200 protein-coding genes and 3 pseudogenes (2 of these 203 cut by a window edge) are annotated in these 230,686 nt (G+C 40.3%); 73 read left to right on the top strand and 130 right to left on the bottom strand.

Features of this window, described 5'->3' with window-relative positions; genetic code table 11:
* Positions 1-2,143: the 5' portion of an FAD-binding and (Fe-S)-binding domain-containing protein gene (locus tag L0Z67_RS20270; protein ID WP_237115516.1), read on the bottom strand. It extends 719 nt beyond the left edge of the window; 2,143 of the gene's 2,862 nt are visible here — the first part of the coding sequence; the start codon lies at positions 2,141-2,143; its stop codon lies beyond the left edge, outside the window.
* Positions 2,144-2,493: 350 nt separating this feature from the next.
* Between L0Z67_RS20270 and L0Z67_RS20265 the strand changes: the two genes are divergently transcribed.
* The 5 genes from L0Z67_RS20265 (at position 2,494) to L0Z67_RS20245 (ending at position 7,592) form a co-directional block, all read left to right on the top strand.
* Complete coding sequence (locus L0Z67_RS20265; RefSeq protein ID WP_237115517.1) at positions 2,494-4,302, top strand: glycoside hydrolase family 3 protein; 1,809 nt, start codon at positions 2,494-2,496, stop codon at positions 4,300-4,302.
* A gap of 94 nt (positions 4,303-4,396) precedes the next feature.
* Complete coding sequence (locus tag L0Z67_RS20260) at positions 4,397-5,149, top strand: putative hydro-lyase (RefSeq protein WP_392353855.1); 753 nt, start codon at positions 4,397-4,399, stop codon at positions 5,147-5,149.
* Between the two features lie 6 nt (positions 5,150-5,155).
* Positions 5,156-5,884, top strand: a complete 729-nt coding sequence (locus tag L0Z67_RS20255; protein ID WP_062568164.1) for a 5-oxoprolinase subunit PxpA — start codon at positions 5,156-5,158, stop codon at positions 5,882-5,884.
* Positions 5,872-6,732: a glutamate cyclase domain-containing protein gene (locus L0Z67_RS20250; protein WP_392353426.1), complete on the top strand. Its 861-nt coding sequence runs from the start codon at positions 5,872-5,874 to the stop codon at positions 6,730-6,732. The genes L0Z67_RS20255 and L0Z67_RS20250 overlap by 13 nt, the downstream gene beginning before the upstream one ends.
* A 2-nt stretch (positions 6,733-6,734) precedes the next feature.
* The gene (locus tag L0Z67_RS20245; protein WP_062567813.1) at positions 6,735-7,592 is read left to right on the top strand and encodes an aminotransferase class IV; all 858 of its coding nucleotides are present in this window, start codon (positions 6,735-6,737) and stop codon (positions 7,590-7,592) included.
* A 66-nt stretch (positions 7,593-7,658) separates the two neighbouring features.
* Here the strand turns inward: L0Z67_RS20245 and L0Z67_RS20240 are convergent, their stop codons facing one another.
* The 3 genes from L0Z67_RS20240 to L0Z67_RS20230 all read right to left on the bottom strand — a co-directional run bounded on the left by L0Z67_RS20240 (position 7,659) and on the right by L0Z67_RS20230 (position 9,909).
* A complete protein-coding gene (locus tag L0Z67_RS20240) occupies positions 7,659-8,639 on the bottom strand; it encodes a WD40 repeat domain-containing protein (RefSeq protein WP_237115518.1) in 981 nt (326 codons plus the stop codon).
* Between the two features lie 220 nt (positions 8,640-8,859).
* Positions 8,860-9,123 carry a hypothetical protein gene (locus tag L0Z67_RS20235; protein WP_062567815.1) on the bottom strand — a complete coding sequence of 88 codons (264 nt, stop codon included), beginning with the start codon at positions 9,121-9,123 and terminating at the stop codon, positions 8,860-8,862.
* Between the two features lie 408 nt (positions 9,124-9,531).
* On the bottom strand, positions 9,532-9,909 hold the full coding sequence (locus tag L0Z67_RS20230) for a VOC family protein (RefSeq protein WP_062567816.1): 378 nt from the start codon (positions 9,907-9,909) through the stop codon (positions 9,532-9,534).
* Between the two features lie 160 nt (positions 9,910-10,069).
* On the opposite strand from L0Z67_RS20230, the gene L0Z67_RS20225 reads away from it, so the two are divergent.
* Positions 10,070-12,097 carry a S9 family peptidase gene (locus tag L0Z67_RS20225; RefSeq protein ID WP_237115519.1) on the top strand — a complete coding sequence of 676 codons (2,028 nt, stop codon included), beginning with the start codon at positions 10,070-10,072 and terminating at the stop codon, positions 12,095-12,097.
* Between the two features lie 766 nt (positions 12,098-12,863).
* On the opposite strand, the gene L0Z67_RS20220 is transcribed toward L0Z67_RS20225, so the two are convergent.
* Positions 12,864-14,465, bottom strand: coding sequence for an isocitrate lyase (locus L0Z67_RS20220; protein ID WP_237115520.1), 1,602 nt, complete (start codon positions 14,463-14,465; stop codon positions 12,864-12,866).
* A 230-nt stretch (positions 14,466-14,695) separates the two neighbouring features.
* Here L0Z67_RS20220 and L0Z67_RS20215 point away from each other — a divergent pair, with 230 nt between their 5' ends.
* Positions 14,696-16,870 (top strand): malate synthase G, encoded by a 2,175-nt coding sequence (locus L0Z67_RS20215; protein ID WP_237115521.1) that lies wholly within the window; start codon positions 14,696-14,698, stop codon positions 16,868-16,870.
* A gap of 331 nt (positions 16,871-17,201) precedes the next feature.
* On the opposite strand, the gene L0Z67_RS20210 is transcribed toward L0Z67_RS20215, so the two are convergent.
* The 4 genes from L0Z67_RS20210 to L0Z67_RS20195 form a co-directional block, all read right to left on the bottom strand.
* Positions 17,202-17,927, bottom strand: coding sequence for a YebC/PmpR family DNA-binding transcriptional regulator (locus L0Z67_RS20210; RefSeq protein WP_054553380.1), 726 nt, complete (start codon positions 17,925-17,927; stop codon positions 17,202-17,204).
* A gap of 249 nt (positions 17,928-18,176) precedes the next feature.
* Positions 18,177-18,794 carry an HAD family hydrolase gene (locus L0Z67_RS20205; protein ID WP_130152010.1) on the bottom strand — a complete coding sequence of 206 codons (618 nt, stop codon included), beginning with the start codon at positions 18,792-18,794 and terminating at the stop codon, positions 18,177-18,179.
* A 122-nt stretch (positions 18,795-18,916) separates the two neighbouring features.
* A complete protein-coding gene (locus L0Z67_RS20200; RefSeq protein WP_062567821.1) occupies positions 18,917-19,420 on the bottom strand; it encodes a DUF6702 family protein in 504 nt (167 codons plus the stop codon).
* Positions 19,420-21,858: a M1 family metallopeptidase gene (locus tag L0Z67_RS20195; RefSeq protein WP_392353421.1), complete on the bottom strand. Its 2,439-nt coding sequence runs from the start codon at positions 21,856-21,858 to the stop codon at positions 19,420-19,422. Before L0Z67_RS20195 ends, L0Z67_RS20200 begins: the two co-directional genes overlap by 1 nt.
* Before the next feature lie 272 nt (positions 21,859-22,130).
* Between L0Z67_RS20195 and L0Z67_RS20190 the strand changes: the two genes are divergently transcribed.
* The 5 genes from L0Z67_RS20190 (at position 22,131) to L0Z67_RS20170 (ending at position 28,362) form a co-directional block, all read left to right on the top strand.
* Positions 22,131-22,367 carry a hypothetical protein gene (locus tag L0Z67_RS20190; RefSeq protein WP_062567823.1) on the top strand — a complete coding sequence of 79 codons (237 nt, stop codon included), beginning with the start codon at positions 22,131-22,133 and terminating at the stop codon, positions 22,365-22,367.
* Positions 22,368-22,501: 134 nt separating this feature from the next.
* Positions 22,502-22,738, top strand: coding sequence for a hypothetical protein (locus tag L0Z67_RS20185; protein WP_062567824.1), 237 nt, complete (start codon positions 22,502-22,504; stop codon positions 22,736-22,738).
* Positions 22,739-22,807: 69 nt separating this feature from the next.
* Positions 22,808-24,040 (top strand): exonuclease SbcCD subunit D C-terminal domain-containing protein, encoded by a 1,233-nt coding sequence (locus L0Z67_RS20180; protein WP_392353420.1) that lies wholly within the window; start codon positions 22,808-22,810, stop codon positions 24,038-24,040.
* Entirely contained in the window at positions 24,037-27,690 is a 3,654-nt protein-coding gene (locus L0Z67_RS20175) for an AAA family ATPase (RefSeq protein ID WP_392353418.1), read from the top strand. Before L0Z67_RS20180 ends, L0Z67_RS20175 begins: the two co-directional genes overlap by 4 nt.
* A gap of 9 nt (positions 27,691-27,699) precedes the next feature.
* A complete protein-coding gene (locus L0Z67_RS20170; protein WP_392353417.1) occupies positions 27,700-28,362 on the top strand; it encodes a class I SAM-dependent methyltransferase in 663 nt (220 codons plus the stop codon).
* Positions 28,363-28,665: 303 nt separating this feature from the next.
* On the opposite strand, the gene L0Z67_RS20165 is transcribed toward L0Z67_RS20170, so the two are convergent.
* The 6 genes from L0Z67_RS20165 to L0Z67_RS20140 all read right to left on the bottom strand — a co-directional run bounded on the left by L0Z67_RS20165 (position 28,666) and on the right by L0Z67_RS20140 (position 34,332).
* Positions 28,666-29,472, bottom strand: coding sequence for an alpha/beta fold hydrolase (locus L0Z67_RS20165; RefSeq protein WP_392353415.1), 807 nt, complete (start codon positions 29,470-29,472; stop codon positions 28,666-28,668).
* A gap of 767 nt (positions 29,473-30,239) precedes the next feature.
* Positions 30,240-31,937 (bottom strand): gamma-glutamyltransferase, encoded by a 1,698-nt coding sequence (gene ggt / locus L0Z67_RS20160; RefSeq protein ID WP_062567829.1) that lies wholly within the window; start codon positions 31,935-31,937, stop codon positions 30,240-30,242.
* 131 nt (positions 31,938-32,068) lie between these two features.
* Positions 32,069-32,884: an ABC transporter substrate-binding protein gene (locus L0Z67_RS20155; protein ID WP_062567830.1), complete on the bottom strand. Its 816-nt coding sequence runs from the start codon at positions 32,882-32,884 to the stop codon at positions 32,069-32,071.
* 27 nt (positions 32,885-32,911) lie between these two features.
* Complete coding sequence (locus L0Z67_RS20150; protein WP_062567831.1) at positions 32,912-33,280, bottom strand: response regulator; 369 nt, start codon at positions 33,278-33,280, stop codon at positions 32,912-32,914.
* 66 nt (positions 33,281-33,346) lie between these two features.
* Complete coding sequence (locus tag L0Z67_RS20145; protein ID WP_062568165.1) at positions 33,347-33,883, bottom strand: DUF6942 family protein; 537 nt, start codon at positions 33,881-33,883, stop codon at positions 33,347-33,349.
* Positions 33,883-34,332: a YaiI/YqxD family protein gene (locus tag L0Z67_RS20140; RefSeq protein ID WP_062567832.1), complete on the bottom strand. Its 450-nt coding sequence runs from the start codon at positions 34,330-34,332 to the stop codon at positions 33,883-33,885. Before L0Z67_RS20140 ends, L0Z67_RS20145 begins: the two co-directional genes overlap by 1 nt.
* 102 nt (positions 34,333-34,434) lie before the next feature.
* Between L0Z67_RS20140 and L0Z67_RS20135 the strand changes: the two genes are divergently transcribed.
* Positions 34,435-34,968, top strand: coding sequence for a lipocalin family protein (locus L0Z67_RS20135; RefSeq protein ID WP_062567833.1), 534 nt, complete (start codon positions 34,435-34,437; stop codon positions 34,966-34,968).
* 174 nt (positions 34,969-35,142) lie between these two features.
* Here L0Z67_RS20135 and L0Z67_RS20130 read toward each other — a convergent pair whose 3' ends face one another.
* The 3 genes from L0Z67_RS20130 to L0Z67_RS20120 are packed head-to-tail and all read right to left on the bottom strand — an operon-like array spanning position 35,143 to position 37,417.
* The gene (locus L0Z67_RS20130) at positions 35,143-35,478 is read right to left on the bottom strand and encodes a DUF3325 domain-containing protein (protein ID WP_062567834.1); all 336 of its coding nucleotides are present in this window, start codon (positions 35,476-35,478) and stop codon (positions 35,143-35,145) included.
* Complete coding sequence (locus L0Z67_RS20125) at positions 35,475-37,076, bottom strand: PepSY-associated TM helix domain-containing protein (RefSeq protein WP_392353408.1); 1,602 nt, start codon at positions 37,074-37,076, stop codon at positions 35,475-35,477. The genes L0Z67_RS20130 and L0Z67_RS20125 overlap by 4 nt, the downstream gene beginning before the upstream one ends.
* Positions 37,073-37,417: a hypothetical protein gene (locus tag L0Z67_RS20120; RefSeq protein WP_237127515.1), complete on the bottom strand. Its 345-nt coding sequence runs from the start codon at positions 37,415-37,417 to the stop codon at positions 37,073-37,075. Before L0Z67_RS20120 ends, L0Z67_RS20125 begins: the two co-directional genes overlap by 4 nt.
* Positions 37,418-37,614: 197 nt before the next feature.
* Between L0Z67_RS20120 and L0Z67_RS20115 the strand changes: the two genes are divergently transcribed.
* From L0Z67_RS20115 to L0Z67_RS20100, 4 genes are read left to right on the top strand one after another with little or no spacing between them, the layout of a single operon-like run.
* The gene (locus L0Z67_RS20115) at positions 37,615-38,313 is read left to right on the top strand and encodes an aspartate/glutamate racemase family protein (RefSeq protein ID WP_392353406.1); all 699 of its coding nucleotides are present in this window, start codon (positions 37,615-37,617) and stop codon (positions 38,311-38,313) included.
* Between the two features lie 3 nt (positions 38,314-38,316).
* Positions 38,317-38,679, top strand: a complete 363-nt coding sequence (locus L0Z67_RS20110) for a VOC family protein (protein WP_062567837.1) — start codon at positions 38,317-38,319, stop codon at positions 38,677-38,679.
* 19 nt (positions 38,680-38,698) lie between these two features.
* The gene (locus L0Z67_RS20105; protein WP_392353404.1) at positions 38,699-39,280 is read left to right on the top strand and encodes a uracil-DNA glycosylase family protein; all 582 of its coding nucleotides are present in this window, start codon (positions 38,699-38,701) and stop codon (positions 39,278-39,280) included.
* Between the two features lie 2 nt (positions 39,281-39,282).
* A complete protein-coding gene (locus tag L0Z67_RS20100; protein ID WP_392353402.1) occupies positions 39,283-40,035 on the top strand; it encodes a phytanoyl-CoA dioxygenase family protein in 753 nt (250 codons plus the stop codon).
* Between the two features lie 27 nt (positions 40,036-40,062).
* Here L0Z67_RS20100 and L0Z67_RS20095 read toward each other — a convergent pair whose 3' ends face one another.
* Positions 40,063-40,611: a hypothetical protein gene (locus L0Z67_RS20095; protein WP_062567840.1), complete on the bottom strand. Its 549-nt coding sequence runs from the start codon at positions 40,609-40,611 to the stop codon at positions 40,063-40,065.
* Positions 40,612-40,721: 110 nt separating this feature from the next.
* On the opposite strand from L0Z67_RS20095, the gene arfB reads away from it, so the two are divergent.
* Both arfB and L0Z67_RS20085 read left to right on the top strand, forming a co-directional pair.
* The gene (gene arfB / locus L0Z67_RS20090; protein WP_062567841.1) at positions 40,722-41,135 is read left to right on the top strand and encodes an alternative ribosome rescue aminoacyl-tRNA hydrolase ArfB; all 414 of its coding nucleotides are present in this window, start codon (positions 40,722-40,724) and stop codon (positions 41,133-41,135) included.
* A 132-nt stretch (positions 41,136-41,267) separates the two neighbouring features.
* Positions 41,268-41,585 (top strand): hypothetical protein, encoded by a 318-nt coding sequence (locus L0Z67_RS20085; protein ID WP_062567842.1) that lies wholly within the window; start codon positions 41,268-41,270, stop codon positions 41,583-41,585.
* An 11-nt stretch (positions 41,586-41,596) separates the two neighbouring features.
* On the opposite strand, the gene L0Z67_RS20080 is transcribed toward L0Z67_RS20085, so the two are convergent.
* The 5 genes from L0Z67_RS20080 to L0Z67_RS20060 all read right to left on the bottom strand — a co-directional run bounded on the left by L0Z67_RS20080 (position 41,597) and on the right by L0Z67_RS20060 (position 45,954).
* On the bottom strand, positions 41,597-42,631 hold the full coding sequence (locus L0Z67_RS20080) for a DUF2955 domain-containing protein (protein ID WP_062567843.1): 1,035 nt from the start codon (positions 42,629-42,631) through the stop codon (positions 41,597-41,599).
* Between the two features lie 13 nt (positions 42,632-42,644).
* Positions 42,645-43,706: an HlyD family secretion protein gene (locus tag L0Z67_RS20075; protein ID WP_237115531.1), complete on the bottom strand. Its 1,062-nt coding sequence runs from the start codon at positions 43,704-43,706 to the stop codon at positions 42,645-42,647.
* A gap of 4 nt (positions 43,707-43,710) precedes the next feature.
* A complete protein-coding gene (locus L0Z67_RS20070) occupies positions 43,711-44,187 on the bottom strand; it encodes a MarR family winged helix-turn-helix transcriptional regulator (RefSeq protein ID WP_130152031.1) in 477 nt (158 codons plus the stop codon).
* Positions 44,188-44,452: 265 nt separating this feature from the next.
* Entirely contained in the window at positions 44,453-45,343 is an 891-nt protein-coding gene (locus tag L0Z67_RS20065; RefSeq protein WP_392353398.1) for a spermidine synthase, read from the bottom strand.
* On the bottom strand, positions 45,328-45,954 hold the full coding sequence (locus L0Z67_RS20060; RefSeq protein ID WP_130152033.1) for a fused MFS/spermidine synthase: 627 nt from the start codon (positions 45,952-45,954) through the stop codon (positions 45,328-45,330). Before L0Z67_RS20060 ends, L0Z67_RS20065 begins: the two co-directional genes overlap by 16 nt.
* A gap of 188 nt (positions 45,955-46,142) precedes the next feature.
* Between L0Z67_RS20060 and L0Z67_RS20055 the strand changes: the two genes are divergently transcribed.
* Positions 46,143-46,601, top strand: coding sequence for a GyrI-like domain-containing protein (locus L0Z67_RS20055; RefSeq protein WP_392353395.1), 459 nt, complete (start codon positions 46,143-46,145; stop codon positions 46,599-46,601).
* Positions 46,602-46,654: 53 nt separating this feature from the next.
* Here the strand turns inward: L0Z67_RS20055 and dgcA are convergent, their stop codons facing one another.
* The 8 genes from dgcA to L0Z67_RS20015 all read right to left on the bottom strand — a co-directional run bounded on the left by dgcA (position 46,655) and on the right by L0Z67_RS20015 (position 59,685).
* The gene (gene dgcA / locus L0Z67_RS20050) at positions 46,655-47,734 is read right to left on the bottom strand and encodes an L-Ala-D/L-Glu epimerase DgcA (RefSeq protein WP_392353393.1); all 1,080 of its coding nucleotides are present in this window, start codon (positions 47,732-47,734) and stop codon (positions 46,655-46,657) included.
* On the bottom strand, positions 47,728-48,726 hold the full coding sequence (gene dgcN, locus L0Z67_RS20045) for an N-acetyltransferase DgcN (RefSeq protein WP_237118802.1): 999 nt from the start codon (positions 48,724-48,726) through the stop codon (positions 47,728-47,730). Before dgcN ends, dgcA begins: the two co-directional genes overlap by 7 nt.
* 121 nt (positions 48,727-48,847) lie before the next feature.
* Positions 48,848-49,723, bottom strand: coding sequence for a LysR family transcriptional regulator DgcR (gene dgcR, locus L0Z67_RS20040; RefSeq protein WP_062567850.1), 876 nt, complete (start codon positions 49,721-49,723; stop codon positions 48,848-48,850).
* A gap of 16 nt (positions 49,724-49,739) precedes the next feature.
* The gene (locus L0Z67_RS20035; protein ID WP_392353390.1) at positions 49,740-51,464 is read right to left on the bottom strand and encodes a Na+/H+ antiporter NhaC family protein; all 1,725 of its coding nucleotides are present in this window, start codon (positions 51,462-51,464) and stop codon (positions 49,740-49,742) included.
* Between the two features lie 78 nt (positions 51,465-51,542).
* On the bottom strand, positions 51,543-53,933 hold the full coding sequence (locus tag L0Z67_RS20030; protein ID WP_405128743.1) for a M14 family zinc carboxypeptidase: 2,391 nt from the start codon (positions 53,931-53,933) through the stop codon (positions 51,543-51,545).
* Positions 53,934-54,097: 164 nt separating this feature from the next.
* Positions 54,098-55,669 (bottom strand): amidohydrolase family protein, encoded by a 1,572-nt coding sequence (locus L0Z67_RS20025; RefSeq protein ID WP_392353386.1) that lies wholly within the window; start codon positions 55,667-55,669, stop codon positions 54,098-54,100.
* 58 nt (positions 55,670-55,727) lie between these two features.
* A complete protein-coding gene (locus L0Z67_RS20020; protein WP_237115538.1) occupies positions 55,728-58,697 on the bottom strand; it encodes a TonB-dependent receptor domain-containing protein in 2,970 nt (989 codons plus the stop codon).
* Between the two features lie 325 nt (positions 58,698-59,022).
* Positions 59,023-59,685, bottom strand: a complete 663-nt coding sequence (locus L0Z67_RS20015) for an FMN-dependent NADH-azoreductase (protein WP_130152041.1) — start codon at positions 59,683-59,685, stop codon at positions 59,023-59,025.
* 119 nt (positions 59,686-59,804) lie between these two features.
* Between L0Z67_RS20015 and L0Z67_RS20010 the strand changes: the two genes are divergently transcribed.
* Positions 59,805-60,653 (top strand): LysR family transcriptional regulator, encoded by an 849-nt coding sequence (locus tag L0Z67_RS20010; RefSeq protein WP_392353382.1) that lies wholly within the window; start codon positions 59,805-59,807, stop codon positions 60,651-60,653.
* A 126-nt stretch (positions 60,654-60,779) separates the two neighbouring features.
* Here L0Z67_RS20010 and L0Z67_RS20005 read toward each other — a convergent pair whose 3' ends face one another.
* The 5 genes from L0Z67_RS20005 to L0Z67_RS19985 all read right to left on the bottom strand — a co-directional run bounded on the left by L0Z67_RS20005 (position 60,780) and on the right by L0Z67_RS19985 (position 66,401).
* Entirely contained in the window at positions 60,780-61,661 is an 882-nt protein-coding gene (locus L0Z67_RS20005; protein WP_237115540.1) for an alpha/beta hydrolase, read from the bottom strand.
* Positions 61,662-61,931: 270 nt separating this feature from the next.
* On the bottom strand, positions 61,932-64,262 hold the full coding sequence (locus L0Z67_RS20000; RefSeq protein ID WP_237115541.1) for a S9 family peptidase: 2,331 nt from the start codon (positions 64,260-64,262) through the stop codon (positions 61,932-61,934).
* Between the two features lie 95 nt (positions 64,263-64,357).
* A complete protein-coding gene (locus L0Z67_RS19995) occupies positions 64,358-65,158 on the bottom strand; it encodes a class III extradiol ring-cleavage dioxygenase (protein ID WP_062567858.1) in 801 nt (266 codons plus the stop codon).
* A gap of 133 nt (positions 65,159-65,291) precedes the next feature.
* The gene (tmpT, locus tag L0Z67_RS19990) at positions 65,292-65,924 is read right to left on the bottom strand and encodes a thiopurine S-methyltransferase (RefSeq protein ID WP_392353379.1); all 633 of its coding nucleotides are present in this window, start codon (positions 65,922-65,924) and stop codon (positions 65,292-65,294) included.
* 9 nt (positions 65,925-65,933) lie between these two features.
* Entirely contained in the window at positions 65,934-66,401 is a 468-nt protein-coding gene (locus L0Z67_RS19985; protein ID WP_237115542.1) for a DUF2938 domain-containing protein, read from the bottom strand.
* 121 nt (positions 66,402-66,522) lie between these two features.
* Between L0Z67_RS19985 and L0Z67_RS19980 the strand changes: the two genes are divergently transcribed.
* The gene (locus L0Z67_RS19980) at positions 66,523-67,404 is read left to right on the top strand and encodes a LysR family transcriptional regulator (protein ID WP_062567861.1); all 882 of its coding nucleotides are present in this window, start codon (positions 66,523-66,525) and stop codon (positions 67,402-67,404) included.
* Here L0Z67_RS19980 and L0Z67_RS19975 read toward each other — a convergent pair.
* A complete protein-coding gene (locus tag L0Z67_RS19975; RefSeq protein WP_392353376.1) occupies positions 67,399-67,974 on the bottom strand; it encodes a DJ-1/PfpI family protein in 576 nt (191 codons plus the stop codon). The genes L0Z67_RS19980 and L0Z67_RS19975 overlap by 6 nt on opposite strands.
* A gap of 126 nt (positions 67,975-68,100) precedes the next feature.
* Here L0Z67_RS19975 and L0Z67_RS19970 point away from each other — a divergent pair, with 126 nt between their 5' ends.
* A complete protein-coding gene (locus L0Z67_RS19970; protein WP_237115544.1) occupies positions 68,101-68,805 on the top strand; it encodes a hypothetical protein in 705 nt (234 codons plus the stop codon).
* 37 nt (positions 68,806-68,842) lie between these two features.
* Here L0Z67_RS19970 and rmuC read toward each other — a convergent pair whose 3' ends face one another.
* The 4 genes and pseudogenes from rmuC to L0Z67_RS19950 form a co-directional block, all read right to left on the bottom strand.
* Positions 68,843-70,309 (bottom strand): DNA recombination protein RmuC, encoded by a 1,467-nt coding sequence (gene rmuC / locus L0Z67_RS19965; RefSeq protein WP_062567864.1) that lies wholly within the window; start codon positions 70,307-70,309, stop codon positions 68,843-68,845.
* Positions 70,310-70,538: 229 nt separating this feature from the next.
* A pseudogene (locus L0Z67_RS19960) lies at positions 70,539-73,684 on the bottom strand (SNF2-related protein).
* A 416-nt stretch (positions 73,685-74,100) separates the two neighbouring features.
* Positions 74,101-75,063: a transcriptional regulator gene (locus tag L0Z67_RS19955; protein WP_237115546.1), complete on the bottom strand. Its 963-nt coding sequence runs from the start codon at positions 75,061-75,063 to the stop codon at positions 74,101-74,103.
* Between the two features lie 14 nt (positions 75,064-75,077).
* Positions 75,078-76,316 (bottom strand): AAA family ATPase, encoded by a 1,239-nt coding sequence (locus L0Z67_RS19950; RefSeq protein WP_237115547.1) that lies wholly within the window; start codon positions 76,314-76,316, stop codon positions 75,078-75,080.
* 769 nt (positions 76,317-77,085) lie between these two features.
* Between L0Z67_RS19950 and L0Z67_RS19945 the strand changes: the two genes are divergently transcribed.
* Positions 77,086-78,300, top strand: a complete 1,215-nt coding sequence (locus L0Z67_RS19945; protein ID WP_062567868.1) for a hypothetical protein — start codon at positions 77,086-77,088, stop codon at positions 78,298-78,300.
* Between the two features lie 60 nt (positions 78,301-78,360).
* Here L0Z67_RS19945 and L0Z67_RS19940 read toward each other — a convergent pair whose 3' ends face one another.
* Positions 78,361-79,236 carry a DNA replication terminus site-binding protein gene (locus tag L0Z67_RS19940; RefSeq protein ID WP_392353373.1) on the bottom strand — a complete coding sequence of 292 codons (876 nt, stop codon included), beginning with the start codon at positions 79,234-79,236 and terminating at the stop codon, positions 78,361-78,363.
* Positions 79,237-79,669: 433 nt separating this feature from the next.
* Between L0Z67_RS19940 and L0Z67_RS19935 the strand changes: the two genes are divergently transcribed.
* On the top strand, positions 79,670-81,019 hold the full coding sequence (locus L0Z67_RS19935) for a class II 3-deoxy-7-phosphoheptulonate synthase (RefSeq protein WP_054563102.1): 1,350 nt from the start codon (positions 79,670-79,672) through the stop codon (positions 81,017-81,019).
* A 63-nt stretch (positions 81,020-81,082) separates the two neighbouring features.
* Here L0Z67_RS19935 and L0Z67_RS19930 read toward each other — a convergent pair whose 3' ends face one another.
* Positions 81,083-81,892 carry a pyruvate, water dikinase regulatory protein gene (locus L0Z67_RS19930; protein ID WP_062567870.1) on the bottom strand — a complete coding sequence of 270 codons (810 nt, stop codon included), beginning with the start codon at positions 81,890-81,892 and terminating at the stop codon, positions 81,083-81,085.
* 153 nt (positions 81,893-82,045) lie between these two features.
* Here L0Z67_RS19930 and ppsA point away from each other — a divergent pair, with 153 nt between their 5' ends.
* Complete coding sequence (gene ppsA, locus L0Z67_RS19925; RefSeq protein ID WP_392353371.1) at positions 82,046-84,421, top strand: phosphoenolpyruvate synthase; 2,376 nt, start codon at positions 82,046-82,048, stop codon at positions 84,419-84,421.
* 94 nt (positions 84,422-84,515) lie between these two features.
* Here the strand turns inward: ppsA and L0Z67_RS19920 are convergent, their stop codons facing one another.
* Positions 84,516-84,725: a PGPGW domain-containing protein gene (locus L0Z67_RS19920; protein ID WP_062567872.1), complete on the bottom strand. Its 210-nt coding sequence runs from the start codon at positions 84,723-84,725 to the stop codon at positions 84,516-84,518.
* A 147-nt stretch (positions 84,726-84,872) separates the two neighbouring features.
* On the opposite strand from L0Z67_RS19920, the gene L0Z67_RS19915 reads away from it, so the two are divergent.
* Positions 84,873-87,917: an FAD-binding and (Fe-S)-binding domain-containing protein gene (locus L0Z67_RS19915; protein ID WP_392353369.1), complete on the top strand. Its 3,045-nt coding sequence runs from the start codon at positions 84,873-84,875 to the stop codon at positions 87,915-87,917.
* Between the two features lie 50 nt (positions 87,918-87,967).
* On the opposite strand, the gene L0Z67_RS19910 is transcribed toward L0Z67_RS19915, so the two are convergent.
* A complete protein-coding gene (locus L0Z67_RS19910; RefSeq protein WP_237115550.1) occupies positions 87,968-89,158 on the bottom strand; it encodes a sodium:proton antiporter in 1,191 nt (396 codons plus the stop codon).
* Entirely contained in the window at positions 89,158-90,369 is a 1,212-nt protein-coding gene (locus tag L0Z67_RS19905; RefSeq protein WP_237115551.1) for a tyrosine-type recombinase/integrase, read from the bottom strand. The genes L0Z67_RS19910 and L0Z67_RS19905 overlap by 1 nt, the downstream gene beginning before the upstream one ends.
* 138 nt (positions 90,370-90,507) lie before the next feature.
* Here L0Z67_RS19905 and L0Z67_RS19900 point away from each other — a divergent pair, with 138 nt between their 5' ends.
* Positions 90,508-91,071 carry a YSC84-related protein gene (locus L0Z67_RS19900; protein ID WP_237115553.1) on the top strand — a complete coding sequence of 188 codons (564 nt, stop codon included), beginning with the start codon at positions 90,508-90,510 and terminating at the stop codon, positions 91,069-91,071.
* 376 nt (positions 91,072-91,447) lie between these two features.
* Here the strand turns inward: L0Z67_RS19900 and L0Z67_RS19895 are convergent, their stop codons facing one another.
* The 5 genes from L0Z67_RS19895 to L0Z67_RS19875 form a co-directional block, all read right to left on the bottom strand.
* The gene (locus L0Z67_RS19895; RefSeq protein WP_237115566.1) at positions 91,448-92,497 is read right to left on the bottom strand and encodes a patatin-like phospholipase family protein; all 1,050 of its coding nucleotides are present in this window, start codon (positions 92,495-92,497) and stop codon (positions 91,448-91,450) included.
* A 27-nt stretch (positions 92,498-92,524) separates the two neighbouring features.
* Entirely contained in the window at positions 92,525-93,934 is a 1,410-nt protein-coding gene (locus tag L0Z67_RS19890; protein ID WP_237115567.1) for a sodium:alanine symporter family protein, read from the bottom strand.
* A 119-nt stretch (positions 93,935-94,053) separates the two neighbouring features.
* Positions 94,054-95,010 carry a patatin family protein gene (locus L0Z67_RS19885; protein ID WP_237115568.1) on the bottom strand — a complete coding sequence of 319 codons (957 nt, stop codon included), beginning with the start codon at positions 95,008-95,010 and terminating at the stop codon, positions 94,054-94,056.
* A gap of 174 nt (positions 95,011-95,184) precedes the next feature.
* Positions 95,185-96,180 (bottom strand): LLM class flavin-dependent oxidoreductase, encoded by a 996-nt coding sequence (locus L0Z67_RS19880; protein ID WP_237115569.1) that lies wholly within the window; start codon positions 96,178-96,180, stop codon positions 95,185-95,187.
* A 67-nt stretch (positions 96,181-96,247) separates the two neighbouring features.
* Positions 96,248-97,021, bottom strand: coding sequence for a siderophore-interacting protein (locus L0Z67_RS19875; protein ID WP_392353365.1), 774 nt, complete (start codon positions 97,019-97,021; stop codon positions 96,248-96,250).
* A 102-nt stretch (positions 97,022-97,123) separates the two neighbouring features.
* On the opposite strand from L0Z67_RS19875, the gene L0Z67_RS19870 reads away from it, so the two are divergent.
* On the top strand, positions 97,124-97,549 hold the full coding sequence (locus tag L0Z67_RS19870) for a MarR family winged helix-turn-helix transcriptional regulator (protein ID WP_062567895.1): 426 nt from the start codon (positions 97,124-97,126) through the stop codon (positions 97,547-97,549).
* 13 nt (positions 97,550-97,562) lie between these two features.
* On the opposite strand, the gene ybaK is transcribed toward L0Z67_RS19870, so the two are convergent.
* From ybaK to dnaK, 3 genes are all read right to left on the bottom strand, one after another.
* Positions 97,563-98,024 (bottom strand): Cys-tRNA(Pro) deacylase, encoded by a 462-nt coding sequence (ybaK, locus tag L0Z67_RS19865; RefSeq protein WP_237115571.1) that lies wholly within the window; start codon positions 98,022-98,024, stop codon positions 97,563-97,565.
* A 454-nt stretch (positions 98,025-98,478) separates the two neighbouring features.
* On the bottom strand, positions 98,479-99,615 hold the full coding sequence (dnaJ, locus tag L0Z67_RS19860) for a molecular chaperone DnaJ (protein ID WP_062567898.1): 1,137 nt from the start codon (positions 99,613-99,615) through the stop codon (positions 98,479-98,481).
* 179 nt (positions 99,616-99,794) lie between these two features.
* Positions 99,795-101,714, bottom strand: coding sequence for a molecular chaperone DnaK (dnaK, locus tag L0Z67_RS19855; protein WP_062567899.1), 1,920 nt, complete (start codon positions 101,712-101,714; stop codon positions 99,795-99,797).
* A gap of 238 nt (positions 101,715-101,952) precedes the next feature.
* Between dnaK and L0Z67_RS19850 the strand changes: the two genes are divergently transcribed.
* On the top strand, positions 101,953-102,753 hold the full coding sequence (locus L0Z67_RS19850; RefSeq protein ID WP_392353362.1) for a thioesterase family protein: 801 nt from the start codon (positions 101,953-101,955) through the stop codon (positions 102,751-102,753).
* On the opposite strand, the gene L0Z67_RS19845 is transcribed toward L0Z67_RS19850, so the two are convergent.
* Positions 102,742-103,518: a substrate-binding periplasmic protein gene (locus L0Z67_RS19845; protein WP_392353360.1), complete on the bottom strand. Its 777-nt coding sequence runs from the start codon at positions 103,516-103,518 to the stop codon at positions 102,742-102,744. The genes L0Z67_RS19850 and L0Z67_RS19845 overlap by 12 nt on opposite strands.
* Before the next feature lie 138 nt (positions 103,519-103,656).
* On the opposite strand from L0Z67_RS19845, the gene L0Z67_RS19840 reads away from it, so the two are divergent.
* Genes L0Z67_RS19840 through L0Z67_RS19830 form a run of 3 tightly spaced genes read left to right on the top strand, consistent with a single transcriptional unit; the run spans position 103,657 to position 107,158 of the window.
* Complete coding sequence (locus tag L0Z67_RS19840) at positions 103,657-104,895, top strand: PqiA/YebS family transporter subunit (RefSeq protein WP_405128742.1); 1,239 nt, start codon at positions 103,657-103,659, stop codon at positions 104,893-104,895.
* Positions 104,892-106,547, top strand: a complete 1,656-nt coding sequence (gene pqiB / locus L0Z67_RS19835) for an intermembrane transport protein PqiB (protein WP_392353357.1) — start codon at positions 104,892-104,894, stop codon at positions 106,545-106,547. The genes L0Z67_RS19840 and pqiB overlap by 4 nt, the downstream gene beginning before the upstream one ends.
* Positions 106,547-107,158, top strand: coding sequence for a membrane integrity-associated transporter subunit PqiC (locus L0Z67_RS19830; protein WP_392353355.1), 612 nt, complete (start codon positions 106,547-106,549; stop codon positions 107,156-107,158). Before pqiB ends, L0Z67_RS19830 begins: the two co-directional genes overlap by 1 nt.
* On the opposite strand, the gene L0Z67_RS19825 is transcribed toward L0Z67_RS19830, so the two are convergent.
* Both L0Z67_RS19825 and L0Z67_RS19820 read right to left on the bottom strand, forming a co-directional pair.
* Positions 107,141-107,632: a GNAT family N-acetyltransferase gene (locus L0Z67_RS19825; RefSeq protein WP_392353353.1), complete on the bottom strand. Its 492-nt coding sequence runs from the start codon at positions 107,630-107,632 to the stop codon at positions 107,141-107,143. The genes L0Z67_RS19830 and L0Z67_RS19825 overlap by 18 nt on opposite strands.
* A 9-nt stretch (positions 107,633-107,641) precedes the next feature.
* Positions 107,642-108,046 (bottom strand): NUDIX hydrolase, encoded by a 405-nt coding sequence (locus L0Z67_RS19820; protein ID WP_392353351.1) that lies wholly within the window; start codon positions 108,044-108,046, stop codon positions 107,642-107,644.
* A 285-nt stretch (positions 108,047-108,331) separates the two neighbouring features.
* Between L0Z67_RS19820 and L0Z67_RS19815 the strand changes: the two genes are divergently transcribed.
* Positions 108,332-109,714, top strand: coding sequence for a Na+/H+ antiporter NhaC family protein (locus tag L0Z67_RS19815; RefSeq protein ID WP_392353349.1), 1,383 nt, complete (start codon positions 108,332-108,334; stop codon positions 109,712-109,714).
* Between the two features lie 51 nt (positions 109,715-109,765).
* Here the strand turns inward: L0Z67_RS19815 and L0Z67_RS19810 are convergent, their stop codons facing one another.
* Positions 109,766-112,642, bottom strand: a complete 2,877-nt coding sequence (locus L0Z67_RS19810; protein ID WP_392353347.1) for an insulinase family protein — start codon at positions 112,640-112,642, stop codon at positions 109,766-109,768.
* A 168-nt stretch (positions 112,643-112,810) separates the two neighbouring features.
* Here L0Z67_RS19810 and L0Z67_RS19805 point away from each other — a divergent pair, with 168 nt between their 5' ends.
* Positions 112,811-113,224: an MAPEG family protein gene (locus tag L0Z67_RS19805; protein WP_392353345.1), complete on the top strand. Its 414-nt coding sequence runs from the start codon at positions 112,811-112,813 to the stop codon at positions 113,222-113,224.
* Positions 113,225-113,283: 59 nt separating this feature from the next.
* Here the strand turns inward: L0Z67_RS19805 and L0Z67_RS19800 are convergent, their stop codons facing one another.
* Positions 113,284-114,030 (bottom strand): peptidylprolyl isomerase, encoded by a 747-nt coding sequence (locus tag L0Z67_RS19800; protein ID WP_237115579.1) that lies wholly within the window; start codon positions 114,028-114,030, stop codon positions 113,284-113,286.
* 241 nt (positions 114,031-114,271) lie between these two features.
* On the opposite strand from L0Z67_RS19800, the gene L0Z67_RS19795 reads away from it, so the two are divergent.
* Positions 114,272-114,469 (top strand): hypothetical protein, encoded by a 198-nt coding sequence (locus L0Z67_RS19795; RefSeq protein WP_062567910.1) that lies wholly within the window; start codon positions 114,272-114,274, stop codon positions 114,467-114,469.
* Between the two features lie 75 nt (positions 114,470-114,544).
* Positions 114,545-116,152 carry a bifunctional UDP-sugar hydrolase/5'-nucleotidase UshA gene (ushA, locus tag L0Z67_RS19790; RefSeq protein ID WP_237115580.1) on the top strand — a complete coding sequence of 536 codons (1,608 nt, stop codon included), beginning with the start codon at positions 114,545-114,547 and terminating at the stop codon, positions 116,150-116,152.
* Positions 116,153-116,174: 22 nt separating this feature from the next.
* On the opposite strand, the gene L0Z67_RS19785 is transcribed toward ushA, so the two are convergent.
* The gene (locus L0Z67_RS19785) at positions 116,175-117,020 is read right to left on the bottom strand and encodes a hypothetical protein (protein WP_237115581.1); all 846 of its coding nucleotides are present in this window, start codon (positions 117,018-117,020) and stop codon (positions 116,175-116,177) included.
* An 88-nt stretch (positions 117,021-117,108) separates the two neighbouring features.
* The gene (locus L0Z67_RS19780) at positions 117,109-118,011 is read right to left on the bottom strand and encodes a hypothetical protein (protein WP_062567913.1); all 903 of its coding nucleotides are present in this window, start codon (positions 118,009-118,011) and stop codon (positions 117,109-117,111) included.
* 217 nt (positions 118,012-118,228) lie between these two features.
* Here L0Z67_RS19780 and L0Z67_RS19775 point away from each other — a divergent pair, with 217 nt between their 5' ends.
* The 3 genes from L0Z67_RS19775 (at position 118,229) to L0Z67_RS19765 (ending at position 125,550) form a co-directional block, all read left to right on the top strand.
* Positions 118,229-119,092 (top strand): S1/P1 nuclease, encoded by an 864-nt coding sequence (locus L0Z67_RS19775; protein WP_062568170.1) that lies wholly within the window; start codon positions 118,229-118,231, stop codon positions 119,090-119,092.
* Between the two features lie 32 nt (positions 119,093-119,124).
* The gene (locus L0Z67_RS19770; RefSeq protein WP_237115583.1) at positions 119,125-122,331 is read left to right on the top strand and encodes a TonB-dependent receptor; all 3,207 of its coding nucleotides are present in this window, start codon (positions 119,125-119,127) and stop codon (positions 122,329-122,331) included.
* A gap of 129 nt (positions 122,332-122,460) precedes the next feature.
* Positions 122,461-125,550 (top strand): carboxypeptidase regulatory-like domain-containing protein, encoded by a 3,090-nt coding sequence (locus tag L0Z67_RS19765; RefSeq protein ID WP_392353339.1) that lies wholly within the window; start codon positions 122,461-122,463, stop codon positions 125,548-125,550.
* A gap of 49 nt (positions 125,551-125,599) precedes the next feature.
* Here L0Z67_RS19765 and L0Z67_RS19760 read toward each other — a convergent pair whose 3' ends face one another.
* From L0Z67_RS19760 to L0Z67_RS19740, 5 genes are all read right to left on the bottom strand, one after another.
* Entirely contained in the window at positions 125,600-126,610 is a 1,011-nt protein-coding gene (locus tag L0Z67_RS19760; protein ID WP_392353337.1) for an ABC transporter ATP-binding protein, read from the bottom strand.
* Between the two features lie 12 nt (positions 126,611-126,622).
* Positions 126,623-128,122 (bottom strand): ABC transporter permease, encoded by a 1,500-nt coding sequence (locus L0Z67_RS19755; RefSeq protein ID WP_392353335.1) that lies wholly within the window; start codon positions 128,120-128,122, stop codon positions 126,623-126,625.
* The gene (locus L0Z67_RS19750) at positions 128,122-129,162 is read right to left on the bottom strand and encodes an extracellular solute-binding protein (RefSeq protein ID WP_392353333.1); all 1,041 of its coding nucleotides are present in this window, start codon (positions 129,160-129,162) and stop codon (positions 128,122-128,124) included. Before L0Z67_RS19750 ends, L0Z67_RS19755 begins: the two co-directional genes overlap by 1 nt.
* Positions 129,162-129,974, bottom strand: a complete 813-nt coding sequence (locus L0Z67_RS19745; RefSeq protein ID WP_062567919.1) for a hypothetical protein — start codon at positions 129,972-129,974, stop codon at positions 129,162-129,164. The genes L0Z67_RS19750 and L0Z67_RS19745 overlap by 1 nt, the downstream gene beginning before the upstream one ends.
* A gap of 94 nt (positions 129,975-130,068) precedes the next feature.
* Positions 130,069-130,521: a MarR family winged helix-turn-helix transcriptional regulator gene (locus L0Z67_RS19740; RefSeq protein WP_392353331.1), complete on the bottom strand. Its 453-nt coding sequence runs from the start codon at positions 130,519-130,521 to the stop codon at positions 130,069-130,071.
* Positions 130,522-130,624: 103 nt separating this feature from the next.
* On the opposite strand from L0Z67_RS19740, the gene hmgA reads away from it, so the two are divergent.
* Together hmgA and maiA are read left to right on the top strand one after the other, a co-directional pair.
* Positions 130,625-131,929 (top strand): homogentisate 1,2-dioxygenase, encoded by a 1,305-nt coding sequence (hmgA, locus tag L0Z67_RS19735; RefSeq protein WP_392353329.1) that lies wholly within the window; start codon positions 130,625-130,627, stop codon positions 131,927-131,929.
* Positions 131,929-132,558 (top strand): maleylacetoacetate isomerase, encoded by a 630-nt coding sequence (maiA, locus tag L0Z67_RS19730; RefSeq protein ID WP_392353327.1) that lies wholly within the window; start codon positions 131,929-131,931, stop codon positions 132,556-132,558. The genes hmgA and maiA overlap by 1 nt, the downstream gene beginning before the upstream one ends.
* Before the next feature lie 66 nt (positions 132,559-132,624).
* Here maiA and L0Z67_RS19725 read toward each other — a convergent pair whose 3' ends face one another.
* On the bottom strand, positions 132,625-132,855 hold the full coding sequence (locus L0Z67_RS19725) for a TIGR02647 family protein (RefSeq protein WP_062567923.1): 231 nt from the start codon (positions 132,853-132,855) through the stop codon (positions 132,625-132,627).
* A gap of 121 nt (positions 132,856-132,976) precedes the next feature.
* Between L0Z67_RS19725 and L0Z67_RS19720 the strand changes: the two genes are divergently transcribed.
* Positions 132,977-133,246, top strand: coding sequence for a DUF1496 domain-containing protein (locus L0Z67_RS19720; RefSeq protein ID WP_392353325.1), 270 nt, complete (start codon positions 132,977-132,979; stop codon positions 133,244-133,246).
* A 67-nt stretch (positions 133,247-133,313) separates the two neighbouring features.
* Positions 133,314-133,580, top strand: coding sequence for a VF530 family DNA-binding protein (locus tag L0Z67_RS19715; RefSeq protein ID WP_062567925.1), 267 nt, complete (start codon positions 133,314-133,316; stop codon positions 133,578-133,580).
* 2 nt (positions 133,581-133,582) lie between these two features.
* Here L0Z67_RS19715 and L0Z67_RS19710 read toward each other — a convergent pair whose 3' ends face one another.
* Positions 133,583-135,205, bottom strand: coding sequence for a diacylglycerol kinase family protein (locus L0Z67_RS19710; RefSeq protein WP_062567926.1), 1,623 nt, complete (start codon positions 135,203-135,205; stop codon positions 133,583-133,585).
* Between the two features lie 343 nt (positions 135,206-135,548).
* On the opposite strand from L0Z67_RS19710, the gene L0Z67_RS19705 reads away from it, so the two are divergent.
* The 6 genes from L0Z67_RS19705 to L0Z67_RS19680 all read left to right on the top strand — a co-directional run bounded on the left by L0Z67_RS19705 (position 135,549) and on the right by L0Z67_RS19680 (position 141,154).
* Complete coding sequence (locus L0Z67_RS19705) at positions 135,549-136,079, top strand: sigma-70 family RNA polymerase sigma factor (protein WP_062567927.1); 531 nt, start codon at positions 135,549-135,551, stop codon at positions 136,077-136,079.
* Positions 136,076-136,765 carry an anti-sigma factor domain-containing protein gene (locus tag L0Z67_RS19700; protein WP_392353322.1) on the top strand — a complete coding sequence of 230 codons (690 nt, stop codon included), beginning with the start codon at positions 136,076-136,078 and terminating at the stop codon, positions 136,763-136,765. The genes L0Z67_RS19705 and L0Z67_RS19700 overlap by 4 nt, the downstream gene beginning before the upstream one ends.
* A 124-nt stretch (positions 136,766-136,889) precedes the next feature.
* Positions 136,890-138,482, top strand: a complete 1,593-nt coding sequence (locus L0Z67_RS19695; RefSeq protein WP_392353320.1) for a DUF4331 domain-containing protein — start codon at positions 136,890-136,892, stop codon at positions 138,480-138,482.
* Between the two features lie 10 nt (positions 138,483-138,492).
* Positions 138,493-139,005, top strand: a complete 513-nt coding sequence (locus L0Z67_RS19690) for an Ig-like domain-containing protein (RefSeq protein ID WP_062567930.1) — start codon at positions 138,493-138,495, stop codon at positions 139,003-139,005.
* Positions 139,006-139,045: 40 nt separating this feature from the next.
* Complete coding sequence (locus tag L0Z67_RS19685) at positions 139,046-140,044, top strand: lipopolysaccharide assembly protein LapB (RefSeq protein ID WP_237115593.1); 999 nt, start codon at positions 139,046-139,048, stop codon at positions 140,042-140,044.
* Between the two features lie 9 nt (positions 140,045-140,053).
* A complete protein-coding gene (locus L0Z67_RS19680) occupies positions 140,054-141,154 on the top strand; it encodes a HupE/UreJ family protein (protein WP_237115594.1) in 1,101 nt (366 codons plus the stop codon).
* A 31-nt stretch (positions 141,155-141,185) separates the two neighbouring features.
* Here L0Z67_RS19680 and L0Z67_RS19675 read toward each other — a convergent pair whose 3' ends face one another.
* From L0Z67_RS19675 to L0Z67_RS19630, 10 genes are all read right to left on the bottom strand, one after another.
* Positions 141,186-141,803 carry a TetR/AcrR family transcriptional regulator gene (locus L0Z67_RS19675; RefSeq protein ID WP_062567933.1) on the bottom strand — a complete coding sequence of 206 codons (618 nt, stop codon included), beginning with the start codon at positions 141,801-141,803 and terminating at the stop codon, positions 141,186-141,188.
* A gap of 128 nt (positions 141,804-141,931) precedes the next feature.
* Positions 141,932-143,335 (bottom strand): efflux transporter outer membrane subunit, encoded by a 1,404-nt coding sequence (locus L0Z67_RS19670; RefSeq protein WP_237115595.1) that lies wholly within the window; start codon positions 143,333-143,335, stop codon positions 141,932-141,934.
* Positions 143,335-146,466, bottom strand: a complete 3,132-nt coding sequence (locus L0Z67_RS19665) for an efflux RND transporter permease subunit (RefSeq protein ID WP_062567935.1) — start codon at positions 146,464-146,466, stop codon at positions 143,335-143,337. The genes L0Z67_RS19670 and L0Z67_RS19665 overlap by 1 nt, the downstream gene beginning before the upstream one ends.
* Positions 146,467-146,478: 12 nt before the next feature.
* A complete protein-coding gene (locus L0Z67_RS19660) occupies positions 146,479-147,642 on the bottom strand; it encodes an efflux RND transporter periplasmic adaptor subunit (RefSeq protein ID WP_062567936.1) in 1,164 nt (387 codons plus the stop codon).
* Positions 147,643-147,848: 206 nt separating this feature from the next.
* The gene (locus tag L0Z67_RS19655) at positions 147,849-148,937 is read right to left on the bottom strand and encodes a 6-phosphofructokinase (protein ID WP_062567937.1); all 1,089 of its coding nucleotides are present in this window, start codon (positions 148,935-148,937) and stop codon (positions 147,849-147,851) included.
* Positions 148,938-149,051: 114 nt separating this feature from the next.
* Positions 149,052-150,707: a cyanophycinase gene (locus L0Z67_RS19650; RefSeq protein WP_392353316.1), complete on the bottom strand. Its 1,656-nt coding sequence runs from the start codon at positions 150,705-150,707 to the stop codon at positions 149,052-149,054.
* 78 nt (positions 150,708-150,785) lie between these two features.
* Positions 150,786-152,078 carry a hemolysin family protein gene (locus tag L0Z67_RS19645; RefSeq protein WP_062567939.1) on the bottom strand — a complete coding sequence of 431 codons (1,293 nt, stop codon included), beginning with the start codon at positions 152,076-152,078 and terminating at the stop codon, positions 150,786-150,788.
* A 190-nt stretch (positions 152,079-152,268) separates the two neighbouring features.
* On the bottom strand, positions 152,269-152,967 hold the full coding sequence (locus L0Z67_RS19640; protein ID WP_062567940.1) for an ABC transporter substrate-binding protein: 699 nt from the start codon (positions 152,965-152,967) through the stop codon (positions 152,269-152,271).
* A 129-nt stretch (positions 152,968-153,096) separates the two neighbouring features.
* A complete protein-coding gene (locus L0Z67_RS19635) occupies positions 153,097-154,206 on the bottom strand; it encodes an arginase family protein (protein ID WP_062567941.1) in 1,110 nt (369 codons plus the stop codon).
* A gap of 291 nt (positions 154,207-154,497) precedes the next feature.
* Positions 154,498-155,277 (bottom strand): DUF2189 domain-containing protein, encoded by a 780-nt coding sequence (locus tag L0Z67_RS19630; RefSeq protein WP_062567942.1) that lies wholly within the window; start codon positions 155,275-155,277, stop codon positions 154,498-154,500.
* Between the two features lie 142 nt (positions 155,278-155,419).
* Between L0Z67_RS19630 and udp the strand changes: the two genes are divergently transcribed.
* Complete coding sequence (gene udp / locus L0Z67_RS19625; RefSeq protein WP_062567943.1) at positions 155,420-156,175, top strand: uridine phosphorylase; 756 nt, start codon at positions 155,420-155,422, stop codon at positions 156,173-156,175.
* On the opposite strand, the gene cdd is transcribed toward udp, so the two are convergent.
* On the bottom strand, positions 156,164-157,093 hold the full coding sequence (cdd, locus tag L0Z67_RS19620) for a cytidine deaminase (protein WP_237127470.1): 930 nt from the start codon (positions 157,091-157,093) through the stop codon (positions 156,164-156,166). The genes udp and cdd overlap by 12 nt on opposite strands.
* 117 nt (positions 157,094-157,210) lie before the next feature.
* The gene (locus tag L0Z67_RS19615; protein ID WP_237115598.1) at positions 157,211-157,579 is read right to left on the bottom strand and encodes a hypothetical protein; all 369 of its coding nucleotides are present in this window, start codon (positions 157,577-157,579) and stop codon (positions 157,211-157,213) included.
* Between the two features lie 339 nt (positions 157,580-157,918).
* Here L0Z67_RS19615 and L0Z67_RS19610 point away from each other — a divergent pair, with 339 nt between their 5' ends.
* Positions 157,919-159,967, top strand: coding sequence for a tetratricopeptide repeat protein (locus L0Z67_RS19610; protein ID WP_392353311.1), 2,049 nt, complete (start codon positions 157,919-157,921; stop codon positions 159,965-159,967).
* Here the strand turns inward: L0Z67_RS19610 and ppc are convergent.
* Entirely contained in the window at positions 159,964-162,609 is a 2,646-nt protein-coding gene (gene ppc / locus L0Z67_RS19605) for a phosphoenolpyruvate carboxylase (RefSeq protein ID WP_392353309.1), read from the bottom strand. The genes L0Z67_RS19610 and ppc overlap by 4 nt on opposite strands.
* A gap of 423 nt (positions 162,610-163,032) precedes the next feature.
* Between ppc and L0Z67_RS19600 the strand changes: the two genes are divergently transcribed.
* Both L0Z67_RS19600 and L0Z67_RS19595 read left to right on the top strand, forming a co-directional pair.
* Positions 163,033-163,779, top strand: coding sequence for an SDR family NAD(P)-dependent oxidoreductase (locus tag L0Z67_RS19600; RefSeq protein WP_392353307.1), 747 nt, complete (start codon positions 163,033-163,035; stop codon positions 163,777-163,779).
* Positions 163,780-163,790: 11 nt separating this feature from the next.
* Positions 163,791-164,399 carry a flavin reductase family protein gene (locus tag L0Z67_RS19595; protein WP_392353305.1) on the top strand — a complete coding sequence of 203 codons (609 nt, stop codon included), beginning with the start codon at positions 163,791-163,793 and terminating at the stop codon, positions 164,397-164,399.
* Positions 164,400-164,402: 3 nt separating this feature from the next.
* Here the strand turns inward: L0Z67_RS19595 and L0Z67_RS19590 are convergent, their stop codons facing one another.
* The gene (locus L0Z67_RS19590; RefSeq protein WP_392353303.1) at positions 164,403-165,482 is read right to left on the bottom strand and encodes a M24 family metallopeptidase; all 1,080 of its coding nucleotides are present in this window, start codon (positions 165,480-165,482) and stop codon (positions 164,403-164,405) included.
* Positions 165,483-165,611: 129 nt separating this feature from the next.
* Here L0Z67_RS19590 and L0Z67_RS19585 point away from each other — a divergent pair, with 129 nt between their 5' ends.
* Positions 165,612-166,832 carry a M24 family metallopeptidase gene (locus L0Z67_RS19585; RefSeq protein WP_392353301.1) on the top strand — a complete coding sequence of 407 codons (1,221 nt, stop codon included), beginning with the start codon at positions 165,612-165,614 and terminating at the stop codon, positions 166,830-166,832.
* 160 nt (positions 166,833-166,992) lie between these two features.
* Positions 166,993-168,399 (top strand): YfcC family protein, encoded by a 1,407-nt coding sequence (locus tag L0Z67_RS19580; protein ID WP_392353300.1) that lies wholly within the window; start codon positions 166,993-166,995, stop codon positions 168,397-168,399.
* Positions 168,400-168,609: 210 nt separating this feature from the next.
* Here L0Z67_RS19580 and L0Z67_RS19575 read toward each other — a convergent pair whose 3' ends face one another.
* Together L0Z67_RS19575 and L0Z67_RS19570 are read right to left on the bottom strand one after the other, a co-directional pair.
* The gene (locus L0Z67_RS19575; RefSeq protein ID WP_341804809.1) at positions 168,610-168,831 is read right to left on the bottom strand and encodes a hypothetical protein; all 222 of its coding nucleotides are present in this window, start codon (positions 168,829-168,831) and stop codon (positions 168,610-168,612) included.
* A gap of 28 nt (positions 168,832-168,859) precedes the next feature.
* On the bottom strand, positions 168,860-169,327 hold the full coding sequence (locus L0Z67_RS19570) for a hypothetical protein (RefSeq protein ID WP_237115607.1): 468 nt from the start codon (positions 169,325-169,327) through the stop codon (positions 168,860-168,862).
* Positions 169,328-169,812: 485 nt separating this feature from the next.
* Between L0Z67_RS19570 and L0Z67_RS19565 the strand changes: the two genes are divergently transcribed.
* Positions 169,813-170,406, top strand: a complete 594-nt coding sequence (locus L0Z67_RS19565) for a hypothetical protein (protein ID WP_237115608.1) — start codon at positions 169,813-169,815, stop codon at positions 170,404-170,406.
* A gap of 64 nt (positions 170,407-170,470) precedes the next feature.
* On the opposite strand, the gene ppiC is transcribed toward L0Z67_RS19565, so the two are convergent.
* The 7 genes and pseudogenes from ppiC to L0Z67_RS19530 all read right to left on the bottom strand — a co-directional run bounded on the left by ppiC (position 170,471) and on the right by L0Z67_RS19530 (position 178,658).
* Positions 170,471-170,749: a peptidylprolyl isomerase PpiC gene (gene ppiC / locus L0Z67_RS19560; RefSeq protein WP_392353296.1), complete on the bottom strand. Its 279-nt coding sequence runs from the start codon at positions 170,747-170,749 to the stop codon at positions 170,471-170,473.
* A 63-nt stretch (positions 170,750-170,812) separates the two neighbouring features.
* Positions 170,813-171,445, bottom strand: coding sequence for a lysoplasmalogenase (locus L0Z67_RS19555; protein ID WP_392353294.1), 633 nt, complete (start codon positions 171,443-171,445; stop codon positions 170,813-170,815).
* Between the two features lie 58 nt (positions 171,446-171,503).
* Entirely contained in the window at positions 171,504-171,878 is a 375-nt protein-coding gene (locus tag L0Z67_RS19550; RefSeq protein ID WP_405128753.1) for a thiol-disulfide oxidoreductase DCC family protein, read from the bottom strand.
* A 26-nt stretch (positions 171,879-171,904) separates the two neighbouring features.
* Positions 171,905-172,926, bottom strand: a pseudogene (locus L0Z67_RS19545) (zinc-binding dehydrogenase).
* A 13-nt stretch (positions 172,927-172,939) separates the two neighbouring features.
* Positions 172,940-174,346 carry a TolC family protein gene (locus L0Z67_RS19540; RefSeq protein ID WP_392353290.1) on the bottom strand — a complete coding sequence of 469 codons (1,407 nt, stop codon included), beginning with the start codon at positions 174,344-174,346 and terminating at the stop codon, positions 172,940-172,942.
* Positions 174,339-177,485: an efflux RND transporter permease subunit gene (locus L0Z67_RS19535; RefSeq protein WP_062567956.1), complete on the bottom strand. Its 3,147-nt coding sequence runs from the start codon at positions 177,483-177,485 to the stop codon at positions 174,339-174,341. The genes L0Z67_RS19540 and L0Z67_RS19535 overlap by 8 nt, the downstream gene beginning before the upstream one ends.
* A 6-nt stretch (positions 177,486-177,491) precedes the next feature.
* Positions 177,492-178,658, bottom strand: a complete 1,167-nt coding sequence (locus L0Z67_RS19530) for an efflux RND transporter periplasmic adaptor subunit (RefSeq protein WP_237115612.1) — start codon at positions 178,656-178,658, stop codon at positions 177,492-177,494.
* Positions 178,659-178,776: 118 nt separating this feature from the next.
* Between L0Z67_RS19530 and L0Z67_RS19525 the strand changes: the two genes are divergently transcribed.
* Positions 178,777-179,727 carry a LysR family transcriptional regulator gene (locus tag L0Z67_RS19525; RefSeq protein WP_392353287.1) on the top strand — a complete coding sequence of 317 codons (951 nt, stop codon included), beginning with the start codon at positions 178,777-178,779 and terminating at the stop codon, positions 179,725-179,727.
* A 4-nt stretch (positions 179,728-179,731) separates the two neighbouring features.
* On the opposite strand, the gene L0Z67_RS19520 is transcribed toward L0Z67_RS19525, so the two are convergent.
* Positions 179,732-180,787, bottom strand: coding sequence for a GGDEF domain-containing protein (locus L0Z67_RS19520; protein WP_237115614.1), 1,056 nt, complete (start codon positions 180,785-180,787; stop codon positions 179,732-179,734).
* 220 nt (positions 180,788-181,007) lie between these two features.
* A complete protein-coding gene (locus tag L0Z67_RS19515; RefSeq protein ID WP_392353286.1) occupies positions 181,008-181,853 on the bottom strand; it encodes a DUF6279 family lipoprotein in 846 nt (281 codons plus the stop codon).
* Between the two features lie 523 nt (positions 181,854-182,376).
* On the opposite strand from L0Z67_RS19515, the gene L0Z67_RS19510 reads away from it, so the two are divergent.
* Positions 182,377-183,102, top strand: a complete 726-nt coding sequence (locus L0Z67_RS19510) for a tetratricopeptide repeat protein (RefSeq protein ID WP_392353284.1) — start codon at positions 182,377-182,379, stop codon at positions 183,100-183,102.
* 16 nt (positions 183,103-183,118) lie between these two features.
* Here L0Z67_RS19510 and L0Z67_RS19505 read toward each other — a convergent pair whose 3' ends face one another.
* The 13 genes from L0Z67_RS19505 to L0Z67_RS19445 form a co-directional block, all read right to left on the bottom strand.
* Positions 183,119-184,516, bottom strand: coding sequence for a coniferyl aldehyde dehydrogenase (locus L0Z67_RS19505; protein WP_392353852.1), 1,398 nt, complete (start codon positions 184,514-184,516; stop codon positions 183,119-183,121).
* A 146-nt stretch (positions 184,517-184,662) separates the two neighbouring features.
* Positions 184,663-186,093 carry an SLC13 family permease gene (locus L0Z67_RS19500; protein WP_062568173.1) on the bottom strand — a complete coding sequence of 477 codons (1,431 nt, stop codon included), beginning with the start codon at positions 186,091-186,093 and terminating at the stop codon, positions 184,663-184,665.
* A gap of 56 nt (positions 186,094-186,149) precedes the next feature.
* Positions 186,150-187,109, bottom strand: a complete 960-nt coding sequence (locus tag L0Z67_RS19495) for a porin (RefSeq protein WP_237115615.1) — start codon at positions 187,107-187,109, stop codon at positions 186,150-186,152.
* 185 nt (positions 187,110-187,294) lie between these two features.
* Entirely contained in the window at positions 187,295-188,665 is a 1,371-nt protein-coding gene (locus tag L0Z67_RS19490) for a sigma-54 dependent transcriptional regulator (RefSeq protein WP_062567964.1), read from the bottom strand.
* Positions 188,662-190,401 (bottom strand): ATP-binding protein, encoded by a 1,740-nt coding sequence (locus tag L0Z67_RS19485; protein WP_237115616.1) that lies wholly within the window; start codon positions 190,399-190,401, stop codon positions 188,662-188,664. The genes L0Z67_RS19490 and L0Z67_RS19485 overlap by 4 nt, the downstream gene beginning before the upstream one ends.
* Before the next feature lie 23 nt (positions 190,402-190,424).
* Entirely contained in the window at positions 190,425-192,443 is a 2,019-nt protein-coding gene (locus L0Z67_RS19480) for a TonB-dependent receptor plug domain-containing protein (protein WP_392353281.1), read from the bottom strand.
* 147 nt (positions 192,444-192,590) lie between these two features.
* Complete coding sequence (locus L0Z67_RS19475; protein WP_062567966.1) at positions 192,591-192,863, bottom strand: hypothetical protein; 273 nt, start codon at positions 192,861-192,863, stop codon at positions 192,591-192,593.
* Positions 192,864-193,011: 148 nt separating this feature from the next.
* The gene (locus L0Z67_RS19470; protein ID WP_062567967.1) at positions 193,012-193,263 is read right to left on the bottom strand and encodes a hypothetical protein; all 252 of its coding nucleotides are present in this window, start codon (positions 193,261-193,263) and stop codon (positions 193,012-193,014) included.
* 42 nt (positions 193,264-193,305) lie between these two features.
* The gene (locus L0Z67_RS19465) at positions 193,306-193,710 is read right to left on the bottom strand and encodes a DUF1761 domain-containing protein (protein WP_062567968.1); all 405 of its coding nucleotides are present in this window, start codon (positions 193,708-193,710) and stop codon (positions 193,306-193,308) included.
* A gap of 99 nt (positions 193,711-193,809) precedes the next feature.
* The gene (locus L0Z67_RS19460; protein WP_392353278.1) at positions 193,810-194,343 is read right to left on the bottom strand and encodes a response regulator transcription factor; all 534 of its coding nucleotides are present in this window, start codon (positions 194,341-194,343) and stop codon (positions 193,810-193,812) included.
* Complete coding sequence (locus tag L0Z67_RS19455) at positions 194,340-195,551, bottom strand: HAMP domain-containing sensor histidine kinase (RefSeq protein WP_062568175.1); 1,212 nt, start codon at positions 195,549-195,551, stop codon at positions 194,340-194,342. The genes L0Z67_RS19460 and L0Z67_RS19455 overlap by 4 nt, the downstream gene beginning before the upstream one ends.
* Before the next feature lie 17 nt (positions 195,552-195,568).
* Positions 195,569-195,973 carry a DUF4440 domain-containing protein gene (locus tag L0Z67_RS19450; RefSeq protein ID WP_062567970.1) on the bottom strand — a complete coding sequence of 135 codons (405 nt, stop codon included), beginning with the start codon at positions 195,971-195,973 and terminating at the stop codon, positions 195,569-195,571.
* Between the two features lie 8 nt (positions 195,974-195,981).
* Positions 195,982-197,289: an amidohydrolase family protein gene (locus tag L0Z67_RS19445; protein WP_062567971.1), complete on the bottom strand. Its 1,308-nt coding sequence runs from the start codon at positions 197,287-197,289 to the stop codon at positions 195,982-195,984.
* 151 nt (positions 197,290-197,440) lie between these two features.
* On the opposite strand from L0Z67_RS19445, the gene L0Z67_RS19440 reads away from it, so the two are divergent.
* Both L0Z67_RS19440 and L0Z67_RS19435 read left to right on the top strand, forming a co-directional pair.
* On the top strand, positions 197,441-198,514 hold the full coding sequence (locus tag L0Z67_RS19440) for a ketoacyl-ACP synthase III (RefSeq protein WP_237115620.1): 1,074 nt from the start codon (positions 197,441-197,443) through the stop codon (positions 198,512-198,514).
* 53 nt (positions 198,515-198,567) lie between these two features.
* Positions 198,568-198,954, top strand: a complete 387-nt coding sequence (locus L0Z67_RS19435; protein WP_392353274.1) for a VOC family protein — start codon at positions 198,568-198,570, stop codon at positions 198,952-198,954.
* Between the two features lie 2 nt (positions 198,955-198,956).
* Here L0Z67_RS19435 and L0Z67_RS19430 read toward each other — a convergent pair whose 3' ends face one another.
* On the bottom strand, positions 198,957-200,318 hold the full coding sequence (locus L0Z67_RS19430) for a M17 family metallopeptidase (protein ID WP_062567974.1): 1,362 nt from the start codon (positions 200,316-200,318) through the stop codon (positions 198,957-198,959).
* Between the two features lie 99 nt (positions 200,319-200,417).
* On the bottom strand, positions 200,418-200,828 hold the full coding sequence (locus L0Z67_RS19425) for a hypothetical protein (protein ID WP_062567975.1): 411 nt from the start codon (positions 200,826-200,828) through the stop codon (positions 200,418-200,420).
* Positions 200,829-200,930: 102 nt separating this feature from the next.
* Here L0Z67_RS19425 and L0Z67_RS19420 point away from each other — a divergent pair, with 102 nt between their 5' ends.
* The 3 genes from L0Z67_RS19420 (at position 200,931) to L0Z67_RS19410 (ending at position 205,546) form a co-directional block, all read left to right on the top strand.
* The gene (locus L0Z67_RS19420) at positions 200,931-201,086 is read left to right on the top strand and encodes an oxidoreductase-like domain-containing protein (RefSeq protein ID WP_392353272.1); all 156 of its coding nucleotides are present in this window, start codon (positions 200,931-200,933) and stop codon (positions 201,084-201,086) included.
* 292 nt (positions 201,087-201,378) lie between these two features.
* Positions 201,379-203,964 (top strand): TonB-dependent receptor plug domain-containing protein, encoded by a 2,586-nt coding sequence (locus L0Z67_RS19415; protein WP_392353271.1) that lies wholly within the window; start codon positions 201,379-201,381, stop codon positions 203,962-203,964.
* A gap of 97 nt (positions 203,965-204,061) precedes the next feature.
* Positions 204,062-205,546, top strand: coding sequence for a tetratricopeptide repeat-containing sulfotransferase family protein (locus tag L0Z67_RS19410; RefSeq protein WP_392353270.1), 1,485 nt, complete (start codon positions 204,062-204,064; stop codon positions 205,544-205,546).
* Here the strand turns inward: L0Z67_RS19410 and L0Z67_RS19405 are convergent.
* The 6 genes from L0Z67_RS19405 to L0Z67_RS19380 all read right to left on the bottom strand — a co-directional run bounded on the left by L0Z67_RS19405 (position 205,479) and on the right by L0Z67_RS19380 (position 209,579).
* Positions 205,479-206,381, bottom strand: coding sequence for an alpha/beta fold hydrolase (locus tag L0Z67_RS19405; protein WP_392353269.1), 903 nt, complete (start codon positions 206,379-206,381; stop codon positions 205,479-205,481). The genes L0Z67_RS19410 and L0Z67_RS19405 overlap by 68 nt on opposite strands.
* Positions 206,382-206,645: 264 nt before the next feature.
* Positions 206,646-206,972: a GFA family protein gene (locus L0Z67_RS19400; RefSeq protein WP_237115705.1), complete on the bottom strand. Its 327-nt coding sequence runs from the start codon at positions 206,970-206,972 to the stop codon at positions 206,646-206,648.
* 259 nt (positions 206,973-207,231) lie between these two features.
* Positions 207,232-207,783 carry a cytochrome b gene (locus L0Z67_RS19395; RefSeq protein WP_392353850.1) on the bottom strand — a complete coding sequence of 184 codons (552 nt, stop codon included), beginning with the start codon at positions 207,781-207,783 and terminating at the stop codon, positions 207,232-207,234.
* 264 nt (positions 207,784-208,047) lie between these two features.
* Positions 208,048-208,485: a GNAT family N-acetyltransferase gene (locus L0Z67_RS19390; RefSeq protein WP_392353267.1), complete on the bottom strand. Its 438-nt coding sequence runs from the start codon at positions 208,483-208,485 to the stop codon at positions 208,048-208,050.
* 202 nt (positions 208,486-208,687) lie between these two features.
* Entirely contained in the window at positions 208,688-208,906 is a 219-nt protein-coding gene (locus L0Z67_RS19385) for a DUF6500 family protein (RefSeq protein ID WP_062567981.1), read from the bottom strand.
* 67 nt (positions 208,907-208,973) lie between these two features.
* Positions 208,974-209,579: a DUF998 domain-containing protein gene (locus L0Z67_RS19380; RefSeq protein WP_237127446.1), complete on the bottom strand. Its 606-nt coding sequence runs from the start codon at positions 209,577-209,579 to the stop codon at positions 208,974-208,976.
* A 392-nt stretch (positions 209,580-209,971) separates the two neighbouring features.
* Here L0Z67_RS19380 and rlmF point away from each other — a divergent pair, with 392 nt between their 5' ends.
* Positions 209,972-210,877 carry a 23S rRNA (adenine(1618)-N(6))-methyltransferase RlmF gene (gene rlmF, locus L0Z67_RS19375; RefSeq protein WP_392353265.1) on the top strand — a complete coding sequence of 302 codons (906 nt, stop codon included), beginning with the start codon at positions 209,972-209,974 and terminating at the stop codon, positions 210,875-210,877.
* Between the two features lie 10 nt (positions 210,878-210,887).
* Positions 210,888-211,895, top strand: a complete 1,008-nt coding sequence (ltaE, locus tag L0Z67_RS19370) for a low-specificity L-threonine aldolase (RefSeq protein WP_237127444.1) — start codon at positions 210,888-210,890, stop codon at positions 211,893-211,895.
* On the opposite strand, the gene L0Z67_RS19365 is transcribed toward ltaE, so the two are convergent.
* From L0Z67_RS19365 to L0Z67_RS19315, 11 genes and pseudogenes are all read right to left on the bottom strand, one after another.
* A complete protein-coding gene (locus L0Z67_RS19365; RefSeq protein ID WP_062568177.1) occupies positions 211,878-212,462 on the bottom strand; it encodes a thymidine kinase in 585 nt (194 codons plus the stop codon). The genes ltaE and L0Z67_RS19365 overlap by 18 nt on opposite strands.
* Before the next feature lie 87 nt (positions 212,463-212,549).
* Entirely contained in the window at positions 212,550-213,314 is a 765-nt protein-coding gene (locus L0Z67_RS19360; RefSeq protein WP_405128741.1) for a hypothetical protein, read from the bottom strand.
* Positions 213,315-213,412: 98 nt separating this feature from the next.
* Complete coding sequence (locus L0Z67_RS19355) at positions 213,413-213,886, bottom strand: methylated-DNA--[protein]-cysteine S-methyltransferase (RefSeq protein WP_062567986.1); 474 nt, start codon at positions 213,884-213,886, stop codon at positions 213,413-213,415.
* Positions 213,883-215,232 (bottom strand): DNA-3-methyladenine glycosylase 2 family protein, encoded by a 1,350-nt coding sequence (locus L0Z67_RS19350; RefSeq protein WP_062567987.1) that lies wholly within the window; start codon positions 215,230-215,232, stop codon positions 213,883-213,885. Before L0Z67_RS19350 ends, L0Z67_RS19355 begins: the two co-directional genes overlap by 4 nt.
* 91 nt (positions 215,233-215,323) lie before the next feature.
* Positions 215,324-215,935, bottom strand: a complete 612-nt coding sequence (locus L0Z67_RS19345) for a superoxide dismutase (protein ID WP_237127441.1) — start codon at positions 215,933-215,935, stop codon at positions 215,324-215,326.
* Positions 215,936-215,950: 15 nt separating this feature from the next.
* A complete protein-coding gene (locus tag L0Z67_RS19340) occupies positions 215,951-216,256 on the bottom strand; it encodes a hypothetical protein (protein ID WP_392353260.1) in 306 nt (101 codons plus the stop codon).
* Positions 216,204-216,458, bottom strand: a complete 255-nt coding sequence (locus L0Z67_RS19335) for a hypothetical protein (RefSeq protein ID WP_392353258.1) — start codon at positions 216,456-216,458, stop codon at positions 216,204-216,206. The genes L0Z67_RS19340 and L0Z67_RS19335 overlap by 53 nt, the downstream gene beginning before the upstream one ends.
* Before the next feature lie 112 nt (positions 216,459-216,570).
* Entirely contained in the window at positions 216,571-217,056 is a 486-nt protein-coding gene (locus tag L0Z67_RS19330) for a GNAT family N-acetyltransferase (protein WP_062567990.1), read from the bottom strand.
* A gap of 132 nt (positions 217,057-217,188) precedes the next feature.
* Positions 217,189-220,300: pseudogene (locus L0Z67_RS19325) on the bottom strand (efflux RND transporter permease subunit).
* Positions 220,301-220,309: 9 nt separating this feature from the next.
* Entirely contained in the window at positions 220,310-221,437 is a 1,128-nt protein-coding gene (locus L0Z67_RS19320; protein WP_083515258.1) for an efflux RND transporter periplasmic adaptor subunit, read from the bottom strand.
* A 58-nt stretch (positions 221,438-221,495) separates the two neighbouring features.
* Positions 221,496-221,873 (bottom strand): hypothetical protein, encoded by a 378-nt coding sequence (locus L0Z67_RS19315; protein ID WP_237115628.1) that lies wholly within the window; start codon positions 221,871-221,873, stop codon positions 221,496-221,498.
* 169 nt (positions 221,874-222,042) lie between these two features.
* Here L0Z67_RS19315 and L0Z67_RS19310 point away from each other — a divergent pair, with 169 nt between their 5' ends.
* The 7 genes from L0Z67_RS19310 to L0Z67_RS19280 all read left to right on the top strand — a co-directional run bounded on the left by L0Z67_RS19310 (position 222,043) and on the right by L0Z67_RS19280 (position 228,608).
* On the top strand, positions 222,043-222,903 hold the full coding sequence (locus tag L0Z67_RS19310; protein ID WP_237115629.1) for a cation diffusion facilitator family transporter: 861 nt from the start codon (positions 222,043-222,045) through the stop codon (positions 222,901-222,903).
* 64 nt (positions 222,904-222,967) lie between these two features.
* Positions 222,968-224,038, top strand: coding sequence for a PepSY-associated TM helix domain-containing protein (locus L0Z67_RS19305; RefSeq protein WP_392353847.1), 1,071 nt, complete (start codon positions 222,968-222,970; stop codon positions 224,036-224,038).
* Between the two features lie 42 nt (positions 224,039-224,080).
* Positions 224,081-224,416: a DUF3703 domain-containing protein gene (locus tag L0Z67_RS19300; protein ID WP_237115630.1), complete on the top strand. Its 336-nt coding sequence runs from the start codon at positions 224,081-224,083 to the stop codon at positions 224,414-224,416.
* Positions 224,417-224,568: 152 nt separating this feature from the next.
* A complete protein-coding gene (locus tag L0Z67_RS19295) occupies positions 224,569-226,704 on the top strand; it encodes a TonB-dependent receptor (protein WP_392353253.1) in 2,136 nt (711 codons plus the stop codon).
* A 211-nt stretch (positions 226,705-226,915) separates the two neighbouring features.
* Positions 226,916-227,389, top strand: a complete 474-nt coding sequence (gene bfr, locus L0Z67_RS19290; RefSeq protein ID WP_237115632.1) for a bacterioferritin — start codon at positions 226,916-226,918, stop codon at positions 227,387-227,389.
* A gap of 11 nt (positions 227,390-227,400) precedes the next feature.
* Positions 227,401-227,865: a bacterioferritin gene (bfr, locus tag L0Z67_RS19285; protein WP_054552095.1), complete on the top strand. Its 465-nt coding sequence runs from the start codon at positions 227,401-227,403 to the stop codon at positions 227,863-227,865.
* A gap of 311 nt (positions 227,866-228,176) precedes the next feature.
* On the top strand, positions 228,177-228,608 hold the full coding sequence (locus L0Z67_RS19280) for an AraC family transcriptional regulator (protein ID WP_237115633.1): 432 nt from the start codon (positions 228,177-228,179) through the stop codon (positions 228,606-228,608).
* A 34-nt stretch (positions 228,609-228,642) separates the two neighbouring features.
* On the opposite strand, the gene L0Z67_RS19275 is transcribed toward L0Z67_RS19280, so the two are convergent.
* The 4 genes from L0Z67_RS19275 to L0Z67_RS19260 all read right to left on the bottom strand — a co-directional run.
* The gene (locus L0Z67_RS19275; RefSeq protein ID WP_237115634.1) at positions 228,643-229,098 is read right to left on the bottom strand and encodes a hypothetical protein; all 456 of its coding nucleotides are present in this window, start codon (positions 229,096-229,098) and stop codon (positions 228,643-228,645) included.
* Between the two features lie 109 nt (positions 229,099-229,207).
* Positions 229,208-229,675 carry an HIT family protein gene (locus L0Z67_RS19270; protein WP_237115635.1) on the bottom strand — a complete coding sequence of 156 codons (468 nt, stop codon included), beginning with the start codon at positions 229,673-229,675 and terminating at the stop codon, positions 229,208-229,210.
* A 188-nt stretch (positions 229,676-229,863) separates the two neighbouring features.
* The gene (locus L0Z67_RS19265; RefSeq protein WP_237115636.1) at positions 229,864-230,271 is read right to left on the bottom strand and encodes a GFA family protein; all 408 of its coding nucleotides are present in this window, start codon (positions 230,269-230,271) and stop codon (positions 229,864-229,866) included.
* Between the two features lie 120 nt (positions 230,272-230,391).
* Positions 230,392-230,686, bottom strand: the 3' end of a protein-coding gene (locus L0Z67_RS19260) for a urocanate hydratase (protein ID WP_392353247.1). Its footprint extends 1,706 nt past the window's final position; only the last 295 of its 2,001 coding nucleotides appear in the window; the start codon falls outside the window, past its right edge; the stop codon is at positions 230,392-230,394.

Genomic DNA, 230,686 nt, shown 5'->3' with positions numbered 1-230,686 from the left:
GTTGAAACTGCCTATTAATTGGCTGCTCTGCTCTTGGCCATGCCGAGTAATACAGCGGCGTACTAAGCAACTTATTAGCAGATTTGCTCAGGCTTATTAGGTTACTACTGCCAATTGCTTTTTCAAGCACCTGCGTGACGGTTAAGCCAAACCGTGTACCAGAGGCAACAACCGCAAAATGCTTGCTGGCAAAACGTGATAATGACCGCGCAATCTTGTTTGATGAGGCTTGCTCAGCTCTAAGTGATTTTATAAATTCGCCCGTGTTTATCCCCACGGGGCATTTAAGGCCGCAAAGACCGGTTGCCGCGCACGAATCAATACCAAGGTATTTAAAATCGGCCTCGATAACACTAAGCTTTTGATTTAACTTCTGCTTGTTCGCTACATCGTCGGTTGTTAGTAATTGATTGTGTAGCTCGGTGCGATGTCGCCATAAAGTAATACGCTGCCTAGGTGTTAAGGTAAGTCCTTTTGATGGGCAAACAACTTCGCAAAAACCACACTCAATACAGGTATCAATAATATCATCACTTTTAGGCATAACTTTTAAATGCTGAGTGTGGGCATTTTTGTCGTGATTAATAATAACCCCAGGATTAAGAATATTCTGCTTATCGAATAATGCTTTAAGTGCAACCATCACCGCAAAGCCATCGTCTCCCCATTCAGTGGCAACAAACGGCGCCATGTTGCGGCCTGTGCCATGCTCTGCTTTTAATGACCCTTTTAGTTCAACCGCCACTAAGTTCGCCACATCAGCCATAAATTGCTCATATCGGTTTACTTGCTCGTGTGTGTCGAAGGCTTGGGTGAATACAAAATGCAGGTTTCCGGCCAATGCATGACCAAAAATAATGGCTTCATCATAATCATATTTGATAAATAATTGATGCAGCGCATTCACACCTTCAGCTAATTTATCAAGGGTAAAGGCAACATCTTCAATAATCACTGTGGTGCCTGTTTCGCGCACCGCACCAACCGCAGGAAACGTGCCTTTACGGATATTCCAAAGTGCCGCATTACGGGCAGTGTCTGCAGAAAACTCAATCACTGCCAGTTGGCTTTGCTTAAACTCGGCAAGAAGTTGCTCGGTGATCTTAGTGAGCGCATCAAGAGCCTGTGCATTTTCAGCTCTTAACTCAATTAAAAGTGCCGCTGACTGCTCTGGGTAACTGGCCACTTCTTTTGGCATTATGGCATGCTCAGACACCGACATCAGGGCGCGTTTATCTAGTAGCTCAACCGCAGCAACATCAAGTTCACTCAGCCTTTGTACCAGCTCACACACCTTGCTTATATCGTTAAAAATAAAGAAGCCTGTGTGCTTGTACTTATGCTCAACCACGGTGTGGTAGGTGATATCTGCAATAAAAGCTAACGTACCTTCAGAGCCAATAATTAAGTGCTTAATGATTTCGATTGGCTCAGCAAAATCCAGCAGCGCATTTAAACCATAACCTGTGGTATTTTTTAAACGGTATTTATGGGCAATGCGCTCACTCAAGTCTGGGTTTTGCTTCACACTGTCAACCAAACTCATTAACTCATCAACAAAGCGACTATGGCTTTGCAAGAAGGCATTACAGCTTTGACTATCAGCCGTATTAAGCACAGTGCCATCAGCAAAAATTAGGGTCATATCTTTTACTGTGTGGTAGCTGTTTTGCGCCACCCCACAGCACATACCCGATGAATTATTTGCCGCCATACCCGCTATTTTACAGCTATTAATTGAAGCGGGATCAGGGCCAATTTTTTTACCAAATGGGGCTAACACTTGATTTACTCGAGCGCCAATGATCGCCGGTTGTAAGCGTATTGCATCGGCATCATCAATAATCTCAAACTCGCTCCAACTATCGCACAATAAAACCAATACCGAATCGGTAATTGCTTGCCCAGATAAACTCGTTCCAGCGGCCCGAAACGTGATGGGGACTTGTTGCTCGTTGGCAGCCATGATCACGTGTCGTGCTTGATTCTGATTGCTAACTAATACAATTAACTCAGGGATTAATCGATAAAAGCTCGCGTCTGTGCCATACGCATACCGGCGCGAGTAATCTTCTATTAATGCAGACTCTGGTAAAAAAGGTTTAATTTGCTGTTTAAATGCGTGCAATCGAGCTAAAGCCATCTCGCCCCCGAGCTTGTCATATTTACGCTGATGAATATGGAATATATTATTACTTTAAATTGACCTAAAAAGCGACCCATTAAATTGATAAATTATCAACTTGCCAAGGTTTTTATCGGTATAAAGGGTTGGTTATTTAAGCCTATTAGCCCAATTTGGTGATCTAACTTAGCTTTTTGCAGTCGGACAGAAAAACCGCTAGGGTAGCAAAAAAATACTGTATTTATATTTAAAAACCCATTAATATCAAGAATAATTTATTCTAAAAACTAAATAAGCGTTTTGCTTTGGAGCTTGCTGTGTTAAATAAGTTTGCACTATCGTCACTGGTTATCGGATTAGGATGTTTCATGCCATTACAATCATCATTTGCTGAGTCTGCATTAACTTTAAAACAACAGTTAGGGCAAAAGCTCATGCTTGACCTGCGCTATTACTGTAAACAAGACCCAGGTGAGCAAAAATGCCGTACACCGGTGACAGAGCTGCCGGCCGATTTAGCGAATATCATCACTAAGCATAACATTGGTGGGGTGATTTTATTTGCAGAAAATATCGATACCGTGCCGCAGGTGATCAAACTTAATAATGATCTACAAAAAGCCGCTGCCAAGTCTGAGTTAGGCTTACCGCTGTTTATTTCAATAGACCAAGAAGGTGGTCGAGTCGCCCGTATTCCGCGTGATGTAGGCACGTCGTTTACCGGTAACATGTCGATTGGTGCAACCTATAAAGAACATGGTACATACTTCGCGACAGAGTCTGCACGTATTATCGCCGACGAGCTATTGGCACTGGGTGTGAATGTTAACTATGCACCGACGGTCGATGTAAACATGAATCCAGACAATCCAGTTATTAACGTGCGCTCTTACGGTGAAGACCCGCAATTGGTTGCAAAACTAGGTGCTGCACAAGTCGCAGGGTTCGAGAACAACGGCGTTATTTCATCACTAAAGCACTTTCCAGGGCATGGCGATACCAACGTAGATAGCCACACTGGCCTGCCAAAAGTAATGCATGATAAAGAAACTATTTGGCAGCAAGACCTACCTCCTTTTAAAGAAATTATTAAAAACCAACAACCGGGTATGATCATGACGGCACATATCCAATACCCAGCCCTCGATGACAGTACGTTTGTCAGTAAAGAAGGCAAAACCATGATCAAACCTGCGACGATGTCGCGCAAAATCATCACCGACTTACTGCGTGATGAACTCGGTTATCAAGGTGTTGTAATCACTGATGCATTGGATATGGCGGGGATCAGTCACTTCTTTGAACCAATTGAAGCGGTAGTAAATACCTTTGCAGCGGGTGTTGATATTGCCCTTATGCCAATCGAAATCAGAAGCCCAAAAGACTTAGCTGTACTTGAAGCCCTTATTGAGCGATTAGAGCAAGAAGTACAGCACGGCACTTTAAATGCCGACGAAATGAGTGCTTCTGCAACGCGTATTTTAAAACTTAAAGAGAAATTTAAACTCAGCTCTTCACTTGATGACGAAGCAGCCACCAAAAAAGCGCAGCTGTTACTTGGCGATCAAAGCCATAGAAAAGTAGAAGCAGAGTTAGCATTGGCTGCGATTACCGAAGTTAAAAACGAAAATAATACCCTGCCGCTTAGCATTAAGTCGGGTAGTAAAGTGCATATTATTATGCCAGATACACGCAAATGTTATGCCTTACAGCAGGCGTTAGTTGATAACACCAATAAGTTAATCAGCTTTAGTTGCACCAGTTTGCAAGGCTATGAAAAGCTTGCAACATTAAAAGAAATTAACGAAGCCGATATCATTATTGCTGCAAATGCGTCACCAAAACAAAGTGCTGTTGAAGTGGGCGGGATGGATGATTTAGCCGATAATCCAGAGTTTGCGATTGCTAAGGCTGATCAATCAGCCGCATTAGAATCATTGCTCAAACAAGCGAGGTTAGCTCATAAAAAGACCGTATTTGTAAGCTTGCGTGCCCCTTACGATATTGCTCAATTTGGACAATTTGGCGATGCAGTACTTGCCACTTATGCTTACAATATCGATGTAGACACTAATGAAAAGATTGCTGGCCCTGCTTTCACTGCACTGGCAAAAGTATTACTAGGAAAAGCCCCTGCAAAAGGACAGTTACCCGTTACTATAAATGATCTAAACTGAGTGTTATTGTAATAGCCTCAGCTAGGTTTTAATTTTCAAGGAGAGGCACTTGCAAAAAGATGCATCATTAACCACCCCAGCAGCTATCCGTAAAATGGTACGCGCGGGTGACTACAGTGGTAATACGTCTGGGTTTGCATCTGGGTTTGTACAAGCAAACTTAGTGATTTTACCTAAACAATACGCGTTTGACTTTTTGCAGTTTAGCCAAGCCAATCCTAAATCATGCCCGATTATAGCAACCAGCCGTTTACCAGGCGTTACCGATATGCCAACTGTTGGCGAAGACATTGATATTCGTAGTGATTTGCCGCGTTATCGTGTTTTTAAAAACGGACAAATGATTGAAGAAGTGACTGATATCAGCAACCATTGGCGCGACGATTTGGTTACTTTCTTAATTGGTTGCTCATTTTCATTTGAAGAAGCATTGATTGCCGCTGGCCTTGAAATTAGAAATATCAGCGAGCAAAAAAATGTGCCTATGTATGTGACCACTATAGCGTGTCAGCGTGCGGGGATTTTCCATGCTAATATGGTTGTTAGCATGCGCCCAATGAAACCCGCTGATGCTATTCGTGCAATCCAAATTTGCAGCCGTTTTCCAAGCGTACATGGTGCGCCAGTGCATTTTGGCGACCCTGCAGCAATCGGCATTAAAGACATCAACAAACCTGAGTTTGGCGATGCAGTGACCATTAAAGAAGGCGAAGTGCCGGTATTTTGGGCCTGTGGTGTTACTCCACAAGTTGCGATTGCCAATGCTGCACCTGATTTTTGTATTACCCATAGCCCAGGGCATATGCTGGTAACCGATATTCCTAATAGTAAAATGGCAGCTTTTTAAATGACGATGAAACTAAACTGCGACTTAGGCGAAAGCTTTGGTATGTGGAAAATGGGCCTAGACGAACAAGTGATGCCACATATTGATATGGCCAATATCGCTTGTGGCTTTCATGCGGGTGATGCCGATGTAATGGCAAGCACCCTCTCTCTTGCAAAGAAGCACAAGGTCACTATAGGCGCACACCCAAGCTATCCAGATAAACAAGGTTTTGGTCGTCGCTCGATGGCAATGAGTGAAAAAGAACTCACTAACTGCCTTCATTATCAAATTGCTGCAATTGATGGTATGGCTGCTGTGCATGGCTTAACACTGGAATACGTTAAACCACATGGTGCCCTTTATAACGATATGATGCGCGAAGAACATACGTTAAATATCGTTATGCAAGCAGTTGCTCGTTATCCTAAACCACTAAAGTTAATGATTTTAGCCACCAATCAAGCAGCCAAACACAAAGCGCTAGCAACTGAATTAGGTATCGAACTCATTTTAGAAGCGTTTGCCGATCGCCAATATACCGATGAAGGAAAGCTGGTCTCACGCGCTCTTGCGGGGAGTGTTTTAGAAAAGCCCGCTCTTTTGAAGCAAGTAAAACAATTAATTGAACATGGTACTGTTACCACTCAAAGTGGCCAGCAGCTCACACTCCATGCCGACAGCCTTTGTGTTCACGGCGATAATGATGCAGGCATTGCCCTGATTCAAGAGATCAACGCATTATGCCAAGTCTAAGTGATGAAGCACTCAGTCTAAAAATAGAAAGCATGATGGTCCAACTAAATCCACGAGGTATGCAGTCTTTATATGCCAAGCAAACCAAGGGCACTTATTTACGAGCCGCACAGTCACTTCACAACGCGCAACATACTATTCTGATTGGTACAGGCTTTGCGGTTAATAACACCTTTGAAACTGACGGTCCTGTTGGCGCTATAGCACTTTACAAAGTACTTGAAAAGCTCGGTAAACAGCCAATTTTGGTCACTGGCAACCCCCTTTACAGTATCCTAAAAAAAGACTTTAACTGTTTTGAGCTGCCAATTAACAATATTGATAATGCGCGCACTTTTAGCATTAAAGCCCTTGAGCAGTTAAAGCCTGATTGTGTTTTATCAATAGAGCGCCCAGGGCTTAATCAGCATCAACGTTATTACAATATGCGCGGCATTGATATTTCTGAACATTGTGGCTGCTTTGATTTTTTTGTGACAGAAGCACGTTGCCCCACTATTGCAATTGGTGATGGCGGTAATGAAATAGGCATGGGTAACCTTGCACAACATATGCAAGATCTTAGCATCACACCCTGTTTAACACCCTGTGATGAGTTGTTGTTGGCAGATGTGTCTAATTGGGCCGCTTATGGTCTCATTGGATTCTTAAGCCGCTGGCACAACACAGACTTATTGGCAGCTATTGAGCCTCTAGACATTCTACATTACCTAAGTGAGCGCGGTAGTGTTGATGGCGTCACCCATAAAAATGAGCTCACCGAAGATGGCTTGCATGCTATGCATGGTCAACAATTAATAACTCGGCTTCGCCAACTTGGCGGCTTTATTACACAGAATGAGGTTTAACAATGGGCACGGTATACCTAAACGGTGACTACCTTAGCGCTGATGAAGCAAAGATTTCACCAATGGATCGCGGCTTTTTATTTGGCGATGGCATCTATGAAGTGATCCCATCTTATAACGGTAAAATGCTAGGCTTTGGCGCACATATTGAGCGTATGAATAACGGTTTAAACGAGCTTGAAATTAAGCTCGATTACAATGCCGATACGTGGCGAAAAATCTGTAACGACTTATGCGAGAAAAACCAAGGTGACAACTTAGGGATTTATTTACACGTGAGCCGTGGTGCCGACACTAAACGCGCCCATGGCTACCCAACTAACATTACCCCAACGGTATTTGCATTTGCTTTCGAAATTCCAGCAGAACCTGTTAGTGACATCGATAATGCGACAGCATATACCGTATCACTTGAGCAAGATCGCCGCTGGCAACGTTGCCATATTAAATCAACTGCACTACTTGGTAACGTTATTCATTACCAACATGGTGCCGTAGCAGGTAACAAAGAAACGATTCTATTTAACCGCTTGGAAGAAATTACCGAAGCCAGTTCAAGCAATGTGTTTATTGTAAAAGAGGGTGTGATAAGCACGCCACCACTCGATAATCAAATTTTACCTGGGATCACCCGCTGGTTAATCCTCAATATTCTACACAGCTACAGTGACTTCAAAGTGCAAGAACGTATTATTAGTAAAGATGAGTTACTTGATGCCGACGAAGTATGGATCACCAGCGCCACTAAAGAAGTTGGCCCTGTCGTAAAAGTAAATGGCAAGTTAGTTGGTGATGGTAAGCCTGGTGCTGTTTGGCAACAAGTGCAAAGCTTGTTTACTAAACATAAGTTTGATTACTAGTTAAAATTAGAAATCTAAAAAACGCCTACTTAAAGTAGGCGTTTTTGTTTTATCTGCTTTTTGCTGCTATTTGTTGCTTTTCATCTCAAACGGCCAAGCCTGCAATAGACCGTCACTGGTTTGTGAATATAACTGCGTACCATCGTACGCCACACTCAGTACTGACGTGCGCTGACGCTGCTGTTTAGCTTCGTATTCAGCGATTAATTCACCATCAGCAACGCGGTATAAACGCATCTTCATTTTTGGCGAGCCGGTTAATAGCCATTTGTCTTGGTTGATAAATTGCGATGCGGTGAACTCAATAAAGTTAGCGTATGAGTCCACTTCTGATAGCTCTTTTTTATTGACCAAATCAAAGAATACACGATCATCAACCGAATCAATTGCAAAAGCCAAGCTTGCTGATTTATTTAAAGTAACGTGATTCACTCTGGTCGCTAAACGCTCTTCAAAGCGAATGCTGCCATCACTCGTTGACCAAAGCTTAACGTACTTGTCGCTGGAGCCAGTAAACGCCCACTGACCATCAGCCGATAGCGCCACGCTATTAATATCTAAACGATGAATATCAAAACGCTTAGTATCACCTGTTCGGGTATTTATCACCTCAGCCTTGCCGCTACGATAAGCAATAACCAAGGTATCACCAGAGGCTGATATAGCGATGTCTCTGGCGATTTCCTGCCCGGTGAGCCAAGTGCCGATACTACGCCCCGTGCGAGTATCGTATAAAGTCACCGATAACCGATTTGAAATAAAAAAATGAGATTTGTTAGCACTAAAACCCACAAGCTCGACATGCTCAGCGCCCTGCCCTGTTATACAATCGTATAAACGCGCTTTTAACTGATTATCCCAAATACACACTTTAGATTGAGTTGCCACTAAAGCGTGACTCGCATCTTCGGTTAGCGCAGTGGCACTTAATAGCTCATCGCCATGAGCAAACTCATTGCTAGCAGATGCTGTAAACACCTCATTTGTGCCACATCCAACCAACGCTAATGTAACAACACATGAAAGTGACTTAAACAGTTTCGACATTATTCTAACTCGCTTATTTTTATAGTTATTTTTTATAGCTGTAGTTTAATGAAAATAGGGAGAAGTTGGTAGGTGTGCTTAAGAGCCTAGTAAGACTTTCTATTCACTGATAATGCTTTCTTTGAGGGATGCATGTAGGCGCGAAATTATTTCGCGCGGGACTGCATAGATATCGTGCGATGTTGCAGACGCGCCACGCAAGCATGACGCCAGCAATAAGCTACTGCTTGTCTGTTCTGCTAACAATTTCGTAGCCTTGGGCTTCATAATCGTTAATACATTTTTGAAATTTATTCTGAAGTTTTATTTCATCAAAAAAGCCAAACGAGTATGCATCACACTTTACTTTCATATGTTCACTGTTTTCCAATACTGCATTAAGTTTAAGCTCAGCAAAGCCAAATTTATAAGCTAATTCTGAAAATTGAGAGTACAAAACCAAAAGCAGTACAGCAAGAAGGGTAAGCGTTAAGGTATTTTTCATTTTTTATTTCCTTTAAAAGAGTTGTAAAAATAAAAAAAGCAATTAATGAACCAACAATATAACTTTATATAAATCAAAACAATGAGTAACTCACACAAAAGCAAGGTTAATATTTTCGCCAAAAAATAGTGAAAAAGGCAGTTTTTTTGAAAACAAATACAACTTTGGAATGTTACGTATTTATGATGAGGCATGGTTCGAGAAAAGAAATAGGAAGGGCAAGATGCTAGATTTGAGAAGCAAGGGTTTAAAGTCAGATGCGAGTTAGGAGATGCTTTAGCTTCGAACAAGAATCTCCCAATTCACCACTTGAGTAAATTAATAGAATTCATGTAGGTGTGAAATTTATTTCGCGCGAGACTACCACATATTACGAGGTGTAGCAGGTGCAGCACTTGCTAACTTCCCTCACCCATGGGTAAAACAAAACACATTAAGTTTGTTACCGTCTAGGTCTCTGAAGTATCCCGCATAGAAGCCAGGCATTTCACGTGGGCCGGGTGCACCTTCGTCTGTGCCGCCAAGCTCTATGGCTTTTTTATAAAAAGCATCTACTTGGGCTGGGGTTTCGACTGCCAACGCAATCATGGTGCCGTTACCTACGGTCGCTTTTTCATCATTATAAGGTTTGGTTATAGCAAAACCAGGTTTATCTTGCCCAGTGTTCCATGCGACAAAGCGGTCAGTTTCTAAAAAGCGCTCGGCGTTTAGGGTGGCGAATAATTCATCGTAATACTTTACTGCTTTAGCTAGGTTGTTAGTGCCTAACATGATGTAACCTATCATTGTGTGTTCCTTACGTTTAAAAGTGTCTGTACTCAACATAAAAGGGAAATGACCATCTGTCTATTGATTTCTCCATTCATCGCAATGGACTGTATTTCGGGTGGTTGTTACTTTATAACAGGATAACAGGTTAAACACCGCTCACTAACAAGGAAATAAAATGAAGTTTAAAACGTCTTTAGCGCTGCTTGCAGCAGCTAGCTTTTACGGCCACGCCGAAGCTAGCAATACCTTTGAGCTTGAAAATGTTTTTGATCTTGAATACGCCAACCAAATAGAAATGACAAAAAATGGCGACACAATTTATTTTGTGCGTAACCGAATGGATATCAAAAGCGACCGTAAAGTTAGCAATATTTGGTCAGTAAACCCAGATGGCAAAACCATGCTACCGCTTACGTCTGGTGTACATATGGATTACTCACCAGTACTGTCGCCGGATGAAACTCGCCTAGCATTTATCTCGACTCGTGATGGTAGCAGCCAAATCTATGTAAAATGGTTAAAAACCGGTAATGTAGCGAAAATCAGTAACCTAACGCAAAGCCCTAGCGGATTAACTTGGACGCCAGATGGCAAACAATTGGTGTTCAGCCAGTTTGTGCCAGCTAAATCAGCAAGCCCAGTGTCTTTACCAGGTAAACCTGAGGGCGCAAAATGGGCGGAGCCAGCTACCTATATTGATGATACCTATTATCGCGCCGATGGCGGTGGCTACTCTGAAAAAGGTTATCGTCACTTTTTCATCATGAGTGCAACGGGCGGCAATGCCCGCCAATTAAGCTCAGGTGATTTTGATCACGGCGGTGCTATTAGCTTTAATGAACAGGGTGATGCGTTTTATTTTTCAGCTAATCGATATGAAAACAACGAGTTACACCCAACTGAATCTGAAATCTATAAACTTAGCTTAGCGGATCGTTCAATCAGCCAAATAACAGACCGTAAAGGCCCTGATTCAAGTCCTAAAGTCTCTCCAAATGGTCGTTATCTCGCTTACACTGGCTATGATGACAAAAAGACTAACTATGAAAATAACGATATTTATTTACTTGATTTAAAATCAGGTAAAAGCTCGGTACTCACTGCTGATTTAGATCGCAGTGTCGAAAGCATTAAATGGGATGATAGCGGCCAAGGCCTTTATTTTAGTTACGATAGCGAAGGTAAAACACACCTAGCTTACCAACCGCGTAGTGGTAAACATAAAGTGATTACCTCAGAGATTGGTAGTGTCGCCTTTGGCCGTCCCTATTCAGGTGGTGACTTTGACGTGAGCGAAGATGGTGAAGTTGCATTCACACTCGCTGATACACAACGCCCAGCTGATGTAGCATTAATTAAGCGCGGTAAAACGGCTCGTTTAACGCAATTAAACGAAGATGCACTGGGCGACAAAGAACTTGCCAAAGTTGAAGAAATTTGGGTTAAATCAAGCCATGACGGCTTAGCCGTTCAGGGTTGGATTGCATACCCACCGGGTTTTGATAAAAACAAGAAGTACCCTCTTGTTTTAGAGATCCACGGTGGCCCTGTTGCAAACTACGGCCCTCACTTTAGCCCTGAAGTGCAATTATACGCAGCCAAAGGTAATGTTGTACTTTATATGAATCCGCGCGGCAGTGACTCGTACGGTAAAGAATTTGCGCAAACAATTCATCATAACTACCCAAGTAATGACTTTGATGATTTGATGACAGGTGTTGATGCTGTCATCAATAAGGGCTTTATTGATGAGAGTAAACTGTTTGTTACCGGCGGCTCAGGTGGCGGTGTATTAACAGCATGGATTGTGGGTCATACAGACCGCTTTGCAGCAGCTGTTGTTGCTAAACCAGTCATCAATTGGATCAGCTTTGTACTAACTGCTGACTTCTATCCTTTCTTTGCTGATTATTGGTTCCCAGGTAAACCATGGGACAACATTGAGCATTATATGAAGCGCTCACCAATTAGCTATGTGGGCAATGTAAAAACACCAACTATGCTGTTAACTGGTGAATCAGACTATCGCACGCCGATTTCTGAAACTGAGCAATTTTACCAAGCGTTAAAGCTACAAGGTGTTGATACGGCTATGGTGCGTATTCCTAATGCCTCGCATGGTATTACTGCTCGCCCATCAAACCTGATGACCAAAGTAGCCTATATTCAATGGTGGTTTGATAAAAACAGTGGAAATGATTAACGACATCGAGCGAAGCGAGAACGTTTCATTTGCGCAAGGTGAACGGATTTCGTGACGCAGTTTCGTTTAACTTATCTCACATTGTATTAGGCGCGATTTTATATCGCGCCTAATCCGAAACATCATTTAATAAAACCATAACGCGGGGCAAACCCGCTGCTACTTGCTAACTTTACTCTTTCTTACTTTCCCCTTGCTAGCTCCCTCTCTGTAAACCCCCTTTACAGTTTAAATGTGAGTAACTCCTTACATATTTCTAGTAAATATCGGACATTGAATAAAAAGCAGTTAGTAAAAAATCGGTTTATAGCCAAAATCAGTAACTTGAGTTAGTAAAAAATCGGTTTGTGCCGCTAAAAACCTAGCTTCAGTTAGTAAAATTTTGGTTTGTAAGGATGTTGAGTTGGTAAAAAATCGGTTTATGGCTTAGGTGAGTTAATAAAAAATCGGTTTGTAAATCGTAATATTCTACAAAACAGTCCTAAATTGCCGTTTATATGACCTAATTTTAGCCATTCTAAAGGTGGTTTTTAGTCAATGAGTGCATATTTTCTGCTTATAAGACGAAGCTAGTTAAATCCTGATCTAAAATTCTGAGGCTGGTAAATGCGTGATCTGTATTTTTACAAAGCTAGTAAATGGCTGATCCAAAACTTAGTTAAACTCTGATCCAAATATCTAAGCCCGCACTCTAAAAATGAAAAAGGGCCCGAAGGCCCCTAACAACATTATTGAATAGCTATAAAGGTGTTACATCATTACTTGGTTAGAACTGATTCATAGTATTTGCTTCACCACCGGCTTTAAGCGCATTTTCACCAGAGAAGTACTCTTTATGAGTATCACCAATGTTAGAACCTGCTAGGTCTTGATGTTTCACTGATGCTTGCTCACGACGAATTTCTTGACGTTGTACGTCACGAACATACGCCAGCATACCTAGGTCGCCGAAATAGCCTTCTGATAGAATATCAGTACTTAGCGCCGCTGTATGGTAAGTTGGTAACGTGATTAGGTGGTGGAAGATACCCGCTTCACGTGCACCATCTTTTTGGAAGTTTTGTACAAGTACGTCTGCTGCCGCTGCAAGCTCTGTGTCATCCATTTCTGGTGCCATTAATGCTTTATTATCATCGATGCTTGGGTAAGCTGATAAGTCTTTACCTTGTTCTTGCCACTCAGCGTATACTTGCTCACGGAATTTAAGTGTCCAGTTGAACGACGGTGAGTTGTTATATACCAACTTAGCATTGGGTACTTGCTCTTTAACGCGATTCACAAGCTCAGCGATTTGTTTAACATTTGGTTTTTCTGTTTCAATCCACAGTAAGTCTGCGCCAGACTGTAAGCTAGTAACACAGTCTAGCACTACACGGTCTTTCTCTGTGCCTTCACGGAACTGATATAAACCATTATCTAAACGTGTTGGCTTGCAAAGCTGACCGTTGAGCTTCATTGCTGTGTCGCCTTCGTTTAAGTCATCAACACTGTTTACTGGTGTTGTTTCAAGGAACGACGTGTATTGGCTCGCAAGGTCACCTGGTGTTTTAGATACAGGCACTTTTTGAGTAAGGCTTGCACCTAATGAATCAGTACGCGCAACGATAATGCCGTTATCAATACCAAGCTCTAAGAATGCGTAACGAACTGCGTTAATTTTTGCTAGGAAATCCTCATGCGGTACAGTTACTTTACCCGCTTGGTGACCACATTGTTTTGCGTCAGATACTTGGTTCTCGATTTGGATAGCACATGCGCCTGCTTCAATCATCTTTTTAGCAAGTAGGTAAGTGGCTTCTTCGTTACCGAAACCCGCATCAATATCAGCAATAATTGGCACAACATGACTCTCGAAGTTATCGATTTTATTTAGTACGGCTTGAACATCACCGCCGTTTGCTTTCGCTGCATCTAGGTCTTTGTAAAGGTGGTCAAGTTCACGTGCATCTGCTTGCTTTAAGAAAGTGTAGATTTCTTCGATTAGCGCTGGAACAGACGTTTTTTCATGCATACTTTGGTCAGGTAATGGACCGAACTCAGAACGAAGTGCCGCAACCATCCAGCCGCTTAGGTATACATAGCTGCGTTTAGTTGTTTTGTTATGACGTTTAATTGCCATCATCATTTGTTGTGCAGTGAAACCATGCCAACAACCTAATGATTGTGTGTATTGGCTGTGGTCAGCATCGTAGGCTGCCATGTCTGCACGCATGATGTCTGCAGTGTATTGAGCAATGTCTAAACCCGTACGAAAACGGTTTTGTAAGCGCATACGGCTTGCGTATTCTGGGTTGATTGACTGCCACGTTTTGCCTTGTGTTTGACATAAAGTAGCTAGGTTATCTGTTTCGCGTTGATATGTTGTCATAATAAAAATCCTTCGAACGGGTTATCTATTTTTTGTTAGTGAGAGTGGCTACTTGGCGTTCGCTTCGTAGCGCTTAATCCAACATTAGGCGGATTTTTTGGATTTAGTAAATTTATAGTTGTTATTGCCACTATATTTTTAGTGAATGGTAAATAACCTGCTTATTAGCTTTTTTTACGATATGGTTAGGCCATGAATGATCACATTAAGCTCGTTTAAAGGACATTACTATGACCACTCTCTCACTTAACGGTTTAAGCGTTGATCAACAACTAGCACAGTTTGTTGAACAGCAACTTTTACCAGGAACAGGTATTAGCACAGACACTTTTTGGCAAGGTTTTGCTGATATCGTCACTGAGTTAACGCCAATCAATCGTGCGCTTTTAGAAAAACGCGAACAACTGCAAGCAAAGATTGATGACTATCACAAGCAACAACCGGTATGGGATGCAGCTAACTATCAAGCATTCCTAAAAGACATTGGCTATCTCGTTCCTGAGCCAGCTAGCTTCAGCATAGAAACAGAGCAAGTTGAGCCTGAAATCGCAAGCACTGCGGGGCCGCAGCTCGTTGTGCCAGTGAGCAATGCACGATTTGCCTTAAACGCAGCGAATGCCCGCTGGGGCTCACTGTATGATGCGCTATACGGCACTGATGTATTAAGTGAAGATGACGGCGCTGAGAAAGGCGCTACATACAACCCTGTACGTGGCTTTAAAGTCATGGCTTATGCCCGCCAGTTCCTAGATAAAGCATTGCCTTTAGCAAATGGCTCGCATATCGAAAGTACCAGCTATTCAGTGGTTAACAATGAACTTTTAATCACATTACGTGACAGCAGCCAGGTTCGTTTAGCTAATCCTGAACAACTAATTGGTTACCAAGGTGAAGCGCAAAATCCGAGCGCTATCTTACTGAAAAATAATGGCTTACATATCGAACTGCAAATCGACCATCATCATCCAATAGGTCAAGCAGATAAAGCAGGCCTTAAAGATGTGCTACTTGAAGCAGCCCTCACAACGATTATGGACTGTGAAGATTCCGTTGCTGCTGTTGATGCACAAGACAAAGTAAACGTCTATCAAAACTGGCTTGGTTTAATGCAAGGTAACCTAGTAGAAGCATTTAACAAAGGCGGTAAAACCATTGAGCGTCGTTTAGCACAGGACCGCCAATATCAAGGTGTGAATGGTGAAACACTGACGCTAAAAGGCCGTAGCATGATGTTTGTGCGTAACGTTGGCCACTTAATGACAAATCCAGCTATCCAAGATAGTGAAGGCAATGACGTGTTTGAAGGTATTATGGATGCCATTATCACCAGCACCGCAGCACTTCATGACTTAAAAGGTACAAGCAGCCTTAAAAATTCAACGGCCAATAGCATTAATATTGTTAAACCAAAAATGCATGGCCCAGAAGAAGTGGCCTTCACCAATACCCTATTTACCCGCGTTGAGCAGCTATTAAGCTTACCTGAAAACACCATTAAAATGGGGATTATGGATGAAGAGCGCCGCACTTCAGCTAACTTAAAAGCGTGTATTTTCGAGGCTAAAAAGCGTGTTGTATTCATTAACACAGGCTTCTTAGACCGTACCGGTGACGAAATTCATACTTCAATGCAAGCAGGTGTTGTACTACCAAAAGGCGCTATCAAACTTGAGCCTTGGATCAGCGCATACGAAGACCGCAACGTAGATATTGGTCTTGCTACAGGACTCAGTGGCAAAGCACAAATTGGTAAAGGTATGTGGCCAATGCCAGATAAAATGGCGTTAATGATGGAACAAAAAAGTGGTCACCCGAAAAGTGGTGCAAATACCGCGTGGGTGCCCTCTCCTACTGCTGCAACGCTACATGCAATGCATTATCACGATATTGATGTATTTGCTTGTCAAAAAGCGCTGATGGACCGCAAAGAAGCAAGCCTTACTAGCTTACTCACTCCACCGCTTATGAAAGATGCCAGCAGCTTAAGCAAGGAAGATATTCAAGCCGAACTTGATAACAATGCACAGGGTATTTTAGGCTATGTTGTGCGTTGGATTGACCAAGGTATTGGTTGCTCAAAAGTACCTGACATCAACCATGTCGGTTTAATGGAAGATCGTGCCACACTGCGTATTTCAAGCCAGCACATGGCCAACTGGCTGTATCATGGTGTTTGTTCTGAAGAGCAAATTAGAAAAACCATGGCGCGAATGGCAAAGGTTGTCGATGGTCAAAATGAAGGGGATCCGGCCTACAAGAATATGGCTGATTCAGCCGAAACCTTAGCACAAAGTATTGCTTATCAAGCAGCGCTAGCCCTTGTATTAGAAGGAGTTAAACAACCTAGTGGCTATACTGAACCATTACTGCATGCGTTCCGTATAAAACATAAGTCATTAAATTAAGCACAATTTAACTCCCTTTGAGTTTGATGTGTCGTTCCTAGCAGCCTTTGGCTGCTTTTTTTTAACTAATATCAATTGATACCAATCCGCAATAATACTTAATTATTTTGAGGGATTAAACCTGTCGCTACCTGCGTTAAAAATTTCTGATTTAGAACAACTAAATAACGAAATTTTTGCCTTGTTATCAACGAGGTTTTATTGCCTCAAAATAGACCACTAAATTAAGCGTATTGGTATAAACTCATAACGACAGTGAATACTCACCATTCATAGCATAATAAAAATCTATTAAAAAAGGGCATTTGTTATCAAATGCCCCTTTTTAAAATTAGTTTTTGACAATCGCATTGTGATAAACGTTTTGAACGTCATCACAGTCATCAAGCATAGAAATAAACTTTTCAAAGTTTGCTATGTCATCTGGATCAGTGATGTCTGTATGAACTTGTGGAACAAACGTAATCTCGTCTACTTCAAAGTTAATACCCTCAAATGCTTCTTCAAGTGCTGTTTTTGCTTTGTAGTACTCAGTGTGAGGAGCGAATACTGACACTTTGCCGTCTTCTACTTCTACATCAGTTACGTCTACATCAGCCATCATTAGCGCTTCAAGTACGACTTCGTCGTCATCACCTTCAAAGCCTAAAACAGCTAAGTGATCGAACATATGCGCTACGCAACCGGGTGTGCCAATTTTTGAATCTGTTTTTGTAAACGGTAAACGTACATCTTTAATAGTACGGTTAGGGTTATCAGTTAAACAGTCAACAATAACCATACAGTTACCTGGGCCGTAGCCTTCGTAACGTGCTGGAGAGTAGTCTTCCCCTGCCCCACCGGCTGCCTTTTTGATTGCATTATCGATTACATGTGCTGGAACTTGATCTTTTTTTGCACGCTCAATAATACGTTTTAGCGCTTGGTTAACTTCTGGATCTGGTTCGCCATTTTTAGCAACAACGTAGATTTCTTTACCGTACTTAGAATTTACTTTTGTTTTTGCATTGGCTGTTTTAGCCATGGCGTTTTTGCGGACTTCAAATGCTCTGCCCATCTTATGCCTCTATGAATACATTTGATAATTGCCGATATTTTAACAAGTCATGACCGCTTGGGCTAGTACTAGGGCGTGTTAACCTTCAGGATTAAAATTTGTTCACTCTAGGGACGATTTTATTAACACCTTGGGATGTATAACCGATTAGGTAAAGTAAAAAACGAGCAAAGATCAAATCGTCCCTAGGGAACTTAAAAAAATAAAAAGCTAACAATTAATATCAGGAAAAATAAAAAACAAGGCTATTTAACATAACACCTTACTTTCTTGGAATGAATCAACCAAAATTGGCAGTTCTGAAAAATGATGCAGTACATAGTCTGCTTGATTTGCATATTCAGGAATTTCATGTGGTGCGTATAAACAAGCTCGCATGTTAGCGTTGTGGGCTGCTTGTATGTCAAATAAATAATCACCAACATAAAGTAACTCTGACTGGTCAAGTTCCCAGAGTGTGGCAATGGCATTTAAAGCACTTGGGTCAGGCTTGGCTGGCGCATCTGAGCGAGTCAAAACCGTTTCTATCGGCAGAGGATTATTTTTTAGCTTAATGGCAGCTGCACGGTCGTAATTACGAGTCACAATGGCCATTGGAATATTACTTTCTTTTAGCTTGGTAATCGCATCAGCCACACCAGGCAATAAATGTGCGTGCTGCGCATCAATAAGCTCATGTTGATGGACAATATTCATCGCCTCTTCGCGCATGTAAGGCGAGGGAAGCGTGGCAATATACGCCAACAAATCCTCCTCAAGAGGACAACCCACTTGTGCTTTGATCAGTGAGAAATCCAGCTCTGACGATACCAAAGTGCCGTCTAAGTCAAAAATCACACCACGAATATTGTTATCATAAATACTCATATAAATCCTTGTATATGGCGATTGGGAAATGTTTATACCCACTAATAAGATAGTGTACGATATAGCTTTATTAAAGGATCAAAGGATTAAAAAGCCAAGTTTTTTAATCCTTTTGTATAAGTCTATTGAGGTTCTAACGCCTCAAACTTAGCTTCAAGCCAGGTATCATCTTGGCTAAAGGTCAGTGTTTTTACTTTCCCTTTACCCTCAATATTTACCATATTCACTTGTGCAGGCCAAAGGTCGCGAAGTGCTCCGTTGCTCATACGAATGCCATGAATTCCCTCTGGGATCGTGACTTCCTGATAAACCCAAAAGAATTTACCATCAACTTGTGCACCCACTTTTTTAAGTTCAAGTGGCTTACCATCTAAAGTTTGCAGGGCAATATGTGACTCAACATAATCAGCAAAACGCTTTTGGTCGTCTTTATTACTTAAGATATCAGCATTACCGTCGAACAAATATTCAACAGCATGCTCCGTATCATGCAAATAAAAGCGATGCATAAGCTCTATGTTGTTTGTACGTTTATTAAACAGCACAGTTGTCACAGACGCTTTTAACTGGTGCGCCATACTAGGCGCACTCAGTAATAAAGCAAAAACAATGGCTACAAAGCGCATTATTGTTGCTCCTGGGCATCTTTTTCATCGCCCTTTTTCAGCTCTGTTTTAATATCTTGCATGATATCGCGGCTGACTTTCGCTTTACTCTTCTCACGCTTATACACTTCAATACGTGATGGAATAATACGACGCGGGTAGTTATTGTTTTCTACATCTACATCCGCAGTTTCCCAACGAGGGTCAACCGCAACAGACGCTAGGTTTTTACCCTTCTCTGTTACAATTAGCTTTTGAACATGCTTATGGTTACGACGCCAAATTTCAGCCGGAATGTACTGCTCTTCTTTCGTACCATCTTCATAAGTAAGCTCTAGTAAGATAGGCATTACTAAGCCCCCTAAGTTTGAGAACTCAAGTACGTAGTAGTTCTTATCTTCTTTGATTGCACGCTCAAATGTTTTACGTTCCCAAAGCTCTAGGCCTTTTAGGAATTTATTGTACGCGTTGCGCTCTTTATTAGTTACCGTAAAGCGGTCGTTTTCATCATAGAAGTCAGTGACATCTGGGTTTTCTTCAACCCACAGTTTTTTACCTTCTTCTTTATTACGTTGCACGAATAATGGCATTGGCTTGTCAGCTTCGATGTCACGCAAACGGTTAAAGTCGATATCAGGGTTTTTGGTGTCTAAACGTAACTGATAAACTTTATCTAACGAGATATCAACGTGATCTGTGGTGTAGAACCAACCACGCCAGAACCAATCAAGGTCAACGCCAGACGCTTCTTCCATTGTACGGAAAAAATCAGCTGGAGTAGGGCGTTTGTATTTCCAACGCTGCGCATACTCTTTAAATGCAAAGTCAAATAACTCACGACCAAGGATCACTTCACGTAATATGTTAAGTGCGGCAGCAGGCTTAGTATAAGCATTAGGGCCTAAACGTAATACACTGTCTGACTGTGTCATAACCGGCACTTGGTTTTCTGACTTCATGTATTCAACGATATCGCGAGGCTCAACACCCCAAGGAATTGTGTGGTCCCACTCACGACCAGCAACACCATCTAAGAAGCTGTTAAGACCTTCATCCATCCACGTCCATTGACGCTCATCAGAATTCACCACCATTGGGAAATAAATATGCCCAACTTCATGGATAACAACGCCGATTAAGAAGCGTTTTTCTGCTTGAGAGTAGGTACGTGTTCCGTCATCTTGCAAGTCTGTGCGCGGACCATTGAAGGTGATCATGGGGTATTCCATACCACCGACAGGGCCATTAACTGACTGTGCCACAGGGTAAGGGTAGTCAAATGAGAAGCGCGAATACACTTCCATCGTATGAACAACAGCTTCTGTAGAGTATTTCTTCCAGAGATCGCCACCCTCTTTCGGGTAGAAAGACATCGCCATCACTAACGGCTGGTCTTTACCACCTTGATGGTAGCCCTTAGCATCCCACATAAATTTACGTGATGAGGCCCATGCAAAGTCACGGACATTTTCAGCTTTAAAATGCCATGTTTTAGTTTTGTCTGTGCCTTCTTTTTCGTTTTCGAGTGCCTCTTCTTCAGTCACGATAAAAACAGGGCGTTTGGCATCTTCAGCTTGCTCTAAGCGTTTACGCTGCGTACTAGTTAGAACGCTGCTCGGGTTATCCAGCTTACCTGTTGCAGATACAATGTGGTCTGCAGGAACCGTTAATTCAACGTCGTAGTTACCAAATTCAAGGGTAAATTCACCACTCCCTAAGAACGCTTTGTTCGTCCAAGCTTCATAGTCAGTATACGCAGCAAGACGAGGGAACCACTGCGCTAATAAGAAGATATCGTTACCATCTTCTTCAAAATGCTCATAACCCGAGCGTGCACCAACGGCATCTTCTTCAACAATGTTAAAGGCGAAGTCCATGCTGAACTCAACGTCTTTACCCGGTTTAAGCGGTTCGTTTAAGTCGATACGCATTAATGTATCTACTACAGTAACTTTAAGCTCTTTTCCGTCTTCGTCTTTAACATTGGCGATTTGATAACCCAGCTCGTTGTCGGCCATGAATTGCTGACGACGTAACTGTCCTAAACTCAATTTAGTTGATTTTGGCTGAGGGTCACCTTGCAATGTTTTACCATTAAAAGTCGATGTCATTTCAGCAATTGAGTCAGATTTAAAGATATTTTGGTCTAGTTGTAACCAAAGGTACTTTAAAGTGTGAGGCGAGTTATTTTTATATTCAATTGTTTGGCTTGCTGTTAAACGGCGTTTCTTTTCATCAAGCTTAGCATCAATGTCGTAGTTTACCTGTTGCTGCCAGTAGTTTTCGGCAGGGGCACCCGCCGCACTTCTATATACATTTGGGGTAGGGAGTGCTTCATCTAACTGACGAAACTTATCAACAAACGAGCCTTTAGTTTGCTCTACCGATGACGCCATGACTGCTGAGGACACTGCCAAAGGCAATACCAAAGCACTCAAATGGAGAACTGCTTTTTTCATTGTTAATCCTGTAAATTAAGTGTAAGCCTACCATCTCAAACAGCTAACAAGGTTGCAATAAAATCACGATAAAATGCTAGTTTTTCAGGTTAGTATTCACCTTTGTGCAATGAACTATTTTTGCCGTTATATATCCCTACTTTCAGGCAATGTAAAGGGGGTTTACAGACGCATTGGTTATTTTTAATTCAGCACGAATTCATTACAAAGTATTACAGTTAATTTTAAGCCAACTTGGTCAAATTTTGTTTAACAGTAATAAAGGTGATTAGATGAAGTTTTATATTGTAAAAAAAGACTCTCGTTTAGCCGCTATTCCTGCGCAAGAATCAATTTTAAACGAGTACAAAGAACGTGGCTTTGAATATATTGAAGTGATCAACGCATGTGATGAAGACGATGCGTTAGCACGTACATCTCCCAGTTCAAAATGGACTAAAAAAGGACTGTTTTTAGGCTCATCTTTAGTAATTTTGACTCTAATTTTCATTATTTTCGCAATAAATTAATTTTTGCGGCATTTTCTATTGAAATTTACTGCCATTTGTATTTAAAATCGCCCACTTTTTTGATTTTGGGTCAATGCAGAAGCTGTATTTATCCCAAAAATGTGTCGGTAAACAGCTTAGAATTCGGTGGGCTTATGGATTTCTATATCCTAAAAAAACAACAAGAACTAATTGCAATTCCAGCGGACGAACAAAATTGTAAACAGTACCTTGATTCAGGGTATTTTTATATTGATAAAGTAGCGGCATGTAATGAAACGAATGCCCTAAAGATTTTACAAGCAAAACAAACTAAAGCGCTTAAAGTTCCATTGATTATGGCGTTGCTAGCTCTACCTATGGTGGTTTTTGCTTGGTATAGCTTAAGTTAACAAACCAAGCTGGGCATCTTGGCTCAGCTTAGGTATATTGACGCTCTTAATAAATAATAAGAGCGTTTAATGAAAGTCCTTCATACATCTGATTGGCATTTAGGCCAACAATTCTACGAGCACTCCCGATTCGATGAGCATCAAGCATTTCTAGCTTGGTTAACCGATACGCTTGTCTCAGAACAGATCGACTTATTACTGGTTGCGGGTGACATTTATCATACGGCAACGCCACCTGCCAGCGCAGAAAACCAACTCTACCAATTTATTAAAACCACTAAGCACCATTGCCCTGACTTACACATAGTGATTATTGCTGGTAACCATGATTCAGCAAATCGAATTATGGCGGCAAAGCCTTTATTGGCTCAGTTTGATACGCATGTTGTTGGCCGCTTTGATAGCAATGCTCCTCATGAAGTAGTCCTGGCAATCAGCACAAAAAACGGCGATGCGAATGTTGTTGCCATGCCATTTTTACGTAACAGTGATTTAAGCAGTTATAACCGCCAACAAGAGCAACCGTTAAGTTACAACCAAGCCGTTGCCCTTGCCTACAAAGATGCATTACAAGCAGCAAGCGAATTACCAAACGCGCCATTAATTGCCATGGGCCACCTGCATGCAAAAGGCGGAGACATCTCATCTGATTCTGAACGCAACTTAGTGATTGGTGGTGAAGATGCGATATCGGCAAGCATATTTACTGATCAACCCGATTATGTCGCGCTAGGGCATCTTCATAAGGCTCAAACCGTCGCGAAGAAAGAGACCATTCGCTACAGTGGCACGCCAATGCCAATGTCATTTTCTGAAAGACGCTACCAGCATCAAGTTGTGCTAGTCGAGATTAGTGACTCAGGTACTTCTGTAAACCCCCTTTACATCCCTAGTTTTTGTAAAGTCTTGTTGCTACCGGAAAAAGACTGTGTGCCACTAAACGAACTCTGTGAGCTTATAAAACAGCTCGATTTAACAGATGAAGATTTAGCACCATATCTGCGGGTTAAATTGAGTGCCCATGACACTGACACCACTTTCAGAGAACAAATAGAACAAGCCCTTGAAGGTAAGCAGGTTAAGTTCTGTGGTATTGAAAGGGTGCGTCAGCAAAACAATCAGCAAGACGATGAACAAACCCTATTTGAAGATGTCTCGCAAATTGAAGCGCTAAACCCACATTCACTTTTAGAGCAAGCATTTGCAAACAATAAAGATATGGCAGGACAGGCGGTGCCAAAAGAGCTAGAAGGCTTACTAAGCCAAGTGATCGATGAGTTGAATGCAGAGGACCTACTATGAAAATTTTAGCGATTCGAGTTCATCAACTCGCCTCTATCTTAGACGCCGAAGTCGACTTTAGCACTTCGCCTTTAAAAGAGGCGGGACTATTTGCCATCACGGGTGATACTGGCGCAGGTAAAAGTACTTTACTCGATGCCGTTTGCTTAGCACTGTACAACAAAACCGCACGACTACGAGGTGATACAGGCAATAAAATTGACTTTAATGGCGACAACATCAAACTCAATGACTCGCGAAACTTATTACGCCGCGGGGCAGGGCAGGGGTTTGCCGAAGTCGACTTTATAGGCCAAGACAAACAGCTTTACCGTGCAAGGTTAAGCTTTAGCCGCGCTCGTAATAAAGCTGATGGTAAATTACAGCCCGCACAACATAGCCTCTATTCATTACCTGATGAAGCCCTCATCGCTGATAGAAGCGCAGCAGGTAAAGAAATTGAACGTATTATTGGTTTGAGCTTTGAACAGTTCTCACGAGCTGTACTGCTTGCACAACATGAATTTGCCGCCTTTTTAAAAGCAACCGGTGATGAACGTGCGCAATTACTTGAATGTTTGACAGGCACCGATAAATTTAGCCGTATTGGTCAGCGAATTTTTGAACGCCATCGTGAGCAGCTGCAAGCATTAGAGCAGTTAAAGTTAAGTTTAAGTAATTATCAGGTTTTAAGCCCTGAAGAGGTCGAAACTAAACAAGCAGAACACAAAGCGCTTGAGGCTAAACTTGCTGAGTTACAAAAACAAATAAAACAATTTGAACAGTTCCAAGCGTGGTATAAACAAGCATTGCAGCAGCAACAACAGCTAAACCAAGCTGAGCAAGCAAAGCAAGAGTTACAGCAACAAATGCACGCGCTTGCTGAAAAAGCCACTGAAGCAAAACAAGCCCAGCAATGCTTAGAAATAAAGGATAACCGTGAACGCGTCACTTCGATTACAGCTCAACATGGGCAACTTATTAAAAACCGGGAGCAGCTTTTAAACGTTGACCATAAAACACTAATCAAAGACGCTGAGCAAACGCTTGAGAAGCAAACTGCGCAACTAAACCAAGCAAAGCAAGCACAAAAAGACGCGCAACCTATTATTAGCCAGGCCCGTGAGTTAGATAAACAACTTGCGGTTTTAAATCAGCAAGCAACGGCGCAAAAAGTACAAGCAGAAAAAGCAAAGCACCATCATCAAGAGCTGAGTAATACACTAAATAGCCATAAAGCCGAGCAGCAAAAACAGCTCGAGCAGCAAGCGCAAATCAATGGCTATTTAGAGGCACATGCACAATGGCAACCATTAGCGAAAGACTGGTCATTCTATAAAAGTGAGTTAAGCCGCTTTAGCCAGCAACAGCACACGATTAGCCAATCACAGCAAAACGTAAACTCTCTTCAGCCTAAAATTGATGAGCAGCAAGCAGCCGCGCAGCAGTGCAAAACTCAATTTCAAATCCTTGAACAAGAAATTCAGCGCTTAAATGAGCAAGATACCGCCTTTAAATCGAGTTTAAATACCCAATCAATGGCGGATATTGATGCGGGGCTTGAGGCGATTAAACACCTGATTGAAAAACGCCAAGTGTGGCAAACTAATCATCAGCAGTTAAAAAATTGGCAAACCCAGCTAAACACATTAAGCCAAACTGAGCAGCAACTACAAACCGCACTAAAAGATGCGCAGCAAGGGGCAGAACAAGCACAGCAACAGGTTTCGCTTTGTGAGCAAAACTTACAGCAAGTGCAATTAAGAGCCAGTGAAGGAGTCAGCCAGTTACGTGCCACCTTAAAAGCAGGGGAGCCGTGCGCGGTATGTGGCTCAAAAGAGCACCCATTTATGCATGAAGAAATGGTGAACGAGCAATTTAGCCAGCTTATTAACGACTTTACCAGGGAGCTAACTAACGCCAAACAGCATTTAAAAGCTCAGCAAACATTACAGCAAGCTAAAAGTAATGAGCTGGCGGCATGCAGCCAACAGATAAGCTCATTAAACGGGCAAATCTCAGAACTGAGTGCTCAACAACAGAGCCTCAAAGAAACTATGGCAGCAAGCCGTACTGAGCTAAATGATTTAACCGAAGCTCAGTTAAACGAGCGTCAGCAACAGCTCAGCCTGCAAAAACAGCAATACTATAAAACTCTTGAGCAGCAACAACAGCTGCAAAATACGCTTGCAGCTAAGCAAGCTGAGTACAATAAGCAAGGGCAAACGCTGCATAGTAAAGAGCAGCAACTAAACGAATTGCAGCAACAGCTAAATAATCTGCAAACACGCTTAAATGAGCTCAATGATGAGCATCAGCAGCTACATGCCACACTGAATCAACAGTTCACCAGTGCACCTTGGTGGCAGGCACTCAATACACAAAACATTTCTTTAGAGGTCATTGCAGAGCACGTTGAGGCTTATCAGGCGTCGCTGCAAACTGCGGATGAGCTTAAAGCTAGTTTAAAAGCCATTGAGCAGCACCTTGCGCATGTAACACCGCAGCTTAACGAAGCACATACCTCTTTAACTCAGTGCAACGAGCAACTAAGCCAAACTCAAACCGAATTAACGCAGATACAATCAAAGCGCGAGGGCTTATTGAGTAACGCAGCAATATCGGTAGATGAGTTTATAGCAGAGCTTGAAAAGGCGGTAGATTCCGCGCAGCAGGCACTGCAACTTGCCCTGACAACCCATAGTAATGCGGTGAAGGCGCGTGACGAACAAGCCATTCAAATAGCAAATCTTGACGAACGTGAAAAAGAACTAAACGCTGAACATGCGGCACTTAATGAACGCTTTAGCCATTGGTTTAGCGATTTTAAAGCGCAGCACCCAAGTTTGGATGAACAAGCAGTTAGTCAGCTATTAACGATAAACCCAACTGAGATCAAGAAAACATTGGCTGATCACCACACTGCCGAGAGTAGCTTAAAAGACGCTGAGGCACTGTTAAAACAGTTACAAAAAGCTCAAGCTCAGCACCAAAAAGATAAACCTGCACTGAGTGAAGATGAGCTGCAAATACAGCTTAATCAAACAACAGAGCAACAAGTGCAAGCTAATAACGCATTATTGCAAGTTGCGACGGAGCTTAAAACCCATCAACAAAATAGCCAAGCGCTGGCAGATAAACAAAAGCAATTAGTAGAGCAGCAAAAAAGCTATGAACACTGGCATCTACTCAATAAGGTATTGGGGGATGCCAGCGGCAAAACCATGCGTAATTTAGCACAAACGCAAACCTTAAAAATACTGTTGCACTACGCGAATAGTCACTTACAGACACTAAATAAACGCTACAAATTAACCGCTATAGGACAAACCCTCGATATCGCAATTATCGATAGAGATATGGCCGATGAGCAGCGCTCTGTTAATACGTTATCGGGTGGTGAGTCATTTTTGGTGTCGTTAGCCCTCGCATTAGGGCTTGCCTCCTTATCGTCAAATAAAGTGCAAATAAACTCTTTGTTTATCGACGAAGGTTTTGGTACGTTGGACAGTGAAACGTTAAGCATCGCGATGGATGCTCTTGATTCTCTGCAAGCACAGGGCCGCAAAGTCGGGGTGATTTCTCACGTCTCAGAAATGACCGAACGCGTTGCCACCCAAGTGCATGTGGCGAAAAAACCAGGTGGTTATTCGACCATCTCAGTTATTTAAAGGATTAGCATGCCAACTTTTAATCATGAAGAAGCAAGTCACTACGACGAACGTATTTTGCGACTAGTTCCAGGTTATGAGCTATTACATCAAGCAACCGCAGCCCAATTAGCAACAACGCTGAACGATAATGCGTGCATTTTAGTGGTTGGTGCCGGAACAGGTAAAGAAATCATTGAATTAGCGGCGTTAAAACCAGGCTGGCAGTTTATTGCTCAAGATATCTCACAAGACATGCTCGATATTGCCGAGCAGCAGTTTGGCCAGCATAACATCAGTGACCGAGTAACAGTGCATTGCGGTGATATCAACGGCATCGACAGCCAGTGTGACGCCGCACTGTGTTTACTAGTCATGCACTTTGTTGAAGATAACGGCGATAAAAAAGCACTATTAAAAGCGATTCACAGCAAGCTCAAAAAATCGAGCAACTTATACATTGCCGATTTAATGCGCCCAGAATCTGCTTTTGAGCGCGAGTCACAACTACAGCTTTGTTCACAGTTAGGTTTGACTGAAGCCGGCACAGAGCGCATACGCCACAACCTAGAGCACGAGTTTTACCCATTAGACCGAATTCGTTTTTCTGAATTAGTAAATGAAACTGGATTCAGCACCCCTAAACAGTATTTTAAAGTGCTTGGTTTTACAGGGTATGTGGTTGGGAGTTAATAGCTGTAGGCGCGATTTTGCATCGCGCCACATGCCAAGCAGCATATCAATAATTACACGGTAAACCCGCTGCTACCACGTCGAAATTTGCTCTCTTAAGGGGTTCAATCTGAGAGCTCAAAGCTTGTAACTTTACTTGATCTGCCACATTTGATTATTAGAGTTGAATCTTACCGAGAATAACAGCTTTGTGCCTTGAGTCGATGAACTCATTTCTGGACAAAATGTTTCAGAGCCGAATGACGGCTCTATACCAGACATTGGTAACGTCCATAGTTGTTTGGGGTCGGTTGCCTTTGCTTGTTAGTGGTTATCCAGCTTTTGCATCAGTACTAAAAGCTCATTTAAAACCAGTTCTGGCTCATCAATCTGCACAAAATGACCACTTTTTCCAGTCAACACAGATTTACCCTGTGGGAAAGCACTCGCCCACTCCTGCCATAGTTCACCCCACATTTTTCTGCCCTGATCCGTGAAAAACAAATTGGCTGGTCTTTCTACTTTTCTTACAGAGGTAATCACTGTTACGGGCATATCTTTGATTTGTGGGTAATCAGGTAGCGGTCTTTTACTCCAGAAATCTAGATATTGGTTCGACATACCATCGGCCATGTCATCCAGTTTGATCTGAGCAATTTCTCGATTAGCTTTTTCTAAATCAATAGCACGCAATATATCAACATCATGTTCGGAAGACGGGTCTAACATTAACAGTGCTTTTATTTTTTTTGGGTAAGCTGCGGCGAACTCTCTCGCAACGCTGCCACCATATGAATGAGCAACTAAAATGACCGGCTGGTTAACATCTAATGCAACTAAAAACTCGCTGGCGTATTCTGCATAATCACTTGATGTAAAATGCCTCTTAATAGCTGTGGAGTTGCCATTTCCAACTCTAGAATAACGAATAACCGTGGCATGCTCAGCTATTTGGTTAAAAACGGGCTCCCAGTCAGACATGCCAGCACTACCACCGGCCTCCAAAAGAACTATATGCTTACCATTACCTGCAACTTCATACTCAAGTTCAAATTCATTGACGTTGATAAGTGTCGGTTGAGCTGAAACAGTAAAAGATAATGCGATACCAATAAACGTGATTAACTTCAAAACTACTCCTTAAAACATTAACATTTTAGCTTTTATGCGACACGCAGTTTGTGTTGCATAATCGCTTGTTGGATTGAGGCGCTACCTGCTCGGTGTGTGAGAATTGGTGTTTTTATGCTAAGGGAATTTGCTTTTATGACCTAAGCTACACCAAGCCTGCTTAATCGGCGCGCCTGTCGCATCTATGCTGTCCCTATATTGCTCAGTGTTTGTCATGTTGTTATTACAACTAAATTAGGCTTTATAAGCAACCACTATAGGCTATTTCAGTATTAACTTATTTAATGAGTTTATTCATGACTTGCCTTCCAGTAATGGAATAACCCTTAGGTAAGTGTGGCTCAAATGTCCTGAGTAGGCTCTCCACATAGCGGCTAAGTTCAACAACTCTCTTAAATGACTGGTTCTCGCTCAGAGCCGACCTATAGAGTAATTACGCTAACGCACTTTGGGGCAAAATGCGTTACAAGAACGTCCGCTTTATAAAATAAAGTCATTAGCACTAACTAGCTGTGACCGCCTTTTATCCGCTCATAGCCGCCTGTTAGACGAGGTTTATACCTTCTCACCTAAACTGTAAGATCTGATACGAGCTAAGACACTTAATTCACAACCTACTAACTTGTTGGGTATCACTCCTCTCTACCCAACCCACGAGCTATGAATCATCGCGCGAAATAAATTTCACGCCTACGCGATGTAAAATCGCTGCGACCTCAAAGCTCGTAATATTACTCTTTATCTTTATAACTCGCTAACTTGCGAGCCTAATACCCAGCTGCTTGACCATCTTTACGGGTTTCAGATGCACCATAATAAACACCGGTTTTAGGGTCTTTCAATATAGCTTGATAACCACCATAGGGGCCAACGGCGTCTTGCAAAGTGTGGCCTTTCTTTATTAGCTCACGGCGGGTTTCCATTGAAAAACCTGACTCTAAGCTAACAAAACCACCATCCTCCATGATTTCACCAGTTGGTTGCGATGACCCCGTATGCAGAATACGTGGCGCATCACCGGCTTCTTGCAGGTTCATGCCAAAATCAATCATGTTGATAAGTATTTGAGCATGCATTTGTGGCTGCGTCGCACCGCCCATCACGCCATAACTCATATATGGCTTACCATCTTTGGTGACAAACGCAGGAATGATTGTATGAAATGGTCGTTTACCTGGCTCATATTGGTTCATGTGGCCTTTTTTAAGCGCGAACATTTCGCCCCGGTTTTGCAATACAAAGCCTAATTTAGCAGGTGTCATACCAGAGCCCATACCACGGTAATTACTTTGAATAAGCGAAACCATGTTGCCGTCTTTATCGGCGGTCGTCATATAAATAGTATCGCCTTCTACTGGGCCTGCATGGTCACGTTTTGCGGCCTTGTTAGGGTCTATCAGTTTGCGTCTTTGGTCAGCATACTGCTGCGAAATAAGTGTTTGTACAGGAATCGTGTTAAACGCTGGATCCGCGTAATATTTTGCACGATCTGCAAAAGCGAGCTTTTTCGCCTCAACAAAGGTATGGACGTATTCTGGGCTATCAAAGCCCATTGCTTTGATATCGTAACCCTCAAGAATATTAAGAATTTGCTGTGCAGCAATACCTTGGCCATTTGGTGGCAATTCCCAGAGCGTATACCCTCTATAATCAGCGTTCACAGGTTTGACCCACTCGCTATGGTGCGCAGCTAAATCTTCATAGGATAAGTAGCCGCCGTTTTCTTGCATGTAGCGACCAATTTCTTTAGCAATATCGCCTTTATAAAAGGCATCGCGGCCGTCTTTGGCAATTTTGCGATAGGTGCTTGCAAGGGCTGGGTTCTTAAAGATTTCCCCTTTTTCAGGCATGGCCCCATTTGGCATATACACATCTTTAAAGCCCGGATATTTGCCACGAGCAGCAACACTTTTTTGCATGTAATAGGCAATCAGTTCAGACACTGGGAAGCCATTTTCAGCGTAGTCGATAGCAGGTTGGAGTAAGGCTTTCATTGGTGTTTTGCCAAACTTTTTATGTAACTCAAACCAACCATCGACAGCACCAGGAACCGACACTGGTAACGGCCCATAAGCAGGAATGGTGTCGCCTTGTGCTTTTAAGGTATCGAAAGACAAGCTTTGTGGTGAACGACCAGAGGCATTTAAGCCGTATAGTTGCTTGCTTTTATTATCCCAAACAATGGCAAATAAATCCCCACCAACTCCACATCCAGTCGGTTCAACAAGGCCAAGCACTGCGTTTGCCGCAATCGCCGCATCAATGGCATTACCACCATCTTTTAGTACTTGTAAGCCAACCTGCGTAGCTAACGGCTGTGATGTTGCAACCATACCTGATTGTGCGATGACTTCTGAACGGCTAGCAAAGTTATGGCCTGTGATGCGATCGTAAGCTTGGGTAGAGCCTGCTGTAGCTAAGCATAGAGCTAACACTATCCTTTTAATGAGTGGAGTTGGTTTCATCGTTATTGCCCTTTTATTGTTTTATTCACTATAAAAAGCAATTTAAAGCTAAGCAAAAGCTTTGCGTCCGAAGACCAAAAAATACGACTATTGCCAACAACCGAGCTAAATTAGACTTTCATTAAGAAAAACTAATAAATAGCGTTACCGGTAAAACACTCTTTTAACATAGCGGATGCATAAGGGTGGCTTTGCTGAGCCGAAGGTATAAACTGACTAACAATATCGTCAACTTGCTCGGTTGCTTTTAACTGCTTTAAATGACTTTGTAACTCTTTTACGGTTTCAATTGATGTGCTTTTATTCAGAGCTAAGTAGTTTCCAGCCAGTGCAGGATGGTTAAGCGCAAATACGGGGGCTAGCTGTTCGGGACTTAACCCCACTTTTTCTAATTGAGAAGCCAGTGTTAAGGCCGAGCCAATTAATAAGTCGTGCTCGCCTCTTTTAAACATTTTTAGCTCTTCAAATTTTTTTGAGTAAGTTAAAAAATGCTGACCTTCTTCCAGATTTAAATCCATTAAAACTGAGTGATATACATCTCCCCGTGCCACACCTACGGTGTAATTTCGTAAAGACGCCATACTATTCACAGTTATATCTGAGCGAGTCGCTAACTTATAAAAACATGTTTGCCCAGAAGCTAATGGACCAACCCAATAAAACTTCGATTCTCTTTGTGCTGTGCGTGAAGTTGAAAAGATGCCACTATTGGCTCTCGTTGAAACTAGTTGCATCGCTCTTTTCCAAGGGTATAAGTCAATAGTACAGTGTAAATTTGCGTTTTCGCAAAGAAGCCGAACAATCTCTGTGTTGATTCCCGTAATTTGGTCTTCTTTTTCGAAATTATAGGGAGGGAAAGACTCAGTATACAGTGTCAGTGTTTTTTGTTTAGCAAGCACATCCCCTACAAACATAAAAAACAACACGCTTAGCAGACGTATTAACATAGTCAACTCCACACGAAACCTATCACTTTAGTCATGCTTAACAATGCGGCTCAGCTGTTTATTTAGGGTATTCAGGCAAAATGGTTTAATAATAAAGCCATCAACTTTAGCACTAATCATATCTGTCACGGTCTCTTTACTGTCTTCGCATGTGACCATTAAAACAGGGATACTCTTAAAATCAGGTGTATCTCGCATTTGCATAAGTAAGCATTTACCATCCATTTTTGGCATATGCAAATCAGTAATGACTAGGTCAAAATGTTGCTTTCCTAATAACTCAATAGCTTGATTGCCATCTGTTGCTTCTGTGATGTCATCATAATCAAGGCGGCGCAACATGTTTATTAAAACATGGCGCATTAAAGGCATATCATCGACAACAAGAATTTTCATACTAAGCACACTAGCTTTTATAATATCTTAAGCTTAGTTTGCATACTCAATAACGCAATGGAGTATTCAAGCTAAGATATCAGCCACTAATTGGCTTAGTCGAGCAATCTTACTATTACTCAATTGCCGATAATCGAAGTAAGGGCATACGATAACCTTATCACTCTTGCTAATGGCAAACTCATCATCTATCCAAGTTAGTGGTGAATTAAGCTGCCCTGATTGAATCAGTTTTTTAGCATGAGTACGACCTGCAATAATATGCAATTGGTTACTTACATCTAAAAGTGGCGGACTAAACAAAAGCGCAGTGCAACTGTTAGCTTGCAGTAATAAATCATCTCGGAAGGTTTGCCAGTCACACGCTTGCTTTGCAAATTTAAAATGCTCACTAGGCAGAGCAAATAACACCTTAGCATATACGTTAAAAACTTTTCTCCAGCCATTGCCGCAAGCTTGATTTATGCTATTAATTTCGCCTGCTTGCATTGCATGCAAAAAATTGAGTGTTTGCCACGGCGCCATGGGTGGGCGCTTTTCAATATATACTGCAACGGTGAATTTGCTGTCTCCAAAACCCTGTAGCCGTTTCTTTGTGTCCATCATAATTTTTTTGCAAGAATGCGATCTAAATTATTGGCAAAGTTTTGCCTGTCGGCTTGGCTAAGAGGCGGTGGCCCTCCCGACATTTCAACTCCACTAGAACGCATTGTTTCCATAAAATCTCGTACGTTTAATCTAGAGCGAATATTCTCCGTGGTATACAGCTCTCCACGAGGATTCAGCGCTTGTGCATTTTTTTCTATTACTTCTGCAGCAAGTGGAATATCACCCGTGATAACCAAATCACCCGCTTCAACACGTTTCACAATCTCGTTATCAGCAATATCAAACCCTGATGAAACCTGTATACGCGAAATAAACTTTGAAGGTGGGATACGCATCGCATGATTAGCAACCAGCGTTGTAACTGTTTGCGTGCGCTCTGCTGCGCGAAATAATATCTCTTTAATAACAGTAGGACAGGCATCCGCATCAACCCAAATTTTCATAGCACTCTCGACAGAATTTTTAAGTATGAGATAGTTTACCGTAATTGAACTTATTTACCGCTATTAACGTATTAAAATATTTGATTTTAAAAGGAGCTTTACGTGCGCAACTTCCATAAACTTCTCATTATAGCAATTACCTCTACGATACTCTCTGCGTGTACTGGCACTCCAGAGAACATAAAACCTGTTGAGAACTTTGAACTCAATAAATACACAGGTACTTGGTATGAAATTGCGCGGCTAGATCACTCTTTTGAGCGTGGCTTAGAAGGAATAACAGCTCAATATTCAGTAAACCCTGATGGCAGTGTAAAAGTAATTAACAGAGGCTACAATCTTGAGGAACAAGCATGGGAGCAAGCCCAAGGCAAAGCTAAATTTGCGAGCAAACCTAACATAGGTCATTTAGAGGTTTCTTTCTTTGGCCCATTCTACAGCTCATATGTGATTTTTGAATTAGATAAAGAAAATTATCAATATGCATATATCACCGGCTACAACAAAGAATATTTATGGTTCCTATCAAGAACACCCAAGGTGAGCGAAGCACAATTAAAAGACTTTAAAGACACAGCTAAAAAATATGGCTTTAAAACCGAAGAATTAATCTTCGTTGAGCATGACAACCTGTAAAGGGGATTTACAGGTTGTCTTTAAAACATCATGGATGTGTAACACAACTGTCATTGAACCAAGGCAAACTCTGCTTTATTAAATTGAAGCAACATGTGATCCCCCCAATTTAATTCCCTGCTCGGGTAGGCTATGCCTACCCATTTTTTTCAGATCAGTTTTTTACTAACTAAGCTAGAAAATCATTACCGAAAAGCAACTTAACAGTAAAATTGATAAATTGAGTATACTGATATGCTTTACCCATGAAACAGTAAAACTATATAAAATCATGAGCATAAGTACACTTAGCGCCATATAACCGCAAAACAATAATGCACCATATCCACCTTCGCTCAGTACAGATAACACTAAACTTAGTAAAATAGTGATCCAGCCTGTAGCTAAAAAGCTATGTCGTTGTTTATCCGTTAGCTTCTTTTTAAAAACTTCACGAAAATGGTTAAACTTTGCTAAAGCAAAACAATTAAATGCCATAAAGCACAAACTAAACTGCAGTAATTCCATCATCCTTGTTGCTCCTTAAGGTCCTTGGGCTTTTGAAAACGGCGAGTACTTACTTTTTTGCTAGCAGTACGTAATTTTTTGCCCTGTAAAATAAACAGGCTTCCCGCAATAATGAAACCAAAATCAACGCAAAACAGCGTCCATTTTTGAGTTAGTAAATAACTGATCCAATTTCCCTCGGTTGTCATAGCATTTACTAAAGGAACAGCAAAACATACCAATGCGTTAAGCCACGCTGCTAATTGCCATTGACGTTTAGAGCTACTTATTATTGCCAACACAGTCATTGCTAACCATGCGAGGAAGAACACGAGTATTTCTTTATCGGCACGCGCTACCATCTCTAAAGGTAATAATCGATTAGCAATAAAAAATGATGCCGTTGCAAATGGTAACCCCATCAGGGTAGCTAGATTTAACGTTTCTACTAATTTCAAGCCAACCCCAGCTTGCTGCTGCGGCTTTAAACGCTCCCTTAAACGTTTAGCCCACATAATGCAGCCTGTAGCAATCATTGCGCAGCCAGCGATACCACATAAGAAATATAGCCAGCGTAATAATGGGCTAGCTAGTCGCCCTACGTGTAATGCTGTCATCGAATCATAAAAGCGTGCTGATGCCGACCAATCTTTACCTTGCTCAGCGAGTAGTTCGCCAGTACTACCTGAAAATAAAAATGCCGCCCCATTATCCACGACCTCTTTACCTGTGTTCAAATACACACTCACGCGTGATGACTCTTTGTTTGCATCGCGAATAAAGAAGAAACCTATATCGGCATCAGGTGACTTAGTATAAACCTGATCTAAAATAGTATTCATGCTAACCAGTGGCGCAGGAACATCACTCGATTCGACACGAGCCCTGATAGGACTTGCCTCATTAAACATTTGTTGTAGCCCCTTCTCATACACCGTTTGAGCAGGGTAGGGGAAAACCATAAATATTAAGGTTATCAAGCCTGTATACGTAATCATAATATGAAATGGTAAGGCTAATACCGATGATACATTATGAGCATCAAGCCAACTGCGACTTCCTTTGTTTTTTCTAAAGCTAAACATATCTTTAAAAATACGCTTGTGAATAACAACACCAGTAATCAAGGCAATCAGCATAAATAATGATGCTAGACACACTAGCCAACGTGCCGTTCTGACATCGATGTAATGTAAATCAAAATGCAGTCGATAGAAAAAATACCCGCCTTTGGTCTCTCTAGGCGGCGCAATTTGCTCATTGGTAGTAGGGTCTAAATAAGTCTCAGTAAATTTAGCGCGTCGTTGCCCTGGCTGCTTAGGCTCAGCATAACTATAGGTATATAAAGGGTTACGAGGCTCAGGTAAATAAATACGCCATGATGATGAGTCTGCTGCTTTATTTTGCAACTGCTCTACAGCATAGTTAATTTGCTGTCTTTGCTTAGCTAGGCGGTTATCTTGATGAGTAACAGTGTGCGTTTCTGGCTCGAACCAATAAGTAATCTCGTCTTTAAAAAAACTGATGGTGCCAGCAAAAAAAATTAAAAATAATAACCAACATACTAACAAACCAACCCAAGTATGTAGCCAGGTCATTGAACGAAAAAAGTTCTCTTTCATAACCAACCCTTAATCAACGAAAGAATTACAAACTGGACACCTGTAGTTAGTAAAATAGTGATCCAGACACGCTTTAATGACTTAACTGCAAACACCCAAATAAAAACACAACTATAAAAAAATACCGACAACGTAGTGGTTAATAACACACTGTCTAGCTGATTTAAGGGAAGCAAGATGGCTAACAAAGAGATAAGTACACTGGTAAATACATAGCCCCCAAAGATGGCAGCAATAAACCGAAAGAATACCGATATTCGGTAAGATATGCTCACAGAGCGCTTTTTAAACACATTTTTAGGACGCTGCGAAGGCACTGCATCAATGGATTGTGAATGCATGATAATCCTTTAAATAAACACGAATAGAAAGCGCACTATTATAAACTGACAAAATAAAAAAGATAGTGATTATCATTTGCGTAACCATGAAGAATAAGTAAATTTATTGAGTACTCTCTAGTTAGTAAAATAATGATCTACTGGCTTTGCGAAGCCTAATATCATAAGGTGATATAAAAACCGAATGGGGTGCTTGGATGCGAACAATAGGATTAATTGGCGGTATGAGCTGGGAGTCAACGCAAAGTTATTACCTGCTTTTAAATCAAGGTGTTAAAGAAAGCCTTGGTGGACTGCATAGTGCAAAAATAGTACTGGTAAGCTTAGATTTTGCCGAAATAGCAAGATTACAACAGCAACAAGATTGGCCACAGATGGCAGAGATACTGATCAAAGCAGCCAAGCAAGTTGAGGCTGCAGGTGCGAATTATTTATTAATTTGTACCAATACAATGCACAAATTAGCTGAGCAAGTACAAGCTGCGATTTCAATTCCTTTATTACACATTGCTGATGCAGTTGGTGAAAACCTGATCCAAAATAATCATAAAAAGGTCGCTTTACTTGGAACCCAGTTCACTATGGAACAGGATTTCTATAAACAACGACTAGCAGATAAATTTTCTATTGATGTGTTAGTCCCAGCAGCACAGGAGCGAGCCATCATTCATAATGTTATTTATAATGAATTATGCAAAGGGATTATAAAATCAGAGTCTAAAGCTGCGTACTTAGCAATTATTGATAAACTAAAACAGCAAGGAGCTGAGGCAGTAATTCTAGGTTGTACAGAAATCGCATTACTAGTACAGCAAGCTGATACTTCAATGCCGCTGCTTGATAGCACTACGCTACATTGTGAAATGGCCCTTGAGCATAGCCTTAATGAGGAATAAATAATGTCAAACCATCATACTTTAAATTACGTTGAATTTGCTGCGAGCGATTTAACAGCAACTAAAGCTTTCTTCCAGCATGTGTTTAAATGGCAGTTTACTGACTATGGACCTCAATACACCGCATTTAGCTGTGAATCTGCAGGCCTAGACGGGGGCTTTTATCAAGCACCATTAAAATGTCTATCAACGAATGGTGGGGCGTTGTTAGTGCTTTACTCAAACAACATTAAGGAAACTCAATCACAGGTTGAGAGCCATGGCGGTAAAATAATAAAACCTCTTTTTAATTTTCCGGGTGGTTATCGCTTTCATTTCACAGAGCCAAGCGGTAATGAACTAGCTGTTTGGTCAAAACAAGCCTAGATCATATTTTTACTAACTCATGAATACAAAACTTTTACTAGAGCAAGTTAGTAAATGCGTGATCTGTGAACCTCATTTACCACTTGGCGCACACCCTATTATCCAGTTTAACAGTAACGCTCGTATTTTAATTGCAGGCCAAGCGCCCGGAGTTAAAGTTCATCAAACAGGTCAGCCGTTCAATGATGCAAGTGGCGATAGACTTCGAGAGTGGCTTAATGTAAGTACTGATGAATTCTACGATGAACAGAATTTTGCTATTTTACCTATGGGTTTTTGTTATCCAGGAAAAGGCAAATCAGGTGATTTACCGCCAAGAAAAGAATGCGCTATTGCATGGCGAGAGAAGCTTCTGGCGCAATTAAATAATATTCAGCTTACTATTGTGCTTGGCAAGTATGCGCAAGCTTATCATTTACCACAAACAAAGAAGCAGCCATTAACAGAGTTAGTAAAATCATGGCGTGACTATTGGCCAAGCCATCTTCCGTTACCTCACCCAAGCCCCCGCAACAATATATGGCTAAAGAAAAATCCTTGGTTTGAACAACAAGTACTGCCTGAGCTTGGCACAAAAGTACGCTCCATACTTAAAGGCTAATAATGCAAAACCGCTATTATCAACAATATGGTTATTACCATGTAAAGGGCCTTTACAATGACAAGAGCCTATCAAAGGTTCGCCCAATTCTAGATAAGTTTCATAATAACTGGTTACAGGAAAACCAACATTTTTACAAAACTAAAGGTATCAATAGTTCAGGGCTTACTGCAGCACGATGTTTAACGGATGACGAAAAATTAATTTTATTTAAGTTCATTAATTCAGATACTTTGCTCAACCATGTAAGACCAATTATTGCTGCACCATGCTTTATGAATACCCAACTTTTCTTTAACCCTTACAAAAAAGAACAGCGTAATTATTGGCACAGAGATATGCAGTACCATTTAAACCTAACCGAGCAAAAAGAAGCGCTTAAGGGCCCAGAGGTTTTGCATTGTCGAGTGGCTTTTGAAGATGAACTTGGTATTGAAGTCATTCCTGCAAGCCATAAACACTGGGACTCAAAAGAGGAGTTAACAGTTCGGCTAGAGGAACAGGGGGCTTCAAATAGTAACGCACTAAAGAATGGAAAAACGATTGCTCTTCAAAAAGGGGACTTACTAATTTTTTCTGCAAATATGATTCATAGAGGCCTATATGGCTTAAATCGGTTTGCTTTTGATATTTTATACTTTGATCGTCATCCCAGTATTGAGCAATTTTTACAAACCGATTTTTTACCAACTGAAAATCAGAAGCTGCAACTCGACAACCCAGATGCCTTTATTTGGCCACAAAAAAACGGCTAGTTAGCCGTTTTTTATTGAATGACAAGATTACTGTAACATCGCAAATAGTTGTTTTAGTTGTGGCATATATTCCTTAACCAAATTCACATTGCCTTCGTTCACGTTAGTGCTTGATTTTGCCCCTTCTAATGCACCTGCCAACGAGCGTGTGCCCGAATTAGCCGAAGAAGCGCCGAAACTTTGTAAGCCTGTTACAGCTTGATCAACACGCTTTTGATTGTCACTAGACAAGCTACCTTTTAAATTAGCTAAATAGGCCATTGATACTTCAGAACCAACGACAATTAACTGCTCTGGCGTAAAACCATATTGCTCAGTTAAGCCCGCAAACTCAGTATATAGCTCGTGTTGTTTTATTTGATCAAGAAACCCCATCATTGATGAGGTATTCGTTGCCTCAGAACCACTTAACATACTTCCTAAGTCAACGTTTTTAAGCTCAGGCTGATTCTGCGACCAATTAGCCACTGCAGGTAACGCTTTAATATAACTTTGAAGTTGGTTTTCCGTAATATCTTCTGCGAAGCTTGAAAAACTCATTATAAGTAAACTCAATGATATAAGTAACGCTTTCATCAGATTCTCCTTGTGTACAATTTTTAGCCGCCAGTTAGTTTTAACGGGTTATTATGATCAGCTAATTACAAATGTTAGAATATAGTTTTTATCACAGCTAACTGAACCTAATGTTAATTATTTCCAATACTGTAACAATCGATGAATGGGAGCTCGATATAAGCGCTATCCGTTCTCAAGGAGCGGGTGGGCAAAATGTGAACAAAGTGGCGAGTGCTATCCATTTACGCTTTGATATTAATCGTTCCAAACTTCCTGACTTTTACAAACAACGACTGTTAAATTTAAATGACTCTCGAATCACAAAAGAGGGTGTTGTTGTAATAAAGTCGCAAAACCACCGAACTCAAGAACTTAATAAAGAGGATGCACTTAACCGCTTAAAAGAACTTATTATAAGTGCCACACAGGTTCAAAAGAAACGCAGACCAACCAAACCAAGTAAAAACTCTCAACGCAAGAGGATGGACAGCAAAACAAAAAGAGGACAAACAAAAGAGCTAAGGAAAAACATAAAATTATAACTTTATAATTACGACTTAGTATCAAAATTAAGCAGAACTGTAAAGAAGTGTAACTTGTTAACAAAGTTAATTGATGGTTAATCTAGCAAATACTATAATAATAATTCTATCTCACTTTTGAAGGAGCCGTATATGGGCTACAAAACACGCTGTTTTGCAATTGCAATGATAACGCTGTCAGTTTTACCTATGTCTAGTTTTGCGGTTGACTCTTGGCAAGCTGGTAGCGCGTACCCGCAAGGGAGTGAAACCTGCTACAACGAGATTTTATACAAGGCTCGATGGTGGGCCACCCCTGGTGAAGAACCAGGTAGCTCACAGTGGGGAGCATGGGTTGCAGATGTTGTCTCAAAAACCTGTGTGCAAAATGTGGTGAAACAAGATGAATTATTGAAATCATTACCCACTATTTTTGAAGCGAACAATAAAAAAGGGAGTTCATCAGATTAACTCCCTTTTTATTAATCAAATGTATGATGCCGTGTTACAGCAAAACGATTAAGTATATGATGCATAATATACACAGCACATAAACTAACAAGAATCGCTACTGATACTGACGAAAACCGATATAAGGCACTGTAAACCAAGTCCTGCCCAGGTCCTAACGATTGACCAAACAAAATACCAAACGTAGTAATAATACCGAAGCCAACCCCCGGAATGCCGCCAGAAATTATATGATATCGACTAAAGATGAACGTCAAAATCCATAAGATAAGCGCAGGAAAAATCAATATATCAGTGTGATTGTATAAAAAGAGCTGTGCAACTAACGCTAAATTACAGCCAATTAATGTGCCAACTGCACGCTGCCACGCCGCCATACCAGCCGCTTTCCAGCACAATGAAAATAAGATCAATACAGATGCCGCTTGTGCGGAGATAGAATCTTGTAAATCAAATACCTGAAATACCACAAACGATAAGGTTGCCACTGTTGAACAAAGTAATACTTCATGGCGTACACTTTCTTTCGCTTTTTCGGGCATTACACGTGCTTGACGCGGTGCAACATCAGGAAACAAACCATGCATGAGCATCGAAAAAACAACAGTAACCACAACAGCAACAGCGTTACTAATTATCAGAGGATAGATACTTACTCCTCCACCTGTGTAGGTCGAAAAGTGCAATTGAATCGACAAACTCACAACCGTTGTGGCACCAAATAAGAAATTAGCGCCACGGCTCATTTGATAAAACAAAAAAGCAAATGCGACAAAACTCATCATTGTCATAACAACGGGTAAGTGGGAAAACAATCCTTGTACCACAAGCACAAACAATGCACTGAATACAGCACCAGCGTAAAACTGACGAATAATATGCATATTAAGTACAGGGACTAAACCGAGCAATAACATAGGGTAAACAGTAAAAAAGATGCCATTAGGCCAGTTCATCAATTTTGCCAGTGCGAACCCTAATGCTGAGCCCGTGGCAATGCGTAGCGCTTGGCGCAAGCCATTACCATCGAGTTGCAATACTGACATAACTTACCCTGCCTTAGTAAATGAAGTGCAGAACACTGATAAAGCGAATTTGCATGCTCGCAAACCAACTGCCAACGCTCGAATCAGGCAAAAGCTGAACTGTAGCACGAGCTCCGCTTGGAAATTTAGCTAACATTTGGTGCTCATCCAATTGAATATGAATACGTTGACGCTGCGCATCTCGTACCCAGCGATTGCTACTTTCAGTGGCACTGAGTAAACCGTTAGCATTAAGCTGGCCATCACTGACTCCCGCTTCAAAGCTAACAATTTTGCCAGTAAATACTTTGCCGGGTAGCGCATCAAAGCTTACTTTCGCAGTACTGCCAATTTGCACGTGCACCAAGGACTTTTCGCGAAAATCAGCCACAAGATCAGCCTTGTTAGCAACAATCGCCATTAAAGGTTGGCCTTTATTGGCATATGTACCCGCTGTCACTTGTAAGTTGGCAGTTTTACCATCGGTATCGGCCGTTACTGTTGTATAAGACAAGTTGAGTTTAGCCTGTTCAAGCTGATTCAGGGCATGACGTAATGCTAAGTTATCATCACCCATTTTACCGCGAGCAAGTTTAGCTTCGCTAAGCTGAGCTTCAATTGCCGCTACATTTGCCTTACTTGATTGGTAATTTGCATTGATTGTTTCGTATTCTTGCTCTGAAATAGAGCGTTTTTTTAGTAACGATTCACCACGTTCAAACAATAATGTTTGCTCATGCAGCTTTGCTTTCGCTGCCGCGAGCTGCGCTTCAATTGCTTTCACACTGCTGTCTAAACGTTGGTTTTGAAGTTTAGCATCGTCATAAGCAAGCTCAGCCTGTTGAACAGCCAACTCAAACGGTTCATCATTAATCTTAAACAATGCTTGGCGCTTTTCGACTGCTTGATTATTGGTTACTAAAACCTCCGTCACGCGGCCACTTACCTGCGGTGTCACTTGCACAACAGGGTGGTATACACGGGCCTGTGGCGTCACTGGCATATAAAGATCAGCAATTACAAAATACAGAAATAAAACAATGAAGCCCACTAAGGAGATTTTTACATAACGGGCAAATTTTTGATCCGGTGTCATAAAGTTATTTATCTCCTGAGTAGTGATTAATACACTGACGGGCATTCTTTTCCATCTGAACAAGGCCATGTGCCATAGTATCGAGCTGTTGTGTTGTTAAATCTGCATAAAGGTTTTGTTTTACATCTGCAATGATCACACGCAAGGTCTCCAGTAAGTTTAGACCTTGTTCAGTAAAATACAGTCGCTTACTGCGTTTATCCTCTGCATCAGCTTTACGTACAATAATCTGTTGTTGTTCAAGCTGCTTGATAGTGCGTGTTAAAGACGGCATTTCAATACCCAAGCTATGCGCCAACTCTTGCTGGGTACAACCCTGATTTAAGTGAAACAAATGAATCATAACAGTCCAACGAGACTGAGTTAGACCAAGAGGTTCCACAGCGAGCGTGACGGCATCACGGCACAAACGATGTACACGACCCATGCTCCCGCAGAGGGTTAAATCTAACGTTTCATGAAAGGGGATAGTCGAAGACATAATGCACTCCAATTACTTAGCATGCTAACTATTATATTTTACTTAGCATGCTAAGTAAATATTAATGCATTTTATAAAACAAATAGGATCAATCGAAAAAAACGAAAAGTTGCGAAACTTATGCACAGCCAAACGGTTTGAAGCAATACCCTTTCAGTTCTCGCCCTTTTTCAATTAGTTTAGCCCTGTCAAAAACGGGGTAGGTAGGTATCGTTGCTCTGCCAACAGCAGAGCAACTAAATCAGTCTCATTAAAAAACATGTACTTATTGATAATTTAACAGATTTGCTGGCGAATATTGATCCGTCAGTACTTTAGTATCTTCAGGCCAATCCTGATTATCTCTGGTATAAAACAAATGCTCGCTCAAAGAATGTATATCTACATCATATGGCGCTAACTTAACCGCTAATTGTTTTACGCGCTTTGCTATTTGCGGCTCACTTGGCATCGCATTTAACCCCGCCAAGATTATGCGGTTTGAGTTTTTATCTGTCACAACATTTACAAAGTCACCAAACACATCATAATAAGTAGCGGACTCATGCTGATAAAGCTTACTTGAAGAAAAAGTATTAGCAGCAACAATGCCTCCCTCAGCAAGCACACTTTTTACCTCAGCAAAAAACTCCTTCGTCAGTAAGTGCTCAGGAATGTAGTCACCATTAAAGGCATCAAGAATAATCCAATCGTACTTCTGCTTTTTTAATGCCGCTCGTTTAATAAAAATACGCCCATCTTGTACTTTTGAAGTCACTTTATCGGTTTCTATAAATTGAAAATAATCACGCGCAACTTTAATAACAGCGGGGTCTATCTCAACATTTTCTATACTTGCGTTAGGATAAAGCTCGTGGATAGTATTGGATAATGTCCCACCGCCTAAACCGATAATAAGCACATTTTGGGGGTTATCGATAAAAAGTAAACTCGCAAATGTCATTTTTGTGTAGTTGAACACCAGCTTTTTGGGCTTACTTTTATACATGCAACTTTGCGTACTTTTGCGGGTTTTTTCATTAAATTTTAAACACAGTAAATCACCGGACTCTTCAACTAATATATTGCGATATAACGAGCGTTCCTTATGTATTACCTCACAGTAGACACCGAACGACAATATCAAAATTACACACCCTATCAAGACTCTAAACATACTGTACGCTCCTTAGTACGTGTTTGACTGACGACAATAGCAAGTAGGCCTAACGCACCGAGTACTGATGCAAATGTTTTAATAATATCGTTTACATCAAAAGCTAACACCATGTAGAAAGATGTGATGATAGTCCCAAGAGCACTACCTAAAGTGCTGACAAAATATAAACCACCGGCAACCTGACCGCTTTTTTCGTGATCGGTAACCAATAATCGCACTGAATAAGGCGAAATCATTCCGAGAATAGTCGTTGGAATAAAAAACAATGCTGTTGAGGCTAGTAAAGAACCGTAACGGCTGTCTTCAATATGGCTAAAAATAAAAGCCATAATAGGCTCAGCAAATAAAACAATGGGTACGACCATAATACTGGCAATAAAAAAGATAGCGCCATATTTGGTTAAGGAAGGGTTACGTGTAGAAAGCTTTCCGCCTAGTAGATAGCCAATTGATAAGCTCAGCATAAACACTGTAATTATACTGCCCCAAATATGTACACTGCTACCAAAATAGGGGGCTAAAATTCGCCCTCCTAAAAGCTCAATCCCCATGATACAAAAGCCACTACTAAATGCGAGAAAGTAGATGAGAGCATTGATTTTATTCATAAAAACACCTGCTAATTTTATTTTAATTTAAATTCATCTTAACCTGATGGTGATTACGATACTATGACTATTTTTTAGCCTGTTAGATACATCCATAAAGCTCAAGACTAAAATTTTTCAAAAAAGCTATATATCTAATCCAAAATTCTGATATTTTATAGGTACAAAATACACAAGGAAAAAGCGCTATGGATCAGCAAAAAACACATATCACTATCGATAACTCCACAACACTATTTGGTTTAAAAGTTCGCACTTGTAACAGTAATGAAATGAGTGGCCAAGGCGCTAAAATAGCGAGGTTATGGCAAGAGTTTTATGCCAATGTTGCGCCAAAATTATCTCCTGAAAGCCAAGTTTATGGTGTATACACACATTACGAGTCAGATGTTACGGGTGACTTTGATGTATATGCTTGTACCAGTACCCCTGTACAATCAGCGAATACAGAATCAATAGACCTTGCAACGGGAAAATATCTTCGCTTTAGCGGTCAAGGAGCCATGCCTCAAACAGTTGTGGATGTATGGGGGCAAGTATGGCAATACTTTAGTAATGAGCACTGCCCATATATTCGCGCTTATAAAACTGACTATGAGTTTTACAAGAATAGTGAAGAGGTCGAGGTGTTTATTTCTGTAGAATAAATATCTCTAAGCTCCCAGCTATGACAAGATTCTGGGAGCTTAATTGAAAAGCATTACTGTAGCTGTAAGCAATCAACGAAAAAGCGCTCACTATTATGCGCACCTCCCCATAGACAACTTTGAAGAGGGCTCATTTGACCATCAGCATAAATAAAGTGATGCTTTCGATCTTTTAACACTAACAGTGGCCCATCCAAATCGACATAACGAGCTTGTGATGCAAGTAATGAGGCTGGCGCCATCGCTAGAGAACTGCCCACCATACAACCAAGCATTATATCAAATCCCATCTCTTGGGCTTTGCTGACTAACGAACAGGCTTGAGTTAATCCTCCTGTTTTATCGAGTTTAATATTGACAACTTGATATCGTCCCTGCAAATAAGGAAGATCATTTTCAGTATGGCATGATTCATCAGCACAAAGAGGGATTGGCGATGTAAAGTTAATCAGTTGCTCATCCTCACCAGCGGGTAGAGGTTGCTCAATTAGTACAACATTAAGTGCTTTTAGCGCCTCTACATTCTCTTCTAAATCACGAAAGCACCAATCTTCGTTTGCATCTACGATAAACTGACTATGAGGCGCTGCGTTTGCAATAGCCGTCATCCGAGCAATGATGTCTTGTTTATCTAGTTTTACTTTCACTAGAGGAGGGGAATTCATCGCTAATACAGCCTCTTGCATGGCTTTTGGTGTATCAATGCTAAGTGTATGCGCGCAAATACTCGTTATACTGGTTTTACTCAATATTTCTGCAACTGGTCGTGCACTTTGTTTGGCCTGAAGATCCCACATAGCACAATCTAGTGCATTACGGGCAGCACCAGCGGGAAGTGTATTAATTAACTCAGAAAGTTCCATTTTGCGAGTGAAGGAACGATCACAAAACAATGCTTTAATTTGTTTTGTCGATGTATTTATTGATTCATCATAACGCGCATAGGGGACCGATTCAGCCCAGCCGTAAAATTCTTTGTCTGCAATCACAACCACAATCACATCAGCGCTCTTTTTTGTTCCTCTAGAAATTTTAAAGTCTGATTTCAATGGTATTGATTGATGAAAAACAGAGACAGTGTAAACGCTCGACAACGTTTCTAAGGATATATTGAACAATCTTTCTGTTAGCATAAGTTGGCCACTATTGAATCGACGCCATCACGTAAGGGATCAACACATGGCACACCAAATGTCTGACTCAGACGCTCACAGATTTCACTTCCTTGTTCAATACTAACACTGGATGTATTAACGGAAATACCGACTACCTGAACATCAGGGTTCGTTAATTTTGCCGCAGCAATATTTAACTCTATCGTCGTTTCAATACTAGGAAAGGAAGTATGGGGTAAGCCACGCATATGGGTTCTATTTAAAGCATGACATATCACTAACGCATCAGGCTGAGAACCATGTAACAATCCCAAGCTAACTCCAGCAAAAGCAGGGTGTGACAGCGAACCTTGCCCTTCGATAATATCCCAATGAGTTTCCTCTGCATCAGGACTTAATGATTCCGCAGCACCGGAAATAAAATCAGCAATAACGCAATCTATCGCTACACCACTGCCTGAGATTAAAATTCCGCATTGCCCCGTAGCCCTAAAGTCGACATCTATATTTTGTTCTTTCATCGCTTTCTCTAGGCTTAAGCTTGTATACATTTTACCTACAGAGCAATCTGTTCCCACAGTAAGTAATCGCTTACCTTTGCGTTTATATCCCTTGCCTGTTGCAAATGCTGTACTTGGATGACGAATATCCAATAAGTTTGTATTGTGCTTTTGCGAAAGACTGACCAGCTCATCAAAGTTAGTGAGCTTATCGTGAAGCCCACTTACGATGTTCATTCCGTGCTCTATTGCCTCACTAATAATTGGCAACCACTTTTTGTCTAACACACCACCACTATTAGCAAAACCTAGAACGAATGTTTTTGCACCTAACTTAGCAGCTTCACAGATGCTACATTGATTGAGGCCAGTACTGACTGTACAACCGTTAACGCTCAGCTCGCCTACACAAAGTTCAGCGCGCCAATCAGCTAAACTTTGTGCCATTTTAATTGAGAGTTTATCGGTCGCATCACCGATAAATAGTAAATAAGGAGGCTTAATTTGCATAATATATCTCTAATTTAGAAAGAAAAATTGACTAAACAGAGCATATTATTTTTTAAAATTTAGAAAAGAATGAAGAATTATTGCACCTATAACCTATGTTTATAGCCAGATAAAATACCCTTTAAATACAATTAGATAACTCATTTAAAAAGGCGTCTAAAACATGTGATAAAACTTTATTTTCTAAATGAAGAGCACTCACGTTGAAAAATAAAGGAGGGCTGAATGAGGCGATAGCAATGTCATCTGACAAGTTTCCCATAGCAGTATACTTATCAACGATACATACACCCACTCCCTGTGCTACCAAGCGTGCAGCAATAAAGTAAGTTTGCACTTTAATTGTAGAGTCCAGTACGATATTTTCCTCAAGCATGCGCTTCCACAACAGGTGCCCTAAAGGGCCACTATCACTTATATCAATAAATTCAGCCCCTTCAAGTTCCTGAAAAGTCAGCTGAGCAGGTATAGATGGAAATAAACGTTTAGGAAATACCGCAACCAACTCTGACTGTGCAATTTTAATAGCTTTAACGCCTGGCATCGCACTCGGCGAAAAAACAACAGCCAAATCGCACTTATGCTCAAGTAATGCTTGCAATGCTTCATTGTTATGAATCGTCTGCACATTAAAGTTAACTTTTGGATACGCGTGATGATACTTTGCTATTGCACAGGGAAGTGCATCGAAACCTAAGGCAGGTGTAACACTTAAATTTATATTGCCAAACTCAGCTTTTTTTATATTTTCAGCTGTGTTTTTAATCGACCGCATTTGCTGGTAAATTTTGTCAACTTCGTTGAATAGCATCGACGCCTCCTCAGTTGGAATGAGACGTCCCTTTACCCGCTCAAATAACTTAAAACCTAATTGCATCTCCGCATGCGATAAAACTTTACTAACCGAGGGTTGTGATACATGTAAAGCTTTAGCGGCATTCGTGATTGAACCCGTTGTATAGATTGCATGGAACACTTCGATATGTCGCAGTCGCATTTATTAACTCCCAAAGTTAGGCAAAAAAGTAAACAGTCAAAGTCCAAAGTAAACCTGCCAGACCAGCTGCGATTGATGCAGGAACAAGCTGCGACTTAACATGGTCCATCAGATCACACCCTGTGGTCATAGCGCTTAAAATCGTTGTATCTGAGATAGGTGAGCACTGATCACCAAATACGCTCCCATTTAAAACCGCAGCAAAGCATACAGCCATAAATAACTCTGGATGTGCGAGTTCTTGTGATTGACTAATAGCCCAAGCAAGTGGCATTGCTAAAGGAAATGCGACAGCATAGGTTCCCCAACTTGTGCCTGTTGAAAAAGCTATTGCGAGCGTGATCAGCTGTAGAAGTATTGGCAGCAGCCAAAAGGGCAAACCATCCCCAAGTAAAGATACAAGGTACAAACCTCCACCAATTTGTTTACTAATGGTTCCTATAATAACCGCAAGCATTAAAATAACAGAGGCAACAACAACCCCCTTTAAGCCTGTTGCAAACCCGTCCATCAGGTCACTTAACGACATACCTTTACACAACGCAATAAACGCAGACATTAATAACGCAACCCCAAATGCCCAATTAACTTCAGGCGTACCACTGTATAAAAAAGTAATAATGGCGATACTAATCAAGCTTATCAAAGGCAATAAAAACTCTAATACATGTGGCGAGTAATGAGAAGGGACATGGGTTTGCTGTAACTCTTTTGCACTCAATGGTGTTGCATCTGGGGCATCAAGCTGTCCTGTTGATAATGCGCGTTGATGAGCATCTCTAATCCGCTTGCCAGAAAAACGCGTAATATTCATGCTCAACAAAAATGTGCCTAAAACGGCGAAAAAACTATAAAAACTAAATGGAATACTTGAGAAGAAAAATTTAATTCGCTCGGACTCTGTGGCAAGAAAAGAAACCCCAGGTACAAAAATTAGCGCTTGAATATAAGCAGGCCATGCATTAAATGCGAGGATTGATGCAATAGGGGAGGCTGTTGAATCAACAATATAGCTCATTTCTTCATGGCTCACTTTTGCTTTATCAGCAAGGGGGCGCACTGTGGTGCCAACTAAGGTTGTACTCATGGTACCGCCTTGAAAGAAAATAACGCCTAAAAACCATGAAATTAATTTGGCTGAGCGCTGCCCTTTCACAAAGTGCTTTGTCATAAAGTTTGCAAACGCTTGAGCCGCCCCAGTTCGAGACCAGATACCAATCAACCCGCCTAATAACCACAAGTAAAGTAATAACAAAGCAGCGCTACTTTCAGTTGCTAAATTCACAATGATAACGTCATTGGTTAAATCGTAGTGACCAAGTAATAAAGCCCCAACAACAATGCCACTAAATAGAGACGTAAGTGGCTCTTTGGTAATCAAACACAATAAAATGGTGACAAATGCAGGCAGCAGTGACCATAAACCATAATGAAAGGCAGGTTTAAGTAAGCGTACCTCGCCATCATCAGTCATAACCCATTGCTCTTCTAAACTCGGAGTTTGTTTACTCGCATCTAAAGAGGCTTGATTTAAAGGTGAGTCTTGATATGCCACAACTGAGTTTATAGTGACTTCTTTTCCTTTATAAATATAAGCATACTGATTATGCTCAGTTTGATATGTATCATATAAATAAGATTGCTCTAACCATGTTGGAGTGACAAAAAAGTTCACATACAATGCACTTGCAATGGCACTTAAAAGGATCAGAAAGGGTAAAAGTTTATTGTTGCTTATCATTTTATTGTCTTTTTTTGAAATGCAAATGAACACCCAACTTGAGCCCGAAGTCGAACGCTTGGGGCTCAAAAATGCACACTATCTGGGCGATACGAATAACTTTGAAAAGAATAAGCTATTTAAAAATAGCTTCTCTGTTCCATAAAAGTAGCCTCTAAAGTTTGGATCATCGGCAAATAAAATAACACTTCCTTTTCCTAACCTTTGTGCAACTAAACTTGTTTTTCCTGCTAGTTGCTGTTGATTTTCAACTGAAGCAAACCCTGTTAATAACGGTTTTTGAGCTATCTGTACAATAGACGCGTAAGGGTTTTTTGGCATTTCAAACGCCAGTAAGCCACTTCGGTGACTGGCAACCTCTCTTCTTACATAGCCGTATCCAAGCGGGTGGGTAATGTCTAAGTCTCCTAACATGACTGCACCACCAATAATATCTTGCGCTTCAAGGTGTGACTTCTGGCCATAATTGATTCTTTCTCGCTGATTCTCAATGCCTGGGCTAATCTCGACCGTAACAAGGTCTAGTAACTCTTTGCTGGCCCATTTTGCACCGTCAGCTATACCAATAAATGTCCCTCCCGAGCGGGCCCAAGTTAATAACTTATCGGTGGTTTTCTTATTAATATTTGCGTGTTGACCGTCAACAAGCACAATGTGGCTGTAGTTATTTAGATCTAACTTTTCTAACTGTGATTTAGTCACTAAAACACTAGGAATATTCATGCGCTTATCAAGTAGATGCCAAACTTCTCCAGCTTGATACTGTGAAATTGAAGGCCCAATAACAAGTAATACGTGAGGCTGTTCAATTGCTTCGATGTTATTACTACCCAAATCCATGCCAATACTCTGAGTATGCGATGATTGCAATGCGTAGCTAGCTATCGCATCTTGCTCCGCAGCCTGGCTCATTAATGAATGTAATTTACTTTTATCTTGATTCGATACAGGCACCACCACTGTACCGCGCATAAATGTTTTTTGCCCTTGGTCTGTTTCTGCTTGAAAGCCATTATTAGCAACACGGGGACGAAAACCTTCTTGCAGTAATTGATACATCAATTTAGGGGCGTAATAATTGCTCCATTCAAATGCATAAGCAACCTGAGCCTCGCTTGGGGAGGGTTGGCGAGGAAAAGTAACCGCAAGCACTTCACCTACTTGGTAATTACTTTGTTTGAGCTCTTCATATTCAATGCCAAAAGCTAACGGCATCGTCCAGCCAGATACATCATAAAATGTATTATTTTCAAAGCGCGTTACTTTTGAGAACAAACCTTTAAGCATGGGATAACTCGCTTGAGCTGATTCAACAACGTATGCTTGATTTGCAAAAAATGATTTACCGTTAACGGTCATGTCTTTTGTCAGGGGCTTAACGTCTATTTTATTGCGGCTAAGTAGCTGTAAGAAATGAAAGATCTTTGCAGGGTCTTCTGGTGCTGAAAATACATACCCTTTTACACTATCGTTCTTCGCGGTTTCTTTAGTCTCTTTAGAAAACTGATACTGATAATTAAGTAAGGCCTGTTTTTTGTCTACAGCATTATTAAGAAGCGCTAGGCCTACATGATAATACGTTTTAATATTTTCTCGAAATGACAACAGCCCTCTTGGTGTTTCCAAAACCCCAGCAGAACTGGCCTGTTCAAATAGAATACCTAAACTGCCGTATAAATGTGGATAAGTCGCTCCTTTACCAAGGTAGAAATTATCATAGGCCTCTTCATTAAAAAACAAAGTAGCAGCGCTATCTAGATACGCGCGAGGTTGCTCGACAACATCCGATAACAACCCCATAGCCTGCTTATTGATTAATGGATGAACCCTATCAGGTGCGCCTGGGTGAAAATAAAACGATTTATAAGAGCGCATTTCATGAAAATCAGCCACGATATTTGGTCGCCAGTCATGGAACTTTTTCACCCAACTCACGGGCTCTGGATGTTGCTGCAACATCCACTGCCGATTTAAATCAAACCAATAATGATTGGTTCTCCCTGACGGCCATGGAGAACCATGTAAAGCATGCGCAGGGTCGCTAATAGCTACCTCTGATTGATAACGTAAATTCCAAGAGGCTTCACGACTATTGCCATCAGGGTTCATACTAGCTGTTAACAAAATAACGCTATTTTCTAATAGCTTTTCTGTTTCTTTACCTTGTGCAGCTGCAAGGTGGTAGGCAATAGGTATCGCAGAGTCTGTTGAGCTTACTTCACTGCCATGAACACCAAAGTTAATCCAACTTATCACTGGCATATTTGAAGTATTTAATGCATTACCTTGCTGTAAAAGCATATGCTTTTGCTGTATTTCGGGCAGCTTTTTTAGGTTTGCTGGCGAGCTAATTGTCAAAGTAATTATTGGCCTGCGCTCGTGACTATAGCCAATTACTTCAAAACTAACGCGTTCTGATTGTTCTGATAACATCTTAAAGTAAGCAACTAACTGATCATTACGAACCATTTGCTCACCTAGTTGATGACCCAAAAAGTTCTCTGGGGAAATTATATCTGTATTAAAATTCGTTGCTGGACTATAAAAGTTGCTCGCGGCGCTAGAGAACACATAACAAGAAGAAAACATGATGAGACAACAGAAAAGCGCCTTAAAAAACATTTTCATAATGACTACCTTAGTGATTGATTTTGTCGAATAGTTTGGCCTGCCAATACATTTAACACTTTGCCATTATCAATAGCTAACTGGCCGTTTATCAGCATCCATTGCACACCAGAACTTAGCTTTTCTGGGTTTAAATAATCTGCATTAGCAGCAAATTTTTCTTTATCAAAAATAACAATATCAGCGACATTTCCCACAACTAATTTTCCTCGATTAGTTAAACCAAATGTCTCTGCGGTTAGCGTGCTGCTTTTATGTATAAACTCAGCTAGATTTAGCCATTTTTTTTGATAAACATATTCATGATATTTTTTTGGGAAAGAGGCGTACTTTCTTGGGTGACCAGGGCTGCCATCGGATGAAGTCATCACCCATGGAGCTTGCATATACGCTTTAATATCGTCCTCAGACATATTAAAACTGGCAACCCGCGCATTACCTGAAATAATTATTTTTTTTGCTGCGTCAATTGCATCCAACTGCCAGTCTTCAGCGATTTGAGCCAGTGTCTTACCACATATATCAGGGCGCGTAGGGTCACTTATCAATAAAGAATCAGCTCCGCCTCTGCGCCTTAAGTTTTCTAACATGGCTGTACGAATTGTAGGCCATTGCGAAGCGTCTTGTAATCTTGCTAAATACTCTTCTTTGCTACCGGCAAGCACTTCACGTGGTACTAGACTACCCGCAACACTGGTTCCTGAGGCTCGCCAAGGATACTGATCCGCAGACACCTTAATTCCCCGCGCTCTCGCATTATCTATAAGTTTAATAACTTGCTCACTTTCTCCCCACACGTCGGTTCCTAACGCCTTAATGTGAGCGATGTGAACGGGCAACCTTGCTTCTTCACCAATTGTTATAACTTCTTCAATAGCGCCTATAAGACCAATACTGTAAGAGCTTTCATCACGAATGTGGCTATCATAAACACCACCATGCTCTGCTGCGACTTTAGCCAGCTCAATAACCTCCTCGGTTGTCGCATAGTTACCAGGCACATAATAAAGCCCTGTTGATAAACCCAATGCTCCCGCGTTCATTGCCTCTTTTACAAGCTCTCTCATTTGCTCAAGCTCGCTGTTGCTTGGCGCGCGATTTACGCGTCCCATTACCGCCTTACGGACTGAACCATGACCAACATAAAGCCCAACATTGGTGCCAATACCTTGCTGCTGGTAATCTTGCAATGTTCCCGCAACATTAACATCGCCACCGCCATCGACGTTACAGAATACGGTGCTGACACCTTGCGTTAAGTAGTTTGCATTTAGATTTGTCAGCCCACCTTTAAAATCGTTACACGCATGTGTATGAGGGTCAATAAAACCAGGTGCGATGATAAAATCTTGCGCGTTAATTGTCTTTTTTGCTTTGATATCAGTAGGTAGATGTTTTTGAACGAAGACTATATTGCCTTTATCAATACCAATCACACCAGAAAACGGAGTTTCAGATGCTCCGCTATAAATAACCTCTCCAATAATAATTGTGTCGATAGATTGCAGGGTTCCCTTAGTACAACCCGCCAGTAAAATAACACTCGCGATGATGCTTGTTAGTTTATTAATTCGCATTTTTTATCCCATAAAGCAGATGAGAAGCACACAACTTCTCATCTAATTGAATGATTATTTATTCAAAACTAAAACTAAAGTTAGCGTATAAATAACGCCCCTCTGCATTGTGCAAGCTTGCGTTATAACCGTATGTTTCATCTGCTAGAGGTGGCTCTCTATCAAACATATTTCGCATACCTAAACGAACGCGAGTACCAGAATCAAACGTGTATTGACCATACACGTTAAAAGTACTCCAACTACTTACATGCCAATATTCACCGGTTTCATCATGAACGGCGCTCGTATCATAAAAATCACCAACATATTTACCATACAAGCCTGCTCCCCAATTGTTATAGCGCCAAGTTAAAGTACCGGTTGCTTGCCACTGAGGACGGCCGTCCATTTGAATTAAATCGCCCACATCTTCAAGAGGTAAACCTAATGCAGCTAACTTTGCCGATTCACTATCAACACTTTGATATGCTTTTAGTAATTTTGCCGCGTTAAGTTTTATATCAAAATCACCAAAGTCAGTATCAGCTAAGCGATAGTTGATGCTTAAATCGAGGCCCTCAGTAACACGAGAGTCTAAGTTTTCATATAAACCAACAACTTCAACCATGTCGCCTACCGCTGCCAAACCAGAACCGTCAAAAAAAGCGATATCATCAGCAGTTGCCTGTGAGCGAATAACATTTGGGTTAGCTGCGCCATTTAAACGGTAGAAATAATCTAAGTCAGCGATATTTTGATAGGAGCGTATACCGATCAGGTCTTCTTGTTCTATACGCCAAAAGTCGGCTGTAAGCGTTAGGTTGTCAATAAATTCGGGTGTATAAACTAGGCCTAATCCATAGTTGTAATCATTTTCTGGTTTTAGTTTTGTGTTCCCTAAGCGAATATTAGAGACGCTGTCGCTGCCATTACATTCACTTAAGTTGCTCAACTCCCCTTTATTTATTCGCGCTTGGCATCGATAGTAATCTGTTGGGTAATTAACACGAGTTGTACTGGCGGTATGAAGTTGCTCAAGATTAGGAGCTCTAAAACCTTCTGAGTAAGAGCCTCGTACTTGTAAACTAGAGGTAGGATACCAGCTGAGTACTGCTTTTGGCTTAAATACACTTCCTACGTCATTGTACTGCTCAAAGCGACCAGCAAGCTGAAAGTTAAGCTTCTCGACTAGAGGGATTTCCATTTCAGGACTGATCAGCGCTCCTGCAAACTCAACAAACGCCGACGCTACATTACGTGAACCATCAGCATTTGGTTGACCACTAGAGCCCATAACATCAGAAGCATAATTACTCCCCGTTACAGTATCTGTGTAGGTTATAGTGCCATTTAATCTGTCATCATAAGTGTTTGCGAAACTTTCATAACGCCACTCAGCTCCCATTGCTATACCAACATCACCAGCAGGTAGTGAAAATAAAGCAGGATTCGACACTTTAAAATCGACTAATGCGAGTTCTGTTTCACCCTCACGACTGATATCGATTAAAAAGCTATCAATCGTCTCTTGAGAGTTACAAGATGCATTACAAAAAGGGTTATATGCAGAGCTGTCTTGGCGGTTTACACTGTCTTGAAAGAGACTTAAACTTATACGGTTATTCGTTTTATCAACTGTTTTAGCTTTGGAATAAAGTACCGCACTGTCCCAACTCCATGCATCAAGATCACCTCGGGCACCCGCTAAAGCACGATAAGATTTATTGTCCACATTAATCCCTCTAGCACCAGCATCAACAACACGGTAAGCATCAATAGTGACATCGAGTCCTTGTGCGGGAATCCCAAAACCAGACACTTGATTAATACCACTCCCTAGCGGGTTCCAATATGCATCACTTGAGATTGTCACCGGTGCAGAGGTTAACGTAGCGGTTTCACCTCGCTGTGAGTTTGACTCGGCTTGGTAATAACCTAGTTCACTGTATAACTCGGTACCTGAGCTTAGTTCATGATTAATAAAAACAAATGAATTTAACCGTTCAGTTTCAGGAATAAGCGTACGGCTACTATTGGTGTTATAACCTTGAGTGTCACTTGAAATGCTGCCACTATCAATGCACAAGCCATTGCTTAATACACATCGCTGATTTGAATCACTGGCATCCACATCTTCGATATGAAACCGTCCGGCTGAACTTGTCAGGCCGTCAACTGCTTGACTCGCATCAAAACGTCCCCAAGGAGTTGTTGTTGAGTTATTTCTAAAGTTAGAATCTCCCTCCCAACGCGTGCCCTCTAAGAATGGTCTTAAATCATTATTGCGTGAAAACTTCGTTTCTGAAGCCATAACCTCAGAACCATGATAGTAATTAACTGAGGCTGTTATATTGGTTGAACCATCATTAACATCCCAGCCAGCTAGCGCATTTAAATTGAGCTTTTCACGACTCGTATTTTCAGCCTGGCCATACTGCATATCAAAACGGTAACCGCTAAAATCCTTTTTCATTTGCGTATTAACGACCCCTGCAACCGCATCGGAGCCATAAATAGCAGCAGCGCCATCATGTAAAACTTCAACAGCATCAATCCCCATTACTGGAATCGAATTCATATTAACGGTCGTTACTGGCACTGAGTTTTCTGTTTGCGAGCCTGGGTGTTGTACCAAACGTCGCCCATTCAACAATACAAGTGTGTTACCCGTACCAATACTACGTAAGTTAATTGATGCTACATCCCCTCGTGACGCATACACACCACTCACTACATCGTTACCATTAAAACTTACTGTTCCATTACTAGGTATCGATGCAAACAACTCACTTCCTGAAGTCGCGCCAATTGCGTCAACATCATCAGAATCAATAACAGACACAGGGAGCGCCCCTTCAATATTAGCCCCTTTGATCATTGAGCCAACGACACTGATAATCTCTAATTCTTCATTTTCAGGTGTCTTAACTTGTTTCTTGTCAGCTTGCTGTGCTGCAACCTCAGATATATGGAGTAGATTAAGAGCAATTAATAAGGATAAACTGACTTTATTTAATGGGTATTTTGTTATCTTTTGCGAAGGCATTTTCTTCATCCTGTTTTATATTTTTAATTATTCCATTCATTACCTTGCACAATTAACTTAACCTAAACAATTGACAAAAAAGCTTTAAATCATAGCCTTGGGTTATAGGCTGAAACTATTGGATAAATGTTCTAACTTTAAGCTGTTCTAAAGAAGATCTAATGAGGTAAAGCAAAATCTTTGAATAGTGATTTGTTACCAAGATGAACAAGTAAAAACCAAAAAGTGAGAAGACGTTAAGAAAGTGGTGATATGAATTTTAACTCTCGTCGTATCTGTAAACCCCCATTACAAAAACTAAATAAGCCGCATCAAGCGGCTTTCTTTATTTATATTGAGTGAATGCTAATTGCTCAGCTTTCGCGTAAGCATTGGTAAGTGAACGCTGATGTCTATCATCTTTAAACTCTTGGTATTCACAGGCAATTTCGTCAATTTTATCGACTCCTAAATACTGACTTAAGGTGCGAAGGTGAGGCACCAAATGACTCATATGTTCACGTATTCCACCTTGTTCAAAACCAAACTCTCCTGTGGAGGTAATGATCACTAATCGTTTCCCTTTAAGCAGCGGTTTGAGAGGAAAATCTCCTCGTTCTAAATCAAAATCAAAGGTTTCGTTAATTCTTACAATTTGATCAAACCATGCTTTTAATTGTGCTGGCATGCCGTAGTTATACATAGGCGTTGATATCACAATAGTGTCGGCTTTTGCCACTTCACCAATCAACTCGTCAGATTCAGCTAGCAGTGTCTGCTGCTGTATAGTCCTTTTTTGAACAGGGGTGAACACAGCCTCTATCCAAGCTTGAGTGATAAAAGAGGGAGGATGTATCCCTACATCACGATAGATATACTCAGCTATAGCATTATTTTTTTGTAAGGTATCAATATAATATTTAGCAATATTTTTAGAAATAGAGTTATGATTTGGATTATCATTTTTCACTTCACGTACACTAGCATCAATGTGTAAAAGAGTAGTCATAATTAAAACCTTATTAGTTAATGTATAGATATCATCAACAAATTGAGACGTTTTAGCAAACGAGTTAAAATTCACTATAAATAAGTTTTACTCAGCTATAAATATAAGTGAGTTTAGTTATGCATATATCATTACAAGCTTTAAAAGCCTTTGAATCAGCAGCCCGCCTTGGAAGCTTTAAAGCTGCGGCAACTGAACTTGCCATTACGCCTACAGCGGTTTCACACCATATCGCAAATCTAGAAAGCCGGTTAAATACTGATTTATTTCATCGCGAAGTGAGAAAGATAACTTTAACTCCATCAGGAAAGTACCTGAGTCAAAACACAACTAGCGGCTTTAAACTTATTTTTGCGGCAATTGAACAGTTGAGCCAAGCAAATAACCAAGTACGCATCACCACAACATCTTCTCTAGCAGCCCTAAGAATAATACCCGCTTTAGAAGAGCTGAATAACGCAAAACCACATTTACGACTTGATATATCAACTAGTGAAACTTTAGATAAGCAACTGCATACCCTGCCTGTTCGACTAGGAAATAGTGAGGAAGTAAACAAAGCAGATATCATCAAATATGAGCGCTATGATATGTTTGCGGCAAACGCACAACAAAGCGCTCCTAGGCTTGATAAACAGATTGCTTTATATACAAGCCAATGGAAAAATAATGCCCTTCCAGCCCCACCATTAACGCAGTGGCTTAAAATAAATAACCTAAGTGATTCATGTTTCAAGATAAAAACATTTGATCAAGAGCTATTTGGAATAAACCAGGTACTCGCCAATAAAGGTGTGGTGTTTTGCTCAAAAACCTTAGTACAACCTTATCTAGATGCGGGCTTACTAACATCATTTAATAACCAAGAAGTTGAATCAAAACTGTGTTACTACATTCCCGAAAAGTCTCGCTTCGAAACATCTACACATAAAGTTGTGATTGAATGGCTTGAGCAGTTACTAACTTAATGATGTAAAAGTAAACATCATTTAAGTTACTATTGATTACAAAGTTTTTTAATGAACCATAAAAAGCTGCTAGAAACAGAATTAGTTAATTGATTTAACGCCTATTTGTAGCTTTGCTTTTCGTCATTACTGAGCCATATCAAAATGATTAAAAGCCCCATCTAGCGCACTGCGAACGGATTGTTTTGCGTTTTGTTCATGGTCAGCTCCTTTGTTGATGTGGTGCTGCCAAGTAAGGTCGTTTGGTGCATGCTTTTGAAGAGCATTCACTAAGCCATTAAATGCACCAGTTATGGTTGGATTCTCATCACCACCTAATGTGATATAAAAATAATGAGTGTTGCCAGCTGTATTAGGTAAGCTTTTACTGAACTGTTTTACGACAACATTATCGTCATACCAAGCCGCAGGGCTAAAAGCAAAGTATGCATTAAATAACTCTGGTTTAGTAACCATGGTATATAACACAAAGCTACCTCCTGCCGAAAACCCTGTAAGTGTGCGCTGCCCGCTAATACGATACGTTCCCTCTAAGTAAGGTAATAACTCTGTTTCTATAAACTTTAAAAACACATCAGCTTTACCAAATATTTCTCGCTGATTTTGATTAAACGGGCGCGCTTTTATCGCCACATCCTTACGAGCGTAAGGTGGCACTAAATCACGATTTCGAGTGTCATGCCAAAACAGGTTAGGGATGGCCACTAGAATAACCTCATTCTTGTCATCGGTGCTTTCAAGAATACTTAAAGCGTCATCCCAAGTATCAAGGTTAAAGTTGCCGTCAGTTTTAATTATGAGCGGATAAGCTTTGTTAGAGTTGTAGTTTTTGGGCAAGCGAATGAAAACTCTGCGCATTTCTGCAAGCGCGTTCGACTTGATATCTATATCAATAAAGCGTGAGCTATAGAGCTGTTGGTATTTCACTGCGATATACAAGCCTGTAGCTGTCAAAACGAATGTAATAAACCAAGCTAGATACTGAATTTTAAATTTTAATAATGCCATTTCATATCCTTAATCAATAACTTAATGACACTACTTCAATTATAAAGATTAGTTAATAAGACAATTGTAACAGGGTATTGTTAACTCCGTTCACCGACTTGACTGGGATACAGGATATTCATTAGATAATCCAAAAGCTCGCAGCCGCCATTGCCAGCACTGATAGTTTACTTCAAACATTTGATAGCTTTCTTGTGTAACGGGGGTTTACAGTTTGCATAAAAAAACCGCAGTTTAATATCTAAGCTGCGGTTTATTACTGAAGCATATTTACTTGTTAAGTAAGTGCTTTTCGAAGAAGTTAGCCATCATAGTGTGGTAGTGCAGGGTCGTGCCTTCACCTTCACGTAGGCTGTGAGAACGGTTCGGGTAAGAGAAAAACTCGAACTGTTTATTGTGCTTAACTAATTCGTTAATTAAGCGTTCTGAACCTTGGTAGTGAACGTTATCATCTCCAGTACCGTGGATCAGTAGCAATTTACCTTGCAGGTCTTTTGCAAAAGTGATCGGAGACGTGTTGTCGTAACTATCAGGATCGGTATTTGGGTTACCCGCATAGCGCTCTTGATAGATGGTATCGTACAAGCGAATATCGGGCACTGGGGCTGAGGCAATCCCCACTTTATATTTATCACCATGGCGGAATAACAAATTAAGTGTTGAACTACCGCCACCTGAGTGGCCCCATACACCAACACGGTCGGTATCAATGACATCCCAACGTTTCGCCATTGCATCAAGGGCATCAACTTGGTCACGCACGGTAATAGAGCCTATTTTTTTGTAGATAGACTTACGCCAATCTCTGCCTTTAGGTGCGCGCGTGCCGCGGTTATCAACAGAGGCAACAATAAAGCCTTGCTGAGTTAAATACGATTTGTATAAGTAACTGTTACCTTCCCAGCGGTCTTGTACTGTTGAGCCCCATGGCTCACCATAAACATAGAAAACGATTGGGTATTTTTTGCTTTTATCCATATTCGCTGGGAACATGATGTAGCCATCAAGCTCAACACCATCACGGGCGTTTACCGTAAAGAACTCGTGAGTCGGTAACTGCTCAGTTGCTAATTTTTCTTTTAATGCTTTGTTCTCAACTAAGGTTTTCACATTACTGTGATCGCTTACTTTAATGATCTCTTTCATTGGCGGGGTGCCAAATTTAGAGAAGGTATGCATCGCCCAAGAGGTATCTTTAGACATGTAATAGCTGTTTGAACCATCGAATGACTCAGGCGTTACGCGCATCGGTTTAGAGCTGCCATCTAGCGAGGTACGGAATAAATAACGCTGGCCAGGATCATCCGGTGATGCAGTAAAGTACATAACGTTTTTATCTTCGTTGAGCGCTAACATATCAATGATGTCATATTCACCCGGCGTTAAATCAACAATCGTTTTTCCATCGCGAGATACACGGTATAGATGACGCCAGCCATCACGCTCGCTATGCCAAATAAAGAACTTACCGTCTTTTGACCAGTTTGCTTTATAAAACCACTCAATAAAGGCATCGTCTTTATCTTCAAGAATTTTAGTCAGCTGTTGTTTTTGCCAGTCGAATAACCAAACCTTGTTGTGGCTTTGCGGGCGGTTAAGATCTTGGATCATCAAAGATTCACCAGTGCCAGCCCAGCTAATACGTGGAATATAACGATCGCGATTATCGCCACCTAACTCAGCCCAGCGAGTTTTCTTGTCGCTAAGACTGACCACACCCACTTTAACCGCTGAGTTCATCTCGCCAGCTTTTGGATACGGGAATTCTTTAAGGGTAGGGTAGAGATCATCGGTGTTATTGATCATAGTGAAGTATTTCACGCCACTAGTATCAAGCTGCCAATAGGCAATTGATTTGTTGTCTGGACTCCAGCGGAAACCATCACGAATAGTAAATTCTTCTTCGTATACCCAGTCAAAATTACCATTAACAATAGTGTCGTTACCATCAGTGGTTAAAGCAGTCACTGCCTTGCTACCCACTTTTTCCATGTAGATGTTGTTATCACGCACATAAGCTACTTTAGAGCTATCAGGTGAGAACTTAGCAAACATCAGCTTTTTCGCTTCAATGTTTTCGCCACCTAACTGATATAGCGAATCGGTTTCAAGGTTTAAAAGCCAAAAATCACCGCGGCTTCGTGAGCGCCACACTTGTTCACCATTGGTAAAAACCATCAGCCATTTACCATCTTTAGACCATTGATAGCTTTCAACGGTGAGAGGCTCTTTCTCACCTTTGGGGATCAGTTTTTCGTAACTAACAAGCACCTTACGCCCCGTCCCATCGGCATTATAAAATACAATATCATTGCCTTTTACGCCGTGCTCATCGTCTTTAGCTTTGTCGTCTTGGTTGTTTTTATTGCTTTCGCGCTCTTCAAGTACGGTATAGCCGGTACCATCATCGAGCCACGTAAAATAGGTACTACGCTCAGCTTTAAAGTCTTTTTCTTTATAAATTTGTTCAAGCGAAAGCGGATTAGCCGTTGCGTTCACTGTTGCTGATGGCGTGTTCGCTTGCTCTGTACTTGAGCATGCTTGCAAACCTAAACCCGCAACCACAGCAAACGCAAGGGTTGATGTTTTTATTAAGTTCATTTTTGTTATCCCTTGGTTTTAACCAATCAAGCGTAACAAATTAACTTAATAAAATCTTAACATTTATCGTGAAAACAATGTGTTTAAACTTAAAATCAATCGTCCCACAAGAACATACTGGCTTGCTTATTGGCAATACTTAGTTCGTAAATATCACTACAAGGGCGCATCGCCGCACCATAGCAAACATGTAATGGCAATAAATGCTCTTCTCTAGGATGACTAAAACGCGCCGCAGGGGCCATTTGCCATTCTAATAACTTAGCTTGTCGCTGTTGTTCACTCAGCTCAGCATTACCACATACATCAACTAGCCATTGCTCAAAAGCCATATTTTGCGCTTTAATTTCAGCGCTTTCAGGGGTGAAAAATGCGCGCATATTATGAAAAGTAAAGCCAGAACCAATGCTCAATAAATTATCGTAATCAAGTTGTTGTAAAGCCTCACCTATCGCTAGGTGTAAGCTTGGCTCAAGGCTTGGATGTAACGACAATTGCACACAAGGTATATCTGCTTCTGGATACATAATTTTCAAAGGCACATACATACCGTGATCAAAGCCACGAGATGGGTTTAATGTGCTATCGATATTAGCCTTTGCCAATGCCTGATGTACTTTTTCGGCAAGGACAGGTTCGCCAGGACTTGGATACTCGATACTGTAAGCAGGCTCAGGAAAACCATAGTAATCATAAATTAGCTTAGGAGCAGCACTCGAAGTGATGCTAATAGGGTTCGCTTCCCAGTGTGCACTCACCATCAAAATAGCTGACGGCTTTTGAATTTTTGCAGCAATAGATTGCAAACAAGTTACCATATCAGCATGACTTGGATCGCCAAGTAAAGGCATAGGACCGCCGCCATGAGAAACAAATAAAACGCGTGGCTTTTGCATAAATGTGCTCCTTAAATACGCTTTCTTTTCATACCAATTCGCTTTTAACTATGGTGCACGCACAGAGATACAATAACCAGCCACAAAAACGCACAACTAGGGTGTGAATTTACACACCGCTAGTTTGTAAGTACTAACTTAAAAACCAAGCTACGTTCATGGCAGGGACTTGCCCTTTTAAGCCACCTGCGAGGGGTTCTTTACACAGTAATGTGAGTTGATAAAAAGCATCATAGTGCTGATGTAGCTCATCGGCGACCACACTAAACGGCGGACCCGAAAACTCACTTTGCTGATACTCAAATACCACCACTAATTGTTTAGCTCTATTGGTTAATTCAAGTAAATGCTGGGTATAGCGAATGCGTACAGGCTTTGGCAGCGCAACTAAGGCGGCACGGTCATAAACCGCGTTGATAGTGCCAAGTTCATTCGCGGTAAGTGCAAAAATATCGCCTACCCAAACGGTTAGATTTGCGCCTTGGTAACGTAATAGCTCGCCGTGTTGGCTGATTTCGGGTTCTAGTTTTAACTCATCAAATAATTGCTTAATGGCAATCTCACTAAGCTCAGCCCCAACAACACGCATACCTTGCGCGAGCAAATAATGAATGTCGTGAGTTTTGCCATACAGTAGCACAAAAACAGTATCGCCTTGCTGTAAATTTAAGTTAGTAAAATAATGATCTAGGTAACGGTTAACGTCTCCTTCATGAAAACCTATTTCGTTATTCTCCCAACGTTGATGCCAATGCTTTGCGTCCATTAACGACTCCTAAATAAATTGCATAAATTGAGCGGATAAATATAATCCGACACCAAAAAGTAGGTGAGTTACACCACTTTTTAAGCGGGCTTGAAATGGGTTTGCGCTTTTCGTAGCCATTATCCCCATGCCTAAAGCTGGCTGCATAACAAAAAATGGTATACATACGCTCGCTAATCCAAATACACACGCAGCGATTAAGGTGGGTTGTTCAAGCCAAGCAACACCGACCAGTAATATAAATAGAAACGAAAATAAAACACCAATAAAGTAGTGTAAGCACCAGCCAAACACGCACTCAAAATGCTTAACAGGGCTAGCTACTATATTCAAGTGCATAAACTTTCCATCTAATAAACCCAAGCACCAACGGCCAACTAAACACAAGTTTAATGAAGGTATCTTAAACACTTTAGCCAGCAGAAAAGCATAAAGATCAATGAACAAAGTCGCCGCTACGCCTACAAAAGTTATCATATAAATATCATTTACACTCATAATTAGATGCTCTTAAATGATTTAATAAAAGACATGATATCTAATTGCAAAAGTGCTAAAAATAGTAAGATAAACAAACTATGATTGCATAAATGAGAACATGATTGACGATATCGCTCTATTCATACAGATTGTTAAACAAGGCGGCCTAAGTAATGCGGCTCAGAACTTGTCGCTGCCTACCGCAACAGTGTCGAGACGCTTACAACGACTTGAGCAACGCTTAGGTGAGCAGCTATTAAATCGCTCAGCAAGGCAATGCACGTTAACGCAAGCAGGGGAGGTATACTTTCAAAGTTATGTTGAATTAATAGAGCAATTTGAACAAACTCACCGCCAGCTTAATGAGCAAAAAGCACAATTGTCAGGAAAGCTTAAAGTTTTAGCACCTCTGAATATTAGTCATGGTTTCTTAAAGCCGATGTGGCTCGCATTCACTAAACAGTACCCTGATATTCAACTTGAGCTACTGCTTAATAACCAACTTGAAGATCTCAGTAAAAGCCAAGCAGATATAGCAATAAGAGTAGGGCCGCAGGCTGATTCTATGCTCCATCAAAAAAAGTTAGGAACTGTTGATACTTTATTTGTAAGCACAAGAGCATATCTTGATTCGGCACCTGCCTTAGAAGAGCCAGCAGATTTAAAACAACATAGATTAATTGGTACCACTTTGAGAAATAAGTGGCAGCTAACCAATACGCAAACGAATGCAACTTATACTCACATGTGCCGATTTGCTACTACTTTTAATGATACTGGATTTGTAAAATACTTAGTTTGTGATGAGCAAGGTATCGCTTTGTTACCTCGGTTTGAGGTAATAGATGAATTAAAATCTCAGCAGCTAGTTCAAGTACTGCCACACTGGCGAGGGGAAAACCGCGACATTTATGCTATCTGGCCAAGCGCACGTTTACTGAGTAAAAAGGCTGCCTGTTTAAAGCAGTTTATAACCAACTATATTGCTGAACAATTATAAAGTCTGCCATTGATATTCCATCTGTTTAGCGGTCAGTAAGGCGTGTTCGTAGCTAATAAACTCAGCGACTAACGCTAGGCTCATATCAATGCCAGCAGAAATTCCCCCTGAGCTGGTAAACTTATCGTCGGTGACCCAACGAGTATCAGCAATCACATTGAGATCAGGAAACATAGCAGCCAACTGAGATTGATCTTGCCAATGAGTAGTCACATTTTTCCCGTTTAAAAGCCCAGTTTTAGCAAGCAAAAATGCCCCTGTACAAACACTGGCAACACGCTTGGTGTTAGTGGCAGTGTCTTTTAACCACGCAATAACCTCTGCTTTTTCAAGTTCTCGAGTATGGTCACCACCAACCACAACAAGTAGATCAAGCGAAGGGCAGTCTGTGAAACTGTAATGGGGGTTTACACTATAACCACCGCGGGCAAGAACAGGACGAGTAGTTTCGGCAATTAAACTCACTTGCCAGTCATTATACGCTAGGCGCTCAGCGGTACTAAACACCTCAAATGGACCTGAGAAATCGAGCACTTCGGCATCATCATATATATAAATTCCAATATTCATACAATTGTTCCTATTATGTGGATTTATTTCTTAAGTAAAAAAACGTACTATGCCATTTTTGCAGTTCGTTAATGACATATTATTAAATTGCGCACTGTATACAAACAAAACTTCAAGGCATTGTTAATGCGTTTTTTATTAATATTGAGCGTACTGCTGGTTGGTTGTAAAACAACACAGCAAAGGGTCGCTGAAATCAGTGAGGTATCGCCAGGCACTATTTATTTTCAGGGCGAAACATCTAAGCAAAATGTTGAAAAGTTCGAACAATTATTAGTAACTAGCAGCCAACAAATCAACACCTTAATTATTAATAGCCAAGGTGGTGATGTGATGGCTGGTCTTCATTTCGGAGGCTTAGTTCATGAATATCAACTCAATGTTGTGGTACGCGAGTTTTGTGCATCCTCCTGCGCCAACTATGTACTTACGGCAAGCCCGCATGTCTTTGTTGAGGAACAAGCCGTTATCGGCTGGCGTGGTGGCTCATTACAGCCATTATACGTGCCGATGGATCAGCCACCCGAGGTCGCTAGCTATATAGCAAAATGGCAAACCGCAGAACGACAATTTTTCGATATCATTAACGTTGAACAAGCGGTTACTATCATAGGAGTGATGCCAGGCATTAGCGAAAGACATGATTCCGCTATTTATAGTTACGATGCCCAAACCCTGAAGCGTTTAGGGTTACATATCGAGTTTGCAGGTGCGCAAACAGGAATGTCAGCAAATGGCGAAAAAGTAGCGCATGTATTCGAGCTTGAGGAGTCTGTACTTAACCACTTTTTACTGCTCAACGATATCGTTTCAGCTGAACTTATTAACTAATAAAAAGCCAACATGACGTTGGCTTTTTTGATAGATATTAATCTAACTCTAAGTGGGCTTTTTCAACACTGTCCGCGGGTAACTCTTTTTGAACAGACACACCCAACTCTTTGAACTCAGAGGCCTGCTTAATCAAGTTTCCTTTACCACGATACAGCTGAGAAAACGCTTTATCGTAACTTTCTTTGGCGCGGTCTAATTGCTTACCAACCCCTTCCATACTGGTTAGGAAACCATTGAGCTTGTTATAAAAACGCTCAGCGCGGGCGGCAAGCTCTTTTGAGTATTTAGTTTGCTCTTCAAAACGCCACAGTTGTTTTACTATGTTCAAGCTGGTCAATAAGGTCGTTGGAGTTGCGACTAAAATGTTTTTCTCGATAGCTTGCTGATAAATATCACTTTGGTATTTAAGTGCTTCAACAAATGCTGACTCAATCGGTACAAACATGATCACCACTTCAGGTGAGTTAATACCAGGGAGTCTGTCGTAGGCTTTGCTTGCTAACTCATTAATACGCGATTGCACAGCGGTTACATGCTCTTTTAGCGCCTGCTGCGCCTCAAGCTCTGTATCAGCATTTACATAGCGTGTATACGCGTTTAAAGAGGTTTTAGCATCGATAACTAAATGACGTTGCTGAGGTAAATACACCACCACATCAGGGCGTAAACGACCGTCTTCGGTGTTAAACGATACTTCACGTTGATAATCTACCCCTGCACGCAGCCCAGCGCTATCTAGTACATTTTCAAGCATTAACTCCCCCCAATTACCTTGGGTTTTCTTTTGCCCTTGTAATGCGGTGCTCAGCCTATCAGCTTGTTCAGTGATAGCTTGGCTTTTAGCCTGTAAATGCAATAACTCAGTTTTAAGTGCAGCACGCTGCTTAAGATCTTCAACGTGGATCAATTCCATTTTATCGCGAAAGCCTTTTAGCTCACCTTGAACCGGCTTTAATAGTTGCTCAATACTCTCTTGGTTTAAGGTTTTAAAACGCTGCGATTTCTCTTCAAGGATTTGATTAGCGAGATTTTCAAACTCTTTTTTGAGTTGCTCTTTGCTTTCTTTGATATGACTAAGCTGCTCTTTAAAATGCAGTTCTTTTTGCTCTATCGTGCTTCGTAAGGTACTTAAATCAACATCCCGCTGATTAAGTGAAGCTTTAGTGTCAGCAAGCTCAGCTTCAACTTGACGCCAAAATTGGTTGTATTGTTGTGCTTGTTTTTCTTGTTCTACAAAACGAGTTTTAAAGTGTTGAGACTCATCACGTTGTTCAGCGTAATCTTGCTGTAACTGAGAAAGCGTCTGTTGGCTTTGTTCAAGTTGCAGCTGCTTTTGTTGTAAATGATTTTGCAGGATTTGCTGGCTATTTTGCAGTTCAGTTAACTGATTTTTTAAGCGACTTTTTTGCAGCGCAAAAATAACACCACTTGCAACAGCACCTACAGCAGTACCAAGCACACCACTTTGCCAATTAATCTGTGTAATTAGCTCTGTAATCATAACGAAAACTCAATAACTTAAAGACACATCATCATAACGAATTAGTGCTCAGCAGAGTAGGGGGTTTAGGCATAAAAAAAGCCAGCTCAAGGTGAGCTGGCTCTAACATTACTAAAATTTAGTAACCAAATGGGAAATCAACATAATGCTTATGTAAACTGCAATTTAACAACAAGCATAATAATAGACGCCCTAAAATTTGATTAGTTCAAAAAAACTTTAAAAAAATTTAATTTTTTATCAGTGCGAGCATTTGTTCTTCATCAAACTGAGTGAAACTCATTGATTTTTCTGTAAATAATGCATCAACAAGGGCTTGCTTATGCTGCTGCATTTTAAATACTTTTTGCTCAATTGAGTTAGCCATAATCAATTTATAGACAAACACAGGGTTAGTTTGGCCAATTCGGTAGGCACGATCTGTCGCTTGTTTCTCAACGGCAGGGTTCCACCAAGGATCAAAATGAATCACAGTATCTGCTTGAGTTAGATTTAATCCCGTACCGCCGGCTTTAAGACTTATTAAAAACACGGATGTATCACCTTGAGTAAACTCTTCGATAACACGGTCGCGGTGTCTTGTTTGCCCTGTTAGCATACTAAAGCGGATGCCTAGCTCATTTAATCGCTCTGCTATCACATCAAGTGCCATAGTGAATTGACTAAATATAATTACCTTACGACCTTCGCTTAGCATGATAGGCAAATGCTTAGATAACCACTCAAGCTTAGCGCTGCCAGCCTCAGTGAACTAGGGTCGATCAATTTTGGATGACAGCAAATCTGTCTAAGCTTTAATAATGCATCTAAAAATGCCAGCTTACTTTTTTGCACACCTTGCTGGGCAAATAGATCGACCAATTTCTGCTCTAATGATTCAGTTATGCCGTTATAAATTTCTTTTTGTTTAGTTTCAAATTCAAACTCTTTAACTAGCTCGGTCTTCTCTGGGAGCTCTTGCGTTACCTGTACTTTAGTTCGGCGTAAGATAAATGGCATGATCAACGATTTAAGTTCATCTGCACGGGCAACATCGTTATCACGCTCAATAGGCATTTGAAAATAGCTCTTAAAATGTGTTTGCGAACCAAGTAAAGAGGGCATTGCAAAATCGAGCAAGGATTTAAGCTCAAATAAGTTATTTTCGATAGGGGTGCCGCTTAAGCACAGCTTGAAGTCTGCGTTAAGGCGCTTAACTAAGCGTGAAACCTGTGCGGCATCGTTTTTGATATATTGCGCCTCATCAAGAATGATGTTTTCAAAATACAGCGGCGAATAAAAGGCAATGTCGCGCTTAAGCAGTGGGTAAGTTGTTAAAATACAATCAGCTTGCGACAACTGTTGTAATTGGTCGCTGCGGGCAGCACCGAAGACGGTAGTGATTTTTAAGTTACTCGCAAACTTATTGATTTCACTTTGCCAATTACCAACCAAGCTGGTTGGGCAAACAATTAACGTAGGGCCTGCTTGAGGTGATTGCTTGGCATTCGCTAAAAAGGCAATAACTTGCAAGGTCTTACCTAGCCCCATATCATCTGCCAAAATACCACCAAGTTGGTGACGTTTTAAAAAGTTAAGCCAATCAACACCGTGTTGTTGATACTCACGTAATTGCACACCTGGGTTTAAGCCTTGAATATCGGACTTTTTAATAAGCTGTTGTGAGCTATTTAATTCAGCTAAGTAAGCATCAAGCGCATCGTCAACAATATTAACCTTAATTGCTTTTTGCTCGATAAGCTTAGGCAAAAACGATAAAGGCATCAAGATTTCGTCACGAGTTTTGATGTATTCAAATCGCTTGCGATAATCATTTAATTGCGTAATAGCATTTTTTTCTACTACAGCAAAACGCTTCCCTACGTTGAAATAATAAAACAGTTCACTTTGTCGATTGAGAGATTGGAAGTCGGGATTATCTGTCGTAAATAGTTGTAGCGTTTTGACTCCCGAGATCACGATTTTACTAACTATTTGATGACCTTTACCACGCTGGACTTGAAGTGATACTTGCTTCAACCCTTTGCTGACGCTGAGCTTATCGTCTATTTTCCAACCACGTTTCAATAAGTTAGGAACTATTTCATACTTAAGCCAGTGCCCGTGAATCGCCGAGTTTCTATTAAAAATGAGCTCAGTTTGTAAAGCCCCTTTACAGAGTTCAAAACCGAGATTTGTTAGCTCATTTACAACCGTATTCTCAAGCGACTTGTTCAGTATATCAGCAGGTGCCTGACCTAAATCATACAGCGAATTATGATAATTAAACTTTAAAGAGAGTGTGATTACGTTCTCATCACTATTGATACTAATGACAGGAAAAACTGTACGGGAGTTATTTTTCTTACTTTGCTTAAAAGCGTGGGGGATAACACCTTCACCAAAGTTTTCATTAAGTTGCTGATAAACGCGGTCAAAGTTCTCTGTATGAATAGCTGGCATATTTGCAAGTAAAGCAATCTCATCAGCGGTTAACGGAGTACGTATACGACCTACTTTTAATTTATCAGGATCGAGGTAAGTAGGAGGGGTTGTTTTTAACAATAACCAATTATCTTGGCCTGCAAGTTTCATATTTAATGAGGTTAAGTCTTTGTGTTGTGTCCAACCAAACTCTAAAGCTTGCATGCTGTCTGCTTTTATAGGCTGACGAGAGCGGCCTAAAAACAAACGTTGAGTTGCAATTAGCTGTTGCAGTGCAGCGAAGCCCCATTGACCTTTAAGCTCAAGTTTACCAAGTGCATTTTGAGAACGGATCCAGCTATATAAACGAAAATCCGATTCTAATAAATCAGTAGGAGTTACAAAGCTATTTAATTGCTGCTCAGTTAGGTTTCGACCCAATGTATAGTCGTGTTCTGAGTCATAATTAGCAATTTTTGGGGTGAGGGTTACAACAGATTTCTCTACATCGAGGACAAATAATAGAACTTGTTTAGCAGTATTAGTGGTATTTTGCTTTAGCGTTTTAAGTTCACTAAACCAATCATTAATGATGTAGTCTTCACCGTAGTCACCAGAGTGTTCTATTTTCAGCTTAAGAAGCACAGCTGCAACATGCCGGCATTTAGTTTTAGAACCACAAGTACAATGTGAATCAACCGAAAAGCCACTTGGTAATTTACTGATCTCAATATGTTGAGTGAAGGTATTACCTTCATTACCAAACATTGATGCATCGATAATACTAAAGTCACTGTTATGCTCTAACCAGTTGATTTGACCGTTCTGGTGGTATTCTTTTGCTTTACTTAGCACATGTGGCTTAAATAGCTGTTTAATGAAGCGCTCAGATAAAGGAAACTGAGTTTCTTGCTCTTGTTTGATTTCTTCAAAGATAGCTAATAAGTCATTTTTAGATAAGTTAGCAGACATAACGTTTTTGACAGTAAAAACAAAAAATAATTCTGCCAGTATATGATCTATCGACCAAGAGCTAAAGCACTATCGAGGCATTTTGGACTGGTTGGAGCTGATTACTTAGTAAAAAAATGCTCCTAGGTAAGATCAGAGCAGAAAAAGACCAGTACGTTCAATTAACAAACAACAATTGCACACGTTATAAACAGGTTAATCACAAAAGAGGGGGCTTTACAGATCGCTATTTTACTAAGCAAACAAGATTAAGAGGAAAAGAAGCCTGTAAAGGGTGCTTAGTTAGTAAAAAACTGATCTAAGAGGGTGAAACCAGCATAATTTGAATGTTATAGATCACTATTTTACTAACAAAATGAAATTATAGATCACGCTTTTACTAACTATAAAAGCGTGAGAGATCGTTATTTTACTAACTAATTGAAGCTATTTAAAAGCTTAGTTAACTGCTCTAAGCGTTTGTCTGTCATCACTTTATTATCGATTTTGACAGATAAATCACCGCTTTTGATGTTACGCTGTACACTCACAAATTCACTGTCGATCAGCGCTTCACGACGACTTGGCGCGGCTGGTTCAGCTGTTAATAGTTTAGTAATTGCTAACGCACGTTTATCATCGCTACTAATTAGCGCGATATCTGCATCATTGCTTACATTATCGACTAGCTTTGCAAATAGCTTTTCATCACGCTCCTTAGCGCTAATAAGTTTTTTCGCCACTTCTCGACCAACATGATTTGCCGTAGGATACAGGCTTAAAACCTCAGAAGGTAGGTTCTCATAAGCTTTGATAGCATCGGCAATTGCTGTGTGAGATACCCCCTCAATAGCCGCTATCTCACGATAAGAGCCTTTTTTTCCTTCGGCGATAAGCTCATCACGGGTTTGTTGATATGCTTGGCCAAGCTCCCACAGACTCGGAGCAATGTATTGATCTGATGACACCGCAAGAATTTTAGCATCTTGATCAGTAAAATCTTCAGAACTTAAAACTAAGTAATCGGAATTACTTAAGATACATGCTTTACGGCGACGGGAGCCTGCTAAAACAAGCATTTCGTCACCTTTATCCCAGCATAGGGCAGGGTGCTGGTTGCGGCCGTCTTCAGCAATTGCAGGAAGGATATCGGCAACCGACTTTTCATTTAGTAATGATTGTACACGGCGATTTTTGCCATAGACCTTTGTTCTAGATTCAATTTCAGAGCTAGGGATAACCTTACACACTAAAGTAATTAAGCGAGTAGGATCGCTAGGAGCAGGCATACTCACTACATCTCCAGCTGTTGCCTGTTCTAGTAATGCATCTAAGCTACTGCTTTCAATTGATGTTGAAAATGGGTCTAAGCTGGTATCGTTCTTACGTTTTTTAGCCATTTTTATTATTAACCTTACTTAGCTGGATTAAGAGAAGATTGGGTTGATTGCCAATTAGAACGAATCAACATTTCTAGTTCATCAACGACATCTTTGATATTTTCTTGAGCACGAAGGAGTGACTCTCGACTAGCTAAGCTATCTGATGTTTTTTGATCAAAAATAGTGTTAAAGGATGATGAGCTGGCAGTAATAGCCGAGCTATGATTAATTGGATAACTCATGACTTGGCGACCAAATGCACTACGTACATCTTTTACAATGTCACGCTGTGAGTGATTTCCTTTTACATAGTTAGTTACTAAGAACTGCATAAAGTCCCAGCCTTGGTGGCCTAGTGCTGCAACTGTATGATAAATTTCACCCAATCGTTTTAAATATTTATTGTTAGCATCAAAATCTACAGCTTCAGGATGAACCGGAATAAGCATCGATGTTGAAGCCATTAATGCATTGTAAAACATAAAGTTAAGAGAAGGTGCGGTATCTATTAAAATAAGATCGAATTGGTCTTTTACTGGTTCAATGACTTTTTCAAGTAACTTATGATAATGACGCGTTTTATCATAGCTTGAGCTGTCTTTTAATAATGTTGCAGTTTCATGCTCAAAGTAAAAATCATCCATCCCAGAGGGTAAAATACGAATATTAGGGATATGAGTTGGTAGAAAAGAATTAGTAACCAATTCATCCCAGGTTTCGTTTTCTTCAAGTTCAATACAATCACGCATTAAGTCACCGACAGTGATCGGATCCGGCTCGCTCGGTGGAAAGAAACTAGATGATGAACCTTGTGGATCGAGATCAATAATACCAATTCGATAACGTTTAATGTTAGTAGTAGCCAATGCTGCAGCAATATTCACCATACTTGTTGTTTTACCACAACCACCTTTTAGTGAATTGATAACAATAACTTGTAATTTGTCATCTGCAGTACGGTGATCAGGCTTAATATCCATGATGTCTGCCATAGCGAAGATATTAACTAAAGTATAAGCATAATGACCGTTGGCACCGCGTTTGATGTTAAGTTCATCAAAATCACCATTGTCATGACGTCTTTTTAAGGTGCGATTATTACAGCCTAATAAGTCTGCGGCTGCTTTTTGGGTGTAGGTTCGTAGTTCTTTTTCTTCAGATTTTAGATGAGCACGATAATGTTGAATACGTCCTTCTAGCGATTTTTCAGCAACTTCTGCTGTCGCTTTTAGTAACCTATAAGTGGCTAGCGCATTATTATTGATAGACATACTTTCTTCCTCAAAGTTATGGTTTAAGTATAATGTCCATTCAAATTGCTGTAAACAAGTATTTAAGGCGACATACCTTTTATTTATAAGACATTTAATAAAAATTTGGAACTTTAGTGAAACTAAGTATAAATAAATAAGATTAATATCGGTTAAATATATAGGTATATAAGGTTAATATGCTAAAATAGTGAAGTATATAACTGATTTTATTGAATATTCTTAAAAAAGTCAGATCGTAATTTTACTTGGTAAAGATCAGATCTCTTAATACTCACAGATCAACTTATTACTAAGCAAAAACTAAGCACCTAAGTTATTCACAGTTTAATCACTGATTTGCTCACATTTTTAACTGTGCGGATCAAATTTTTACTAACTAAATTAGAAAGTTATACACCGAGATAGTTGCTATTTTAATTAAATAGTTAGTATGGATCTGATCTGTAGTTGGTACAGATCAGATCTTTGCTAACTAGAACTAGATTTATCCACATGCCGTTTTAAAAATGAGATTTATGTCGTGTTAATTTAGTAAAAAAACTCGTTTAACAGGACATAATTTAAACTGAGTTAGTAAAATCTGCACCTATGAACTATACCTTAGTAAAAATCTGATCTGAAATTTAGCAACCGCGAGTTAGTTAGTATAAAGCTGATCCTTAGAAATTAATTATGATCGGATCAAGTTTTTACTAACTTAAACATTTAACTTTTGTGGTTTTATGTGTTGTTATTAACTGTCGAAGAAAAATTGGAAATAAGAACAATGAGCCGAAAGGTCAACATCTCGGTTGATAATTTACCCGATACCTTACGCGGGCAGATCCACGGGGTGGAAAGTGCAATAGATAATGAAAGTCTTGCACTCTTTACAGACAACAAAGATGTGCGCGTTTCAATTGAAAATGCTGCGCATGGTTTGAGAGCTTACTCAAATACATTTAATCATTATGATTTATGGGGACGCTTTGTCCGTTCTGGTCATAAAAAGCTTCCAGTTGAAGAAGCACCTAAAAAAACCATCGTTACCAGAAGAATTTCAGAAAAGGTTGACGGTATTCTTTATGACGGTGAAATTAAAATTACACCTGCGGTCGTTAGCACTAGAAAAGATGGAGAGGATGTAGAGTATCTTGTTTGGCCATCTGACCGAGAAGAAAAAGTCGAGCGTGCCCTTATTCGCCTAGCGTCTAAAGGTAAAATTGTAAAAATTAATTTTAAATCGGGTATTCAGTACGCGGTTGTTTTTTCAATGAATGAATTAGCGCAAGAATTAAAAGCCGTTGGTCAATCAATGCCGTATCCGCAAATCAAAGAATCTTTAGAAGCATTACAAGGGTCTAAACTTTCTTTTAAATATTCAGCGACTGATACTCGTAACACTGACATTGATGATTCTTTTTACGAATCGAATATGAACTTTTTATCGTCACTTCATTTTAGTGGCAAAAAAGGTCAAGGTGGTAATGTGAAATGTGTAGCGTGTTTGAACGCATTTGTTCATAACATGATCGACAATCTTGAATATAAAGGTTACTACTTTAATAGTGCGCAAGAATTAAAACGTGGTTTATCTCGTTGGATGATGCTTCGCTTGTATCATTTATGGCGTTATGCTGCACCAGGAAAAACATACCACTTCCGACTTTTATCAATCATGGAAAAATACGGCTCTATTTATTCGACAGATGAAATTACCGAGAATAAATTAAAAGCATTACGTCGTGATATGACGACCACAATGAAAGATTTAATTGAGAAAGGTGCAATCTCAGAATATAACATTACCAATGTTAAAGACGATAAAACGGGCAATATTATTGATTACACTTACGAGATGCATCCATCTGATCAATTTTGTGATGAGATTCTTACACTAAATAAGCATAACAAACGAATTGAAATTCAAGGTGGTAAACGCATTGTTGAGAATGCTGTATTAATCGATGAAGATAAAATTGAAGAAATAGTAGAAGACTAATCTCTTCAATACCCTCACAACTATATTGAAAAGGCCACGCGAGTGGCCTTTTTAACATAATCAATCTGTTACTTGTTCTAAGTAAAGTCTATCAACCAAGAAATCATATTCTCTTTTACGAGGATGACTCTCGGGTTTTTTATAATCAGGTAATGTACCAAGTTTTACATCGGGTTCTGGGTTTATCAAAATAAATGGTAAAGCAGCACTAACATGATATCGGTTTTGAGCTGTGTATCTTACGTTAACTTGCGGGCTCACTCTTGTTGGCCTACGAATTCGTAACTTTTCTTTATCACCTAAACTTGCAACACGACTTTGCTCTTGTGCAACTAGTGCTTGCCAAGAATGCTGATCGATCATTCTTGGATTAGAGTAACCAGCCGATTTATCCAACATTGCTAAAGCCATCTTTTTTGTAAGTGTTTTGGTTGCGTGTTTATGCATCCAAGTGAAACGGATGGAGTAGGGTGACTCGGTCTCAAAATGGACTTTTCGATAAGCGGCTAATGTAATTAAATTTGGTACAGCATTATGAACAGCTTCAAAGCGAGCATCATTATTGTCGATAGCTAATACACAATTTTTAAAATCAGCCTTCGCTTTATTTAACTGATTTATTCTCGCTGTAAAATGTGGCTTATCAACATCCTTCAAAATTAACAAACCTGGATGTCTTTTCAAAACTCGACTACTTAGACCTGACTTTTTATAAAAGTCACCAAAGGAATTTAGAATTAATTTGTGGGCTTCATCTCCATCAACTTTTTGTACAGCAATAGTGGATGGGATTTTCTTTTCTTCATTTATATCTATATCAGGTAACTGATAAAATGTTGCTTTATGGAAAGCAACTTGCCTTAATTCTTCACAAAACAAATGGGTTAATTCACTTACCAAATCAAACTGACTGCGAATATGTAGTTTTGAACTCATAAGAACACATCGTACTTAAACATAAATAAAGTCTAACCTTTTGCATTGATTATTTAAAGCTAATATTTACTCAGATGTTGACCTTACCAACATATAAAATAAAGTATGATGTGTTCTTTACGATAGATGTAGCACATTATTTTTATTTTTCAATATGATGTTTAAAAATGTTTTTTAGTTCTGTAAAGATGAGGGTACAGTAAAGGCAGCGTATAGTAAGATGTGTTCTTATGTGATAACTTCTATGGCTAACGTATTATGGTGAGTTAACTAACTGTTTTACAAAATATAAATAAATAGCTAAGAAACTTTCATATCTAATATATTTATCAAATAACTAAATAATTAAAAATAGCTGAATATTGTCCTTGAACTTAGTACGTGCAATAAGTTAGTTTTCGTTAACGGTCTATGTTAGGAATGAGGAAAGAACATGCAATCGTGGAACCCGGACAGCTGGAGAAAACTGCCGATACTTCAGCAGCCAGAGTACCCAGATCAAGAAGCCCTTAAATCAGTTGAGGGACAATTAAAAAGCGCACCACCTTTAGTATTTGCTGAAGAGACGCGTAGCTTATATAAACAACTAGAAGCTGTATGTGAAGGCAGAGCTTTCTTATTACAGGGTGGTGATTGTGCAGAGTCATTTAGTGATTTTAATGCAGCAAATATCCGCGATACTTTTAAAACACTTTTACAAATGGCCGTTGTTTTAACTTATGGTGGTAAGTGCCCTGTAGTTAAAATTGCGCGTATGGCTGGTCAGTACGCTAAGCCTCGCTCATCAGATTACGAAACGATAGACGGTGTTTCATTACCTTCGTACCGTGGTGATATCATCAATAATTTCGAGTTCACAGAGCAAGCACGTGTACCCGATCCACAGCGTTTGATGACGGCATATCATCACAGTGCAGCAACGCTGAATTTATTACGTGCATTCGCGCAAGGTGGTTTAGCCGACCTACACCAAGTAAACCGTTGGAACATGGGTTTTGTAGCTGCAAATCCACTTAAAGAGAAATACCAGCAGTTAGCCGATAGAATTCAAGATGCCCTTGAGTTCATGGAAGTGTGTGGTATTGACTCAACAGTGGCGCCAAGTTTAAAAGAAACCGACTTATTTACGTCACATGAAGCGTTACTATTAGGCTACGAAGAAGCACTAACACGTCGTGACCATTTATCAGGTGACTGGTACGATTGTTCTGCACACTTTGTTTGGATTGGTGAGCGTACACGTCAGCTTGATCACGCACACATCGAATTCTTTAAAGGGATTAAAAACCCAATCGGTGTAAAAGTTGGCCCAGGTATGGACCCAGATGAGCTAATCAAACTTATCGATGCCGTGAACCCAGATAACATTCCAGGTCGCTTAACGTTAATTACCCGAATGGGTGCAGATGTACTGCCTGAGAAACTACCGGCACTAGTACGTAAAGTACAACAAGAAGGCCGTAAAGTTATTTGGAGCTCAGATCCAATGCATGGCAATACAGAAAAAGCGAGCTCAGGTTATAAAACACGTAGCTTTAATAATATTCTTCGTGAAATTAGTCAGTTCTTCGCTGTACATAAGGCTGAGGGTTCATATCCAGGTGGTGTTCACCTTGAGATGACAGGCCAGCATGTAACTGAATGTACGGGTGGTGCTTATGGTTTATCTGATGAAGATTTAGCGCAGCGTTACCGCACACAGTGCGACCCACGTTTAAATGCAGATCAAGTTTTAGAACTTGGTTTCTTAGTTGCTGATTTATTAAAAGATGCACGTAAGTAACACTAAGTTATCCAAAAAAGGCTGCACATTGCAGCCTTTTTTAATGTCCGATACTAAAATAAGTTAGTACTTACGTCTTTCAAGGCCAGTATCAGATATAATCTTTGCAGAAATTTCTTCAACTGAATGATGAGTCGAATTTAAAAATTGAATTTTTTGCTTTTTATAAAGCATTTCTACTTCACGCACTTCAATTCGACACTGTTTTAAAGAGGCATATTTAGAATTCGCCATACGGCGCTGGCGAATATCGGCAAGGCGAACAGGGTCAATTGTTAAACCAAATAGTTTATGTTTATAAGCCTTTAGACATTCAGGCAGGGTGCCTCTTTCTAAATCATCTTCAGTTAACGGGTAATTAGCTGCTTTAATACCATATTGCAAGGCTAAGTATAAACTCGTTGGTGTTTTACCGCTTCGGCTAACGCCCACTAAAATGATGTCTGCTTCAGCGTAGTTTTTAATATTAGCGCCATCATCATTGGTCAACGCATAGTTAACTGCATCAATTCTAAAATCATAACTCTTTTCATGCATAGAGTGAGTTCTATGGACTTTTGGTACCGGCGCAACTTTTAACTCTTGAGAAATTTTATCGCTATACTGCGATAAAAAGTCATAACACACAGCACATGACGATTTAATAATTTCACTCAGCTCATGATTTACAAATGTAAAAAATACTAGAGGCTGCTCACCATCTCGCTGCGCTGTCGAATTTATAAGATCTTTAATCTCATTTGCTTTTTTTTCTGTTTCTACAAATGGGATTGTTTTGTGGTTGAAGTCAACTGGAAACATAGACAATGTTGCGTGGCCAAATACTTCAGAGGTGATCGCTGTTCCGTCAGAAATATAGAATGCAGTTCTCATAATTAACCTTTTTATTACCTTTATCTGCAAAATAGGGGGTTCACGGTTTACGTGAGGTCTGTTGCCAGTGTAGAATGAAGCCGACCTTTTTAGAAGGTTTTCTTTCTTAACTCTCACAGTTAGTACTACAATTTGTTTTATGGAGAAAGATCCGTGCAAGAATACGTTCTCTGGTATCAAGAGCTTGGTATGCAAGATGTTCCACGTGTTGGCGGTAAAAACGCTTCACTGGGTGAAATGATCTCAAACCTAGCTAACGCTGGTGTTCAAGTGCCAGGTGGTTTCGCTACAACCGCTGATGCATTCAACGAGTTCCTTGAACAATCAGGGCTAAACTCAAAAATCCACGATATTTTAGACACACTGGATGTGGATGATGTAAATACACTCGCTAAAGTCGGTGCACAAATCCGCCAATGGATTATCGATACACCGTTCCAACCTAACCTAGACCAAGCCATCCGCATCGCATATAGCCAATTACATGGCGACGCATCACAAGATGTTTCATTTGCAGTTCGCTCGTCTGCTACAGCAGAAGACATGCCAGACGCTTCATTCGCAGGACAACAAGAAACGTTTTTGAACGTACGTGGTATAGATTCAGTAATGACTGCAATCAAACACGTGTTTGCCTCACTATTTAATGACCGCGCAATTTCTTACCGTGTTCACCAAGGTTATGACCACCGTGGTGTAGCCTTATCAGCTGGTATCCAACGTATGGTTCGTTCAGATAAAGCAGCTTCAGGTGTTATGTTCAGTATTGATACTGAATCTGGCTTTGAAGATGTTGTATTTGTAACTTCAAGCTATGGTCTTGGGGAAATGGTTGTACAGGGTGCTGTAAACCCAGATGAATTTTATGTTCACAAACCAACTCTTGCTAACGGTAAACCAGCAGTAGTTCGCCGTAATATCGGTTCGAAAGCAATCCAAATGATTTACTCTGCGGATGAATCACATGGTAAGCAAGTCGAAATTGTTGATGTAGATTCATCACTTTCAAACAAATTCTCAATCACAGATGCTGAAGTTCAAGAACTTGCAAAGCAAGCTGTGATCATCGAAAAGCACTACGGTCGTCCAATGGACATCGAGTGGGCAAAAGACGGTAACGACGGTAAACTTTACATCGTTCAAGCCCGCCCAGAAACAGTTCGCTCGAACGAAGACGCGAACGTAATGGAGCGCTTCCAATTAAACGGTACAAGTTCTGTTGTAGTAGAAGGTCGTGCAATCGGTCATAAAATTGGCTCAGGTACAGTTCGTGTACTAGATTCAATTGATGAAATGGACAAAGTACAACAAGGTGACATTCTAGTTACTGACATGACTGACCCTGATTGGGAACCTATCATGAAACGTGCAGCTGCGATTGTTACAAACCGTGGTGGCCGTACTTGTCATGCAGCAATCATTGCTCGCGAATTAGGTATTCCTGCCGTTGTTGGTTGTGGTAATGCAACTGATTTAATTAAAGCGGGGCAAGATGTAACAGTATCATGTGCCGAAGGCGACACAGGTTATATCTACGAAGGTATTTTAGATTACGAAGTACTTACTTCGCGCGTTGATGAAATGCCAGAATTACCAATGAAAGTTATGATGAACGTGGGTAACCCTGATCGTGCATTTGACTTTGCACGCTTACCACATGCTGGTGTTGGTTTAGCGCGTGTTGAATTCGTAATCAACCGTATGATTGGTGTTCACCCTAAAGCACTTCTTAACTTTGATGCACAATCAGACGAGCTTAAAGCTGAAATCTCAGAAATGATGGCAGGTTATGAATCACCTGTAGAATTCTATATTTCTAAGCTTGTTGAAGGTATTGCAACACTTGGTTGTGCATTTGCACCTGAGCGTGTAATTGTTCGTATGTCTGACTTCAAGTCAAACGAATATGCAAACCTTGTTGGCGGCCAGCAATATGAGCCGGAAGAAGAAAATCCAATGATTGGTTTCCGTGGTGCAGCACGTTATATCTCTGAAGATTTCCGCGACTGTTTCGCGTTAGAGTGTGAAGCAATTAAACGCGTTCGCAACGAAATGGGTATGACTAATATCGAAATTATGATCCCATTTGTTCGTACACTTGAAGAGGGTAAGCGCGTTATTGAATTACTTGAAGAACATGGCCTTAAACGTGGCGAAAATGGTCTTAAAGTGATCATGATGTGTGAATTACCATCAAACGCGTTACTAGCGGATGAGTTCTTAGAGTATTTCGATGGTTTCTCTATCGGTTCAAACGACCTAACTCAGTTAACATTAGGTCTTGACCGTGATTCAGGTCTGATTGCTCATCTATTTGATGAACGTAACCCAGCAATCAAGAAACTATTATCAATGGCTATTCAAACAGCTAAAGCCAAAGGCAAATACGTAGGTATTTGTGGTCAAGGTCCTTCAGATCATGAAGACTTTGCAGCTTGGTTAGTTGAGCAGGGTATTGATTCTGTTTCTCTTAATCCTGACACCGTATTAGAAACGTGGCTATACCTTGCTAAGAAATTAGCAGACTAAGCGCTTTATTTGTCTAAATTAAAGTATCTAATATAAAAAATGCCAGCATCTAGCTGGCATTTTTGTTAGTTCTAAGGGCATGTTGACCTTTAATTCAACGAGCAAGTTTTTTATCAATATAAGCACATGACTTAGTCAGTGCCTTTTGACACAGGGTTAAATAATCACGCGCTTTAGGATAGTAAAAAGATAAACAGAAAAGCCCAGCAATAAAGAAGATCAACGATGGGCCAGGTATAATCACAAACACTAAACCCAATAACATACACAAGGCACCTAAACTGATTAATGCAAATTTTTTCATATGGCTATCTCATTTGCTGCTTTAATACACAGTATAAAAGTATTGCACCCGAAATCGATAAAAAGAGTGTTACAAACTGTAAAATCTTCAATTTATCTTAGCTATTAGCATGATATAATTTGTAAAATGCCTTAATTTATCACCGTCATGATAGCAACAATAAGTCAACAACAAGCCGCCACAGAACTCGTCTCTAATTTCTTAGAGACTATTAAAAATCAAGGGTTTAGTGGTGATACTGATGCAAGCTTTTCAACACGTTTAAGTTTATCGACTGATAACAGCGTATACCAACAAGTTCCACAAGGTGTCATCTTCCCTAAGTCAGCAAAAGACATACAACTGGCTATGCAAATTGCTTCACGTGATCCGTTTTTATCACTGACATTTGGTCCACGCGGGGGTGGTACAGGTACTAACGGACAATCGCTAACCCCTGGAATAGTTGTTGATTTATCTCGCTATATGCGTGAAATCTTAGAAATCAATGTAGAAGAAAACTGGGTGCGCGTTCAAACTGGTGTAATAAAAGACCAATTAAATGACTTTTTACGTCCTTACGGTTTTTTCTTTGCACCTGATCTATCAACTAGTAACCGAGCAACAATTGGCGGAATGGTAAATACAGATGCATCGGGTCAGGGATCTTTAGTTTATGGAAAAACCAGTGATCATGTTTTAGGTCTTACAACTTACCTTGTTGACGGCACTGAAATGTCAACGACTCCCATACCTTTAGAAAAAGCTAAGGTAATTGCTGAACAAAACACGACAGTGGGTAAGTTATATAAAACAGTTATCGATATTGGCCTTGAGAACCGTGATGCTATTTTAGAAAAATTCCCGCGTTTAAACCGTTTTCTTACCGGCTACGATTTAGAACATATTTTTTCTGATGATTTACAAACCTTTGATATGAGTCGATTAATTACTGGCTCAGAAGGTTCTTTAGGTATAGTTACTGAAGCAAAACTTAACATTACACCCATTGCTGAGTTCAAGACTTTAATCAATATTAAATATGATAGCTTTGATTCTGCTCTTCGTCATTCACCATTCTTAGTCGCAGCAAATGCGACTTCTGTAGAAACAGTCGACAGTAAAGTACTTAACCTTGCTCGAGAAGATATTATTTGGCACTCAGTATCGGACTTAATAACCGATGTTGAAAACAAAGATATGCAAGGCCTCAACATGGTTGAGTTTAATGCGGTTTCACCAGAAGACATAAAGGATAAAGTAGATACTCTATGTAAGTTACTTGATGAGTGTGTTGAAAAACAAACGAATGGTGTCATTGGTTATCAGTTAACTAATGACAAAGCTGATATTTTAAAAATTTATGCAATGCGTAAAAAGTCTGTGGGTCTTTTAGGCAATGTAAAAGGCAGCCAAAAACCGTTAGCTTTTGCCGAAGATACTGCAGTTCCTCCAGAAAACTTAGCAGATTTTATTGTTGAGTTTCGTGAACTTCTCGATAAACACAATCTTCAATATGGTATGTTCGGCCATGTTGATGCTGGCGTATTACATGTTCGACCTGCTCTTGATATGTGTGACCCTGAACAAGAAAAATTACTTCGTCATATTTCAGATGAGGTCGTTAAATTGACTGCCAAATATGGTGGTTTAATGTGGGGGGAGCATGGCAAAGGGTACCGTAGTGAATATGGCCCTGAATTTTTCGGCGAACATCTATTTACACAATTAAGAAAAATTAAAGCGGCTTTTGATCCAAATAACCGAGTAAACCCTGGTAAAATCTGTACTCCACTCGAAAGTAAAGACTCACTAGTTTCTGTTGACGATCAAAAACGAGCTTGGTTCGATAAAGAAATTTCTATCAATGTTAAAACAGAATTTAATAACGCTATGACCTGTAACGGTAATGGCCTGTGTTTTAACTATGACGAAACATCACCAATGTGCCCATCTTATAAAGTTACTGGTGACCGCCGTTATTCGCCAAAAGGGCGCGCAAGTTTAATGCGTGAATGGCTACGACTTCAAGAGTCAGAAAATATTGATTTGCTCAATGTTGAAAAGGAATTGATCAATGGCGAAGTGATCACTTGGTGGGAACGCTATCAACATAGTCGTGATAAGCAAAAGGGCGTTTATGATTTCTCCCACGAAGTGAAAGAATCTATGGACGAATGTTTAGCTTGTAAAGCATGTACCACTGCATGCCCAATCAAAGTGGATGTGCCAACATTTCGTTCAAGGTTTTTAAATTTCTATCACAGTTATTATGCACGACCTGTAAAAGATTACTTAGTGGCAGGCATCGAGCAAACTGCACCTGTCATGGCAAAATTTGCTAAAGTTTTGAATCCAATAGTAAACACTAAAATTGTTTCAGGTTTAATTAAAAATACCATTGGTTATGTTGATACGCCAACTTTGAGCGTCCCGCAACTTTCTAAACGTATTTCAAAAAGTCAGCAATTCAATTTGGAATTACTTAATTCGCTTTCAAAAGAAGAGCAAGCCGAGTATGTTCTGATAGTACAAGATCCATTTACTAGTTTTTACGAAGCCGAATTAGTCGAAAGCTTTATCAAAGTCATTAAAGCGTTAGGCAAAAAACCAATGCTATTACCGTTTAAACCAAATGGTAAAGCACAGCATGTAAAAGGCTTTTTAAATGAATTTAAAACGACAGCAAAAAATGCAGCTGAGTTTTTAAATTCACTTTCTGAAATCAACGCACCACTAGTTGGGCTCGATGCATCCTTGGTTATGTGTTACCGAGATGAATATGTATCGATTTTAAAAGATGACCGTGGCGATTTTAAAGTTGAACTTGCACATGAATGGCTTCAAAGCCAAAACTTTAAACAGGTTTCACTTGCCACTAAAAACGATTCACCATTTAAATTGTTAAGTCATTGCACTGAAACAACAGCCATGCCAAATGCATCTAAAGTTTGGCAATCTATTTTTGCTGATCTAAATTTACAACTAGACACTACCAGTACGGGTTGTTGTGGTATGGCAGGAACGTATGGCCACGAAAAACAAAACCAAGAAAATTCACGCGCTCTTTATGAAATGAGTTGGCAACCAATTATTTCTAATAATGAGCCTGAAACTATTTTAGCAACTGGGTTTTCTTGTCGTAGCCAAGTAAAACGCTATGAAAAGTTTAAACCAAAACACCCACTGCAATTAATTGCAGAGCTACTTTAAAAATTAAAGTGTTATTAAATTCATAAAAAATAAAGGCGCTTAACGCGCCTTTATTTTTGGTAACTTTTTGCAATGGGCTTGGTACTCATGCCATGAATAAAAACACTAAATAAAATTGTTGTTAAGGTTACTGTAGCAATTTGCTCTTTGTTCACAATATCTGTGTCCATCACCATTAAAGTGAAAACGATAGACGCTAAACCTCGTGGACCAAACCAAGCAAAAGTAAATTTGTCTTTGAGATTTAAATTAGTGAATAGAAGTGAAAGTAACACGGGCACAATTCTAAAAATCGTCACGCTTAATAGCGCATAAAAAACAATTGGCCAAGTAATGTCATTCACAATTAAGTGACCACAAACAAAGCCAAATAAACACCAGATTAATAGTGCAACAAATTCCGCGATATGTTCTGAGTCGTTGACTAATGTTGAACGAATTTTTCTAGGAGCTAAGTAATCAAATAATAGTCCCGCTACAAAAACGGCAATAAAACCACTACCATGAAAATTTTGTGTCAAAGAGAAAATAGCCATTACTAAACCAATCAATAAAAATGGACTGCTATTATTTGCAAAGTAATGACGTGCTAATGCAATTTTTAAAAGTGGAATAAACACTGCTATCGACACACCAGCAATAAAAAGTGCAACACCCAACTCTCTTGCAAAAACGAGTAGGGTATCAACGGTAGTTACCGCACTTTCTGGATTTTGAGCTAATAAAAGTAAAACTAAAAAAATGGGTACGCAAAGGCCATCGTTCAAACCACTTTCTGTATTTATCCCTTCGCGAACTTTTTCTGGTACCGCCGTAGATTCCAAAATACCTTTACTAAGGGCTGCATCAGTCGGCGTTAAAATAATAGCAATCAAAGCAGATTGAAAAAGTGATAACTCAGAAAAGAAAAACAACGCACCTGCAACACCTAACAGTAATGTCATTGGCAAAGCGACAAAGAGTAACAGGCTAGGGTACTGATAACTATGTTTTAATACTGTCAGTTTTGATTTTGCTGCATCGGTAAATAAAAAAATACTTAGAGTTAATTCAACTAAAGGTAAAATTTCACTAAGCCCTGCTTCGCCTAATTTGAACTCACTCGGTAAAAAGTAAGACATTGCAATTCCAACCAACACAAAAAACATTGGCCCGGTTATTTCTGTTCGTTCTAACTGACGAATTGTCAGTGAGTAAAATAACAAAGCTAAACCAACTAATGTGAGTATGGTATATTCCATTAAACTTTCCTTTTAATTCCAGACTTTGCGCGTTCTTTTATATTTGTTTGAATATAAATTTGATCAGTCGTAGCAATTTTTGCATGACCTAAATCTTCCGATAAGTGTTTAAGCGGTCTTGTTTGAGCATCATGAGTTGCACCTGTATGCCTTAACCAGTGAGCAGTTGCCGCTTCAAGTTGTTCCGCATCGTCTTTAAAACCATCATCTAATAATGATTGTTTTGCTAAATCAAAACTTTGCTGTACTAACCGACGAATTTGTCGAACAGTCATGCCACCTTTTCCACGAATTTTGTGTACTAATGGTTCGGCCTCATCAACACGGGGGAGGGCAGGTAAGCCTCGGTATAATCTGTAACGTTTGAGGTAAGTGATAAAATCTTCACTTAAAGTTACATCACGTAATTTGTTACCTTTACCCATAATTCTTAAAAACCAAAAGCCATCATTATCTTGCCAAAAATGTGACATAACCGGCGACCACTGTGGTCTTTCAGATAACTCAGAAATACGTAAATACAAACCTTTCAAACAAGCTAGTGTAAATAAATTTCTTTCTAAATCAGGCTGCTGATCACATAGGTCACGCGTTACACCAAATACATACTCCCATTGAATATCACTGAGTGTATCGGGGATTTTAATTTGCGATTGTACAACTAAGTAAGGACTATTCTTTTTGACAACCGGCACAAAATTAGCAAACGTTTTTTCTTCTAAAATAGCAAACTTATAAAACACATTTAATGCTGTAAACATAGCTGCTAAAGTTTGTTGGCTTGCTATATTTTCTTTATTAATGAAAGGGCGCCAATTAGTATTTAGTTTTCTAATACCTTGTTCATCTTTATAACGCCATTGTACTGAGTTCGATAACCACGCTGAATCTGGTTCAACCATAAAATCAACATAGGCTTCAATATCGTCACGCTTTAGATCAAAAACCGATTTTTCAGCAATCAACCATGCCCATAAACAGAATCGTTCAAGTTCATTTCGAAAGCGATTAAATGTTGCTTCTGATTTTCGGCCATACACATACAAAAATTGATATAGAAAAGTTAAGTCTTTTCTTGATTCAGCAACAGTCAATCCAACTTGATGTATAAAGTGAGCAAGTTCAGGATATTCTGTAGCAAGAGTATCATCTTCAAGATGGGCAATTTGGTAGCGCAATTGTTTAAGTGTATCGACGAGAGCAACGAGCATAATGATTAAATATCTTGTAAAATAACAAGTTATAAGACTAACACAAAGTCCGATACTGTCTAGTATTGGACTTTAAATATTTTTTTATTAGTCTATATTTATCCTAACCATTGCCATACAAATATTCGAGGAATATGTATGAAAAATTTTATTACTATAAGTTTCATTTTAGTTACAACCATCCTTACAGGTTGTGCTACTACAGGTAGTGCATCTCCCGATGAGAAACGTGCTCTAGTACAAAGCATGAAAAATAATACATTAAGTGAGCTTTACGCACAAAAGCCTGATGTAAAACAACAAATTGCTAACTCTGCAGGTTATGCCGTTTTTGATAATGCCAATGTAAATGTTGTTTTAGCTAGCTTTGGTGGCGGCTATGGTGTAGTTAAAAATAATCTGACAGGTAAATCAACTTACATGAACATGGGTGAAGCTGGTTTAGGCTTAGGTTTAGGCGTTAAAGACTTTAATGTAGTCATGGTTTTTCATAACCAAGCCGCAGTAAATCGCTTTATTGAACACGGTTGGGCATTCGGCGGTAACGCTGATGCTGCAGCTAAATATGAAGAAAAAGGTGGTGCTTTAGTTGCGGAAGCAATTGCAGACCAAGTTACGGTTTATTCTTTAACCGAAAATGGACTTGCACTACAAGCAGTATTAAAAGGCACGAAATTCTGGGTAGATTCTGAGCTAAATTAACCTTTAAAAAACCCTTCTAAAAGTGGGCTAGTTAGCAACTTAACTCCCACTTTTAATTATTCTCACCAATTTAACATAACGTAATTTATGAGCTATCTACGATACCGCAAAGGCGGGTCGCTAGTTAACAAATCAAGTTACCAAGTACCATACTAGTTTTCTGAAAACCTAATTAATATTACCCGTTTTAGTTACTAACTGCATTCGTTTTACGTTACTTGATTAACGAGGTTTTTTAAAATGGATCAATTTAGACACTGCGTTTCCCCTCCCGCCAAAATGAATAAATATGCAAACCAACATTAAGTTTGACTAATATTAATACTCTATCACTATAGAAATATATGAAAGAAGGAGCAGTTTCAAAAAGAGACTCTTAAGTAATATTTTTTATCATTAATGGCTTTTTATGCATGCAAATTTCATCAAAAGTATTAGCAAGTCGCTCAGTTTCATCAAGCACTTGTTGCCAATATTTAATCCGTGTATCAGCATCAAGCTCAGTAAAGTCTTTACGATCAGGGATTTTTCCATAAGGTAGTGTATCAATAAATTCGGCTGATGGAGTGATCATCACCACGTTATCATAGTTACTCGGGGTTATACCGCGCTTTAAGCTTTTATCAAACCACCCTGCTTTAGGGTTGTTATTAAAATGTGGATATAAAATAAGTCCGTCATTATGAATAGTTAGGTCAAAGTGATAATCGATGATACCACCATCACGATATATACCAGGCGGTGTTCCTATTATATTTTTAATGCCTTGCATAACTAACGGGATTGACCCCGAAGCAAGTAAAGCATCGGCTAAATTATCTTCGCTGAGTTCAATAGTATGGGTATTGAAAGTATTGTTATCTGAAAACGATAACTGACTATCCGCCGCTTGAAACACATAACGCTCGTATTGCTTACTTAACAAACGCCTATTCATTCTATTGACTAAGTAGCTTTTAGATAAACCCATTAACTGAATCACTTTGTTTTCTGATGCTGTAAAACCATTCGATTTTGCAACTATAAAGTGGGCTTTAAAAATAGGGTTATGAATGATTTCATGAATACCATCTTCAGCAAATACATAACGTAATAACTCACGAGCTTTTGTAGTTATTTCTTCGGGTTTTGCTTTATTTGATGAGTATCGTGTTTCAGAGTATGACTTTGCTAATCGAGATATTGCAGCAACAGGGTCATTTTGTGCAAAACAGGCAGATCTAAATGCACCAGCGCTTGATCCTAATAAGTTTAAAGGCGTGCTACGGTCTTTAAAAAATTCACCAAATAGATATTTATCCAAACCAAATAATGTAAACCATTTGGGTCCGCCACTTGGCCCTAAAAAGGTATTAAACAAATCGGCAGACAGACCTTGCTCTTGAATTACTTTTGCAGCAGTTGGCCCAGCGTAAATATCTATCATGGTTACTTTTCTCGTTGTTGTTTTAGATTACTTTCGCCAAATACCTTGCTCTGTTTGACCTTGAACCTGTACTTTTTCAGAATCAAAAATGGGTTCTTGGCCTGCATCACGTTGACTATGGTAGTCTTTTGTCACAGATAAGATGGTTGGCGTTAAGCGTATGATAGCGATAACGTTCACCACTGTCATTAAACCTAATGCAATGTCGGCAAGATCCCACACTTGTTTAATGGTGGCCGATGCGCCCCAAATCATCATTGATAAATATAAACAGATATAAATACCACGGCCGAGTTTATTATCTAGTTTAAATAAATGAAGGTTACTTTCTGCATAGGCATAATTTGCAACCACAGAAGTAAAGGCAAATAAACAAATTGCAGCTGCTACAAAGTAAATGCCACCAGCGGCCATATGTGCTGTCATAGCAGATTGAGTTAAGCGTATTCCTTCCATTTCACCACTAATATCAATATCAGCTAATAAAATAATCACCGCAGTACAACTACACAGCACAATGGTATCGAAAAACACCCCAAGCATTTGAATGTATCCTTGAGTGACCGGATGATTAGGTACTGGTGAAGCACAGCCTGATGCATGGGGCACACTACCCGCTCCGGCTTCATTGGAGTAGAGCCCTCGCTGAATACCATTTTTAATTGCTGCGCCCATAGCCCCTGCACCGGCTTCTTGTAAGCCAAAGGCTGAAAGTAAAATATCTTCGATCATTGCAGGCACTTTACCAATATTCATTAAAGTAATTATGATTGCGGCGAGTACAAATAAAATGCCCATGATTGGTACAATCCGTTCAGCAAAGCGGGCGATTGCTTTAAAGCCGCCTAAAATAATAGAGCCTGCCAGTATTGTGATCACAATACCTGAATACAAAGTTGGAATTTCAAATGCATAATTGAGAGCATCGGTAATAGTATTCGTTTGCATGGCACTGAATGTAAAGCCATAACCAAGGAACAAGCAAAAGGCAAAACACACCGCAAGTGCTTTGCTGCCTAATCCTTGTTGAATATAATAAGCAGGCCCGCCTCTAAACTCGCCGTTGGCATCCCTGACTTTATAGACTTGCCCAAGTACGCTTTCGGCAAAGCCAGTAGCCATGCCAAGAATGGCAATCACCCACATCCAAAATATTGCACCGCTGCCACCTAACGAAATAGCAACGGCAACCCCTGCAAGATTACCTGTTCCAACACGGGCTGAAAGACCAGTACATAAAGCTTGAAATGAGCTAATTGAGTTTTTGTCTGTATTACTACTCGACTTTAATAAGCTAAACATATGGCGAAACTTAACCAACTGAATCGCTTTTAGCCTTACCGAAAACCAGATTCCGGCAAACAGAAGAATATAAATAAGAATTTGGCCCTCTCCCCAAAGAAGACCATTGATTGTTGATACAGCGGTGTTAAACATGGCAGCCTTTATTGTTCTTATTAATAAAAAATCACAAAAAGTGAATAGCTAACCACTTTAACTTTATTTACAGATATCTCAAGTAGGCAGTGAGATTAATTAACCAAGTATGCTCTCTACTAATTTAGCAATTGTTGTTGTAGAAATGCACGGCCTGCTGCTAAACCTAATTTATGATCATAACGAAGGTCTGAATCTGTACTACCTAGTAGCTTACTGCGTAGTTTATCGCCTGCAAAAATTTGTGTGATACGGGCATCATTTGGCGGCTTTGCAATAAAATCAAGCTCATCTTGATATGCTTGTTCGTGCTGAACAAGGTAATCAAATGTTTTGGGGCAATAGCCTGATACGCGAACGAGTGTCTTTAGCTTATTAACCCATTCAGATTGCACTTGAAAGTTTTCATCAACAGTACGAATAACCACAATATCGCGGGCACCACGATTATAGGCTTCTTTCACGGGTAAAGGTGCAGCTAGGCCACCATCTAAATACATATCATGCACTAAATCAGTATTAGAGCTTTGAATAATGGCATCATTTGCGGCTTTGGTTGTTAACCAAGGAGTTAAGTTAACACCATCTTTATATAAAAAAGGTAATGCGCTTGATGCTTTTAGTAGGGCCAACCATTGCATGTCTTCACCATTTGGACTCAAGTAATAGGGTTTACGGTCAGCGGCATTAGTCGTTGTGATCAACAGCTCGCGATTACCTAGGCTTTGTGTTGCTGTTTTAAAATCTAAGGCACGGTTTACTTCTTTGGTTTTGTCAAAATACCAATCAAGATCGACAATGCTTTTACCAAACAGCCCGCGGCCAAGTTGAAAAAAACGTTTATGACGAGAAAGCCCTCTGATCAAACGTTTTGCGTAGCCTTTTTGACGCGCTAAATAACTTGTTAAGTTTTGTGAGCCTGCTGATGTGCCGATGAATAAATCGAATGGGTCATAATTATTTTCTAACCACGCATCGAGTACACCTGCGGTAAAAATCCCTCGTTGCCCACCACCCTCAGCGATTAATGCTGTTTTTGTTTGTGGTTCTACTGCGGCAATTTTTTGAGATTTCACGGTGCACCTTCCTAGGGTAATGGTTAATAAATGTATTGTATAAAGTTAAATTCAATCCTTAAAACGGAATAATTAAATTGATTCAATCTATAAAACCGTTTACAAAATGAGTGCTAGGACTTAAGTAATGCGCATAAAATTCATTACACGCATTCACTATTTGGCCAATCCGTATTAGTGCATGATACTTGCTAATAACTCCAGCGCATGTTGCCTGTCACTCAATTCATACAGGTCATTTGTAAAGATAAACTCATCAACCTGTAGCGTTTGTTTAATCATACTCAGCTTATGCTTAACACTCGCTTGATCACCGACAACTGAAAGCCCTAAAAAGTTTTCAACTTGCATTTTTTCTTGTGCTGTCCATAACCCTTCCATAGTTTGAACAGGTTCTTTAAGCCAAAGTGGTTTGCCGCGCATAAGTGCTAAAATACGTTGTTTTGCGGTGGTTGCTAAAAACTGTGCTTGTTCGTCAGTATCAGCTGCAACAACCGGTAAGCCAAGCATAACGTATGGCTTATCTAACACCTTCGATGGTTGAAACTCTCTGCGATACAAAGCTATGGCATCTTCAACAAAGCGCGGTGCAAAATGACCTGCAAATGCATATGGCAACCCTTTTTTAGCTGCAAGCCCAGCACTATAAAGGCTTGAGCCCAGTAACCAGATAGGGACATTGGTGTTTTCACCTGGAATTGCGCGTACAGGAGAATCACCTTTATATGGGCCAAGTAAACCTTGAAGTTCAGTTACTTCATCATTGAAGTGCTCAGCGCGTTGTTCGTCACGACGTAAGGCACGGCTGGTAATTGGGTCACTACCTGGGGCACGGCCTAGACCTAAATCAATGCGACCTGGGTATAAACTTTCTAGGGTACCAAATTGCTCAGCAACAACCAGCGGTGGGTGGTTAGGTAACATCACCCCACCCGCACCTACGCGAATATTCTGAGTTTTTCCTGCGATGTGACCTATCAATACTGAGGTTGCAGCACAAACGATACCACGCATATTGTGGTGCTCTGCCATCCAAAACCGATTAAAACCAAGTTTGTCGGCTGTTTGTGCATAACTAACACTATTAGCTAGTGTTTGCGAAACTGTTTCGTGCTCTTTCATTGGGCTCAGTTCAAGCAATGAAAAAGGCGTGTTGGTAAGGTCTGACATTCACTCTCCAAAATCTAACTCTTTATAGTTAGTTAATGAGAGCGAACGGCTATTTTTCAAATGCTAATTAGGCACGGCTTTGTTGCTGTTTTTCCACCTTTAGGCCATCAGCATCAATTCCACGTTTCCAATAGGCCGATGCAACAATGTGTTCACGGTCAATTTCAAAACTACTTGTCAGTAAACGGCGAATTGCCTTAACCAAGCTTGCTTCTAATGCCATAAACACCATAGGTTGCGTGTTATAACCAACACATAAGCGTGTTACTTGGTCGAGCAGATCTGTTTCTGGCTCATCTGTAACTAACCATTCAACACGATGTTGGGTGTGTGCTTTAATTTGCTCAAGCTCAATGATATCTGCTTTATCAGCTACATGAATAATGGCATCGACAGTGGCATCTTGCGGTAATGCTTGTAAGTAGCCATTTATTGCGTTTACTGAGGTTAGGTCTGCCAGCATTAGGTAATGTGTTTGCGTAAAGTCAGTGAGTTTTTTAAGCCCTGGGCCAGCAATACCTACCTCGTCGCCTACTACCGCACTTTGTGCCCAGTTGGTTCCAACACCCTGATGTTGGTTAACCACAAAGTCGAGAGTAATGGCACCGTTCACAGGGTTAATATCGCGGATAGTATAAGAGCGCATTAATGCAGGGTGTTCAGCGTGTAAATCAAGTTCAACCTTAGATTCACCGGCATGCGGGAATAAGACCTTTACATACGCACCTTTTGCATCTTGAGGGAAATCTGCAAACTCGTCTGAGCCAACGACAATTCTTTGTAGATGCGGGGAAATACGTGTAGTACTTAATACGTTTGCACAACGAACTTTTCTAGCCATGTTAGTCTCCTAGCTGGTTAAATTGCACAACGCCCAAATAGTTGATATAGTCAACTATACGCTTTTAATTGACTTTGTCAACTAATTACAACTAGGTGGACCATGCCACAAACCTCTCTTTCTTCTGCTTTATTTACACTGGCACAAAGTTACCGTGTTACTGTACGTGAAGCAATAAATGCCAATGAGCTTGGCCTTAACGCATTGCATGTACGCTGCTTGCACATTATTGCTGAAACACAGCACTGCACTGCGAACGATATTGTTGCCAAAACGGGGCGTGATAAAGCGCAAATAGCACGCTTGGTAAAAGAGCTTATAAAGCTAGAATTGGTGTCTAAATGTGCCGACAAAAATGATAAGCGCTGCTTGATTTTGTCGTTTACTGAGCAAGGTAAAACCCTGTTTTCACGCTTACAAATTGCAGAGAAACAGGTTGATTCCAAGCTTTGTGAAGGATTAACTGAAACACAAATAACTGAATTCATATCAACAGCGACAACAATGATCAACAATATTAAAAACTAGATTAAATTATTACTTAAAAATTTGCGTATTGACCTCGCGTTAAAGTCATAAGATCTTTTGGATTTAAGGCAATCTCTAACCCACGTTTACCTGCGGATACATAAATGCTTTCAAAGCTTTTTGCACTAGTGTGAATATAGGTTTTTAGTTGTTTTTTTTGTCCAAGCGGGCTTACTCCACCCAGAATGTAGCCAGTTGATTTTTCAACAGCCTGTTGCGCAGCCATCTCTATTTTTTTTACTCCCGCAAACTTAGCTAACATTTTTAGGTTAAGCTGCTGGCTCACAGGCACCACGGCAACGAATAGGTTCTGAGTATTGTCTTCGACAACTAAGGTTTTAAAAACCTGTGCTGCGGGTAAATTTAATTTCTCAACGGCTTCTAGTCCAAACTGCTTTTGATTTGGCTCATGCTCATAAGAAAGCACATCAAATTTAATTCCTTTTTTCTTCAACAAGTTGATTGCTGGTGTCATTAATTCTAGTCCAAAAGTTACTCTGTAATCATTTTGTTCAACATAACATAAAATTCTTAATAAAGAACGAATCGTACTAGGGTATGAATTTTATAATCAACTAGACTAATAGAACCAATCGTTTTAGGACAATTGTCATGTTGAAATCACATACTCTGTATTGGTTAAAGCAAATATTCATTCTTTTAACTTTTTTCTTCGCTATTAACTTTGTGTGCAATGAATATATACGATGGAATACTTTTGTAGATTGTCAGAATAAATGTCAGTTACTCGGAATTGAAAAAGGCAGAATACAAAAAACTCAATATGATGACGACGTAACACTTTGCAGATGCTTAGCTAATAGCGACTACTACGTGGTTCTAAATTGAATATTTTAAACTACTAGATTAATTTTTTAGTAATAAAAAAGGCGCTTATCAGTAAGCGCCTTTTTATTAACTAACCAAATTTATTTAGTTAAATCATCAAAAAACTTCTTCACACCGTCAAAGAAACCTTTCTCTTTAGGGCGGTTTTTCGAACCATCTTTCCCCATGCTTTGCTCAAGCTCTTCAAGCAACTCACGTTGACGATCGTTTAGGTTAACAGGCGTTTCAATGACCACTTTACAAATCAAGTCGCCTTGCGCACCACTGCGAACCGATTTCACACCCTTACCGCGCATACGGAACATTTTGCCCGTTTGGCTTTCTGAAGGGATCTTAAGTTTTGCTCGACCATCCAGTGTGGGGACTTCAATTTCGCCACCTAATGCAGCGGTGGTGAAACCAATAGGGACTTCACAATAAAGGTTATTACCATCACGTTGGAAAATTGGGTGTTCACGAACAGAGACCTGAACATACAAATCACCTGCAGGGGCACCATGCATACCTGCTTCACCTTCACCAGATAAACGAATACGGTCGCCCGTATCTACACCCGCAGGGATCTTAACAGATAAAGTTTTGGTTTTTTCTACGCGACCTTGACCATGACAGCTGTCGCATGGATCAGAAATAATCTGACCTGTGCCCTGACAAGTTGGACACGTTTGCTGCACAGCAAAGAAGCCTTGACGCATTTGAACTTGACCAGCACCATGACAGGTAGTACAGGTTTTTGGTTTAGAGCCCGCTTTTGCACCGCTGCCATCACATGGTTTACAGCTAACCCAAGTTGGCACTTTAATCTCTACATCTTTACCACGAACTGCCTCTTCAAGGCTTAGGTCCATGTTGTAACGTAGGTCAGCACCACGTTGTTGGCGAGATTGACGGCGGCCACCGCCACCAAAAATATCACCAAACACGTCGCCAAAAATATCACCAAAGTCACCGTGACCGCCACCAAAGCCACCATGACCGCCACCGCCATTTTGATCAAAGGCGGCGTGACCGTATTGATCATACATTTGACGTTTTTGCGGATCAGTCAGTACTTCGTAAGCTTCTTTTACTTCTTTGAACTTTGATTCAAGTTCTTTATCGCCCGCGGTACGGTCTGGATGATATTTCATCGCTAAGCGCTTATACGCTTTTTTGATGTCTCGTTCGCTTGCATCTTTGCTTACGCCGAGAACTTCATAATAATCGCTTTTTGACATATGTATCACACTACTCTTTTTAATGCAGTTTTACTGCATGAGGGCAAACAGAGTTTACCATCTATATACATGCAAAAGGCGCGTCAAGCGAATTCGCTGGCGCGCCTCAATGATTCATCCTAACTTAAATAGCACAATAAAGCAGCTAGTTTTAAATTAGGCAGAAGCGTTACGAGCAATTACTTGTCGTCTTTCACTTCTTCGAACTCTGCATCAACAACGTCATCATCTTGCTTAGTAGATGATTGTTGCTCACCAGCATCTGCACCGCCTTGCTGTTGCGCTTTAGCTTGTGCAATTTCCATTAGCTTTTGTGATTTTTCAGCAAGAGCTTGAGTTTTCGCTTCAATCTCTTCTTTATTATCACCTTTAATCGCCGTTTCTAGCTCTGTAAGCGCAGCTTCGATTGCTTCTTTATCTTCAGCTGGTAACGCGTCACCTGCTTCTTCGATTTGCTTACGTGTACCGTGAACCATTGCATCAGCTTGGTTACGAGTCGCTACTAGCTCTTCGAATTTTTTATCTTCTTCAGCATGTGCTTCAGCATCACGAACCATTTTCTCTACTTCATCATCGCTTAGACCTGAAGAAGCTTGGATTGTGATCTTCTGCTCTTTACCTGTATCTTTGTCTTTTGCAGATACATGTAAGATACCATCAGCATCAACATCAAAAGTTACTTCGATTTGAGGTGTACCACGTTGTGCTGGGCGGATACCTTCTAGGTTAAATTGACCTAGAGATTTATTATCGCTTGCACGCTTACGCTCACCTTGTAGTACGTGAATCGTTACCGCTGATTGATTGTCTTCCGCTGTTGAGAAAACTTGCGATTTCTTAGTAGGAATCGTGGTGTTTTTCTCGATTAGAGCTGTCATTACTTGACCCATAGTCTCTATACCTAGCGATAACGGAGATACGTCAAGTAGTAGTACGTCTTTAACGTCACCAGCTAGTACGCCACCTTGAATCGCTGCACCTACTGCAACTGCTTCATCTGGGTTAACATCTTTACGTGGGTCTTTTCCAAAGAACTCAGCAACTGTTTTTTGTACTAAAGGCATACGTGTTTGACCACCAACAAGGATGATGTCATTTACGTCGTTTACTGATAAATCAGCATCAGCTAGTGCGCGCTTAAGTGGCTCAATTGACTTAGTGACTAAGTCTTCAACAAGTGACTCAAGTTTTGCACGAGTAACTTTAACGTTCATGTGCTTAGGACCTGTTGCGTCAGCAGTCACGTACGGTAAGTTAACTTCTGTTTGCTGTGCAGAAGAAAGTTCAATCTTCGCTTTTTCAGCCGCTTCTTTAACACGTTGCATCGCAAGTGGATCAGTTTTAAGGTCGATACCTTGGTCTTTCTTGAACTCTTCAACTAAGTAGTTGATAACACGGTTATCGAAATCTTCACCACCTAAGTGAGTGTCACCGTTAGTTGCTAGAACTTCAAACGTGTGCTCGCCTTCAACTTCGTCGATCTCGATGATAGAGATATCGAAAGTACCACCACCTAAGTCGTATACTGCAACAACGTTTTCACCTTTGTTTTTATCCATGCCGTATGCAAGTGCAGCGGCAGTTGGCTCATTGATAATACGTTTAACTTCAAGACCCGCAATACGTCCAGCATCTTTAGTCGCTTGACGTTGTGAGTCATTGAAGTATGCAGGAACTGTGATTACTGCTTCAGTAACCGCTTCACCTAAGAAATCTTCTGCTGTTTTCTTCATTTTTTTCAGCACTTCTGCCGAAATTTGTGGTGCAGCACGTTTCTCGCCACGTGCTTCAACCCATGCATCACCGTTATCAGCTTTTACAATTTTAAAAGGCATGATACCGATATCGCGTTGTACTTCTTCGTCTTCAAAACGACGACCAATTAGACGCTTGATTGCAAATAATGTGTTAGTTGGGTTAGTTACTGCTTGGCGTTTTGCAGGTTGACCAACTAATGTTTCACCGTCTTGCGTGTATGCAATGATCGATGGTGTTGTGCGATCGCCTTCCGCGTTTTCGATAACGCGTGCTTTATCACCGTCTAGTACTGCTACACAAGAGTTAGTAGTACCTAAATCGATTCCAATAATTCTACCCATGAATCTTCTCCAACTTCAAAATTCGTTAAAACGTTCGATGACTAGTAAATAGGGGTGCAACAAACTGAATTCAACTATTAAAATGAAAAAAATTTACTTTTTTTTGAAATATTTTCCAAATGGGCATTTTTTCCTCAAAAAGAGGTGTTTTCTTAGCTTCATTGCAGGGAAGCAAACTGGTCTGATCACTTTTGCTATGCTATAACCAACAATATAATAATAAATGTTAAGGAAAGTTATGCATTTTGAACAATTACTCGCCAAAGCGAGTGAACTAGGCTGCGACAGAACAAAAGTAATGCAGTTCCCAGAAAACTGGTGTCAGGGTCGTACAGCCTTTGGCGGGTTATCAGCCGCTTTATTATATCAAGCGATGCGTCAACATATTAATAGCTCTCGTCGCTTACTGTCTTTAAGTACTAACTTTGTAGGACCTTTAATTGCTGATACTGATTTTTCCATTGATGTTGAAGTTTTACGCGAAGGTAAAAACAGCGCACAAGTACTAGCTAGAATAATCCAAGATGGTGATGTCTGTATTATTACTCAAGCCTGTTTTGGTGCTAAGCGCCAATCCACTGTACGTGTTGATGTAACTAAAACTATGCAGCTTAAACCTGTCGATGAGCGTTTTGCCCTGCCTTACAAAGAAGGAGAAATGCCTGCATTTTTTCAACATATAGCACTGTGCTTACAAGACGGTAATATGCCGTTTTCTGCTGCTGACACCTCGCATTTAAGTGGCTGGATGAAATTAAAACATACACCCGAGCAAATGAATGAGGCACAAATCATTGCCCTTGCTGATGCTTGGCCACCAACCCTATTACAAATGTATAAGCAACCTGCACCAGCAAGTAGTATGTCATGGTACCTTGAATTTGTTGAGGAACCGAACATCGCGCATGATGCGTGGGTTGGTTATGAGGCAATCACTCACCACAGTAAAAATGGTTATGGCCTTGAAGATGGTTGTATTTGGAGTGAAGACGGTAAACTCATTGCGCTAAGTCGCCAAACAGTTGCTTTATTTGCGTGATTCAGGACGGAGTAACTGCGCATATTCAGTGCCATCTAGGCGGATAATTGCTTGATATTCGCCTGATGCAATAATCTTATCTAAACCAAGATTAAAGCTTTCTTTAAGTGCTTTGTTAGAAAAGTATGCCGGTCTTGGGGCTTCTTTAAATATAGGGTGAACAACAAAAGGAAGCACCTTGTTGGATTGTTTATACTTTTCTAAGTAAAAGAGAAATACGCGTCGATCCATTATTATAACATCAACCCACCCCTTCATTAGATGATCGACTTGTGCCTGTTGGTTTACTACTTCATCATAGGAAGCCAAGTTTTCTGTGACCGACTTAAACGGTTGCTCGATAAAATTAACAGCATTTTGAAATGCTAAGACACTCTTACCTGCAAGATCAAAAATTGATTTAATAATAAATTCGTTGCTAGCCAAACTAAGAGCTACATTTTGATACATAACAAGCGGCTCGCTTTTATGGATACCCGCTATTGCCATCGGAGGAAAGTTAAGAACAATATCAACCTTACCTTGCAATAACAGCTGCTCAGCGCGTTTGTTAGACATATAATGTATATCGAGTTCAGTAATACCTTGTGCTTGTAATGCTGCTTTTAGAATCTCAATTTGAATACCGCTGTTCGATTGTTTAACAATGTAAGGAGGTAAAAATGAGCTTGCTGCGACAATAATCTGCTTTTCATGGCTCTGTTGAGAGAGACTCTCAGTTGTAAAACAGAACAAAAATAACAAAAGTATTAACGTACGGCTCACTTTCCACCTTAAAGTTTTAGTTTAGAATATTTTCAACGGCTTAAGATAGATACTAGCCCATAACCAAGAAGCTTGCATTTGTATTTACAGGATAATTGGTGCAGAATTAACTAAGTTCTTGTTTAAGAGTAGCAAAGTTTGCAAACAGCATGTCCAAGTTGTGATCTTGTCATCGAGATACCGTACCTTAGTGCTAAACAAATGGCTGTATGCCCTCACTGTAATACTAAACTGTCAGTTTCAAAAGCCAATCAAGACAGTAGTGTTGTAGCGCTTAGCTTAAGTGCTATTTTGATGCTTCTCAGTAGTATGTTTTACCCTTTTTTATCATTTAGCAGCAGCGGTATAACACAAACAATTACTCTTCCTGACGCAGCTCGCATTTTATTTAACTACGACAATGACTTCTTAGGACTCTTTATTGATACAAGTATCATTGGCCTACCTATGTTACTTTTAGCTTTGATCATCCCCTTACACTTAGGTTTACTTAGAGCTTTACCCTATCTATGGGGAAAACGTTTGTTAAAAGTTACCTTTGCTCTTGAACCTTGGATAATGTCAGAGATATTTTTGATAGGTGTTATGGTCAGCATGGTGAAGATTATGTCGATGGCAGATATCGCATTTGGCGTTAGTTTCTGGTCTTACGTTGCTTTTGTTGTCTGCTATGTTGCAGCAACGACACGTATAAACAAACAGCGCTTATGGCAACAATTAAAAGAACCTATTTATATTGAGCAAACACAACCTAATACCAGAGCCATTGATCAAGGCCTTAAAGCCTGTCATGTCTGTGGTCAATTATGTAATACAGAGGTTTGTTCTCGCTGCCAAACTAAAACATTTAGCCGCAACCCTAACAGCATTCAAAAAGCGGCTGCATGGTTAATTACCTCTGTTGCGTGTTATATACCCGCCAATGTCTACCCGATTATGTATACGACTAGTTTAGGAGATGAAACACCGTCAACTTTGATTGGTGGCGTTATGATTTTATGGGCGAGTGGTTCATACCCCATTGCTATAATTATATTTCTAGCCAGCGTTGTTGTGCCTCTGGCAAAAGCGCTAGTGCTCAGTTTTCTATGCTTTATGGTCACCCGCCCTGCTAATAGACAAACGAAGAATTACACACGTGTTTATCAACTAACTGAGTTTATAGGTAAATGGTCAATGATTGATGTCTTTGTGGTGGCAATTTTAGTAGCCTTAGTGCAGCTGGGGAACTTAATGTCTGTCACACCTGGTATAGGGACCGTTTTTTTCACAACTATGGTTATTTGCCAAATGCTTGCAGCCCACGCATTTGATCCTCGATTATTATGGGATAGCCCTGCTAATTTAAAAACAGCTAAACAAGAGAATTTGGTATGAGCGAAGCAGCAAAAATAAAAACCGCGCCTAATATTTCCGCTATTTGGATTATACCACTCGTGGCACTGTTAATAGGCGCTTGGATGCTATATCAGTATCAAGCAAATCAAGGCACAACTATTTATATAAAAATGCCTCACGCTGAAGGAATTGTCGCCGGTAAAACCGAAATTAAAGTTCGTAGTGTAAAAATAGGTCAAGTTGATCATGTAAGGCTATCGGACAAGCAAAATAGTGTCATTGCCCGTGCCCAGATAGATAAACATTATGAAGATTTACTCACCGATGATGCCAAAATATGGGTAGTAAAACCACGAATTGATGACACAGGTATCAGTGGCATGAGCACGCTATTATCGGGCGTATATTTAGAGTTTTCACCTGGTGAAAGCAAAAAATTGGCAGATGATTTTGAGCTTCAAGACGAACCAGCCTTGATTGCTAACAACGTCAAAGGGGGGCGTTTTACCTTATTGAGCTATAACGCCGAAGTACTAGACGTCAGCACAGGAATATACTTTAAAGACTACAAAATAGGCCAAATAGAAACCGCAACTTTCGATTGGAAAAACCAAGCAATGAAGTATGGTATTTTTATTAATGAGCCCTACCAAAACTTAATTACATTGAATTCTATTTTTTGGGTAAATTCAGGTATTGAAATTGACCTCTCTGCGGATGGTATTAATGTCAATACAGGTTCACTAAGTAAGCTGCTAAAAGGTGGCATATCTGTTGGTATACCTGAGCAACAAACACCCGGTGAAGTTGCCACTAATGGTCACAGCTTTTCATTGAGTAACAGTTACAAAGCTGCGCTTGAAGAACGTTTTTATGACTTTGACTACTATTTGATTGAATTTGAGCAATCGATTAGAGGCTTAAGAGCCGGTGCCCCCGTTGAATACAGAGGAATGCGAATAGGCACTGTGGTTGAAGCACCTGCCAGTGTAATTATTGATGGAAAACCAGCACACTTTAGAACAGATAATACCGCAGTACCTACGCTCATAAAAGTTGAATATGGTCGCTTATACCACGACAGCACAGCCGCACGTGAGTTTTGGCATTCAAGTTTAAATGGCTGGGTAAAAAGTGGTCTTAGAGCCTCTTTAAAACCAGGAAACCTGTTAACAGGTGCAGTTTATGTCGACTTAGATATATACAATAACGCTGAACCAGCAAGTCTATCAAAGGTAGCTGAGTATACGGTATTTCCAAGTATATCCAGTGGTATTACTGTTATTGCTGATCAGGTTTCGGATGTTTTAAATAAAGTAAATAATTTAAAAATTGAAGATAGCTTAGCGCAAATGCAAACCACCTTTTCAGAGTATCAAGCGCTTGCCCATGACATGAGAGATTTACTTAATAAGCAAGATACGCAAGACCTACCAGGCGATATAAATCGCAACTTTGCTGAAATGACCCAAAGTATGCAGCAGTTTGATAAGACCATGAAACAGTTTGAAAAGACTATGGCAAGTTACCAACAGGGTTCAGCGTTTCACCAACAATTGCAGACCACTCTTTCTGAGTTTAAACGCTTAAGTGAAGAGCTACAGCCCCTAACGCGTGGCCTAAATCAGCAACCAAATATGTTGATTTTCGATAAGGACCTTCCTGCTGATCCGACACCAAGGAAACAATAATGAACTATAAACTAATTACTTTTATAAGCTCGCTATTCGTATTATCTGCATGTAGTCAAACTTCATTCTCTACCATACAGTATTACCAATTCTCGCAACCTATAACTGCGATGAAACGTCTGATTGACGATACCCAAGCTCAACTTAGAGTTAACACGGTACAGCTACGTGGTTCATTAAATAATCGTGGTATTGCAATGGTACTCGATAATAACCGCATAAATGCTGCGAATTATCATCTATGGAGTGAGTCACCAGACTTAATGCTAACAGCAAGTGCCCACCAAGCACTCTATACGAAGTTAAAAGATTGGATGGTCATTAAAGGATTGCCCGTCATTACGGATATTGATCAGCAAACTTATTATGAATTAGAGTACGAGTTACATCATTTTAATGGTGATCAAAATGGTAATGCGAATATCGCAGGGTTATGGCGCTTATATTACACAACGCCAGAATCAGGTAGACAGCTTAAAGCAATAAACTATTTTAACAAGTTAACCCCTCTTGAAGAAGATGATTATCAAGGTCTAGTTATAACTTTAGAATCAACATGGCTTGAAGTTAATCAAGAAGTCGGCGCTGAGTTATCAAAACTTAGTCTTTAAAAGAACCTTTAGAGGTTGGTGATCTTCATTAATAATGAGATTGCCAACTTCTTCAAATGCCAATTTTTTCAGCACTTTTTGCGAAGCTGTATTTTGTATTGATGTTATCGCAGCTAACAAGTCAAAATCATTCACATACTCTTTTGATAACATTAAATCTGCCGCTTTTGTAGTGATGCCCTGTCCTTCATACTCAGCTAAGAGAGCAAAACCTATATCAGGAATAGCCAGTGCATCTCGTTGAAATAGCCCAATCATTCCAACGGGCGTTTCGTCAGCTAGGCAGACAATATAACAGCCCAAGCCATTTTGCTGATGACTATTGATAAATGTTTGTTGTATGTAATGCTGAGCTTGTGCATGGGTTTTGATATCTTTATCACCAATATACTTCAGAAACGATGCCTGATTTAACAGTTTCAAAATAAAAGCATCGTCACTGGGGTAACCTGCACGTAAGAAAATATCGGTCACAACAAACTCCTAATATACTCTACTAACAACATCTGAAGTAAAATTAAGACAATCAAGCACACGTTCCTTTTGAACGTGAGAAAGCTCATCAAGGTTAAAATACCCATAGTCAGTATGCTCGTCACTTAGGGTTATTTCTGCATGTTCAGGCAAAAAAGCTCTAAATATAAATGCATGGGAATTAAACGCTGTGTGGTAATAAACACCACTTAAGTAGGCAATCTGTACATCACAATTTAGTTCTTCATGGCATTCGCGTATGAGTGCGTGATGAATGGTTTCGCCCTTATCTAAAGCGCCTCCAGGTAACCCCCAACTTTTTTCTCCATAACTAGCTTTCAGTAATAACACCTGACCGTCTGAGTTAGTGATTACCGCATGACTACTTAATCTGTATGTATCTGAAAAAGCCATATAAACCTCGTTAAACTAATCGCTAGCCTAACATAAATACCGCAATTAAATTAATTAGAATAAGAGAAAAATTCTTATTGACTAAATTAAAATTCAGGATTATTTTTCGTACGATGTTTTGGGCAAAACAAAAGCAGTATATCCTCTATACTGTCTGGCGCCAGCCAACGCAGGCACTTTCCCTATGGGTCCATAAAAGTGTGTTCGCGTAAAGCAGTTACTTGAGTTGAAAGACTTTTGATTTCTGTAAGCAATCTCGCATTGCTTAACTGTGTGAAAAATGTAATGCAAGAACCTTCTGCGTTAAGTTTACTACCTCCTATATTGGTGGTGGTTTTGGCCGTATTTTTACGCCGCCCTATATTATCTTTACTTATTGGTGCTTTGTTTGGGTTAGCCATGCTAGGCCCTACCACTGTATTGTCTAATTTTGCAGATATCTCGTTAAAAGTAATGCAAGACGAAACCATTGCTTGGCTTATCTTAGTATGCGGTGGTTTCGGTGCTCTCATTGCTTTATTAGTGAGGACTGGTGGCGCAAGTGCATTTGCTGAATTTGCATTAAAATTTGCAAAGGGACAACGTTCATCACTCGTTATGACATTTGTGTTAGGCGTTATTATTTTTATAGACGATTACCTTAATGCGTTAACGGTGGGTGAAACCATGAAACGTATCACCGATAAATTTAAAATCAGCCGTGAAATGCTCGCCTATGTGGTCGACTCAACAGCCGCGCCTATCTGTGTACTAGTACCACTATCAACATGGGCGGTATTTTTTGGCGGTTTGTTGGTTGATAATAATGTTGCCTCTGAAGGGCAAGGTATTGCTGTTTATATTCAGGCTATTCCATATATGCTTTACGCTTGGTTTGCAGTAATAGTGGTGTTACTTGTGAGCTTAAACATTATTCCTGCCTTTGGCCCGATGAAAAAAGCACAACTTCGTGCCATGAATAGTCAAATCGAGGTAGCCAATAGTCAGTATAGTGATGTGCAAACTGCTGATGAATATGCAGTAAAAGCGGCTGAAGAAAACTTCGAGACAGCGGCAAGTAATGGCAAACTCTATAACTTTTTAGTTCCCATTATTTTGTTGGTAGCATTCACAGTCTATTTTGAGATTGATGTATTTAAAGGCTTGCTCGCAACCTTTGCCAGTGTACTACCCTTTTATATGCTGCAAAAGCTAATGACGTTGTCAGAGCTAATAGAACGTATGCTGGATGGATTTAAAAGTATGATCCCCGCAATTGGTACTGTAGTCGCTGCATTTATTTTCAAAGATGTGTGTGACCAGTTAATGCTGCCACAGTATGTTATTAATACATTAAGCCCTTATATGACGGCACAATATCTACCTGCCGTGGTATTTTTAGCCATGGCTGTGCTTGCCTTTGCAACGGGTTCAAGCTGGGGGATTTTCGCGGTTACTATCCCTATAGTTATGCCTCTTGCCTACGCAATTGATGCGAATATTCCTTTGGTGATTGGCGCATTACTCTCGGCTTCTTCATTTGGCAGCCAAGCGTGCTTTTATTCTGATTCAACGGTACTGGCAGCACAAGGGTCTGGTTGCGATTTAGTGAGCCATGCTATTACTCAACTGCCTTATACCATATTGGCAGCAACAGCTGCATTGGTTGGTTTTTTGCTTATAGCATAAAAACAAAAGCCCAAGCATTTGCTTGGGCTTTGATTTATTAAAATATACATCCTATTTTTGGAATTGGATCCCTTTGTAATAGGTCTCTAAGTTATCAACTTTAATCTGATTTTCCAGATCAGCGAATGGCTTGTCCGCAAATTTACTACCTCGCAGCTGAATATTCAATCGCGGTGCTTGGTCATTTAACATCGTTTTCTTATAATAATCTTTAAGATCGGCTAAGGTTACTTTTTCAACCTCAGCAATCAGTTTTTCTTTAGAATCGAAGTTAAAGTTTTCACGATACCAATCCGAGATTAAAGGAGCCATTTCATCGCCAAGATTTTTAGGCTGCTCTTTTAAAGACACAAGCGTGGCGTTCTTAAGCTGCATAAAGGTGTCTTCAGTCATATTATCAAGCTCAACTGCGTATTGCTTTTTAAATTCATCAAAACGCGCTTGCATTTCTTTTGGACCTTTAACTGGCGTTTGGATATAAAGCCCCAGCGCTGAATAATCTTCAATTGGGCGGGCTAGAGCGCCGACCGCATAGGCAAGTTGTTCTTCAGTACGTAGCTTATCAAAAGCGACTGTTCTGAAGTGGTTTTGTAACACTTGAGCTTGTGCTTGCTGCTTATAACCTGGAGTCGGGTGAACAACCATATCGATAACTGCAACGTCAGCGACAATAATATCTTTTTGTAACACAATGCGCTCACCTAGCTTCGGCAACCACGCTTTGCTGCGAGCAAAGTCAGATTTTTTATGAGTCTGAGGTAAGATAGCAATCAATTTATTAGCAATCGAGTTCACATCGTCTTGATTATAGTTACCGAAGGAAAATACACGGAGATCATTAGCGGCAAGTGTCGATTGTTTAATCGCAGCAAAATCAGCGAGTGTTGATGCATTAGCTGCTGCAATTAAGGTTTCCGTATCAAATTTACCGCTTCGTGTTAATTTCGAGTATTCTCCAAACGCTTGATAGAAAGGAAACTGTTGCTGTTGGTTCAATAAATCACGCTTATAGCGGTCTATTGCTTGTTCAAAGCCTTCTTTAGATACGTCTAACTGTAAGTTTTCAAGTGCTTGTGCCAATAAAACATCTTGTTTATCAGTAAAGCCACTTAAAGATAGAACCAGACCATTACTAGGCTGTAGCCCTAAACTCATACCTGCAACAGCCGCTTCTGTGCTTAATTTACTCTGCTGCAAGTTATAGATATCTGCCCAAACTGAGTAAAGTACCTGTGCCTTTGCATCAACCAATGCGTCAGGAGTATTGATATAAACCTCAACAAGACCTTTTGGTTGCTCTGCAAATTGTTGACTTGCTTGACGCCATACCTTAACTCCCTGCTCATCAAACACCAGTTCAGGGTGGGCTTGTTGTTTAAATTCAGCTGTTTTAATTGCAAAGCTTTCAGGTAGTAAGCGGTTTACAGTTGGTAGAGCTAATTCAAACTGACTAGGCTTGTTCCAACTTGCAATTTCTTCTTCACTAATATCTTCTATGCGGTATTTGCCATCATAAAAATGAAGCTGTGAATCAGTATCTTCTTGCTTTGATATATACCAAATACGAAGAGTATCTTCATTTAATTGCGATAACACATTTTGCACAGCATCAGCATCAAATTTTGCAAAATAATAAGGTGCATTGATTGCATTATTCACAGGGAATTTCTGCATACTATCGGTCAAGTTGCTGACATAACTAAACTCATCGCCTTTTTCTAAAAATTGAAACTCATTATTCAAAGAAGTTCGAATTTCATTGAAGTATTTACTATCAACCCCCTGCTCTTTGATTAATGCAATGTACTGCATGATAGTCGCAACTATTTCTTCACGGTTTTGCATGCCAGAATCAGTCAACTCAATATTAACTTTAAGGCTGCCATAGTTGCCATATTGAGTCGGCGCATCGCTTGCAGATAAATGCGAAACCCAGCCTTTATCTCTGAGGATTTGTGCAGGGCTGCCTTGCATTTCATTACTAAGTAAATAAGACACAAAGCGATTTGGTTTAACAGCGAACTCAGCGCTGTTGTCTTTAATAGTAAACTCCAACTCTAATTGTTTAACATCTTCATTTGGGGAGTAATAAACACGTTTACCGCCAGCCTTACTAAAGTCGAGCTTATCAGTCACAGTTGGCTTTTCTATCTGCTTATTTTCAATGTCTGCAAAATACTGCTCCGCTTTTGCTTCCATTTCAGCTAGCGGCCGATTTGAAATCATCGCTACTTTCATGATGTTAGACGAGTAATACTTGTTATAAAAAGCCACGGTTTCTTTATGAAGATTACTGCCCTCTTTATCGCCTAATGTTTCTAGATTACCTATTAAGAATCGGTTTGCAGGATGATCCCCCATCATTTGGCGAGCAAGCTTAAACTGACCGAAAAAATCCATTTCACGACGCATTGACCATTCTGCATTTACGGCATTTTTTTCTTTGTCAGTATATTCAGGATACAGCTTGGGCGATTTGAAAAAATCAGCGAAGCGATCAAGTGCTTCATCGTATGCGTCGTTGTTCACTTTAAACATGTAATTAGTGATATCTAACCAAGTGTAGGCGTTATGAGCTCCACCGTTTTTAGTCATAAAATCACTATACCCCTTAGTATCAGGATATCTTTCTGTACCTAGAAAAAGCATATGCTCCAAATAGTGAGCCATTCCCTGCTGACTCATAGGGTCGTGCAACAAACCAACCCCAACACTCAATGCAGCAGCTGATTTTTCGGCACTTGGATCCGAGATTAAAATCACATCAATTTCATTGGCTAACTTGAGGGTTTTATATTCGCGGGTGTCATTAGGACTAACAATAAGCGATTCTGGAATTAGGTTTGTGTTGGTAGTTTGATTTGGTGTTGAACTACATCCAGCTAAAACGGCAAATGCAATAGCACTCAGGCCCATTATTTTTTTCATTATTTCGTATCCATTAGAAATTGACTCTATTTTTATTTATCATGTGCTTATACAGGTCGCAATTCAATGCTTATTAGGGTATAGACTCTAAAAACTTTGTAACACATTGTGAAAAATAAGTACCTACGGCTCGAATTTCAACAAAATAACTATAACAAAGGATGAACTATGGAAAAGTGGCTAATTGCAGCAATGTTCACTCAGGTATTACTCACATTCTCTATCATGGTGATTATGGGACGGCGCCGTTTCACTGCGGCAAGAAATAAAGTCATAAAAATGCAAGACTTTTTAACAATGAAATTAGATAAGGCAGGTTCAGAGGTTAGAGTCGCAGATCGAAACTTTATAAACCAGTTTGAAATGCCGATTCTGTTTTTCATTGCCTGTTTAACTGCTTTACAAGTTCACGCAGCTGGGTTTGTATTTGTAATTCTTGCATGGCTTTATGTCGGGCTAAGATTACTGCACAGTGTAATTCACCTAACAACAAACACACTAAAACTACGTTATTATAGCTTTGTTGTCAGTAGCTTTGTCATGCTTATCATGTGGTTAATAATTCTAATAAGAATTTTTTAAGGCGCAAATTGCGCCTTACATTACCTTCTAAAGTATAAGCCTTCCAGGGTATGAAGCTTCTACTGTATAAATTTTCTACGGTATAAAACGCTGGCTGCCAAAATCGACATCAGCCAGGCCATTGAGCCACTGCTTGAACCAGAATCGCCGCCCTTGTTATCATCACTGTCTATTAATGTATTTTCAACTGGTGACAAACCTGCTGATGAATCAGGGTTTTCATCAATGACAACAACACTGTTAATAGTCACTAAATTTTCACCATTAAAGCCTGCGGTTGTTTCTGGGCATTGATCTTTGCTTAAACCGACAACGGGAATTTCTCCGCAGTGCACAAGATCAGTGATTTTAGTCAGTACATCAAAGCTTTCTTGTGTAATCTCGCCAAACACTGTGAAACCACCATTTTGCACATCTAAATTAGCACTATTATCTTTTAGGTTGAAGAACCATTGGCTGGTGGCACTGTTTGCGTTACCACTTTGTTTAGCCATAGCAATGGTTCCTTTTACGTTAGATAGGACTGGCTCATTTGAAATCGCAGCTTTCTTATCAATTGCTGTAAAATCTGTTTCGAATGAAAAGCCACCGCCTTGTACTACAAAATTATCTACTGAACGGTGAATAATACTTCCATCATACGAGCCATCTGACACATATTCTAAAAAGTTCGCAACCGTTACAGGTGCGTGTTGATCATAGAGGTTTACAGTAACTGTACCTTGATTCGTTTGCATTTCTACAATGGTTGCATTAGCTTGAAAACCAATTACGAGTAACGCAGACGCGAACAAATTTTTTTTCATTGTCTCTTCCTGATAGTTTTTATTTTGAGATGAAGAGGTTAAATAAAAACTAGCGGTTATTAAATAGAGGAAAGAATTGTTACACAAAACACATCAAGTTAATTACAAGTTAATTACACTTGTTTACATTGCATATTCATTAAAGTTATAAAAATTAAATAAATTAAAGCCAAATCGTCTTATCAAATTAGCTGAGTTTGTTAGTATTTACACGACAACAATGAACACATAGGAATAAACCATGGCGAATAAAGAAAGCGCTATTTGCGATTTTGGCCTACACCAAGGTGAGCCTTACAGTCAATTACCGGCCAGTTTTTTAAACTGGATGGTAGGTAATAATCATCAAAAATCACACTATGCAGAGCAAGAGCTTCAACGACGTCAATTAGCTGCCACAGGTGAGTTAAATTTTGAAAATGGCAATAAAAATTATTAAAAGTCATTTAATTTAAACCTAAGTCGTTTAAACTAAGCGCATAATTAACCTACTGCTTTAATATGGCAAACAATTATGCGTTTTATTATTTTATCGTCGCTGCTGTTTTCATTAACCGCTTGCAGCACTTTTCAAGAAAAAGATACCAATCCTCAGTATTTTACTCTTTTACATACTAATGATAATCATGGTCGTTTTTGGCACAACGAACACGGTGAGTATGGTATGGCAGCCCGTAAAACACTGATAGATCAATTAAGAGCAGATGCAAAAGCTCAAGGACATGCTGTTTTATTACTTTCGGGTGGTGATATCAATACAGGCATTCCGGAGTCTGATCTGCAACATGCAGAACCTGATTTCAAAGGTATGTCACTCATCGGCTACGATGCAATGGCAATTGGTAATCATGAGTTCGATAATCCACTCGCCGTCCTTGATCAGCAACAAAAGTGGTCAAACTTCCCATTTTTATCGGCCAATATTATCGATAAAAAAACTGGCGAAGCACGTTATCAAGGCTATAAAGTGTTTGACAAGAATGGGCTTAAAATTGCTGTAATAGGTTTAACGACAACTGACACGGCTAAAATAGGCAACCCGCAATATATTGGCGGCCTTGATTTTAAAGATCCAACCCAAGTTGCTGCAAACCTAGCACCTAAGTTAAAAGCTCAATATCAACCTGATATTACTATCGCCGTCACTCACATGGGCCATTATGTAGATGCTAATTTCGGTATCAACGCGCCTGGTGATGTAACGATGGCACGTAACCTTCCTGAAGGGACGCTTGATATTATTGTTGGTGGGCATTCGCAAGAACCCGTTTGTATGTCAAGTGCAAATGTTCTCGATAAGGACTTTGCGCCTGGTAAAGAGTGTAAACCAGATCAACAAAATGGTACTTGGATTATGCAGGCTCATGAGTGGGGTAAGTATGTCGGTAAAGCCGAATTTAAATTAGAAAATGAGCAATTAACTTTACTAAGTTATGAATTAATCCCTGTGAACTTGTATACCACAAATAAACAGGGCAAAAAGCAGCTTGCCGGTGACTATATTGAACCTGATAAGACAGTCCAAGATGTACTTGCGGTTTATCAGAAAAAAGGCGCAGCTCAGATTGCGGGCAAGATTGGCTCAGTCGATGCTAAACTTGAAGGCGACCGCAGCAAAGCACGCTACGAGCAGGTTAACCTTGCTCGTGTAATTATCGCCGCGCAAATGCAATCTGTTGGGGCTGATTTTGGCTTGATCAGTGGCGGTGGTATTCGGGATAGCATTCAAGCAGGTGATGTTAGTTATAAAGATATTTTGAAAGTTCACCCTTTCAAAAACCGCATTACTTACATTGATATAACAGGAAGAGAACTGTTCGATTATCTGTCAGTTGTGACCTCATTCCCACCGGACTCAGGCGCTTATTTACAGTACCATAAACTTAGTTTTAGTAGGCAAGATGGGCAGCTCAACGATGTGAAAATTAATGGTAAGGCACTCGATATGGACAAAACTTATCGTATGAGTATCAATAGCTACAACGCATCAGGGGGCGACGGGTACCCGACATTGACGAATAAGTCTGGATTCGTAAGTACAGATGACACGGATGCCCAAGCATTGAAGCGCTTCTTCGAAGAAAATAGTCCATTAACAGCGGCTGATTACGCACCTGAATAAGTACAACATGGGAAGTAGTATGCTACTTCCCTATTACTTCGATATCATCACAGGAAATTGCTTTTAAACCATAGTGATGTAATCGGGAGCGAGAACCTTCACCATGAGCTTTGGGAGGGTAATATATTTCCTTAAGCTCAGGGTCATCTTGCCAAACGTCATCCAGTGCAGCCCTAATTTCACTTAACGTTTTCTCAAGACTATTGGTAAAGTTCGGACGTTTTCTAATTGTATGACCAAGCTCAACTAAACGATAAAAATATTTATTAGCAAGATTTAATAACTCATCTGGTACATCTTTATTTTGATTAAGCACAACATCAGGATATTGGATACAAAACTCAACCAAGGCTAAATAAAAACATAATGGCTTATTTGCTAGCGCAACTGACTTTGCTTCAAGTGCAGTTGATGAAAATGTTTTCGTGTTTAAATCGACAACGAGCTTAGGTGTCTCAGCAAGTATTAGTTCATCATCTGCTGTCGCTTCTACTGCACTATAAAATGACCGTCTGCTCTGACTAACTAAATAGGTAAATAGCGACGCGATTAGAAGCACAAAAATTAAAACGACAATATCAGACTTTACTAATAGATTTTTGTTTAAAATAAAAGTAACCGACAAACTTCTTTTCGGGGTTTGTAATTGAGTTGATATACGTTCCCCTTGCACTTTTGAATTTGTAATACCTTCGATAGAATAAACCACAATGCCAGATTGGTTAATACGTGCATTCAACTGAGTAATGTAATTGGAAACCATTTCTTTACTGCCTGAGTGCTTTAAAAAATCATCAGGTAAGTTTAAGTAGTTCAAATCGAGTGCGATTCTGCTTTGTACCTTTGCAACAGACAATTGATTATTCATCTGCGTTTTGTAAAATTTTGCAATATAGAAACTTGCAACTAACAATACTGTTGTTAACAAAAACACGATTACATAAAAAAGTTTATCTTTACTTAGAAGCATCGACGACCTCGACTGAGTGCTTATTTGAATCGCTTTTACAATCCCAAAATGATTCTACATGATTAAAGTAATGGGAGCTTTGATTGCGCGCTAAGTCCGTGAGGCGAGCTTGAACAGCACACAAAAGGTCGGTGTTCTCATCTTGCATTTTTAAATACCAACGGCTACCACTAACATTATCTCTTATTGGCGTGATGTAATTAACCGAAAAACTAGCTTGGTCACTGTCTTGCCAATAGGATGAAATTAAGTCAACTTGACCACTGGCGAGTAATTCTCTTAGCTCAGTATGAGAGCTGGCATAAGTGATATTTAAATTTTCTAAATTTATGTCTAATGTTTTAAAAAGTTGTTTCGGTAATATGTGACCCGAACGGCTTGTGGGGTAATCCAATAAGCCAATACGCTTATCTAAAAAGTACGACTTTTCAATTCGGGGCTTTTCTTTACTCGAAATGAGGTATGCAGTGTAATCAGGGAATCCTACAACGGCTTGATAATTATAAGTAGATTGCGCCATGAAGGCGTCAATTAAATTCTCTTTTGCAAGAATTAAATCAGCGATCCCTTTGCCTAAAAACTCGATGGAATCTGATGTTTTATAACCCCAGTAAGACGTAACCCTACCGTATTGTTTACGAATGGTTAAATCATCACACAAGGATATTGCCACATCCTCAGCGAGTGTTTTTGCGGATACATAAACGACAAGTTCGTTTAAATTGCTGTCTGACTTTGTATTGCAGGTATACGAAGTTTCAATAAACGATTTTAAGTCAGGTGCCACTGGTTTTCCCTGCATAAAACCAATGCAGAAAAACAAAATAATAGACAGAAACAAAAATGTAACAATCGATGATTTTTTTATTAATATAGTTCTTAAACTCAATTTTACTAACCACTTGCTCGCGCTAGTCTCTATTTGAACAATTATTCTTACTCATTACAACAAGTAATTTTACTTAAACATTCTAACCAGCTGATTTTATTACTTTATGAACAAGAAATTATGAATCTTATTGAGTCCTTTCTATTTATCTCAAAATTCAGGAGAATTGGCGCCAGAAAATTTGATTAAGCAAACATTCACTTTGGACGCTCAACCAATGTTACTAAAAACAATGAAGATGTTGCTGTTAACTACACCAGTAATTTCAGTTTTATCCGCAGCCCCTGCACATGCTTGGGGTCAAAATGGCCATCGAATTGTTGGTGAATTAGCAGCAATGCATATTACCGACACCACTCGAGACGCCTTAGTTCCATTACTTGATGGTGAATCACTCCCTCAAATAGCCACATGGGCTGATGAAATGCGCTCTGCACCAGAAAAATTCTGGCAAAAAAAGTCATCACGCTGGCACTATATAAACTTTGCTGAAGATGATGCAAAACCTGCCTATGACGCTCATGCTCACCATAATAAAGAAACAGTCGCAGATATCCTTGAAGGTATCGAATATTCAATTTCAGTATTAAAAAACGAAAAAGCATCATTAGCTGAAAAACAATTTGCATTACGCTTTTTAGTACACCTTGTTGGTGATAGCCACCAACCTTTCCATGCTGGTCGCAGCGAAGACCGTGGTGGCAATCGCATTTCTGTCACATTCTTCGGGCAAGATACAAACCTACACAGCCTTTGGGATACTAAATTAATAGAAAACGAAAACTTATCTTACACAGAGTTTGCCAAGTTCGTTGACACATCTAACCAAGCATTAATCTCAGATTACCTTGCGAGCTCTCCGAGTGATTGGTTGATTGAGTCAAACAACATTGCTAATTCACTCTATAAAGAAAATGAAACAAATGTAAGTTACAGTTATATCTATAAAAATTTACCAATTGTAAAAACTCGCCTACAACAAGGCGGGATTAGATTAGCCGGTTTATTAAACTCATTATTTGATAAATCAGCAAAACCGTTAGTAAAGGCACTTAAGATGCCTGCTAGCAGTGAACTATAAACCAACAAACCTCTAACACGGGAAATAACATAATGAATAAGTTACGCCTTTCGAAATTAACCGGAGCAGTTATATTAGCTCTTGGTGTTTCAACAAGTGCTATGGCTGCAGATACCTCATCTTCAATGAGAGGTAAAATTACAACGCCTTCTGGTGAAGCAGCTGCAAATGTTAAAATAAAGGTTATTCACCAACCAACTGGCACAGTCAGTGAGTTAACTACAAATGAAAGCGGTACTTTCATCGCTAATGGTCTACGTGTTGGTGGCCCATACACTGTACTTATCGACTCAGATACACACAGTGACAGCATGGTAGAGAATATCTACTTAGAGCTTGGTGATACTTACCGTTTACAAGAACAATTAAACTCATTAGCAATGGAAAAAATTGAAGTTTCTGGCTATAAAATTGTTCAGCAATCTGGCGGTTCAAGCAGTGTTTTCGGTGAAGACACAATCAATAATATGCCAAGCTTTAACAAAGACATTAAAGATGTGGCACGCTTAAACCCACTTGCAAATATCAATGGTAGTGGTGAGCTTACGTTTGCCGGTAATAACCCACGTACAAACAGCCTAACCGTTGATGGTATCGGCCAAAACGATGACTTCGGTTTAAACTATGGCGGCTACCCTACTGCTCAACCACCTGTTGCACTTGATGCAATTGAGCAAATTTCAGTTGATGTATCACCTTTCTCAGCATCAAAAGGTAACTTTGGTGGTGGTACAATTAATGCCGTAACAAAATCTGGTACAAATGAATTTAAATTCTCAGGTTTCTACGAAACATCAACGCCAGATATGGCAGGTGATGTAGATAGTATTTCTGAAGTTTATGCTGATGGTCGCCCTGTTTTAGACGAAGATGGCCATAAAACATTTGAAATAAACAAAGTAGAACCAATTCAAACAGAAGAACGTTTTGGTTTTAACGTGGGCGGTCCATTAATCAAAGACACACTTTTCTATTTTGTTAACTACAACAGCTGGAAGAGCGAACTTGATTTAGATTATGGTTTTGAGGGTTCTGGTGCAACGAACGAATACGATGTAACAGAAGAGCAATTAAATAACTTCTTATCTGTATTAGACAATGTATATGGTTTCCAAGACTCTTTAGGTGGCGATCCTGAAGATACGAATGAATCACTACTTGTCAAACTAAGCTGGAACATCAGCGATGCACACCGTCTAGATTTCACATATCAGTGGCAAGACGATCAAGAAGAGCGTAACTTCGGCACTGGCGGTGACACGGTGTTACTTGCTTCAAGCCGTTATACTTATGCAACTAAATTCAACAATTTCTCTACAAAACTTTACTCAGATTGGAGCGATGTTTTCTCATCAGAGATTGGTATCGCGTATAAAGATGTCAGTTCAAACAGCTTAACAAACTCGAATATTGGTAGCGTAAAAGTTGAAGAATACTACCGTGGTCCAGCGTATGAGTTTGGTACAGACCAATACCGCCACGCGAATGAGTCTTCAACTGAAAACCTAACATTAACATTTGATGGTACTTACCTTCTGGATGAGCATGAGCTTAACTTTGGTATTCAGTATGAATCACTCAATCTGTATAACCTATTTGCTGCAAATTCATTAGGTTCATGGGAGTTTGATAGCCTAGCTGGTTTTGCAAACCGCGAAGTAGGTAACTTTAATGGTACTTATGACTTCTCTTACGCAAACGCCTATACAAACAACGCTGCAGACACAGCATACGATGCAACGCGTAGCCAATTAGCAATCTACCTAGAAGATACTTTTTATATTGGTGACGATTTAGAAGTAAATGCAGGTATTCGTTATGAGCGTTTAGCATCTGACGACAAACCAACTCTAAATGAAAACTTCCTAGAGACTTATGGTTTTTCAAACCAAGAGAATCTTGATGGCGTCGATATCATCCTACCACGTGTTGGGTTTAAATATTACGCAACAGAAAACCTAACAATCAGCGGTGGTGTAGGTCGTTTCCAAGGTGGTATTCCTAACGTTTGGTATAACAACTCGTACCAAAAAGACGGTATTACACTTGTTGATGCACCACAATCAGTAATTAATGATTACTACGCAAATAACCCTGCAGATATCACATCTGTGCCAGGCGCAATTCAAGATTCACTGGTAAAAGGTGCGGGTAGCACAAACTACATTGACCCTGATTTTAAATTACCTTCAAGCATCCGTAGCCAAATTGGTTTCGAGTATGACTTTGACTCTGAATTACTTGGTAATGGTTTCAAGTGGCAAGCTGAAATCGCTTACCACAAGAAAGAAAACGAAGCAATTTGGCACAACACGGCTATCGTACCTGTGGGCGTTGCGGCTGATGGCGAACGTTTAATCCATGAAAGCATCTACTCAGGTGATCTTGCTGATAACTTCGATATCATGCTAACAAATTCATCTGATGATGGCCGTTCAGTTATCTTCTCAACAGCACTTGCAAAAGAATGGGATAACGGTTTATACATCTCAGCAAGCTATGCACACCAAGATATCACTGAAGCATCTTCAGGTTCATCTTCACAAGCGCAAAGTAACTACCAGCACAGTGTTACTAAAAACCGTAACCAAGACTTAGCACAGCGTGGTGCCTATGAAGTAGAACATAGCTTCAAAGTGAATATCAGCTACCACACTGAATTCTTTAAAGGCTATGACACTAAGTTTGACCTTTACTTTGAGCGTCGTTCAGGTCGCCCTTACAGCCACACAATGGCTTCGTACCAAGATGGTGCGCTAGGTGATTCGCGTGACTTCTACTCAAGCTCTGCATACTTAGCTTATATTCCAACTGGTGCAGATGATCCAAATGTAAACTGGGATGAATCGCAACTTACTTGGGGTGAGCTTGAAGCACTACTTGATAGAGCGGGCATTTCTGAGCGCGGTGAAATATTAGACCGTAATACGGGTACTATGCCTTGGGTTACAACCATGGATATCAGCGTTAAGCAAGAAATCCCAGGTTTCGCTAAAGGTCATAGCGGTGAAGTGTATTTCATGATTGATAACTTTGCTAACTTGCTCAATAGCGACTGGGGTATTGAAAAGCGCCTTAGCTATCAAGACCAATCAGTTTATGACTTTGGTGGTTTAGATGACCAAGGCCGTTATATAATTGATGAAGCATACAATGGTGCCGATGTAAGAAATTACACACTAATCGACCAAAGTGCTTCTGCATGGCAAGCTAAAATTGGTATTAGTTACAAGTTCTAATCTATACTGTTTAAAGCCCGTTTAATTACGGGCTTTTTTATATCTGTAATAAAAATGACACACATTGATTTTAAAAAAGGAAAGGTACTTACACACAGTAAGTATCATAATTTAATAACGGGAAACCTCATGAAATCAACATTTAATAAAAGTACACTGGCAATCGCTGTTGCGACTTGTTTAACGTTCAGCCATGCTGCAATGGCCAATGAAACCTCTTCTTCTATCAAAGGACAAGTTACAGGCCCGAATGGCAATCCTGCTGCTGGTACACAAATAACAATAATCCATATCCCTTCAGGCTCAGTTAAAAAAACGACGGTAACAAATGAAGGTAATTTTTCTAGCCAAGGCCTTCGCGTCGGTGGCCCTTACAAAATTATCGTCGATTCTGATCAATATGAAGATCAACAACTTGATGGTATTTATTTGACTTTAGGTCAAGATTATCCTGTAACTGTTAGCTTACAAACACAGCAAATGGAACAAATTGTGGTATCTGGCGCACCGATAAGCGCACAAACTGGCAGCACAGGTCCTGCAAGTCACTTCTCGCTTGAAGATCTAGAGTCTCGTCCTGCCATCAACCGTGATTTAAAAGACATTATTCGCGCCGACCCTCGCATCTTTATTGATGAAACAAATGCAAACTCAATTAATTGTGGCGGCGGTAATCCTCGTTTCAACAGCTTGACTGTTGATGGTGTGCGCATGAATGATAACTTTGGTTTAAATTCGAGTGGCTACCCTACCGAACGCATGCCATTTTCATTCGATTCTATAGACCAAGTAGCCGTTGAACTTGCGCCATTCGACGTGCAATACGGTGGTTTTACATCATGTAATATTAATGCGGTAACAAAATCAGGTACCAATGAAATTCATGGTGGTTTGTTTTACGACTATACCAACGACTCAATGTCTGGTGACTCTATCGAAGGTAAAAAGCTTGATACAGGAAACTACACTGAGAAACGCTATGGTTTTAACGTAGGGCTACCTTTAATTGAAGATAAGCTATTCTTTTTTACTTCTTATGAGAAACTAGAAGGCGCGCAAATCTTTGATTATATTCCATTTGCTGACAACCGTATTGATCAAGCAACTATCGATCGTATTACACAAATCTCAAAAGATAACTATAACTACGACCCAGGTAGCATGATTCCGAGCCTACCTGTCGAAGACGAAAAGATTTTAGTAAAGCTTGATTGGAATATTAACGATGCTCACCGTGCAAGCCTTGTATATAACTATAATGATGGCTTCTCTCTTGCCCAATCTGATGCAGATTCTGACGAAATAGCCCTTTCAAACCACTTCTATGAGCGTGGCGCTAAATTAGAATCTTATGTTGCCTCTCTTTACTCTGATTGGACAGATAACTTTTCAACTGAAGTAAGAGTGGGTTATTCAAAACTCGATAACCGCCAGCAATCTTTAGATGCTGCATCTGGTTTTGGTGAATTCCGTATCGACACCGGTGATATTGATGTTTATATCGGCCCTGACGATTCTCGCCAATCAAATATCCTAAATTATGACAACCTATCACTTAAATTAGGTGGCACATACTATTTAGAAGATCATGAATTATCATTTGGTTATGAGCGTGAAGAACTGGATGTATACAACTTATTTGTTCAGCATACAGAAGGCGAATATCGCTTTAGTTCAATTGACGATTTTGAAAATGGTATTGCGCGTGTTTACTATGGCAACGCATCATCACAAAATCCAGACGATGCAGCGGGTGAATTTGCTTACGCCTTAAACACCGTTTACTTTCAAGATAAGTTTGAGCTAATTGACTACGATATCACGATTACAGCGGGTCTACGTTATGATTGGTATACAAGCAGCGATAAACCAACCCATAACCAAAACTTTGAAGACAGATATGGCTTTTCAAATAGCCAAAACCTCGATGGCATTGACCTTCTTCAACCGCGTTTAGGCATCAACTGGATTTATAACGATCAATTAGAGTTACGTGGTGGTTTTGGCCTATATTCTGGTGGTAATCCAAATGTTTGGGTATCAAACAGCTACTCTAATGACGGTGTAAGAAATATTCAGATTAACGAAAAAGGTTTACAAATTCTTGGCGATGATGCCATTGCATTTAACGGCGGCGGTATGCCTGGTTATGACATTCCACAATCTCTCTATGACGAGGTTGGGCAAGGTAGTGCAGATGCGAGTGCTAATGTAACTGATCCTGATTTTGAAATTCCTTCAGAATGGAAATTCTCTTTAGGTGGTACTTACATCACCAGCAATGATTATGTGTTCAATGTTGATTATCTCTATACAGATAAACAAGACTCGGCAATTATTCGCAACATTGCTAACGTACAAACAGACACAGCGCCAGATGGACGCCCTGTTTACAACGATGTTTTACATCCGCGTGTATCTGACTTTATGCTAACAAATGTTGAAGGCAGCGATGCTTATTCACATGTACTTTCTTTATCAATGAATAAAGCATTTGATAACGGTATAGATTTAGCACTTTCTTATGCTTATACCGTGGCAAAAGATGTGAGCCCAATGACCAGCTCTGTAGCATTCTCGAATTACCACTTTATTGCGGTATCTAATTCAGAGAACCCAGGCGTTACAACCTCTAATTATGAAATACCACATCGCTTTACACTATCTTTAGGTTATAGCCATGAAATTTTTGACGGCTACGAAACTAAATTCAACCTATTTGGTCAAGCACAGCAAACTAACCCATACTCTTATACCTTTGATAGGGATTCAGGTGGTTTAGGCTTTAACGATGCGAGCCGCCAACTTTTATATGTACCAGAAGTTGATGATGCATCAGTTGTTTATGGCCCTGACTTCGATCAAGCTGCCTTTAATAATTGGATTGAAAGTGAAGGCTTAAAGCGAGGTGAGATCCAAAAACGTAATAATATTGATGGCGACTGGTGGGTTACGTTCGATCTAAAAGTTGAGCAAGAGTTTATGGGCTTCACGCCTGACCAAAAAGGCTCAGCTTATTTCGTAATTAAAAACATCGGTAATCTATTAAACGATGATTGGGGTGTTTTAAAATCAGGTAGTTCGTTACAAAGTGCAGTAACAGCTGACATCGTTGATGGTCAGTATGTTTATAGCTCTTTCAACAACCCTGCTGGTACGAGTGTACAAACTGAACCTTCTTTATGGGAGATGCGTATCGGGGTTCGTTATAGCTTCTAATAATTAAAAGCAAACTATAAGCCCGCCTATTAGGCGGGCTTTTTATTAGTTAGCGTGAATATACGGCCAACGGATGGGTTGTGTTAATTGATACATGTACGTGGTCATTCGGCCTCACAACCACTTCATGGCTTACACGGCTTGTAACTATCGTTTTGCAGGCAAGTTCTACAGCACATAAACGGCTACCACCTTCGTAGCGCACCCATGTCACGACACCATTTGACGATTGTGCATTTTGAATTAAATGAACATCATCAGGTCGCAATAGTACATCAACCGCAGCGGAATTGTGGTCAACTTTAATTGCAGGGGCATTACCTAAGTCTGTTGTCGCTATATTACCTTCACATTGACCTGCTATGAAACTCGCTTCACCTAAAAAGCGAGCCACAAAGCGGTTTGTTGGTAAGCTAAAACAGCGCTCAGGGGTATCAAGTTGCTGAATCACCCCCTCCTTAAGTACACCCACACGGTCACCAATGGATAGGGCTTCTTCTTGGTCATGAGTGACCCAAATCGCAGGGACACCTGCATCTTTTAATGCGTTACGAATATCCCACCGTAAAGTATCTTTAAGCGCTGCATCAAGATTAGATAAGGGCTCATCAAGTAATACAAAATCTGGTTCGTGAGCAAGTGTTCGCGCAAGCGCGACACGTTGTTTTTGACCACCTGATAATGTTGCAGGCTTCTTATTACGAAACGCCTCAAGACCCAGAAGCTTTATCCAATGATCTGCTTTGGATGTATCGGTCAACCTAAAGCAAATGTTCTGTTGCACCGTTAAATGTGGAAATAACGCAAAGTCTTGAAAAACCATACCTACTTTACGTTTCTCAGGCGGCACTTTTAGCTTTGGAGTAGCACGCCATGTGCCTAAATTAATTTCGCCTTCGCTGATGGGAATAAGCCCTGCCAGAGCTTGCAAAATGGTACTTTTACCACAGCCAGTTGGACCAACTAGCATCAGGATCTCACTCTCTCCAAGTGATAAATTAAGATCACTCACCACACGATTGCTACCATAATCGATAGACAGCTTACTAACTGATAGCATTTATACTGATCCTTAATGTTCTAATTGACTGCGCTTTTCACCAGAGAGCATTATAGCTAAGCCACAGGCTGATATCACTACCAACAATAAGCCTGGTATTGCAGCACGGCCAAAGTAACCGGCTTCATAAACACGCCATAAATATGTTGAGAGGGTTTCAAACCCTGTCGGGCCTAATAAAAGTGTCGCTTCAAGCTCACGCATTGATTCTAAAAATACCAAAGCCGCACCGGCAATAATACCGCGCAGTGTTAGAGGCAAGGTAATACGCATAAATGCTTCACGTGGACTTGCACCTAGTACGCGCGCTGATTTGATTAAGCTTGAATCTAAGTGTTCAGTACTAGTACGCACAGAACCAACAGCAAGGGGTAAAAACCGAAGTACATAAGCGATGACTAATAATGCCAATGTTTGATATAAAAGCGGTAATTGTAAACCACCATAAACTAGCGCAGTTCCCATTACGATGCCTGGAATACCAAAACCAAAATAGGTAACTCGTTCCATAAAACGCCCTACTTTACCGCTTAATGCAGCATGAGCAACTGGCACAGCGACAACCACAGCGACAAAAGCAGCAATACCCGAGGCATAAGCTGAGTTCCAAGCAATGCTGAAATCAAAATCAGCAATCCCATCACGGGCAAGCCAAAGAGAAAAAATTGCTAACGGTAAACAAATTGCCAATAACAAAACAGGCAAAAATGTTACTAGCATTGCCAGTTTTTGAGCATTTGTCGGAAATAACATCAGAGCTCGACCATGACGCTCTGACGTGGTTTTAATTTGTGATTCGATGAAAAGTAAAAAGCCAACTATCACCATTAACTGCAGCGATAACATCGCAGCACGACTTAAACCAAATGCGTTGTATTCAACATAAATAACACGGGTGAAGGTATCTAAGCGCATCATCGCCGGCGTACCAAAATCGGATAATGTATAAAGCGCAACCAGTAATGATCCAGCGGCAATCCCGTTAACTACACGAGGTAATATTACTTTAAACACACTCATGGTCATCGACATACCTAAAGTACGCGCAGCATTTACCATACTGGCATCGAGGCTGAGTAAAGAAGAACGTGTTGTTAGCATAACAAACGGAAAAGTATACAAGGTCATTACAATAGCAGCACCGGGTAACCCGTACATAGCAGGGTTTTCAAACCCTAATAGTTGGTTTATCTCCCCACCTGGTCCAAATGCAGCATAAAGTGTAAATGCTCCAATATAGCTTGGAATAGCAAGTGGGGCTGCAAATAGCACTAACCAAAGCTTTTTAAAAGGAAGTTGCACATAGGCACTAATGAACGCCAGAGGCACGCCTATAAAAATAGAACCTAATACAGTTAACACCATAAGCGATAAGGTGTTTCCAAGAATTTTTAAATTATGACTATCAAAAACAGCCGTGGCATCACTGGCTAAGGTGATCAGAATATAAACTGGCACTAACGCCAAAAGCGCTGCAAGCAGCGCCATGGGATAAGAAGCAGGTATGCGCATTATAAAACACCGCTACTGCGCATAAGGTCGAGTGTTGGCCTTAAATCTGCCAATTGAGTTAAATCGATTTTCGGCGGTGAAATATCAGTTAACGCAGGTAGCCCAGCTGGCTGGTCAATACCTTGGATCAACGGGATTTCATAGGCTTCACGGGCTAAGTAACTTTGTACTTCTTCACTTAATAAATAACGCATAAAATTCATTGCATTAGGATTATCGGTCAGCGATAACACACCTGACGCATTAACCAAACAACCTGCATCTTGATTAGTAAACGCGAGGTCAAGGTTAGCATCTGGTTTACCTGACTTAAGGCGTAATGTGTAATAATGGTTAGCAAAACCAATATCCACTTCGCCACGTTCAACCGCCATGACTACACCGAGTTCACCCGCATAGGTTTTAGAGCGTTTTTGAACTTTTTTAAGCCATTTAGCTGTTTTATCATCCCCCTCAAGTATACGCATTGCTGTTACAAACGATTGAAATGACGCATAAGCTGGTGCCCAGCCTATTGATAAATCGCTGTCAGCAATTGCCATAATACTATCTGGGATCTGATCTTTACTAAGGCGCTGAGTGTTATAAGGTAATGTACGGATGCGACCTGTCACTGGAGCCCAACCAGGGTAGCGGAATTGCGGTTGTAACTGAGTTTCTAAATCACTTGGTAAAGGTTTAGCCAGACCTGCGTCTGTAACTAAGCCAATTGCACCAGAATCAACGGCCCAAAATAAATCGGCACGTTTTACACCTGCTTTTGCTTCTGCCACGATCATATTGGCTAAAGCTGCAGTGGGTCCACGTCGAATCGATAAATTTAGTTTTGGGTTTTTCTTTTGGATTGATTGCAGCACATTTTCGTACAAACCGCCTTCACCGCGACCTAAATATAATGTTAAATCCCCCTCAAGGGCTGGTAAGTCTTTCACTGAAATTGGGCTTGCAGCAGTCGCTGCAAAGGCTCGTGATAGAGGTAGCGGCATTGCGCCTACTACCCCAAACGCAGCCAGGCCTTGAATAAAGGTCCTACGCTTCACTAAAATACATCCTTACGTGCTTTTTCGGCTTCTTCTAGTAACACCTTAGCGCGATCTAGTTTTTCTTGCATATCGACAACCACTGCACGTACTTGGTCAACACTCCCTTTATCAGAAATAGCCTTTGGCAGGGTTACATTAAAATCTTTTTCGAGAACTTCGACTAACTTCGCATCTTTTTCAATCAGTGTACCTTCAACACCTTCGAATAAGTGAAGGTAAGTGTCGTGTACAATTTGAGTTGCTTCTTCGCTTAAACGCTCTGCATATTTTGCAACAACACGGTCTAACTTGTGTTTAATCTCGTCAATTGTTGCACTTTGCGTCATTGTTTCAGAAGCCGTTGCTTTAACAGCTTTTAATAAGCCTTTTTGTTGGAAGTCAGCAGCCAGTTTAACAGCTCCTAAACCCTGCCACAAGGCAGCGTTCAAGGCCTTTTGATGCTCACGAGCTTCGCTTGCTGGTTTTTTATCATCAATGGCCATTTTAATACCGTAAATGCCTTGCCAGATTGATGCATAAACCGGCACGTAGTTTGTTTCAATAGCGCTGTGAAACTTTACAGACTCCCAGTATTCGATTAAGTCATCGCTTTTTACAGCTTTCGCACCTTTGGCCTCATAATCGGTTACCATAGTGTCTACTTTGCCGATCATCCACTCAACGTCTTCAGAATAATCCTTCAAATTTTCTTTTAGATGATTAACGTGCTCACCAATTGGGCCATTTGCCAATACAGGTTGGGCAATAAAAGTAGAAGCGAATACTAGGCTTAGGCCTAGCGTTTTCACGGTGTTTAACGCTAATTTCATAGGGAGACATCCAAGTTTCTAATTGTAAATGATAGCCATTATCATATACGTATAGATTGCCTAAATCAATTGCTATAAAGCACTGATTACAGATTTACACATTTTTATTTAAGTGATTGGAAAGCTTAGTAAGAATGTTAAAAAAATGTGTTAATTCATGACTATCTAAACCACTCACCAAATGTGCTTGCCATGCAATTGCTTCCGGTACTATTTGTTCATGTAAACAGACCCCTTTTTTAGACAGCATCAGCAGGTTTGCACGTTTATCTATCGGGTCGGGCTTTGCCGTTAAAAGCTCTCTTGCTAATAGTGATTTTACTGCACGGGATACGGTTGATTTATCCATTTGTGCCATATCACACAAAGCTTTTGCACTACAGTGACCATACTGAGCAAGATTAGCAATAACGCGCCATTGCGGCACCGTTAAATCAAATTGTTGATAAAGTTCACTAAACTGCTCACTCATTTGCACAGCTATATTAGTCAGTGAGTAAGGTAAGAATTTTTGTAAATCGAGTGTTGGCTGTTTATCTGTTGTCATGGCTTCACTACTGTCAAAGAATGTTTACATAATGAAATTCAGCGTGGTTTGAATTTACTCTCACATGAGAGTATCTTACCTAAAACCTTTCAGGAGTCTAGTGATGAATAACGAATTACAATATATGACAGGCTTTGGTAATGAATTTGAAACCGAAGCATTACCCGGTGCATTACCAATCGGTCAATTCAGCCCACAAAAAGTAAAATACGATTTATATGCTGAGCAGTTCAGTACAACGGCATTCACAGCCCCACGTGCTGATAACCGCCGAACATGGTTTTATCGCATTCGACCTTCAGTTGTACAAGGTGATTACACACCAATTGATAATGGCCTGATTCGTACCGCTCCTATCACAGAAGTAGCAACGCCACCCACCATGCTACGTTGGGATCCAATTGAAATACCAGAAAAGCCAACTGATTTTATTGATGGTTTAGTCACCATGGCAGCTAACGGTAGTGCCAATGGCCAAGCCGGTATTGGTATTCATATTTATGTCGCTAATAAATCAATGCAAAACCGTTACTTTTATAATGCAGATGGTGAAATGTTGTTTGTGCCGCAACACGGTGAGCTATTGCTAAGAACCGAGTGCGGTAAACTGAGCATTCGTGCAGGTGAAATTGCTGTTATTCCTCGTGGGATAAAATTTGCTGTTGATTTATTAACAGACACAGCCCGTGGTTATATTTGTGAAAACTATGGCCATGCCTATATTTTACCAGAGCGCGGCCCTGTTGGTGCAAACGGATATGCTAATGACCGTGACTTCCACTACCCTGTTGCGGCCTATGAAGATATCGAAGGTGACTTTGAGCTTGTCGCCAAATTTAATGGCAATATGTTCCGTTGTGATATCGGCCATTCTCCTTTGGATGTTGTGGCATGGACAGGAAATAGTGCGCCATACAAATATGATCTTGCCCGTTTCAACGTTATGAATACGGTAAGTTATGACCACCCAGATCCATCAATCTTCACCGTGTTAACATCACCATCAGGGACTGAGGGAGTCGCTAATATCGACTTTGCTATTTTCCCACCTCGTTGGATGGTTGCAGAAAATACTTTCCGCCCACCTTATTATCACCGTAATATCATGAGTGAATTTATGGGCTTAATCGAAGGTGTGTATGACGCGAAAGAGCATGGTTTTGTGCCTGGTGGCTCAAGCTTACATAATTGTATGTCGCCACATGGTCCAGAAGCTGATGTATTTGAAAAAGCCTCAAATGCTGACCTTCAACCTCAACGCTACGAAAATACCTTGGCATTTATGTTCGAATCACGTTACGTTATTTCACCAACAAAATATGCCCTTGAAGGTAAAGAGCGCCAGCCTAATTACACAGACTGTTGGCGTACTATTAAAAAACATTTCACTGGTAAACAGGACGCATAATGAAACTTTATAGCTATTTTCGTTCATCCGCTGCATACCGAGTGCGCATTGCCCTTAATTTGAAGAACATTGATCACGAGCTGGTGACAGTTAACTTATTAAAATCAGAGCAACAAAGCGACGAATACCTTGCTAAGAACCCACAAGGTTTATTGCCTGCACTTGAAACTGAGCAAGGTGTACTTGCTCAGTCTCTGGCTATTTTAGAGTGGCTTGAAGAAACGCACCCAGACACACCGCTTTTGACTGGTGATGCATGGCAAAAAGCTCGGATCCGCAATTTATGTTATGCCGTAGCATGCGATATCCACCCGATTGATAATTTGCGCGTATTAAAGTACTTAGCTAATGATCTTGGTGTTGATGAAGACGCAAAAACAACCTGGTATAAGCATTGGGTAGAAGTTGGTTTTCAAAGCATCGAAAAGCTACTTGATGAAGCGAACACTTTTTGTGTTGGGAACAAACCAACGCTTGCTGATGTGTGCCTTGTACCGCAAGTATTTAATGCACTGCGCTTTAAGGTCGATATGACTAAATACCCTAAGATTGCAGCTGTTTACGAGCAGTGTAATAAGCTTGATGCTTTTATTGATGCTGCGCCGCAGAATCAACCTGATGCAGTTTAATTAAAATAACTTGCAAGGAACAAAGTAAAGGCCCGTTAATATCGGGCCTGTTAAATTCTATATTTTCTATCTGAGCGCTGAATTGATCACGCTGACATGCTTGATCAAATCCAGTCCTAAATCCGTTAAATAGCCACCATCAGGGCTATCAGTAATACCTTTATCATAGAGGCGCTTTGCTGCATCCCTTATTGAAGTATCTGCATCTGAGTGGATTTTAATACCCTGCATTTGTGAATCACGCGGAAACTTAGCAAGAAGCGTTAACTCATCAAGCATATTAGTATCAAATTGCATGTGTTCTCCTTTTTATTATAGATATGTGTATTTTTATAGTAACAAGGATTAAGCTTAGTGTAGATATATAAAACTGCATACACAGAGGTACATTTTGAGTCTATTAAAGCATACGTTTTTAATGTTTAGTATTATATTTTCAGCAAGCTCAATCGCAAGGGATAAGCCTGTTGTTGTATTTGATTCTCAAGATATATATGACCAATCAAAGCTGTGTTGGTATGACAACAAACGCTATACTGAAGGCGCAATTATTCAGATAGGTCAAAGCGAGCTCGTTTGTGCTGCAAAGCATACACACTTTAACAACAGCGAGTTATCTTGGTTAAGAATTGATAAAGATGGCAACATTATGAGACCACGTCCAGCAAAAACTATTCGTGTTAACTAAATCTGCAAATAGCAAAGGTAGGCGTTCTAAGTTAGAATGTACTGGTTTAAAGTTATAAAGAAGAGTCATGGACAATCAACCTAACAATCCTCTACATGGTGTTAAACTCGCTGATATCGTAACCAAGCTACAAGAAAAGCTTGGTTGGGATGGTTTGGCGTCGCAAATTGATGTGCGCTGTTTTCAAAATGATCCAAGTGTTAAATCGAGCCTCAAGTTTTTACGCAAAACGCCTTGGGCACGCGAAAAGGTAGAGCAATTATACATTGATACCTTTTCTAATACCGCTGACGATGACGACGCACCGTTCCAATGGAAAAGTATAAAAAAGTAGCGTTAAGCCTGCTCTGAGGTTATCACCGAAAGTGATTTCGGTGATACTTCAACCACCAGTTTATCGGCCGTTTTAACCTCACCATCTATCACATAACTCAAGGGTTCATCTGCACTTATAGTGACTTCTCTCGCATTTGTGTGATGACTGTCAATCGCGAAACTTGTTTGCGTAATACTCGAAAAAACCAATTCAGCAATACTCAAGGTACTTGCTTTTGAATCCGTACTAGGTGTTAACCAATTCACATCTAATAGACCATCTTGATGATCAGGCTGACCTGCTGACTGAGCCAACAAAGTAGTAAAAGGTGCTGCATTTGCTACAATCAAACTTGTGGTATTAATCACTTGCGGCTCATTACTGTCAATTGTCACTGTATAGTCTTGTGCTTCATGCTCACCTAACGCCTGCCAAAAGCCTTGTAAATACGCGAGTTGACCGGATTCATTCTTGGCTTCACGGTGCGCTTTTTCAATCATTTGTTGCTCAAATCCTACACCGGCTAAAAGTAACATTCTTTCGCCATTACAAAGCGCTGTATCAATGCGCGTAGCCTGTCCTTCAATAATTAATTCGCAAGCTTGCTCGACAGGAATAATTTTTGACTTTATTCCCATTAACACATGGGCAAGGGCGTTTGCTGTACCAAGCGGGATGATACCGAGTTTACAATCTGTATTAACTAATACTGTGGCAACTTCTGTCACAGTTCCATCACCACCACATGCAATGATTACATCTGGCTTTGACTTTATCGCTTCTTCGGCAAGCTCTGTTCCATTTGTATCCTTAGTGGTTGTATGTACAGTAAGGTCGTAATATTGCGATAAACGTGAAGTTATTTGCTTATTTTTAGATTCCCATAATTTGGTGCCCGAGACTGGATTTGCAATTAACACCGCTTTATTTTTAATTAATAAATCGCCATTTCGATGACGACGAACTAAATGGCGCAATTGGCGCTTATTTAAGTTTGCAGTTTCGCGGGTTTCTTTAATTTTCAATAGAATGTCGTGCACATCTGCATCTTTATTTTGACTTAGCAGATAAGCAGCCATCACAAAAACGGAGCGTCCACGGCCAAGAGCGCAATGAACAACAACACGTCGTTCTTGTTTAACCTGATGGTGAATCCAGTTGATTGCTTGGTTTAATTGTGCCCTAGTAGGCACACTATGGTCTAAAACAGGAATATTCAAATAACGGATGTTTTCTTGGGTTGATGACCACTCAAGTCCATCAAATTCACAAGTAACATCTAAAATAGCTGTTATGCCCATCTCTTTCATAGTGTCTATGTCAGAGGGAAATAAACGGCATGCTAAAAATAATTGCTCGTCAATTTGCTGTAATGGCGGAACTTTATCATTTTTGCGAGACCATGCATTGTATAGTTGTGCGCCCATCAAAAAAGGGATAAATGCCCAGCGGATATAAATCGGAATAACGCCATTTTCACGCTTACGAAATATGCGCGCCAAGTTAAAGAAATAAGCACCACTTACGAGAAGTAAGGATAAAGCAGTCCAATAAAAAAATAACGCAAAATAAATAGCCTCAACACTCAACCCTACAATTATAAATGCAATTCCTAACGCCAAATAACTAATAGCAGCCCACATAATCACTCCTTGTTTTTCTAATTTATTAATTGAAAGCAAGTTTCAAACCAGTAATTTACTTAAACACTCATAATTAGAGCTAATAAAAACAGTGACTTAATAATTTAAAATAAATCTATCTTATAGTTTAGGTCATATTTTCACAAAATTATGAATAACTTACATAAGTGCATGAAAATAAATGAGCTAAAGTTGCCAAGTTGGACATTCATGCTAGGCTAACTAATAGAAAAGGTGTGGTTTTATCATTTAATTACAGTCTTTTCTCTAAAAGTAATGTTTTTTTGCATCTAAAAAGATGAGTTAACCGTTAATTAAATACAACAAGAACAACAGGAACTTTATGGACAATGATCAACTATTAGCACTACTCAGTGCAACAGCAAAGGGTGATAAACGCGCTTTTGCTGATTTGTACCAGTCAACCAGTGCGAAGTTATTTGCTATCAGCGTAAAAATGCTGGGTAATCGAGCTCAAGCTGAAGAAGTCTTACAAGATGCTTTTGTTAAAATATGGCACAACGCCAGTGACTATCAGGTATCTAAAGGTGCTGTAATGTCTTGGATGATAAGTATCGTAAGGTATCGCTGCTTAGACCTGTTACGTCATAAAAAGGTACGTAAAGAGCAAAGTTTAACTGATGAGCAAGAGCAAGAAGATCTAACCTCCATACAGGTGTCCTATGAGGATGATTCAAAATTAGTAGACTGTATTGAACAACTTGATCCACAACAAAGACAAGTTATTCACTTGGCTTATTATAAGGGTTTGACTCATCATGAACTTGTTGACCACATTTCGTCTCCTCTAGGTACGGTTAAAAGCTGGATCAGACGCGGGTTACAACAGCTACAAAGGTGCTTAACATTATGAATTATGAAAACCAAACACTTATTGATATGTTAGCCGCTGAATATGTGCTTGGCACTTTAAGAGGCCCTGCGCGTGATAGATTTGCCAGATTAATGCTGACATCAACTCGTGCCAGAGAAGCAACATGGATGTGGGAGCAGCATCTTAACAACTTAGCAAGTTCCATTGAGTCTATCCCTCCTGATGATCATGTATGGGAAAAAATAGTCAGTCGTGTCGACCCAGATGTTATTCCTATTCACAGCAAAGCAAAAAAATCGAATTCATCGATACTCCAAGCATGGTCATTAATAGCAACGGCTGCATGTATTGTGCTTGCTCTGATCATTTGGCAGCCTCATGAGTCTGCAAAATCTCAAGCACAACATATCGCATTATTCAAAAACCAAGAGCAAACACCTTTATGGTTTATTGATGTTCAACAAAATAACTTATCAGTAAAAGCATCTGCCGCGTTAATTCCTCGCATCGATAAGGATTATGAGCTTTGGATGATAATAAAAGGGCAAGAAGCGCCTATCTCCCTTGGCCTATTACCTAAGTCAGGAAGATTAGAACTACCTAAGGATGCCCGCTTTAATGCAGATGATATAAGCTTGCTTGCGGTCAGCCTTGAACCATTAGGGGGCTCCCCAAATGGCTCACCAACTGAGGTGCTTTACACCACAGAGCTAGTTGTTCTTTAGACTAATAAGCCGTGCTAAGCACGGCTTTTTATATTTTTGTTAAAAAACTTTAAAATTATTGCATCCAGTTAAATTACCAATACGTATTCACTATGACTTAATTTAAAAAACTAAGGATAAAGTCATGAAGAACGTAACTCCATCTCTTATTGCAATTGTAGTATGTAGTACCCTATTCAGCTCTCCAACTGAAGCTTCAAGTCACCGTGAAGCGCCAAACATCGCGCGCTTCCCGACATTAGATTCAACTGACTTTTACGCGTTTAATAGCTACGAAGAAGGTCGTGGCGACTATGTCACCTTTATCGCTAACTACATCCCACTTCAGGATGCATATGGCGGCCCAAATTATTTCGCTATGGATCCTGATGCAACTTACAGTATTCATATCGATAATGACGGTGATGCCATTGAAGATATTACTTTTGCTTTTAATTTCAAAAGCATGCTCCCTAATGACAATATGGGAGTTGCACTCACTGTGGGACCAGAAGGCAACCAAAGAACCGTGGCAGTACCTCTTAAAAACGTAGGTGGTGTCGCAGCTGGAAATGACGCTGCAGTAAATTTTAGTGAAGCATATACTGTTAGTGTTATTTCAGGCCCACAACGTACCGGCACTAAAGCAATGCTGACCAATACCATGAACAGCAGTAATGAGTTTTACAAACCGCTTGATTACATCGGTAACAAAACATTCTCATCGATGTCTGCTTATAAAGAGTATGCAAACCAGTATATCTACACTGTTGCGATTCCAGGCTGCAGCGGTATGGGTAAAGTATTTGTAGGCCAGCGTAAAGACCCATTTGTTGTTAACCTTGGTAAAACCTTTGACCTAGTTAATTATGTGCCAGTTGAAGGCGACAGTGCCCCTGGAGCAGGTGACGGTAATGGCTTTCCTGGAGGTATTACACAATCTGCAGACAATGATGATTTAGCAATGAAAAATGTCACTGCAATTGCAGTTGAAGTACCCAAAGCTTGTGTCACTGGTGAAGGTAACGGCACAATTGGTAGCTGGACAACGGCAAGTTTACCTCAAGCACGTATTCTAAACCCGAATGCTTCATTTGCTAAAAATGCTGTGAACGGGGGTGCCTTAACACAAGTGTCTCGCCTTGGTAACCCACTTGTAAACGAGCTTGTCATTGGCCTTAAGGATAAAGACACTTTCTCTACATCTGCTCCTGCTGATGATGGTCAGTTCGCTGATTATGTAACACACCCTTCACTACCCGAGCTACTTAACATCTTATTTAAAGATGCTGTAAATACTACCTTAGGTACGAATATCGAAACCCTTGCACCAACCAACTTCCCTCGTGTTGACTTGGTAACTGCGTTTTTAACTGGCTTCCCAGGTGTAAACCAGCTTGCAACTGTAACACCATCAGAAATGCTACGTTTAAATACCGCCATTGCAGCAACAGCGCAGTCAGAACAATCTGCATTTGGAGTAGCAGGTGATGATTTAGCTGGCTTCCCTAACGGCCGTCGTCCGGGTGATGATGTTGTTGATATTGCGCTTCGTGTTGTAATGGGTCGTTTGTGTTATCCAATCCCTGTCAACGGCACCGACACAGACTTAGGCTTATGTACATCAGATGATGCCAGTGTCGGTACTGTTCCATTCACAGATGGTGCCCCATTGGATGCAAGTATGATGGATGCTAGTTTCCCTTATCTTGCAACGCCAATTGCTGGGTCTAAGTAAGGAGGCAATTATGTGTAAATTCAATCGTTCTACCTTACTCCTTAGCATTTTTGCAGGCGTACTCGCAGGCTGTGGCGGTAGTGATAATGATGACAAAATGAAACCGACACCTGTAAACAATGCTCCCAGTGCAATTGATGCAATGGTAACAACACAAACAGAAGTTGCTATTGAAGATATGCTAAAAGGGTCTGACCCTGACGGCGATGCACTTACTTACAGTTTAGTGTCTGAACCGAGCTTAGGTGATGTTGTTGTTAATGCTGATGGCAGTTATACATACACGCCAAATCCAGAAACAACAGGCTCTGACAGTTTTGATTTTGCTGTGACTGATAGTAAAAACAGTCAAGCAACAGCCACTGTGAGTATCACCATTGAGGCGTTGCAAGTTGACTTCGCAACAATTGGCCGTGCTGCATTTAGTCAGAGTGCATCAGATAAACCATTGAGCTTAAACGGTCGTGTATTTACAAATACAGGCGCAGAGGCAAACTTTGATGATCTGGTTAGTGGAAACTAATTGCAAACTTGGCCACGGATGGCCTTTATAAGGATAAATCATGAAATTATTTTCTTTCTTCCTACTATTTACAACAACGCTATTGCAAGCAGAGCCATATATACCGAACGACGAAGATATAATAGCAAGTTCAAGAAGTCCTTTACCTGCCACATTATCGAAATACGAATTGGCAACGTTATTTGAGCAGAATCAATGGGCTGGTAGAACAGAATCAAACCAAGGCCTGTTAAAAAATTACTTATCAGAAAAAATTCGTCAAACGGATGACCCTGATATCCACTACTATTATGCACGCCTGCTGCAACGCGAGCACAAGTTCGAACTTGCTTTGGCGGTATTGAATGATTTATTAAAAAACGACCCTAGCCATGTGAATTCAATTTTACTAAAAGCAAATATTCTTAAAGTACAAGGCCAATTTGCAGCTGCAAATTCAAGTTGCTTATCGCTGGTGGGTAAAGCCAGTATTGAGACAATTTCAACCTGCTCTCTTGATGTTAAAAGCCAAATGGGTGATTTGGCAAAAAGCTATGACGGCTTAAAAAAAATTATCAAAAAACGAAACATAAGCATGAATACACGCCATGTTCTTGCAGAAATGGCTTATCGATTAAACATGCCAGAACAAACCTTACAATATTTAAATGAAGTTGATCTGGCCAAAGCACCTGTCAGCTTAGTTGTGTTGTGGGCAAATGCGCAATTAGCGCTTGGTAATAACGAAAAAGTGCTCGTGACACTTTCAAAACTTACAGCAGATGAAAGCAATCTAGAAGATGCTTTATTACTTCGCTTAGCACAAGCAGAACTAAATAAAGAAGACAGCCAATCAAGTAAGTGGCAAACACTGCTGAAAAAGCGAGTAACACTACGAGAATTGAGACAAGACACCTATCATGCCAGTGACCTTGCTTGGTATTATTTAATGATAAATCATGATCCTACAAAAGCTACTTATTGGGCAAACATTAACTGGCAGCATGCTAAGTTAGAGAGCGATAAACGCCTGCTCGAATTAGCGACCAAGCACAACTAGGGAATTACAATGAAACAGTCACTTTTAATTGCTTTAATGCTTTTTGCTTGTAGCTTTACGTTAAAAGCACACCAATTAAGTACAGCCTATTTGAATCTTGAAGCTGATTCGACCGAGCAGTTAAAATTATCGGGCTCTTGGCAGGTTGCCGTTGGTGATTTAGAACAAAAAATCCCCTTTGATTTAAACCAAGATAACGTGATTACATGGCAAGAAATTAAAACCAAACAATCGGCAATTATCTCTTATCTAAGTAAACACTTATCTACAGTGCAATCTGCAGAGCCTTGCTTGTTATCTTACAATGGAGAATTAAAAGTAGACTCTCACTTTAATCAATCATACATTGATGTCCCTGTTCAGATAGTTTGCCCAAGCGCGTCTGCCGCAATTACCCTAAAATACACCGCGCTATTTGATATAGACTCAAATCATAAAGCGATTGCAGCTGTTGCTAATTCAAGCAGAGTGTTTAGTCAGAACAAACAATCGCAAGTCATTAATTTCAGTAAATCGAGTTACAGCGACACATTCATCGAATATGTCTATCAGGGTGTTTTACATATTTGGATGGGTGTGGACCATATTTTATTCCTTGTGGCTCTATTATTAACGTGCGTTCTCGTTAGAAATGATAAGCGTTGGCAAGGGATTAACTCTAAAAAGAAAATAGCCGTGGATACAGCGTGGATCATCACCGCTTTTACACTTGCACACTCAATCACATTGACAGCTACTGCATTGGAACTGGTATCGCCTAATAGCCGTTGGGTTGAACTGGGAATTGCAATTTCAGTGCTATTTGCTGCGCTTAATAATATTTGGCCACTAATTGTTCGCTTAGGATGGGTAACCTTTGCATTTGGTCTTTTGCATGGAATGGGCTTTGCGAGCGTACTAGGTGAGCTTGGTTTATCTTCTAATTACCAATTGATGAGCATACTTGCATTTAATCTAGGTGTAGAGCTAGGTCAGCTTGCAATTTTAGCTGTTTGCTTACCGTTACTTATTGCTATGCGAAATTATGATTGGTACAAAAAATGGGTCATGCCAGTAGGGTCCGTTGCGATTGCTCTTATCGCATTACAATGGTCAATAGAACGATTTTAAAAATAGAGGCGTATCACGCCTCTATTTGATATTACTCAAAAGGGACTAGCAAAGTCCTCATGGCGGGTTTTAGTGCCTTCATTAACTGCTGAGTATCAAGGGAAGGGTTGAGCATCTTTCTGAGCAATAACCCGCCCATCACTGAAAACATCACTTCAATACGTGCATTTACCTCAGACAGCTCTGTATCCTGCAAGGGGCCTCTTTCACCAATCAGTAACTCACGCATAGAATCACGAGCATGGCTATCGGACTCTCTCAGTAAGTTAGCCACTTTTTCATTGCGTGCAGCTTCAGCCAACATTTCAAGATCAAGCGCACCTTGGTTTAAATCAGTATGACGTTCAACTCCTCGCTCTAGGCCATCGAGTAGCACCGTAACACGGTCACCGGGTTTATTAGCAAACTCTTTAAAGATAGAGAACATCTCTTCCATATCGCGCTCGACAATAGATTCAATAATAGCTTCTTTACTCGCAAAGTAATTGTAGATATGGCCAGCACTCATACCCGCAGTTTTAGAAATTTCAGCCATACCCGCACCATGGTAACCTTTGCGTCGGAAACAATCAGCAGCCGCACAAAGCACTTGATTCCGTCTGGCCTCAGCAAGCGCAGGGTCGTTGTGTCTTTTGGTTTTTTGCGTCATTTTGTCTCCGAGGTAATGTGACGTGGGTTAACTATAACTTAAATAAGGTTTACATGATCTTAATCATTGCTTTGTGATAAAACAACTAAGATCATGCAAGTCCTTAAATAAATTATGCAATTGGTAGTTTATTGCGCAACGTGTTGGGCACTCCAGCCACCACCAAGAGCTTTGTAGAGGTTAATTTGGCTGGCAAGATACGCTTGCTTACCTAAAATTAACTGCTGCCCTGCACTATACCAATTACGTTGTGCATCTAGCACTTGCAAATAACTATCTGCACCTTTTTGGAAACGTGCATCCGACAAGGTAAAAGATACCTCATTGCTACGATAAAGATCATTTAAAGCATCAAGCTGTTGTTTATAACCTTGACGGTCTGCAAGTGCATCAGACACTTCTTTAAACGCTTGCTGGATTGTTTGCTCATAACTTGTTAGCGCAGCTTCTTGCTGTGCTTTGGCCACATCTAAGTTAGCCTGATTACGTCCCATATTAAAAATAGGTAAGTTAATCGAAGGTACAAAGCTCCATGTGCCTGAGCCTGAATCAAACAAATTATCAAGATCAGCAGAAGCGGTTCCAGCATTGGCTGTTAAACTAATGCTTGGATAAAAAGCCGCTTTCGCAACACCAATATTTGCATTTGCAGCAAGTAGGTCATGTTCAGCAGCTCTTATATCAGGACGCTGGGTTAATAACTCAGACGGTAAACCAACGGGCACCTCAGGCATGTTAAGCACGGTATCAATACTTTGCGAAGGCAATAAATCAGCACTCACCGTTTTACCCACTAAAAAGTCTAAGGCATTTTTATCACGTTTAAGTAGGCGTTGATAATTTGCAATATCCACCTTTGCTGTTGCTACTGTACTTTCTAACTGAGATAGCGTTAACTGTGAGGCGGCACCCAATGCAAAGGTCTTTCGTGTTAACTCTAATGACTCTTGTTGTGATTTAAGCGTATCGTTAGCAAGCGCAAGTAATGCTTTATCGGTTGCGTAGTTTAGCCATGCATTAACCAGTTCAGATATCAAGCTGATGCGAACACTGGTCAAGCTATACTCTGCTGAATATAAGTTTTGCAGTGCCTGCTCAGACTGATTGCGTACTTTCCCCCACAGGTCAAGCTCGTAAGCCGTTAAGCCAACCGTTGCAGAGTATTGCTCTGTGATTGTTGCTTGCCCCGTGTTAGATAAATCTGCAGGTAAACGCTGACGTGTGCCTGATGCATTTAAATCGATGCTTGGATACAAATTTGAATCCTCGATTTGATACATAGCTCTCACCTGCTGCACATTGAGTGCAGCAGTTTGTATGTCTTTGTTATTTTCAAGCGTGAGTTGAATTAACTGTTGTAATTGGTCATTACTAAAGAAGGTTTGCCAATGCAGCGCGTTTATATCGCCTTCTCCACCCTCTACATCATAGCTTTGTGCAACGGGTAATTCACGTTGTTCAAGATCTGGCGCCATATTACAAGCAGACAGTAACAAAGCTGCCACAGAAACAGAAACGAGTTTAAGGGTCATTATACTTGCTCCTCATTTGTCGCTTTATGCTTACCAGGGAAGATACGACGTACTAATACAAAGAATAACGGCACAAACAACACCACAATACTTGATGATGCAAGCGTACCGCCAATAACCGCAATACCGAGTGCATTTTGAGCACCAGAGCCTGCACTTGAGGCTATTGCAAGAGGTAATACACCACATACAAACGCCATTGACGTCATAAAGATTGGCCGTAAACGTAGACGGATAGCTGCCACAGCCGCATCAACTAACTTCATCCCTTCATCCATTTTATGAATAGCAAATTCAACAATAAGAATGGCATTTTTGGATGCTAAACCTATGGTGGTTAATAGACCAACTTGTAGATAAATATCATTCGATAAATTAAATACAAATGACGCAACTCCTGCACCAAATACCCCCAGCGGTACAATTAACATTACCGCAGCAGGCACAGACCAGCTTTCGTATAATGCGGCAAGACACAGGAATACAACTAATAATGAAAGTGCATACAATAATGGAGCTTGACCACCGCTTAGGCGCTCTTCATAAGAAATGCCGGTCCATTCAAAGGCAACACCTGGCGGTAATTTCTTAACAATTTTTTCCACTTCAATCATTGCTTGACCAGTACTATAACCTGGCGCAGCTGCCCCTTGGATTTCCATAGCTGAAAAACCATTATAACGTTCTAGTCGCGGTGACCCATATGTCCAGAATGAACGTGCAAATGCTGTAAATGGCACCATATCACCTGCTGAGTTACGCACATACCATTCATCTAAATCTTCTGGAACCATACGTGATTCAGGGATACCTTGCAGATACACTTTCTTAACGCGACCACGGTCAATAAAGTCATTTACATAACTACTACCCCAAGCGGTTGATAGCGTATTATTTATATCAGCTTGTGTTAAACCCAGTGCCTCAGCTTTAGCCAAATCAATATCAAGTTCAAGCTCTGGCTTATCTTCTTGACCATTTGGACGTACACCTGAAAGCACAGGGTTTTGAGCCGCCATACCAAGGAACATATTGCGCGCTTCAAGTAACTTGTCATGCCCCAAACCAACACGATCTTGTAGGAATAAAGTAAAACCATTTGCCGTGCCTAGCTCAACAACAGCTGGAGGTGGAAAAGCAAATACAAAAGCTTCTTTAATGGTTGAGAAAAAGCCCATTGCTTTACCAGCGACAGCACCAACAGATAGATCGTCACGTTGACGTTCATCCCAATGTTTTAAGCCAACGAAACCAATGGCAGCATTTTGCCCTGAACCTGCAAAACTAAAGCCTGTTACTGTAAAGATAGAGCGCACAGCTTCAGATTGGTCCTCTAAAAAATGACGTTCCATCTTTTCAACAACTTTTAACGTTTGTTCTGTTGTTGAACCTGCAGGTAAGCTGACTTGGTTAAATAAAATCCCTTGGTCTTCATCTGGCAAGAAAGCAGATGGCAATTGCGAGAAAATAAATACCATGCCACCAACAATCAACCCATAACAAAGTAAGTAACGTTTACTGTGCTTGATCATGCGCGATACGAAGCTTTGCGCACCATTATTAGTTTTATCGAATCCTCGGTTAAATCCTAAGAAGAAGCGGCCAAAAAGTGATTTATCATTATGAACATGGCTAGGCTTTAACATAGTTGCACATAAAGCAGGTGTTAAAATTAACGCCACCAATACCGATAAACTCATTGCTGTTACAAGGGTGATCGAGAATTGACGATAAATAACGCCTGTGGAACCCGCAAAGAATGCCATCGGAACGAACACCGCTGAGAGCACCATAGCAATACCGACAAGCGCACCTTTAATCTCGTCCATCGATTTACGTGTTGCTTCCAGTGGAGATAAGTTCTCTTCGGTCATTACACGTTCCACGTTCTCAACAACAACGATGGCATCATCAACAAGCAAGCCGATTGCCAGTACCATTGCAAACATGGTTAATGTGTTAATTGAATAACCAAACACCTGCAAAATCGCAAAGGTCCCTAGTAATACAACAGGCACTGCTATAGTTGGAATAAGTGTGGCTCTAAAATTCTGCAAGAATAAGTACATCACTAAGAATACCAATACAACGGCTTCAATTAGTGTACTGACTACTTTTTCAATTGATAATGATACGAACGGAGTTGTGTCGTAAGGAACAACAGTTGTTAGCCCTTCAGGGAAAAATGGCTCAAGCTCAGCAAGTGCTGCTTTTACACCATCGGCAGTATCAAGTGCATTTGCCCCGCTGGCAAGTTTAACGCCTAAACCAGAGGCTGGTTTACCGTTAAAGCGCGCAACCACCCCATAGTTTTCACCACCAAGTTCCACTTCTGCAACATCGCTTAAGCGAACAACTGAACCATCCGCATTCGTTTTTACAAAGATATTTCTAAATTGTTCTGGTGTTTGTAAGCGGCTTTGTGCGGTTACTGTGGCATTCAATTGCTGACCATCAACTGCAGGCAACGCACCGAGCTGACCTGCTGAAACCTGCGCGTTTTGGGCACTAATCGCAGCACTTATATCCGCTGGTGTTAATGCGTATTTTTGCAGTTTTGATGGGTCTAACCAAATTCGCATGGCATATTGTGAACCAAAAAGCTGAACTTCACCAACGCCGTTCACACGGGAAATAATATCAAGTACATTCGATGAAACATAATCACCGATATCAATATTATTCATGCTGCCATCTTCGGATACAAAGCCCACTACCATTAAAAAGTTTCTAGCAGACTTAGCAACAGAGACACCTTGACGCTGCACCTCTTGCGGAAGTAATGGTGTTGCAAGTGACAACTTATTTTGTACTTGAACTTGCGCTATATCAGGGTCTGTATCAGCACTAAAAGTCAATGTTAATGTCGCTGAACCATTCGATTCTGAGGTAGACGACATATATAACAAGCCATCAAGACCCTTCATCTTTTGTTCAATAACCTGGGTAACCGTATCTTCTAATGTACGGGCCGACGCACCTGGGTAATTGGCTTGAATACTGATTGCTGGTGGCGCAATTGATGGATACTGTGCAACCGGCAAACTTCTAATTGCTAGAATACCTGCCAGCATCACTACAATGGCAAGTACCCAAGCAAATATGGGCCGATCAATAAAAAATCGTGACATTAAGTTTCTCCGTTACTGGCTATTTGCAACTGACTCAGCAGGCATAGGATTAACAGGTGCACCAGGTCTAATTTTCTGAAGACCTTCAACAATCAGCTTATCGCCGCTTTGTAGACCCTCAGTCACTAACCAGTTAGCACCGACTGTACGGTCTGTTTTTAAAATACGAGGCTCAACTTTGTTATCTTTACTTACCACCATCGCAGTTGGCTCACCTTTAGTATTACGGCTTACACCACGTTGTGGAGCGAGGATTGCGTCGTTCTTAACACCTTCAACAACAACAGCACGTACATACATCCCTGGTAATAACAATTTTTCAGGATTAGGAAATTCAGCACGAAGAGTGACAGAGCCTGTGCTTGGGTCAACAGTCACTTCAGAGAACTTAAGTGTCCCTTTATGAGCATAAGTGGTGCCGTCTTCCATTTTTAGCTCAACTTTAGAATGCTGTGCAGCATCTTTATCAAGCTCACCTGTTGCAATTGCTTTTTTAAGACGGGTTAATTCACTGCTTGATTGCGTTAAATCTACAAAAATAGGATCAAGTTGTGTAATTGTCGCTAATGCCGATGCTTGATTAGCACTGACAAGTGCCCCCGCTGTAACATCTGACTTACCAATTTGACCACTAATAGGTGCTAACACTTTGCTGTAGTTCAAATTAATTTCTGCAGTTTTTAACTGTGCTTGAGCGGTTAACAAATCTGCTTTAGCGCCTTTGTATGCCGCATCAGCTTCGTCATAATCTTGTTGACTCACTGCTTTTATATTTAACAGTTCTTTATAACGCTCTGATTTAGCTTTTGCATTTGCAATACTTGCTTCTGCTTTTGTGATTGCCGCTTTACTTGTTGCTACTTGCGCTTCAAACGTCGATGGGTCAATTTGATAAAGCGCTTGGCCTTTTTTAACCTCAGCACCTTCTACAAATAAACGCGATTGTATAATTCCGTTCACTTGCGGTCTTATTTCAGCGATACGAGACGCTGATACGCGACCAGGAAGTTCTTTTGTAAGTGTAAGTGGTTTGCTTTGCATCTCAATTACACCAACAGGAACCGCTTGAGCTGCCTGAGTCTGCCCTTGAGCCTGTTCTGATTGGCCGCAGCCTGATAAAAAAACAGCACCAGCGAGAGCTGACACTGCAAAGAATGGAATGCGAGAGCGCTGCATGTTTAAGTCCTTAGTTTAGAGTGAACGATCATTCTAAACAAAAAAGCACGCAGATCAAGCGTCTTTAAACTAATTTACATTAAATAAAAAACTTGCCTTAGAGCATGTTTTTTGTGCAATAAATAATTTCTATTCACAGATTTTCAGTGATAACTGATAATTTTGATTACAAAACCGTTTTAAAACTATCAGTTAGGAGTCATTGACTAATCGCCTAAGCAAATGCCCATAGCGCGAGCACTTGTTATTAACGAATGTCCTGAAGGAATAACACGATATTCTGAAGTTGCTTGTTTTAAACTAATTGGTTTAATTTCACCCTCTTTACTAACAGGGATAAAACCGAATCGCCCCTGTTTAACTAGCTCGAATGCCTGCACACCAAACTCAGCTGCTAACACCCTATCAAACGCATTAGGTGTACCGCCGCGTTGAATATGACCTAACACGGTTACTCTGACATCAAGGTCAAGCCCGTCTCTTATTTGTGAAGCAAGCTGCTCAGCAATGCCACCAAGCACTGGATTTTCATAGCCAAATTCATTTGATTGTTTACAAACAACATTACCAGCAAGGGACTTTGCCCCTTCTGAAATAACGATATTGGCAAACCCATGCCCTTTATTAAAACGTGATGTTAGTTTGGCTTTTATCGACTCAATATCGTAAGGAATTTCTGGAATAAGCGCCACTTCTGCACCAGCAGCTATCGCTGAATGCAAACAAATCCAACCAGCGTCGCGACCCATTACTTCAGTAATAATCACTCGGTTATGGCTCTGCGCTGTTGGTATTAAGCGATCTATCGCTTCTGTGGCGGTGTCGACGGCAGTTTGAAAACCTATTGTATAATCAGTACCATATAAATCATTATCAATGGTTTTTGGTACGCCTACGATATTTAAACCATGTTCAAATAAGTGCTGAGAGACTTTATGAGAACCGTCACCACCAATATTGATAACCGCATCAAAACCAAGCTCTGCTAGCTTCTCAATTAACTCCTTAGAACGGTCAACAAGTAGGTGTTTACCGTCAACATTTACTGGAAAGGCAATGGGGTTGCCCTTGTTCACCGTTTCCAATATTGTTCCACCACGCACATGAATGCCTGCTGTCAGCTCGTTTGTAAGGTGGACAATGTCGTTCGGTGTTTCTAATACACCGCAGTAAGCTCTTCGGCTACCATATACCTGCCAGTTACCATCATGTTCAGCGGCTTTGACAACCGCTCGGATCACCCCATTGAGACCAGGGCAATCCCCTCCACTTGTTAATAGCAGTAATTTTTTCATACATTTTCCACTGATGCTAAGGCACTTTTTACAGGTTAGCTTATTTTAGTAAGAAAAGCGTATGACCTAAATCAACTCAATAACAAAATCTATACAGGCATTAAGTTTTAATAACTAAAAGGTCTCAATAGAGAATGCCAGGTTGCTTACAGCACAGCCTGTTTGTGAATTATTAAGACGATGATACTCAGTGTTTTTATCTGCATTAAAAGCAAGTAAAAACTCGTCTTGTTGCGCTACCGCTTGCTTTTCTTGTGTTAAGCAAATAGCTTGCAATAAAGAACGCAATTTTTCAGCTTCAAAAATATTTCCAAATCGCTGCATGGGTAATGGTGGAATTTTGATTGTAGCTAACGCCTTATCTGTAGAGCTTTTTGATAAAGTAAAATCATTGCCCTTAATATCGATGACAGCCCCCGTTGGCCAATAGTCTATGAGACCTTTATTTTCACCCTGTGACTGTATATGCGTTACACCACTTCGACCAATAACGGTCATTAAACGAGTATCAGTTGAATGGATCATAACAAGAGCGGTTGCTTCATCAATTCCAAAGCCATTTCGCTGGCCTGTTGCATTTAAAATGCTGATTAACCTGGGCATACGATTATTTTTACTAAATTGACTATCAACAGGGCCGTAATTGAATGTTCCGAGTCCACCAGTAGACGAGTAAATAAGTTCACCTGTTGCTTGCTCGCTCACACAGCCCGTACATGCTTGCTGTATGGGCTTGTTTCTCAGTGAAGTAATACCGTCACCACTAATTATGCTAGGCACAGAACCGAATGCATTCTGACCACCTGCTTGTAATAAACTACTTACTCCAGTTGACATAATCACTGGACGAGATTGCAAATCATCAAACCAAGGTAGTTTCTTGCCGTTGTTATCGAACAAAACTTGTTGCAGGTTTGTTTGCTGTTCATCGTTAAAGATCACCGCCGTTGCCGACTGGATTTTTTCCCGTACAGTTTTAATGCCAGCATCACACAAAGCTTGTTCAGCTAACACCCTATCTGTGTAGACTTGTTCACGATTATAAACATGCATTTTTGCTTGACGTATATTCTTTAAATCAGCGCATTGATTATGTGTCATAGCAAACGCTGAGGCTGGTGTTAAAGCAAGCCACTCTGTTTTAATTCCCTTATTTTCAAAAAGCGACTGGTAAAAATCTGCTGCAGCATATGGGTCACGACTTGATGCTGTAACAACAAGCACTTTAGGTGTTTGGCTTGAGACTTTTATACTTGCTCCAACAAAATCAACAATATCTGAGTTCGCCTTTTCTAGGTTAAGATCATTAAAAACCTGCTCTTTTAGTCTATTCCCATTAGAATCGAGAACAGCGACTTCGAGCATATCCAATATAAAATTAAACTCATGGCTATCAAGCTCACTCAAGCTTTCATTGTCAATATCACGCCACGTCCATAACAAAGCTGACTTAGTCACTGACTCTGAATTACTTTTAGCCAACTTGCTGAGTACCTGTATTACTCGTTTACGGTGTGATTCGTTAGCACTCGGCCATGCGTTTTTTAATTCTGTTAAAGCACGCTCTGTGATCTTAAATTGAGCAGCTTGTTTACCTTGTAGCTCGTTTTGATTGGTACAGTGATGAGCATTGACACTACTGCATACGTTAAGGGCACCACCAACCATTACTAAGGTTTGATTTTTTGATGATTGTGCAAAACTTGAAATCGATAAACAAGCTATAAATGTAGTCAGAAAAATACGAGATAAGGTTTTAAAAAGAAACATAAAAAATCTTTTAGTATTAAAGGAGCTAAGCCGCAGTATACAGATTTTTCATTGCACTTAAAATAATGACGAAGGCGCTTACGCGCCTTCACTTTCAGTCACTCGAGAAACAATTAACTGTTCGATTTTCACACCTTCGACGTCAACTATCTCAAACTTGTATCCGGCAAAATTGATAAACTCTGCCCGCTTAGGTAAACGTTTCATAGTGTAAATCAAAAATCCTGCGACGGTTTCATAATGAGATTGCTCAGGAAACTCTTCAATCTCAAGAACCTTAGCGAGTTCAACTACGGGTGTAAGGCCATCCACCAGCCAAGAGGAATTATCACGTTTAATAATCAACTCTTCACCTTGGTGAGTGATCAAGTCGCCCATAAACCCTCTCATTAAATCTTTAACAGTGACAATCCCCACCATTAACGCATACTCATTTACTACAACCGCAAATGGTTCTGCTGCTTTTTTAAAGGTATTAAGTGCTTCTGAAAGGCTCAAGGTTTCTGGTAAGTAGAAGACATCACGGGTAATAAGTTCGCTGTCAATTTCAGCGTTTTGCCCTTTGAGCACTTTACGAAGGATATCTTTGGACTCAACAGAGCCAATTAATTTATCTAAACTACCGTCACAGACTAAAAAGTGATTATGTGGATGCTCAATAATTTTTGTTGCCACCTCTTGTGCATCTGCCCTAACATCAAAATAAACAATCTGATCCCTTGGTGTCATCACACTGGATAAAAAGCGCGCTTCTAAATCAAACACATTACCAATCAATTGATATTCTTGTTGCTGAAGACTGCCATATTCAGCACCCGCTTCCATCATCGCAACAATATCTTCGGTAGTAACAATATCCTCACGTTCAGCAGGCACCTTAAAAGCACGCAAAATCGCATTCGTTGTACCATTAAAAAACATAACAAACGGCGTTAAAGCAAATGTGACCCAACGCATAATTGACACGACTCTGACAGCGACAGCTTCAGGCATAATCATCGCTAAACGTTTTGGTAATAAATCAGCAAATAAAATAAATAAAGAAGTAATACTTAAAAACGAAATCAAAAAACTAATTTGACTAAGCAAAGGACCTTGGTAAATCATCACAAGGATTTGCTCAATATAAGGTGACAATGCCTGCTCACCGACAATACCACCAAGAATTGCAATCGCGTTCAAAGAAATTTGAATCATTGCAAAAAATGCCCCTGGGTTTTCCTGTAAAGCGAGAACCGCTTGGGCTTTGTTATTCCCTTCATCAACCATGACTCGTAATTTAATTTTCCGTGAAGCTGCAATGGCAATTTCGCTCATCGCAAATAATGCACTTATGAAAATTAAGAAAACAATAACGAGCAGATCACTCATTTTAAAACTCCTAAAAAAACAGGCGCATTGAACTTTTCAATGCATAATACTTTTCGCACGTTTTGGCGCTGAGTAACCTGATTAAACTGGCCTACATTTAAAATGTTTAACACTAGAAAATCGGTTATTTGGGTTAGCAAAATTGTTCAAAAAGCAGCTGATTATAGCTAGTTTACTATAATCAACAAGCCTATTTTGCTTGGTTCGATGAAAAGGCGTGAGTTAATTTTTCTAAGGTGGTGCTCTCAAGATTTTTATTACAAGCAAAGTACAAATCTTGATAATCGGCAGGAATTTTATAAATAGCTTTTAGCAATGAGAGGGTTTTATCTTTTTTAAGCTCATAATTAAATTGTTCATCGCTAAGTACAACCATATCAATGCTAGAGCGGCGGCTTTTGAGAACATCATAAATGTTCTCAAAGCTATCTAGCAAAATCAGCTGATTTTGTTCATTAAAACCATGTTCAGACAAATATACGTGGCTGTAGTTGTCTTTTAAGACGGCTATTCGATATTTTTTTGCTTGCTCTAGGTTTTCAATTTGAACCTGTTGCGACTTAAAACTATAAAAAGAAGCGGTGAAATTACCTAGCTTTGCAATCCAGCTAAACTTATCCTCTCTACTTGGTAATCTAGCAATGGAGAATATACACGTTTTTTCATCTCGTAATGCGGCATTATATGATATGGGCCATGCATTTACTGATAAGGTATACTCAACACCACTTTTCTTTAAAGCGGTAGTTACTTCTTCGACCACAGTACCTACAAGAACACCTTGCGCATTCTGATACTGAAAACTAGGAAGATTTTCTGTCACAACGGTGATTGCTGCAAAGCAAGGTTGCAACAGCAAAGCAAGTGATAGAATAATAGGTTTGAGCATAAATAGACTATACCAAAAAGTTATAATTATTTTTTATATAAATATAGTCTGAAGTGTAAGATTTGGAAATAAAATTTAAAGTACCCAATGATAGGTGAAAGGCCAAAGTAAGCCTTTCACCTAAACCAGTTACTTATTTATGGCGTTAATTAAGAAAGCTGAGATCTTTGCCCCTTCACGAAGCGTCGTCTCAGAACTTGTTTGACCAATTAAAGAGCTATCTGTGAATGGCGCTATTTCCATCATATCTGCCCCCGTTATCGGAAACTCATCAGCAATAGCAACTAAGATATCAAGTGCATGCTGCGGCGTTAATCCACCCGCTTCTGGCGTGCCGGTCGCTGATGCAAAGCTTTCATCTAATGCGTCAATATCAAAGCTAACATACAGCTCATCGATATTATCGGCTTTAAGTTGTGCAATTACTTCCTCTGCGACAGCTTGCGCGCCACGTTCTAAGATTTCATGAGCCCAATGCTGTTTAACACCAAACGTTGATTCCCAATGCTCTTTCGGTTTACCACTCGAACGAATACCAAACTGAATTAAATTACGCGGTGAAGGTAAATACTCAAGAATATGCGTACACCATGAGCCAAAACATAAATCAATACCTAAGCGTTCAACTAATAAGTCAGTATGTGCATCAAAGTGAATAATTGCCGTGCGCTTACCTGCATCACGTTTTGCTTTTAAATATGCTTTTGTTAATGGGTAACTGATTGAATGGTCACCGCCAATACCGAAAATTCCTTTGTCTGGGTAGTTAGCGTAAAAACCATCACACACATCTTCTGTAATCGACAAAGGTGATACGTGGTATTCACTGTTTTCGTCTGCGTATAGCGCCTTTTGACAGTTAGTGATTGTCGCATCGTTTAAATATTTATCGTGCAGTAAATGAGGGATAACACGTACATCACCAAGATCAAAAGCACGTGCTTGTGGCTGTTGATCGATTAAGGTTGAACGTAAAAATAACGGGCCCCAGTTAGCGCCTCGTAAAATACCACCACCACAATCAGAGCTAATACCCAAAATAACGGCTTTGTGCTCAGAATCAGCCAGTGTTTCAAGTGACTCTTTCCAAAGCACATCAACGTTATCAGTTTGCCCATAAAGCTTGGTACGTAATGCATCTTTTCGTTCCTTTGCCGTATTAACTGTAAAAACACCATCACCTGGTGGGCATAAGCACTGGCTTAATTTTTCATGGAACGCTTTTTGTGTGTTACTCATTTTCACTCCGCTGGTAAGTATCTGCATATTCATGCGTAATTTAAAAAATTACACTCTCCTTTACTTTTAACTATGTTCAACTCAATCAAAGGTAAAAGATAATAAAACTTGAAAAAACAAACAATTGATATAATTGAAGTTCTTTTTCAAAACAGAAGGATTTTGGTGGCTTATCTCGAGCATAAGCACCTTGCTTTTGGCAGATATAACATGGGGAATTTTAAAGTCAAACTTTGCAGCAACTTGTCAAGTTGCTGCGTTAAATTAATATTCAATCAGAGTGAATACTCATTATTCGTAGCCTCTCGGCTTTTTGGTTTTGATGACGGCAATGTAGGCGTGCCAGCTTGCATAACTAAGTAGTGGCATGATTACAATAAAACCAGCCGTGCCCGTTATAAAACCAACGAACACTAAACACAAAATTAATGCAGCCCAGACAATCATGGCGCCCACGTTATTTTTTACTGCACTAATAGAGGAAATAACTGCAGTCATGATATCTACCCGACGCTCCATCATTATTTGAGGCGCGAATGCTGAAATGGCGAAAACAGTGACTAGGAGTATTCCACCGACAATACTACCCAATGTTAAAAAAGCTGATAACTGTTCAAAGCTTGGATTAACCACATTAGGGTATAAAGCATGAATAAGCGCTGCCAATCGCATCCACACTATCATGATCACCATGAGTAAAACGGCAAACCCCCACTCCCCAGCAGGGTTCCTAAACATCGACTTTACGCTGTGTAGTAGTGTCGGTTTATGGCCTTTTTCTAGCTCCCACGCAACGTCATACAGCCCAGCAGCAAATGCAGGCCCCACTAATGCAAAACCAACCACGGCAGGTAAAATAACCAAATGCGTGTCGAACCTGTATACAAAAAACATAATCGCAGCAGGTATCAGGGTAAAAACTAACCCATAGACTAAACTGAGTATCGGTGCATTTGCGATGTCTTTAAACGCCAACGCCAACCAGTGAAAGGGGGCCATCGCAGAAATTTGAGTGCTTTGTAAACAACGAGCAAATTGTTGATGTTTACTCATAGAAGATGAAGCAGGCATAGTATATCCTCATTTATCATTATCTATTAAGGTTTAGGTTATCTGCTCGATTCTTGCAACAATCGCACTGCAGGACATCTGTCCTGTACATTCGCAGCAGATATATAAAGTATTACGCTTTAGCTAAAAATAAGGTTCAAAAATGGAAAAGGTATTTCACTTAGGACTAACACGTGACGACTTAAAAGGTGCAACTCTTGCAATTGTGCCTGGGGATCCAGATCGTTCTGCACGTATTTCTTCTCTTTTAGATGATCCTGAATGTCTTGCAAAAACCCGTGAATTTCATGTCTACCGTGGTGTCTTAAATGGTCACAATATAGTTGTTTGTTCTACTGGTATTGGTGGTCCATCTACATCAATAGCCGTTGAAGAACTCGCACAACTTGGTATTAATACCTTTTTACGAATTGGTACGACTGGCGCTATTCAACCGCATATCAATGAAGGTGATATTTTAATTAGCCAAGCGTCAGTTCGCTTGGATGGAGCAAGCCAGCATTTTGCTCCTCTTAGCTACCCCGCTGCATCCGACTTTTTTGCCACACAAGCAATGGTCAATGCCTGTAATGAGTTAGGTATTCAATTCCACATTGGCATAACTGCGTCTAGTGACACCTTTTACCCGGGGCAAGAACGCTATGATACCCATTCGGGTTATGTGCCTCGCGCTTTTCAAGGTAGTTGTGAAGAATGGCAAAAGCTGGGGGTAATGAACTATGAAATGGAATCAGCGACCTTATTCACTATGTGCGCTGCTTTAGGGTTACGTGCGGCTTGTGTAGCTGGGGTGCTTGTTAACCGCACTAAACAGGAAATTCCTAATGTAGACCACGGCGAGATTGAAAGAAAATCAGTCGCCGTAGTTATTGAAGCTGCAAAACAATTACTCGGATAAAGCAACAGTAATATGTTCAAATGCTGGTGAGAAGTCAAAACTTGCCAGCACGCTTTTCGTCACCTCTAATTGGTTCTCTGCACCTTGTGTTTCGAGCAAACTAATCGATTCCACATTTTCACCAGTAAACGCGACTCCAGCCAGATACAGTTGGCTTAATGCACTTTGCAAAGGTGACAGGCTTGGACTATATGCTGCATTCTCCGCATACCCACCATAAAAATCTCCATGTTCATAGGTAGCGATCTTCACAGCACTGTAATTGCTTGTATAAGGCACATAAGAATTTGATGCTGTCATAACTAATTTTTGGTCAATGTTATCTATATCAATAAAGTTAACCGCTTGGCTCGCGCTAGATAATAAGCTTACTCTGTTACCTAAATCTTTTGGGCCAAATGCATTAGGGAGTAGTTCGCGTAGGGTAAAATCACGCTCTGGAAGATGAATGTCAAGGGAGTCTGCGGTGTTTAACTCATTCATAAACTGACGACAATAGCCGCATGGAGCGTCACTTATCGCTATTTTTACTATACGTGACGCACCATTTAACCAAGCATTATTTATCGCCGATTGTTCTGCGTGAACAACCAAGCTGAGCGCTTGATGTGAGAACTCGACGTTTGCACCAAAATAAAATTGCCTGTCACCTTGTTCTGTTATTCCAAGGGCTACTGCGCCTACATAAAATTTAGAGATAGGTGCAACAGAAAATAGGCTAGCGACTGGCACGCAGGCTTTTAAAAGCTCTAATTCGCTAACTTGGTGCTCATTGCAAAGCTGCAATATGTCACTGTGAGATAAAATACCGCGCTTCGTTTTAAGTTCAGTAAAAAGTGTATCTTGTTGTTGTTCGGTAAAGCTAAATACCGCTTGCGTTTGCTCTGTTTGACTATGTTCTCTATTACTTGATGTCATAACAAATTATATTTATTAATTGGCTATACAGTGTAAAAGTTTACATCATGAAATACTAGGTTTTCATTGTCATTCTAAAACTAAAACAAGCCTCATATCTCAGTCATTAAAGTTAATTTATTGCGCGACCAGCCAAGTTTTAGCCTTTTGAAAACATTCAAAGTTTTCGGCATGTAGGTTATAACGTTTCGCTTTTTGAACAAACAAATCATGCATAAAACCATCAAAACTAACTACGATCGCTACACAGGCTTTTTTTAATGAATGAGCAATCACTGGCATAATGTTGAATAACTCAGCAGGAGCAAAATTATGGGTTAACTCTGACACATCAACTAAGATTTTATCTGACCCATATAATAATGAGTATTGATGAGCTATCTGGTAAAAATTAATCACATCCTGTGCACTTGCAGTCCCTCTTAACGTCATCATTACCAATGACGTTGTTGTATCATAAGTGATACAAGTAGACACGTTCGACATAAACTAACTCGGGAAAAAAACTATAAAAGGCTTAAGCAATGGGGGCAAAAGCCGAGCCATTCTAGTGTTATCTTTTAACGAGTCAATAGCCTAACCCTAAATAGGTCTGACCAGAAACAAAAACCATACTTTAGAGCTACCTAGTGTTAGGCCATTTGTAACGGCTTTTAACAGTTAACTTACTTTTATTGCAACTAAGGATTTTCCCAGATAAGAATAAGCTTTTTCAGATAACGCTCAGTCTAAATACAATTTAAAGTACTCACCTTAACTTAGGCTGTGCATCAACCCCCCTCGCTTGTTGCTTTGGTTTTTTATAATTAAACGGATTAATGTGTAATGAGAGCTTGGATCTTATTTTTTATTTGCTTACTTTTCATTGGTAACTTAAGTACGGTTCAAGCAGAGACAGTGTCTAAAGAAGAGTTTCTTCAATTACGGGAATCTATCCGCCAAGCCTATGCTCGCTCTCCATCAGAGGGTCTTGAACGAGTCTATTTTCTGCTGACTAATAAAGCCTTTACGCTCGAACAAAGTATTATGGTAACCAACTACAAAGCTTGGTTTCTGCTCGAAAATGACGAATTAGAGCAGGCAATGGAGACAATCGTTGAATATAAAAGTATGGTTTCTCATTCTGATGAAAAGAGCTTAATGTATGGTTATTTCAATATATCCGGTGGCATTTATGCTCGTTTAGGATTATACAACGAGGCATTGAGTTACTATCGAGATGCTATGCCATTTGCTAAATCTAGGGATGAACGCCTTGTTTATCAAACAGAAAACAACATTGCTAGCATCTACTTAAAATTAGAACGTTTCGATGAAGCATTAACAACCTTTGAGAATTATAAGCACTATGCGCAAGCCAACAATCAACACCTCAATGAATCGTTTGCGACAAATAATATAGCAGCCTCTCTCATAGGCCTTAAAAACTATTCTGAAGCGCTAAATATATTAGATCAAGCCATTACCCTGCAAAAGCGACACAATTTTACAAATCATTTAGCTACAAGTTTAGTGCTCAAAGGAAAAGTGCTTCGCTTAACTAATCGATTATCTGAGTCCGAGGCCATACTTATTCAGGCTATCGAGTTAATTAATAGAGAAAAAATCGATAACGAATACATGGATGCTATTTTGTGTTTAGCTGCCACCTATAACGTTCAAAATAATACGGAAAAGGCCATTGAATTACTTACATCAGTGAGCTCAAAAAACTATAAGTATGTCGATTTCAAAACCGAATTAGATATTACTAAGTTTTCTTCTCAGTTGTATGAAAAACAAGGCAACTTGGAAAACGCGTTATCTAGTTACAAACAATATAATGAAATTAATACTGCCGTATTAACACGCCAAGCCAGTGTAAATATTGCTAAAGCACTCGCCGAAGCTGACTTAGCAGCCAAAGAGGTAAGAATTTCAGAACTTACCAAAGCGGAGCAAATCAAGGCAACTAAAGCAAAAGCGTTTAAAGAGCTGACAATCGCTATATCGATATGCCTTATTGTTATCTTATTTGGCTCTTTTGCTGCAATTCATAGTATTGATAATAAAAATAAAAAGCTAGCCAATGCACTCAAACAACTTCATGATACCCAAAAGCATTTAATCGAAATTGAAAAAATAGCGTCTCTGACAGCGTTGGTTTCAGGTATGGCGCACCAATTAAACACGCCTATCGGCACAATTGTCACTGCCAGTTCTTTAATAGATGAATATTTATTATCAATCTCAGAAAAGTTCAAAGCTCAGCAGCTGACCAGCAAGTGTTTTCATCAATTCATTACTAACACAGCCAGTGCGAAAGAATTGGTCATAAGTAATATTAATCGTCTAGCAAGTATCGTCGAAGAGTTTAAAGCACTCAATGTATCGATTGCTCTTGATAAACCACCCGTTGAAATTTCATTGCCTGATTATTTGAAGCAACAACTCTCCTTTTTAGACAATTATTTAGGTAAGCAAATCTCATACACTGTTACAGGTAGCAAAGTATCCATTGTTTCGCACCCCTCTATCATTACAGACGTACTTAAAACCTTGGTAATAAATAGTTATGAACATGGCTTTAAAAACCAAGACAACGGCAGTGTTAATATGCATCTTGTTGAGCATGGAGACTACGTCGATATTATCTATCAAGATAATGGCATGGGCATTAAAGATGAAATTTTATCAGAGATTTTTACACCTTTTTACACCACAAACTTAGGTGAGCAACACTTAGGTTTAGGCTTGAATGTGGTATTCAACGCTGTTCAATATAACTTAAAAGGTGAGATATGCACCGAGTCATGTGAACACGGCGCACGGTTTATTATTACTCTGCCTCTAGATGTTCGTTTAGTTACAAACAATCAAGAGGCATTTGATTAGCCAGTATTACGCATACCCGCAGCGATTCCTGTCATGGTGATCATCAAGGCATTGTCGATATCACCCTCAGAGCTTTCATCAGCTTGTCGTGAGCGGCGCAACAACTCAACTTGTAATAAGTTAAGCGGATCGGTATACGGATTACGAAGCGCAATTGACTCTTTAATCCAAGGTTGATCTGCCAGTAAGCTTTTTTGTGGGCTGAGTGACTGTACAAGTTCAATCGCTTCGCTTAACTCTTGGCGCAGTTTTATGCCAAGAGGTCGATATTGCTCAGTGACTAATGCATCGTCGTAATGCGCACTCAGCCAACTATCAGCTTTACTGAATACCATTTCAAGCATCTCTAAACGAGCACGGAAGAAAGGCCACTGTAAGCTCATTTCGTGGAGTGTTTCAATCCCATACTTATCAAGCGCAGCCTTAAGCCCTGTTAATGCCCCAAGCCATGCAGGCAGCATCAAGCGGTTTTGACTCCAAGCAAATATCCACGGAATTGCACGTAAGCTTTCCACGCCACCATTAGGATTTCGCTTCGCAGGACGTGAGCCAAGCGGCAATTTCGATAGCTCCTGCTCTGGGGTTGCCATTCTAAAGTAAGGTACAAAGTTTTCATCATGGCGGACAACTGCACGGTAATGCTCACATGACTCATTACTGATAAGCTTCATAACATCACGCCACTCGCTTTTAGGCTCTGGTGGTGGCAATAAGTTACTTTCAAGCACTGCACCGGCATAAATGTTTAAGCTTTGTAGTGCAACAGCTGGTAAACCAAACTTAAAGCGGATCATCTCCCCTTGCTCAGTTACCCGCAACCCCCCTTTTAAAGAACCTGGAGGTTGTGAACGCAATGCTTGTGCAGCAGGTGCACCACCACGGCCAACAGTACCACCACGACCATGAAATAAAACAAGCTCAATACCGCGTTGCTCTGCTAATTGAACGAGCTTATCCATTGCTTCATATTGTGCCCAGCCTGCGGCCATCATACCCGCATCTTTTGCTGAGTCAGAATAACCAATCATGACATTTTGCTGATTTTTAATATGACCACGATACCATGTGTTATCTAGCAGGCATTCAATTACATCTTTACCTGCATTTAAGTCATCAAGCGTTTCAAAAAGTGGGGCAACAGGCAAATTAAACGTACAGCCGCTCTCTTTAAGCAAGAGTTGTACGGCTAAGACATCGGATGCCGTTCGTGCCATTGAGATTATATAAAGACCAAATGTCTGTGAGTCCTGAGCTGCAATAACATCAAAGGTATCAAGAACCTCTTTCACTTCAGGACTTGGTTGCCAATGTTTTGGAATGAGCGGCCTGCGAGAATTTAGCTCTGCAAGTAAGAACGCTTGTTTGTCATCTTCTTGCCACTGATGATAATCACCTAAACCTAAATAACGTGTTAATTCAGAAAACACATCACTATGACGAGATGAATCTTGGCGAACATCAAGCTTAGCGAGTCGCAGGCCAAAGCTATTTACACGGCGTAAAACATCTAATAGCAGACCATCGGCAACAACTTTCATGTTGTTTTTAAGCAATGAGCGATAACAGACATCTATCGGTTGCTTAATTTGTGCTATGTCAGTGATCAAGTCTTGCGCATCAGTGCGCTTTTGTTTGATCTTTGCCCCTAAGTGGGCAACCGTTTCAACAATTTGATTTCTTAACTTTTTAAGAACAGCACGGTAAGGTTCAAATTCTTGCCCTGCAAGGGCTATTAGCTCATCACTGGCTTCTGACATGGATAGCTCATTACTGAGTGTTTCAATGTCACGGGAATATAAATCAAGCGCCATCCAGCGGCCGTGATCAAGCACTTGCTGAGTCACTTCGGCGGTTACAAATGGGTTACCATCACGGTCACCGCCCATCCAAGAAGTAAACTCAATGGGGCTATAATCAATAGGTAGCTCTAGATTTAGTTGAGATTTAACATCTTGGCTAAACTCGCGTAAAAAACGCGGCACAGCATGCCAAAGGCTATTTTCAATGACTGCGAAACCCCATTTAGCTTCATCAATTGGCGTTGGCCGTGAGCGACGAATATCATCGGTATGCCATGCTTGGCTTATTAGCTGCTCTATGCGATTTAAAAGCTCATCACGTTCGGTTGGTAAATTATCTTTGCGCTCAAGCGAGGCTAAGCAATCACTTAATTCAACGTGTTTATTGATCATAGTACGACGTGTCACTTCTGTTGGGTGAGCTGTCAGTACAAGGTTTATGTGGAGTTTTGAGAGAGTTTGCGCAAGGTTATTAGGGTCAACCTGCCCTTGTTTTGCCGCTGATGCTAACGCTTTTAATGTTTGAGTGAGAGGGTTTAGTTGGCAAAAACCAACATCATTAAAGCGCGATACTGTATGAAATTGTTCAGCAACATTAGCAAGATTCAAAAAATGATTAAATGAGCGTGCAACCGGTAATAGTTCTTCATCTGTGAGAGCGTGTAGTACATCGATAAGTGCTTGCCTATCAGCTTCGTTACCACTACGTGACGATTTAGATAAAGCGCGAATCTCTTCTACCTTATCTAAAATGGCTTGACCCTGAGCATCTTTAATAGTTTGACCCAGCATTTGTCCAAGCATACTAACATTACCGCGAAGTGCAGCGTATTGTTCACTCATTCTCATACTCCTTTCTTTAACTAAGTTGAAAGTACTTACTGCACAGTATTTAAGCTTGCAAAAATGCCGCTAAATACTGATCCTTTTTATTAATATCATTGTCAGCGTTAATTTAATAGATCGAATTTTCTAACAAACTCGTAAAAAAGAATAACCAATATCTCAACATAAAAGTGTAATAAATACGCAGTTTGGTTAAGTGTTGTATTTTGCGATACAGCTAATTGGTAAAATGGACTTACCAATTAAAGTGGTAAAATCCCCATGTGTTAAGGCATCCTTGATGTGCGCGTGGTCAACTTTTTACCCTTCACTTACTCTGCGCTTTAGCTTTGCTCTATAAGAAAAGGAGCTGCTGTCACTTTATTAGTGGGTGATAGTTTGGACGAAATTTTTTTCAAAAATTTTTAAAACAGGTCAAAAATGCAACTATATATTCTTTGTGGAGCAAGTAGTGAGATTGCAAAAGCCTATTTCACAACACTCAATGAGCATTTATCGTCATGTCTAATAGTGACAATTAGTCGACAACCTCAGTTCGCTGCTGACAACCCACCTATAAAGCACAGCAATAAACACCTTCATTTTGAAACAGATTACAGTGAAGCAAGTTTATCGGCGATAGCAAAAACACTCACAGAACGACAGATCCCTTTGAGTGAGTTAGTTATTTTTAATGGGATTTTGCATGATCTAAACAACCAACCAGAACGTAAACTTGAACAAATTTCTGACACGCACTTTATTAATAGTATGCAAACAAACGCGCTACTGCCAATTCGTTGCGTAACGGCCTTTTCTAGACTATTGAATACCAAAACTAAAAGCGTTATCTGTGCACTGAGTGCCCGTGTAGGCAGTATTAATGATAATAATTTAGGGGGTTGGTATAGTTACAGAGCATCAAAGGCCGCATTAAATATGTTATTTAAATCAGCAGCAATTGAGCTTAGCCGTCGTTACAAACAAAATCGTTGTGTGCTTTTCCATCCAGGCACAACGGATACACCATTATCAAAGCCTTTTCAGGGAAACGTGCCTGATGGAAAGCTCTTTACCCCTTCGTTTGTATCAGAACAGTTATTTAAATTTCTTTCAGACACTCGCTTTTTAGCTAATTTTGACAACCCTGCTTATTTTGATTGGCAGGGACAACCCATAGATTGGTAATAAGGAACTTCATGCATTTAACAAAACAAGCAATTGCAAACCTTGAAAACCGTTATCGCGCTCATTTAATTAATAGTTTATCAGGGTTCAAAAGCGCTAATTTAATAGGTACTCAAAATTGCCATAATCAAACAAACCTCGCTATCGTCAGCTCAGTATTTCATTTAGGTGCGCATCCTCCGCTAGTGGGTATGATAATTCGCCCTCACTCTGTACCGAGACACACCCTTGAAAATATTCTTTCAACAGGTTGTTACACCATTAATCAGGTTAATAAAGATATTTATCATCAAGCACACCAAACATCTGCACGTTATGATAAAGAAGAATCTGAGTTTGATGCTACAGGGCTAGAAACACAGTATTTGAATGATTTTTTAGCGCCTTTTGTTGCAAACAGTCGGTTAAAATATGCTGTTACCTTAAAAGAACATCACCACCTAGCTATTAACGGTACTGAATTGATTATAGGTGAAATAACGGATGTACACTTAGATGAAAATTGCCTAGCTGAAGACGGCTTTGTCGATATTGAAGCTATCGATACTGTCGCTGTAAGCGGGCTCGATAGTTACCATGTAACTGAACGTTTAGCCCGCTTAGCTTATGCTAAAAAGTAAGCACTAGATTATAAATGGCTTAGGCGCATGCGTCAGCACATCAAAGCCCGTTTCAGTAACAACGATGTCATCTTCTAAGCGCACACCGCCGTAGCCTGGTATATAAATGCCAGGCTCAATGGTGATCACATTGCCAACCTCAAGCTTGTAGTCTGTCAGTGTGTTGATAAATGGCACTTCATGTAAAAATAGCCCTAAACCATGACCAAGGCCTTTACCCGCATATTCGCCAAAGCCTGCATCAGCAATCACCTTGTTTGATATAGCATTTAAATCTAAACAATTAATGCCTGGTTTAACCATTTCAAGTGCCGCATTTTGTGCATCAAGCACCGTGTTATAAATACAGGTTTGTTTTTCTGATGCTTCGCCAATAATGTAACTGCGTGTCATATCCGAGCGATAGCCATTCACAACCGCGCCAAAATCAAGCGTTACAAAGTCTCCTTGCTTTAAAACCTGATCTGATGGATTACCGTGGGGCAAGGCTGAGCGCTCAGCAAACAGCATAATGGTTGCAAACGACATTCCTTCTGAACCTAGCTTTTGCATTCTAAATTCAAGCTCTAAGGCCAAGTCTCGCTCAGTCACACCTGGTTTAAAATAAGGTAACGTTTGTGCTAATGCTTCATCAGCGATGGCTGCGGCCGCTTTGATTTGCGCAACTTCCCAGCTATCTTTAACGCGCCTTAGTTTTTCTATTAAACCGTTTACAGCTGTTAGAGTGTGGCTGTTAAGCTCATCTACTACACCTTGCCAAATCGCTACTGTGACATAACTTGCATCAAATGCGACATGACTGTTTGGTTTAAGGTGCCTATTAATACAATGACCAAGGGTTTCGTTGTCTCTGTCTCGACAAACAACTTCAAAACCCGTTGTTTCTGCGATTGCACGTTGATGGTAACGATAATCTGTGATCAGCACACAATCATTTTGAGTGATTAATGCATAAGCAGCATTACCACTAAAGCCACTTAAGTAACGAATATTTTCATGACCTAGAACTAACATGGCGCTGTAATCGTGTTGTGCTAGCAAGGCTTTAAATTCAGCTTGTCTTTTTAAGTAATTAACTTGCATTGTCGCTCCTTATTTTTTGCGCATGCTAACAGTAATAACCATAAATAAGAATATTATGCGATTAGTCGCAGTGAGTTTGCATCAAGTGTTTACTCAAGCCACAATGCACAAAAAACCAAGGAGTACACGATGACAACATACGGTATTGGCACTCAAACGCCAGAGCAGGCGCTTGACTCTTTGTCAGATATGACAACAGATTTAACCCCTATTCAAAATGACGAATTTCATGCGCGTATCGCAAAAGCACAAGCGTATATGCAAGCAAATAATATTGATGCAATTTATTTAAATGCAGGTACTAACCTAGCCTACTTTACGGGTATGCGTTGGTACGCAAGTGAGCGCTTAGTGGGTGCTATTTTACCGGCTAAAGGTGATGTGCAATACATAGCGCCGTTTTTTGAAATCGGCAGCTTAAACGATTTCATGGTGATTGATGGCCCAATTCGTGGCTGGCAAGAGCACGAAAACCCATACCAGTTGTGTGTTGATGTACTTTCAGAAATGGGTATTAGCAAAGACGGCACCCTTGGTATTGATGAAAGCGCACAGTTTTTCATCTACGATGGCATTAATAAAGCGAACAGCGATTACAACATTGTTAACGCACAGTGCGTAACAGCTCACTGCCGCATGCATAAATCGGCTAATGAACTTGCCTTAATGCAACGTGCTATGGATATGACTTTAGAAGTACATAAAGCAACGGCAAGTATGCTTTATGAAGGCATTACCACCACAGAAGTCGAAGCCTTTATTAAAAAAGCCCACCAAAAGGTCGGTGCACCAGGTAACTATTTTTGTATTGTGCTGTTTGGTGTTGCGTCATCTTTCCCGCATGGCGTTAAAAACCCGCAAACCCTCAAAAAAGGTGATGTGGTACTGATTGATACTGGCTGTAAAATACATGATTACCTCTCTGACATTACCCGTACGTATGTATTTGGTGAAGCCAACGAACGTCAACGTATGTTTTGGCAACACGAGAAAAATGCCCAACTTGCCGCTTTTGCTGCCGCAAAAATTGGTGAACCATGTGGCAAAGTAGATGATGCAGCAAGACAGTACCTAGCCGAAAATGGCATGGGGCCAGAGTATCAAACACCTGGCTGTCCACATAGAACCGGCCATGGCATTGGTTTAGACATTCATGAATGGCCATACCTGGTCGGTGGTAACCCTACCCCACTCGCTGCAGGCATGTGTTTTAGTAATGAGCCTATGCTTGTAATACCGGATGAGTTTGGTATTCGCCTAGAAGATCACTTTTATATGACAGACGAAGGCCCGCGTTGGTTTACCGAACCCGCTCATAGCATCGATGACCCATTTGGTTTGACTAAATAAAATTAAAATAACTTTTAAAAGGCCAGTGTTCTGGCCTTTTTTGTATCTGAATTATTACATTCTTTAACAGTGTGAACATTTTAGAGACAACCTAACCGCTTTTATTATGTTATGATTTTAAGAATTTAACCTAAATACCACATATAATTACGGAGAATAAATGGGTTTACGTTTTAAAGTCCCGCATACGCTTATCTTACTGCTAAGTATGATGGTCATTGCACTTATTGCTACTTGGCTAGTACCACAAGGTTTTTTCACCACAACACTCAGTGAATCTGGTCGCGAAATGGTCGTTGCTGGCACTTATCAAACGGTTGCTGAGCGCCATTACTTAACCCCCTGGGATTTATTACAAGCCATCCCCCGCGCGTTTGCTGCTGCTCAAGATGTTATTTTCTTTGTGTTAATTGTTGGCGGCGTATTAGCTGTTGCACGTGCCACAGGTACAGTCGATGCACTTATTGGTAGGCTTTTAGAGCGCCACGGTAAAAAGCCGCAACGATTAATCTTTATGGTGGTATTTTGCTTTGCTTTAGCATCAAGCAGTATTGGTACCGCCGGTGAATACATTCCCTTTGTTATTATTCTCGTCGCGCTTTGTAAAGCAATGCGCTTAGATGCTATGACCGCTGTAGGTATGATAGTCGCAGGTTATGGTATTGGTTATGGTGTATCGGCATTTAACCCATTTACCGTATTAATCGCACAGCAAATTGCAGGTATTCCAGTTTATTCTGGGTTGTGGTTACGTTTAGCTATATTTATTCCATTTGTGCTAATAGGTTTTCATCATGTTTGGCAATACACCAAAAAGGTAGCTAACGATCCCTCTAAATCAATGATGATTGGCGTACCTTGCCCACTTGAAAATCAAACAGCCACCAGTTACCCAGCACTTGCCCTGCGCCATAAACTTATTTTAGGCAGCTTTATTATTACCCTTGCAATTGCAGTATGGGGCATCGCAACTAAGGGCTGGTACTTATACGAACTAGGCGGTGTTTTTATTGCTTGGGGTGTGGTTGTCTCCATTTTAGGCAAACTCTCTGCTGATGAAGCAGCAAACAAATTTATAGAGGGCGTGTCTGATCTTGTTACAACCGCAGTCTTAATCGGTGTAGCACGCGGTATCGCACTTATTTTAGAAGACGGTCAAATCCTCCATAGCTTGGTACATGGCATGTCGTTACCGCTATCTTATGTATCAGCAGAAATATCTGCAATTGGCATGTTGGTTATTCAAACCCTGCTTAATACCTTTATTCCTTCTGGTTCAGGGCAAGCTTATGTCACCATGCCACTCATGGCCCCGCTGGGTGATTTAGTGGGTGTACCAAGACAAGTTGCCGTGCTTGCTTATCAATTTGGTGATGGCTTTTCCAATATGATCATTCCGACCAACGCCGTACTTATGGGTATTTTAGGTATGGCAGGTGTGCCTTACGGACATTGGTTCAGATTCTGTTTACCACTGCTGATTAAACTGATGGTCGCAGCGTCAGTTGTATTAGTATTAGCTGTAATGTTTGGCTATGGCTTAGATGTGCAGCCCACACTAAATTAACTTAGTTGATTTTAAAAAAGCGCCCTAGGCGCTTTTTTGTTGTGTATTGACTAGAGGAAATGCTGCGAGCAGGTGTATAGATTCTTTGGAGAGCCCATAACTGTAAGCTAAATTTTTCAATATAAACAACCACCATCAAAAATTTTAACCCAATTTATATCCATACACTCCATTGAGTAACTATCACCTTGTCAACAGCAACCAACTATTTTAGTCCTTACTAACTTGCTTGTTAGGCACTTCTTCTGGGAGAATCTGCTCTAGTTTTAAACCGTATTGTTCTTCATTAAGTACATACTCTTCTTTTAAATATTCGAAGAACTGAGTTAGATGAACATAATGCTCTTCATAATCATCACGGTCACGTAGAGTTTCACTTTTTAATAATTGCTCGTTATATAAAACAGAATCTCGTATCGCAGATAAAAGCATTGGAACATATGCTTTAGGTATTTTCATCTTATGCAACCTCTTTAACAACTGATTTTGCCAACTGATTAAGTAAAAGTTTAAATACAGTTAAAGGCATATTATATGCTGGGGCGATTGTATAATGATAGGCGCCTAACCTTGAGTTGTAGTTATCTTTTATAATAGCTAACCCCTTTGGTAAGGGTGTCCCAGCAGATATTCTATAGTGTTCCCAATTAGGGCCTTGAGGAATACCAGGCTTATCAAATGTACTTATGCCTCTAGGACTTTCTTTAACATTAATCTTAGCGTTTGCACCTTCACCGATTACACTAATATCCGCAGGTCTCGGACGACCGTTTGATAAAATAACGTCGTCTTCAATTAATTCGAATAACTCCATATTTTTTTTGACATTTAACCCTCTCCATAAATTTACAGGAACCATTCCCTCGTAATATTTATGGATTTGTCCCTTATCTAACAAAATATCCTTTAACAATGTAGTACTTTCCATGTTATCTCCTTTTTACATTTATCATGAGCATGATACTTAGCGCTGCAGCTAAAATTTTAGTATTTATTAGACACTAAATAATACTTATACCGTCCCTAGTAGAGCTAAACACTCGTTAAGCGGATAAAAAATGGTTAGCTTTAATCGCGAAGCGATGGCCAACTGTTTTCACTCTGTTCAAACTGATTACCATACAAACTAGGGCGGGTCAATAATATATTTAATAGATTGACTAAAGCATTGAAAATATAATTGCTTATTAATGAAAATTTAATACATAATAAGCGTTAAGTAATGCAGGGAAAGCATACATAACACTAGCTAAGCTACAAACCCTTTTTTACATAGTGAAATAACCCACAGTAAATATAATATTTATAGCTGGCAATAAATAACACTATTTGCTAATAATAGAAGCTCATGAAATAAGGACGTTTCCCGTAAAAATAGAGAAAATGTCCCCTGATAAAGCTGTTAGGTTTCTTATGACATTGTCCCATCACTTTAAAAAGCAATACGAATTTATTGAAAACTCATCTGCACTGTTTGATCTCGGAAAAACAAATGAGGCTGTTAGGATAGCTACTTGTTTAAGGGTATTAGTACACGATACGAAAAACTCTACTTCTCTGCTTAAATTAATGGAAAAAAAAGAAATCTTAAAAATTAGATCTACTTCTGCATTTTTTGACGGAGTGAAAAGCTTTGGGTTTTCTTTAACTGGAATTATGTCCACCGGAAATATAAATCGTCTCGTTCCAAACTTACATAGGATACATTATGACAAAGAAATTAGTGTTGACGAATGGTGGAACGAAGTTGTGTTTGCAATGCCTGAACTAGGAGCTTTTACTAGGAAAGATTTTGTTTTAATTGCAGCAAATAAAGATGGGGGAGCTCATGTAGATAAACTTCCTCAAAAGTATCAAAAACTACAAGAAGGTGAAGCTGGTATTAGCATTCAACTCGGGAGTGAAATCCAAAGTAACTTTAGTGAAATGTGGCCATGCCTTCTGAGGCAATTAGCTTGGGAGTTTATTAATAGCCCCGACATCCTTGTGCTAGCCCACAAAACCTAACAAAGCCACTTTAAACGTAACAAGAACAGCCTGCTTAAATGCATAAAACCTAAAGCTTTAAACTTTACGTTCTATACAGCACTTTAATTACGTGCCAGCCAAAGCGAGTTTTCACTAAATGTGGCTCTAAGATTTCGCTGCTGAATGCTACTTTGTCAAACTGTGGCACCATTTGACCACGTCTAAATTCACCCAAGTCGCCACCTTTTTTACCTGACGGACAGGTTGAATGTTTTTTAGCTAGCGTCTGAAATTTAGCACCCTTTTTAAGTTGCTTGATAATGTCTTCAGCTTGTTCTTTGTGTTTAACTAAAATGTGCAGTGCGTGCGCTGTATTTGCCATGGGAGATCTCAAAAATTTAAACGCGCGTATTTTATCACGGCTAAGCTAGCACAGCCACAAGGCTTACTTGCTTTTGTCTGTAGCTTGTAAAAAACCTTTCACTAAACAGAATTGTGCTAAATAATAACTACACATAATTACGATATCAGCGTAAGAAAAGGGCATATAAAAACGATTCAAAGCCAGTATTGAGTCAGATATAACAAAAACCGCCCCACCTAATACTAAGAAGCCGTTCGATTTATCTGTCATCCAAGTAAGGCTTGCCATTATCATCAAAACAATCGTATAGAAAACCACAGGGATAAGCATTTCATTTAAAGTGGGATACAATAAGCAAAATACCCCTATCGCTAAAAATAAATAAAGCAGCAACACATCAATGCGGTACTTTTTAACGGGTAGCATTGTGATGATGTAAAATAAGTGACTAACAAAGAATGCAGCTAAACCGCCTATAAAAAGCTGTCCTGTATCAAGGGCTAGCAGTACATCCCCTAATGCGGAAAAGCTAAGAGCTAATAATAAAGTAATAACAGTACGACTTTGAAATTGCCCTCGATATTTAACTACCATCACAATTAAAAAGAGTATTGGCATTGCTTTTAATAGCGCAGTAATAGCTTGTGGAAGCGCAGGTTGTAACATCAATAGAGCGATGTAAAACGTTGCTAAGAGTAAATAGAGAATGTTCATTTTTTTGTTATTGTTGTTCGTTCCCAATAACGACAATAGCAAGCTTTAAATAAAAAGTTTATAGAAAATGCTGTTTTTGTTTTTCTGTCAGTAATCTGCACTGTGTTTGCTTTCCAAAAAATCGGTACCGGTTACGACCAACCCAATCATAAAAACGATCACGCAAGCTTTTTGGGATTAAATAAAGCACTTTAGCTACAGAGAATGGAAAGCCTAATTTAGTGGCAATAAATAACACTGCATCACTTTGTTTATATAGCTGGTTTTTATCAATCACTAACATTGAGGAAAGTGGATCGTCAACTTGATGCGCCTTTAATAAACGTTCACCTTTATCACTTTGCATGGGGCATAACTTAAAGGTTATTTGCTTATCAAAGCGAAGAATAAAGCGCACACAAAAATGGCACAGGTTGCACTGACCATCAAACAAGATAATTGGGTTACTCGTTGGCAAACCTAACCGCTTACTTGTACAACTTGTTTGCCAGTTAAGCCACCAGCAAGTTGTTTATTTAATGCAGTTGAAACAGCTTCAGCGGTAAAATCTACAGCATGAATTTGCGGCAATTTGATCTCGCCTCTAGCTGCATTATCAAGTAATAAATTACCCATAAAACTCAGCCTTTGCTGAGCACATAAGCTATTTGCAAGCCACGCACCGCCTAAAGACACAATGCCAATGTTAGGTGCACGCCTGAACATGAGCTCTTGTTCAAATTTAGGTAGTTCATTTAAACACGCAATGTGGCCACAAAAACGCATTAACTCAACGTTACGAATGGTGGTATCACCACCAATACAGTCAAGCACGGCATCAAAACCTTGGGGGCCAAGCTCACGACGAATCTTATCTTCAAGTTTTGGGTCTTTGTAATCAAACACCACATCAGCACCTAGTTGCTTAAGTAACTTATGATTGTGTTTGCTGGCAGTGGTAAATACAGTTGCCCCACGTTGCTTAGCAAATTGAATAGCAAACTGACCTACCCCCCTGCGCCTGCATCAATAAACAGTGAATCCCCTTCGCTTAGCTGCAACTTATCAAGGGCAATTAATGCCGTCATACCTGAACACGGTAAGGTTGCGGCATCGCACGGTGAGACGTTATCTGGCACAACCGACACTGCATAGTTTGGCACTGTTGTGTATTCAGATAATACACCTTGGTCGCCAAGGCTAGCGTGCCACACAACACGTGCGCCTACGCCAGGAAACACACCTTTATTGGCATGAATCACAACACCCACAGCATCATGACCAAGTATATGGGGATAACTCCACTTGCAAAACCCCTGCTTTGCAAAGTTAGCATCCCCATGGTTTAAGCCCACATATTCAACTTTGATCAAAAGCTCGTTGCCTTCAGGGCAAGGGACTGGCACAGATAACTCCGATAACGCGATAGCGTCATTAGGCTCAAGCAGTGCTAATGCGCGCATTGTTGAAGGAAGATCTGTGTTTTTTTGAATATGTGACATTTAATACTCTGAGTTAAAGGTTGTTTAGTTCAAAGCTCCAGCGACCATTAAACGCTTGATAAGCGCTCACTTTGGCCTGCAATGAAGCAATGGTTGAATCAACAGCATTTTCTTGCGCTATTAAAACATCCTGTCGAGCATCTAACAACTCTAAGTAAGGAATTTGCCCTTCTTCGTACATTGCTTGTGCTTGACCAAATGCTTTATTCGCATAATTAAAACGCTCGTCAGCGAAGTTTAACTGCTCACTTTGTTTGACTAACCTTTGCAGCGTAAGTTCACTGTCGCTTATCGCTTTTAACACTTTACTTTGGTAATCACTATAAGCCGCTTCACTTAAAAATTGCTGCGCATCACGTTGAGCTAATAATGCAGGATAACTCAGCAATGACCATTCAACTTTTGGCGTCACTTGCCATTGTTGCACGGTATTTTCTAAGCCATTGCTAGTTAAACTCACTACGCCTGCAAACCCTGCCAGACTAATATCGGGCAGTAACGCTTTGGAAGCTGCAACACTCAGTGAATAAGCCTGACTAAACTGATACAAGGCACTGGTGATATCGGGTCTCAGTGCCATTGCTTCACTGGCTTTATTAAACGACACACTAAATTCGTGGCTTAATAACTCAGGCTCTTCTATCAATGATATGTCACTTGCGAGTCGCCCTGTCAGTACCGCAAGGGTTGCCAAGTCGCGATATTGCAAATAACTAAGCTCAGGAATAAGGGCTTGTTGCTGCTTTAACTGAGCAAGAGTACGGTTAAGATCAAGCTCATTCGCAACCCCCTCTTCTACTCGGGCTTTGAGCACATCAATACTTTGCTCGAGCGCTTCGATTTGCATCTCAATAATAGCTTGCTTTTGCACATTACCTTGATAGCTTACATAGCCTTGCACTACGGCTGAAACCACTTCAACCTGTAATGCTCTGAGCTGCTCTGCTTGGTTAAGTGCCCCCGCATTGGCAGCATCGACTAACGCGGTAATTCGGCCAAACAAATCAAGCTGCCAGTTTACGTTTACCCCTGCGTTTGATTGGCGCGTAATTGCGCCATCTAAACTGCTCCGCTCTGCGCCCACGCTTAGGCTGCCCTGCGGATAATAATCCGCACGGGCTGCACCTAAACGGGCAATGGCTGCATCCAGTTGAAGTTGACTGGTTTTTAAATCGTGATTCATTGCTAATGCATCAGTCACTAAATTGTTTAACTGTGCTGAATCTAAACGACGCCACCAGTTATTTTCGCTCGCACCTTGGTTTTGTTCACCAATTTGTGTATCGCTTACAAATTGTGTCAGGCTCACTTGCTGCTCTTGCATATCGACGCTTTGAGCGCACCCAGCTAATACGCCAGCTAACAGTATTGCACTTAAAACTTTGCCTTGTTTAAAGATTGCATGAAGAGGCTTATGCATCATCTTGCTCCTTCTGCGATTTTTTCGTTACTAACATATAAAACACCGGGGTGAATAATAAGCCAAACACAGTGACACCAATCATGCCTGAGAACACCGCGTTACCCATAGCATGACGCATCTCAGCACCTGCGCCTGTGGCTAAAACAAGGGGTACAACACCTGCTGTAAAAGCAATTGACGTCATTAAAATTGGACGAAGTCGTAAGCGACACGCTTTAATAATGGCTTCAAGGTGAGGCATTCCCGTTTTATGCTGATCTCGTGCAAACTCAACCATTAAGATGGCATTTTTACTTGCTAGTGCAACGAGTACAATTAATGCAATTTGCGTAAAGATGTTGTTGTCATCACCTACAAGCCACACACCTAACAAGGCCGAGAAAATAGTCATAGGCACAATCAAAATAATCGCCAGTGGTAGTCTTAAGCTCTCGTATTGCGCAGCAAGTACCATGAACACGAGCAATACAACGAGTGGGAAAACATACACCATGGTATTACCCGCTAATATTTGCTGATAGGTTACTTCTGTCCACTCAAACTCAATACCATTAGGTAATGTTTCTGCAAGAATTGCTTCAATCGCATGCTGTGCTTGGTCAGAGCTATAACCTGGCGCTGGGCTACCATTTAGTTCAGCTGTAGGGTAACCGTTATAGTGCATTACACGATCTGGTCCTGTTGTTGGCGTGACCGTTAATACAGAACCAAGTGGCACCATCTCACCCATGCGGTTACGTACTTTAAGATTCAAAATTTGCTCAGGATCTTGGCGATAATCAGCATCAGCTTGTGCATTAACCTGATAAGTACGACCAAACAAGTTGAAGTCATTCACATACATCGAACCTAAGTACACTTGTAAGGCATTAAATACTTCATCAAGTGGAATGCCTTGAATCAGCGCTTGCTCACGGTCAATGTCTATATCCATTTGTGGCACTTGAATTCTAAAGCTTGAGTAAAGCCCCATTAATGCAGGATCTTGCTGCGCTTTAGCAATGGTTGCTTGTAAGCTATTAAAGAGTGCTTCAAAACCTTTGTTAGCACGGTCTTCAATTTGCAGTTTAAAGCCACCTGTTGTACCTAAACCTTGAATTGGCGGTGGCGGAAATACCGCAACAAACGCTTCATCAATAGTCGCAAACTTTTGATTTAACTGCGCCGCAATCGCCATTGCCGACATACTCGGATCTTGACGCTCTTCAAAAGGGGCAAGCGGAGTAAATACAATGCCGCTATTAGGACTATTAGTGAAACCATTCACCGATAAACCAGGAAACGATACTGTGTTTGCAACACCCGGTACTTGTAATGCAATTTTTTCCATTTCTTGCACAACTTCTTGGGTTCTATCTAAGCTTGCCGCATCAGGTAACTGTGCAACAGCCACTAAATATTGTTTATCTTGCTGTGGAATAAAGCCACCCGGTACAGCATCAAATAATTTAACTGTGCCACCCACAAGGGCAACATAAGCAACGAGTACAATCACACTCATACGAATCAGTTTTTGCACCAGCTTTTCGTAGCCATTTGCGCCTTTATCAAACAAGCGGTTAAACGGTTTAAATAGCCAGTTGCCAAATACGCGATTTAATAACTTAGTTAAGCGGTCTGGTTTTGCATCATGGCCTTTTAATAATAACGCCGATAACGCAGGCGATAGTGTTAACGAGTTAAACGCTGAGATAACCGTCGAAATTGTAATAGTTAACGCAAATTGCTTATAAAATTGACCAGATAACCCCGTAATGAAAGCCGTCGGAATAAATACAGCACACAGCACTAAGGCAATAGCGATAATTGGCCCAGTTACTTCTGTCATGGCGACACGGGTTGCTTCAAGTGGTGATAAACCTTGCTCGATATTACGTTCAACGTTTTCAACTACAACAATGGCATCATCAACAACAATACCAATGGCAAGCACCAAGCCGAATAACGATAAAGTATTGATTGAAACGCCAAGCCATTGCATAACAGCAAACGTACCAATCAAAGATACGGGTACTGCAATAAGCGGGATAACCGATGCACGCCATGTTTGTAAAAACACCACCACAACGATAACTACTAACGCGATTGCTTCAAGTAGTGTTTTGATAACAGCATCAATAGAGCCACGCACGAAAATAGTTGGATCATAAACTATGTCGTATTCAACACCTGCCGGAAAGTCTTTTGATAGCTCTTTCATGGTTTCACGTACTTGATCCGAAAGCTCAATCGCATTAGAACCAGGGCGTTGAAATACAGGCATAGCCAAGGCTGGTTGACCATCTAGCATTGCTCTTAGTGCATACGTATCTTGGCCTAACTCAAGGCGTGCAACATCACTTAGGCGTGTAAGCTGACCTTGCTCACCCACTTTGATGATCACATTTTCAAATTCTTCTTGTGAGCTCAAGCGCCCTTTAACATTCATCAGAATTTGAAATTGATTACTTTTCGACGTAGGTTGTGCACCTAAGCTACCCGCAGCAACCTGTTGGTTTTGCGCGCGTAATGCATTTACCACATCCATTGCTGTTAAATCACGTGCCGATAGCGCATCTGGATTTAGCCATACCCGCATTGAGTATTGACCACCACCAAACATGCGTACATCCCCCACCCCAGGAAGACGCGCTATTTGGTCTTTGATATACAGGTCAGCATAATTGGCTAAGTAAGTCGTATCATGGGTCTTTTCTGGTGAATATAAATGCACCACCATGGTTAAATCTGGTGATGATTTTTCTGCTACAACACCTAAACGCTGAACTTCTTGTGGTAAGCGTGGTAGCGCACTGTTAACACGGTTTTGCACTTGTACTTGCGCACGGTCTAAATCAGTGCCTAACGCAAAGGTTACCGTTAACGTCATACGGCCATCACTGGTTGCTTGCGAAAACATATACAACATGTTTTCTGTACCATTGATTTCTTGCTCAAGCGGCGTTGCCACCGTTTCAGCTATCACCGTCGGGTTTGCACCTGGGTAACTTGCCGTTACAACAACTGTTGGCGGCACCACCTCTGGATACTCACTCACCGGCAATTGAAATAACGAGATTGCCCCTGCGATAAGAAAAATAAGCGACAGCATCGCTGCAAAGATGGGTCGCTGGATAAAAAAGTGTGAAAATTTCATTTTGCCCTACTGTTTAGCAACCAAATCTGAATGATTATTTGAAAGAGTGAACGCAATACCATCGCTATTAATGGTTACTGTGTTTGGTGAAATTGGCATACCAGGACCAACACGCGCAGGGCCATTCACAGCAATCACATCGTTTTCGTTTAGACCCGATGTAATTGCTCGTAAGCTGCCGTAACGCTCACCTACCGTCACTAATTTATATTCAAGAACATTGCCCTCACCCACAGTGAGTACAAAGCGATTTTTTAAATCTGTGCCAATTGATCGCTCTGGCACGATAACTTTTTCACTCACCTTATTGGCTGCAAGCTTAATGCGAGCGAATGACCCCGCGCGAAGTTGATGCTCATCGTTTGCAAACACAGCACGCACGCGAAGGGTCCCGGTAGTTTGGTTGATTTGGTTATCAATGAAGTTGATTTTGCCGTTAAAGTTAAAGCGAGACTCACCCACCTTTTGCATCACAACCGCTTGTTCACTTTGCGCTGTCACATCAGCAAATGACTGGTTCCAAGTGCGCTCATCAATATCAAAATAAGCATACATTTGCTGGTTTGATACAATGCTTGTTAACACGCTTTGACCTGCAAGCACGTTGTTACCTTTAGTTATATTGGCACGTGATACCACACCATCAATTGGCGAACGTACTTGGGTAAACTCTAAATCAAGTTCAGCGGCTGTAAGCTCGGCCTGTAGTGCTAGTAGCTGCGCTTCGCGTTGTCTGAGTGTTGATTTACGAGACTCAGCTTGCTCAGTTGAAATAGCTTTACGCTCGGTTAAACGCTCTGCGCGTTTAGCTTCGCTTTTAGCTTGCTCCAATGCAGCCTTAGCACTTTCGATTTGTGCTTTTAGGCTATCAACCACTGCTGCAAAAGGACGTGCATCAAGGGTAAATAGTAAATCCCCTTCTTTTACGCTGTCGCCTTCTTTAAAATTAATTTTATCGATAACACCCGAAACACGCGGCATAAGTGCAACTTCTTGTGGCGCTTCTAAACGCGTAGTATAGGTGTGCCAATTTTGTACTGGTTTAACAAGCACTTTTGCTACGTCAATAGGTTGTAAATGGGGTTGCTGCGCTGCTTGGTTGGCTTCTGTACCGCACCCTGCAAGCGTTAAGCTCGCAATGGTCACCGCCACTGCAAGAATAGATTTGTTCATCACGACTCTCCTGTTAATAGATTGGAGGCAATGTTACGGAACTAATTAGCGGATAAAAATGATAGATTTTTAAATTCATTAATGCCAGAATGGCACCAATGAAATTTAAGGAACTGCTATGGACACCACCAGCCGCTTACTTATGTTGCTTGAAGTGATTGAACGAGGCTCATTTGCAAAAGCCGCAGAGTCTAGGAATATAGACCGTTCGGTCATATCAAAACAAATTAGCCGTCTTGAAGATGAATTAGGTGTGCGCTTACTCAATCGAACAACACGTTCTTTTTCGTTGACTGCCGCTGGTGCTGAAATGGTAAAAAAAGCAGCTGAACTCAGAGATTTATTATCTGATACCGTCAGACTTGCTGAGAATTACCACCAAGAACCCCGTGGTACATTAAAAATTACCTCATCAAGTATTATCGGCAAACGGTATATTCAGCCCGTAATTAATGACTTTCAAAAACGCTTCCCGCAAGTTGAAGTTGAACTTCGTTTAGACGATAGACTGATTGATTTAGTATCTGAAGGCTATGATTTGGCTTTTCGTGTGGGAGAGCCAAAAGACTCATCATTTATAGCTCGGAAAATTGCCCGCAACCGGATGTTACTGCTAGCCTCACCTGAGTTTATTGAAACTTACGGCATGCCAAAGCATGTTGAGGATTTAAAAGAGCTGCCAGCTGCCAGCTATTCAAGTCCAAGTAAACGCGTTAGCGGTATTCGCTATCGCGATGTCAATGGTGATATTGTTGAGCAAAACATCAAAAGTGTCTTTCGCGCTAACGATGCCGAAGTACTTTTAATGAAAGCCATCTCAGGTAATGCTTATGTGCTTGCACCTGCATTTATTCTTAACGATGAAGTAAAACGTGGTGATTTAGTGCCTATTTTAACCGATATGGAATTACTCGATTACAGCGCTGTATACGCGGTTTACCCGCACAGGGATTTGCCAGTAAGAACGCGGCTATTCTTTGATGCGATGCGTGAATTCATCGGTAAAGATATCCCTATCTGGGAAGCGAATATTCCAGAGTTTGATAGCATGTACAAAGGCAGTACGTAGAATCTTAACTCGCTTTATCACACTTAGGGGCTTGCTGATTTAACTCATAGGCCGTTACAACCCTGTTTCGCCCCTGCTTTTTTGCCTGATACAGTGCATCGTCTGCACGTTTTATAAAGTTTTTAAGTGTTTGGTTTGGCATATAACAAGCAACACCAATACTAATTGTTAGGTTTATCGCTTGCTCATCAATAGTGTGGATAGTTGTCGATAAATTCTCTCTAAGCATGTCCGCAAACTCATACGCGCTTTGTGGATCGGTGTGGGGAAGGAATATAGCAAACTCTTCTCCACCAATACGGAAGATAACGTTTTTATTGATTCGCTCAGCAAAAAAGGCCGTAACATTAATTAACACACGGTCACCGACTCCATGGCCAAACTGATCGTTTATTTTTTTAAAATAATCGATATCGATCATTAATACATATGTACCAGGCTTATTAGCCAAGTCCACTTCAAAGTAGTGAGTCATTGCTAAGCGGTTACCAGCCCCTGTGAGTGGGTCTAAAAGTGCTAGATTTTCCAGTCGTTTTCCGTACTCCGCCCGACTATTTTCAAACGTATGAGAAACAGCCCAAATACTAATGTAAGTAAACGAAAAATTAAGTAGAAAATTAACCGTATGTAAAGGCGCTAAGCTTTGCTTTGTACCGAGAATAAATGCTTGAACCACTGCTACTATGAGCGAAAATACAACGCCATATTGTTTACCTAGCAACAAGTAAAATAAAATTGGCAATGAGCATGTCCAAATGAACAACAAGCTTTTAATATTACTAAGGTAAGTACCCAGTGTAACTAGGATTGTTAGGAACACACACAAGCTAAGTGATTGCCATAAATGGGCTGTACGTTTACGCGTGTAAAGGTAGGTGTGAAAACAAAATACCGCAAAACCAACTTCTAAAATACCAAGAAAGTAAAAGTGGTTCATAAATAGATTAAAAAAGGCGAAAATGCTTGCAAGAATGCCCAAACAAAATCCCATCCATTTAAGAACGTTATTTCGTAAAGCTTGGGTGCCACGCAATGCGCCAATATCCATTATTAATCTCATAAACTGTGTGATTGGCTAATTTTAACGCGAAACCAGTATTTTCGGAACATTTTTATTTATTGCAATAATCTATACCATCAACTAGTCAATAAAGAGTGATGATTATGAAAAAGAGCAACCGAATAGCTTAGCAAATATTTATGGCATTCCTTGTTGCATCAGCTCACAAAATAGGTTTGCCAGTAAACACTAAACTACTTTAACTGGATGCAATGAAGGTTTAATCATCAATTAAATCGCTCACTTCTTCAATTAACTCATCAAACTCTTCATCAATGTTACGTCGTTGCTTCGCTGTGAGAGTGGCCTTTAATGCAACAAGCAGCTTCACATAATTATTAAGGTTTTCATCATCAGCCTTAATTAGCGCTTCACTCATATACAGGCTACGGTTATTAATTATCACCGCTAGGGCTTGGTCAAAATCTTCTGGTTTACTCTCTGCTGTAAAGAGTTTTTTTAGTGCATCCAAACGTGTTTGCTTATACTCAAACCAGAGTAACGAGGTTTCAATTCGATCGTTGGTCGCTGTTTCAATTAGCTCTTTTTGTTCATTGGACAGTGTTCCGAGCCATTCTTTATAATTTTCAAGCTCCTCCTCTAAACGTTTCTTTTTATGTTCAGCAGGTGTTTTCTTTTGATATTCTTCGTACTCATCGTCAATGGATGCTTGGATAGCAGCAACAAATTCAGTGCGCTGTTCTATCGACAGCGAGTTTGCTAAATTGATCAGATCAGGTTTAAGCTTTTCGACTAACGTTTGCCAATGTTGTTTAGCTTGCAGGAAATGCTTTTTTAACTGTTGTTGATTAACATCAACATCAAGCATCGCCTTTAAACTCTCTAAATCTTTTTTGTATAAAGGCAACTGAGTTTCCCTGTGCCAATCTCGACTAGTTTTAACTATTTGCTTAAACTTGTCTGACTGCTCGGAGTTTAGGTCAACATAATCATCAATCCAAAAACCTGATAACCAACCAAGATTGTTATATGTGAAGCTTGGGGAGCAACCTAACGTGCCCATAACCAAACATAAGATAATGAGATTTTTTAATAAATTTTTCATAGGGCTTTTTCTAAACTTTGTTCTTAATTAGCACTTTAGCAAGTTAACGAGCTGTGTAAATATTATTCACTCAGTCTAAATGAAATTAATTGTCATTTAACTATTGACGAACACTTAAATCTAAGTAACAACTTGGCTCACTTCGAAGTTCTCTCAGCAAAATCAATGTCTATAAAGGATTGGTATTGACTCGCCAAGTTTGTTCAAGCTGTAACACTTGATTGTAAGTTGCTTCCTCGACCCAAGCATCGACATAAAACGTTACACTTTACTTGCTACATTGCTCATATCGGTGACGGTAGATATGACACGAAAAAGCCCGCAATGGGCTTTTTTTATTTCTTTAATTTTTCTGTAAAATCTGTATCTTAGGCCTACTTAGAATTTTTAAAGCTTGCCATTGCTGTTAAATTAGGCAATTGAGGTGGTTAGGTCTAAACTAAAAGTGATGTTTCGCCCTTTACTACGATGGCAATGCAATTATCAATAAAAGTTGATATTTAAACTCATTTGGAGGCCGACTATGTTCAAGCCTAATTTAAAATCACTCATACTTTGTAGTGCTCTCATTATTTCACCTTTAGCAACAAGTGCTAGTTTCGAAGACGCCCAGTTAGCTGCGAACGAGGGGCGATTTGAAGAGGCTCTTCAAACGTATAATTACATGGCTGATAGAGGTTATGCCCCTGCTATGTATGAACTTGGTAAGTTATATGAAGGTGGTTTTGGTGTTAGACGTGACTACTATAAGGCCGCAGAGTTGTATCAAAAAGCGGTTAAGAAAATTCATGCTGATTCTATGTTTGCCCTTGGCGTACTCTACCAAGAAGGCAAAGGTGTAAAGCTCGATAAAGAAAAAGCAATTTCACTTTTTGAAATGGCGGCACAAAAAAATCACCCCGCAGCACAGTACAATTTAGGTGTGATGTACGCGAATGGCGAAGGTGTATTACAAGATTACCGTACTGCCATGAGTTGGTATCAAAAAGCGGCCGCAAATAACTTTTCGTTGGCGCAGTTTAATATGGCATTGATGTATTATGATGGCTTAGGCGTCCCTAAGAACCTAGAAAAATCATATATTTGGAATACAATTGCTGAATACAACGGCAATATGGATGCAAGTCATAGTCGTAAACTAGACGAGCGAAACATGATGCCGGCAGAGATTGAAGCAGCTAAAGAAAAGGCTGATGCTATTTACGCTAAAATTCAGGCAGGTCTTTATGCGCCTGATGGCCGCCTGTAGTGTCAGGTACTTGCGTCTACTGGCGCAAGTACATCCATTTTAATAGCTTAATTAATAATTTATTTTGTTTTAAAAGCATTGATGTACGCGGATTAAACTTCCCTGACACCAGTGTATTACGAGCGTGGCTAAAAGTCTTAAACCCCTCTATGCCATGATAATGCCCCATTCCAGACTCACCAATACCGCCGAACGGTAGTTGATCCGCTGTTACCTGCATCAAAACATCATTAATCGCAAGTGTGCCACTTCGAATTACCACACTAAGATCAGAAATTACAGTCGAGTCATGACCAAAAATATACAAAGCAAGTGGATGCGGACGACTATTAATATAAGTGGTTACTTGGCTGAGTGAGTCATAGCTCATAATTGGTAATATCGGTCCGAAAATTTCCTCTTGCATGACTTTCATATCATCACTTACTTGAGTGAGAATATGCAAACCCATTCGATGCTTGAGTTCGTCAGCGGTATTCTCTTCATAAGCTGTAAACAACTGTGCGCCTTTTAACTGTGCGTCTTCTACATAGCTAGATAGACGTTCATAATGTGCGCTAGAGATTATCGAGGTTAGGTTTTTTCCTTCAACACCTTGCTGATAATGTTGTTTATAAAGCTCACAAAGCTGCTGAATAAGTTGGTGCTCTAGGTTTTTTGGAACAAATACATAATCAGGTGCAACACATATTTGACCTGCATTATTAAGTTTACCAAATAATAATGTGCGAGCAACGGCTTTAATATTCACATCATCAAGCACAACAACGGGAGATTTACCTCCTAGTTCAAGGGTCACAGGGGTTAAGTGCTGACTTGCCGATTGCATCACTTTACGACCAACCGAGGTTGACCCCGTGAACAGCAGATGTGCAAACGGTATGTCACTAAATGCGGCGGCAATGTCAGGGCCCCCTTCGATGACAACACAATGGTTTGCAAGCTCATCTTTGAATATTTCTGTTAACTGCGCATTGGTATGAGGGGTAAACTCGCTGAGTTTTAGCATAACCCGATTACCAGCCGCTAAAGCGCTAATAACGGGCACAAGGGATAACTGAATAGGGTAATTCCAAGGCGCTATAACACCCACAACCCCTTTAGGTTGATATTGGATGTGGGCATGTGAAGGCCATAAGCTGATCCCAACAGAGCGAGATTCGTTACGTGTCCACTTGGGTAAACGCTTTATGGTGTCAGAAATCGCTTTGACTGTTGGTAGCAGATCTCCAAGCACAGTATCAAAACTTGTTCGATAGCCAAAGTCTTTACTCGCAGCAGCAACAAGCTGTTGCTCATTCTCAATCAACCTCTTTTTAATCGTTTTTAAGAGGTTTATACGTGTTTGTATTGGCAGGAAAGGTTGAGATAAAAAAGCGTTATTCAACTGCTCGAATTGATTAATCAACCCCATTTGAGTATTCGTCAAAATTGAACCCCTTAAAAGATTAAGTTCAGACTATAACCTTCTATAATTCTGTGGGCAATATTACACGTTGAAAAACAGCACCCAGTTGGGTGCTGTTGATTGGTTGGATGGTTGGTTTAAACCCTGACGGATTAGAAACCGAAAACAGCAGCTACAAGGGTCATTGTCACTATGGTGATCATCGCGATGGCGATAATATTCAGTGCAAAACCAGAGCGGATCATGTCACGCATTTGAATTTGCCCAGAGCCAAACACAATGGCATTTGGTGGCGTTGCTACAGGCATCATAAACGCACAACTACACGCAATTGCCGCTGGAATAACCCAAACAAGTGGCGTACCAAATACTGATTCAGCAACCGGGCCTAACAGTGGCAAGAAGCCCGCAGCTGTGGCCGTATTGCTGGTAATCTCTGTTAAGAAAGTAATTAACGCGGTTACAGCTAATACGCTCAGTACCAGAGGTATAGCACTAGCACCTTCAATCATATGCGCTATGTATTCAGCTAAGCCTGATGACTTTATTTGTGCCGCCAATGTTAAACCACCACCGAACAGTAATAAAACACCCCACGGTACTTTCGCTGCACTCTCCCAATCAAGGATACGCTCACCGTCGCCTTTATTAGCAGGTAGTACGAATAACAGCAGCGCAGCTGCAATAGCAATCCCAGTGTCTGATACATTTAATCCTGAGTAATCAGCGATCAAAGGTCTGAAGATCCAGCAAATAGCTGCTAAAGCAAATACCAGGGCAACGCCCTTCTCTGCACGCTGCATTGCTCCCAGCTCTTGAAGCTGAGACAAAAAGAGTGATTTAGTGTCCTTACTGGCCGCTTTTGCACATTGTGTATCTACTTTATAGGCAAATTTAGTCAACCACACCCAGCATAAAATAAGCATAATGGTCGCAAGGGGTACACCGACTTTCATCCACTCGGCAAAGCCAATATCTATCTTGTAGCTGTCTGACAAATAGGCAGCCATTAATGCATTTGGCGGGGTACCAATAAGTGTTGCAATACCACCAATACTTGCACCATAAGCGATGGATAATAATAATGCTTTACCAAATTGGTCATTTTCTGGGTTTGACTGCTTAACCAACATAGTAATCGACATCGCAATCGGTAACATCATCACTGCTGTCGCTGTATTAGACATCCACATTGATAAGAAAGCCGTTACTAACATCATGGCTAAAATTTGTAGACTTGGCTTAGTCCCTGCACGAAGCATAGTGTTAAGTGCAATACGCTTATGTAGACCCCAACGCTCCATCGCGATTGAGATCAAAAAGCCGCCTAAGAATAAAAAGATCAAAGGGTGTGCATAAGGTGCTGCGACGCCTTTGATTGCAGCAATATCAGCAAGAGGAGATATAACAAGAGGCAATAAAGATGTTGCGGGAATTGGCACAACCTCACTCACCCACCAAGAAGCCATCCAAAAAGCAAGGCCTGCCGTTCTTAAAGCTGGTACACTCATACCAGCAGGTGGCTCAATAAAGCACGTTAACAGCATCACCAATGGGCCTAGTAATAACATTACTGTGCTCATTAATGGGCGTGGCTGTGTACCATCTTTTGTTTGATTAACTAATGACATACTAACTCCTAGAACTTGTATTTAAGACCAAGCGCAATACTGTTGTCTGATTCAAGTTCAAGATCTAAATCAGTGTAAAATAAGTAAGCAGTAGTTTGTTTATCAAATACGTAGTCAAGTCCCGCTGTCCATTGCTTGCCCTCTTCTGCATGACGGATTTTAGAGTCATCTTTCACGTATTGAAGCTTTGGTACCCACTTATCAATGGTGTAACTAGCACTGAGTGCATAACCATTCCCTTCTTTTATGCCATCGGTAGATTCACTGCGTTGAAATAAGCCGCCCAGTTGCAAATTGTCATACTTCCACGTTGCAACAACTCGACTTGCCGTTAATTTATTTAACGCATCAACATGGCTTATAGCAACATAGTATGTTTTTGATTTTAATGCACGGTCACCATAAATAATAGTTGCAGCAAAACCAGCCTCATCATTACTGCTATCATCTTTAGGTGCATAAGTAAGTGCTAAAGATGCACCACCATAGGTCTTAGAACTGTAGGTAATTGTGTCGCCAATACGATCTTGACCTGGAATGAGCTGTGCGATATCTGCTTGGGTTTCGTTAAAACCGTCTATTTTACCTTCTGAGTATTTAAAACGAGTATCATTACGACCAACAACCACTTCACCAAAATTACCTGCAAGACCTAAGTAGGTATTACGCGCTGAAAATGGTTCGTCAGTATCATCATGCTCAAAACCCTTCACTTGTACTTCATATTTGAAAACGGCTTTCAGGGATTCTGTTAGTTTATGACTACCTTTAATACCAATTCGAGAAAATGGTGCTTCAATTTGAGTACCTTCATCGACGTATCGCATAACACCAGTATCAGTGTTTGCTATTTGGACTTCCGCTTTACCGTATATTGCATAATCAGCAGCAAATGCTGAGCTGGCAAAACAGGCTATTGCTACACCCGCCGCAAGGTGTGTTTTTGTTTGAGTTAATATTGTTGTCATTATGTGCCCCCTGTTATTAGGTTCAAATTGTTGTTCCTAACAACAGAGGCAAATTGGTTGCCAACTCAAATTATTAAATTAAATACCTTTTATAACAGTGCAGTGTCACTATTTAATCAATTTAAAAGGCGAAAAACGTGCGGTTTCCCACACAATTAAAACGCTTATTTGTCACCAAACCCACACTAATCTTTAAACATATCGCGGTTGATTCCATATTTTGCCATCTTGTCATAAAGAGTTTTGCGCGCAATCTGCAAGGTTGCCATGGTATTTTTGATACTCGCGTTGTTTCTCTCTAGCGCATCTTCAATTAATGATTGTTCATAAAAACTGACTTTTTCCGCTAAGCTTAAATCTTGTGCGAGTTCATTATCATTATTATTTTGATTATAAGAGGCAAATGCTAAATCAGAGCCGAGTAACACTGCACGTTCAGCTTGGTTTCTAAGTTCTCGAACATTCCCTGGCCAATCATAAGCGAGCAGCCGCTGTTTAGCCTCGGTGCTAAGTGGTGCGGGCGGCTTATGAAACCGTGTCGCAGCAATCGAGCTAAAGTGCTTAAACAATAATGGAATATCGGCCTTTCTATCCCTAAGAGCTGGAATACTCACTTTAACTAAATTTAAGCGATAATATAAATCGGCTCTAAAATCGCCTGTTTCAACCAGTTTTAACAAATCAACTTTGGTTGCTGCGACAATACGCACATCAAGATCGATTGCATGATTATCACCAACCGGAGTCACTTTCCTTTCTTCAAGAACACGAAGTAATTTAACTTGTAAGCTTGCCGGTGTTGATTCGATTTCATCTAAAAAAACAGTGCCACCTTTAGCAAATTCAAACTTACCTTGGCGAGACTGAGTCGCGCCTGTGTACGCGCCACTGGCTGCACCAAATAACTCACTCTCGATTAATTGCTCTGGAATAGCACCACAGTTAATAGCAACAAAATTAGCACTAGAACGATTACTTTGATCATGTAAGTAACGGGCCACAAGCTCTTTCCCTGTTCCTGTTTCTCCCTCTATTAATACATCTGCGGGTGTATCAATCACGGCATTAAGTAAATGCATCATTTGCTGCATTTGTTCGGTTTCACCTAAAATACGCACACCTGGCGCGGATGTTTTTTCGACTGCAAGTTTTAATGCGCGATTTTCCATCACTAAAGCACGCTTTTCACAGGCTCTAGCAATACAGTCAAGCAGTTGCTCCGTGAGTGGCTTTTCAAATAAGTCATAGGCGCCAAGTTGCATTGCTTTTACAGCAACAGAGACATCAGCATAACCCGTTAAAAAGATAACGGGTAATTCGCTGTCAAATGCCCTTACTTGTTCAAGAAAAGCCAAACCGTCCATTTTCGGCATATTAATGTCACTTAAAACAACTCCCTCAAAGCGGCGACTTAACTTTGTTAAAGCACTCACAGGTTCATTAAAACATTGCACTTGATAGCCTTCAATTTCCAGTAGTTGCTTTAATGAATCTCGAATCATGGCCTCATCATCAATAACAATGACTTGCTTACAAGCCCCCGTAACTAAGCTCATTGTGTTTCCTTATTCGTTTGCAATGTAATAATAAATTGGGCACCACCAGCAGGCCGGTTATGAGCACTTAAGCGGCCATTAAATGAGTCGATAATTTGCCGTGAAATTGATAAACCCAGCCCTAAACCATTACTCGTCTTGGTGCTGTAAAATGGCTCAAAAATATTGCCTAAAGCATGCTGATCAATCCCTGGCCCCGTATCTAATATTGATAATTTCACACGATTATCAAATAACTCCAATTCGAAACTTAACTCTCGCTGTTCACACTCAGACATAGCTTGACTGGCATTGGTTATTACGTTCACCAAAACTTGCTCGAACTTAACGCTATCGACCAAAACGCTAATGTGCTCATCTATGTTTGCGTTTTTAATAGTAACGGCGTCTTGCTTAAGTTGCGCGCTGGCGATCATCAAGGCATTTTTTAACATCTGGGCGAGGCTATGTTGGCGTAACTGAGTCTGTGATGGCTTACTAAAGTGCTTAAGTTGTGCCACAATTTTATGTACGCGCTCAATTAATGACTGAACTAAAACGAGGTTTTCGCCAGCCCGCGCTATATCGCCTTTTCCAAGCAGCCGCTTGGCACTGACTAAATAAGTGCTCATTGCGCTAAGTGGCTGGTTTATCTCATGGTTTATGCCTGCACTTAACTGCCCTATCGTAGCAAGCTTAGCCGTTTGAATAAGCGCCTTTTGCGCTTTCTCTAATGCTTGGGTTCGTTCAATGACTTCTTGCTCCAAGCTATGACGAGAAAAAAGTAACTTCTTATAACCTGCAAACCTCACCATCGACATATGAATTAACGCTGCAAGTACAACATAAAATAAACAAAACCATAAAAGTCTGGGGATTTGTGCGGCTGATAAATGGCTTATATCAACCAATACAGTCGCTTTTGCTTGGATAATATCGATATTTTGGGATGCAGCAACAAAGCTTGCATGTTTGTCGTTAAGTACAATTCGCTGTAATGCAATATTTTCGCTAAGCGCTTGCCCTGAATAAGCTAATCTTTTGGGAATGTGTGATAAATACCGTCTTGAATCAATGAGATTCGCCATCGCCTGTTCATTTAACCTGTTCAACGAAGTCAAACGCCAACTTGCCACATCTGACATTACAATGACGCTATCGGGCAAGGAAATATAAAAATGTGTGCTTTGAGATGTATTTAATAGTTGGCGGTCTTGTTCAAACTTTTTTGCATTGACTTTTAAACTGACAACGGCAATGACTTTGCCATCTTCAATCACAGGTTCCGAAAAATAAAAGCCTCGTTCACTGGAACGCATTCCAAGGGCAAAGTAGGCTACTTTTTGTTTGTTTTTAGCTAAATAAAAGTACGGCCTAAATGCAAAGTTACTTCCTAAAAAGGTATAGTCAACTTGCCAATTACTACTTGCGATGACTGAGCCTGTTAAGTCCATTAAATAAACATCAGAGGCTCCGCTGGCTTTTTGAATATCTTCGAGGTAATAATTAACCGCTTGCTCGCCAATTTTTTTATTCGAAACAAACGATTTAACTAAGTTATTTGCGCTAACAAGAGAGGGAATCGTTGCAAAGCGAGCCAGTTCACTTGAAAAGTAATGGCTTAATTGTGAGGCTTGAACAGCACTTTGCTGCTTGGCTTTATCAAAATCGTGTTGTCTACCAAAGTAAAAAACAAGTACTAACAAGCACACCAACAGCGCAACAGCGCCCACTAATTTTTTACTTAACGATGACATTGTGACCTTAAGTCATAACACTACTAGAATTTGACTTGGTAGTGTAACGATAATTCTTCGGTTGTTCCAGCCACAGCACCACTGGCAACGCGAGGGTCAAAAACATCATAGCGTTTGCCAAATAAATTCTCAGCTTTTAAGGCTAAATGGCTTTTATCCGTTAACTGCCATTTGATACTTCCACCTAGCAAACTATATGCTGATTGTTTAAAGTAATCGCCATTTTCAGCACTTACCTCTACTGTATCACGCCAAATTACATTTAAATTGATTTGCCAGTTATCAAAAAGGTTGTAGCTTGTAATTAAACTAGCAAATCGCTTAAAGCTAGGGTTAATAGGATCATGGAAGTACTGCGTGTAAGTTCCAGACAAGCGCAGGCTCTCATCAATTTGCCATACACCATCTAGCTCAACACCACTATTTTGTGTATTAAATGAGTTAGCAAAGGTAAAGAAAGCCTCACTTCCTTCGTAAGGTTCTACGTTTACAAAGTCATTTAATTCGTTGTAGAACAAAACCGTATTCAGTTGTAATTTGTCAGTCTCGTAATGCCAAACAAGTTCTGTTGTTTTTACTTGCTCTGAGTCAAGAGACGGATTACCAATGGTCACGTTGTCATTTGAAAATAACTCATTAGTGACAGGCGTCCTAAACGACTCGCCATATTGAACTTTTAATGTATGCTGGGGATTAATAATAAGTATACTTGCTAAGCGCGGTGATAATTTACTATCAATGTTGTTAACGTTGTCGTAACGTGCCCCAACAAAAAACGTGAACATCTCAGAGTAAGGAATTTTTACCTGCCCATAGGCGCTGTACGTCTCAAAAGTATATTTCAACGAGTCAAATTCAGGAAAATCCAATACAGTAACGATGCCTTGTTGATAATACTCTGGCGCAACTATGACTAGTTCAGATTCGCTATCATAATAGGTGGTTCTAACGCCCGCCTCTACCTGCTCAGCTTGAGCATATTCTAAACCCGCTACTAACTGCCATTGATTATCAAATTGGTAGTTTAGTTCTGTGTCAAATTTCGTGTCTATTGTTTGCCATTCAGGGCCGAGTAAAAAATCGGGTATATCAGAGAAAGTGGCAATTAAACCGGCACTTGAAATAGCATGTTCCGTGTATGAAAGGTGACTATCTACAGTTAGGTTATCGCTTTCGAACCATGTGTAGTTAACACCTAAAAACTGATTATCGCTTGTGTGATGGTTTTGAGATGAGTAACCTGCAAGATTTAAAAACTCATCCAATTTTGTTTTGTTGTATCGCGCACGCAGTTCAAGTTGGTCAACATCAAGCCCTGCTTCAAAATAAACTGCTTGTAAGGGGTCTCGTACTCCTTGAGCGTACTTTTCGCCATCTTTCTGGTCATAAGAAAGTGAAAAGAATGCAGATATTTGTTCGTTAAATTGCCTATGGAACTGCCCAGTAAGCCCAATACGCCCGTTACTACCTGCCAGTACGTTGAGTGAATTACGCTCTTGACTGGTGACAATATTCATCACTCCAAGGAACGCATTACTGCCGTACAAAGCCGAGCCAGGGCCTCTTATAAACTCAATTTTTTCAATGATATCAATAGGGATATATGGCATGTAAACAGATGCTTTACCAAATGATGATTCATTGACTCGCTCTCCATTGATCATCACTAAGACATTGCCATTATCTAAATAGACACCGCGGGCATGTTCTTTAGGAACCGCCCCAACCCAGTCTCCCCGTGTTGATTGCATACCAGGCACAAAATTCATCACCTCATAGGCATTATCAACTCCTAAAGCCTGTATTTGATTGCGGGTAAACACACTCATTGTAGAAGGGACAGAAGAAAGGGTTTCATTCGTTTTACTGGCAATATCAACCTGAACATTGAGTAAATCCTCAAAGCTTAGATTAAATAAATCTTGCTCAATATTCACCATTTCAGCAGTAGAAGCGGCCGAATACAAAAAGAGCGAGAGAATTGCTGAACATCTTAAAAACATTTGCTGCGTAAGACCTGTATCAAAGCAACGTGCTGACATGCAACACACCATTTACACTATTAATACAAAAGATAGACACGCTTGCAATATTTTTATAGCTTAAGTCACAAAAAAGCTCATTAACAACAGCTTAAATGCTTTATTAATGAGCTTAACCCTTAACAGCAGAGAAATTATTAAATTTTTCTAGCTAAATTGTTTGGCGCTGTCTGTGCGTTTATTTTTGATATATTTATACAAACCTATTAAGGAGGCAGCAATCCAGAAAATTTCAATGACAAAACTAGCTAAGTTGAAATTGTAGCACAGACTAATCAGCAGCAAGATTGCGCCTGTTAAGTTCATCATATTGTAAACAAGCCCTGTCGGAGACGCCTTGTTTAGTTGCAGTAAGAAAAAAGCACCAACAACTAGAAATGTACCTGTCATGCCAATAATATCAAATAAAAGTGCTATCACGTTTATGTGTCCATTATATTCAATTTGTTTATACCCAAATAACTGGCCCAATCCATGGGGAGGGTTGATTTCATTCGTTGAAACAGCAAACCGAGAGATGGTATCAGAATAAAAAGAACAAACGAGGATAAATGTCCGTATTTAATTTCTATTTATGGTTAACCTTGCCACCGATGATTTTTAATGCGGGCGCCCCACGGATCATAGTTGCGCGTGCAAACGGGCGTTCACATTGCGGGCAAATTCCCTGCTTAGAAGTAAAGTCTTGGCTTATACGCTCTATAAAACATTTAACCAGCGCACCTTTGCCACCTTTTCGGTATTTGAATAACTGTGTTTTACATTGACTACAGAAAATATCGACCGTTTTTGTCGGCCCTTTTTTATTGGGTTTAGCCATGACCCTCTCATCAATCGAGTTAGATAAGCTATGCTAACATGGCTAAGGCCATACTCCCAAAACTAAGCCAATAAGTGAAAATTGTAAAATTGAATAGCCTGCATTAACTAAAAACAACTTTAATGGACGTTGCTCAAAAATGTAACATAAACCAAGCGAACTACTCACCCAACACACCCCTACCAAAAACCCTGTACCGACTGACAAACCAACACTTATTTGCTTACCAATGAATAAAGCGAGCGTAAAAGAAATCACGCAACATAGAATAAAGCTGCCACCAAACACACGAAACGGATTGATCTGTTGTAAATCCAGCTCGGTTAAGCCACAGCTTTCCATCCAAATGCGTTTAAATAACCATGGAGAATACCAAACAGCGCCCAGTAAAAAGGAAGCAAGTGCAGCAAATAAAATAGCCAAAAAATTAAGCTCTGAAAAATCCATACACCAAGACTCATACAGCTAGTGATTATTTCTGAATGTAGTTAAGGATCCACAAAGCAGCAAATAAAATGGGACAAATGGAAGGTAAGCTGTTTGGAGTTAATGCTGAACAGGCTTTTTTTGTAATTTCCGCTGTAATGTACGCCTATGCATATTTAATTGTCTGGCCGTTTGGGAGATATTTCCCTCATTTCTGTGTAGCACATGTTGGATATGCTCCCATTCAAGACGCTCAGGTGACATAACTTGGCTCGACTGAGTGTCACTCACAGATGAGTTCGCTTCAACATCTCCTAAAATAATTTTTATTAATGAATTAAAATCAACAGGTTTTGGTAGATAGTCATCAGCCCCTAAACGAATGGCTTCAACAGCGCTGGCGATACTAGCAAAGCCCGTTAGCAACACAATTCGAGCGGTAGGAAATTGTGTTCTGATTGGTTTAATCAAGGTAAGACCATTATCATCGCCAATTTTTAAATCTACCAAAAAGTGGCTTGCTTCAAAAATAGCTAATTTTTCTAATGCTTGCTTACTACTGTGGGCAAGCTCACATGCAAAGCCTTGTTTAACAAAACGCCTTGCCAGTGTATTAGCAAGATTTATATCATCTTCAATAATTAAAAGTTTCATACTATTTTTAAACTAACCATCGCAATAGCACCTTGTTTAGGGTGATTGTATAGTGTTAATGAGCCATTTAAGCGTTCTAAAGTCGCATTAGATAGCATGACTGCCATACCCATACCTGTACTACTTGGCATAAGCTGACCCCCTAATGATGCCATTTGCTGCTCACTAAAGCCTTGACCAAAATCACGTAAAGACAATAAGAGCTGTTGTTTATCTATTTGCCAATCTGCCTCTATGGTGTTTTTTTGATTATTATTATTCGCCGAAACTGCATTTTGTAGCAAATTTAACATAGCAGGCAACAGCATAGCGTCACTCAATATGGAGCATTGTGGTGCATCATTTAGCCAATGTAAGGTTTGCTCAGGAAAATGCAGTGTCATCGCATCTTGAATTGTCTTTTGCAGTGTTTGAGCGCTAATAACCTGCTGTGTTTCACCGGTTCTTAAAGCATTTGAAAGAGCTCTAAAATGAGCGAGTTGTTCTTTACACTGAGACAGTGGTTTAGCCATCTCATGAACAATAGGATCATCAGGCTGTTGCTCTTGCAGCTCTTCGAATAACAACTGTAAGTTGGCAATCGGTGTTGCTAATTGATGTGTCACTTGGGCTGCGGCACCATCGAGTGTCAATAGTTGTTCGTGCCTTAATTGCTGTTCGCGGGTTCGAGCAATAGTGGCTTCTCTTGCTCTTAACGTGCTATTTAGTGTGCCAATGACAAACGCGATAACAATGGCACTAATAACAAAGTTTATCCACATACCGATAAAATGATGTGTCATCTGCATTTGGTGCATGGTGTGTTCAGGCATTTTTATCAATAAAAAACTGTAAGCTGCTATTGCTAGCACTGCAATATAGGCTAGCCCCTTAGCATTCACAGAAACTGCGGCTATCATTATGGGCAGCAACAGTAACGAGACAAATGCATTCGTTGCACCGCCACTTAACGAGAGCAAAATAGTTAAAAAGAGTAAATCAGCGGTAAGTTGCATCAAGACAGCTGTGGGCTTGGCCTTGGTTACTTTGCGATAAGCGAAAATACTTAACAGCTGAAAAACGGCTTCAATACAAATAACAGTTAGCAGAGGTAGTAAAGCTATCTGATATTCAAATAAAAAATACACCGCAATCACAGCAAAAAACTGCACCGCGATGGCGGCACTACGAAGTACTAATAAACGACTTATCGCCGGATCGGTTTGCATAGTGGACTCTTTACGACTTAATCATCGTCCATAGAAATTGTAAACACAGCACAAGGTGTACCTTGGTGAAAGACCATTTGCCATTGTTTGCCATTAAAGCGCCAAAGTGACATACGTACAGAATAATTAAATTCCGCACGTGCAGAGCGCCTAAAAGCAGCTTGATAGCTTAACTGCGCAATATCATCACTCAGCATACGGCCTTTAAAGTGTTGATTATAAAACTGAGGGACAACTTCAGTAGGTAAACGGGTTAAAACTTGGAATTTATTAAACGACGTACCGTCTGCAGCAATTTCGATAAAATCATCATCGAGCAATGCATCAAGCGCCTCAGTTGACTGTCTTACCTCTGGCTCCAGTAATTGTCTTTCCGCATCAATCAAATGATTAAATAACGTCGCTTTAATTTTACCGCTCATCTTTATCCTTACTGTTTGAGCACTTTACCGCCCTGCATCACAAAGTTGACGCTGTTCAGCTGACTTATATCATCAAGAACGTTCATGTTAACACTGATGATATCCGCTTGCTTACCAACACTCAAGTCACCGAGTTTATCACTCTGCCCTAACAGCTTTGCCGCCTCGACAGTCGCGGATTTGATAGCTTGGGTAGGTGTCATGCCATATTTTACAAGTAACTCAAATTCATTGGCATTAGCGCCGTGCCTTGAGACACCAGAATCAGTACCAAATGCAATTTTAACATTGTTTTTTAGCGCAAGTTTAAATGAAGCTTCCATTTTTGGTGCCACAAACTCAACTTTATCTGCTATGGCCTTCGGCATGTTTGGATTACTTAAAGCTTCTTTTTTAACAGTCGCACCTGCTAACAAGGTTGGCACCAAATACGCATCATGCTGTTTAAATAGCTTTATCGTTTCTTTATCTAAAAACGAGCCATGTTCAATTGAGTCAACCCCCGCTTTTAATGCGGCTTTTATTCCTTGTGTACCGTGTGCGTGAGCCGTTACTTTTCGTCCTAAATGATGCGCTGTATTAACAATTGCAGACAGCTCTTTATCGGTAAATTGTTGATTAACACCTGCGGCAGTATTACTCAAAACCCCGCCAGTTGCCGTGATTTTGATCACATCAGCGCCACTTTTTATGACATCACGAACTGCTCTAGTACAATCGTCAGCCCCATTGCAAACGCCTAGCCCAAGACCTACAGCTTCACTGATATCTCGACGATAGCCATGCATATCAGCATGGCCTCCCGTTGGTGTGATCATATCACCTGCTGCAAAAATGCGTGGACCAACGATATCACCTCGCTCTATAGCACGCTTTAACGGAAATATAACTTGATAGCTACTACCTAGGTCACGCACAGAGGTAAACCCAGCCTCGACAGTTCGCTGTAAATACTTTAAAGAGCGTAATGCATTATCAGCTTCGTATTCGGTAGTCCATTGGTGCGGGTTGCGTTTTGCATCGCGCTCAAACGTCACATGCACGTGCATATCAATAAGACCAGGCAGTACCAATTGGTTTTTTAAATCAATAACATCAGCATCACTGAGATTTAACTGCTCTTTAGTTAAGTAACCTGCTTTTATTGCGGCAATTTTGTTGTCTTCAAGAATAAGAGTTTGCTGCTCTTTCACTTCTTGCTCAGTGCCTGCGAGCATTTTTCCAGCATAAATAATCGTAGTGTGCGCGTTAACAGCAAATGCGGATAATAAAGACAGTACCGATAATGTGCTTATTTTTAGATTTATTTTCTTCATAATCGCCTCTTTTTTATACTAGGTTTAACCTAAATGCCGAGTAAATGCCATTATTTGCGACGTGATGGAGCGTTACGCTAGTCTTAAGATGTGAATTTTGATATAACTTTGGGGATATTTAACAAGTCTGACCACATAAAGAGAACACATTATGTCTTATGCCCAAATTACTGGCTGGGGTAAATGTATACCACCAGCAAGCATCAGCAATGATGAAATTAGCAATATTGTTGATACCAATGACGAATGGATCACAACACGTACAGGCATTAAATCTCGTCGTGTCAGCCATGTTTCTACTGCCGATTTAGCCACCGTTGCCGCAAAGCAAGCTCTTGCCTGCGCTGGTGTTGACGCTAAAGACATTGATTTGGTGTTATTGGCTACCTGTACACCTTCTACAATGGTTGCTAACACTGCGTCTTTGGTTCAAAAAAATATTGGTGCGGTAGGCGCCGCAGCGATGGACACCAACGCTGCATGCTCAGGCTTTTTATATGCATTACAAGCTGCAACCGCACAAATTCGTGCAGGCATGATCAAAAAAGCTGTCGTTATTGCTGCTGAACGTATGACTTGGTATGTAAACTGGGCCCGCCGTGACAGTGCGGTATTATTTGGCGATGGCGCGGGTGCAGTTGTATTAGAAGCGTCAGATACACCATCTGGTTTGCTTGCAACCAAAACGGGCTGTGATAGCGAAGACAGAGACATTCTTCACATCGAAAACTTTGGTAGCGATCTTAACAAGTACCAACCAATTGGCCCGTCTAATTTATTATTTGAAGGCCGTGAAATTTTCAAACGTGCTGTAAAAGGCATGAGTGAAGCCTGTGATGATGTTTTAAACCAAGCACAGTTACAACTTGATGATATTGATGTATTAGTGCCTCATCAAGCTAACTTACGCATTATCCAAGCAATTCAACAGCGTCTAAAAGTAGCTGACGAAAAAGTAATGGTTAACATCGCGGATTACGGCAATACATCAGCAGCAACAATTGCCATCGCACTTTGTGAGGCCGTAGAACAAGGCTTAATTAAGCCGCATTCAAATATAATGTCTGCTGCCTTTGGTGCAGGTTTAACGTGGGCTGCAAGCTACATTAAGTGGGGTGAGCGCGTTACGCCAATAGCGAAGTCTGACGCAGCTTTACCACCTTGTGATAAAACAGGACTAGAGTTAGTAGCCCCTGCGGTAGCAGCGTGCAAAGGCACTGAATAATTCAAATTAAATATTAAGCGCGGCAATAGTCGCGCTTTTTCCTGAGGGTTTCAATGGAATTATTAGGCATTCATCATGCCGCTATCATTTGTAGTAACTACGCTCACTCAAAGCATTTTTATAAAGAAATTTTAAAACTGCCTGTAATTGATGAGCAGTATCGCAGTGCACGTGATTCTTATAAGCTAGATCTAGCACTGCCAGATGGCAGTCAGATTGAATTATTTTCCTTTCCTGATGCGCCACAAAGACCAAGCTATCCAGAGGCTCAGGGATTACGGCATTTAGCGTTTAAAGTTGCTGATATTGCTAAAGCGAAAGCATATTTAGAACAGCATGGAATTGTAGTTGAAGAAATTAGGCTGGATGAAATCACCGGGAAGCAGTTTACGTTTTTTGCCGATCCCGATGATTTGCCATTAGAGCTATACCAAGTTTAATTTTATTGGAAGCGCTCTTGTAGGTAATTAAACACCGCTCGAATACCCAAAGCTTCACCACCAACAGGACGTCCAGGTAATGCACGTAAGTTCCATGCCATTACATCAAAGTGAACCCAAGACGTGCTCGGTTCAATAAACTCTTTCAAATAAAGCGCTGCGGTAATTGCACCGCCGAATGGAGTTGACGCACAGTTGGCAATATCTGCCACATCACTTTTTAATAATGCTTTATATTGGTCAAACAGCGGAAGTTGCCAAACTGGGTCATGACAACTTTCACCGGCATCTAATAATTTATTGGCAACATCACGGTTGTTCGCAAAAAAACCTGGTAACTCAGTACCAAGGGCAATACGACATGCGCCAGTTAAGGTTGCGAAGTCGATAATAAGTTCTGGATTATCATTTTGCGCTTCAGCTAAAGCATCACACAACACTAAACGACCTTCAGCGTCTGTGTTGTCAATTTCAACCGTGATCCCTTTACGTGTTTTGATCACATCGCCTGGTCTAAATGCATTACGTGATACGGCATTTTCAACCGCAGGTACTAAAACACGTAAACGAATAGGCAGGTTGGCAGCCATGATTAACTGTGCAAGACCAATCACGTGTGCAGCGCCACCCATGTCTTTTTTCATGTTGCGCATGCCCGAACTTGGTTTTAAATCTAAACCACCTGAGTCAAAACAAACCCCCTTACCTACTAGCGTTATTTGAGGTGCATCTTGTGCTCCCCAACGTAAATCTAGCAAGCGAGGTTTATTTTCACTCGCACGACCCACCATATGAATTGTTGGGTAGTTCTGTTCTAAAAGCTCATCTCCAACCCACTCGCTGAAATCACCATCATAGGTGTCTGCTAGGTCTGTCATAACCTGAGATAAATGCTGAGGCATCATATCTGCAGCTGGTGTGTTTACTAGATCACGAACAAGGTTAATTGCATTTGCTTGTTGTGTTAAACGCTCAACAAGGCTTTTATTTTCAATTGCTAATTGCGCGCGTGGTGAAGGCTTTTCTTTGTATTCGCTAAATTCATAGCCGCCTAGCATAAAACCAAGCGCAACCTGTTCTATAAACTTTTCTTCACCTTGTATTTGGTAACAACCAGCAGGCAGTTTTGTCGATAGCTCACCGGCTAACCAAAAATCTTGAAGATCTGCTACTAAACAATAAACGTGAGTAAGCTCACCGGATTCACTGTCGGCAACCAAAGCCAAGCCTTTATTCTTAAAATCGCAATTAGCTAGCCAATTTTGTAGTGCCTTTGATTGTGATTTAAGCCAATCTGAAAGTTGCGCTTTTTCAACGAAAGACAAAGGAATACCCGATGAAGAATGACGAATTAATGAACTCATTAAACGACTCTAAATGAAGAAAAGATAATTAAGCATACCAATAACAAGCAACAAAAGGTATAGCATTCAAGCTATTTAGCTAAATCAAAGAAATAAAAATTATTTTTGATTTTTCTCTTCCGCCTCTTCTTTGGCCACTTGCTGATCGATCTCTTTAATTGACTTGTTGATATTAAAAGAGCTAGGTAAAACATCTACACCAACCCAATGGCCTAACTTCACAACTAAGGGAATTGTTATTGGTGCAAAGGGTAAAACAGCAAAGACACCAAGACCTAAGCCCTTTAAAATATCTAAGAACTGTTCATTAGCGGTATGTAATTCTTCTTTGCTAGCATTACCTTGAGTGTAACGCTTGTAGATATGCAACATTTCTTTGGTTTCTTGCTTTTCTTGTGCAAGTGCAATCTTTAATGCCACCATAGCGCGCTTGAAACGTAATTGCTGACGTCTTTTTGTTATTTTAGCTACCCTAAATGGGGCTCTATGAATGACTTTATATAATCGCATGTTGCTATTCTCACACAGCAAGGGGACTTCACAAAGCATAATTTACTTATATTAATTTTTACATTACCCTGCACACTGTTTTATTACTATTTTAAATTTCACATGCACGAAACTAACCAGCACAGCAATCATAAACCACTAAAACCAGCGCCTGATGAGTGCTGTGGTGGAGGAAGTTGCTGTCCTTGTGTTTGGGATGAGTACCGCGAAAAATTAAAGCAATGGCAATTAAGTAATAAAACACAACAAAAGAAATAAACTTTTACCCCTTCCTTTTAGCTCAAAAATTATACAAACACTCAATTATTAAATTTTTTTTCTAACTAACAGATAAATTTTGACTATTTTTAATCAATTTAAGAATAATTTATCTTCTTAAATTTCATGCACATAATAAAAATAATCACAACAAAACTTCCCTTCCTGTGCCAAAAACAACACACCATTAACAATTTGCAAAATAAATTTACAGTCGGTATAAGTTGTTTACACCAAGTTTAAATACCTATTTGGTGGCATAATCATAACTATTCTAACTGGGGAAGTCAGAATGAAATTAAAAAATAGTGCATTACATCACGCAATTAAGTTTGCGTTAGCTACCACAACGGCTGGACTATTTGTATCAGGTTCAGTTGTTGCCGCAGAGCAAACTGCTGAAGAAACAAAAGTTAATAAAAATGTTGAAAAAATTGCTGTTGTAGGAACACGTTCAGCACCACGCTCAATTGGTGATTCACCGGTACCTATTGATATTATTGGTGGTGAAGAATTAACGAAAGCAGGCAACACAGACATGCTTGAGTTATTAAAGGGCTCAGTTCCATCTTTTAACGTGCATCAAAATCCAATCAGTGACGCAGCGTCACTTGTTCGCCCTGCCAACTTACGTGGTTTGCCATCTGACAGTACATTAGTATTAGTTAACGGCAAACGTCGCCACCGTGCTTCTGTTATTGCATTTTTAGGCGGTGGTATTAACGATGGTGCTCAAGGTGCTGATATTTCGGTAATTCCTAGTATTGCCCTAAAGCAAGTTGAAGTACTTCGTGATGGTGCTGCTGCACAGTATGGTTCTGATGCTATCGCGGGTGTAATGAACTTTGTATTAAAAGATGCCTCTGAAGGCGGCTCTTTTGAGATCCGTAAAGGTGAATACTATGAAGGCGACGGCGATACCACGCAAATCTCTGGTAACGTAGGTCTTCCTTTCACAGATGATGGCTTTGCAAATTTAAGCTTCCAATACAAAACGGCTGACGCAACAAGTCGCTCAGTTCAACGTCCAGATGCAGCTGCACTTGCTGATGCAGGTGTGCCTGATGTCTCTCCGCTTGCGCAAGTTTGGGGTGCACCAGAGGTCGATGACGATATTTCAATTTTCGGTAATATCGGTCTCGATTTAAGTAGTACGTCACAGTTTTACATGTTTGGTAACTACTCTGAGCGTGATGTGCGTGGCGGTTTCTACTATCGTAATCCACATACTCGCCCTGGTGTGTACTCAAATGACGGCGGTGAAACGCTACTTGTTGGTGATTTAACTGGCGACATGAGCGGCAACTGTCCTACTGACATCATGATTGATGATAACGTATTAGATAACCCAGATTACATTAACGGTGTTGCTAACAACCCTGACTGCTTTGCATTTAATGAAATTCTACCTGGCGGTTTTACACCTAACTTTGGTGGTAACATTACAGACACTGCATTAACAATTGGTACTAAAGGTGAAGTAACTAACGGCTTTTTAGAAGGCGCATACTACGACTTAAGTGGTTCTGTCGGTTTTAATGAATCTCGCTATTTCATTTACGATACCATCAATGCTTCGCTTGGTCCTGAAAGCCCGCGTGACTTTAGCCCAGGTAAATACACGCAGTTAGAAAAGAACTTTAACGCTGATTTATCAAAAGGTTTTGACTTTGGTTTAGCTTACGACGTAAACGTAGCCGGTGGTTTAGAATGGCATGAAGAAACATTTACTGTTGTTTCTGGTGATGTGGCATCTTTCACTGCGGGCCCTTTAACAGAGCAAGGTTTTGGTATTGGCTCAAATGGTTTCCCGGGTTTCAAACCTTCTGATGCTGGTGAATACACACGCCGTAACTACGCAGCTTACGTCGATATTGAAGCACCATTTACTGAAGAATTTTTAATGGGCTTAGCGCTTCGTTACGAAGATTATGATACTTTTGGTTCAACCACTAACTATAAGCTAACAGCGCAGTATCACTTAACTGAAGACTTAAATGTTCGTGGTTCATTAAGTACAGGTTTCCGTGCTCCAACCGTTGGTCAGGCTAACGTTAGTAACGTACAAACAAACCTAAGCAGTGGTGTATTAGTGGACTCTGCCCTATTACCACCTACTAACCCGATTGCAGTGCAATTAGGTGGTACAGAGCTTGAGCCAGAAGAGTCGCAAAGCTACACATTTGGTGCAGTTTGGACTTTAGGGGACTTATTCTTAACAGTTGATTATTACAATATCCAAGTTGATGACCGTATCAGTCAATCAGACAAAATTGAGTTAAGCCAAGCGGATAAAGACACACTCGAAGCAGCAGGCGTACCTAACGTACAAAATCTTGCTCAAGTTAGTTTCTTTACCAATGACTTTGATACCACAACGCAAGGTGTTGACCTAGTGGCTAACTATGCAACTGAATTGTTAGGTGGTAGCTCTACATTCAGCTTAGCTTATAACTGGAATGATACTGAAGTAACTAAATCAAGCCCAATCACAGGCGAATTTAAAGTAAGCCGCCTTGAAAATGATTTACCAAATCACCGCGCAACACTTAGCTGGGCGCAACAGTGGGAAGATTTCTCTGCATTTACACGTGTGAACTATTTCGGTGAATACCAAGGTGTGCACGTAGATTACGACGCAACAGCTAAAACAGCTGACGCAGCTGTAACCATTGATGCAGAACTAACGTACTTCTTAACTGAAGAAATCAGTTTCTCTGTGGGTGCACAAAACCTGTTTGACCAAGAAGCTGAAAAACTCGATTTCTTTGATAACACAGGCATTCCAAATAGCAACTGGGGTGGTAAGTACTACGAAACATCTCCATTTGGTATTAACGGCGGTTTCTACTACGTAAAAGCAACCTATACGTTCTAAGCGAGCTTAGGAACTAACCATGCTAAATAAAAAGGCGAAAGACATTTCGCCTTTTTCGTTTTATAGTGAATAAAAATAATAATTTCATCGTAATGTCATGTTGCTAAATAAAGCCAATCAACTCCTTGCTGAAAACAAATTAAAAGAAGCTGAATTTCACTTCAAAGCTTTGTTAGATGCCAATCCTGAAAGTGGTGAAGCTCTATTTGGTTTAGGTAGAATTGCACTACGCTTAGAGCGATATGACGCCGCTGTTTACTTATTACAACGCGCTTGTGAGCGGCTTCCTTATATGCTTGAGCCTTTGCATGCACTTGCAGATGCGTTTAATGGTGTTCACTCTCCAAACGATGCTTTAACTGTACTGGAGTATGCAAAGTCCATCGCCAGTCACAATCCTGAGCCTCATTACTACCTTGCTCAACACTACTTAACTTATGGCGAGCTAGATAAAGCGTACAGCACATTGCAACATGCTTTGACTATGGGTGACTACCCTGTAAAAGCCTATATTTTATTTGAACTTGTGCAGTTTGCTCGGTTTAATCACGAGCAAAACTACATACAAGAACTGCATCAGTTTCTCACACTCACAAATAACTTACGCTTAAAAATGGTTTGTTATTATGCGCTGGGTAAAAGCTACGATATTTTAGACGACACAGACCAAGCATTTAATTACTTTACACTTGCCAACAAACTACAGTTTAAGTTAACAACATTTAAAACAGCAGAGCTTACGCCGTTTTACCAAGATATTATTCAACATAATAGCCAGGCTTTAATCAATTCTCGCGATCGCTTTTTTAGTGGCACCATTACGCCAGTGTTTATTATTGGCATGCCCAGAAGTGGCTCAACATTGGTTGAGCAAATGCTAATAAGCCATGATAGTTTTTCAAGCTTAGGCGAAGATGCAAGCATTAGTAATGAAGTAGTCTCGTATATTGAACAACAAACGCAAACCCCTTACCCTGCTTGCTTGGCAAAGCTTGATCAAGGGCTGATCAATCATGCCCGTAACATCTACATTGAACGAATAAAACAAGCGCCCCAAGTGCGCCCATTTATGATCAACAAACTACCCGCTAATTATCAATCTCTTGGCTTAATATATTTGTTATTTCCAAATGCCAAGTTTATTAATATGCAGCGCGACTACAATGCGGTTGCATGGTCAGTCTTTAGTAATTATTTTGCTGAAAACGAACCCTACTTTTGCTCTCTCACTGAGTTCAAACAGTACTTTGATTTATACACTGAGCTTATGGCACATTGGCAGCACACTATGCCAGAGGCAATTTTTTACCTTAACTATGAACAACTTGTCACAGAGCCAAAGCAAACATTACAATCTTTAAGCGAATTTTTGGCTATTAAATACAGTGATCACTTTTTAGATTTCTATAAATCAAATAAACCTGTGGCTACACTCAGTAAAGCGGCTGTCAGGCAACCGCTTTCAACAAAAGCAACAGAAAAATACAAACGCTACGAAGTGGCAATGCAAAAGCTTATGAGTGGGCCTCAAACCAATTCAGAAGATCAGCAAACTGGTCCTGACGAGCCTGTGGATGAGTAAGCATGTTAATATGGTCATAATCAACTTTATGACCGTATTTGCGCCCATAAATAGTCATAGTTTGTTTACCTATGCCTGACTCAGCCATAAACTTTTCGATATCAATGGGCTGGCACAGTGCTTTGTCTTTAATCCCCGCAACATGCATGATCGGTGGTAACGCTTTATCGGCTAATGCTTTGGCGTAATCAAAACCATCGTCAGTATCGACCCAAGGTTTGCGCTTAGCCCATTGCATACTTTGGTAATGGGATTTACGGGTTTCATCATCACTACCCCACTTAAGTTTTTTAGCAGGAACAAAGCCATGCTTGCGGGCGACTAATGGCGCCAGCCCATACCAAATTAAATTACCTTGAATATACTTGCTCGGATGATGGTTATACAAAGACCGCTTAGAGCCAAAATAAGCACACGCTTTTACATCATCAATCAGCTCAGGAAAACGCGCAAATACACTGTTCATTAACACCCCGCCCCAAGAGTGTGCCACCCAATAACGAGCAGGCTCACCTTCAAGCTGTTTAATCTTTTCTAAAAATGCGGGAATATCTTCTAAAATAGCCTCAGTTTGGCCATACTTTGCATGCTTTGAAATCGCAGGCTTACTCTCTCCACGACCACGTAAATCAGCCACATAGCAAGTATAACCATGTTCAGCTAAAAAAGGGGCCAAGCCTTTATTACTGTGGGTGTAAAAGATTTTGCCATTTTCAACAGCACCATGCATAAAAAACACTGCAGGTCCTTTGGCATCCGTTTTACAGATACGGCGTAAGTGTAATGTTTGGCTTTCGGCGAGCTTTATAAATACTGATTCTTGTTTAATCGTCACGTTTGACCTTTTTATTCTTATAGACTCATCGTACCAGTATTAAGTTACGCCAGTCTATTGGGCAAAGCAAGCATTATGAAATGATAGTCAAGGAACCGCTATGACGTATAAAAGGGCTAAAGTAAGCATTTTTGTTAACACTAACAGCGCTTATCTAAAGCACCAATATCAAGCCTAAGTTAATGTGCCGCCATCATTAAACGTGAAGTAGTCCAAATGGCAAACCGAGAATAACGTTTATAAAATACTCGTTAAAATTTTAATTTATAAGATAATTTCATCCTTCGGATGATGGATTCCATCGTATATTTTAACTGGCTCTAAATCATAGGGGTTAACACCCTCAATACACGCAACATTGATTGCAAATTGATGAGGGTTAGAACGCCTTTGATGATGAGTATATATTCCACATGTTTTACAAAAATAGTGTTTTGCTGCCATGGTGTTAAATTGATAGAGGGTTAAGTTATCCTCGCCTTTAATAATTTTTAGGTTTTCAAGCAAAACAGAAGCAGCAATTGCTCCACGCTTACGACACATAGAACATGAACAACGACGCGGGTCTTCTAAGCCATGTGGCATAATCAGCTCTAACTCTACAGTGCCACAATGACATTTAGCATTATGTACTTTTTTATTTCCATATTGTTACCTCCCATCTGACACTAAAATTTAGAGTTGGGAATTTGATTTGATGTGCTTTATTTCCCCCTTATTCGCATATTTTAAGTATGGTAAAAATAATCTGTTCGGCACTCGTCACCTATCCCGTTTACCAATAAAATTCTTTTCAATTCATATTATGCTTTCCTGAGTTTATTTTTGGTAAGAAGCTTTTGTTTTGTATCTACTTTTTAGGACGTAACATGCGTATAAAGGTGTTATTTGCCAAAATATAATGGTGAAACAATGCAGCCGCGGCATGAAAGCCGATTAAGTAATAACCTAACTCGCCGACTGTTTCATGTATTTCTTTTATAGACTTACCCAACTCCTTGTTTTCACTTGCTAATGCAGGAAGCTCTATACCGAAAAATGGCACTGGTTTTCCTGCCATACTCAATATTAACCAGCCTGCTATTGGCATCGCCAACATAAACACATAAAGCGCAATGTGTACTAATTTAGCTAAAGCATCTTGCCATTTAGCAGGCGTAGGCTGTATTGCGGGTATCGGACCTGCCAATACACGCATAACTATCCTCACAACGACTAAAGCTAAAACTGATAAGCCCAACATAAAGTGCCACATTTTAAAAGCATTACGAGTTTCAGTACCTTTATCAAATAATTCACGTAGCTCAATACTAGCGAAAACAGTAACAATTAAAATAAACATAAGCCAGTGTAAGGCAATTGAAATAGTGCTGTAATGAGTTGTTGTATTTTTAAAATTCATAAAGCCTCGTTTGTACAGAAACGCATTCATAGTAGTACCTAGTTTATATGCGTTTGAAATTCGTGGATTTAGTGTAGCGTTCAATCATTGTTACTTTAATGATCAGAAACATAAACAAGTTATAAATTATCTTGTTTATTTTTTAGCTACTGTCTCACTGTACTTTGCTAACCTTAAAATAAACTTATGTATTTTTTAAAAAATAAATAACAGAAATGAAAAACGGCAAGCTGAACTTACCGTTAAATTTATTGTAGTTAAAATTCAAAGTCTAATGATAGCTAACATATCATCATCTTCTTCGTCCAAGCTAACCTCTTGAAAACCAAAGCTTGAATAGAATTCTTTAGCTACAGGGTTTTTTGGGTCATAACATATTTCGATTTCTTTAACAGTGGGACTCTGCTTTATAGCATCTATTGCTTGCGTTAGTGCTTCCCTACCAATCCCTTTTTTCTGATACCTCTTATCAACCATGAAACGCCAAATTGAAATTTTTGAGGAGTTCTCTAAAACCCACATAAAAAAACCAACTGGCTGACCATTTTGGCAAATCGCTTTGCAGATATACCCTGAGTTATAATGAGCTTCTACAAGAGACCACATGTTGCTAGCAACATACTCTTCTTGCTCATCAGTTACATCTAAATCACAAACAGCTTCGTAATTCGATTTACCTATTTCTTCCAGTGAAATACCCATGTTACTCCTTAACCTTAATAATATTTATTTTTGAACGATTAGTTCAATTCTTTGCCTCAAACCGTCTCGCGTTTCTACTTACGGATGTTTACTTTACGAGGTAATCATTCGATAAAATTAACAAAAAGCAAAGTTCTGTGATTCGCTCTTTATAACAGCTCAGCCCTAGAAACGACATGTTAGTAGCGTCTAAGAGAGCTTGTTATAAATTACTTTCTACCATCTCTTTGATCGTTTTTGCTTTAACAAAGTGATCTAACTTATGAGTTTGGATCCACCATGTAGCCGCTTCCATTAGCAATTCAGGGCAATCATTTTTATTTTTAAAAAAGGCGTAAAATGACAGACCCACATTCTCTCCCTTGCTCTTCATTTTCTTATCGCAAACTTCCAGTATTCTGGCTCTCAATTCTTCCCTCATAAATGTCCTGTCAATCTATTGTTTGTATTTTTAGTGCTACCAGCAGACTTTAACTATGTAACTAACTTTATATTAATAACAAAGATAAAACACTTATCCAGATCAACTTGACCCAGTACGATAGACGCTGATAAAGGCCAGTTAACTTTCTATTTTTCAAACCTTTAGCCATTTTTACTAAATAAAAAATAGCGAGCAAAACTACAATGATTGAAAACACTCTAAACTCAAAAGGAATGTAAGTAGAGACAGGGCTGAATGCGACTATTACTGGGGCAAGTAAAAGAGATAAAAGCATTATAACACCCGCCCATGAGTGTATTTTACAACTCAATGTTGGTGACTGGGTATAAGGGTCTTTATCCATTGGAAAGTAGCCCGCAACCCATGTTCCTATTCCATGGAGCATAATAAGAATACCTGTAACGACAAGAGCAATGTTCGCATTATTAAGCTGTATTAAATGCCAACCAAATAAGCAAAATATAAAACCGAGGGGATAATTATTGATAATAGGTGATAACTTTTCAGTGGGGCTACCCGCAGCGCCTAATTCACTGCAAAATTGGTTTTTATGGTCGTAATTAGGGTAAAACTTAGCCGTTACGAAAACACCTACAGAAATCCAAATCGTAGCAAATAAACCAGATAGCGCAGAGATGGTCTCAAACATAAAAATCCTTTTATAATTAAATACATCTTAATATAGATTGCCGATGAGAATATCCTATTGAGCTTAATTATACTAGCGCAAGCAATTTGCTTATCGCTGCCTGTGACATAAACAAATTCAGTGAGTTATTTATGTTAATGTCAAAACAAGAGTGTAGTAACGCTGTGTTAAGTAATAGGCAAGGCTAGCCCCCACCTAAACAATTGCGACGTAAACACTAAAGCTCATTTAATAAGATGCCATACATTACAGCTTGTTATGAGAACTCTTCTACACGTATCAAACATACTAACCTTTTGCTAGTTATAAAAATATCCACCGTAACTGCGCCAGAGCTAAGATTAATTTGTTACAATCTGCCTTTGATATGGCTAACAGATAGGTTTTCCTTAATGCATCCGCGAAATCGCCACTTAAATGGCTACGACTTTACTTTACTATGCAAAGATACCCCTGCTTTAGCAGCCTTTATAAAGCAAACACCAACGGGCACTGATACGATAGATTTCACCAATGCATTAGCGGTTAAAACCCTCAATCAAGCGTTATTAAAAAGCCATTACAAAATCGATTTTTGGGATTTGCCCGACACCTACCTTTGCCCGCCGGTACCAGGGCGTGTTGATTACATTCATCACTTAGCTGACTTACTAGCAAAAGATAACCAAGGGCATATTCCAACAGGTAAACAGGTAAAAGTGCTTGATGTAGGCACTGGTGCAAATGTGATTTATCCGCTTACTGGTAATCACGAATATGGCTGGCATTTTACAGGTTCAGATATCGATGCCTTATCCGTTAAAATTGCAAAGCAAATTGCACAATTTAATCGACTTAAAATTACTATAAAGCAGCAAAACAATACCAATAAAATGTTTACTGGGGTTATTTCTCATAAAGATGTGTTTCACCTTACTTTATGTAACCCACCATTTCATGCCAGTGAACAACAGGCCAAAGAAGGTACTGAGCGTAAGTGGAAAAACTTAAACCAAGCCCCACAAAAAGAGCTTAATTTTGGTGGCCGACAAAATGAGCTCTGGTGCGAAGGCGGCGAGCGTGAATTTATCAGTAAAATGATCATTGAAAGCCAAGAGTTTGCTGAGCAGTGTATTTGGTTTACGTCGCTGGTTTCTAAGTCTGATACTTTGCCAGCTTTAAAAAAATTGCTTAGTACACTTGATGTGAAAGATGTAAAAATTATTAAAATGGCACAAGGCCAAAAAATAAGTCGCTTCATTGCTTGGAGCTATTTTGACCAAGCCGACCGCCAAGCCATTCTAAACGAACTAGTATAAGGATAATAAGATGATCGACTTTCGTTCAGACACAGTAACTAAACCTACAGCACAGATGCGCGCAGTTATGAATGACGCTGCTGTCGGCGATGATGTTTATGGCGACGACCCAAGTGTTAATCAGCTTGAGCAATATGCTGCTGAGCGTCACGGTTTTGAAAGTGCGCTTTATTGTAGCTCAGGTACGCAAGCTAATTTACTGGCACTAATGGCACATTGTGAGCGTGGCGATGAATACATTTGTGGTCAACAAGCACATAATTACAAATTTGAAGGTGGCGGTGCTGCTGTTTTAGGTTCTATTCAACCGCAACCTATCGAAAATAACCCTGATGGCACCATAGATTTAGACAATGTAGTGGCTGCAATTAAAGCAGATGATTTTCACTTTGCAAAAACCAAATTACTGAGCTTAGAAAACACCATTGGCGGCAAAGTACTCCCGCTTAGCTACCTTAAACAAGCAAGAGAATGTGTAAATAAACATAACCTTGCTCTGCACTTAGACGGGGCCCGTGTGTATAACGCCGCGGTTAAGTTAGGGGTTGATATTAGGGAAATCACCCAATACTTTGATTCAGTGTCTATTTGTTTATCAAAAGGGTTAGGCGCCCCTGTGGGTTCATTATTATTGGGTAACAAAGCACTGATTGATAAAGCGCGCCGCTGGCGTAAAGTGCTCGGAGGTGGTATGCGCCAAGCGGGTATGCTTGCAGCCGCAGGGCAATATGCACTTAAGCATCACGTAGCACGACTTGCTGAGGATCACAATAATGCGGCTTATTTAGCACAGCAGTTAAATTCGTTAGCGGGTTTTGACACATCATCGTTTCAAATTGATACCAACATTGTTTACGCAAATGTTGATGAAAATATCGATTTAAACGCCATGGTAATAGCCCTGAAAAAACAGGGCATACTATTTTCAGCAGGTAAACCACTGCGCTTAGTGACCCATTTAGATGTCACTAAGCAGGATATTGATAGCTTTATTTCGGCGTTATCGGCCGAGATTTAACGCTTCTTTATAGTGTTTGCGGCATACCGACACATAGCGGTCGTTGCCGCCAATTTCTACCTGATTACCGTCGGCAATTGCATTGCCCTGTTCATCTGTGCGCAGTACATGATTCGCTTTACGGCCACAATGACACACCGTTTTTAGCTCAATGAGTTTATCTGCCCAAGCAAGTAGATATTGCGAGCCACTAAATAACTCACCTCTAAAATCGTTACGCAAGCCATAACAAAGTACCGGTATACCTAATTCATCAACCACATCAGTCAGTTGCATAACTTGCTCTTTTGATAAAAACTGACATTCGTCAACTAAAATACAGTGACGCTTTTGTTCGGCATGCAACGATTTAATCAATTCAAATACGTTTTTATCCGCATCAAAAATATGTGCATCAGCTTGTAAACCAATTCGCGATGACACTTTACCCACCCCTGCACGATCATCAATTGCCGCAGTTAAAATAACGGGTTCCATACCTCGTTCACGGTAGTTAAATGCAGATTGTAAAAGTGTTGTCGATTTTCCTGCATTCATCGCAGAATAATAAAAGTACAGCTGTGCCATGAGGTTGCCCATAAAATTAAGTCGCAATATGCTACCTTAATCACGCCGTAACATCACCCTTTCCTTAATGTTTTAAATCACAGTACTTTAATCGGTTACGTTTCGTTGAAGAAGTTGAGCGTAATGCGGGGAGATGGGTTGTTTTGCTAGCTGCTGCCACACTAATTTAGCCGCACTTTCATGTTTTGAATAAAAGTTGTTTGAAAAAGCTAAATAAGCCGTTGTTGTATTAAGCGGCGGAAATACAGGCGCTAATTTATGTTTATGGTATACAGACAAATCAACTTTGTTATTACCGATTTCGCATATTGCTAGCGTTGCATCTGCGTTTCCTGCTATAACTTGATTCACCGCATCTTGTTGCGTAAATGAGTACTCTATAAAAAATGTTTCTTCACTTGCAGCATCACCTATAAATAATCCATTTGGCACAACAAGTGAGAACGCTTTTCGCTGAAACACTTCCCGCGCCCCCCACTTGGTATGAAAGCGCCTATTACCAAGTAAACATTGGCTAAACCGTGTTAGTGCAAATTCGCTAATAGGTTGCTTATTGTTATTAACAGGAAAAGCCGCATAGCTTAACTTTTCGTGATTAAATGCGCTTAGATGAGCATCCATTTCGCCTGTTTTTATTGCTTCGATACAAGATTGCCGTGTTTTTTTGTGCAAAATAAAATTTATCTTAGCAAGGCTATCGTCAATACGTTTTAAAATGTTGAATTGGGTCTGCGCTGCAAAAATGGGGATTTCATTCCGGGCGTTCAAAAACAGTGGCGCTTTCGCAGAATCGGCATAACAAATATTGATAGTCTGTATGCTTCTGGCTTGCGAATAAAATGTGGCAAACACGGCAATGGCTACTACACACCTAATATAAAATAACGTCACTGTGATAATAAACTACGAATTTAGTAAATTAATACCAGTGTAGAAGCCAAATTTAATTTTTACAAAATGCCTTCGTGCCTAAGCAACCACTCTTTTCTACTAAGTCCACCAGCATAACCAGTTAGTTTACCATTTGCGCCAATAATTCGATGGCATGGCACAATTATACTGATGGGGTTTTTGCCATTTGCCGCCCCAACTGCACGCACTGCTTTTGGGTTATTAATTGCCAGCGCAATATCTTGGTAGCTCTTGCTTGCGCCAAATTCAACGTTCATTAATGCACGCCATACTTGCTTTTGAAAGTCTGTGCCTTTGGTATCAAGCGGCACAGTAAACGCAGTACGATCACCGTTAAAATATTCATTCAGCTCGCTAATACAGATTAAAATCGGTGTCAGTGTATGTTCATTCACCTCTTCTGTTTGCATAATCTCAACTGGGTAAAAGCCTACATAGCTAATACCCTTCGAAGTACTTTGGATGGTGATGTTGCCAATGGGGCTTGGCATAATAACTTGTTGCATGCTCATAGTTGCTGCCATAGTTGAAAAGTTAAATATGAACGAAAAGGTGCGCATCGCTCACTATCAAATTCGCTTACGCCAGCGAGGGCTTTTTTAACCCCTAAATCGCCTGCCAGTAAAATATCAGGATGGCTTTGACCGCGCAGTTTGGCGTAATTTACTGTCCATGGGCCAATACCTTTTAGTTCTAGCCAATTATCAAGTTCTTGATTATCTGGGTTTTGATAACAGTAAGCACTTAAACGCCTAAGCGCATCTTTACGCGCCTGTGGCATTTTAAAAAAATCGAGCTCTGAGTTAGCCACCCACTCAGGGCTTGGAAAATAGTGAATGTTGCTGTGCAGATTAAACTCGTTCACAAGCTGCGTCACTAGGTTATGAGCTGCCGTTACACTTACCTGCTGACCAAGGACTGCACGAATACCCGCTTCATAGTCTGACCAAATCCCGGGTAAGCGCAGCCCTTCACTTAGCGGCATAGCACCTTTAAGCTCGGCATTTAAATGCAGCTCTATGGTGTGTGTATCGGCATCCAAATCTAGCACACGTCGAATATTGTTGATCACTTGCTGTAAATAACGGGTGTTATCAATATCAATGGCCACTTTAAAGTGGTTTTTATGCTCAACAAAATGTGCGGTAAATTGCCCTTGGCAATGTTTGTCTTTAAAGGTTCGACCATAGCTCGTTGCAGTTAGCCATTCGAGGCCACTAATCAAACGGCGCTGTAAAAAGCCATGGTGTGCCTGCCAATTATAAGGCGGCCTAAAAGCCAGTGTTAAATTTAATGTCGCAGTTGGCTTTTTATCTGACTTGCGCAGCTTGGACGGGGCCATATTTAATTGCTTCAAAAATGCATCATTAAAGCGTCGGATACTATTAAAACCTGATGCAAATGCGATATCTGCCATCGACAAATCGGTTTCTTGTAATAGCTGCTTGGCAAAATTGCATTGATTAAATAATCGATATTGGGTGATCGAGAGTCCAAAGTATTGATTAAACAAACGACGTAAGTAACGACTCGACACCCCTAGCCTATCGGCTAACAGCTCACAATCGTAGGCTTCACCTTTATCTATGAGTTGCTTAGCACGTAAAGCGGTGGTTTTGGTTCCTAACCATGCAGAACTATTGGGGGCACTGTCAGGGCGACAGCGTATGCAAGGTCTAAAACCAGCTTGCGCGGCTAAATGCGCGTATTGGTAATACTCAACATTTTTTTCTTGCGCAGTCGGTGCGGGGCAAATAGGTCTGCAATAAATGCCCGTGCTTTTAACAGCAACAAAAAATACGCCGTCAAAACGAGCGTCACGGCTTTGCCTCGCTGTTTGCCATTGTTGGCTAGTCATAGTTATTCTCGTTATTCGCTAATATGGTTAGCTTAACTGAATAATTTTTTTTGACTAGCCAGTTTCGGACCTTAACCTATTTGATTAATGTTTATTTAGTTGCTGCTAAATATCGGCGCTCAACTTCAGACCAATTAATAACCTCATAAAATGCTGCGATGTATTCAGGACGTCGATTTTGATATTTCAAATAATAGGCGTGTTCCCATACATCGAGGCCCAGTATAGGTGTGTGATTATGCATCAGAGGGCTATCTTGATTTAGGCTACTTTCAACAACAAGCTGGTTGTTCTTATCAACACATAACCAAGCCCAGCCACTACCAAAGCGACTAACCGCTGCATTTGTAAATTGCTCTTTAAACTTATCAAAGCTACCGAATGCTTCAACAATCGCTGTATTTAATTCACCACTTGGCTGGCCACCGCCGTTTGGTGTCATTACTTGCCAAAATAATGAATGATTATAGTGACCGCCCACATGCTCTTGCACCGCTTTTTGTAATGGCTCAGGAAGTGAGCCTATGGTACGAAGTAACTTTTCAGCATCCTGTTCACTATAGTGGCTGCCTTCTAATGCGGCGTTAGCTTTATTGATATAAGTTTGATGATGGAGTGTATGATGAATTTCCATCGTTTTCGCATCTATATGTGGTTCAAGAGCTTCATAGCTGTATTCTAATGTCGGTAATGTGTAAGCCATCATGTTTCCTTATCATTAATGAAGTAACTGTGTTTTGTGAGGATGATCACTCAATACATGATTTATGCGTGTGATCAATTCAGGAAAATCTGCGGACATTTGGGCAAATTTAACCAATTCAAAATAGGTTTTGTGATGATGATGCAGAACTAGATGCCGTATTTTTTCATTGGGATGGCATAACACCAAACTAAGCTTTTGATGAGCATGGCATAACCAATTACATGCTTTTTCTGGTTGACCCATCACTTTAAACGTATCTGCTAAGTTATGCGTTGCAACAACAAACGCTGGGAAGCAATGTGATAGTGAATCCGCCACTGTAGTGGCTGTAGGGTATATTCGTAAACTGCGCCATTAATGTCTCTGCAATATTTGCAGCGACTGTATAGTGGTCACGGGCAACAACTAAGTCCCCACATTCAAAAGATAAATTACCTTCATAAATTGCCTTTTGCCATGGGGCAAGTGCATCGTCAATTGGTTGATATGTTGGCGCTGTGTGGGATGTTGTTTGAGTCATAAAATCACCTGCACTTAAAACCTGTGTGTTTAAACTACACACAGAAAAGATTAAATGCAAATGATTTTTATTTATACTTTAATTTGTTTTTTACAGCTAAAACGAATTGCTTTTATTGATGCGCAAAATCAATCAGCTCTTGACCTGTTAAGCGGTAGATAATCCACTCATTTTGTGGTTTAGCACCAATGCTGTCATAAAAATCAATAGCAGGCTTATTCCAATCAAGAACAACCCACTCAAAACGACCGCAGTCTTTTTCGAGTGCTTGTTTAGCAAGGTATTGCATAATTTGCTTACCCGCACCTTTACCACGGCTATCTGAACTGACGTAAAGATCTTCTAAATACAAACCATTTTTGCCAAGCCACGTCGAGTAATTATAAAAATACACTGCAAAACCAATTGGCGTATCACCCTCTAAACAAATAACACTGTGAGCCGTTGCGCCTTCACTGAATAACGTCTTTAAAATAGCTTGTTCGTCTGTTTTAACTGCGTCAGGCTCTTTTTCGTAGATAGCGAGCTCGGTAATAAAATGTAGAATTGTTGCGGCATCACTTGCTACTGCCGGACGGATTGTAATTGCGTTACTCACTCTGTATTCCTTTTTACATCATTATTGTAACGCCCAGTTTATAAGGGCTTTAGCATAGTGTAAACGCCCTTTACAGAAATACAGTGCATTAAAAATGGGGCAACTAAACGTTAGCCCCATTTTGCTTTATTTTTATTTACTCATCGACTTATAAAGTACCGGAAGTACAAATAAAGTTAAGAAGGTTGCACTGACTAAACCGCCAACAATAACAGTAGCGAGGGGCTTTTGAATTTCAGCCCCTATTCCTGTACTGAGCAGCATCGGAATAAGCCCCAGCATTGAAGTAAGCGCAGTCATGAGTACGGGTCTTAGCCGTGAAACAGCGCCTTCAAATACCGCTTTATCTTTGCTATCGCCAGCGCTAACTCGTTGGTTAATGCTTTCAACCATCACTACACCGTTCAATACCGCAACGCCAAATAAGGTGATGAAACCAACGGAACTAGGTACTGATAAATATTGTCCAGTGACATACAATGCAATCACCCCACCAATCACAGCCAAAGGAACATTGACAAGAATAAGCACCACTTGCGATAAGTTACTAAAGGCAAAATAAAGCAATAACGCAATGAGTAACAAGGCCACAGGTACTACAATCATCAGCCGCTGTTGTGCCCGTTGCTGGTTTTCGAACTGACCGCCAATAGCTACACTGTAACCACTTGGCAGCTGCATTTTATCAGCAATTGCAGCGCGTATATCGGCAACAACTGACCCCATATCTCGCCCCTGCACATTCGCTTGAATAACCACCCGCCTTTGCACATCATCGCGACGAACTTGTGGAGCGCCTGACTCAATCTGTACATCGGCTACATCCCCCACCCTAACAATGGCCCCCGCAGGGGTTGGCAGTCGAAGATCAGCAATCACATCCGGGTTTTGGCGATAGCTTTTTGCTATGCGCACATAAATATCATAGCGCTCATTAGCATTAATAATTTGCCCTGCTGATTGCCCACCAATACCATGCTGGACTACATCCATTAAATCAGCCACCGATAAACCAAAGCGCGATAATGCTAAACGGTTGGGTTTGACTATGAGCTGTGCTTCACCGCCTATTTGCTCCATCGCGACATCTTTAGCACCAGGTATTTGCTGTACCAGTTGTTCAATTTGTTGACCTTTTTCACTCAACACCGCCAAGTCACTACCGAACAACTTGATTGCTAACTGCGCTTTAACACCCGATAAAAGCTCATCAACTCGGGTAGCTATAGGCTGTGAAAAATTGAACAAAAGTCCAGGGAATTGCTCAAGCTTGGCTTCCATTAGCTGTTGCAATTCAACACGCGTTTTCGCATTTACCCATTGCTCATGCGGCTTTAAGCCTAAATAGATTTCTATGTTGTTAACCGGTTCAGGATCGCCCCCCACTTCAGCACGACCGATTCGGCTCAGCGCATATTCCACTTCGCTAAACTCAAGCAACATGGCTTCAAGCTTTGGTGCAACTGCAATTGCTGTATCAAGGCTTGCAGAGGGAGCAAGTGTCACACGTAGGTTAATAGTGCCTTCTTCAAGCTCTGGCACAAACTCAGTACCCAGCTTTGGTAGCATAACGGCCGCTACAATCAGCAATAACCCAGCAATAGCTAAAACGCTGCGTTTAGCGTGCAATGCTTTTTGTAAAGCCCGTTGATAAAGCATATCGATTGGTTTTAATAAGATGCTTTGCTTTACTGTCACGCCCTTAGCAAATAAGTACACACACAGAGCTGGCACAACAACCAAGGCAACAATCACAGCGCTAATAATCGCCAGCATAATACTCACAGCCATTGGCTGAAATAACTTAGCTTCAACACCTTCAAAGCTAAACAGCGGTAAAAATACCGTTAGAATAATCAAAGAGGCAAAAAAGATTGGTCGTGAAACTTCTTTTGCAGCAGTAGCAACAAGCTCGGCAGGTGATTTATGTTGATTGTTTTTCAATCCTAAATGTCTAAACACATTCTCAACCATCACCACTGAGCCATCTACCAGCATACCGATGGCAACAGCAATACCACCTAACGACATTAAGTTTGCCGATAATCCAAGCCATGCCATTACACTCAGTGCTAAGCCAATCGAAATAGGGATCGACAACAGCACCAAAAATGTTGCTCTTAAATCCAACAAAAATAGCGCTAATACTATGATAATAAATATAAAAGCTAAAAGCAGTGCATCAATAACCGTTTGTACCGCTTGGCTAATAAGCTCTGCTTGGTCGTAAATTGCTTTAAATTCAACTCCCTTTGGCAGTGCTTGATTTATCATCTCGACACGTGCGTTGATGCCATCAATCGTTTGCTTGGTATTAGCACCCATTCGTTTGAGCACGATGCCGGTGACCACCTCACCACGATTGACTATTTCGCCTTTTTCATCACGTTTAGACAAGGTGACAGCACCTTGACGAATTTCACTGCCAAGTTCAACATTCGCAACATCTGCCACTTTAACGACCGTACCATCAATTGTTTTGATAGGCGTTTGTGCAATCTCAGTAAGCCCCTTTTCGCCTGGGGTAAACCAACCTGTACCTCGGATAACAAGTTGTTCTTGACCACGGTTCATATACCAGCCACCGACATTGCTGTTGTTAGCATCTAGCGCATTGCTGACATCTTGTTGTGTTAAGTCATAAGCTAATAACTTATTGGGGTTTAAATTTACTTGATACTGCTTTACCTCGCCGCCAAATGACAAAATATCGGTCACACCATCAATGGGTAAAATAAGTAATTTAACAACCCAATCATTTAAACTACGCAGTGCCATGCTATCAATGTTTGCACTCGGCTTTGCTTCAAGTAAATACTGATAGACTTGTCCAAGCCCCTGAAGTGTTAGGGCCCATGGTTGGCATACCTACACCAGTTGGGATCAGCTCTTTAGCAGATTGCAAACGTTCAAAAACAAGTTGCCTAGCAAAGTAAATATCAACGCCTTCTTTAAACACCACAGTGACGCCCGATAAACCCGTTTTAGAAATAGAACGAACCTGTTCTACATCGGGCAGTGCATACATCACGGCTTCTATCGGGTATGTGATCAGTTGCTCTACTTCTTCAGCCGCGAGCCCTGGCGCTTCAGTGTTAACTGCAACTTGCACATTGGTCACATCAGGAAACGCATCTAGATTTAGTTTTGGGATCATAAATGCACTCACTGCAATTGCAGCAAGCAAGGCCAACACCACCAGTAAACGGCTCTTTATCACCGCCTCTATTAATAAATTAAACATGCGTCACCTCTAGTGGTTATGCGGATCGAATCCGCCTTTAGCTAGCTGTGAGGCAATAAAAAAAGCACCTTGCGTGACAATTTCAAGCCCTGCTTCAATATCAAACACTTCGCGATAATCACCAAAACTTCGACCTAGGGTCACTTCTTTTGCGATAAAGCCACCATCATCATCAACAACGAACAATTGCCAGTCGCCATCGGCACTGCGTGTTAACGCATTTTCCGGTACGGCAAGTACCGCTTGCTCTGTTTCAAAATGGAAGTACACATCCGCAAACATGCCAGGATGCAAACTATGTTGCGTGTTTTTTACTTCGAGCCTAACTGTTCGCGAGCGTGTTTGTTCATCAATCGTATGCGCTTCTTGAATAACTGTTGCTTGATAGCGATGGCCGTTTACTTCTAACAGCGCCTTAGAACCATTACTGATAGTACGGTCTTGATTAGCTGAAAGCTGTGCGGCAACCCAAAGCGCTGATTCATCGGCAATCAGCATCAGCTCAATCCCCGAATCAACACGCTGACCTTGAGCAAAGTTATCAGTTAAAACAGCACCCGATGTTTGTGCAAACAAGGTATATTCACCGAGCTTTTCAGGCGCTATGGTGAGTGTTTGCGCAATGGCTTGTTTCGATAAACCAATGGCAACAAGTCGGCTATAGGCGACTTCATATTCGGCTTTAGCGGTCAGGATTTGCTTTTCGCTCAGTGTGCCGCGTGTCATTTTAGTGACTCGTTGCCACTCAGCTTCTGCTAATCTAAATTCAGTTTGTTGGCTGGCAACTTCACCGCTAAATAAGGTGACTAAAGAATCTCCTTTATTTACGTGTTGCCCCAGCAAGGCATGGCGCTTTACAACAATTGAATCAACACGCGGTGATACCACATAACTGGCATAGCCATTGGCTTTAATTTCACCTGGGGCATACAAGGTTTGATTGTGTGTTTTTAGTACAAGGCGTTCAACTTTTATATTAGCCAGTTGCTGTTGTTGCTCAGTTAAACTGACTTCATTAGTTTGCTCAGCTTGCTCATTTTCTTGGTGATCATGCTCCAGCTCTGAAGCATGATTATTTGTCACATACATAAAACATACGCACAGCAATGCGTAACGCATAAAATTTCTTAAATACATATATTGTCTCTTACTTAAAATGGGCTAAGCCCAAATAAAATCTAAAAAGGGTTTTGGATTAAGTAAGAGGAAAAATTGGTGGGCGATGTAGCGGTGCTAAGTCAGCCGATTTGAAATTTAAATCGAGTGATTCTATTTTAGTGAAATAGACATCAGTAGGCTCAGACAGGTGTAGCGTATCTACAAATGCAGGGCTATGACAAACGTGACAATGGCCTTTCTCAGCTGAGTCAGATAACTGTTTTGCAAGCTCAGCATGCTCAGCTTGGTGTAGCTGATGATCGCCATTGACAGCGCAATGGGCTTCAAGGTCGATTTCTTCTGATAGTAGTACCGAAGCCTGATTAAACGCAGCATTATGATCGGCCACATCAAAGCTATCCAGCAATGGCTGGAGCAATAATACGCTAATCAAAATAAACAATGCAGCTTTCACACAGAACCTAAAATTAAACCTAAAAATTGGTACAACGGCGCTAAATTAACAAATCCACCTGCATTTGAACAGTAAATTATTCGTGTACGCAAGTAAATGATTACAAACATTTCAAAACGCGTATTCGCATGATATAAAAATAAAGCAAATCAATAACTCGGTAATTTTTATGGGACACGGACACCACCATCATCACGATACAAATAACCAAAGCACCCGCCAACTCATGCTGGCTGTTGCGATTAATGTGTTATTGACTGTCGCTCAGGTGATTGGCGGACTTGTTTCTGGAAGCTTATCCTTAATTGCCGATGCATTACATAATTTAAGCGATGCGTCGTCACTCTTTATTGCTTTGATTGCGCGTAAAATTGGTGCAAAACCTGCTAATGACCGCTACCAATATGGTTATAAACGCGCCGAGATCCTTGCAACTTTATTTAACAGCCTAAGTTTAATTGTGATTGGTGGTTATCTGATTGTTGAAGCCATCTCCAACTATTTAAATCCTCAGCCCATTGACGGCTGGATCGTCATTTGGGTTGCGGGTCTTGCGCTTGTTATTGACCTAGTCACCGCCCTATTAACTTACAAAGCGGGTGCAAAAGACAGTATGAACATTCGTGCCGCGTTTATTCATAACATTTCGGATGCAATGGCTTCGGTGGTGGTGATAATCGCCGGTACCTTAATCATTTTGTATCAGTGGTATATTGTTGATTTAATTGCCACTATGTTGATTTCTATGTATGTCATTTATCACGGTATTTTACTGTTAATTGCGAGTAGCAAAATTTTGATGCAAGCAGCCCCTGATAATTTTAACAAAACAAAAACTATCACTGGGCTTAAAGCAGAATTTGCAATCACTGATGTTGATTACCTTAAAACATGGCAGATAGATGACCATCACATTCATTGCGAGCTTAAATTTAGTGCTAAGCAAAACATCAATAACGATGAAATTCGTCACTTTTTACATGCTAATTTTGCCATCGAAAGCTGTACCATTGAACAAGTTTTAGTGTAAATGTTACGCGTTATCATTTACTATTCAGTTTTGTTTTAACAGCAAACTGAAGGAACAAACCTTGTTGAAGTTGTGGTTACGTCGTACACATTTATTGCTTGCCTTAATAAGCGGTTTATTTTTAATTTGTTTAAGCATGACCGGTGCCTTGCTTATTTACGCAAAAGACATTCAACACCTCACTCAAAGCGATAAGTGGACAGTTACCCCAGCAACATCAACACTTGATTTTGATAGCCTTATCAAACACGTTTCAGCTTCAACTGAGCAACCCGTTACCCTGCTAATGCCAGAGCAGCGCAATGACCTTGCGTGGCAATTACAGCTTGCCAATAACCGTTACGTGAGTGTTAACCCTTACACTGGCCAAATTTTATATGAATACGATTACTACAGCACTATTTATGGCTTTACCATGGCTTTGCATCGTTGGCTGCTTTATGAAGATGGTGATAAAAACCGCCCTTTAAGAAACTGGGTATCTGTGTGCGCGCTCATTCTTATTATTGAAATTTTGCTTGGCTTTTATATCTGGGTTAAACCAAAAAATCGTATGAAACGCTTGGCTATTAAGCGTAAAGCAAAGTTTAGAGTATTGATGTATCAGCTACATACCGTTCTAGGCGTATATTTTTTAATTCCACTCATTTTAATTGCCTATACAGGTATGGCGTTTAACTGGAAAGAACAAACAAAAGCCGTATTAGAGTTTGTGATGCAAGGCACTGTTGAAGACAGACCTAAACCTCCGGCGGTGATCCCTCCTTCAGAGAACGCGCCTCATCAAGTTCAAAAAGCATTTGATAATGCGCTAACCGTATTTCCGAAAGGTCAGTTATTTAGAATTTACTTACCTAAAAAACCAAGTGACAACATTGGTTTTAGGATAGAGAACCCAGGTGAAAGTCATGCTTATAGTTGGGTATGGGCAAACCCATATTCAGCGGATATTGTCACAAGTTATGATGCTAGTAAAAGCTCTTGGGCCACACAAACATGGAACTTTAAATATAAGTTTCATATAGGTGATTTTGCAGGACCGATTGTGCAGTTACTGTGGTTAATACTTGCTCTTTCACCTTTATTTTTTGTGGTTTCGGGCGTTTACTTTTGGTACAAGAGGCATAATAAGTAGCAAGCTTTTAATCTTGATTGCTCTTTTTCATATGGACTGATTATGAAAACTAAACTCAAAAACGCATTCAATTACGAAATGCTGCAGGCAAAATCAGCATACAGTAACGGCGAATACACGCAGGCTTTTACACATCTAGAAAGAGCACATATTCTAGGCCAGTCTTATATTATTCCTCACACATTATCGCACTGGTGGATGTGTAAAATTGGTTTTAAAACACATAATAACAAAGAAGTTATCGGCCAGTTTATGCGCATTTTTGCATCGGTTATATTTTCTCGTTTATGGGTTCCTAAGGGAAATACAGGGGGAACTGACGTTAATCCATTTAAAGTAATGCCAGTACCTGAGGACTTAAAACAGTACCTAGACTGATTCACTACCCAAGGTACTAGTAACTATATTTATATTTTTATTTCTTACCTATTATTGCAAATCATTATCATTACTCTTGCCTTTACACTTCTTTACATTTACACTTCTGCCCCACTAAACAGTCTATTTATCTTTTTTTAACAAGGACAACCATGTTAAGAACGTCGTTAACACTTATTGCACTGGCAGTAAGTAGCTATTCTTTCGCTGATGACTCAATCAATAAAAAATTAACCGCTGAAGAAATGGAGCACGTTGTTGTTTCTGGTAGCCGCGTATTTGAAAGCATCGATGAAGTTCCTGCGTCAATAACCATTATTAACCAAAAGCAAATCGAAGAGCATTTAAAAGTTAATCCAGAACTACAAAGTTTACTATCACAGATGGTTCCAGGACTTGCACCAGACACAAATAGTTCAAGTAATACGGGTCAGAGCTTACGTGGTCGTGCTCCACTGGTTATGATTGACGGTGTGCCACAATCAACACCACTTAGAAATGGCTCATTAGGCGTTAAAACACTCGACCCTAGTGCCATTGCTCGCATTGAGGTAATTAAAGGTGCAACATCGGTATATGGTAATGGCGCATCAGGCGGCATTATTAACTACATCACTAAGCAAGCTAGCAGCGATGGTAAAACAGAAGGTGAAATCAGCCTATCGTCACGTTTTAGTGCAGTTAAATTAGAAGAGAGTGCAGGTGCACGAATCTCAGCAGCAATTAATGGTCGTGCAGATAAATTAAGCTACTTATTTACAGCTAGTTATGAAGAAAATGGTGTGCAACGTGATGCAGAAGGCGATATTTTAGGTCTTCAATACGGCTTATCTGATGCTGTAACTGAAAACTACTTCACAAAGCTAAGTTATGACTTTGATGACGAAAAGCAACTACAATTTAGCTATAACTACTTCAGCTCACAACAAAAAACTGATTTAGGTGATGTAGTTGGTGATGGTAACAAAGGCGAAAAAACATACGCTATTCACGTACCAAAAGAGCTACAAAAACGTGGTAAGCCGCAGGGTCCTGATGGTAATGAAAACATTACTTTAAAATACACAGACTACGCGTTATTTGAAAACACCCAAATGACCCTAGATCTGTATATGCAAGACATCGAAAATATATTTTTCTTTTCACCAAACCTTGCTAACCCTGACGAAGGTTACGATGGCGGACAATCAATCATCCGCTCTGAAAAAGAAGGTGCACGCGCTACATTTAACACACTGGTTGATTTTGACACTGTTGAGGCAACATTTATTTATGGTTTAGATGCTTTGAACGATACCACTTCACAACCGCTAGTAGATGGTCGCGTTTGGGTTCCTGAAATGGAAATGGAAAGTATTGCTGGCTTCCTACAAACTAAATGGGTTATCAACAACGACATCATTGTTAAAGCGGGTGTTCGTAAAGAAAGCATTGATTTAACAGTTGATGATTACGACACTTTAAAGCTTTGCCGTTCAGCAACACAATGCTCAGTACCATTGAGTGTTAAAGGCGATACCATTGATTACGACGCTACAACCTACAACATTGGCGTTAAATACAACTTATCGGATGCATTTAGCCCGTTTGCAAATTACTCGCAAGGCTCTGATATTTCGGATATTGGCCGTCTTTTACGTTCTGCAACTGTGAACGATATTGGTTTAATTCAAACTGAAGCTTCAATCATCGATAACTATGAGGTTGGTTTTACATCTCAATTTGATGATGTACGCTTTGAATTTGCTGCTTACCGTAGTACGTCAGAGTTTGGGACAACGAATAGCTTTAATGAAATAACGGGTGTTTATGAGCCTGTACGTGCACCACAAGAGATCTGGGGTTACGAAACAGTCGTTGACTACACTATCAACCCAACATTAAGTCTAGTTGCTACTTACAGCTATGTTGAAGGTAAAAACACAGAAGACGATATCTACCTTGGCTCTCGACAAATTAGCCCACCAAAAGGCACCGCTAACTTAAACTGGAAGCCAAGCGATGAGCTTTCATTAAGTGTGAGCTACCTCTATGTAGGTTCGCGTAAACGCTTTGAACCAAATGCAGATGGTGAGTACGTAGGTGATCAAGGGCCAATTGATAGCTATAACATTTTCAATTTGAGTGGTCGTTACAATTTTGCAGACAATTGGCAAGCATTTATGGGCGTAGAAAACCTCTTTAATAATGATTATTTCCCTGCCCGCGCTCAAGCATATACATATGGTGGCTATAACATTAAAGGTTTAGGCACGACAGTGACACTCGGTGCTAAATATAGTTTTTAGTCTTTGACTGACTATCACTTTATAAGCCCTTTTAGTAAGGGCTTTTTTATTTGTGAAAATACAAACAATAAATTGTTCACAAATCGATCACTAACGCAAACTTAAACGAGAATCACAATCAATAGTAACCACCTGATTTACAAGGAAAAATATTTGCATTCTTGTTTTAATGTACTACAATTATCGCAACTTGGAATTTGAGGACAGCACGATGAAAGGTAACCAAAAAGTCATAGACAGTTTTAACAAACTTCTCGCTAACGAATTAGCCGCTATAGATCAATACTTTATCCACTCTCGCATGTATGATGATTGGGGCCTAAATAAATTGTACGAGCGCCTTAACCATGAAATGGAAGAAGAGAAAGATCACGCAGATTGGCTAATAAAACGTATTTTATTTTTAGAGGGCGTGCCTAACATGACGAAACGTCGTGACCTGTTAATCGGTTCTGACGTGAAAAGCATGATGCAAAACGACCTAACTCTTGAACTTGAAGTCGTTGACTGTGTTAAAGAAGCCATTGCAGTTTGTGAGCAAGAGAAAGATTATCAATCTCGTGAAGTACTTGAAAAGCTATTATTTGATACCGAAGAAGATCATGTTTATTGGCTTGAACAGCAACTTGGCTTAATCGACAAAATTGGTAGCCAAAACTACCATCAATCTCAAATGGGCGAATAGAGGCTAAACGTATGAAAGGCGATAAAAGCGTAATTGCAGCATTAAATAAAGTGTTAGCCAACGAATTAGTCGGTATTAACCAATACTTCTTACATGCACGCATGTTTAAAGATTTTGGCTTTTCTAAACTAGACAAAGCTGATTACAAAGTATCTATTCAAAAAATGAAAAACGCTGACCGTCTAATTGAGCGTATTTTATTTTTAGAAGGCCTACCTAACCTACAAGATTTAGGGCGTCTTCGTATTGGCGAAAACTCTGAAGAAATGATCGAAGCAAACATGAGCTTTGAGCTTGACTCATTACCTGATCTTAAAGCAGCTATTAAACTTGCTGAAGAGAAAAAAGATTATATCAGCCGTGAAGCGTTAGATAACATTTTAAACGAGCAAGAAGAACAAATTGATTGGCTTGAGACACAACAACAGCTAATCAAAACCGCAGGACTTGAGAATTACCTGCAATCGCAAATGTAATACTAATTTGATCTAGAATAAAGCAGCGCCAGCTGCTTTTTTTTATTCTATTACCCTCACCACAATCCAAAACTTAAATACTAGTTAGGCTGAGCAGTTTTAAGCCAAACAGATCAGAAAAATCAGATATCGCTGTAATTGTCGCAATTAAAAATGACTACACGATGAACAAAGTAATGATTTTTATTATCATCTCATTGTTTTCTTTTTAGAAACGGATGCTGCCCTTTTTAAATTTAAAATCAGGTCAAAAATACACCACTAAATACTGACCAATCGCATCTATTACTAACATAAATTTAGGTTAAATAATGAATGATTTAGGTAAACGAGTAGCCCTTTCACCTTCTTCTAACAACTTTAAGGAGTGTGTAGATAAAACCCTAAACGAAGGCATTATTGCCGGCAAAAAAATAACGATGAACTGGCTAGTTGACGCACTCAACTACCCCAATAGAAAAAAGCTAGAACGGGATTTTCGGCGCAACTTAAATACAACTTATCGTGTCTATGTGATGGAAAAACGCTTAGCTGTTGCCATTAAGATGTTAGATGATGAAAAGCTTTCAGTGAAAGCGATTGCACTGTCGAGTGGCTTTAGTAACTCAGCCACATTTTGTAATGCATTTAAACGAGAGTTTGGCTCTGCCCCATCTGTTTACAGAACAGAGCAATTAAAGGAAATTGTTAAAAGCAGTTGCCATATGATAAACACAGATCAGTTAGCAGCTTTTCATTCATAAGTTATTTTTGCGCACTTTATTGGTGCGCATAACCTCATAACTTTTCATATACGCAGCTTAGTTCTGGTTGGCTAAGTGTGTAAGTTATAGTGTTCGAATCGTTAAAGCGTAAATCTTCCACTATGGTTGTAGCATCATTTTCATCATCGCAACGAAAATAACGTTTGGTTCTGACAATGCCGTTAACGAAATATTTCAGTTTTGAACTAACAATACAAAAATTCGGTATTTTTCTCGTACGCGTGCCGTTATGTAAATCACTAAAATCAATAAGAGTGCCTAAATTAAAGCCTTGCGTGGGTTGCTGGACAAGTTTGAAAGAGGCACTTTTGCATAGTTCATGACTTCCCTCATCCGCTTTATAATCACCCTGCTTAGTCTTTATAAGAGATAAGAACTGCGTTTTATTACTTGGTTTCATATCAAGCAAAGCACTTGCAAAAAGCGATGTTGAGAATAAAAAAAGTACTAAATAGGCGTAATATCTCATTAAAAATCCAAAAGCTTATACATGTTCAACAAGCATAGCATGCTGATGATGCTTGTTGAATCTCCTAATAATTTACTTTCATACGTAATAAGTCACAAATTCGTTTGAGTTAAGTAGCTTTTTCACCTCGAATTTTTTTAGCTAAGGTAGCCAGTTCCTCATCACACGCTCTCTCGCAATCGTGTGATGATAAATAACCTTCGTACTTTTCGATAAATGGGCCAAATGTAGGCTCAATATGAGTGAAATCAGACGAACTTCCAGTACCATGCAGCGGGGACAGCTTGCTATGTAAATGATCAATTTCATAGCCTTCCAAAAACATACCCGAACGCCCTACATCTTCAAATGCATCATCAAGAAGAATAGCGACTTTTTTAGTGGCTATTATTAATTTTGATAAATCTTCATCAGTTTGGGCAAAAGCATAGCTAGAGAGGTGTTTTTTCGGAATAACAACTGTCGCACCTCGCGTATTGGGGTAAATAGATAAAAAAGCCAAATGTTCATCATCTTCCCAGAGTTTATGGCATGGCTCTTCACCTTTAACTATTTTACAAAAAATACAATCATGCATCCCAAATATATCCTTATTTAGTTTTCTTATACGACAGACCATAAATTGCAGAGTCCAGCACAACTCCACTAATTAAGTCTTCTGTTAGCTCAAGCCTTGGCTGAAAGATTTAAAGACAGTGCTAACAATATACACTGTATTTGAACTCATTATATTTTCTTATTGTGATATAGCATTTATGTTAATTTTTACCGACCAAAACCAATGACCTTTTTGCCACTTAACCCTTTTTTATGCCATTCGGTTTGTTCTTCGCAAAATATTTGCGCATCTAATTCTTTACTTGGCTCTTCGTTTAAGCTGCCTGCAGGCACAAGTAAGTATTTGTTGTCTTGAGATGCAAATGGCAGCGCAGAGCCACAAGTCTTACAAAAGGCTCGTGATAGCGCACGACCAGGGTAATTAAAGCGCGTAATATGATGCTCACCTTTAATCCATTCGATAGCATCGGGTGAAGTAAATAAATTTGCAGCGTGCGCAGTGCCAGACAATTTTCGACATTGCTCGCAATGACAAAAGAAAAAGCGCTTAAAGCTATCAGTTACTTTAAAAGTCACTTCACCGCAGCAACATCCGCCGGTTAGTGTTTTAGTCATCTCTATCTCCTCATTAGCTAAGCCAAAAATTTATAACCTAAACAATGCGCTATTTAAAAATTTTAGGCAATAAAAAAGGCCATGTTGCGTACGCAGCATGGCCTTTTTAATTAGTTCAACTTAGAAATCTAAGTTTGATAAAACGTCATCATCAACGTTATTAGATAAGGTCACTTTAAGCTTAGGGGTACGCGCCATTTCACGCTTAATTGCAAAATTAGCTTCTTCGTTACGTGCCCAACTACGACGAGCAATACCGTTGTTTACATCAAATAATAGCATAGATTTCAAACGTCGCTCGGCAGCTTCACTACCATCTAGTAGCATACCAAAACCACCGTTGATCACTTCGCCCCAGCCTACACCACCACCATTGTGGATAGATACCCAAGTAGCACCACGGAAGCCATCACCA

Source organism: Pseudoalteromonas sp. PB2-1 (genome assembly GCF_045040605.1).
GTDB classification, from domain to species: Bacteria; Pseudomonadota; Gammaproteobacteria; order Enterobacterales; family Alteromonadaceae; genus Pseudoalteromonas; species Pseudoalteromonas arabiensis.
The sequence above is the reverse complement of the archived record's forward strand: the minus strand, read 5'-3'. Positions and strand labels throughout refer to the sequence as shown.

Excerpts from the sequence above, each read along its gene's own strand:
- L0Z67_RS20265 (WP_237115517.1), top strand. The coding sequence starts at position 2,494 with ATGCCATTACAATCATCATTTGCTGAGTCTGCATTAACTTTAAAACAA.
- L0Z67_RS20260 (WP_392353855.1), top strand. The coding sequence starts at position 4,397 with ATGGTACGCGCGGGTGACTACAGTGGTAATACGTCTGGGTTTGCATCT.
- L0Z67_RS20255 (WP_062568164.1), top strand. The coding sequence starts at position 5,156 with ATGAAACTAAACTGCGACTTAGGCGAAAGCTTTGGTATGTGGAAAATG.
- L0Z67_RS20250 (WP_392353426.1), top strand. The coding sequence starts at position 5,872 with ATGCCAAGTCTAAGTGATGAAGCACTCAGTCTAAAAATAGAAAGCATG.
- L0Z67_RS20245 (WP_062567813.1), top strand. The coding sequence starts at position 6,735 with ATGGGCACGGTATACCTAAACGGTGACTACCTTAGCGCTGATGAAGCA.
- L0Z67_RS20240 (WP_237115518.1), bottom strand. The coding sequence starts at position 8,639 with ATGTCGAAACTGTTTAAGTCACTTTCATGTGTTGTTACATTAGCGTTG.
- L0Z67_RS20235 (WP_062567815.1), bottom strand. The coding sequence starts at position 9,123 with ATGAAAAATACCTTAACGCTTACCCTTCTTGCTGTACTGCTTTTGGTT.
- L0Z67_RS20230 (WP_062567816.1), bottom strand. The coding sequence starts at position 9,909 with ATGATAGGTTACATCATGTTAGGCACTAACAACCTAGCTAAAGCAGTA.
- L0Z67_RS20225 (WP_237115519.1), top strand. The coding sequence starts at position 10,070 with ATGAAGTTTAAAACGTCTTTAGCGCTGCTTGCAGCAGCTAGCTTTTAC.
- L0Z67_RS20220 (WP_237115520.1), bottom strand. The coding sequence starts at position 14,465 with ATGACAACATATCAACGCGAAACAGATAACCTAGCTACTTTATGTCAA.
- L0Z67_RS20215 (WP_237115521.1), top strand. The coding sequence starts at position 14,696 with ATGACCACTCTCTCACTTAACGGTTTAAGCGTTGATCAACAACTAGCA.
- L0Z67_RS20210 (WP_054553380.1), bottom strand. The coding sequence starts at position 17,927 with ATGGGCAGAGCATTTGAAGTCCGCAAAAACGCCATGGCTAAAACAGCC.
- L0Z67_RS20205 (WP_130152010.1), bottom strand. The coding sequence starts at position 18,794 with ATGAGTATTTATGATAACAATATTCGTGGTGTGATTTTTGACTTAGAC.
- L0Z67_RS20200 (WP_062567821.1), bottom strand. The coding sequence starts at position 19,420 with ATGCGCTTTGTAGCCATTGTTTTTGCTTTATTACTGAGTGCGCCTAGT.
- L0Z67_RS20195 (WP_392353421.1), bottom strand. The coding sequence starts at position 21,858 with ATGAAAAAAGCAGTTCTCCATTTGAGTGCTTTGGTATTGCCTTTGGCA.
- L0Z67_RS20190 (WP_062567823.1), top strand. The coding sequence starts at position 22,131 with ATGAAGTTTTATATTGTAAAAAAAGACTCTCGTTTAGCCGCTATTCCT.
- L0Z67_RS20185 (WP_062567824.1), top strand. The coding sequence starts at position 22,502 with ATGGATTTCTATATCCTAAAAAAACAACAAGAACTAATTGCAATTCCA.
- L0Z67_RS20180 (WP_392353420.1), top strand. The coding sequence starts at position 22,808 with ATGAAAGTCCTTCATACATCTGATTGGCATTTAGGCCAACAATTCTAC.
- L0Z67_RS20175 (WP_392353418.1), top strand. The coding sequence starts at position 24,037 with ATGAAAATTTTAGCGATTCGAGTTCATCAACTCGCCTCTATCTTAGAC.
- L0Z67_RS20170 (WP_392353417.1), top strand. The coding sequence starts at position 27,700 with ATGCCAACTTTTAATCATGAAGAAGCAAGTCACTACGACGAACGTATT.
- ggt (WP_062567829.1), bottom strand. The coding sequence starts at position 31,937 with ATGAAACCAACTCCACTCATTAAAAGGATAGTGTTAGCTCTATGCTTA.
- L0Z67_RS20155 (WP_062567830.1), bottom strand. The coding sequence starts at position 32,884 with ATGTTAATACGTCTGCTAAGCGTGTTGTTTTTTATGTTTGTAGGGGAT.
- L0Z67_RS20150 (WP_062567831.1), bottom strand. The coding sequence starts at position 33,280 with ATGAAAATTCTTGTTGTCGATGATATGCCTTTAATGCGCCATGTTTTA.
- L0Z67_RS20145 (WP_062568165.1), bottom strand. The coding sequence starts at position 33,883 with ATGGACACAAAGAAACGGCTACAGGGTTTTGGAGACAGCAAATTCACC.
- L0Z67_RS20140 (WP_062567832.1), bottom strand. The coding sequence starts at position 34,332 with ATGAAAATTTGGGTTGATGCGGATGCCTGTCCTACTGTTATTAAAGAG.
- L0Z67_RS20130 (WP_062567834.1), bottom strand. The coding sequence starts at position 35,478 with ATGATGGAATTACTGCAGTTTAGTTTGTGCTTTATGGCATTTAATTGT.
- L0Z67_RS20125 (WP_392353408.1), bottom strand. The coding sequence starts at position 37,076 with ATGAAAGAGAACTTTTTTCGTTCAATGACCTGGCTACATACTTGGGTT.
- L0Z67_RS20120 (WP_237127515.1), bottom strand. The coding sequence starts at position 37,417 with ATGCATTCACAATCCATTGATGCAGTGCCTTCGCAGCGTCCTAAAAAT.
- L0Z67_RS20115 (WP_392353406.1), top strand. The coding sequence starts at position 37,615 with ATGCGAACAATAGGATTAATTGGCGGTATGAGCTGGGAGTCAACGCAA.
- L0Z67_RS20110 (WP_062567837.1), top strand. The coding sequence starts at position 38,317 with ATGTCAAACCATCATACTTTAAATTACGTTGAATTTGCTGCGAGCGAT.
- L0Z67_RS20105 (WP_392353404.1), top strand. The coding sequence starts at position 38,699 with ATGAATACAAAACTTTTACTAGAGCAAGTTAGTAAATGCGTGATCTGT.
- L0Z67_RS20100 (WP_392353402.1), top strand. The coding sequence starts at position 39,283 with ATGCAAAACCGCTATTATCAACAATATGGTTATTACCATGTAAAGGGC.
- L0Z67_RS20095 (WP_062567840.1), bottom strand. The coding sequence starts at position 40,611 with ATGAAAGCGTTACTTATATCATTGAGTTTACTTATAATGAGTTTTTCA.
- arfB (WP_062567841.1), top strand. The coding sequence starts at position 40,722 with ATGTTAATTATTTCCAATACTGTAACAATCGATGAATGGGAGCTCGAT.
- L0Z67_RS20085 (WP_062567842.1), top strand. The coding sequence starts at position 41,268 with ATGGGCTACAAAACACGCTGTTTTGCAATTGCAATGATAACGCTGTCA.
- L0Z67_RS20080 (WP_062567843.1), bottom strand. The coding sequence starts at position 42,631 with ATGTCAGTATTGCAACTCGATGGTAATGGCTTGCGCCAAGCGCTACGC.
- L0Z67_RS20075 (WP_237115531.1), bottom strand. The coding sequence starts at position 43,706 with ATGACACCGGATCAAAAATTTGCCCGTTATGTAAAAATCTCCTTAGTG.
- L0Z67_RS20070 (WP_130152031.1), bottom strand. The coding sequence starts at position 44,187 with ATGTCTTCGACTATCCCCTTTCATGAAACGTTAGATTTAACCCTCTGC.
- L0Z67_RS20065 (WP_392353398.1), bottom strand. The coding sequence starts at position 45,343 with ATGTTTAGAGTCTTGATAGGGTGTGTAATTTTGATATTGTCGTTCGGT.
- L0Z67_RS20060 (WP_130152033.1), bottom strand. The coding sequence starts at position 45,954 with ATGAATAAAATCAATGCTCTCATCTACTTTCTCGCATTTAGTAGTGGC.
- L0Z67_RS20055 (WP_392353395.1), top strand. The coding sequence starts at position 46,143 with ATGGATCAGCAAAAAACACATATCACTATCGATAACTCCACAACACTA.
- dgcA (WP_392353393.1), bottom strand. The coding sequence starts at position 47,734 with ATGCTAACAGAAAGATTGTTCAATATATCCTTAGAAACGTTGTCGAGC.
- dgcN (WP_237118802.1), bottom strand. The coding sequence starts at position 48,726 with ATGCAAATTAAGCCTCCTTATTTACTATTTATCGGTGATGCGACCGAT.
- dgcR (WP_062567850.1), bottom strand. The coding sequence starts at position 49,723 with ATGCGACTGCGACATATCGAAGTGTTCCATGCAATCTATACAACGGGT.
- L0Z67_RS20035 (WP_392353390.1), bottom strand. The coding sequence starts at position 51,464 with ATGATAAGCAACAATAAACTTTTACCCTTTCTGATCCTTTTAAGTGCC.
- L0Z67_RS20030 (WP_405128743.1), bottom strand. The coding sequence starts at position 53,933 with ATGGTTCGTAATGATCAGTTAGTTGCTTACTTTAAGATGTTATCAGAA.
- L0Z67_RS20025 (WP_392353386.1), bottom strand. The coding sequence starts at position 55,669 with ATGCGAATTAATAAACTAACAAGCATCATCGCGAGTGTTATTTTACTG.
- L0Z67_RS20020 (WP_237115538.1), bottom strand. The coding sequence starts at position 58,697 with ATGCCTTCGCAAAAGATAACAAAATACCCATTAAATAAAGTCAGTTTA.
- L0Z67_RS20015 (WP_130152041.1), bottom strand. The coding sequence starts at position 59,685 with ATGACTACTCTTTTACACATTGATGCTAGTGTACGTGAAGTGAAAAAT.
- L0Z67_RS20010 (WP_392353382.1), top strand. The coding sequence starts at position 59,805 with ATGCATATATCATTACAAGCTTTAAAAGCCTTTGAATCAGCAGCCCGC.
- L0Z67_RS20005 (WP_237115540.1), bottom strand. The coding sequence starts at position 61,661 with ATGGCATTATTAAAATTTAAAATTCAGTATCTAGCTTGGTTTATTACA.
- L0Z67_RS20000 (WP_237115541.1), bottom strand. The coding sequence starts at position 64,262 with ATGAACTTAATAAAAACATCAACCCTTGCGTTTGCTGTGGTTGCGGGT.
- L0Z67_RS19995 (WP_062567858.1), bottom strand. The coding sequence starts at position 65,158 with ATGCAAAAGCCACGCGTTTTATTTGTTTCTCATGGCGGCGGTCCTATG.
- tmpT (WP_392353379.1), bottom strand. The coding sequence starts at position 65,924 with ATGGACGCAAAGCATTGGCATCAACGTTGGGAGAATAACGAAATAGGT.
- L0Z67_RS19985 (WP_237115542.1), bottom strand. The coding sequence starts at position 66,401 with ATGATAACTTTTGTAGGCGTAGCGGCGACTTTGTTCATTGATCTTTAT.
- L0Z67_RS19980 (WP_062567861.1), top strand. The coding sequence starts at position 66,523 with ATGATTGACGATATCGCTCTATTCATACAGATTGTTAAACAAGGCGGC.
- L0Z67_RS19975 (WP_392353376.1), bottom strand. The coding sequence starts at position 67,974 with ATGAATATTGGAATTTATATATATGATGATGCCGAAGTGCTCGATTTC.
- L0Z67_RS19970 (WP_237115544.1), top strand. The coding sequence starts at position 68,101 with ATGCGTTTTTTATTAATATTGAGCGTACTGCTGGTTGGTTGTAAAACA.
- rmuC (WP_062567864.1), bottom strand. The coding sequence starts at position 70,309 with ATGATTACAGAGCTAATTACACAGATTAATTGGCAAAGTGGTGTGCTT.
- L0Z67_RS19955 (WP_237115546.1), bottom strand. The coding sequence starts at position 75,063 with ATGGCTAAAAAACGTAAGAACGATACCAGCTTAGACCCATTTTCAACA.
- L0Z67_RS19950 (WP_237115547.1), bottom strand. The coding sequence starts at position 76,316 with ATGTCTATCAATAATAATGCGCTAGCCACTTATAGGTTACTAAAAGCG.
- L0Z67_RS19945 (WP_062567868.1), top strand. The coding sequence starts at position 77,086 with ATGAGCCGAAAGGTCAACATCTCGGTTGATAATTTACCCGATACCTTA.
- L0Z67_RS19940 (WP_392353373.1), bottom strand. The coding sequence starts at position 79,236 with ATGAGTTCAAAACTACATATTCGCAGTCAGTTTGATTTGGTAAGTGAA.
- L0Z67_RS19935 (WP_054563102.1), top strand. The coding sequence starts at position 79,670 with ATGCAATCGTGGAACCCGGACAGCTGGAGAAAACTGCCGATACTTCAG.
- L0Z67_RS19930 (WP_062567870.1), bottom strand. The coding sequence starts at position 81,892 with ATGAGAACTGCATTCTATATTTCTGACGGAACAGCGATCACCTCTGAA.
- L0Z67_RS19920 (WP_062567872.1), bottom strand. The coding sequence starts at position 84,725 with ATGAAAAAATTTGCATTAATCAGTTTAGGTGCCTTGTGTATGTTATTG.
- L0Z67_RS19915 (WP_392353369.1), top strand. The coding sequence starts at position 84,873 with ATGATAGCAACAATAAGTCAACAACAAGCCGCCACAGAACTCGTCTCT.
- L0Z67_RS19910 (WP_237115550.1), bottom strand. The coding sequence starts at position 89,158 with ATGGAATATACCATACTCACATTAGTTGGTTTAGCTTTGTTATTTTAC.
- L0Z67_RS19905 (WP_237115551.1), bottom strand. The coding sequence starts at position 90,369 with ATGCTCGTTGCTCTCGTCGATACACTTAAACAATTGCGCTACCAAATT.
- L0Z67_RS19900 (WP_237115553.1), top strand. The coding sequence starts at position 90,508 with ATGAAAAATTTTATTACTATAAGTTTCATTTTAGTTACAACCATCCTT.
- L0Z67_RS19895 (WP_237115566.1), bottom strand. The coding sequence starts at position 92,497 with ATGATAGATATTTACGCTGGGCCAACTGCTGCAAAAGTAATTCAAGAG.
- L0Z67_RS19890 (WP_237115567.1), bottom strand. The coding sequence starts at position 93,934 with ATGTTTAACACCGCTGTATCAACAATCAATGGTCTTCTTTGGGGAGAG.
- L0Z67_RS19880 (WP_237115569.1), bottom strand. The coding sequence starts at position 96,180 with ATGTCAGACCTTACCAACACGCCTTTTTCATTGCTTGAACTGAGCCCA.
- L0Z67_RS19875 (WP_392353365.1), bottom strand. The coding sequence starts at position 97,021 with ATGGCTAGAAAAGTTCGTTGTGCAAACGTATTAAGTACTACACGTATT.
- L0Z67_RS19870 (WP_062567895.1), top strand. The coding sequence starts at position 97,124 with ATGCCACAAACCTCTCTTTCTTCTGCTTTATTTACACTGGCACAAAGT.
- ybaK (WP_237115571.1), bottom strand. The coding sequence starts at position 98,024 with ATGACACCAGCAATCAACTTGTTGAAGAAAAAAGGAATTAAATTTGAT.
- dnaJ (WP_062567898.1), bottom strand. The coding sequence starts at position 99,615 with ATGTCAAAAAGCGATTATTATGAAGTTCTCGGCGTAAGCAAAGATGCA.
- dnaK (WP_062567899.1), bottom strand. The coding sequence starts at position 101,714 with ATGGGTAGAATTATTGGAATCGATTTAGGTACTACTAACTCTTGTGTA.
- L0Z67_RS19850 (WP_392353362.1), top strand. The coding sequence starts at position 101,953 with ATGCATTTTGAACAATTACTCGCCAAAGCGAGTGAACTAGGCTGCGAC.
- pqiB (WP_392353357.1), top strand. The coding sequence starts at position 104,892 with ATGAGCGAAGCAGCAAAAATAAAAACCGCGCCTAATATTTCCGCTATT.
- L0Z67_RS19830 (WP_392353355.1), top strand. The coding sequence starts at position 106,547 with ATGAACTATAAACTAATTACTTTTATAAGCTCGCTATTCGTATTATCT.
- L0Z67_RS19820 (WP_392353351.1), bottom strand. The coding sequence starts at position 108,046 with ATGGCTTTTTCAGATACATACAGATTAAGTAGTCATGCGGTAATCACT.
- L0Z67_RS19815 (WP_392353349.1), top strand. The coding sequence starts at position 108,332 with ATGCAAGAACCTTCTGCGTTAAGTTTACTACCTCCTATATTGGTGGTG.
- L0Z67_RS19810 (WP_392353347.1), bottom strand. The coding sequence starts at position 112,642 with ATGAAAAAAATAATGGGCCTGAGTGCTATTGCATTTGCCGTTTTAGCT.
- L0Z67_RS19805 (WP_392353345.1), top strand. The coding sequence starts at position 112,811 with ATGGAAAAGTGGCTAATTGCAGCAATGTTCACTCAGGTATTACTCACA.
- L0Z67_RS19800 (WP_237115579.1), bottom strand. The coding sequence starts at position 114,030 with ATGAAAAAAAATTTGTTCGCGTCTGCGTTACTCGTAATTGGTTTTCAA.
- L0Z67_RS19795 (WP_062567910.1), top strand. The coding sequence starts at position 114,272 with ATGGCGAATAAAGAAAGCGCTATTTGCGATTTTGGCCTACACCAAGGT.
- ushA (WP_237115580.1), top strand. The coding sequence starts at position 114,545 with ATGCGTTTTATTATTTTATCGTCGCTGCTGTTTTCATTAACCGCTTGC.
- L0Z67_RS19785 (WP_237115581.1), bottom strand. The coding sequence starts at position 117,020 with ATGAATAATCAATTGTCTGTTGCAAAGGTACAAAGCAGAATCGCACTC.
- L0Z67_RS19775 (WP_062568170.1), top strand. The coding sequence starts at position 118,229 with ATGTTACTAAAAACAATGAAGATGTTGCTGTTAACTACACCAGTAATT.
- L0Z67_RS19770 (WP_237115583.1), top strand. The coding sequence starts at position 119,125 with ATGAATAAGTTACGCCTTTCGAAATTAACCGGAGCAGTTATATTAGCT.
- L0Z67_RS19765 (WP_392353339.1), top strand. The coding sequence starts at position 122,461 with ATGAAATCAACATTTAATAAAAGTACACTGGCAATCGCTGTTGCGACT.
- L0Z67_RS19760 (WP_392353337.1), bottom strand. The coding sequence starts at position 126,610 with ATGCTATCAGTTAGTAAGCTGTCTATCGATTATGGTAGCAATCGTGTG.
- L0Z67_RS19755 (WP_392353335.1), bottom strand. The coding sequence starts at position 128,122 with ATGCGCATACCTGCTTCTTATCCCATGGCGCTGCTTGCAGCGCTTTTG.
- L0Z67_RS19745 (WP_062567919.1), bottom strand. The coding sequence starts at position 129,974 with ATGAAATTAGCGTTAAACACCGTGAAAACGCTAGGCCTAAGCCTAGTA.
- L0Z67_RS19740 (WP_392353331.1), bottom strand. The coding sequence starts at position 130,521 with ATGACAACAGATAAACAGCCAACACTCGATTTACAAAAATTCTTACCT.
- hmgA (WP_392353329.1), top strand. The coding sequence starts at position 130,625 with ATGAATAACGAATTACAATATATGACAGGCTTTGGTAATGAATTTGAA.
- maiA (WP_392353327.1), top strand. The coding sequence starts at position 131,929 with ATGAAACTTTATAGCTATTTTCGTTCATCCGCTGCATACCGAGTGCGC.
- L0Z67_RS19725 (WP_062567923.1), bottom strand. The coding sequence starts at position 132,855 with ATGCAATTTGATACTAATATGCTTGATGAGTTAACGCTTCTTGCTAAG.
- L0Z67_RS19720 (WP_392353325.1), top strand. The coding sequence starts at position 132,977 with ATGTTTAGTATTATATTTTCAGCAAGCTCAATCGCAAGGGATAAGCCT.
- L0Z67_RS19715 (WP_062567925.1), top strand. The coding sequence starts at position 133,314 with ATGGACAATCAACCTAACAATCCTCTACATGGTGTTAAACTCGCTGAT.
- L0Z67_RS19710 (WP_062567926.1), bottom strand. The coding sequence starts at position 135,205 with ATGTGGGCTGCTATTAGTTATTTGGCGTTAGGAATTGCATTTATAATT.
- L0Z67_RS19705 (WP_062567927.1), top strand. The coding sequence starts at position 135,549 with ATGGACAATGATCAACTATTAGCACTACTCAGTGCAACAGCAAAGGGT.
- L0Z67_RS19700 (WP_392353322.1), top strand. The coding sequence starts at position 136,076 with ATGAATTATGAAAACCAAACACTTATTGATATGTTAGCCGCTGAATAT.
- L0Z67_RS19695 (WP_392353320.1), top strand. The coding sequence starts at position 136,890 with ATGAAGAACGTAACTCCATCTCTTATTGCAATTGTAGTATGTAGTACC.
- L0Z67_RS19690 (WP_062567930.1), top strand. The coding sequence starts at position 138,493 with ATGTGTAAATTCAATCGTTCTACCTTACTCCTTAGCATTTTTGCAGGC.
- L0Z67_RS19685 (WP_237115593.1), top strand. The coding sequence starts at position 139,046 with ATGAAATTATTTTCTTTCTTCCTACTATTTACAACAACGCTATTGCAA.
- L0Z67_RS19680 (WP_237115594.1), top strand. The coding sequence starts at position 140,054 with ATGAAACAGTCACTTTTAATTGCTTTAATGCTTTTTGCTTGTAGCTTT.
- L0Z67_RS19675 (WP_062567933.1), bottom strand. The coding sequence starts at position 141,803 with ATGACGCAAAAAACCAAAAGACACAACGACCCTGCGCTTGCTGAGGCC.
- L0Z67_RS19670 (WP_237115595.1), bottom strand. The coding sequence starts at position 143,335 with ATGACCCTTAAACTCGTTTCTGTTTCTGTGGCAGCTTTGTTACTGTCT.
- L0Z67_RS19665 (WP_062567935.1), bottom strand. The coding sequence starts at position 146,466 with ATGTCACGATTTTTTATTGATCGGCCCATATTTGCTTGGGTACTTGCC.
- L0Z67_RS19660 (WP_062567936.1), bottom strand. The coding sequence starts at position 147,642 with ATGCAGCGCTCTCGCATTCCATTCTTTGCAGTGTCAGCTCTCGCTGGT.
- L0Z67_RS19655 (WP_062567937.1), bottom strand. The coding sequence starts at position 148,937 with ATGAAAAAATTACTGCTATTAACAAGTGGAGGGGATTGCCCTGGTCTC.
- L0Z67_RS19650 (WP_392353316.1), bottom strand. The coding sequence starts at position 150,707 with ATGTTTCTTTTTAAAACCTTATCTCGTATTTTTCTGACTACATTTATA.
- L0Z67_RS19645 (WP_062567939.1), bottom strand. The coding sequence starts at position 152,078 with ATGAGTGATCTGCTCGTTATTGTTTTCTTAATTTTCATAAGTGCATTA.
- L0Z67_RS19640 (WP_062567940.1), bottom strand. The coding sequence starts at position 152,967 with ATGCTCAAACCTATTATTCTATCACTTGCTTTGCTGTTGCAACCTTGC.
- L0Z67_RS19635 (WP_062567941.1), bottom strand. The coding sequence starts at position 154,206 with ATGAGTAACACACAAAAAGCGTTCCATGAAAAATTAAGCCAGTGCTTA.
- L0Z67_RS19630 (WP_062567942.1), bottom strand. The coding sequence starts at position 155,277 with ATGCCTGCTTCATCTTCTATGAGTAAACATCAACAATTTGCTCGTTGT.
- udp (WP_062567943.1), top strand. The coding sequence starts at position 155,420 with ATGGAAAAGGTATTTCACTTAGGACTAACACGTGACGACTTAAAAGGT.
- cdd (WP_237127470.1), bottom strand. The coding sequence starts at position 157,093 with ATGACATCAAGTAATAGAGAACATAGTCAAACAGAGCAAACGCAAGCG.
- L0Z67_RS19615 (WP_237115598.1), bottom strand. The coding sequence starts at position 157,579 with ATGTCGAACGTGTCTACTTGTATCACTTATGATACAACAACGTCATTG.
- L0Z67_RS19610 (WP_392353311.1), top strand. The coding sequence starts at position 157,919 with ATGAGAGCTTGGATCTTATTTTTTATTTGCTTACTTTTCATTGGTAAC.
- ppc (WP_392353309.1), bottom strand. The coding sequence starts at position 162,609 with ATGAGTGAACAATACGCTGCACTTCGCGGTAATGTTAGTATGCTTGGA.
- L0Z67_RS19600 (WP_392353307.1), top strand. The coding sequence starts at position 163,033 with ATGCAACTATATATTCTTTGTGGAGCAAGTAGTGAGATTGCAAAAGCC.
- L0Z67_RS19595 (WP_392353305.1), top strand. The coding sequence starts at position 163,791 with ATGCATTTAACAAAACAAGCAATTGCAAACCTTGAAAACCGTTATCGC.
- L0Z67_RS19590 (WP_392353303.1), bottom strand. The coding sequence starts at position 165,482 with ATGCAAGTTAATTACTTAAAAAGACAAGCTGAATTTAAAGCCTTGCTA.
- L0Z67_RS19585 (WP_392353301.1), top strand. The coding sequence starts at position 165,612 with ATGACAACATACGGTATTGGCACTCAAACGCCAGAGCAGGCGCTTGAC.
- L0Z67_RS19580 (WP_392353300.1), top strand. The coding sequence starts at position 166,993 with ATGGGTTTACGTTTTAAAGTCCCGCATACGCTTATCTTACTGCTAAGT.
- L0Z67_RS19575 (WP_341804809.1), bottom strand. The coding sequence starts at position 168,831 with ATGCTTTTATCTGCGATACGAGATTCTGTTTTATATAACGAGCAATTA.
- L0Z67_RS19570 (WP_237115607.1), bottom strand. The coding sequence starts at position 169,327 with ATGGAAAGTACTACATTGTTAAAGGATATTTTGTTAGATAAGGGACAA.
- L0Z67_RS19565 (WP_237115608.1), top strand. The coding sequence starts at position 169,813 with ATGACATTGTCCCATCACTTTAAAAAGCAATACGAATTTATTGAAAAC.
- ppiC (WP_392353296.1), bottom strand. The coding sequence starts at position 170,749 with ATGGCAAATACAGCGCACGCACTGCACATTTTAGTTAAACACAAAGAA.
- L0Z67_RS19555 (WP_392353294.1), bottom strand. The coding sequence starts at position 171,445 with ATGAACATTCTCTATTTACTCTTAGCAACGTTTTACATCGCTCTATTG.
- L0Z67_RS19540 (WP_392353290.1), bottom strand. The coding sequence starts at position 174,346 with ATGCATAAGCCTCTTCATGCAATCTTTAAACAAGGCAAAGTTTTAAGT.
- L0Z67_RS19535 (WP_062567956.1), bottom strand. The coding sequence starts at position 177,485 with ATGAAATTTTCACACTTTTTTATCCAGCGACCCATCTTTGCAGCGATG.
- L0Z67_RS19530 (WP_237115612.1), bottom strand. The coding sequence starts at position 178,658 with ATGAACAAATCTATTCTTGCAGTGGCGGTGACCATTGCGAGCTTAACG.
- L0Z67_RS19525 (WP_392353287.1), top strand. The coding sequence starts at position 178,777 with ATGGACACCACCAGCCGCTTACTTATGTTGCTTGAAGTGATTGAACGA.
- L0Z67_RS19520 (WP_237115614.1), bottom strand. The coding sequence starts at position 180,787 with ATGAGATTAATAATGGATATTGGCGCATTGCGTGGCACCCAAGCTTTA.
- L0Z67_RS19515 (WP_392353286.1), bottom strand. The coding sequence starts at position 181,853 with ATGAAAAATTTATTAAAAAATCTCATTATCTTATGTTTGGTTATGGGC.
- L0Z67_RS19510 (WP_392353284.1), top strand. The coding sequence starts at position 182,377 with ATGTTCAAGCCTAATTTAAAATCACTCATACTTTGTAGTGCTCTCATT.
- L0Z67_RS19505 (WP_392353852.1), bottom strand. The coding sequence starts at position 184,516 with ATGGGGTTGATTAATCAATTCGAGCAGTTGAATAACGCTTTTTTATCT.
- L0Z67_RS19500 (WP_062568173.1), bottom strand. The coding sequence starts at position 186,093 with ATGAGCACAGTAATGTTATTACTAGGCCCATTGGTGATGCTGTTAACG.
- L0Z67_RS19495 (WP_237115615.1), bottom strand. The coding sequence starts at position 187,109 with ATGACAACAATATTAACTCAAACAAAAACACACCTTGCGGCGGGTGTA.
- L0Z67_RS19490 (WP_062567964.1), bottom strand. The coding sequence starts at position 188,665 with ATGAGCTTAGTTACGGGGGCTTGTAAGCAAGTCATTGTTATTGATGAT.
- L0Z67_RS19485 (WP_237115616.1), bottom strand. The coding sequence starts at position 190,401 with ATGTCATCGTTAAGTAAAAAATTAGTGGGCGCTGTTGCGCTGTTGGTG.
- L0Z67_RS19480 (WP_392353281.1), bottom strand. The coding sequence starts at position 192,443 with ATGTCAGCACGTTGCTTTGATACAGGTCTTACGCAGCAAATGTTTTTA.
- L0Z67_RS19470 (WP_062567967.1), bottom strand. The coding sequence starts at position 193,263 with ATGGCTAAACCCAATAAAAAAGGGCCGACAAAAACGGTCGATATTTTC.
- L0Z67_RS19465 (WP_062567968.1), bottom strand. The coding sequence starts at position 193,710 with ATGGATTTTTCAGAGCTTAATTTTTTGGCTATTTTATTTGCTGCACTT.
- L0Z67_RS19460 (WP_392353278.1), bottom strand. The coding sequence starts at position 194,343 with ATGAAACTTTTAATTATTGAAGATGATATAAATCTTGCTAATACACTG.
- L0Z67_RS19455 (WP_062568175.1), bottom strand. The coding sequence starts at position 195,551 with ATGCAAACCGATCCGGCGATAAGTCGTTTATTAGTACTTCGTAGTGCC.
- L0Z67_RS19450 (WP_062567970.1), bottom strand. The coding sequence starts at position 195,973 with ATGAGCGGTAAAATTAAAGCGACGTTATTTAATCATTTGATTGATGCG.
- L0Z67_RS19445 (WP_062567971.1), bottom strand. The coding sequence starts at position 197,289 with ATGAAGAAAATAAATCTAAAAATAAGCACATTATCGGTACTGTCTTTA.
- L0Z67_RS19440 (WP_237115620.1), top strand. The coding sequence starts at position 197,441 with ATGTCTTATGCCCAAATTACTGGCTGGGGTAAATGTATACCACCAGCA.
- L0Z67_RS19435 (WP_392353274.1), top strand. The coding sequence starts at position 198,568 with ATGGAATTATTAGGCATTCATCATGCCGCTATCATTTGTAGTAACTAC.
- L0Z67_RS19430 (WP_062567974.1), bottom strand. The coding sequence starts at position 200,318 with ATGAGTTCATTAATTCGTCATTCTTCATCGGGTATTCCTTTGTCTTTC.
- L0Z67_RS19425 (WP_062567975.1), bottom strand. The coding sequence starts at position 200,828 with ATGCGATTATATAAAGTCATTCATAGAGCCCCATTTAGGGTAGCTAAA.
- L0Z67_RS19420 (WP_392353272.1), top strand. The coding sequence starts at position 200,931 with ATGCACGAAACTAACCAGCACAGCAATCATAAACCACTAAAACCAGCG.
- L0Z67_RS19415 (WP_392353271.1), top strand. The coding sequence starts at position 201,379 with ATGAAATTAAAAAATAGTGCATTACATCACGCAATTAAGTTTGCGTTA.
- L0Z67_RS19410 (WP_392353270.1), top strand. The coding sequence starts at position 204,062 with ATGTTGCTAAATAAAGCCAATCAACTCCTTGCTGAAAACAAATTAAAA.
- L0Z67_RS19395 (WP_392353850.1), bottom strand. The coding sequence starts at position 207,783 with ATGAATTTTAAAAATACAACAACTCATTACAGCACTATTTCAATTGCC.
- L0Z67_RS19390 (WP_392353267.1), bottom strand. The coding sequence starts at position 208,485 with ATGGGTATTTCACTGGAAGAAATAGGTAAATCGAATTACGAAGCTGTT.
- L0Z67_RS19385 (WP_062567981.1), bottom strand. The coding sequence starts at position 208,906 with ATGAGGGAAGAATTGAGAGCCAGAATACTGGAAGTTTGCGATAAGAAA.
- L0Z67_RS19380 (WP_237127446.1), bottom strand. The coding sequence starts at position 209,579 with ATGTTTGAGACCATCTCTGCGCTATCTGGTTTATTTGCTACGATTTGG.
- rlmF (WP_392353265.1), top strand. The coding sequence starts at position 209,972 with ATGCATCCGCGAAATCGCCACTTAAATGGCTACGACTTTACTTTACTA.
- ltaE (WP_237127444.1), top strand. The coding sequence starts at position 210,888 with ATGATCGACTTTCGTTCAGACACAGTAACTAAACCTACAGCACAGATG.
- L0Z67_RS19365 (WP_062568177.1), bottom strand. The coding sequence starts at position 212,462 with ATGGCACAGCTGTACTTTTATTATTCTGCGATGAATGCAGGAAAATCG.
- L0Z67_RS19355 (WP_062567986.1), bottom strand. The coding sequence starts at position 213,886 with ATGAGCATGCAACAAGTTATTATGCCAAGCCCCATTGGCAACATCACC.
- L0Z67_RS19350 (WP_062567987.1), bottom strand. The coding sequence starts at position 215,232 with ATGACTAGCCAACAATGGCAAACAGCGAGGCAAAGCCGTGACGCTCGT.
- L0Z67_RS19345 (WP_237127441.1), bottom strand. The coding sequence starts at position 215,935 with ATGGCTTACACATTACCGACATTAGAATACAGCTATGAAGCTCTTGAA.
- L0Z67_RS19335 (WP_392353258.1), bottom strand. The coding sequence starts at position 216,458 with ATGACTCAAACAACATCCCACACAGCGCCAACATATCAACCAATTGAC.
- L0Z67_RS19320 (WP_083515258.1), bottom strand. The coding sequence starts at position 221,437 with ATGTATTTAAGAAATTTTATGCGTTACGCATTGCTGTGCGTATGTTTT.
- L0Z67_RS19310 (WP_237115629.1), top strand. The coding sequence starts at position 222,043 with ATGGGACACGGACACCACCATCATCACGATACAAATAACCAAAGCACC.
- L0Z67_RS19300 (WP_237115630.1), top strand. The coding sequence starts at position 224,081 with ATGAAAACTAAACTCAAAAACGCATTCAATTACGAAATGCTGCAGGCA.
- L0Z67_RS19295 (WP_392353253.1), top strand. The coding sequence starts at position 224,569 with ATGTTAAGAACGTCGTTAACACTTATTGCACTGGCAGTAAGTAGCTAT.
- bfr (WP_237115632.1), top strand. The coding sequence starts at position 226,916 with ATGAAAGGTAACCAAAAAGTCATAGACAGTTTTAACAAACTTCTCGCT.
- bfr (WP_054552095.1), top strand. The coding sequence starts at position 227,401 with ATGAAAGGCGATAAAAGCGTAATTGCAGCATTAAATAAAGTGTTAGCC.
- L0Z67_RS19280 (WP_237115633.1), top strand. The coding sequence starts at position 228,177 with ATGAATGATTTAGGTAAACGAGTAGCCCTTTCACCTTCTTCTAACAAC.
- L0Z67_RS19275 (WP_237115634.1), bottom strand. The coding sequence starts at position 229,098 with ATGAGATATTACGCCTATTTAGTACTTTTTTTATTCTCAACATCGCTT.
- L0Z67_RS19270 (WP_237115635.1), bottom strand. The coding sequence starts at position 229,675 with ATGCATGATTGTATTTTTTGTAAAATAGTTAAAGGTGAAGAGCCATGC.
- L0Z67_RS19265 (WP_237115636.1), bottom strand. The coding sequence starts at position 230,271 with ATGACTAAAACACTAACCGGCGGATGTTGCTGCGGTGAAGTGACTTTT.